At 31.0% G+C, this 230,686-nt stretch carries 213 protein-coding genes, 1 tRNA gene, 2 pseudogenes and 2 riboswitches (2 of these 218 cut by a window edge); of the genes and pseudogenes, 28 read left to right on the top strand and 188 right to left on the bottom strand.

The window, feature by feature from the left end; translation table 11 throughout:
• The 26 genes from murA to ACWW38_RS12465 form a co-directional block, all read right to left on the bottom strand.
• A protein-coding gene (gene murA / locus ACWW38_RS12590; protein ID WP_456257900.1) for a UDP-N-acetylglucosamine 1-carboxyvinyltransferase crosses the window boundary here: on the bottom strand, positions 1–374 show its start. Its footprint begins 892 nt before the window's first position; the window shows 374 of its 1,266 coding nt (coding positions 1–374); the start codon lies at positions 372–374; its stop codon lies off the left edge, out of view.
• Positions 375–404: 30 nt separating this feature from the next.
• Positions 405–1,088, bottom strand: a complete 684-nt coding sequence (locus ACWW38_RS12585; RefSeq protein ID WP_456257899.1) for a hypothetical protein — start codon at positions 1,086–1,088, stop codon at positions 405–407.
• 148 nt (positions 1,089–1,236) lie between these two features.
• Positions 1,237–1,647 (bottom strand): F0F1 ATP synthase subunit epsilon, encoded by a 411-nt coding sequence (locus tag ACWW38_RS12580; RefSeq protein ID WP_456257898.1) that lies wholly within the window; start codon positions 1,645–1,647, stop codon positions 1,237–1,239.
• 11 nt (positions 1,648–1,658) lie between these two features.
• A complete protein-coding gene (atpD, locus tag ACWW38_RS12575; protein WP_456257897.1) occupies positions 1,659–3,059 on the bottom strand; it encodes a F0F1 ATP synthase subunit beta in 1,401 nt (466 codons plus the stop codon).
• 12 nt (positions 3,060–3,071) lie between these two features.
• Positions 3,072–3,935: an ATP synthase F1 subunit gamma gene (gene atpG, locus ACWW38_RS12570; RefSeq protein WP_456257896.1), complete on the bottom strand. Its 864-nt coding sequence runs from the start codon at positions 3,933–3,935 to the stop codon at positions 3,072–3,074.
• 28 nt (positions 3,936–3,963) lie between these two features.
• Positions 3,964–5,472, bottom strand: a complete 1,509-nt coding sequence (gene atpA, locus ACWW38_RS12565; protein ID WP_456257895.1) for a F0F1 ATP synthase subunit alpha — start codon at positions 5,470–5,472, stop codon at positions 3,964–3,966.
• Positions 5,473–5,495: 23 nt separating this feature from the next.
• Positions 5,496–6,032: a F0F1 ATP synthase subunit delta gene (locus ACWW38_RS12560; RefSeq protein ID WP_456257894.1), complete on the bottom strand. Its 537-nt coding sequence runs from the start codon at positions 6,030–6,032 to the stop codon at positions 5,496–5,498.
• A gap of 2 nt (positions 6,033–6,034) precedes the next feature.
• Positions 6,035–6,514: a F0F1 ATP synthase subunit B gene (locus tag ACWW38_RS12555; protein ID WP_456257893.1), complete on the bottom strand. Its 480-nt coding sequence runs from the start codon at positions 6,512–6,514 to the stop codon at positions 6,035–6,037.
• Between the two features lie 41 nt (positions 6,515–6,555).
• On the bottom strand, positions 6,556–6,807 hold the full coding sequence (atpE, locus tag ACWW38_RS12550; RefSeq protein ID WP_456257892.1) for an ATP synthase F0 subunit C: 252 nt from the start codon (positions 6,805–6,807) through the stop codon (positions 6,556–6,558).
• 113 nt (positions 6,808–6,920) lie between these two features.
• Complete coding sequence (locus tag ACWW38_RS12545) at positions 6,921–7,574, bottom strand: F0F1 ATP synthase subunit A (protein WP_456257891.1); 654 nt, start codon at positions 7,572–7,574, stop codon at positions 6,921–6,923.
• Between the two features lie 19 nt (positions 7,575–7,593).
• On the bottom strand, positions 7,594–7,965 hold the full coding sequence (locus tag ACWW38_RS12540; RefSeq protein ID WP_456257890.1) for an ATP synthase subunit I: 372 nt from the start codon (positions 7,963–7,965) through the stop codon (positions 7,594–7,596).
• Positions 7,966–8,422: 457 nt separating this feature from the next.
• On the bottom strand, positions 8,423–9,598 hold the full coding sequence (locus ACWW38_RS12535) for an acetyl-CoA C-acetyltransferase (protein WP_456257889.1): 1,176 nt from the start codon (positions 9,596–9,598) through the stop codon (positions 8,423–8,425).
• A 470-nt stretch (positions 9,599–10,068) separates the two neighbouring features.
• Positions 10,069–11,244: an acetyl-CoA C-acetyltransferase gene (locus ACWW38_RS12530; RefSeq protein ID WP_456257888.1), complete on the bottom strand. Its 1,176-nt coding sequence runs from the start codon at positions 11,242–11,244 to the stop codon at positions 10,069–10,071.
• A gap of 87 nt (positions 11,245–11,331) precedes the next feature.
• Positions 11,332–12,453: a non-hydrolyzing UDP-N-acetylglucosamine 2-epimerase gene (gene wecB, locus ACWW38_RS12525; RefSeq protein WP_456257887.1), complete on the bottom strand. Its 1,122-nt coding sequence runs from the start codon at positions 12,451–12,453 to the stop codon at positions 11,332–11,334.
• Positions 12,454–12,472: 19 nt separating this feature from the next.
• Positions 12,473–13,501 (bottom strand): MraY family glycosyltransferase, encoded by a 1,029-nt coding sequence (locus ACWW38_RS12520; protein ID WP_456257886.1) that lies wholly within the window; start codon positions 13,499–13,501, stop codon positions 12,473–12,475.
• A 23-nt stretch (positions 13,502–13,524) separates the two neighbouring features.
• A complete protein-coding gene (locus ACWW38_RS12515; RefSeq protein ID WP_456257885.1) occupies positions 13,525–14,013 on the bottom strand; it encodes a deoxycytidylate deaminase in 489 nt (162 codons plus the stop codon).
• A 214-nt stretch (positions 14,014–14,227) separates the two neighbouring features.
• Positions 14,228–14,857 (bottom strand): uracil phosphoribosyltransferase, encoded by a 630-nt coding sequence (gene upp / locus ACWW38_RS12510; protein WP_456257884.1) that lies wholly within the window; start codon positions 14,855–14,857, stop codon positions 14,228–14,230.
• A gap of 21 nt (positions 14,858–14,878) precedes the next feature.
• Complete coding sequence (rpiB, locus tag ACWW38_RS12505) at positions 14,879–15,328, bottom strand: ribose 5-phosphate isomerase B (protein WP_456257883.1); 450 nt, start codon at positions 15,326–15,328, stop codon at positions 14,879–14,881.
• 56 nt (positions 15,329–15,384) lie between these two features.
• Positions 15,385–15,843: a low molecular weight protein arginine phosphatase gene (locus ACWW38_RS12500; RefSeq protein ID WP_456257882.1), complete on the bottom strand. Its 459-nt coding sequence runs from the start codon at positions 15,841–15,843 to the stop codon at positions 15,385–15,387.
• A gap of 56 nt (positions 15,844–15,899) precedes the next feature.
• Positions 15,900–16,955 carry an L-threonylcarbamoyladenylate synthase gene (locus ACWW38_RS12495; protein WP_456257881.1) on the bottom strand — a complete coding sequence of 352 codons (1,056 nt, stop codon included), beginning with the start codon at positions 16,953–16,955 and terminating at the stop codon, positions 15,900–15,902.
• A gap of 51 nt (positions 16,956–17,006) precedes the next feature.
• Positions 17,007–17,735: a ZIP family metal transporter gene (locus tag ACWW38_RS12490; RefSeq protein WP_456257880.1), complete on the bottom strand. Its 729-nt coding sequence runs from the start codon at positions 17,733–17,735 to the stop codon at positions 17,007–17,009.
• A gap of 53 nt (positions 17,736–17,788) precedes the next feature.
• On the bottom strand, positions 17,789–18,361 hold the full coding sequence (locus tag ACWW38_RS12485) for a hypothetical protein (RefSeq protein WP_456257879.1): 573 nt from the start codon (positions 18,359–18,361) through the stop codon (positions 17,789–17,791).
• Between the two features lie 30 nt (positions 18,362–18,391).
• Positions 18,392–19,468: a peptide chain release factor 1 gene (gene prfA, locus ACWW38_RS12480; protein WP_456257878.1), complete on the bottom strand. Its 1,077-nt coding sequence runs from the start codon at positions 19,466–19,468 to the stop codon at positions 18,392–18,394.
• Positions 19,469–19,549: 81 nt separating this feature from the next.
• Positions 19,550–20,401 (bottom strand): peptide chain release factor N(5)-glutamine methyltransferase, encoded by an 852-nt coding sequence (prmC, locus tag ACWW38_RS12475; protein ID WP_456257877.1) that lies wholly within the window; start codon positions 20,399–20,401, stop codon positions 19,550–19,552.
• A gap of 69 nt (positions 20,402–20,470) precedes the next feature.
• Complete coding sequence (locus ACWW38_RS12470; RefSeq protein WP_456257876.1) at positions 20,471–21,508, bottom strand: DUF1385 domain-containing protein; 1,038 nt, start codon at positions 21,506–21,508, stop codon at positions 20,471–20,473.
• A 47-nt stretch (positions 21,509–21,555) separates the two neighbouring features.
• A complete protein-coding gene (locus ACWW38_RS12465) occupies positions 21,556–22,194 on the bottom strand; it encodes a thymidine kinase (protein WP_456257875.1) in 639 nt (212 codons plus the stop codon).
• Positions 22,195–22,492: 298 nt separating this feature from the next.
• Between ACWW38_RS12465 and ACWW38_RS12460 the strand changes: the two genes are divergently transcribed.
• From ACWW38_RS12460 to rpmE, 4 genes are all read left to right on the top strand, one after another.
• The gene (locus ACWW38_RS12460; RefSeq protein WP_456257874.1) at positions 22,493–22,981 is read left to right on the top strand and encodes a DUF2975 domain-containing protein; all 489 of its coding nucleotides are present in this window, start codon (positions 22,493–22,495) and stop codon (positions 22,979–22,981) included.
• Positions 22,982–22,995: 14 nt separating this feature from the next.
• Positions 22,996–23,220 carry a helix-turn-helix domain-containing protein gene (locus ACWW38_RS12455; RefSeq protein ID WP_456257873.1) on the top strand — a complete coding sequence of 75 codons (225 nt, stop codon included), beginning with the start codon at positions 22,996–22,998 and terminating at the stop codon, positions 23,218–23,220.
• Between the two features lie 66 nt (positions 23,221–23,286).
• On the top strand, positions 23,287–23,505 hold the full coding sequence (locus tag ACWW38_RS12450; protein ID WP_456257872.1) for a DUF3955 domain-containing protein: 219 nt from the start codon (positions 23,287–23,289) through the stop codon (positions 23,503–23,505).
• 782 nt (positions 23,506–24,287) lie between these two features.
• Positions 24,288–24,500 (top strand): 50S ribosomal protein L31, encoded by a 213-nt coding sequence (rpmE, locus tag ACWW38_RS12445; RefSeq protein ID WP_456257871.1) that lies wholly within the window; start codon positions 24,288–24,290, stop codon positions 24,498–24,500.
• 21 nt (positions 24,501–24,521) lie between these two features.
• On the opposite strand, the gene rho is transcribed toward rpmE, so the two are convergent.
• From rho to ypeB, 8 genes are all read right to left on the bottom strand, one after another.
• Positions 24,522–25,946, bottom strand: coding sequence for a transcription termination factor Rho (gene rho, locus ACWW38_RS12440; RefSeq protein WP_456260462.1), 1,425 nt, complete (start codon positions 25,944–25,946; stop codon positions 24,522–24,524).
• Positions 25,947–26,162: 216 nt separating this feature from the next.
• Entirely contained in the window at positions 26,163–26,507 is a 345-nt protein-coding gene (locus ACWW38_RS12435) for a hypothetical protein (protein ID WP_456257870.1), read from the bottom strand.
• A 241-nt stretch (positions 26,508–26,748) separates the two neighbouring features.
• Positions 26,749–28,350, bottom strand: coding sequence for a CTP synthase (locus ACWW38_RS12430; RefSeq protein ID WP_456257869.1), 1,602 nt, complete (start codon positions 28,348–28,350; stop codon positions 26,749–26,751).
• Positions 28,351–28,526: 176 nt separating this feature from the next.
• Positions 28,527–28,814, bottom strand: a complete 288-nt coding sequence (locus ACWW38_RS12425; RefSeq protein WP_456257868.1) for a ribose-5-phosphate isomerase — start codon at positions 28,812–28,814, stop codon at positions 28,527–28,529.
• Positions 28,815–28,949: 135 nt separating this feature from the next.
• The gene (locus tag ACWW38_RS12420; protein WP_456257867.1) at positions 28,950–29,366 is read right to left on the bottom strand and encodes a DUF1934 domain-containing protein; all 417 of its coding nucleotides are present in this window, start codon (positions 29,364–29,366) and stop codon (positions 28,950–28,952) included.
• A gap of 14 nt (positions 29,367–29,380) precedes the next feature.
• On the bottom strand, positions 29,381–30,364 hold the full coding sequence (locus ACWW38_RS12415; RefSeq protein WP_456257866.1) for a tRNA 4-thiouridine(8) synthase ThiI: 984 nt from the start codon (positions 30,362–30,364) through the stop codon (positions 29,381–29,383).
• A 27-nt stretch (positions 30,365–30,391) separates the two neighbouring features.
• Positions 30,392–31,423, bottom strand: coding sequence for a D-alanine--D-alanine ligase family protein (locus ACWW38_RS12410; protein WP_456257865.1), 1,032 nt, complete (start codon positions 31,421–31,423; stop codon positions 30,392–30,394).
• Positions 31,424–31,923: 500 nt separating this feature from the next.
• A complete protein-coding gene (ypeB, locus tag ACWW38_RS12405; RefSeq protein WP_456257864.1) occupies positions 31,924–33,291 on the bottom strand; it encodes a germination protein YpeB in 1,368 nt (455 codons plus the stop codon).
• A 170-nt stretch (positions 33,292–33,461) separates the two neighbouring features.
• Here ypeB and ACWW38_RS12400 point away from each other — a divergent pair, with 170 nt between their 5' ends.
• On the top strand, positions 33,462–34,640 hold the full coding sequence (locus ACWW38_RS12400; protein WP_456257863.1) for an MGDG synthase family glycosyltransferase: 1,179 nt from the start codon (positions 33,462–33,464) through the stop codon (positions 34,638–34,640).
• A gap of 41 nt (positions 34,641–34,681) precedes the next feature.
• On the opposite strand, the gene spoIIR is transcribed toward ACWW38_RS12400, so the two are convergent.
• From spoIIR to ACWW38_RS12335, 13 genes are all read right to left on the bottom strand, one after another.
• Positions 34,682–35,329 (bottom strand): stage II sporulation protein R, encoded by a 648-nt coding sequence (spoIIR, locus tag ACWW38_RS12395; protein ID WP_456257862.1) that lies wholly within the window; start codon positions 35,327–35,329, stop codon positions 34,682–34,684.
• Positions 35,330–35,617: 288 nt separating this feature from the next.
• Entirely contained in the window at positions 35,618–36,802 is a 1,185-nt protein-coding gene (locus ACWW38_RS12390; protein WP_456257861.1) for a Ger(x)C family spore germination protein, read from the bottom strand.
• Positions 36,792–37,901, bottom strand: a complete 1,110-nt coding sequence (locus ACWW38_RS12385; RefSeq protein ID WP_456257860.1) for a GerAB/ArcD/ProY family transporter — start codon at positions 37,899–37,901, stop codon at positions 36,792–36,794. Before ACWW38_RS12385 ends, ACWW38_RS12390 begins: the two co-directional genes overlap by 11 nt.
• Before the next feature lie 25 nt (positions 37,902–37,926).
• Positions 37,927–39,387 (bottom strand): spore germination protein, encoded by a 1,461-nt coding sequence (locus tag ACWW38_RS12380; RefSeq protein ID WP_456257859.1) that lies wholly within the window; start codon positions 39,385–39,387, stop codon positions 37,927–37,929.
• Between the two features lie 66 nt (positions 39,388–39,453).
• A complete protein-coding gene (locus ACWW38_RS12375) occupies positions 39,454–39,648 on the bottom strand; it encodes a CLC_0170 family protein (protein WP_456257858.1) in 195 nt (64 codons plus the stop codon).
• A 132-nt stretch (positions 39,649–39,780) separates the two neighbouring features.
• Positions 39,781–40,623: a 4-(cytidine 5'-diphospho)-2-C-methyl-D-erythritol kinase gene (gene ispE / locus ACWW38_RS12370; RefSeq protein ID WP_456257857.1), complete on the bottom strand. Its 843-nt coding sequence runs from the start codon at positions 40,621–40,623 to the stop codon at positions 39,781–39,783.
• A 379-nt stretch (positions 40,624–41,002) separates the two neighbouring features.
• Positions 41,003–41,872: an IS3 family transposase gene (locus ACWW38_RS12365; RefSeq protein WP_154674973.1), complete on the bottom strand. Its 870-nt coding sequence runs from the start codon at positions 41,870–41,872 to the stop codon at positions 41,003–41,005.
• Positions 41,842–42,135, bottom strand: coding sequence for a transposase (locus tag ACWW38_RS12360; RefSeq protein WP_055668282.1), 294 nt, complete (start codon positions 42,133–42,135; stop codon positions 41,842–41,844). Before ACWW38_RS12360 ends, ACWW38_RS12365 begins: the two co-directional genes overlap by 31 nt.
• Positions 42,136–43,149: 1,014 nt before the next feature.
• On the bottom strand, positions 43,150–44,709 hold the full coding sequence (locus ACWW38_RS12355; RefSeq protein ID WP_456257856.1) for a DUF3794 and LysM peptidoglycan-binding domain-containing protein: 1,560 nt from the start codon (positions 44,707–44,709) through the stop codon (positions 43,150–43,152).
• A gap of 121 nt (positions 44,710–44,830) precedes the next feature.
• On the bottom strand, positions 44,831–45,067 hold the full coding sequence (locus ACWW38_RS12350; protein WP_456260461.1) for a Veg family protein: 237 nt from the start codon (positions 45,065–45,067) through the stop codon (positions 44,831–44,833).
• A gap of 278 nt (positions 45,068–45,345) precedes the next feature.
• Positions 45,346–46,239 (bottom strand): sporulation peptidase YabG, encoded by an 894-nt coding sequence (yabG, locus tag ACWW38_RS12345; protein WP_456257855.1) that lies wholly within the window; start codon positions 46,237–46,239, stop codon positions 45,346–45,348.
• 185 nt (positions 46,240–46,424) lie between these two features.
• A complete protein-coding gene (locus tag ACWW38_RS12340) occupies positions 46,425–47,315 on the bottom strand; it encodes a DUF975 family protein (protein WP_456257854.1) in 891 nt (296 codons plus the stop codon).
• A gap of 196 nt (positions 47,316–47,511) precedes the next feature.
• Positions 47,512–48,522 (bottom strand): CotS family spore coat protein, encoded by a 1,011-nt coding sequence (locus tag ACWW38_RS12335; protein WP_456257853.1) that lies wholly within the window; start codon positions 48,520–48,522, stop codon positions 47,512–47,514.
• Positions 48,523–48,692: 170 nt separating this feature from the next.
• Here ACWW38_RS12335 and ACWW38_RS12330 point away from each other — a divergent pair, with 170 nt between their 5' ends.
• Positions 48,693–49,817 (top strand): glycosyltransferase family 4 protein, encoded by a 1,125-nt coding sequence (locus ACWW38_RS12330; protein ID WP_456257852.1) that lies wholly within the window; start codon positions 48,693–48,695, stop codon positions 49,815–49,817.
• A 28-nt stretch (positions 49,818–49,845) separates the two neighbouring features.
• Here the strand turns inward: ACWW38_RS12330 and nifS are convergent, their stop codons facing one another.
• The 7 genes from nifS to ACWW38_RS12295 form a co-directional block, all read right to left on the bottom strand.
• Entirely contained in the window at positions 49,846–51,000 is a 1,155-nt protein-coding gene (nifS, locus tag ACWW38_RS12325) for a cysteine desulfurase NifS (RefSeq protein ID WP_456257851.1), read from the bottom strand.
• A gap of 124 nt (positions 51,001–51,124) precedes the next feature.
• The gene (gene cysK, locus ACWW38_RS12320; protein WP_456257850.1) at positions 51,125–52,057 is read right to left on the bottom strand and encodes a cysteine synthase A; all 933 of its coding nucleotides are present in this window, start codon (positions 52,055–52,057) and stop codon (positions 51,125–51,127) included.
• Between the two features lie 53 nt (positions 52,058–52,110).
• A complete protein-coding gene (locus ACWW38_RS12315; protein ID WP_456257849.1) occupies positions 52,111–52,548 on the bottom strand; it encodes an RrF2 family transcriptional regulator in 438 nt (145 codons plus the stop codon).
• 194 nt (positions 52,549–52,742) lie between these two features.
• Entirely contained in the window at positions 52,743–53,774 is a 1,032-nt protein-coding gene (locus tag ACWW38_RS12310) for a CotS family spore coat protein (protein ID WP_456257848.1), read from the bottom strand.
• Positions 53,775–53,787: 13 nt separating this feature from the next.
• The gene (locus tag ACWW38_RS12305; protein ID WP_456257847.1) at positions 53,788–54,546 is read right to left on the bottom strand and encodes a spore coat protein; all 759 of its coding nucleotides are present in this window, start codon (positions 54,544–54,546) and stop codon (positions 53,788–53,790) included.
• 5 nt (positions 54,547–54,551) lie between these two features.
• Complete coding sequence (locus ACWW38_RS12300) at positions 54,552–54,755, bottom strand: hypothetical protein (protein WP_456257846.1); 204 nt, start codon at positions 54,753–54,755, stop codon at positions 54,552–54,554.
• Between the two features lie 39 nt (positions 54,756–54,794).
• Positions 54,795–55,799, bottom strand: coding sequence for a CotS family spore coat protein (locus tag ACWW38_RS12295; RefSeq protein WP_456257845.1), 1,005 nt, complete (start codon positions 55,797–55,799; stop codon positions 54,795–54,797).
• 148 nt (positions 55,800–55,947) lie between these two features.
• On the opposite strand from ACWW38_RS12295, the gene ACWW38_RS12290 reads away from it, so the two are divergent.
• Entirely contained in the window at positions 55,948–57,066 is a 1,119-nt protein-coding gene (locus tag ACWW38_RS12290; RefSeq protein ID WP_456257844.1) for a glycosyltransferase family 4 protein, read from the top strand.
• A 46-nt stretch (positions 57,067–57,112) separates the two neighbouring features.
• Here ACWW38_RS12290 and ACWW38_RS12285 read toward each other — a convergent pair whose 3' ends face one another.
• The 3 genes from ACWW38_RS12285 to ACWW38_RS12275 all read right to left on the bottom strand — a co-directional run bounded on the left by ACWW38_RS12285 (position 57,113) and on the right by ACWW38_RS12275 (position 60,457).
• Complete coding sequence (locus tag ACWW38_RS12285) at positions 57,113–58,495, bottom strand: radical SAM protein (protein ID WP_456257843.1); 1,383 nt, start codon at positions 58,493–58,495, stop codon at positions 57,113–57,115.
• Positions 58,496–58,674: 179 nt separating this feature from the next.
• Entirely contained in the window at positions 58,675–59,547 is an 873-nt protein-coding gene (locus ACWW38_RS12280) for a DMT family transporter (protein ID WP_456257842.1), read from the bottom strand.
• 136 nt (positions 59,548–59,683) lie between these two features.
• A complete protein-coding gene (locus tag ACWW38_RS12275) occupies positions 59,684–60,457 on the bottom strand; it encodes an ATP-binding protein (RefSeq protein ID WP_456257841.1) in 774 nt (257 codons plus the stop codon).
• A 120-nt stretch (positions 60,458–60,577) separates the two neighbouring features.
• On the opposite strand from ACWW38_RS12275, the gene ACWW38_RS12270 reads away from it, so the two are divergent.
• On the top strand, positions 60,578–61,255 hold the full coding sequence (locus tag ACWW38_RS12270; RefSeq protein ID WP_456257840.1) for a Crp/Fnr family transcriptional regulator: 678 nt from the start codon (positions 60,578–60,580) through the stop codon (positions 61,253–61,255).
• Positions 61,256–61,308: 53 nt separating this feature from the next.
• Here the strand turns inward: ACWW38_RS12270 and ACWW38_RS12265 are convergent, their stop codons facing one another.
• Both ACWW38_RS12265 and hcp read right to left on the bottom strand, forming a co-directional pair.
• The gene (locus tag ACWW38_RS12265; RefSeq protein ID WP_456257839.1) at positions 61,309–63,327 is read right to left on the bottom strand and encodes a methyl-accepting chemotaxis protein; all 2,019 of its coding nucleotides are present in this window, start codon (positions 63,325–63,327) and stop codon (positions 61,309–61,311) included.
• Between the two features lie 163 nt (positions 63,328–63,490).
• The gene (gene hcp, locus ACWW38_RS12260; protein ID WP_456257838.1) at positions 63,491–65,137 is read right to left on the bottom strand and encodes a hydroxylamine reductase; all 1,647 of its coding nucleotides are present in this window, start codon (positions 65,135–65,137) and stop codon (positions 63,491–63,493) included.
• 513 nt (positions 65,138–65,650) lie between these two features.
• Between hcp and ACWW38_RS12255 the strand changes: the two genes are divergently transcribed.
• Positions 65,651–68,419 carry a calcium-translocating P-type ATPase, PMCA-type gene (locus ACWW38_RS12255; RefSeq protein ID WP_456257837.1) on the top strand — a complete coding sequence of 923 codons (2,769 nt, stop codon included), beginning with the start codon at positions 65,651–65,653 and terminating at the stop codon, positions 68,417–68,419.
• Positions 68,420–68,465: 46 nt separating this feature from the next.
• Here ACWW38_RS12255 and ACWW38_RS12250 read toward each other — a convergent pair whose 3' ends face one another.
• Positions 68,466–69,431, bottom strand: a complete 966-nt coding sequence (locus ACWW38_RS12250; RefSeq protein WP_456257836.1) for a polyprenyl synthetase family protein — start codon at positions 69,429–69,431, stop codon at positions 68,466–68,468.
• Between the two features lie 32 nt (positions 69,432–69,463).
• Positions 69,464–71,323: an FAD-dependent oxidoreductase gene (locus tag ACWW38_RS12245; RefSeq protein WP_456257835.1), complete on the bottom strand. Its 1,860-nt coding sequence runs from the start codon at positions 71,321–71,323 to the stop codon at positions 69,464–69,466.
• 259 nt (positions 71,324–71,582) lie between these two features.
• On the opposite strand from ACWW38_RS12245, the gene ACWW38_RS12240 reads away from it, so the two are divergent.
• The gene (locus tag ACWW38_RS12240) at positions 71,583–72,389 is read left to right on the top strand and encodes an FMN-binding protein (RefSeq protein ID WP_456257834.1); all 807 of its coding nucleotides are present in this window, start codon (positions 71,583–71,585) and stop codon (positions 72,387–72,389) included.
• Positions 72,390–72,480: 91 nt separating this feature from the next.
• On the opposite strand, the gene ACWW38_RS12235 is transcribed toward ACWW38_RS12240, so the two are convergent.
• The 6 genes from ACWW38_RS12235 to ACWW38_RS12210 all read right to left on the bottom strand — a co-directional run bounded on the left by ACWW38_RS12235 (position 72,481) and on the right by ACWW38_RS12210 (position 78,050).
• Positions 72,481–73,578: an HD-GYP domain-containing protein gene (locus tag ACWW38_RS12235; protein ID WP_456257833.1), complete on the bottom strand. Its 1,098-nt coding sequence runs from the start codon at positions 73,576–73,578 to the stop codon at positions 72,481–72,483.
• 256 nt (positions 73,579–73,834) lie between these two features.
• The gene (locus ACWW38_RS12230; RefSeq protein WP_456260460.1) at positions 73,835–74,329 is read right to left on the bottom strand and encodes a Ger(x)C family spore germination C-terminal domain-containing protein; all 495 of its coding nucleotides are present in this window, start codon (positions 74,327–74,329) and stop codon (positions 73,835–73,837) included.
• Positions 74,330–74,396: 67 nt separating this feature from the next.
• On the bottom strand, positions 74,397–74,957 hold the full coding sequence (locus ACWW38_RS12225) for a Ger(x)C family spore germination protein (RefSeq protein WP_456257832.1): 561 nt from the start codon (positions 74,955–74,957) through the stop codon (positions 74,397–74,399).
• Between the two features lie 24 nt (positions 74,958–74,981).
• Positions 74,982–76,076 (bottom strand): GerAB/ArcD/ProY family transporter, encoded by a 1,095-nt coding sequence (locus ACWW38_RS12220; protein WP_456257831.1) that lies wholly within the window; start codon positions 76,074–76,076, stop codon positions 74,982–74,984.
• Positions 76,069–77,556: a spore germination protein gene (locus ACWW38_RS12215; protein WP_456257830.1), complete on the bottom strand. Its 1,488-nt coding sequence runs from the start codon at positions 77,554–77,556 to the stop codon at positions 76,069–76,071. The genes ACWW38_RS12220 and ACWW38_RS12215 overlap by 8 nt, the downstream gene beginning before the upstream one ends.
• Before the next feature lie 134 nt (positions 77,557–77,690).
• Positions 77,691–78,050 (bottom strand): hypothetical protein, encoded by a 360-nt coding sequence (locus ACWW38_RS12210; RefSeq protein ID WP_456257829.1) that lies wholly within the window; start codon positions 78,048–78,050, stop codon positions 77,691–77,693.
• Between the two features lie 203 nt (positions 78,051–78,253).
• Here ACWW38_RS12210 and ACWW38_RS12205 point away from each other — a divergent pair, with 203 nt between their 5' ends.
• Together ACWW38_RS12205 and ACWW38_RS12200 are read left to right on the top strand one after the other, a co-directional pair.
• Positions 78,254–78,538: a hypothetical protein gene (locus ACWW38_RS12205; protein WP_456257828.1), complete on the top strand. Its 285-nt coding sequence runs from the start codon at positions 78,254–78,256 to the stop codon at positions 78,536–78,538.
• A gap of 153 nt (positions 78,539–78,691) precedes the next feature.
• Complete coding sequence (locus ACWW38_RS12200; protein WP_456257827.1) at positions 78,692–79,081, top strand: hypothetical protein; 390 nt, start codon at positions 78,692–78,694, stop codon at positions 79,079–79,081.
• 88 nt (positions 79,082–79,169) lie between these two features.
• Here ACWW38_RS12200 and ACWW38_RS12195 read toward each other — a convergent pair.
• The 14 genes and pseudogenes from ACWW38_RS12195 to ACWW38_RS12130 form a co-directional block, all read right to left on the bottom strand.
• A pseudogene (locus ACWW38_RS12195) lies at positions 79,170–79,304 on the bottom strand (permease); the annotation flags it as partial.
• Between the two features lie 45 nt (positions 79,305–79,349).
• A complete protein-coding gene (locus tag ACWW38_RS12190) occupies positions 79,350–80,342 on the bottom strand; it encodes a D-cysteine desulfhydrase family protein (protein ID WP_456257826.1) in 993 nt (330 codons plus the stop codon).
• A 92-nt stretch (positions 80,343–80,434) separates the two neighbouring features.
• The gene (locus tag ACWW38_RS12185; protein WP_456257825.1) at positions 80,435–81,100 is read right to left on the bottom strand and encodes a M15 family metallopeptidase; all 666 of its coding nucleotides are present in this window, start codon (positions 81,098–81,100) and stop codon (positions 80,435–80,437) included.
• Between the two features lie 221 nt (positions 81,101–81,321).
• A complete protein-coding gene (locus tag ACWW38_RS12180; RefSeq protein WP_456257824.1) occupies positions 81,322–83,076 on the bottom strand; it encodes a sensor domain-containing protein in 1,755 nt (584 codons plus the stop codon).
• A gap of 38 nt (positions 83,077–83,114) precedes the next feature.
• Positions 83,115–85,157, bottom strand: a complete 2,043-nt coding sequence (locus ACWW38_RS12175) for a methyl-accepting chemotaxis protein (protein WP_456257823.1) — start codon at positions 85,155–85,157, stop codon at positions 83,115–83,117.
• A 116-nt stretch (positions 85,158–85,273) separates the two neighbouring features.
• Positions 85,274–85,360, bottom strand: a riboswitch (cyclic di-GMP riboswitch).
• A gap of 340 nt (positions 85,361–85,700) precedes the next feature.
• Positions 85,701–86,501: a M55 family metallopeptidase gene (locus tag ACWW38_RS12170; RefSeq protein ID WP_456257822.1), complete on the bottom strand. Its 801-nt coding sequence runs from the start codon at positions 86,499–86,501 to the stop codon at positions 85,701–85,703.
• The gene (locus tag ACWW38_RS12165; protein ID WP_456257821.1) at positions 86,498–87,901 is read right to left on the bottom strand and encodes an N-acyl-D-amino-acid deacylase family protein; all 1,404 of its coding nucleotides are present in this window, start codon (positions 87,899–87,901) and stop codon (positions 86,498–86,500) included. Before ACWW38_RS12165 ends, ACWW38_RS12170 begins: the two co-directional genes overlap by 4 nt.
• A 21-nt stretch (positions 87,902–87,922) precedes the next feature.
• A complete protein-coding gene (locus ACWW38_RS12160) occupies positions 87,923–89,005 on the bottom strand; it encodes a polyamine ABC transporter substrate-binding protein (protein WP_456257820.1) in 1,083 nt (360 codons plus the stop codon).
• An 18-nt stretch (positions 89,006–89,023) separates the two neighbouring features.
• On the bottom strand, positions 89,024–89,806 hold the full coding sequence (locus ACWW38_RS12155; protein WP_456257819.1) for an ABC transporter permease: 783 nt from the start codon (positions 89,804–89,806) through the stop codon (positions 89,024–89,026).
• A complete protein-coding gene (locus tag ACWW38_RS12150) occupies positions 89,806–90,666 on the bottom strand; it encodes an ABC transporter permease (protein ID WP_456257818.1) in 861 nt (286 codons plus the stop codon). The genes ACWW38_RS12155 and ACWW38_RS12150 overlap by 1 nt, the downstream gene beginning before the upstream one ends.
• A gap of 2 nt (positions 90,667–90,668) precedes the next feature.
• Complete coding sequence (locus ACWW38_RS12145; RefSeq protein ID WP_456257817.1) at positions 90,669–91,748, bottom strand: ABC transporter ATP-binding protein; 1,080 nt, start codon at positions 91,746–91,748, stop codon at positions 90,669–90,671.
• A gap of 315 nt (positions 91,749–92,063) precedes the next feature.
• Positions 92,064–94,292: a HelD family protein gene (locus tag ACWW38_RS12140; protein ID WP_456257816.1), complete on the bottom strand. Its 2,229-nt coding sequence runs from the start codon at positions 94,290–94,292 to the stop codon at positions 92,064–92,066.
• Positions 94,293–94,485: 193 nt separating this feature from the next.
• Positions 94,486–95,838 (bottom strand): aspartate aminotransferase family protein, encoded by a 1,353-nt coding sequence (locus ACWW38_RS12135; protein ID WP_456257815.1) that lies wholly within the window; start codon positions 95,836–95,838, stop codon positions 94,486–94,488.
• A gap of 281 nt (positions 95,839–96,119) precedes the next feature.
• Positions 96,120–97,478 carry a sigma-54 interaction domain-containing protein gene (locus ACWW38_RS12130; RefSeq protein ID WP_456257814.1) on the bottom strand — a complete coding sequence of 453 codons (1,359 nt, stop codon included), beginning with the start codon at positions 97,476–97,478 and terminating at the stop codon, positions 96,120–96,122.
• A 241-nt stretch (positions 97,479–97,719) separates the two neighbouring features.
• On the opposite strand from ACWW38_RS12130, the gene ACWW38_RS12125 reads away from it, so the two are divergent.
• From ACWW38_RS12125 to ACWW38_RS12115, 3 genes are all read left to right on the top strand, one after another.
• The gene (locus tag ACWW38_RS12125; RefSeq protein ID WP_456257813.1) at positions 97,720–98,490 is read left to right on the top strand and encodes a hypothetical protein; all 771 of its coding nucleotides are present in this window, start codon (positions 97,720–97,722) and stop codon (positions 98,488–98,490) included.
• 119 nt (positions 98,491–98,609) lie between these two features.
• Positions 98,610–99,290, top strand: coding sequence for a response regulator transcription factor (locus tag ACWW38_RS12120; RefSeq protein WP_456257812.1), 681 nt, complete (start codon positions 98,610–98,612; stop codon positions 99,288–99,290).
• A complete protein-coding gene (locus ACWW38_RS12115; protein ID WP_456257811.1) occupies positions 99,284–100,840 on the top strand; it encodes a HAMP domain-containing sensor histidine kinase in 1,557 nt (518 codons plus the stop codon). Before ACWW38_RS12120 ends, ACWW38_RS12115 begins: the two co-directional genes overlap by 7 nt.
• Positions 100,841–100,918: 78 nt before the next feature.
• Here ACWW38_RS12115 and ACWW38_RS12110 read toward each other — a convergent pair whose 3' ends face one another.
• From ACWW38_RS12110 to ACWW38_RS12025, 18 genes are all read right to left on the bottom strand, one after another.
• On the bottom strand, positions 100,919–101,218 hold the full coding sequence (locus tag ACWW38_RS12110; protein WP_456257810.1) for a HesB/IscA family protein: 300 nt from the start codon (positions 101,216–101,218) through the stop codon (positions 100,919–100,921).
• A 44-nt stretch (positions 101,219–101,262) separates the two neighbouring features.
• Positions 101,263–103,182: a selenocysteine-specific translation elongation factor gene (selB, locus tag ACWW38_RS12105; RefSeq protein ID WP_456257809.1), complete on the bottom strand. Its 1,920-nt coding sequence runs from the start codon at positions 103,180–103,182 to the stop codon at positions 101,263–101,265.
• Entirely contained in the window at positions 103,179–104,585 is a 1,407-nt protein-coding gene (gene selA / locus ACWW38_RS12100) for an L-seryl-tRNA(Sec) selenium transferase (RefSeq protein ID WP_456257808.1), read from the bottom strand. The genes selB and selA overlap by 4 nt, the downstream gene beginning before the upstream one ends.
• 69 nt (positions 104,586–104,654) lie before the next feature.
• Positions 104,655–105,713, bottom strand: coding sequence for a selenide, water dikinase SelD (selD, locus tag ACWW38_RS12095; RefSeq protein WP_456257807.1), 1,059 nt, complete (start codon positions 105,711–105,713; stop codon positions 104,655–104,657).
• A 32-nt stretch (positions 105,714–105,745) separates the two neighbouring features.
• Positions 105,746–105,842 (bottom strand) — tRNA-Sec (locus ACWW38_RS12090).
• A 214-nt stretch (positions 105,843–106,056) separates the two neighbouring features.
• Positions 106,057–106,767: an L-ribulose-5-phosphate 4-epimerase gene (araD, locus tag ACWW38_RS12085; protein WP_456257806.1), complete on the bottom strand. Its 711-nt coding sequence runs from the start codon at positions 106,765–106,767 to the stop codon at positions 106,057–106,059.
• Between the two features lie 75 nt (positions 106,768–106,842).
• Positions 106,843–107,679, bottom strand: coding sequence for an L-ribulose-5-phosphate 3-epimerase (locus ACWW38_RS12080; protein WP_456257805.1), 837 nt, complete (start codon positions 107,677–107,679; stop codon positions 106,843–106,845).
• Between the two features lie 38 nt (positions 107,680–107,717).
• Positions 107,718–109,229 carry an FGGY-family carbohydrate kinase gene (locus ACWW38_RS12075; RefSeq protein WP_456257804.1) on the bottom strand — a complete coding sequence of 504 codons (1,512 nt, stop codon included), beginning with the start codon at positions 109,227–109,229 and terminating at the stop codon, positions 107,718–107,720.
• A 133-nt stretch (positions 109,230–109,362) separates the two neighbouring features.
• The gene (locus tag ACWW38_RS12070; RefSeq protein WP_456257803.1) at positions 109,363–110,898 is read right to left on the bottom strand and encodes an FGGY-family carbohydrate kinase; all 1,536 of its coding nucleotides are present in this window, start codon (positions 110,896–110,898) and stop codon (positions 109,363–109,365) included.
• A 46-nt stretch (positions 110,899–110,944) separates the two neighbouring features.
• Positions 110,945–112,021: an MDR/zinc-dependent alcohol dehydrogenase-like family protein gene (locus ACWW38_RS12065; RefSeq protein WP_456257802.1), complete on the bottom strand. Its 1,077-nt coding sequence runs from the start codon at positions 112,019–112,021 to the stop codon at positions 110,945–110,947.
• A gap of 30 nt (positions 112,022–112,051) precedes the next feature.
• Positions 112,052–113,044: an ABC transporter permease gene (locus ACWW38_RS12060; protein ID WP_456257801.1), complete on the bottom strand. Its 993-nt coding sequence runs from the start codon at positions 113,042–113,044 to the stop codon at positions 112,052–112,054.
• Positions 113,037–114,539 (bottom strand): sugar ABC transporter ATP-binding protein, encoded by a 1,503-nt coding sequence (locus ACWW38_RS12055; RefSeq protein ID WP_456257800.1) that lies wholly within the window; start codon positions 114,537–114,539, stop codon positions 113,037–113,039. Before ACWW38_RS12055 ends, ACWW38_RS12060 begins: the two co-directional genes overlap by 8 nt.
• A gap of 85 nt (positions 114,540–114,624) precedes the next feature.
• Complete coding sequence (locus ACWW38_RS12050) at positions 114,625–115,566, bottom strand: ABC transporter substrate-binding protein (protein WP_456257799.1); 942 nt, start codon at positions 115,564–115,566, stop codon at positions 114,625–114,627.
• 498 nt (positions 115,567–116,064) lie between these two features.
• Positions 116,065–116,649, bottom strand: coding sequence for an ANTAR domain-containing response regulator (locus ACWW38_RS12045; RefSeq protein ID WP_456257798.1), 585 nt, complete (start codon positions 116,647–116,649; stop codon positions 116,065–116,067).
• Between the two features lie 50 nt (positions 116,650–116,699).
• Complete coding sequence (locus tag ACWW38_RS12040; RefSeq protein ID WP_456257797.1) at positions 116,700–118,592, bottom strand: histidine kinase dimerization/phosphoacceptor domain -containing protein; 1,893 nt, start codon at positions 118,590–118,592, stop codon at positions 116,700–116,702.
• A gap of 347 nt (positions 118,593–118,939) precedes the next feature.
• Positions 118,940–119,614, bottom strand: coding sequence for a phosphatase PAP2 family protein (locus ACWW38_RS12035; RefSeq protein ID WP_456257796.1), 675 nt, complete (start codon positions 119,612–119,614; stop codon positions 118,940–118,942).
• A gap of 244 nt (positions 119,615–119,858) precedes the next feature.
• On the bottom strand, positions 119,859–119,981 hold the full coding sequence (locus ACWW38_RS12030) for a hypothetical protein (RefSeq protein ID WP_456257795.1): 123 nt from the start codon (positions 119,979–119,981) through the stop codon (positions 119,859–119,861).
• A 6-nt stretch (positions 119,982–119,987) separates the two neighbouring features.
• The gene (locus ACWW38_RS12025) at positions 119,988–120,569 is read right to left on the bottom strand and encodes a hypothetical protein (RefSeq protein WP_456257794.1); all 582 of its coding nucleotides are present in this window, start codon (positions 120,567–120,569) and stop codon (positions 119,988–119,990) included.
• A 293-nt stretch (positions 120,570–120,862) separates the two neighbouring features.
• Here ACWW38_RS12025 and ACWW38_RS12020 point away from each other — a divergent pair, with 293 nt between their 5' ends.
• Positions 120,863–121,723 carry a phage tail tip lysozyme gene (locus ACWW38_RS12020; RefSeq protein WP_456257793.1) on the top strand — a complete coding sequence of 287 codons (861 nt, stop codon included), beginning with the start codon at positions 120,863–120,865 and terminating at the stop codon, positions 121,721–121,723.
• Positions 121,724–122,101: 378 nt separating this feature from the next.
• Here the strand turns inward: ACWW38_RS12020 and ACWW38_RS12015 are convergent, their stop codons facing one another.
• From ACWW38_RS12015 to ACWW38_RS11990, 6 genes are all read right to left on the bottom strand, one after another.
• Positions 122,102–123,169: a mannose-1-phosphate guanylyltransferase gene (locus ACWW38_RS12015; RefSeq protein ID WP_456257792.1), complete on the bottom strand. Its 1,068-nt coding sequence runs from the start codon at positions 123,167–123,169 to the stop codon at positions 122,102–122,104.
• Between the two features lie 71 nt (positions 123,170–123,240).
• Complete coding sequence (gene cobO / locus ACWW38_RS12010; protein WP_456257791.1) at positions 123,241–123,771, bottom strand: cob(I)yrinic acid a,c-diamide adenosyltransferase; 531 nt, start codon at positions 123,769–123,771, stop codon at positions 123,241–123,243.
• Positions 123,772–125,097 (bottom strand): cobyrinate a,c-diamide synthase, encoded by a 1,326-nt coding sequence (locus tag ACWW38_RS12005; protein WP_456257790.1) that lies wholly within the window; start codon positions 125,095–125,097, stop codon positions 123,772–123,774.
• A gap of 280 nt (positions 125,098–125,377) precedes the next feature.
• The gene (gene mgtA, locus ACWW38_RS12000; RefSeq protein WP_456257789.1) at positions 125,378–128,017 is read right to left on the bottom strand and encodes a magnesium-translocating P-type ATPase; all 2,640 of its coding nucleotides are present in this window, start codon (positions 128,015–128,017) and stop codon (positions 125,378–125,380) included.
• A 388-nt stretch (positions 128,018–128,405) separates the two neighbouring features.
• Positions 128,406–128,567, bottom strand: a riboswitch (M-box (ykoK) riboswitch).
• Positions 128,568–128,695: 128 nt separating this feature from the next.
• On the bottom strand, positions 128,696–129,709 hold the full coding sequence (locus tag ACWW38_RS11995) for a recombinase family protein (RefSeq protein ID WP_456257788.1): 1,014 nt from the start codon (positions 129,707–129,709) through the stop codon (positions 128,696–128,698).
• Positions 129,684–129,896 (bottom strand): hypothetical protein, encoded by a 213-nt coding sequence (locus tag ACWW38_RS11990; RefSeq protein ID WP_456257787.1) that lies wholly within the window; start codon positions 129,894–129,896, stop codon positions 129,684–129,686. Before ACWW38_RS11990 ends, ACWW38_RS11995 begins: the two co-directional genes overlap by 26 nt.
• 207 nt (positions 129,897–130,103) lie before the next feature.
• Here ACWW38_RS11990 and ACWW38_RS11985 point away from each other — a divergent pair, with 207 nt between their 5' ends.
• A complete protein-coding gene (locus ACWW38_RS11985; protein ID WP_456257786.1) occupies positions 130,104–130,667 on the top strand; it encodes a hypothetical protein in 564 nt (187 codons plus the stop codon).
• 10 nt (positions 130,668–130,677) lie between these two features.
• Here ACWW38_RS11985 and ACWW38_RS11980 read toward each other — a convergent pair whose 3' ends face one another.
• From ACWW38_RS11980 to ACWW38_RS11800, 37 genes are all read right to left on the bottom strand, one after another.
• Positions 130,678–131,790, bottom strand: a complete 1,113-nt coding sequence (locus ACWW38_RS11980) for an SLC13 family permease (protein ID WP_456257785.1) — start codon at positions 131,788–131,790, stop codon at positions 130,678–130,680.
• An 88-nt stretch (positions 131,791–131,878) separates the two neighbouring features.
• Positions 131,879–132,808, bottom strand: coding sequence for an alpha/beta hydrolase (locus ACWW38_RS11975; RefSeq protein WP_456257784.1), 930 nt, complete (start codon positions 132,806–132,808; stop codon positions 131,879–131,881).
• A gap of 197 nt (positions 132,809–133,005) precedes the next feature.
• Positions 133,006–134,502 carry a glycerol kinase GlpK gene (glpK, locus tag ACWW38_RS11970; protein ID WP_456257783.1) on the bottom strand — a complete coding sequence of 499 codons (1,497 nt, stop codon included), beginning with the start codon at positions 134,500–134,502 and terminating at the stop codon, positions 133,006–133,008.
• A 247-nt stretch (positions 134,503–134,749) separates the two neighbouring features.
• The gene (locus ACWW38_RS11965; RefSeq protein WP_456257782.1) at positions 134,750–135,454 is read right to left on the bottom strand and encodes an MIP/aquaporin family protein; all 705 of its coding nucleotides are present in this window, start codon (positions 135,452–135,454) and stop codon (positions 134,750–134,752) included.
• Between the two features lie 299 nt (positions 135,455–135,753).
• A complete protein-coding gene (locus tag ACWW38_RS11960) occupies positions 135,754–136,125 on the bottom strand; it encodes a DUF1667 domain-containing protein (protein ID WP_456257781.1) in 372 nt (123 codons plus the stop codon).
• Positions 136,126–136,129: 4 nt separating this feature from the next.
• On the bottom strand, positions 136,130–137,389 hold the full coding sequence (locus ACWW38_RS11955; RefSeq protein ID WP_456257780.1) for an NAD(P)/FAD-dependent oxidoreductase: 1,260 nt from the start codon (positions 137,387–137,389) through the stop codon (positions 136,130–136,132).
• Positions 137,390–137,427: 38 nt separating this feature from the next.
• Complete coding sequence (locus tag ACWW38_RS11950) at positions 137,428–138,861, bottom strand: FAD-dependent oxidoreductase (protein ID WP_456257779.1); 1,434 nt, start codon at positions 138,859–138,861, stop codon at positions 137,428–137,430.
• A 415-nt stretch (positions 138,862–139,276) separates the two neighbouring features.
• Positions 139,277–139,579 carry a hypothetical protein gene (locus ACWW38_RS11945; RefSeq protein WP_456257778.1) on the bottom strand — a complete coding sequence of 101 codons (303 nt, stop codon included), beginning with the start codon at positions 139,577–139,579 and terminating at the stop codon, positions 139,277–139,279.
• A 254-nt stretch (positions 139,580–139,833) separates the two neighbouring features.
• Positions 139,834–140,061: a hypothetical protein gene (locus ACWW38_RS11940; protein WP_456257777.1), complete on the bottom strand. Its 228-nt coding sequence runs from the start codon at positions 140,059–140,061 to the stop codon at positions 139,834–139,836.
• Positions 140,062–140,089: 28 nt separating this feature from the next.
• Positions 140,090–140,251 carry a hypothetical protein gene (locus ACWW38_RS11935; protein WP_456257776.1) on the bottom strand — a complete coding sequence of 54 codons (162 nt, stop codon included), beginning with the start codon at positions 140,249–140,251 and terminating at the stop codon, positions 140,090–140,092.
• A gap of 12 nt (positions 140,252–140,263) precedes the next feature.
• Positions 140,264–140,833, bottom strand: a complete 570-nt coding sequence (locus ACWW38_RS11930) for an RHS repeat-associated core domain-containing protein (RefSeq protein WP_456257775.1) — start codon at positions 140,831–140,833, stop codon at positions 140,264–140,266.
• Entirely contained in the window at positions 140,799–141,275 is a 477-nt protein-coding gene (locus tag ACWW38_RS11925) for a hypothetical protein (RefSeq protein WP_456257774.1), read from the bottom strand. The genes ACWW38_RS11930 and ACWW38_RS11925 overlap by 35 nt, the downstream gene beginning before the upstream one ends.
• Before the next feature lie 982 nt (positions 141,276–142,257).
• Entirely contained in the window at positions 142,258–142,539 is a 282-nt protein-coding gene (locus ACWW38_RS11920) for a hypothetical protein (RefSeq protein WP_456257773.1), read from the bottom strand.
• A gap of 308 nt (positions 142,540–142,847) precedes the next feature.
• Positions 142,848–143,186 carry a hypothetical protein gene (locus ACWW38_RS11915; RefSeq protein WP_456257772.1) on the bottom strand — a complete coding sequence of 113 codons (339 nt, stop codon included), beginning with the start codon at positions 143,184–143,186 and terminating at the stop codon, positions 142,848–142,850.
• A gap of 20 nt (positions 143,187–143,206) precedes the next feature.
• Positions 143,207–144,466: a polymorphic toxin-type HINT domain-containing protein gene (locus tag ACWW38_RS11910; protein ID WP_456257771.1), complete on the bottom strand. Its 1,260-nt coding sequence runs from the start codon at positions 144,464–144,466 to the stop codon at positions 143,207–143,209.
• A 1,320-nt stretch (positions 144,467–145,786) separates the two neighbouring features.
• Entirely contained in the window at positions 145,787–146,215 is a 429-nt protein-coding gene (locus ACWW38_RS11905) for a hypothetical protein (RefSeq protein ID WP_456257770.1), read from the bottom strand.
• A 17-nt stretch (positions 146,216–146,232) separates the two neighbouring features.
• Positions 146,233–147,384, bottom strand: a complete 1,152-nt coding sequence (locus ACWW38_RS11900) for an RHS repeat-associated core domain-containing protein (RefSeq protein WP_456257769.1) — start codon at positions 147,382–147,384, stop codon at positions 146,233–146,235.
• A 441-nt stretch (positions 147,385–147,825) separates the two neighbouring features.
• Entirely contained in the window at positions 147,826–148,566 is a 741-nt protein-coding gene (locus ACWW38_RS11895; protein ID WP_456257768.1) for a hypothetical protein, read from the bottom strand.
• A gap of 19 nt (positions 148,567–148,585) precedes the next feature.
• Positions 148,586–149,989 carry an RHS repeat-associated core domain-containing protein gene (locus tag ACWW38_RS11890; RefSeq protein ID WP_456257767.1) on the bottom strand — a complete coding sequence of 468 codons (1,404 nt, stop codon included), beginning with the start codon at positions 149,987–149,989 and terminating at the stop codon, positions 148,586–148,588.
• 505 nt (positions 149,990–150,494) lie between these two features.
• The gene (locus ACWW38_RS11885) at positions 150,495–150,869 is read right to left on the bottom strand and encodes a hypothetical protein (RefSeq protein WP_456257766.1); all 375 of its coding nucleotides are present in this window, start codon (positions 150,867–150,869) and stop codon (positions 150,495–150,497) included.
• Positions 150,870–151,390: 521 nt separating this feature from the next.
• A complete protein-coding gene (locus ACWW38_RS11880; RefSeq protein ID WP_456257765.1) occupies positions 151,391–152,092 on the bottom strand; it encodes an RHS repeat-associated core domain-containing protein in 702 nt (233 codons plus the stop codon).
• Between the two features lie 655 nt (positions 152,093–152,747).
• Positions 152,748–153,206, bottom strand: coding sequence for a DUF2691 family protein (locus ACWW38_RS11875; protein WP_456257764.1), 459 nt, complete (start codon positions 153,204–153,206; stop codon positions 152,748–152,750).
• A gap of 129 nt (positions 153,207–153,335) precedes the next feature.
• A complete protein-coding gene (locus ACWW38_RS11870) occupies positions 153,336–154,652 on the bottom strand; it encodes an RHS repeat domain-containing protein (protein ID WP_456257763.1) in 1,317 nt (438 codons plus the stop codon).
• Positions 154,653–155,094: 442 nt separating this feature from the next.
• Entirely contained in the window at positions 155,095–155,538 is a 444-nt protein-coding gene (locus ACWW38_RS11865) for a hypothetical protein (protein ID WP_456257762.1), read from the bottom strand.
• A gap of 136 nt (positions 155,539–155,674) precedes the next feature.
• Positions 155,675–158,491: an RHS repeat domain-containing protein gene (locus tag ACWW38_RS11860; protein ID WP_456257761.1), complete on the bottom strand. Its 2,817-nt coding sequence runs from the start codon at positions 158,489–158,491 to the stop codon at positions 155,675–155,677.
• A gap of 214 nt (positions 158,492–158,705) precedes the next feature.
• Positions 158,706–159,923, bottom strand: coding sequence for an IS701 family transposase (locus tag ACWW38_RS11855; protein ID WP_456257760.1), 1,218 nt, complete (start codon positions 159,921–159,923; stop codon positions 158,706–158,708).
• A gap of 467 nt (positions 159,924–160,390) precedes the next feature.
• Entirely contained in the window at positions 160,391–160,849 is a 459-nt protein-coding gene (locus ACWW38_RS11850) for a DUF2691 family protein (protein WP_456257759.1), read from the bottom strand.
• A 58-nt stretch (positions 160,850–160,907) separates the two neighbouring features.
• The gene (locus ACWW38_RS11845) at positions 160,908–161,327 is read right to left on the bottom strand and encodes a hypothetical protein (RefSeq protein WP_456257758.1); all 420 of its coding nucleotides are present in this window, start codon (positions 161,325–161,327) and stop codon (positions 160,908–160,910) included.
• Positions 161,328–161,584: 257 nt separating this feature from the next.
• Complete coding sequence (locus ACWW38_RS11840) at positions 161,585–161,926, bottom strand: hypothetical protein (protein ID WP_456257757.1); 342 nt, start codon at positions 161,924–161,926, stop codon at positions 161,585–161,587.
• The gene (locus ACWW38_RS11835; protein WP_456257756.1) at positions 161,923–163,314 is read right to left on the bottom strand and encodes an RHS repeat-associated core domain-containing protein; all 1,392 of its coding nucleotides are present in this window, start codon (positions 163,312–163,314) and stop codon (positions 161,923–161,925) included. The genes ACWW38_RS11840 and ACWW38_RS11835 overlap by 4 nt, the downstream gene beginning before the upstream one ends.
• Positions 163,315–163,749: 435 nt before the next feature.
• A complete protein-coding gene (locus ACWW38_RS11830; protein WP_456257755.1) occupies positions 163,750–164,397 on the bottom strand; it encodes a hypothetical protein in 648 nt (215 codons plus the stop codon).
• 17 nt (positions 164,398–164,414) lie between these two features.
• The gene (locus ACWW38_RS11825; RefSeq protein ID WP_456257754.1) at positions 164,415–165,611 is read right to left on the bottom strand and encodes an RHS repeat-associated core domain-containing protein; all 1,197 of its coding nucleotides are present in this window, start codon (positions 165,609–165,611) and stop codon (positions 164,415–164,417) included.
• 542 nt (positions 165,612–166,153) lie between these two features.
• Positions 166,154–166,672 carry a hypothetical protein gene (locus ACWW38_RS11820; RefSeq protein WP_456257753.1) on the bottom strand — a complete coding sequence of 173 codons (519 nt, stop codon included), beginning with the start codon at positions 166,670–166,672 and terminating at the stop codon, positions 166,154–166,156.
• Between the two features lie 16 nt (positions 166,673–166,688).
• Complete coding sequence (locus ACWW38_RS11815; RefSeq protein ID WP_456257752.1) at positions 166,689–167,438, bottom strand: RHS repeat-associated core domain-containing protein; 750 nt, start codon at positions 167,436–167,438, stop codon at positions 166,689–166,691.
• Positions 167,439–169,386: 1,948 nt separating this feature from the next.
• On the bottom strand, positions 169,387–169,761 hold the full coding sequence (locus ACWW38_RS11810) for a DUF2750 domain-containing protein (protein WP_456257751.1): 375 nt from the start codon (positions 169,759–169,761) through the stop codon (positions 169,387–169,389).
• Positions 169,762–169,764: 3 nt separating this feature from the next.
• Positions 169,765–177,111 (bottom strand): polymorphic toxin type 8 domain-containing protein, encoded by a 7,347-nt coding sequence (locus ACWW38_RS11805; protein ID WP_456257750.1) that lies wholly within the window; start codon positions 177,109–177,111, stop codon positions 169,765–169,767.
• Positions 177,112–177,878: 767 nt separating this feature from the next.
• Entirely contained in the window at positions 177,879–178,445 is a 567-nt protein-coding gene (locus tag ACWW38_RS11800; RefSeq protein WP_456257749.1) for a glycerol-3-phosphate responsive antiterminator, read from the bottom strand.
• A gap of 197 nt (positions 178,446–178,642) precedes the next feature.
• Here ACWW38_RS11800 and phaZ point away from each other — a divergent pair, with 197 nt between their 5' ends.
• The gene (gene phaZ, locus ACWW38_RS11795) at positions 178,643–179,530 is read left to right on the top strand and encodes an intracellular short-chain-length polyhydroxyalkanoate depolymerase (protein WP_456257748.1); all 888 of its coding nucleotides are present in this window, start codon (positions 178,643–178,645) and stop codon (positions 179,528–179,530) included.
• 355 nt (positions 179,531–179,885) lie between these two features.
• Here the strand turns inward: phaZ and ACWW38_RS11790 are convergent, their stop codons facing one another.
• A complete protein-coding gene (locus tag ACWW38_RS11790) occupies positions 179,886–180,866 on the bottom strand; it encodes an HD-GYP domain-containing protein (protein ID WP_456257747.1) in 981 nt (326 codons plus the stop codon).
• Positions 180,867–181,069: 203 nt separating this feature from the next.
• On the opposite strand from ACWW38_RS11790, the gene ACWW38_RS11785 reads away from it, so the two are divergent.
• Positions 181,070–181,756 (top strand): peroxiredoxin, encoded by a 687-nt coding sequence (locus tag ACWW38_RS11785; protein ID WP_456257746.1) that lies wholly within the window; start codon positions 181,070–181,072, stop codon positions 181,754–181,756.
• Between the two features lie 70 nt (positions 181,757–181,826).
• Here ACWW38_RS11785 and ACWW38_RS11780 read toward each other — a convergent pair whose 3' ends face one another.
• The 5 genes from ACWW38_RS11780 to ACWW38_RS11760 form a co-directional block, all read right to left on the bottom strand.
• A complete protein-coding gene (locus ACWW38_RS11780; protein WP_456257745.1) occupies positions 181,827–182,126 on the bottom strand; it encodes a TIGR04104 family putative zinc finger protein in 300 nt (99 codons plus the stop codon).
• Between the two features lie 81 nt (positions 182,127–182,207).
• On the bottom strand, positions 182,208–184,019 hold the full coding sequence (locus tag ACWW38_RS11775; protein WP_456257744.1) for a MutS-related protein: 1,812 nt from the start codon (positions 184,017–184,019) through the stop codon (positions 182,208–182,210).
• Positions 184,020–184,057: 38 nt separating this feature from the next.
• Positions 184,058–184,612 (bottom strand): cob(I)yrinic acid a,c-diamide adenosyltransferase, encoded by a 555-nt coding sequence (locus ACWW38_RS11770; RefSeq protein ID WP_456257743.1) that lies wholly within the window; start codon positions 184,610–184,612, stop codon positions 184,058–184,060.
• A gap of 15 nt (positions 184,613–184,627) precedes the next feature.
• Positions 184,628–185,095 (bottom strand): metallophosphoesterase family protein, encoded by a 468-nt coding sequence (locus tag ACWW38_RS11765; RefSeq protein ID WP_456257742.1) that lies wholly within the window; start codon positions 185,093–185,095, stop codon positions 184,628–184,630.
• 20 nt (positions 185,096–185,115) lie between these two features.
• Positions 185,116–185,316, bottom strand: coding sequence for a DUF4250 domain-containing protein (locus ACWW38_RS11760; protein ID WP_456257741.1), 201 nt, complete (start codon positions 185,314–185,316; stop codon positions 185,116–185,118).
• Positions 185,317–185,480: 164 nt separating this feature from the next.
• Between ACWW38_RS11760 and ACWW38_RS11755 the strand changes: the two genes are divergently transcribed.
• Positions 185,481–186,038 carry a hypothetical protein gene (locus tag ACWW38_RS11755; RefSeq protein ID WP_456257740.1) on the top strand — a complete coding sequence of 186 codons (558 nt, stop codon included), beginning with the start codon at positions 185,481–185,483 and terminating at the stop codon, positions 186,036–186,038.
• Between the two features lie 2 nt (positions 186,039–186,040).
• On the opposite strand, the gene ACWW38_RS11750 is transcribed toward ACWW38_RS11755, so the two are convergent.
• Complete coding sequence (locus ACWW38_RS11750) at positions 186,041–186,871, bottom strand: flavodoxin family protein (RefSeq protein WP_456260459.1); 831 nt, start codon at positions 186,869–186,871, stop codon at positions 186,041–186,043.
• Positions 186,872–187,207: 336 nt separating this feature from the next.
• On the opposite strand from ACWW38_RS11750, the gene ACWW38_RS11745 reads away from it, so the two are divergent.
• A complete protein-coding gene (locus ACWW38_RS11745; protein WP_456257739.1) occupies positions 187,208–187,750 on the top strand; it encodes a 50S ribosomal protein L25 in 543 nt (180 codons plus the stop codon).
• A gap of 76 nt (positions 187,751–187,826) precedes the next feature.
• On the opposite strand, the gene ACWW38_RS11740 is transcribed toward ACWW38_RS11745, so the two are convergent.
• The 5 genes from ACWW38_RS11740 to ACWW38_RS11720 are packed head-to-tail and all read right to left on the bottom strand — an operon-like array spanning position 187,827 to position 194,667.
• Positions 187,827–189,074, bottom strand: a complete 1,248-nt coding sequence (locus ACWW38_RS11740) for a radical SAM protein (RefSeq protein ID WP_456257738.1) — start codon at positions 189,072–189,074, stop codon at positions 187,827–187,829.
• 10 nt (positions 189,075–189,084) lie between these two features.
• The gene (locus tag ACWW38_RS11735; protein ID WP_456257737.1) at positions 189,085–189,987 is read right to left on the bottom strand and encodes a radical SAM protein; all 903 of its coding nucleotides are present in this window, start codon (positions 189,985–189,987) and stop codon (positions 189,085–189,087) included.
• A 24-nt stretch (positions 189,988–190,011) separates the two neighbouring features.
• Entirely contained in the window at positions 190,012–190,653 is a 642-nt protein-coding gene (locus tag ACWW38_RS11730) for a lactate utilization protein (protein ID WP_456260458.1), read from the bottom strand.
• A 55-nt stretch (positions 190,654–190,708) separates the two neighbouring features.
• Positions 190,709–193,960: an FtsX-like permease family protein gene (locus ACWW38_RS11725; RefSeq protein WP_456257736.1), complete on the bottom strand. Its 3,252-nt coding sequence runs from the start codon at positions 193,958–193,960 to the stop codon at positions 190,709–190,711.
• Between the two features lie 2 nt (positions 193,961–193,962).
• Positions 193,963–194,667 carry an ABC transporter ATP-binding protein gene (locus ACWW38_RS11720; protein WP_456257735.1) on the bottom strand — a complete coding sequence of 235 codons (705 nt, stop codon included), beginning with the start codon at positions 194,665–194,667 and terminating at the stop codon, positions 193,963–193,965.
• 316 nt (positions 194,668–194,983) lie between these two features.
• Between ACWW38_RS11720 and ACWW38_RS11715 the strand changes: the two genes are divergently transcribed.
• Complete coding sequence (locus ACWW38_RS11715) at positions 194,984–195,910, top strand: hypothetical protein (protein WP_456257734.1); 927 nt, start codon at positions 194,984–194,986, stop codon at positions 195,908–195,910.
• A 115-nt stretch (positions 195,911–196,025) separates the two neighbouring features.
• On the opposite strand, the gene ACWW38_RS11710 is transcribed toward ACWW38_RS11715, so the two are convergent.
• From ACWW38_RS11710 to ACWW38_RS11670, 9 genes are all read right to left on the bottom strand, one after another.
• Complete coding sequence (locus tag ACWW38_RS11710) at positions 196,026–196,538, bottom strand: hypothetical protein (RefSeq protein WP_456257733.1); 513 nt, start codon at positions 196,536–196,538, stop codon at positions 196,026–196,028.
• Between the two features lie 35 nt (positions 196,539–196,573).
• A complete protein-coding gene (locus ACWW38_RS11705) occupies positions 196,574–198,046 on the bottom strand; it encodes a methyl-accepting chemotaxis protein (protein WP_456257732.1) in 1,473 nt (490 codons plus the stop codon).
• A gap of 284 nt (positions 198,047–198,330) precedes the next feature.
• A complete protein-coding gene (locus ACWW38_RS11700; protein ID WP_456257731.1) occupies positions 198,331–199,602 on the bottom strand; it encodes a M14 family zinc carboxypeptidase in 1,272 nt (423 codons plus the stop codon).
• Positions 199,603–199,707: 105 nt separating this feature from the next.
• Entirely contained in the window at positions 199,708–200,679 is a 972-nt protein-coding gene (locus ACWW38_RS11695; protein ID WP_456257730.1) for an alpha/beta hydrolase, read from the bottom strand.
• 614 nt (positions 200,680–201,293) lie between these two features.
• Entirely contained in the window at positions 201,294–202,097 is an 804-nt protein-coding gene (gene rluF, locus ACWW38_RS11690; protein ID WP_456257729.1) for a 23S rRNA pseudouridine(2604) synthase RluF, read from the bottom strand.
• Positions 202,098–202,133: 36 nt separating this feature from the next.
• Positions 202,134–203,012, bottom strand: a complete 879-nt coding sequence (locus ACWW38_RS11685) for a radical SAM/SPASM domain-containing protein (protein ID WP_456257728.1) — start codon at positions 203,010–203,012, stop codon at positions 202,134–202,136.
• A 127-nt stretch (positions 203,013–203,139) separates the two neighbouring features.
• On the bottom strand, positions 203,140–203,466 hold the full coding sequence (locus ACWW38_RS11680) for a DUF1904 family protein (protein ID WP_456257727.1): 327 nt from the start codon (positions 203,464–203,466) through the stop codon (positions 203,140–203,142).
• Between the two features lie 148 nt (positions 203,467–203,614).
• Positions 203,615–204,418 carry a lipid II flippase Amj family protein gene (locus ACWW38_RS11675; protein WP_456257726.1) on the bottom strand — a complete coding sequence of 268 codons (804 nt, stop codon included), beginning with the start codon at positions 204,416–204,418 and terminating at the stop codon, positions 203,615–203,617.
• Between the two features lie 62 nt (positions 204,419–204,480).
• Positions 204,481–204,768: a DUF4491 family protein gene (locus ACWW38_RS11670; RefSeq protein ID WP_456257725.1), complete on the bottom strand. Its 288-nt coding sequence runs from the start codon at positions 204,766–204,768 to the stop codon at positions 204,481–204,483.
• 193 nt (positions 204,769–204,961) lie between these two features.
• Here ACWW38_RS11670 and ACWW38_RS11665 point away from each other — a divergent pair, with 193 nt between their 5' ends.
• A complete protein-coding gene (locus ACWW38_RS11665) occupies positions 204,962–205,918 on the top strand; it encodes an NAD(P)-dependent oxidoreductase (RefSeq protein ID WP_456257724.1) in 957 nt (318 codons plus the stop codon).
• Positions 205,919–206,060: 142 nt separating this feature from the next.
• On the opposite strand, the gene ACWW38_RS11660 is transcribed toward ACWW38_RS11665, so the two are convergent.
• The 4 genes from ACWW38_RS11660 to ACWW38_RS11645 all read right to left on the bottom strand — a co-directional run bounded on the left by ACWW38_RS11660 (position 206,061) and on the right by ACWW38_RS11645 (position 209,340).
• A complete protein-coding gene (locus ACWW38_RS11660) occupies positions 206,061–207,305 on the bottom strand; it encodes an aminopeptidase P family protein (protein ID WP_456257723.1) in 1,245 nt (414 codons plus the stop codon).
• 169 nt (positions 207,306–207,474) lie between these two features.
• The gene (locus tag ACWW38_RS11655) at positions 207,475–208,191 is read right to left on the bottom strand and encodes an alanyl-tRNA editing protein (protein WP_456257722.1); all 717 of its coding nucleotides are present in this window, start codon (positions 208,189–208,191) and stop codon (positions 207,475–207,477) included.
• Between the two features lie 80 nt (positions 208,192–208,271).
• Positions 208,272–208,823, bottom strand: coding sequence for a helix-turn-helix domain-containing protein (locus ACWW38_RS11650; RefSeq protein ID WP_456257721.1), 552 nt, complete (start codon positions 208,821–208,823; stop codon positions 208,272–208,274).
• Positions 208,824–209,139: 316 nt separating this feature from the next.
• The gene (locus tag ACWW38_RS11645; RefSeq protein ID WP_456257720.1) at positions 209,140–209,340 is read right to left on the bottom strand and encodes a cold-shock protein; all 201 of its coding nucleotides are present in this window, start codon (positions 209,338–209,340) and stop codon (positions 209,140–209,142) included.
• Between the two features lie 430 nt (positions 209,341–209,770).
• Between ACWW38_RS11645 and ACWW38_RS11640 the strand changes: the two genes are divergently transcribed.
• Both ACWW38_RS11640 and ACWW38_RS11635 read left to right on the top strand, forming a co-directional pair.
• A complete protein-coding gene (locus tag ACWW38_RS11640; RefSeq protein WP_456257719.1) occupies positions 209,771–210,145 on the top strand; it encodes a YkuS family protein in 375 nt (124 codons plus the stop codon).
• A 171-nt stretch (positions 210,146–210,316) separates the two neighbouring features.
• Positions 210,317–210,934, top strand: coding sequence for a DUF488 domain-containing protein (locus ACWW38_RS11635; RefSeq protein ID WP_456257718.1), 618 nt, complete (start codon positions 210,317–210,319; stop codon positions 210,932–210,934).
• 22 nt (positions 210,935–210,956) lie between these two features.
• Here the strand turns inward: ACWW38_RS11635 and ACWW38_RS11630 are convergent, their stop codons facing one another.
• From ACWW38_RS11630 to abc-f, 12 genes and pseudogenes are all read right to left on the bottom strand, one after another.
• On the bottom strand, positions 210,957–212,129 hold the full coding sequence (locus ACWW38_RS11630) for a hypothetical protein (RefSeq protein ID WP_456257717.1): 1,173 nt from the start codon (positions 212,127–212,129) through the stop codon (positions 210,957–210,959).
• Positions 212,122–212,676, bottom strand: coding sequence for an RNA polymerase sigma factor (locus ACWW38_RS11625; protein ID WP_456260457.1), 555 nt, complete (start codon positions 212,674–212,676; stop codon positions 212,122–212,124). The genes ACWW38_RS11630 and ACWW38_RS11625 overlap by 8 nt, the downstream gene beginning before the upstream one ends.
• Before the next feature lie 109 nt (positions 212,677–212,785).
• Positions 212,786–213,196, bottom strand: a complete 411-nt coding sequence (locus ACWW38_RS11620; RefSeq protein WP_456257716.1) for a putative ABC transporter permease — start codon at positions 213,194–213,196, stop codon at positions 212,786–212,788.
• 24 nt (positions 213,197–213,220) lie between these two features.
• Entirely contained in the window at positions 213,221–214,525 is a 1,305-nt protein-coding gene (locus ACWW38_RS11615) for a purine/pyrimidine permease (protein WP_456257715.1), read from the bottom strand.
• Positions 214,525–214,689 (bottom strand): hypothetical protein, encoded by a 165-nt coding sequence (locus ACWW38_RS11610; RefSeq protein WP_456257714.1) that lies wholly within the window; start codon positions 214,687–214,689, stop codon positions 214,525–214,527. The genes ACWW38_RS11615 and ACWW38_RS11610 overlap by 1 nt, the downstream gene beginning before the upstream one ends.
• A 204-nt stretch (positions 214,690–214,893) precedes the next feature.
• Entirely contained in the window at positions 214,894–215,055 is a 162-nt protein-coding gene (locus tag ACWW38_RS11605) for a lmo0937 family membrane protein (protein WP_456257713.1), read from the bottom strand.
• 130 nt (positions 215,056–215,185) lie between these two features.
• A complete protein-coding gene (locus ACWW38_RS11600; protein ID WP_456257712.1) occupies positions 215,186–215,767 on the bottom strand; it encodes a rhomboid family intramembrane serine protease in 582 nt (193 codons plus the stop codon).
• Positions 215,768–215,835: 68 nt separating this feature from the next.
• On the bottom strand, positions 215,836–216,681 hold the full coding sequence (locus ACWW38_RS11595; protein ID WP_456257711.1) for an undecaprenyl-diphosphate phosphatase: 846 nt from the start codon (positions 216,679–216,681) through the stop codon (positions 215,836–215,838).
• Between the two features lie 214 nt (positions 216,682–216,895).
• The gene (locus ACWW38_RS11590; RefSeq protein ID WP_456257710.1) at positions 216,896–217,069 is read right to left on the bottom strand and encodes a hypothetical protein; all 174 of its coding nucleotides are present in this window, start codon (positions 217,067–217,069) and stop codon (positions 216,896–216,898) included.
• A 66-nt stretch (positions 217,070–217,135) separates the two neighbouring features.
• Positions 217,136–217,285 (bottom strand): annotated as a pseudogene (locus tag ACWW38_RS11585) (MBL fold metallo-hydrolase); the annotation flags it as partial.
• A 39-nt stretch (positions 217,286–217,324) separates the two neighbouring features.
• Positions 217,325–218,551: an MFS transporter gene (locus tag ACWW38_RS11580; protein ID WP_456257709.1), complete on the bottom strand. Its 1,227-nt coding sequence runs from the start codon at positions 218,549–218,551 to the stop codon at positions 217,325–217,327.
• 60 nt (positions 218,552–218,611) lie between these two features.
• Positions 218,612–220,261: a ribosomal protection-like ABC-F family protein gene (abc-f, locus tag ACWW38_RS11575; protein ID WP_456257708.1), complete on the bottom strand. Its 1,650-nt coding sequence runs from the start codon at positions 220,259–220,261 to the stop codon at positions 218,612–218,614.
• A 644-nt stretch (positions 220,262–220,905) separates the two neighbouring features.
• Between abc-f and ACWW38_RS11570 the strand changes: the two genes are divergently transcribed.
• The 3 genes from ACWW38_RS11570 to ACWW38_RS11560 all read left to right on the top strand — a co-directional run bounded on the left by ACWW38_RS11570 (position 220,906) and on the right by ACWW38_RS11560 (position 222,717).
• Positions 220,906–221,319 carry a hypothetical protein gene (locus tag ACWW38_RS11570; RefSeq protein ID WP_456257707.1) on the top strand — a complete coding sequence of 138 codons (414 nt, stop codon included), beginning with the start codon at positions 220,906–220,908 and terminating at the stop codon, positions 221,317–221,319.
• Positions 221,320–221,403: 84 nt separating this feature from the next.
• On the top strand, positions 221,404–221,577 hold the full coding sequence (locus ACWW38_RS11565) for a DUF1540 domain-containing protein (RefSeq protein WP_456257706.1): 174 nt from the start codon (positions 221,404–221,406) through the stop codon (positions 221,575–221,577).
• Positions 221,578–221,781: 204 nt separating this feature from the next.
• A complete protein-coding gene (locus tag ACWW38_RS11560) occupies positions 221,782–222,717 on the top strand; it encodes a CPBP family glutamic-type intramembrane protease (RefSeq protein WP_456257705.1) in 936 nt (311 codons plus the stop codon).
• Positions 222,718–222,966: 249 nt separating this feature from the next.
• Here the strand turns inward: ACWW38_RS11560 and aroQ are convergent, their stop codons facing one another.
• The 9 genes from aroQ to aroF all read right to left on the bottom strand — a co-directional run.
• Complete coding sequence (gene aroQ, locus ACWW38_RS11555) at positions 222,967–223,413, bottom strand: type II 3-dehydroquinate dehydratase (protein WP_456257704.1); 447 nt, start codon at positions 223,411–223,413, stop codon at positions 222,967–222,969.
• Between the two features lie 124 nt (positions 223,414–223,537).
• Complete coding sequence (locus tag ACWW38_RS11550; RefSeq protein WP_456257703.1) at positions 223,538–224,035, bottom strand: shikimate kinase; 498 nt, start codon at positions 224,033–224,035, stop codon at positions 223,538–223,540.
• 14 nt (positions 224,036–224,049) lie between these two features.
• Complete coding sequence (aroE, locus tag ACWW38_RS11545; protein ID WP_456257702.1) at positions 224,050–224,862, bottom strand: shikimate dehydrogenase; 813 nt, start codon at positions 224,860–224,862, stop codon at positions 224,050–224,052.
• 22 nt (positions 224,863–224,884) lie between these two features.
• Positions 224,885–226,066: a chorismate mutase gene (locus ACWW38_RS11540; protein ID WP_456257701.1), complete on the bottom strand. Its 1,182-nt coding sequence runs from the start codon at positions 226,064–226,066 to the stop codon at positions 224,885–224,887.
• A 40-nt stretch (positions 226,067–226,106) separates the two neighbouring features.
• The gene (gene aroC / locus ACWW38_RS11535) at positions 226,107–227,180 is read right to left on the bottom strand and encodes a chorismate synthase (protein WP_456257700.1); all 1,074 of its coding nucleotides are present in this window, start codon (positions 227,178–227,180) and stop codon (positions 226,107–226,109) included.
• Positions 227,158–228,465 (bottom strand): 3-phosphoshikimate 1-carboxyvinyltransferase, encoded by a 1,308-nt coding sequence (gene aroA / locus ACWW38_RS11530; RefSeq protein WP_456257699.1) that lies wholly within the window; start codon positions 228,463–228,465, stop codon positions 227,158–227,160. The genes aroC and aroA overlap by 23 nt, the downstream gene beginning before the upstream one ends.
• Positions 228,466–228,485: 20 nt before the next feature.
• Positions 228,486–229,547: a 3-dehydroquinate synthase gene (gene aroB, locus ACWW38_RS11525; protein ID WP_456257698.1), complete on the bottom strand. Its 1,062-nt coding sequence runs from the start codon at positions 229,545–229,547 to the stop codon at positions 228,486–228,488.
• The gene (locus ACWW38_RS11520) at positions 229,548–230,399 is read right to left on the bottom strand and encodes a prephenate dehydrogenase (RefSeq protein ID WP_456257697.1); all 852 of its coding nucleotides are present in this window, start codon (positions 230,397–230,399) and stop codon (positions 229,548–229,550) included.
• Positions 230,400–230,417: 18 nt separating this feature from the next.
• A protein-coding gene (aroF, locus tag ACWW38_RS11515) for a 3-deoxy-7-phosphoheptulonate synthase (protein ID WP_456257696.1) crosses the window boundary here: on the bottom strand, positions 230,418–230,686 show its end. 745 nt of this gene lie beyond the right edge of the window; 269 of the gene's 1,014 nt are visible here — the last part of the coding sequence; the start codon falls outside the window, past its right edge; the stop codon is at positions 230,418–230,420.

Genomic DNA, 230,686 nt, shown 5'->3' with positions numbered 1-230,686 from the left:
ATAGGCCTAGTTCCTATATTACATCCACCTGGGAATGATATTTTAAATTTATTAAATCTAGCAAGCATTGGTCCCATTATTAAAAATGACGCTCTCATCTTTCTTACAAGGTCACTCTCCGGTTCAGCACATGTTAAATTTGAGGTATCTATTGATAATAAACTCCTTTTTTCATCTATGCTTATATCTGCATTTATCGTTCTCAAAACGTCACTTATTACAAAAACATCTTTAAGCATTGGTGCATTATCTATTATGCATTTATCTGAACTTAGTATACTAGCAGCTATTATAGGAAGGACAGCATTTTTTGCCGAACTAATGTTAACTTCACCGCTTAATTTTTTTCCACCCTTTACCAATAATTTTTTCATTGATATCCTCTCCATTCTATTGTTCCTTAGCTAATAAGTTATAAATATTTCAGGAGTTCCTATAATGATATAATTTCCTGAAGAATAATTACATAACGCAAAGTTTAAATCCATTAATTCACCATTGTTATTCTTAGGTTTATAGATTTTTGTATATAAGGAATTACTATATCCATTGCTTATCTCTACAGAATGTATGTTATCTGCTCCTTTGCTTTTTAATAATTCTAATATTTCCTTATTTAAATTTAATAAATCACTATTAGGCAATTGTGCTTTTAAATATTTATAATATGTGTTTTTATTTTCTGATATAGGGCTAATAATTCTTTCTATATTTTCTCTTAAACTTTCTAGATTATTTGTTTCATCTTTTTTAATAACCTGAACAATTACTTCATCATCTATAACCTCTATGAATCCTTCGCTATTTATATCTTTAAAGTTAATAATATAACTATTTTTTCCTCTGTAAGATTTTACTTTAGTGCTTATATTAGCATTGATTTCATTAACAAAATAATTTACTAATTCTTGTCCATTTATCTTAGATTTAAAACGGGTTTTTAATCCATATTCTACTACTTGACCTTTTGTTTCACTGAGTACCTCTTGAAATAAATCTATATTTTTATACGCATAAGATATTTTATAATTTAACAAAACAGCTATTGTCATTAATAAAAATATTATAACTTTACTATTATTTTTCATATGATCCCGCCTTTCTCTTTAGATTATGGACAAAGAATCCATGCTATATACTTTAAATATATTATTAATATATAAATTTCCTTAAAGAAGTGTTCCAAAATAAAAACGGCGTGAATAATAATTTATTATTCACGCCATTTTTATTTTTTTATCTATTATTTATATTTAACGATTCTATTCGCTTAACAGCTCTTGATAGTGCAAGCTTTGCTCTTTTTTCATCTATGCCTTCTTTTTTATTTAATCTATCTTCAGCTCTTTCTTTAGCTTCTTCTGCTCTAGCCTTATCTATATCTTCAGGCCAATCTGCAGCGTCACAAAGCATTGTTACTTCCCCTTTGTTTACCTTTAAAATTCCTGAAGAGGAAAAGAATTTTTTTTCTTCTCCATTACCTTCTACAATAGTTGTTATGGCAGGTCTTAACATAGCTATTAAAGGGGAATGTAATGGTAAAATAGCTCTCTCACCTTCTACAGTTTCCGTAATAAGCTCTTTTATATCTCCTTCATAAAAGCTCTTATTTGGAGTAATAACTTTAAACTTAATTAAATTTGGCATTTTTTATTCTCCTAGGCATTAGCCATAGCTTTCGCTTTTTCTACAGCTTCTTCAATTGATCCTACAAATAGAAAAGCTGACTCTGGAATATTATCATATTTACCTTCGATTATTTCTCTAAAGCTTCTTACTGTCTCCTTAACTGGAACAAATTTACCTTGCATACCTGTAAATTGTTCTGCTACTGTAAATGGTTGAGATAAGAATCTTTGAACTTTTCTAGCTCTTAATACTACTAATTTATCCTCTTCTGAAAGTTCATCAATACCAAGTATAGCTATTATATCTTGTAATTCCTTATATCTTTCAAGTATATGCTTAACTTTTATGGCTGTTTCGTAATGTTCTTCTCCAACAATTCTAGGATCTAATATTCTTGAAGTAGACTCAAGTGGGTCTACTGCAGGATATATACCAAGTTCAGATATTCCCCTTGATAAAACTGTTGTAGCATCAAGGTGAGAAAATGTTGTAGCTGGAGCAGGGTCTGTTAAGTCATCCGCTGGCACATATACTGCTTGAACTGATGTAATAGATCCATGCTTTGTAGAAGTTATTCTCTCTTGAAGTGCTCCCATTTCAGTTGCAAGTGTTGGTTGGTAACCAACTGCACTAGGTATTCTTCCAAGTAAAGCTGAAACTTCTGAGCCAGCTTGAGTAAATCTGAATATATTATCTATAAATAAAAGCACATCTTGACCTTGGTCTCTAAAATATTCAGCCATAGTAAGCCCTGTTAATGCTACTCTCATTCTAGCTCCTGGCGGTTCATTCATTTGTCCAAATACCAAAGAGGTCTTATTTATAACTCCTGATTCTTTCATTTCATAGTAAAGGTCATTACCCTCTCTTGTTCTTTCCCCAACACCTGTAAATACAGATAGTCCTCCATGTTCTTTAGCTATATTATTTATGAGTTCTTGTATAAGTACAGTCTTTCCAACTCCGGCTCCTCCAAATAATCCTATTTTTCCACCTTTTTGATATGGAGCTATTAAGTCTATAACCTTAATTCCTGTTTCAAACATTTCCGGTTCAACAGATTGATCCTCAAAACTTGGAGCTGATCTGTGTATTGGATAAAACTGTTTAGCTTCAAATCCATCTTCGTTATCTATAGTTTTCCCTAAGACATTAAATAATCTTCCTAAAGTTTCATTTCCTACAGGTACTGATATTGGTTTTCCTGTATTAGTTGCTTTCATTCCTCTTTTTAGCCCTTCGGTAGACTCCATAGCTATAGTTCTCACTATATCGTCTCCTATATGTTGTTCAACTTCAGTTACAAGTATTTTATTGTCTCCCATGTCTATTTCTATAGCATTATAAATATTAGGCAAATAATCTGAATCAAATTTTATATCTATTACAGGCCCTATTACCTGTACTACGCTTCCTATACTTCCTGGCATAATGCACCTCCTCTATCTTTGCGCTTCTGCTCCTCCTACTATTTCGGAAATTTCTTGAGTTATTGCACTTTGTCTTATTCTATTATATTTCAAATTTAATTTATCCAATAAATCATCCGCATTTTTTGTAGCGCCATCCATAGAGGTCATTCTCGCTTGCTGTTCACTAGTTTTTGCATTTAACATTAAATTTAGTAAAGTTTGATTTAAATATGAACGAGCAATACTAATTAACATTTTCTCTCTACTTGGCTCAAATTCAGAAAGGGCAACAATAGTATTCTCTTCTTTCAAATCCTCAGTATCAAAAGGAAGAATTCTTTTTACTTTGACCTCTTGTTTTACCGCAGAAACAAACTTTGTATATACTACATTTACTTCTCCAACTTCTTCTTTTAAAAACAATTCTAAAGCTTTATCAAGTATAATATTTACTTCTTTTATGGTAGGTATATCTGGAATTTCTACATACTCAGCAATTGCTTCAATATTAAATCTTTTAAAATATGCTCTTCCTTTCTGACCTACTATAATAAGCTTAGAATTTTCTTTATCCTGTGATATGCTGTCTAATGTCTTACTTACTACATTTCCATTAAAGCCTCCGCAAAGTCCAGAATCTGAAGTAAGCGATATATACAACTTTTTATTACTTTGATTCCCTTCAATATACATATTATTATCGAATTCATTTTCTTGTAATATTTGCTTCATTACTTTTTTTAGTTCATCGTAATATGCATTATTTAAAACTAATACTTCCCTTGATTTTCTAAGTTTAGAGGTGGCAACAAGCCCTATAGCTTTTGTTATTTTTTTCGTATTTTTTATGGACCTAATTCTACGCTTTATAGCAATCAATCCTGCTCCAGCCATATTTCACCTCCTAAGGTCTAAACTAACCTTATGCTAAAAAGACTTTTTTAAATTCTTCAATAGCAGTATTAAGCTCATCTTTTATAGAATCTGTTAGTTCTTGTTTTTCTAATATTTCATCATTTAAGCTTCTATGATGTGTATCAATATACTCCAACAATCCTTTTTCAAAACTTCTAATACTAGAAACTTTTATATCTGATAAATAATTATTAACAGCAGCATATAAAATCATAATTTGTTTTTCTACTGGCATTGGATTATATTGTTCTTGATTTAAGACTTCAACTAATCTTTTACCTTTTTCTAATCTTGCTTTAGCTTCTTTATCTAAATCTGATCCAAATTGAGAAAAAGCAGCTAACTCTCTATATTGAGCAAGTTCTAATCTTAATGTTCCAGAAACTTGCTTCATAGCCTTAATTTGAGCATTACCACCAACACGAGACACTGAAATACCTGCATTAACCGCTGGTTTCTGTCCAGAATAGAAAAGTTCTGTTTCCAAAAATATTTGTCCATCGGTAATAGATATTACGTTAGTTGGTATATATGCTGTAACATCTCCTGCAAGGGTTTCAATTATTGGCAGTGCAGTAAGTGAACCTCCACCTAAACTATCAGAAAGTCTTGCAGCTCTCTCAAGCAATCTTGAGTGAATATAGAATACATCTCCAGGATAAGCTTCTCTTCCTGGTGGTCTCCTAAGTAATAGTGACATAGTTCTATAGGCTACAGCGTGTTTTGACAAATCATCATATACTATTAAAACATCTTCACCCTTATGCATGAAGTATTCTCCCATACTACATCCAGCATAAGGTGCTAAAAATTGAAGTGGAGCTGAGTCTGAGGCAGTAGATGATACTACTATTGTATAATCCATTGCTCCCATCTGAGTTAATGTATTTACTATGTGTGCCACAGTAGATTGTTTTTGTCCTACAGCTACATAAATACATTTAACATTCTTATCCTTTTGATTTAATATTGTGTCAATTACAATAGCAGTTTTTCCTATTTGTCTATCTCCAATTATAAGCTCTCTTTGTCCCTTTCCTATTGGTATCATTGAATCTATTGCTTTTATACCTGTTTGTAGTGGTTCTTTAACTGATTGTCTTTCAATAACTCCTGGAGCTTCAACCTCTATAGCACGTGTTTCTTCGGTTCTAATTGGACCTTTACCGTCTAGTGGTTGACCTAATGAGTTAACAACCCTTCCTATTAAAGCTTCTCCTACTGGAACTTCAACGACTTTGCCTGTTCTCTTTACTATGTCTCCTTCTTTAATTCCTTCTTCATGACCTAGTAAAACACATCCAACATTATCTTGCTCTAGGTTTAAAGCCATACCATATACATCATTTGGGAATTCTAAAAGCTCACCCTCCATACAATCGTCCAAACCATATACTCTGGCTATTCCATCTCCAATTTGTATAATTGTACCTGAGTCCACAGTTTGAATTTTATGCTCGTATTTTTCGATTTCCTTCCTTATTATTGAAGTAATCTCTTCAGGTTTTACGTTCATGGGGTCACCTCTTTTCCAATAGTCTAATTCTTTATTACTCTCTTCTTAATTTCATCAAATTTAGCTTTTATTGTTCCATCTATTACATCATCGCCTACTCTTATATATATCCCACCAATTAGATTTTTGTCTATTTCTTCCTTAAGTAATATGTTTTTCTTATATTTATTCTCTAATTTTTTTATTAGTGCACTTCTTTCCTCTTCATTAAGCGGGATTACAGTTTTAACAGTAGCTTCTTTAATATTTTGCTTTTCCAGATGGATTTTTTTCATTTCCTTAAGCTTTTCTTCTAAATACAAAATTCTATCTTTTTGAATAAGTAAAAGTAGAAAGGATAATAAGTCATCATCAATCTTTCCTTTAAATACCTCTTCAAATATCTTTTTCTTTTTAGAGGTAGTTATTTGAGGATGTTTTACTACTCTTGAGAGTTCTTCATTAGTTTTGATTAAATCAACTATCTCGCTTAACTCCTGCATATACTCTTCTACTTTTCCCTTTTTCTCTGCAACTTGATATATAGCTAGAGCATATCTTCTATCTAGATATTCATACATAATTAACTACCTACCTTAGCAATAAAATCCTCAATTATTTCTCTATGCTTAGCTTCATCTATAGATTCTTCTAAAGCTTTCTTAGAAAGTTCTATAGCTAAATTTATAGCTTCGGTCTTAATTTCATATGCTGCCTTTTCTCTTTCTCTTTCAATTTCTCTTTTAGCTCTTTCTAAAATTTTATCTGCCTCTAAGTGTGCTTCATTTACTATTTCAGTAGATATCTTTTCTGCTCTAAGTTTATAGGTTTCTACTATATCCTTACCTTGTCTCTTAGATTGTTTCACTAAGCTTTGAGATTCAGATTTTAATTCTTCTGCTTCTTTTCTATCTGTTTCAGCCTTTTTTATAGAGCTTTCTATTTCATTTCTTCTAAGGTCAATTACATTATTAACGGGTTTAAATAGAAAGAACTTGAGTACAGCTAAAAGTATTAAAAAGTTGATTATTGTAGCTATAAATACTGATAAACTAATTGACATTATCTTCAAAAGCCCCCCTTCAGGCTCGCTTTATATGATTATTATAGCGCTATTTTAAATACCATCAGTATTCCTATAAGAAATGCATAAATAGCTGTTGCTTCTGAAAGTGCACTACCTATTATCAATGTACTTATTATCTTACCACTAGCATCTGGTTGTCTTGAAACACCTTCAACAGCTTTAGCAGTAGCATTACCAGTACCAATACCTCCACCTATACATCCTATGGCAGCAAGTCCTGCACCAATTGCACACATTCCAGCTACAAATGCTTCTGAACTAATATTCATAATCTTTTCCTCCTAAAACTCTAATTTATTATTTCAAATTTTTATATGCACTTATTATTTACTAAGATTTTAATTGTCTTCTACAAAATATAATGTGCTTGTGAAAAAACTCCCTAGTGTTCTGATACAGTCTTAATATTTATCATAGTTAACATTACAAATATAATCATCTGGATCGCTCCATCAAACACATCAAAATAAAAGTGTAATGGTACTGGAATTACTAACTGTGGGAAACCTAATAATGACTTACTAAGTCCTTTATATATAAGTCCCATAATAATAGTCGCTGCCATCATGTTTCCAAATAATCTTAAGCTCAAAGATACAGGTAACATAATCCTTTCCATTACATTTATGGGCAATAATACCCCTACTGGTTCTGTATATCCCTTAAAATATTTTAGTAATCCATTTTTTCTGATAGCATATACCTGAATTACTAAAAATGTTATTACAGCTAAAGCCAATGCTACACTATAATCTTTTGTTGGTGGCTCTATACCAACCAAACCCGTTAAATTCATAAATAATAAAAATATTCCTAACGTACCTATATAAGGAACAAATCTTCTCGTATTTGGCCCCATAGTATCTTCTACTATATTGTTTATAAAATCTACTATAACTTCTACTGTACTTTGCTTTTTATCTGGAATCTTTTTCAAATTCTTAGTTAATAAAATTGCTAAAATTGCTAATAATATTATTATCCCCCATTGCACTATAATTACTTCAGTAAGTTCAGGTTTTATACTAAATTCCATTTCTCTCCTCCTTTCATTATTATTTCTTTTTTATCATTAACCCATATGACACTAAAGAAATAAATCTAAAAGTATAACCCATAATATAAGCTATTACATTAAACTTATTATACGTAAATAGAACCAGTCCTATAGCGCTTATAATTATTATTCTTGCTATAAAACTTAAAATTATTAAACCTTCATTTTTAGTTTTTTCTTTACCAACTACATAATTTACTGTAAACCCATTAATATAGAAACTAATAACCGAAATTCCGAATCCTATCAAACATGGAACTAAGTATTCATTTTTCATCAAATAAACTGCTATTCCTAAAGCAAGTCCAAAGATAATATCAAAATACCTAGTTGTCCTTAACATTTCATAGAATTCATAATTATTTTTCATCTGCCCTCCCAAATTTATAACATAATATTATAATGTAATAAACCTTATTATATCTTTACTAGATTCTTATTCAAATCTTAATTTTTCTTATAACATCTAATATACATCTAAATATAGCTATTTTGACTCATTATTCACGATTTTTTCTATTTTTTGTTCAATTTCAAATTTCTTGCATAAATATAGCGAATTACGTCATTTTAATATCTTCTCGACAATATTCATAATATACCGAATATTCTATCAATTTGTACTAGCCTTGTATATACTAATAAACTAGCGGTGTTTCCTTTATACTAACATAATTTTTTTTAAATTATTTTTAAATACACTTAATATAGTTTGAAGTAACTCTTGCTTTATTATTCAATATTTTAAATATATTTCATTAAAAAATATTAATAAAATAAAAGAAAGAGGAAAATAAATTTTCCTCTTTCTTTATTATAAGTACTTATTATCTTTCAACTATAAGAGTTGTTCCCATTCCTCCACCTATGCAAAGTGTTGCTAAACCTCTCTTAACATCTCTCTTTTGCATTTCGTGTAATAATGAAACAATTATTCTCGCACCTGATGCTCCAATTGGATGTCCTAACGCAATAGCTCCACCGTTTACGTTTACTTTATCCATATTGAATTTTAAATCTCTACCTACTGCTAAACTTTGAGCTGCAAACGCTTCATTAGCTTCAATTAAATCTATATCATCTATAGTTAAGCCAGCAGCTTCAAGAGTTTTTCTTGTTGCTCCTATTGGTCCAACTCCCATTATACTTGGATCTACACCTTTAGAGCCATAAGAAACTATTTTAGCTAATGGTTTTATTCCTAATTCTTCAGCTTTTTCAGCACTCATTATAACAAATGCTGCTGCTCCATCATTTATACCTGAAGCATTTCCTGCTGTAACTGTTCCATCTTTCTTAAATGCTGGTTTTAATTTAGCTAAGCTTTCTGCAGTTGTTCCAAACTTTGGATATTCATCTGTATCAACTACAACTTCGCCTTTTCTAGTTTTTATTACTACTGGAACTATTTCATCTTTGAATTTTCCTTCTTTAATTGCTTTTTCAGCTAAAGTTTGAGATCTTAATGCAAAAGCATCTTGTTCTTCTCTTGTTATGTTCCATTGTTCAGCTACGTTTTCAGCTGTTATTCCCATATGATATTGATTAAATGCATCCCAAAGACCATCTTTAATCATTGTGTCAACTAATTTGCCATCTCCCATTCTTTGTCCCCATCTAGCATTTGGTACTACGTAAGGAGTTGCTGACATATTTTCCATACCTCCAGCAACTATGATATCTGCATCTCCTGCTTTTATCATTTGTGCTGCTAAAGATACAACTCTTAACCCTGAACCACAAACCTTATTAAGTGTAAAACAAGGAGTTTCATTTGGAAGACCAGCTTTTATTAAAGCTTGTCTAGCTGGATTTTGTCCTTGACCAGCTTGTAATACATGTCCCATTATTACTTCTTCTACTTGTTCTGGCTTAACTCCAGCTCTTACTAATGCTTCTTTAATTACTAATGCTCCTAAATCAGCTGCTGGAACATCCTTTAAAGCTCCGCCATAACTTCCTATAGGTGTTCTTACTGCACTTGCGATAACTACATCTTTCATTGCATTAACCTCCCATATACCCAAAATTTGATATTGCTTAATTGGCATTTTATTGCCGATATTTTGATTATACTATTCATATTATTTTAATTCAATATCTAAATCTCGATTTTTTGTTAATTTTTTAACACTATTACAAGGTTTATATACATTATTTTACCTTTTATATTAGCTTTAATCTTATGCTTAATATAAATCAATTCTAGATTTATAGGCATTTAAATTAATTATAAGTACCATAAATTCTTTAAATAAGAGCTGTAAGAGAATTTTGAAAATCAGTCACAATATTTAAACATAGGGTGTATTTTATATATAAAATTCCCCTTAACTAAGTATCATTTTTAACAATCGAATTCTAATTTTTCTTAATTTTTTTAATATTTAATATAAAAAAAAAGCGCCTTTAAAGCACCCTTTTTTATTAAAATTTAAATTTGTATTATACTAAATGATTATAAAAATTTATACTATCTTTCGACAATGATAGATGTACCCATTCCTCCACCTATACAAAGAGTTGCCAATCCTATTTTTGAGTTCCTCTTCTGCATCTCATATAGCAATGTAACGAGTATTCTTGCACCTGAACACCCAATAGGATGCCCTAGTGCTATTGCGCCGCCATTTACATTAACTTTATTCATATCAAAACTCAAATCTCTTGCTACTGCTATACTTTGAGCTGCAAAAGCTTCATTAGCCTCTATTAAATCTATATCATCTATGCTCATTCCTATCCGTTTAAATGCAACCTCAGTTGCCCCCACTGGTCCATATCCCATTACAGATGGGTCCACGCCTTTTGAACCATAGGATATTATCTTAGCTAATGGAGTTACTCCTAGTTCTTTTGCCTTTTCACCACTCATTATTACTAGTGCTGCTGCACCATCATTTAATCCCGAGGCATTTCCTGCTGTTACGGTTCCATCCTTTTTAAATGCTGGCTTTAATTTTGTTAATGATTCTTTAGTTGTTCCAAACTTAGGATATTCATCAGTATCAAATACTATTTCTCCCTTTTTAGTTTTAATTATTACTGGGACAATCTCATCTTTAAATTTTTTTTCTTTAATCGCCTTTTCAGCTAAATTTTGTGATCTTAGTGCGAACTCATCTTGCTCTTCTCTTGATATGTTCCATTGCTCAGCTATATTTTCTGCAGTAACTCCCATATGGTAGTAGTTAAATGCATCCATTAAACCATCATGTATCATTGCATCAACAAATTTAGTATCTCCCATCCTTACACCCCATCTAGCATTTTGTACTAAATATGGAGTAGATGACATATTCTCCATTCCACCAGCAACTATAATATCTGCGTCTCCCAATTGTATAAATTGTGCAGCCATGCTTACTGTTCTAAGTCCAGACCCACAAAGTTTATTAATTGCCATGGATGGAATTTCTACTGGAATGCCTGCTCCTATAGCAGCTTGCCTAGCTGTGTTTTGTCCATGCCCTCCTTGAAGCACATGACCCATAAGGATTTCATCAACTTGATCCGATGATACTTTAGCTCTATTTAATGCTTCTTTTATAGCTATTGAACCAAGTTCTGATGCTGCGATATCCTTTAATGCTCCACCATATTTTCCAATTGGGGTTCTAACTGCACTTGCTATTACCACTTCTTTCATTAAGGTTTCCTCCTAAACTATAGCTTAGTAGAGCAAGCACAAATTAGCTTCCATGTTGAAATATACTAAAAACAAAGGTTATAGCCTTTATTCCGATTTAAAAAACTTTATAATATTTTCAACAATTCTAATAGAAGCCTTACCGTCTCCATAAGGATTGATTGCCTTACTCATACTATAATAGTCTTTCTCAGAATTCAATAAAATATTAGCATCTCTTATTATGTTTTGTTTATTTGTTCCCACCATTTTTACTGTGCCTGCCTCAACAGCTTCAACTCTTTCAGTAACATCCCTAAGTACCAAAACAGGCTTTCCAAGGTGAGGAGCTTCCTCTTGTATTCCCCCAGAATCAGTCATAATAAAATAACATTTTTTCATCAAATTATGTGTTTCCTTAGTATCTAGCGGAGGTAGTAGATGTATTCCTTCTACTCCATCTAGGTATCTAAGAACAGTATCCTTCACAATAGGATTTAAGTGAACAAGATAAATTATTTCAACATCTTCGTTCTCTTTTTTTATCTCAAGTATTGATTTGCATATATTCTCTATGCCTTCTCCCCAATTTTCTCTTCTATGAGCAGTAACCATTATTATTTTCTTATTATAGTCAATGCTATTTAATTTATCGTTATTAAAAACATAATTTTCTTCTACAGTATAATTCATAGCATCTATTACTGTGTTGCCAGTTATAAATATTTTATCTTCACTTATTCCTTCTTTAAGCAAATTGTCCTTACTTCTAACAGTAGGTGCAAAATGTAAATCTGCTAAAGTTCCAGTGAGTCTTCTATTCATCTCTTCTGGAAATGGAAAATATTTATCATAACTTCTTAACCCTGCTTCTACATGCCCAACTTTAATTTTATTATAAAAGGCTGCAAGGGATGCAGCAAATGTAGTAGTAGTATCTCCATGAACTAAAACTACATCTGGAACTTCTTTTGCAAATATTTCTTCTAAGCTAGTTAAAACACTTGTAGTTATGCTGCTTAAACTTTGTTTTGATTTCATTATATTTAGATCATAATCTGGTTTTATATTGAATAATTCTAAAACTTGATCTAGCATTTCTCTATGCTGAGCTGTAACACATACTTTAGAGTCTATTTGATTGTTTCTTTCTAACTCCTTTATAAGAGGAGCCATTTTTATAGCTTCTGGCCTAGTACCAAAAACATTCATAACTTTTATCTTTTCCACATCTTCACTCCCAAATCCTCTATTCTTTGTGCTTAAAAAACCCGCACTTCCAAGCTGCCAATCCAATTATTAGTATAACAATTGTTAGTAAAAAATATGACCTTGGTGTGCTAACTTGCATAGCTATTATAGAAATTCCTCCTAAAACAGCACTAATAAGATACATGATTAACACAACCTGCCTTTGATTTAATCCCATATCTAGTAATCTATGATGCAAATGCCCCCTGTCTGCTTGCATTATTGGCTTTCCATTTACTTTTCTCCTTATCATAGCAAATAGGGTATCATATATAGGTAACCCAAAAGCCAATACCGGTACTGCTATAGCAAATGCTGTAGCTGATTTTATAGTTCCTTCTAATGATATGGCAGCTAATAAAAATCCCAATAGTTGAGCTCCTGTATCTCCCATAAATATAGAAGCAGGATTAAAATTATATGGCAAAAAACCAAATATAGATCCACTTAAAATTGCAGTTAACATAGCCGCTTCTCTTCTACCATTCAAAACTGCTATAATAAAAATAGTTACTGAACATATAAATGATACTCCTGCAGCAAGTCCATCTACTCCGTCTATCAAATTTAAAGCATTAGTAATTCCTACTACCCAAAATATTGTTAATGGTATCATTAAATATCCTAAATCTAAATATAATCTGCCTATAGGTAATGGATTCGTAATCCGAATTATCTGTACACCAAATAGCACAAGAGTTCCAGCAGCACTTACTTGAAAAGCAAGCTTTTGCCAGGGCTTTAAATCTTTCAAATCATCAATTAGTCCGCCAATTACAATTATAGTAGCTCCAATTAATATTCCAATTTGTGATTTTGTTAATGGGCCATCTTTTAAAATCATTGTAATTAAAAATGATAAATAGATAGCTACTCCTCCAAGTAATGGAATAGGCTCTTTATGTATTTTTCTTGTATCTTTAGGTATATCTAAGGCCTTAATTCGAAAGGCAAATTTCTTTACTAAAGGTGTTAATGCAAATGATATAATTACAGAAATTAATGTTAAAACCTTTATACTATCCATAGTTTAATTATAACCTTCCTTTATTAATATGATCCATCCCCTTCTAGAGAATCATCATTATCTATCCATTGTTGTACATCTATAGTCCTAAAATCTTTCTTTGTGTCCCTAATTACTACCTTATTTATTCCTGAATTTATTATAAATCTTTTACATAGGGAACAAGGTGCTGCATTATGAACTAATTCTCCATTATCAACTTCCTTTCCAACTAGATAAAGAGTTGACCCTATCATATCCTGCCTTCTTGAAGATATAATTGCATTTTGTTCTGCATGAACTGATCTGCAAAGTTCATATCTTGTGCCTCTTTCTACCTTTAGTTCTTCTCTTCTACAGTAACCTATATCAGAACAATTCTTTCTTCCTCTAGGAGCACCTGTATAGCCTGAAGACATAATTTCATCATTTTTAACAATTATAGCTCCAAAGTTTCTTCTTAAACAGGTACCTCTTTCTAATATAGTCTCGCAAATATCTAAATAATAGTTATGTTTATCTATTCTATCCATTCCAATACCTCTCTCATTATGAAAAAATACAGATAATTCTACACTATAATATTCTATACTATAAATCAAAGAATTAAAAGTATTAACAAATAAGTTTAAGTTTTATGGAACATAATGTCAGTTGATAGTTATAAAAATATAGGGCTAAATTACAAAACAGATGTAATTTAACCCTCATAAACTTACAAATAATTAATTTTTCTTATAGATAGAATTATTTAGTTCCAAAAAGTCTATCTCCTGCATCTCCAAGCCCTGGAACTATGTATCCTTGTTCATTTAATCTTTCATCTATATCAGCAACATATATATCTACATCCGGATGTTCATCCATAACAGCTTTAACACCTTCTGGAGATGATATAAGGCACATTAGTCTTATACTTTGAGCACCTCTCTTTTTAAGAGCGTGTATTGCATCTATAGCAGATCCACCTGTAGCAAGCATTGGATCTGTGACTATAATATCTCTTTCACTTATATCTTGAGGTAGTTTGCAGAAATATTCTACTGGCTTTAATGTTTCCTCATTTCTATATAATCCAATATGTCCAACTTTAGCTGCAGGTATAAGTTTCAACATTCCATCTACCATTCCAAGACCTGCTCTTAATATAGGTACTATAGCTACTTTTTTACCAGCAAGCATTTTACATTTTGTTTTACATATAGGTGTTTCTATTTCTACTTCTTGAAGCGGTAAATCACGAGTAACTTCGTAAGCCATCAACATAGCTACTTCTTCTACAAGCTCTCTAAAGTCTTTAGACCCAGTTTCCTTGTTTCTTATAATAGATAATTTATGTAGTATTAACGGATGTGCAATTTGTGTTACTTTACTCATTAAAAATTCCTCCCTATTTGTTTATTTACAATATTTTTTTTCTATTTCTGTAATTTTATCAACTCTTGTTGCGTGTCTTCCCCCTTGAAACTCTGCTCCTAAGAAAGTATCCACTATATCAAGAGCAAGACCTACTCCTATAATTCTTTCTCCCATAGCTAATATATTTGAATTATTATGTTCACGGGTAGCATGTGCACTAAAAGTGTCGTGACATAGTGCAGCTCTTGCTCCAGGAACTTTATTTGCAGATATGCTTATTCCAATTCCTGTTCCACAGATAACTATACCAAAATCAAAATTCTTTGCTACAACCTCTTCTGCAACTTTAACCCCGAAGTCTGGATAGTCACAAGAGCTGTCAGTGTCAGTTCCGAAATCTTTAACTTCTATACCTTTTTGTTCTAGATGTTTAATTATTTCATTCTTTAATCTGAAGCCACCATGATCAGATCCTATTGCTATCTTCATAAAAATTCCTCCTAATCTTGTATGTTTATTATAATTTATTGCAAAAAAAGAAGATACTAGTACAATTTACCACTATCTTCCTTTATTTTATCAAGTAACAATTCTATGCCTCTATTTAGCATATAAAAAGTTTCCTCATATATATTAATGTTTCCTCCATATGGATCAACTATATCATCGCTAAGGCCTATGAATTCATTTAGAGTATATATTTTATTTTTTTCTTGAAAAAATTTTTGAGATAATACATCTCTCATATAAGCTGTCATAGTTAATACTAAATCACTTTCCCTAATCATTTCTTCTGTTAATTGGACAGCATTTCTTTCACTAATATTCAAATTAAAATTAGACTTTATAAGAGTTGCAGTATTTTTAGATGTTTTACTTCCTGGAACTACAGAAATTCCAGCTGAGTAAGCTTTAATGTTTTCCATATCAGATAATTGATTGAAAATAGCTTCCGCCATGCAACTTCTGCATGTATTTCCTGTGCAAACAAACAAAACCTTCATACTGCTCCTCCTTTTTATTAATATTTTAATTACATATATCTTCAACTCTAATTAAATTATTTATCAACATCTATAATATCAAATCCTGCAGCTTTTTTTAGTCTATTCATTACTGCAATACCAACACCTTTTTCTTCAAAGGCTTCTGATAATATTACATCAACATCACAATTATCAAATTCTCTTAAAGTTTTAAATAAGTTTTTAGCAACAGTACTTAAATTATTTCTACTTCCTAGAGATTTCACTATGGCATTAGAATATCTCTCTATAGTTTCATCGCTTGCCATAATTCCAACTTTCTTGCCATCGTCTATATAATTTTGCACTATTTCGTTGATTTTTGCAATAGTTTTTTCTAAATCACCAGATATAATTTTTACAGGTGCCTTTGGTGCATAATGTCTATATTTCATTCCTGGGGCCTTTGGTTTAAAATCCTTTTCTACCTTTTTCATAATAGAAGGATCTATATATATATCAGGTTCTATTTCTTTTAACATTTCAACTGTAACTCCACCTGGTCTTAGTATACATGGAGGTTCCACAGTACAATCTACAATGGTAGATTCAAGTCCCACATCACATCTTTCTCCACCTATTATGTATTCAACCTTTCCCATTAGATCCTCAATACACATTTCTATATTAGTAGGACTAGGTTTTCCTGATATATTAGCAGATGGAGCCGCAATAGGTACTCCTGCTTCTTTTATTAACTTGTTTGCTAGAAAGTTAGAAGGCATCCTAATTCCAACACTATCTAGTCCAGCACTAGTAACCTCTGGTATTTTATCTGACTTTTTCATAATTAAAGTTAATGGACCAGGCCAAAACTTATTCATAAATTTTTTAGCAATAGGTGGTATATATTGAACTAAATCTTCAATATTAAAATCCGATACATGTACAATAAGAGGATTGTCTTGAGGTCTTCCTTTGGCAATGAAAATTTTTTTTACTGCTTCTGGATTTAATGCATTTGCTCCAAGTCCGTATACAGTTTCCGTAGGAAACGCCACGAGTCCCCCTTCTCTTATAACATCGCCTGCCGCCTTTATAGCCTCTACATCTTGTTTTTCTTCATTTAAAACCACAACTTTAGTATTCATACTTTTTCACTTCTTTACTTATATAATTATTAATCATTCTTTAGTATTTTATTATAATACATTAGTAATTACAAGTCCTAATATCATACCTATTAATATACTAAATGTTATAATTTTTCCATTCCAAAGCTTTATTGATTCAGGAATCATCTGGCCAAAAATTACATAAAGCATTATTCCCGATGCAACAGCTAAACACTCTCCCAATACAATTTCCGATATACTTCCTATGTAAACTCCAATCCAAGCACCTACTACTGTTGGCAAGGCAGTAATAAAAGCATATCCTAGTATTTTAGATACCTTTACTCTAGATGCCATAAGTGGTGCTGATACAGCCATTCCTTCCGGTATGTCATGTATAGCAATTAAAAGACTCATTTTAATGCCAAGACTTGCATCAGCTAAAAATCCTGCTCCCATTATTATACCTTCTGGGAAATTATGAATCATAAGTCCTACTGCTGCCAAAAAGGCTGCCTTTACATTACCATCAGTAAACAATCTCCTTTTGCTACTCAACATATCAATTAGCATAATAATAAGTATTCCAATTACAGAGAATATTATTGTGTTTAAAAAATTAATTTTTAACATAGATTCAGGTATCAAATCCAGCATTACTATTGATAACATGAGCCCAGCTGCTAATCCATTAACACATCCTATTATTCTGTCAGAAGGCTTTCTAATTATTACTCCTATAGACGAACCCAACATTGTTCCAGCTAGCGAAAATATACTTGCTGCTGTTACTATTAAAATTACTCTAATATCCAAAATAATTCCCCCATTTCTACTTTATATTATTTTTCAAAATGGAGGTTTATTCTTCAATTTCTATATTCTTTTATTCTTTTTATGGCATTCTCCGTAAAGTATGCCTTAACACTATATCTATATATCAAATCCAGCAGTTCATATTTAGAATATCCGCCTTTATTTATTATTAAGTAATAGCATTCTTTATAATTATTTTGTTTTTTCAAATTATCATAGTATTTATTAAACCAGCTGTATTTTTTTAGAAATCTGGAATCTATGGGCTTTATTTTTTTATTTCTAAGCCTAGATTTTAATATCATTATTATTTCTAAATCTTTTCCTTCATTTAAAGTATGAACTAGCATAGCTCTGTCGCATAGTATTACATATCTATCTCTAAAAATACCATTCTGTATTTTCAATTTATTATTATATTCAAACTTTAAAGTTTCTTTATCTACTCTTATCATTATTACAAAAACTATTAAAATTTCAATTATGACCAGATAAGCTAAAAAGAACGCAGAAAAAATTTTGGTAAAATACACAACTAATGGCAGAATTAAAAAAATAAAGCCCATAGATAGCATAAACCACTTTAAAGTTTTTTTCTGCTTCCTAATGGCTTTATTTATATTCATATAGTCCCACCTCTATAATTCTATAAAAAATTATTGGTCATTTCCCATAGCTTTCATTTTTTCAGCTTGCTCTACTGTAATTAATGCATCTATAACTTCTTCCATATCTCCATCTAAGAAAGCATCTAGTTTGTATAAAGTAAGTCCTATTCTATGATCTGAAACTCTTCCTTGAGGATAATTGTAAGTTCTTATTCTCTCACTTCTATCACCTGAACCAACTTGGCTTTTTCTATCTGCTGAAATAGCTGCTGTTCTTTCTGATTCGGCCTTTTCATAAAGTCTTGCCTTTAATACTTTAAATGCCTTTTCTTTATTTTTAAGCTGCGACTTTTCATCTTGACAGGAAACAACTATTCCAGTAGGTATATGAGTAAGTCTTACGGCAGAGTCTGTAGTATTAACACACTGTCCACCATTTCCAGAAGCTCTAAATACATCTACTCTTACATCATTTGGATCTACATATATTTCTACATCATCAACTTCTGGTAAAACAGCTACAGTTGCTGTTGATGTATGGATTCTTCCGCTTGATTCTGTGTCTGGAACTCTTTGAACTCTATGAACTCCACTTTCAAACTTCATCTTGCTATAAGCTGCATCTCCTCTAAGCATAAATACAACTTCTTTAAATCCACCTATATCCGTTTCATTAGAACTCATAAGTTCAGTTTTCCAACCATGGCGCTCAGCATATCTTGTGTACATTCTAAAAAGATTAGCTGCAAATAATGCTGCCTCTTCTCCACCTGCACCTGCTCTTATTTCAATAAATACATTTTTATCATCGTTAGGATCTTTAGGAAGTAGCAATACTCTTAATTCTTGTTCACTTATAACTTTAGATTCTTCAAGCTCTTTTATCTCTTCTTGAATCATCTCTTTCATTTCTCTGTCACTTTCTTCTGAAAGCATTTCCTTATTAGCTTCTAAATCTTCTAAAGTTCCTTTATACTCTCTATATTTATTAACCACAGTTTCAAGTTCAGCATGTTCTTTACATAGTTTTCTCCACTCATTTTGATTAGCCATTACTGATGGGTCACTAATCTTTATTGATAATTCTTCATATTTGTTTTCAATAAACTCTAGTTTATCTAACATTGCTTTATCACTCCGTATTCATATTTTCACATTTTAATATTATATCACAAAATTTTATTCCATCGCAAGCAAGAAGAATAGTTATTCTTTACTTCCAATTATTACTCTATCCAATCCTGCTAAATCTTTGATGCATCTTATATTTTTAAATCCATTGTAATCCAATATTTTTTTTACATCTTCCCCTTGATCATGACCTATTTCAAAGGCTAATGTTCCTCTTTTATCTAAAATTTTCAAGCTTTGCTCTGCTATCTTTCTATAAAAATCTAGTCCATCTTCTCCCCCACACAAAGCTATATAAGGCTCATAATTTTTAACATCCTCCATTAAAGTAGGGATAACCTCTCTTCTTATATAAGGAGGATTGGAAACTACTAAATTAAATTTTCTATTTTTATTTATAGCTTCTTCTAAAAGATCACTTTTAACTACCTTAACTCTATCATCTAGTTTAAACTTATTTATATTACAATTTGTAACCTGAATGGCAACATCTGAAATATCATAGCAATAAACCTTAGCTTCCTTTACAAATTCAGCTATAGTAACCCCAATAGCACCACTTCCACAGCATACATCACAAACTTCAGTATAATTATTACACCTAATTTCTTTTATCACTTCTTCTACTAGTGTCTCAGTATCTGCCCTTGGAATAAGCACTCCTTCCTTTACACTAAAATTCATCCCCATAAATTCACATTCACCTAGAATATATTTTACAGGCATTTTATTTTTTCTTAGTTCTAGAATTTTTAAGAATTCTTCTTCTTCTTCTCTACTAATTTCAAAATTTCTATTTAAAATTATGAATAACTTATCTCTATCTAATACTTTTTGAAGTAGTAATTGTGAATCTATTATATAGGTATCTATTCCTACTGATTTTAGAGTATCGTATGCTATACTTAAAATTTCTCCTATTTTCAAAATAACACCCTTTCTAAATTACTTAAAGAACTTGTCATCCGATAAAAATCACTTGCAAATTGCAAGTGATTATTCTGTAACTATTGATTTCTCTTTGATACTTTCTTTATCCAAACTTGATCTATCATCATTAGTATGCTCATGGTCAATTTTTAATTCTTTAGCTTCAGCTTTTCTCTTTATGCTCTCTACAGTTTCTATCCCCTCTGCCACTTTAAGTGATTGTATTGCAACTTCCAGCTGGCTTAAATCAGGCTCCTGGGTAGTTATCTTTTGTAGCATAAGTCCTGGATAGGATAATATCTGAGAAAGTTTGTTTTTGCTGCTTCCCATCCATTTAATAAGTTCATAAGTAACTCCAGAAACAACTGGCAATAAGATTATTCTATACAATATTCTTTCATAAATAGAATTCCACCCGGTAAAAGAAAACAATATAATACTTACCATCATAACTAAAAACAAGAAATTAGTGCCACACCTTGGATGTAATCTGCCTTGTTCTTTTGCATTTTCAGGAGTCAATTCTTTTTCTTTTTCATAGCAAAATATTGTTTTATGTTCTGCTCCATGATATTGGAATACTCTTTTTATATCTTCCATTTTGCTTATAAGATATAAATATAGTAAGAATATACTTACTCTTATTATACCTTCAAATATATTTAGAACAAATGTATTATTAACATTGGCTTTTTTGAATATGTTAGCAGCAAAAGTTGGAAGTATAAAAAATAACCCTACTGAAATTATTAAAGAAATAATAAAGGAAAAGCCCATTACAACATCGTCAGTTTTATCTTTAAATATTCCTTCAATCCATTTATCTACTTTAGACGGCTCAACATCTTCATCCTCTTCCATAAAAAAAGATGCTGAATAGTTTAAAGTTTTTATCCCTAGAATTAACGAATCAATTAATGTTACAAAGCCTCTAATTATGGGAATAGAGAATATTTTATACCTTTTGGTTAGGGGTATACTTTCATTAAAATCTATCTCTATTTCACCATTGCTCTTTCTAACTGCAGTAGCAACTCCTTTACTTCCTCTCATCATTACGCCTTCTATTACTGCTTGCCCTCCAACCGTGCTTTTTCTTCCCATGTTCACACCCCTTTTATCCATACTATCTTTATTTAAGTTTAAGCTTATTATATTATTATATCCATATCTATATCTTTTGCACAAATATTCTTTTTCTGTTCATATTTCTCTTTATATATAAAATAACATCTAGGACAAAGAGATTGATATTCAACATTGTCTTCTTTATCTATAGCTATTTGTTTTCCTTCAAACACAAATTCTCCATTAACTTTTCTTCCATTTAATAAAGCTTTTTTACCACAAGTACAAATTGTCTTCAATTCTTCTAGACTATGAGCTATTAAAAGCAATCTTGTGCTCCCTTCAAACCCTTTCATCTGAAAGTCAGTACGTAAACCATAGCATATAGTTGGAATATCCATTTTTACAGCTATTTCAAAAAGCTGATCTATTTGGTTACTCCTAAAAAACTGAACTTCATCTGCTAAAATACAATCTACTTTTCCATGTTCTAAATTCCACTCTTCTACTTTTTCATATATATTTTCGTATTCTGACAAAAGCATGTCCACTTCTCTTACTACACCAAGCCTAGATACTACTGTATTTCCTCCTTTTGTATCTGTTTTAGGTTTTATAATAATAACTTTCATTCCCCGTTCTTCATAATTATGTGCCACCTGTAGTAAGTTTGTTGATTTACCACAATTCATGGCTCCATATCTAAAATATAACTTGCTCATTCCCCTGGCGCCTCCAAAATTTTTTTAAGATACACATCACTAATTCATTTTACATGTTTTTGGATTTAGATTTCAAGTGCTATATTTTTACTTTTGTAATAATAAATTCACAATATAAGAAGATTGCTTTTCTTAATTCTTTGGATTTTGTAAATATAGCTGTAAAAAGTTATATTTCACAATACTCCGAAATTGTCAAAAGATAAATATATATCGAATTAGGTAATTTTTTTATTTACAAACGATAAATAATTATATATTATCAATATTGAACAACAAAAGAATCGAGGTTGATAATGTGAAAAATAACTTTATCCCCAAAATTTTAAATATGATTGTAATTTTAGGAATCTCTATTACGTGTATTTTTTATTTAGCAAATCCACTTATTATTACAGCATTTTTAAAAGGTCATTATTCTATACTAGATCGTGCATTAGTTATAACAATTTCTACTTGCTTCTATTTACTTGGAGCCCCATATGTAATAGCTCTATTTAAACTAAAAAAACTCTGCAGTTTGGTTGTTAAAAATAATCCTTTTTCTATGGAAAGTGTTAAATCATTAAAAATTATTTCTATGTGCTCTTTTATTGAATTGTTTATTATTATAGGATGCGAAAAATACTTAGATTATTCAATTGCAGGATTCAAAAATATTCCTTTAGGATTGCCTCTTGCTGCATTGGCTATTATTTGTTTAACAATGGGATTTCTATGCATAGTATTATCCCAATTATTTGAAATCGCCATAAAAATTAAGGAGGAAAACGATGAAACAATTTAGGAAGGAATGTTATTATGCCAATCATAGTGAATCTTGATGTAATGATGGCTAAGAGAAAAATTAATTCTACGGAGCTTTCAGAAAAAATGGGAATAACTATGGCTAACCTCTCTATTTTAAAAAACAGTAAAGCAAAAGCAATTCGTTTTTCTACACTGGAATCCTTATGCAAAATATTAGATTGCCAGCCTGGGGAGATTTTAGAGTATGCAGATGAAAATGATGGTAGATTAAAGTAGTATCTCTATGTTGCAAATAAAACAAAATTAAAATAAATTAACTAAATTTAATGGGAGGAAGTTTTTATGAAAAAATATCTTATTTCTTTAATATCACTTATTATATCACTTGGTTGTATAGCTGCTTATGGAATTATTGGGTCTGAAGTTGCTCCAGATGGTACTCTAGTAGAGCCATTTTTCTTAATACCAATGGCTTGGTTATTTGCGTTTATTGCTGTAATTTCAGCGCTAATATATAAAATAACCCCATTCTTTAATAACTATAAAAAAAAGAATAACTAGCGTTACTACCCAATATCCATCAATTCACAAAATGAGTATAGTACGACAAAATGGCGGCATGTAAGATTACTAGGCTAACGCATATATGTATCATTGAGAAACCTTCAGTTCATAAAGTAGTAATAAAGGCTGATTTATTTAAAAATTCTACCCCCGCTCCATCCCACGTCCTGTAGGGGAGCGGGCTGTGCTCGTCCTTGAGTACAATTTAAAGAATTACTATAAATAAATGTGATAGCATACTGACATTTTGTAAAACAATCTATAAACAAAGTATCCTATGATTAACAATTTCTTTTAACATACTTTCTTTAAACTAATATCTTCATTGATTCTAATTATTTTTATAATAGTTATTCACACTTGGTTGTAATTTTACATGCTTTAATTGATTGCAAGCAACAAATGCTGTAGTAAATACTAGTATAACCTCAACAGGCTACGCCTAAAACCCTATCACCGTAATTCCCACCTAGGATGGGTGGGAGCCAGGACTGCATCAGGAGGATGCATAGGACTGGGTAGGTAATTTTTAAGGCACAAACCTAGAACTTCTCAACGTAGCGAAGATTCTCTGTTGAATTATATACCCTCGATTTTTATAGCCTTACTCTGTAGTTACCAAGGCCGCCATTTTGTCGTAATATACTCATTTTATGAACTTAATAAAAATTATTAATGCAGTTGATATTTTAATTACCCTATGATATAATTCTAAGAGTTGACAATTCGGTTTGAATTATTCTATTAAAGAATAATATCCTTAAGCGAGGTGAAACAAGATGAAAGAAGGTTTACATCCAGAATATCACAATGACGCAGTAGTTAAATGCGCTTGTGGAAATACTTTTACAACAGGTTCTATAAAAACAGAACTTAAAGTCGATGTATGTTCTCAATGTCACCCATTCTATACTGGAAAACAAAAGGTATTAGATACAGGTGGAAGAATTGAAAAATTCATGAAGAAATACAACTTAAAAGAAGAGAAATAGTATTTAAAAATGGGAAAGATTTTATCTTTCCCATTTTTCTTTATTAAACATTCCCAAAAACTCACCATTATTTTTTGTCTTAGACAATAAATTTATCAACTTTTCAGTTATATCTCCTACGTTATTTTCTTTATACATAACTCTTCTTATTTTGAAGGATGCTTCAAGTTCCTCTGGAGAAAGTAATAAGTCTTCTCTTCTTGTTCCTGATTTAAATATGTCTATAGCCGGGAATATTCTTCTCTCTTCAAGTTTTCTATCTAAATGAACTTCCATATTTCCAGTTCCTTTAAATTCTTCAAATATCATATCATCCATTCTGCTTCCTGTATCTACAAGAGCTGTTGCAAGTATTGTAAGGCTTCCACCTTCTTCAATATTTCTTGCTGCACCAAAGAACTTCTTAGGCATTATTAAGGCCCCTGGATCAAGTCCTCCTGAAAGAGTTCTTCCTGTTGGATTAATAGTTAAGTTATATGCTCTTGAAAGCCTTGTCAAACTATCTAAAAGCACTACAACATCTTGTCCCTGTTCAACCATTCTCTTCGCTCTCTCAAGTACCATATATGCAACTTTAGTATGATGATCTGGTTCCTCATCAAAAGTAGAGTATATAATTTCTCCATTTATTGATCTTTGCATATCTGTAACTTCTTCTGGTCTCTCATCTATTAAAAGTACAATTAATTTTACTTCTGGATGATTTGTAGAAATACTATGTGCAATCTTTTTAAGAAGAGTAGTCTTTCCAGCCTTAGGTGGAGCAACTATTATACCTCTTTGACCTTTACCTATAGGTGAGATTATATCCATCAATCTTGATGATAAATCTAGCTGACTTGTTTCTAATTTTATTCTTTCATTTGGATAAATAGGCGTTAGCTTTTCAAACTTTTGTCTTCCAACTGCCTTTTCTGGATTTTCACCATTTATCTTTTCAACATACAGCAATGCTTGGAATTTTTCCCCTTCTTTTGCTGTTCTAATTCTTCCTTGTACTTCATCACCAGTCTTTAAATTAAATCTTCTAATTTGTGATGGTGATACATATATATCTTTAGGACCCGTTAGATAATTTTCACCTCTTAAAAATCCATAATTATTATTTTCGATTATCTCTAAAACACCTTTTGCAACATCAGAATCATTTATCATTTCTTTTAGGTTTTTTCCCTTTTCTATATTAACTTCTTCCTCTTCTATATTTTTAACTTCTTTTTCATATACTTTAGACTTTTGAATCTCTTCCTTATGTGGTAATTCATTATTTTCTGAACCATTATGTACAATTTTAGGACTTATTTTTTCTCTTAACACAACACCATCTTTACTTATAGATACTGGTGAATTTTTATCAATTTCATCTATTAACTCTGATTTTTTCAATTTAGATGTTCCCTTAATTCCTAACTTTTTAGCTAATTCTCTTAATTCAACAACAGTCATGTCCTGTAACTCTTTATTAGACAAAATAGCACCTCCATATTTAACTTATTTATTTATATTTATCCACGGGGAATAGTTGGCACAGAAATGTTAGAGATGTAATACTCTTTAGATTATAACCTATTTTTTATTTTTTATCTACTTTTTAATTTTTAAAAAAGTAAAAGTAGTCTGTGTCTATAATAGTACCCCCAGCCTACTTAAAATATACATATATCATATCATTGCGTATATTTTTCTATTTACTTCTTTATACTTATTTATCTTATCTTCAACTTTCTCAGTATTACCTATAAAGAATAAGGGCAATCCTATTTTTTCACATCCACCAATTATCATACTTCTTTTAATAAAATCACTTATATTATAAACATAGTGATGATACTCTCCACATATAGGACATATAATTTTAATTTTAATCTCTTTATTTTTTAATTTTTCACATTCTATATTATTAAAAAATTTATTTATATTAGCTATTTCAAATACCGATAGTCTTTTTATATCATATTGCCCAAGAGAATTCTTAAAAGCAGCGGTAATTAAAGTATCTATCAACACCTTTGTTTTTCCTCCTTTTCATTTGGAGCGTTATCGTATCTCTAATTTATTAAATTCTATATTTATATTTTATTTCCTTCTAATTAGAATAATAAATTTTTATTAACTACAAATATTCTAATTATATATATTCCTTATACATTGCGGATTACAAAATAAAAAGCTATGTTTTAAAGATTGTTGATTTCATTATAATGATAAATTATACAAATCAACAATTTCATAAAACATAGCCCTGATTTTATTTATTTTCCAATGCAGCTTTTATAAAATCTCTAAATAGAGGATGAGGTCTGTTAGGCCTTGATTTAAGTTCTGGATGGAATTGAGTTGCAACAAACCAAGGATGATCTTTAACTTCTACTATTTCAACTAATCTATCGTCAGGACTTAATCCAGTAATACTTAAGCCTGCTTCTGTAATTCTCTTTCTATATTCATTATTAAACTCATATCTGTGTCTATGTCTTTCATAAATTACTGGCTGCCCATAAGCTTTAAATGCATTTGAATTTTCATCCAATTTGCAAGGATACAATCCTAGTCTCATTGTTCCGCCCTTTTCATCTATATCCTTCTGATCAGGCATTAAGTCAATTACAGGATGGCTGCTATTTTCATTTATTTCTGAACTATTTGCATCGCTATAATTTAAAATGTTTCTAGCAAATTCTATAACAGAACACTGCATTCCAAGGCATACTCCAAGAAAAGGAACTTTATTGACTCTTGCATATTTTATAGCTTCAATTTTTCCTTCTACTCCTCTATCTCCAAAACCTCCTGGAACTAATATTCCATTCACATCTTTTAAGTAACTTTCTACATTTTCCTTAGTAACATGTTCCGCATTAATCCATTTGATATTAACGCTAGCGTTATTAGGTATTCCTCCATGATTTAAAGCCTCCACCACGGAAATATAAGCATCATGAAGTTCTACATATTTACCAACAAGACCGATATTTACATTTTCTTTTAGGTTTTTAATCTTATTAACCATATCTATCCACTCTGCATTATCTATCTTACTGCAGTTTAAATTTAATTTATCACATACAAGAGTATCTAAACCTTCATTGTGTAGCATCATTGGAACTTCATAAAGATCTTCTGCATCAAGGTTTTGGATAACTGCGTTAGCATCTACATTGCAGAATAGCCCTATTTTACCTTTTACATCATCATTAAGAGGTTTTTCAGTTCTGCAAACTATTATATCTGGTTGAATACCTATACTCCTTAATTCCTTAACAGAATGCTGAGTAGGTTTTGTTTTTAGCTCACCGGCTTTTCCCAAGTATGGTATTAATGTCACATGAATGAAGCAAACATTTTCTCTGCCAACTTCATATTTTATTTGTCTTATGGACTCTAGGAAAGGTAGTGATTCAATATCTCCAACTGTTCCTCCTATTTCTGTTATAACCACATCTATTTCTTTTTCTTTAGCCACTCTGTATACTCTTTCTTTAAGTTCATTTGTTATGTGTGGAATTACCTGAACTGTTCCTCCAAGATAATCCCCACGTCTCTCTTTCGACAATACAGACCAATATACTCTTCCTGTTGTAACATTGTTATTTTGGCTTAAATTTTCATCTATAAATCTCTCATAATGACCTAAATCTAAATCTGTTTCTGCTCCATCATCAGTTACAAATACTTCTCCGTGTTGATAAGGGCTCATAGTGCCTGGATCAACATTTAGATAAGGATCAAATTTCTGTATAGAAACCTTAAGTCCTCTATTTTTTAATAATCTTCCAAGTGAAGCTGCTGTTATTCCTTTTCCTAATGAAGAGACAACTCCTCCAGTTACAAATACATATTTAGTGCTCAAAAAAATTCCTCCTTCGATATATGTAAAAACTATTGACAAATAATTTATTATTGACTATAATAGAAATTACCCTATAAAATGCTATATTTGTACCTAAAAACATAATATCTATGATATCATACTTTTTTGTCTTATGCTAGACTTTTTTTGACATGTTTTTTAATTTCTTTTTTGTCCTATTCTCCAATTTCTTTTTCGACTTGGAAATATACCTGTCTAAATTCATTATTTATAAGGAATTTTTCTTGCGCTTTTCTTATATTATAATTAACAACCCTCTTATTATTTATGTAAAAATCTCTATTTATTTTCTCCATATCATCACAGTTGTACTTTTTTAATAATAAAAATAGTAGATACTTACATTCTCTATCCTTTAATATTTTATATAAATCTTCCTTCTTTATCCCTTTCATTGAACATATTATATCTATTATTTTTTCATATTTGTCTGATCTAAACATAAAATCACCTCATTTGTAATTATTATCCACTTACATTTTAATTAAACTCCTTTTTTATATATAAAATAAAAAAAGAAGAATGAAAATCTTCTTTTCACTCTTCCTTAAAACTTAATTATTACTTATAAATTTATTCTATATAGCTTTTATACCAATGTTTAGAGTAGTCTTCAATGGCGACTGGCCACTTAGACTCATGTCATAATCTACTGACACTTTTCCTCCATTTTCATTTATATCTATATCCAGCTTTTTTGTCTGTACTGATAATTCTAGAGTTCCATATGGAGTGTTATACATAGATATATTTTTATAACTGTCCTTAAATTCAACTCTAGCGTTAGTTGTTCCCATTCTTATTAAACTGAATTCATTTGGTTTAATCTTTATAGTTGTAGTAGTGCCAGCCATTCCAGATAACTCTGTTTCTTCGTAAATAGCATAATAGCAATCATTCTTTTTGTAAAATTTTCCTTGAGTAACAATCTCTATAGCCTCATCTTCATTTCCCAATTGCTTACTTGCTACAGATATAATTGCTTTTTTACTCATACATTTTCCTCTCCCTAGCTTATCATAAATTCTTTTAATTCATCTTCACTTGCGGGTTTTACTTCAATAGATTTATCATAAGCTTCACCATAATTTCCGTAAATAACCTTAAGCTTATCCTTATCTTTTCCTTTAGAATATCTTCCAGCAACTTTAGCTGCAAATTCTATATCTTTTTCTGAAGCCTCCCCTATTATAACTACTAAAGAACCATTAAAATCTTTAACTAAGAAACCTATATCTTTAGACTTCAGATATTTCTTTATTTCCTCTGTTTCTTCTCCAGTTCTTGTAGATATAATCTTTGCACCACTAGAAACTCTAAAATGTCTGCCTATCCTTAAAAGATCTATATCTCTTTGTTCAGGTTCTTCTTTATGTTGTATCAATTCTCTAAGTCTCATGGCAAAACCAGGCTCCGTTAACTTACATCCTCCCGCTGGTGATGGATAATCTTTTATTCCCCATTCTTCAGCCAGCTTCATTTGAACTTTTCTACTTCTACCTGTTATATCTAGCAATTTTTCTCTATCAACTAATCCATTAAGTTCCATTTCTGTAGGAGGTAGTGCTTTGGCACAGAGAGGTCTTAATATTTTATCAGCATAACCCGATTCTTTCTTTACTATATTTAACGAAGCTTTATTTTGAGACATAGGCCTTTGATTTAAAACTTCTCCCGTTATAATAAAGTCCGCATTATACTTTTGAAGAAGATCTCCAGCATATCTCATCATCATAGCATGACAATCTATACAAGGATTCATATTCTTCCCATGTCCATGTTTAGGCGCTTTTGTCATCTCGAAATGTTCTTCTGAAAAATCTATAATTTCTAGAGGTAGGTCTATTTGATTAGCCATCCTTATAGCATTTGAAGGTCCAAAAAAGTGTGATTTAAAGCATATACCAATAACTTCAATTCCTTGGTCCTTTATAAGCTTTGATGCCAGTATACTATCCAGTCCTCCAGATATAAGTGCCAATGCCCTTGTCATAATATTCTCCTTTCTATTCTTTTGTTACTATCTATTATTTCTTTCTACAGCAAGTTCTATAAGTTCACTTATTAAATCCCTGTACACTTTTCCATCTGCTTGCCACATTTTTGGATACATACTTATCTTTGTGAATCCTGGTATAGTGTTTATTTCATTTAAATAAACTTCTTCAGTATCTTTATCCACTAAAAAATCCACTCTTGACATTCCAGCACAATCTAAGATTTTATATATTTTTATAGCTTCTTGTCTTACAAATTTTAATTTATCCTCACTTAAATTTGCAGGAATTAACAGTTTAGATTCAGCATTTGAATATTTTGCCTCATAATCATAAAATTCATTAGCAGGGATTATTTCTCCTGGTGTTGCTGCTATTGGCTCATCATTCCCAAGTACAGCTACTTCAACCTCTCTTGCATTAATCGCTTTTTCAACCAATATTTTTCTGTCATATACTAATGCTTTTTCAAGCCCTAATTCTAATTCATTTCTATTATGAGCTTTACTTATACCAACTGATGAACCACTATTAGAAGGCTTTATGAAAACATCATAACCAAGTTTATCCTCTATAGTCTGTAATAATCTTTCTTTTTCTTTATCATATTCATGAGCATTTACAACTACATAATCTGCTTGTTTAATTCCAAAATCCTCTAGCAAGTATTTTGTGTAAACTTTGTCCATACAAACAGCAGAAGCCATAACTCCAGGTCCTACACATGGTAGTCCTACAAGTTTACATAAGCCTTGTATCGTCCCATCTTCTCCATATAAACCATGCATTACTGGAAAAACTACATCTACTCCTTTATTAAAAAGGATTTCTTGTCCATTTGGTGCTTTATAGAATTCATCTTTTTCCCAGTCACCATTCTCTATTTTATCTATAGAACCTGTATATTCAAACCATTTCCCATCTTTTGTAATTCCTATTGGGTATGGATCATATTTGCTTAAGTCAATATTTCTTAAAACTGAAGATGCTGAAACACGAGAAACTTCGTGTTCTGTTGATTGACCTCCAAAAAGAATAGCTACTTTTTTCTTCATAATTATCTCTCCTTACAACAATTTATCTGATGACTACCAACCGTAATACTCCCTCTTCTAAAGTGGGAGATAACGATTGCTACGTCCCTAGATAAGGGCTTCTAAGCTTCAGTTGGAGAAAAAACTCCATCTGAAACAAAGAATCCTCTTTATCTTCAATATAAAGCTACTAATTATTATATTTTATTTAATCAATATGTGAACATTTTACTAAAGTTAAATTAACTCACTACCGCACTAATTATATAATAATATGCTAGATATGTGAACTATAAATATTCTTAATACATATTTATAATAGCACATGTTACTATCTTTAACTATAAAAAAAGCTTCTTCATCGCTTTCACCATTAGAATTTTATAATGGAGTAATTTCATATATATTACATAAAATAAAAAGCATGAACATCTTAATATATAAAAGTCCATGCTTTTTAATATTCTAGAATAAATTACAAGAACAATAATCTAATCCTTTATTATTTGTAATAATGAGTTCTAAATAGTTAATTGTCCATTTGGAGTATTAATAATTTGAAGTATTTTCTGCTCATAACCTGTCTCTGCATTTATATATACAATGAAATTGTCATCTCTGTATTTTCCACTAAATTCATAGCAAAGCGCTTCTTTATTAGTTTCGGTAGGAACTATAGCAAGTTTTGGAGAGCTAACTTGTAGATTTTTCCCCACTTTTTCTTTAGCCTGAGTTTCAGAAATTTTAGGTTTAGGAATATCTCTTTTATCTACATGGGAAGTAAGATACTTTTCTGATTCTATACCAATTACACTGCCATCATCTAATGCTATCTTTAATTTTATCTGATCAGTATAAATAGCTACATTATCTTGATGATACACATAACTAATTGTAACTACATTGTCATATTTTATGTTATATGTAGGCTTCATATCTTTATATCCAAGTTTACTTAAATATTCAGCTCCCATGTTAATTGCCTTATTAACATCATATTTTGCAGTGGTAGATACATTTTTATTGTCTAAAAGATAGATAACTTTCCCTCCATTTTTGCTTACTTCACATGCTACATTTTCCCCTTTTCCCCTTCCCTTTAATTCAACATTAAAGCTATATGAAGGTATTCTTGTACTTTCTCCCTCTTTTTTAGTAATGTTTTGTATCTTATCTGCCCCTAATAAATTTTTTACTAAATTGCTAGCCTCTTGTTCTGTAATTTGCTTTTCTGATAGTACTCTTGGTTTTATATCTACAGTATTATCCGAAAACGGTCCATCATATATAAGAGCTGGATACTGAACTACTTGTTTTTGTAAATCGCTAAATTTACTTGAAACTAATTTATCTGCAGTCTTATCAAGAGCTTTACTTGCTTTTTTTCTTATTTCTCCCCATTTAACTTTTCCTTGATTTATGTCCTGTTGTATTTCATTTAACTGTATTAAGAGATAATCTGCTTGGCTTTTTAATTCTTCAATATTATTGTAGTCCTTATCTGTTAAGTCTTTCCCTTGGGTTGAGTTTTTAACAAGTGTATAGGAGTAATCCCCAACCTTTGCTAAGAAGTTACTTGTTCCCTCCATATACTGCTGTGATATAGGCAATGAATGTATTTTATCATTTGCTATACTAGAATATCTAAATACATTTTCAAAAGCTACTATACTCTGCTCCTTAGAACCTAAAACTGCTGATTTTGCAAGTTCACTCTTAATATTTTTGACTGAATCGATTAATTGGTACATGCTTTTAGAATATTCACCCTGCAAATAATTTCTATAATCTGTTCTCTCTAACGTCATAAGGATTGCAAAAGTGCTAGAAAAAACTACTATAATCGCCACTGCTGCAGTGTATATAAATCTCTTTCTGGCTATTTTCATAAAATTTCCTCCCCTTTATATAACCTTATATTATTTACAAATAGTATTTGTTCTAATAATTTTTGTTATACATTCTGGTTATACTATCTTTGTAAATATCTATAACTTTTATTTATTAAAATTGAAAACATAAATTTAATAAAGATTATACGAAGAGAGTGATTTTTAACATGAAAACTTTAATTTTCTCCATATCTGCAGGAGATGGTCATAAACAAACATCATTAGCGATAAAAGATTATATTTTACTTAATGATAAAAATTCTGAAGTCATAATAGTTGATACATTAAGTTACATAAGTCCTACACTAAACAAGCTAGTTATAGGAAGTTACATAAAATCTCTAAAAATTAATCCTAGTATATACGGAAGGCTTTATTATAAAATAGATTCCAGCAAAAAGTTATCTGTACTGAAGGGGTCTTCAAAACTGGGTAGATTATTTTCCTTAAAATTAAAAAAATTAATTTATGAATTTAATCCAGATATAATAATCTCCACTCATCCCATACCTACTGAAATGCTTTCTATGCTTAAAACTCGAGGAAATATGAAAATTCCCGTTATTACTATAATAACAGACTATGCAGCTCATAATTTTTGGCTGCATAAAGGCATTGATGTATATATAACACCTAATAATGACATGATTAATGAAATGATAACTAAAGGAATAGATAAAGATAAAATTTACAATTTAGGAATACCTGTTAATCCAAATTTCTTCAAAAAATACGATAAAAGCGTAACTTTAAAATCTTTAAATCTTTCTCCCATGAAATTTACTATCTTGGTAATGGGAGGAAGCTTAGGTATGGGTAGAATTATAGATTTATATAAAGAATTGGATAAAATAAAAGCTGATATACAGATAATTGTAGCTACAGGAAAAAATAACAGATTGTATTGCCAGCTTATGAAGCTAAAGTCCAATTGTTTAAAAGAAACTCGTGTTCTAAAATACACTAGAGAAATAAATAAATATATGCAAGCATGTGATGTTTTAATAACAAAACCTGGTGGAATTACAATAACTGAGGCTATGTTATCATCTATACCTCTTATACTTTTTTCTCCAATACCAGGCCAAGAAGAGAAGAACATAGACTTTTTAGTTAAAAATCATTTAGCTATTAATCTAAATGATATAGAAGAGTGTAAAAATACCATCAATACCTTAATAACTAATCCTGCATATTTACAAAAAATAAAGCGAAATTATGTAAATTACATAAAGCCTCATTCCGGAAATGATATATATAACTTAATAAACTCTTTATCCGCAAAAGATAATCTTTATGAATTTTCTCTTGATAAGAATAAGTTCTGTACATCATCAGAATCTTGACTATATGTAACACATATGCAAAAAAGTTCAAGAAAGGTATTCTATCTTTCTTGAACTTTTTTGCATATGTTTTTTATTGTTTCAGCAATTTTAAATTTAAAAACTATTTCATTTTCTTTAGACTCATTATTATCTACAATTTCATATTCTTCATTAGTTAAAACCTTTTTCATTTCTTGTTCAGTCTCTTTATAAGCAATTTCTCCTCTTGTTATATCTGTAAAACACAACGGTGGAAACATTACACACCACCAATTACGTCCTTCCCCATTGCCTATAATAACCCTATAAGCTTCATAGTTACCTTGTGGTAAAGTTATATTACCATAGCTCTTAACTGGAAAATTCTCATGAGATAATTTAGCGTCAACAGAATAGTTATAACCATTTTTCTTTATTACTTTTTTTGCTATTTCTTTTATAACTTCATTATTTTCCCCAATTATTTTTCTAGATTCTTCTATGGACTTAGATTCCTTTAGTTTCGGTGCCATATAGGCTAAAATCTCATCTCTAACCTTTAACTTTAAAGCTTGATCTTCTGTAGTATCGCTATTTGCTATAACATGAAATCTTATAAGCTTATTGGCAATAGTCTTTTGACTAGCATCAGCCTTAATATAAGAAACTCCCAATATAATTCCCAATACAATAGTTATAAAAAACATAACTGCAATAATTTTTTTCATAATACTTGTCCCCCAACCTTGTTTAGTAGTTTATATTGAAATTATCTCCATTTTTTTACCATTTATACCTATATAACTATTTATTTTATAAACTTTTTTTAAATGAAGCTATGTTTTAGAACTATGTTTTAGAAATTTCTGATGACTTACAATATGAAAAATAATTCTAGATTTAATATAATAACTGTAATCACAACTAGGCAGATAACCAAAAATTAAAGCTGTGCTGATAATAACCTCTTCTATTATTATTAAGCACAGCCTTAGAGACATAAATTCAATTAGTATCTACTTAGTTACTCCTATTCTTCTTGCTTTAGTATTTACATTTACATCTACTTCTGCATTTTTATATACCTGATTCCAATTATCTTTTACTTTCTTATATATATCAGGCTTAAACTTTTCAAGGTAATCCTTTAAACCTATGATATCAGTAGAATACTCTTTTTGTGACATTCTAGCAAGTTTTTCACATTTTTTTTCTATTACATCATTAAGATTATCTTGGATCTCTTTTAATTCTTTTTCTGTAAAAATATCTTTTTCCATATAATAACTATTTATTTGCCCTTCTATATCGATATCTATTTTAAATTTCAATTTGTTTAAATTTTTATCATCAGTTAATTTTAATTTTCTTTTTAATTCTCTTATCTCAAATTCTAAAGGATGACCGTCCCTAAATATAGTTTCTTTTCCACCTTTGATTGTCCCTTTTAGTATATATAAGGATCCCATTTCCGAAGGACTTAATGGTCTTACCATTTTGTAATCTTTTATTATGCTTAATCCTGAAAATACTATTTCATCAGGTTTTTCTTTGCTAAATTCAATGGTAGGAATTGTACAAGTTCCTCCTCCATACAGTTTCATTAAAACTTCATTTAATTTAATTGGTAAGATACTAGAATTTTTAGAACTATCATTCATAACACCAGTTATATATGCTTCTATATTCTTTTCTAGTACAGGTTTCCCTTTAGTATAGTTTTCAGCCTTACCTTTAGCTACAACTACATCCATAGTTCTATTAACTTTAGGTTGTCTATCAAAATAATCAAGAAATTCTTTTACAGTTTCAGGATACTCTAAAACTTCATCACTTAGCATAAGCAATTGTACATGTCCTGTATGAACACTTCTACTTGTTTTGGCTGCTAATTCAGTCAATGCATCCTGCATAGAAAAAGCTTTAACTTTTATAAACTGCTCTTTAGCAGTTCCTGATTTTTGAGGCCCTAATTCACTTATATCAGGAAATCCAAAACTTATATTTAATTTCTTAAATTCTTCTGATTTAATTGGCTCATTAGGCTTTACTTCTTTAAATTTTTCTTCATCTCTAATATTTTCACCAATATCTACAGCAATAGTTGAAACAAATGCCCTTCTATCTATTTCAATTTTATCCCAACATCCAGTTAAAATACAGCAACTTAAAATTAGTGGTATTATCTTCTTACACTTCATTTCTTTTTCTCCTTGAATTATTACCTCTAGTAAGGCCAGTGGCTAGGAGCACTATGGGCAGAATCCCTACAACCACAGTATCAATAAAAGGAACAAATCTTTTTCTCATATCATATACTTCAGCTATATTTTGTGGATATAAAGATAATAAATAGATAAAAGGCAATATTAATACTACTGAAATCTTTACATCTTCTAATTGAAACACATCTTTCACTATTTCTGAGACAAAATAAAGTATATTTACATAAGTTGTAAAATAAAATACTATCCAAAACACCATAACCAAACCTTCCCATCTTTCAATGAAAGTTCCTGGTATATCTACAGTCGATAAAGCTGTTATGGTTGGCCATAGTAGTTTTGAATTATAGTTGCTAGGAAATACAAATAATGTGGATAAAAAAATTACTAAATAGAATACTACGATAAAAGCTACACTTTTAAAAGCAACTTTAAATATGTCATCCTTTTCATTAACTAGAGGAAGTATCATATATATTATTCCAAATCCTATTAAGCTGTATAAACTAGATTGTGAAGCCTTTATATATTCTATAGGAGAATGAGTAAATACAGGAAATATATTTGTAAAATCAGCCTTGTGCAGCAAAAATAGTATAGATAATATAACAGGAACAAACATTAGCCAAAATGCTATCTCATTAAATTTTATTACACTTTCTATTTCCCCTCTCACAAGGAAACTGCCAACTATTATCATAAGAAATAATATAAATTCTGTTGGCGTTCTATCTAAAAGATACATTTTTATTACCTCAACAAAAGTTCTCATCTCTATAGAAATAATAAACACCCCTGCTAAAGCTATGTATATAGCCACTATCCTGCCTATAATACTTCCTAAACTATCTTCCAGCATTTCAGTCAGTCTCTTAAATTTATTTGCTTTTGCAGCTTTACATAAAATATATAAAAAAGGAAGTAAAATAATCCCACTTAATATTATTACAAACCATCCATCAGTTCCAATTTTTTCAGTAAGTACTCTAGGGTATGAGAATAGAGAAGTTCCTACTACAGTCACAACAATAGTTACAAATAAATCATATCTACTCATAACATTTTTTTTGCTCATATATTTATCTCACCACTCTTTCAAACTATTTCTGTCTCACTTTGTCTTTAGTATTCATATAACTAGGTCTTTTCTTAAAATATTTAAAAGGTAATCTTATAAATAGATCTTTAAAGTCATTTACGTTAGGATTAACTGCTGGGGCTAAATAAGGTATACCAAAACTCTTAAGCCTTATTAAATGAGTTAACACCACAAGCAGACCTAACATTATTCCATAAAGTCCAGCAATAGCTGATGCTATTAAAAGTAAAAATCTTATTAGTCGCAATCCAACAGTAACACCATAATTAGGTGAGATAAATTCAGTAATAGCAGTTGCTCCAATTATTATTATCATTATAGGACTTACAATTCCCGCACTAACTGCTGATTGACCTATAATTAGACCTCCTACAATGCCTATTGTTGCTCCTATTGGCCTAGGAAGTCTTACTATAGCTTCAAGTAAAAGTGCTAAGCTTATTTCCATAATTAGTGCTTCAATAAATGCCGGAAAAGGAACTCCTTCTCTTGATGCTGCTATAGAATAAGCAAGTCTTGTAGGTATAATAGCCGTGTGAAATGAAGTTATAGCCACATAAAGAGCTGGTAACATGACAGAAAGTATTAACGCAAAAGTTCTGATAACTCTTGTTATAGATGCATTTAGCCACCTCTGATAATAATCATCTGGAGATTGAAACAGATTAGGCAATGTTGCTGGAACTATAATAGCAAATGGAGAGTTATCAACTAGTATGGCAATTCTCCCTTCATAAAGAGCAGCTGCAACCACATCTGGTCTTTCTGTACTCTGTACCTGAGGAAATGGTGATAATTTATTATCTTCTATCATTTGTTCTATATATCCACTATCTAATATAGCGTCTATATCAATTTTGTCTAACCTATCGTATAATTCATCAAGTACATCTGTATTTACAATATCTTCTATATAAGTTACGATAACATCAGTTTTAGAACGTACTCCTATAGATTTTCCCGCCATCTTTAATCTAGAATCTCTTATTCTTCTTCTTATTAACGCAGTATTAAACCTTACAGTTTCAGTGAACCCTTCCCTTGCTCCCCTTACTACGGTTTCACTAGAAGGCTCACCTACCCCTCTTGCAGGCCATAAACGCGTTCCTATAACATATGCAGCTTCTAGACTATCAATCAGCATTAAGGTATCTCCTGAGAGCATTGCTTTTATGCCTTCAGATAATTTTTCTACTTCTTTTATATCTGAAACTGTTAATATTTTATCCTTTACATCATAAACACTTTTAATCGGGTCTCCTTCTTGCATTAAACTTTCAAGAACATAATCATCCAATAAAATTTTATCAGCCATGCCGTCTACATAAATTAATGCTGCATTTAATTTTTGAAAGTGGAACTCTCTAATAACTATATCTGATGCATCTTTAAAAATCTCTTTTATATATTTAACATCTTCTTTAATATCACTTGAAATTTTCTCTTTAACTCTTTCATCCAATCTTTTCACTTCCTTTCCAGACTAACTAATAGAATATAAAAAAGCTTCCTAAATAAGCAATAATCTTTACTTCATCATCCATCTTACTATATATAATAGAATTCCAATTAAAATTACCGCTCTTCCCACTATCTTTGCCTTCTTCTCTAATTTCTTTTTACCTGCATCTTTAAATTCTTTACTATCAAATGTTCCAACTACTATACCTTCCAAAACCATAAGTCCTAGAAAATAGCCAGTAAAAAGATTTATAACTCTCATATATATCACCCCTACTTTGCTTTTTATTTTCTGTATTAAGTCCTTAAAATATACATTTAAACTCAATTTAAAAAGCAAATAGCGCTATGTCTCATAAAGACATAGCGCTTAACAACATAATTGATTTAAGTTCTAAATTGTTCTTGTAATATACACTTCGTTATACTTTTCCTTAAAATGATCATAACATCTCTGAGCTTTCAACATATCATCAAAAAGTCCAAAAATGGAAGGTCCACTTCCGCTCATCATAGAGCCCAAAGCTCCGCACCTACACATTCTCTCTTTTATATCTTTTAAAACTGTATGCTTTTTCATTGTAACATTCTCTAAAACATTCTTCATATTTTCACTTACATATTTGAGATCATTTCTTTCCATAGCCTTAATTAATTCCTCAGTATTAGGATGTTTGTATATTCTACTAATATCCAAATTCCTATAAACTTCCTTAGTGGATACTCCAAAATTAGGTTTAACTAAAACTAAACTATGACCAGCAAATGGTTTAAGCGGTGTTAATATTTCACCAATACCTTCACATAATACTGTACCACCTTTAATACAATATGGTACATCAGCTCCTATTTTTAGTCCTAGATTGCTCAGCTCTTCGTAACTTATATTCATATCGTATATTTTTTTCATAGCTATTAGTACAGCTGCAGCATCTGCACTTCCCCCTGCTAATCCTGCTGCTACTGGTATATTCTTATTTATTTTTATGTTAATTCCATCTTTAATACCATAGGTATCCATAAAAAGTTTTGCCGCTTTATAAGCTAAGTTTCTCTCATCATTAGGTATATAAGGTTTATTGCATTCTATATTAATCCCATTATCAGTCACTTCTATTTCTAAAAGATCATACAGTTCTATATTTTGCATTATCATTTTTAGTAAATGATATTCATCCTCTCGTTTCCCTACTACATCTAAAGATATGTTTATTTTAGCATGTGCTTTAATCAACATGGTTTTTCCCCCATAATAAATAGTTTCGCTTTATTTTAACTAATTTATTATATCACAAGCTTATATTTTAAATAAATAATTACTTTTATACAATAAAAAAAAAGTTACTACAGGAAATAAGTAAGTTGCGTCGCAACTTTTTAGTGAATAACTAATAGTTAAAGGTGAATAGTGATGGATATTTTTCTCCGCCTTGCTACGAAAAATTTTAATTTTATTTAATTTGTTAAATTTAGTTGCCTTATCGATAATTCCTTTAACAAAGCTAAACATTTGTTTTTCTATAATTAAAAACTTTTCTTAATACTAATTGAGAAAAGTTATCCTTAACTATTCACGAAAACTGTCAAGAATATTACACAAATAAAACAGTTAATTTTTAAGAACATTTTTCTTTCCAAAATTGATTTGGTGTTTTATAATCAAGCGATGAGTGCATTCTATCACTATTGTAGTACAACTCAATATATTTGATAATTGCACGCTTCGCTTCCTTGAACTTTAATTTTGAAATATCCTCAATTTCTTGCTTAAGGGTTTTCCAAAATGTTTCTATAGGTTGATTGTCACTTGGATTTCCAGGTCTAGACATGCTTGAACGCATTTTGTAACCTATAAGAATATCCTTTGTAGCGTTTGAGGTATACTGACAACCACGATCTGAATGAAATATAACACCCTCTGTAGGCTTAAATCTATGATACGCCATGTTTATAGCTTCATGTACTATTTCTTGTCTCATGTGAGTGTTTATATTCCAACCTACTATTCTACGCGAAGCTACATCAATTATTGCACTTAGATAAAGCTTAGATTTATAGATTTTTATTTCAGTAATATCAGCACACCAAAGAGCATTTGGATTAGTGATAGAAAATTTATCTACAACCAAATTCTCACTAAGATATTCTGCAGATGTCTTTTTAGCGTAGCTTTTACGTTTTTTACCACATTTAGGTTGTAGTCCATTATGCTTTAATATTGAAGTAATTTTGGGTTCCGAGACATGGATATCCCTATTTAAAAGTTCTTTTCTAATACGAATTCTACCATAGTTTCCATGATGTCTTTTAAAACAATTAATTACTTCCTGCTCAACCTCTATTTCTTTAACTGTCTTACATTTGAATTTGTGTTTATACAAGCCACTTCTTGACACTTTTAAGATACGGCATACTAAGCTTGTGTCATATTGATTGAGTTCTTTTTTGGCAAACTCTAATCGTGCTTTTGTTGTTTCGCAAAGTATGCCGCTGCTTTTTTTAGTATTTCAACCTCTTGCCTGAGAATTTCATTTTCCTTCTCAAGTTTCTTTAATTTAGCGTCCTCTGGACGAAGCTTTCCACTACCTACAAAAGCTTGATGTCCGTAAGTTTTAAACTCATCAATCCATCTATATAGCATTATATGGCTAATGCCAAATTTTTCAGCGACAACCTTCGGTTTTAAACCTTCGTTTACCACTAATTCGCATGCTTGAATTTTAAAATCACTTGTATATTTTCTTGCCATAAGTACACAACCTCCATTTGTTAAAATTATACTATATTTTTAACTGTTTTAGGTGTGTACTTTTACTATACAACTTTCCACTGTTATCTATTCACTATTCACTTTATAATAACTTCTAGAACTTGCTAAAAATTCTATTAATGAATTATACACCTTCTTACTTTTAGTACCTTAAAATTGGTAAATCAAGGCCGCTATTGCTTATACAAAACATATATTAACAACTTTAATAGTAATAACCATTTATACTATAGTTAATTTAATGATCAGTGTACGAATCATACCAATTGGCTTACTAAAAAAGCGCAAAGCGCTTAACCCGATAGGGTGTCGGGGTTTTAGGCGTAGCCTGTTAAAGTTATACTAGTACCTTCTGATTACAATTAATTAAGGTATATAAAATTATTAGCTAGTATGTATAACTATTAAGTAAACAGTTAGTATTAATCAAGATATTAGTTTAAAGATAGTAAGTTAAAAGAACTTGCTAGTCATTGAATAAAATGTAGGTTATTTTATAGGGTGCTTTGTTTATAAATTGTTTCGAAAAATATCAACATGCTATCGCATTTATTTATAGCAATTCTTTAAGTTGTACTCAATAATACTTACCTAAGTAACTTTATAGTGTGGCTATCGCTATGCAAAATTATTATTTTGCTTTTTAAAGTCCTATAGTATTTACTGTAGTAATTATTAGTTGCAACTAATTAAGGCATGTAAGATTACTGGCTAGCATATATGTATCAATTGAAGAAACTTTGAAGAAATAACTAGTAGTACTTAAGGCTGCTGTTTTAAAAATCCGTAATTGTGCTCAAGGACGAGCACAGCCCGATCCCCCACAGGACGTGGGATGGAGAGGGGCAGGATTTTTAAATAAAGCAGCCTTTAGTACTACTTTATGAACTGAAGGTTTCTCAATGATACATATATGCGTTAGCCTAGTAATCTTACATGCCGCCATTTTGTCGTACTATACTCATATTACTAATTAAATTTGAGACATTACTTTTATATAATAGCTCTTCCAGGAATTATTAATTTTTGTCCTACTATGATATTTTCACTTTCTAGTTCATTAATATTAACTAAATCTTCCACAGTTGCACAATATCTTTTAGCGATTTTCCACAATGTATCCCCATCTTGAACTATATAAATAGTAATACTAGCTTTTTTCTTTATTACTTCATCTTCTAAAGGAATAATATCTACTAAAAATTCCTTATGTGCTTTATAAGTAACTTTCGAATAAACTTTTGCAACGCATTTTACCGCTATAGTACTTGCTTCTACACAAATATCTAGGCTTTCCAAATATGCTCTAACCATACATTCCATATCAATTTTAGCTCCAGGAACTTCAACAGTGCAGCTGAACGGTATTTCTTCATTAAGCATTGCGATATATTTATCTTCATCTAATGTCTTATATATAACATTTATATCAAGTAATCCTTCAACAACTACTTTATCTTCTACTATCTTCTTATCTGTTACTAATAATTTTCCTGATGAATTTATAACTTCAACAGGCTTCTCCATATCGCTAGGCACTTCTATATTTTCTTTTATTATTGTCTCACCAGTATTTTGTCCTAAAATTATATCAAGCTCATAATTCTTTTTGTCCATCTTTAGCATCTTAGAAGGTGAATATGCATCCTCTATCATATCAAATTCTTCTTTATGCATAACCTTAGTTTCACTTCTTACCAAAGCTTCAATATCAACAATACGTCTTTCTCCTAAATCATCCTCTTTTACATCAATTTCAATGTCATCAACCCTGAATTCTGTGTTACTATCCATATAATGATCTACATCACTATACTCTATTTCATTGTTTATAAATACATCATCTTCTATACTATAAAGTTCTCTGCTTCCAGCTGCCTTATACAAAACTTGAAATTTCGTAAATGCCTCAATTTGAACTTTTCCATCTAAAAGCTTAACATCTCCTTTATGAACTAGAACATCACATTTTAATATTTTGCCTACTTCTGGCTTATCCATAGGAACTTGAAGATGTGCTTTGCTTATTAATTCACCATTTACTTTGCCAATTACTTTATCAATAGAAGAAGGATTTCTAAGAAGTTGAATATCCTCTAATGCATCCACATCTTTAATTATATCAAGCTCATTATTTTTATATACTTCTGCCTCTAATTGAACTATGCCTTCTATAGCTATCTTTCTCTCATTAATTATTTTACATTCAATATGTTCAATACTACACTCTGCTTCACAATCCATGTCGGCTCTTGCTCCATTTATCTCAATATAATTTGAGAAATCTTTTGCGTAAACTACGCTATGCACCTCACTACCCTCATCTCCATTTGCTAAGTAAAGAACGTTATAATTTATTTGTCCTTCTAAATAAACCTTATTTTGCATTACATCTTTTCCTGTTATTTTAGGTTTAGCATCTAGCATAACAATCTTTTTAACATCTGGTTGCACGTCTGGTATAACATATTCTTCTTTTATTACATTTTCTAATCTTTGTTCTCCTAAAAGCTGCTCATATTCTATATTTTCTTTAATCAATTTCATAGCCATCCATCCTACCTCCCATAAAATACCTACTAACTAATGTATATATATGGGCCTTTAAAAATATGATATTTTTCATAAATAATTTTGAAAATAAAAAAATGACACTGAAAATTCAGTATCACTTTTAACCAGCGAAGTCTATTTGAACTGTTTTTGTCAAAACATCTGAGTAACTATATGTGACTGTCCTTTGGGTGTCGTCTTCTAATCTAACAACGAATATACTTGGATATGTTTTTTCGAGGATTCCATTACTTACTATAATTTTTCTTCTTCCGTTGTTAGCTCTTAGCGTCACTTTCTCTCCTATATGGTCATCAATTTCACTTTTTATGGACGCTAATACATTTATTCTTTCCATAACTAGCACCCTCTTTCTACAATAGATATTATACTATCTTTATATCTCATTGTCAAATAACTAATAATTTTATCACTAAGTTATTATATTTGTCAATGTGAATTTTGTGTAAACAAATCAAGCTTCAAGCAACATCCTTGGCTTGAAGCCGCCTAACTTCATTTTAGGTAATTATATTAATATTATCTGCAGTTTTGCCATTAATATACACGATTTTTAGTTATTTAATAAAATAATTGTTAAAAAACTATGAATATACAGATTAAATCTTAATTAGATTAGGAATACTTTGATTTCGGGAATCCCTCCCTATATTTTCCTCTGGTTTGAAGTCCTCCTATACCTTCTACTCCTGTTATAGTACTTTGTATTATGTCTTGAATTGATACTATTTTTTCTACATTTGTATAGGCTACTTTTTCAGAAATGAAAACAGGATCAAGGCAGTGTATTAAAACTCTATTAGGTGAACTTGCAAAATTTGCACCTGCATCTAATATTGCCTCATAACATGACTGGCATGCCCCTGCAAATATAACTAGATCATCATAATTCGGTTCATAATTTCTAAGTTCTGTTACTGAACGTACAAAATATTTAGAATTTTTGTAGTTATTAATATCCATATAATCTTTAGCACCTTTTATAATTGCATCATGGCCAGTTAAAACCACTATATCAGGTTTTAATTGTTTTACTAATCCAAGAATCTGATTGGGCTGCTCTGATTCTAATATTACCTTCCCTACAGCATCAACAGATAACTGTTTATATGTTTTCAAGCATACATCTAAATATTCAGCATCTCCATCTATATGAAGTACTCTCCCAGGTCTTCCAAACAGCATAGTTGCTGGTGTATTATCCTTATTTTGCTTTATGCTTTTGCTTTTCCCTCTTTCATCCTCGAATCTATACTTTTTTTCATCAGCTCTACTCATCAATATCTTCTTTATTGATGTATTAACCTTTTTATTAAATGTGGCTTCTTTTTTACTCATAACGTCACTAGATGCATGTTCCAGGTCTTCTTCTGGAGAATCAGCAATTATTCTTAAATTGATACCTTTAAGCATATAAAGCCTTTTCCCTTCTATATCTTTTATATCCATTATTTTAAAAGTAATATCCTTACCATAAGACTTTCTTACAACTAGATCACCTATTTCCAAGCTACCAACTCCAATTTAATAAGTTCTAATTTTATAATATGTTATGAACCTATTAATGTTTACAATTAGCTTTTACTGTGTATCTAGCAAAAATCTAAATTTAAAATAAAAAGCACTAGTTTCCTCTATAATGCTTATTGATAATAATAAAGCATACTAAAAGAATAAGTGCTGCTTTTATTTTATTATATGTTATCTTTTTCCAATGAAATTGTTGGCTCTTGTTTTGGTGAAGGATAATATACTTCCTTTAAATTATTATAAAAACTTGCAGTTGAAGTCTCTATATAAGGTTTTAGCCAAAGGTATCCTATAAATAACGTTATTATAGATAATATATGCCATCCTATAAAACTCAGTTGTAAAAGAAATAATTTTACCTTGTTTCCTTTCATCATTTCCTTGCTTCCATTAATACATTCCATAACTGAAAGTTCTTCATTATCATTATAAATATAAAAAGCTAGTGCATAACGTGAAATTATTATATATGTTATTACTAAACATATTATAATTAAAATTATCATAACTACTATATTTGCATTACTTATATTGCCATTATAATATGGTCCTGCACCAGGAATTTCAGGAACCGATAAACTAGCTACTGTTATTATGATTAGTAAAAGCATAGCCGGTAGCCATATTAGAATGCACCATAAAAATGAGAATATACCTACAATTAATTGGATTAAAAAGTTTTTCCCAAAATATTTAAAGCCTGCAAAGAGATTTTCTACTTGTGGATTTCCCTCTCTAATAATATTCATAAAAAAATTACAAAGACCAAAAGATACGCTTCCTCCAATTAAAAGATTTATAAGAAAGCCTATCCTTACCAATATGGTAGATGTTACTGTTTCTTCAGCTATTTGTTTAAAATTAGGATCTAGTAAACTTACTCCATTTGATAATGCATTTGAAACTCCAGTAATTTTTCCACTAATAGAAAACATACTAGTGATTAAAACTGCAAGAAAAGATACAAGTATCGCTATTCCCCATCTTCCTTTAAGCTTTTTTCTTGCTTCTTTTTTCAGTTCCACTATACTTTTAATTTTAATACTTTCCTCCATAACAATTCAGTTCATCATAATAGAAAATTAAATTCGTCTTAATGAACTTCCTCCTCTTCTTTAAATTATAAACAAAAATAATAACATAACTATATACTAATATAGTTTTCAGTCGTCATCAAGTGTATATTACAATAGAGTCATATAAGACTGGAGCCTTCTTACATGACTCTATAAGAAAAGAAGTTTATTTGTTTCATAAATTTTCCTGTTGATTATAGACTTTCTTAAACTCCTCGATGAATTTACTGTATTGCTCTTGCTCAGAGATTAATCCTTGTATTTTCTTATTAAAAGTATTTGTACCCCAATTTACTTCATTATAATAATACCTATTTCCTAACCTCCAAAAACGTTGTGGGAATAATAGAAAAGCAAATAATACTCTGTATTCATCCTCTGACAGTGGACTAACTTCATTATAAGAGTCAATAATTAATTTAGCACAATCCAAATTCCATTCACGTCTTTTAAGAACCTTTGTTATAAAATTAGATATATCATAAACTCTTACTTCTCGTTTACAATAATCAAAATCAATTATGTTCACATAATCATTATTGTCAATGATTATGTTGTGATAAGTATAATCATGATGACAAAAGCTCTTATCTTCTTCAGTAACCCTGCATATTTCAAAATAATTAGAGCTGTTTAATACCTTTATGGCTCTTTTCCCTAACTCTTTGTAAAATTCAAGATTTTTTACGTAATTTAAATCAAAATCTCCTTTTCTGCTTTTCTTTCTTGCCATATCTCTCATCTTATCTAAAGCTTTAACTCTCTTCTCCATAAGATGAGGCCACCTGCCTAAATCAGTCTTTAACTTGCTATTTTCCGGAGGATCATATCCTTTTGAAGACAGATGCATATAAGCTAAAGCTTTAGACGCTTTTACTATGTCATTATCATCATGAAAATCACATTCTCTCCCTTCAATCCATTCTGATAATGTATAGATATCTTCATTTACAAGTGCATATGGTTCACCTTCAATATTTAAACTATATTTATCCACATGACTAAATCCATTGTTAATCAAGTGTTCCTTAGCTCCATATACAAAACAAAGCTTTTGGACGCCATAACTTATTCTCTTAAGACATCTCATACCTTTGTTGGTTTTCAAAAAATACACACCTTTATTAGGCTTTATACTTTCGATTCTAATATCAAATTGCCTTTCAATTTCAAACTCCCTCATCATTATTATCGCCTCCCCTATAAATTTATATGTACTACCTTACATAATAAATTTATATGTACTACCTTACATATTTAGAAGATTTTTTTAATTGCAATCATCTATTAACATTTTCTTAGTAATAACAATATACTAAACTATAATAACTATTACTTATTTTGAAGGGATGCCTTATGAAAATAGGAATTGATTCACGTGCTGCAAAATGGTATAGGGGAACGGGTATAGGTACCTACTCCTATCAACTTATTAATTCGTTGAATAAAATAGACCTTATTAATGATTATCTTCTATTCATGCCTCAAACTAGCAACTGTGGTATAAACTTTAATAAGAATTATAAAATTAGAAATATTTCTCAAGATATTCAAGGTAACTTTTGGGATGAAGTTAATATTCCAAATATATTGAAAACTGAAGATATAGATCTTTATCATGTTCCTCAAAATGGCATAGGATTGCCAAAAGATAAGACATGTCCATTTATAATTACTTTACATGATATTATTCCTTATAAAATGCCTGAAACTGTAGGAGAAACTTATCTTGAAATATTTCTTAGAGAAATGCCAAAGATAATTCCATTATGTGACGGAATTATAACTGTATCTAACTATTCAAAGCAAGACATAATTTCTGCTTTTAATTATCCTGAAGAAAAAGTTTTCGTTACACATTTAGCTCACGAAGATATATACTTTCCTCTTAATAAGGATAAATGTAAAGACTTTATAGCGAAAAACTACTCTATAAAAGATGATTTTATTTTATATGTAGGAGGTTTTAGTCCAAGAAAGAATATTGTGGGACTAATACAATCATTCAGTAAGTTATATGAAAAATTAAAAAATAATAATTTAAAATTGATTATAGTTGGGAAACAAGGTAAATCCTACAGCCTCTACAAGAAAACAGCGGAAGATTTTAATATAGCTGATAAAGTTATATTTCCTGGTTTTATTTCTTTAGAACATATGCCTATTTTTTATAACGCTTGTAAGTTTTTTGTTTATCCTTCTCTTTATGAAGGATTCGGATTACCACCTATAGAAGCTATGGCCTGTGGAGCCCCTGTAATAGCATCTAATACTACTTCAATTCCTGAAGTTGTAGATGATGCTGCTGTTCTTATAAATCCATATGATATTGATGAATTAACAGAAGCTATGGAGAAAGTATTATTAGACGATAATTTGCGAAATAATCTTATAAAAAAAGCTTTAATAAGAAGTTCAGAATTTAGTTGGATGAAAACTGCGGAAAATACCTTAAATTCCTTTAAAAAAATTATAAGCTAATCCATTTTACTGGATTAGCTTATTTAAATTATTTAGAACTTAAATTTCTTATTTTTTGTACAATCTCGGGTATGACTTTAATTAAATAATCAATATCTTCCTCATTGTTTCTTAATCCCATAGAAAATCTTATGGATCCCTTCACCATATCTTTAGGTATACCTAGACTTAATAATACATGCGAAGGTTCTATAGAGCCTGCAGTACAAGCGCTCCCGCTGGAAGCACAAATACCCATATTATCCAACGCTATTAACATAGCTTCACCATTAACATCCTTAAAGCTTATATTTACATTTCCAGGTAATCTCTCTTCCCCAGTAGGTCCATTTAATTTTGAATTTGGTATACTCAAAAGTCCATCTATCAGCTTATCTCTTAAGCTTACTAATCTTTTACTTTCCATATCTAATTCCTGTATAGCTAGCTCTATTGCTTTTCCTAATCCTACAATACCAGCTACATTTTCTGTACCACTTCTTTTAGCCCTCTCCTGTGATCCACCATGGATTAGGTTATGAATTTTTACACCTTTCTTTATATAAAGGGCACCTATTCCCTTAGGTCCATAAAATTTATGTCCAGACAATGATAAAAGGTCTATATTCATATCTTTCACATTGATTGGAACATGTCCTACGGCCTGTACTGCATCAGTATGAAATATTATACCTCTCTTTTTACATATGTCTCCTATTTGCTTGATAGGTTGAATACTTCCTATCTCATTATTAGCAAACATAATAGATACTAAAATAGTCTCACTATTAATGGCCTTTTCTAATTCATCAATTCTCACCATTCCATCTTTATCTACAGGGAGGTAAGTAACCTTAAAACCTTGTTCTTCCAGGTACTTACATGTATTTAAAACAGCATGATGCTCTATCTTAGATGTTATTATATGATTACCCTTATCTTTATTTCTGAAAGCTACCCCTTTAATTGCCCAATTATCAGACTCAGAGCCTCCTGATGTAAAAAATACTTCATCTCTATTTGCTCCTAGTGCCTTTGCAGTTCGAATTTTAGCTTCATAAATAGCCTTCTTAACTTCTCTAGACATGGAATGAGCAGAAGAAGGATTTCCAAAATGCTCAGTAAGATAAGGCATCATTTCATTTAAAACTTCTTGTCTTATATAAGATGTAGCTGCATAGTCTATATATATTTTTCTATTCATATTATCTATAAAAACCACCTATAAGGCAGCCTCTAATTCTCTCCTTTACCTTAAATTTCCCGTAAAACTTTATAAAACTTTCCCCAATACGGAGAAAGTTTTATATCTAGTTTAAAATTAAAGCTTACTCTTCAAATAATGCAGGAGTTGATAAATATCTTTGTCCTGTATCTGGAAGTATAACTACTATATTTTTACCTCTATTTTCATCTCTCTGTGCTAATTGTTTAGCTGCATAAATTGCTGCTCCGCTGGATATTCCAACTAAAAGACCTTCTGTTTTTGCAAGTTCTCTAGTAACTTCATAGGAATCTTCATTAGAAACTACTATAATTTCATCTATTACATCTAAATTTAACACTCCCGGAACAAAACCTGCCCCTATACCTTGTATTTTATGTGGACCTGGTTTTCCTCCTGATAATACAGGTGAATCCGCTGGTTCTACAGCTACAATTTTTATATTAGGATTTTTTGCTTTTAATGCTTCTCCTACCCCTGTTATTGTTCCACCAGTTCCAACAGCTGATACAAATATATCTACATTTCCATCTGTATCTCTCCATATTTCTTCTGCTGTTGTTTTCTTATGAGCTTCAGCATTTGCAGGATTATTAAATTGTTGAGGAATAAAAGAATTAGGTATCTCTTTAGATAATTTTTCTGCTTTTTCAATAGCTCCCTTCATTCCTTCTGCTGCCGGAGTTAATACAAGTTCTGCTCCATAAGCTTTTACCATTTTTCTTCTTTCTAAACTCATAGATTCTGGCATTGTTATAATTAATTTATATCCTTTTGCAGCAGCTGCTAATGCAAGACCAACCCCAGTATTACCGCTTGTAGGTTCAATTATTACAGTATCTTTATTTATAATTCCCTTTTCTTCTGCGTCTTGCAGCATAGCATATCCAACTCTGTCCTTTATGCTACCTGCTGGATTAAAATATTCTATTTTTCCTATTAGTTTCGCCTCTAACCCATTAACTTTTTCATAATTTGAAAGCTCCATTAATGGTGTATTACCTATTAATTCTATTAAATTACTTGCTATTTTCACATTAAAACCTCCCTTTTTTATAAACGTTTATAAGATTATTTTTGTTGTAAGGGCTATATATAAAACATATAACTTTCATTATTAATCTTTCCATATTCCCAAGCTAAGTCTTCTAAAGTTATAGAATCTACTATTTTATCTATAGATTCATTTAGCTTTTGCCATACATTGTTTTGTATACATTTATCCATAGAACTAGTTACTTCTTCTTCATCTGATACTATATGAATGTCCCCCTCAAGAGCTCTCAATATATTTCCTACTGTTATATCTCTCAATTCTCCTCCAAGCATATATCCACCTTGAGGTCCCTTTATACTCTTTACAAGATCATTTTTTCTAAGAGCAGAAAATATTTGCTCTAAATATCTTTCTGAAATATTTTGTCTCTCAGATATACTTTTTAAAGTTACACTATTTTCACTGCTTGAAAACAGAGCAAGATCGATCATTGCTTTTAATCCATATCTTCCTTTTGTAGAGATTTTCATTGCTACACTCCTTAATCCCCATTATTCCTACTGATTTACTAAGATTATATTATATATTACCATATTTGTCAACGGAAAATTGCTATGACAGCTCCATTGAAGAGTATTTCTACAGTTTTATATATAACAAAAAAAGTTTTAGTCTAATACATAAAATATTAACCTAAAACTTCTTTATTATTCAATGGATTGTATTATCCAATTATCTTATTCTTAAATAGTTCTAAAAATTCCTCTCTATCTTCTTTGAAGTCATTTTTCTTGATTAATTTATCTAAGAATATACTATAATCCCATTCCTTTATCCTTGTGTAGTATTCTTTTAGAATATTATAAATATCCTGAGGGAATATTAACATTCCATACAAAACCTCTAGTTCATTTTTGCTTAGCTCATTGTTTAGACAATAGTTATCTATTATAAGCTTACTTTTTTCTATATCATATGCTACCCTTTTTTCCACCTTATTCATAAAATTGCATAAATCATGTACCTTTAGGTCTATTACCGAATAGTCAAAGTCTACAAAATAAGCCTCTTCGTCTTTAATTAATATATTATGATGGGCCAAATCATGATGACATAATACTATCTTATCTTCTTGGCTGCATAATTTATAAAAACTTGATTTTTCTAATACCTTTATACTATCTTCTATCTGATTCACATAGTAGTTATAATTTTCTAAAAATATTTCATCAAATTCACTTTTAACTTCAGTTAGCATGGCAATATTTTTGAACAACTCCATTTCTTGCAATTTTCTTTTAAAATTTTCTATGGTTTTTCCACAAGTAAATCTCGTCTTATTTTCATGTCTAAATCCTTCGCAGGCTTTATGCAACTCCCCAATACCTTTTGAAGCAGTAATTATATCTAGAGGATTTGAATATTCGCTTTCCCTTCCTTCAATCAAATTCATTACAAAATATATATTCTCATTCCAAATTAAGTAAGGCTTACCTTCATTGGTCAATATAAAATCAAATACCCTATTAAAAGAGTTATTTTTTATATATTCAAGCCCTGAATATATAAATTCTAATTCTTTTGCATCATAGTCCACTTTTTTTAATATCTTATTTCCCTGATCTGTAATCAATATAAAAACTTTTCTAACAGGAATAATATCTTCTAAATTAAAATTATAATTTTTGAAAATATCTATGCTCAAATCATACTGAACTAAAGCTTTTTTATCCTTATATCTAGCATTCTCTAACATATTCCCACCCCCTTTATAATAAATTTTGTGAACCATGGATTAACAATTTTTCTAACTTACTTTTATATTTATCTTTATAAATTCCTCCTGAATATTTCATGTATTTACTAAAGCATTTCATAAATTCATAAGGATAATATAAAAGTGCATATATAAACCTTACACTTTCTTCACCTAATTGTTCAAATTCACAAAAATTCTCAATTAATTTTTCATAGTCTAGCTTAATACCTTTTTTCATAAGTTTGTTTAAAAAATATAACCCATCTATCTCAACTAAGTTATATGCACAACCTTTTAAATTAACTACTTCAATATTCTCTCCTTTGCTAATATTATTAAAATAAGTATCTCCTAGACATATTTCACATCTATCCATGCTCCTTTTTATAAGCTTTAAGTACCCATTATTATTTACTTCATCAATTGCCTTCTCTCCTCGTTTTATATAGTGCTCTCCTTTTTGAACTATGAGATTTTCAAAATCACTTCTTGGATTCTTTTTTTTTATATACTCATACTGCCTTTTTATTCTTCTTGAATATATTTTATATTCTTCAACAGTTCTACCACGCTTATCTTCTAGCCTATGGCATAAATAATTGTCATACCCCATAGTCCTTCTGTGAAACTCGCTTATCAAATAAAGCTGTTCTACTGCATCCTTATCAGTAATTAACTTTTTTAATTTATATTCCTTACCTTGCTCCACTTGAACTATTCCTTTGCTTCTTATATAATCTGAAAAGGCGTTTTTAGATAAGCTATTCATTAATTTCACCCCTGTTTATCCTTTTTTTTCATTTTCCTCATTATATGTGTCTTTTCCTTTTCAAGTTCTTCAAGTTTCTTTTGTCTTTTTTTAATTTTTTTCAACCTTTTTATATATTCTTTTAAATCATTAAGTTCTTTGTCATAATCGTCTAAATCCATATCTTCTGCTATATTATTTACTAATTTAAAGTCATCATTTTTACTCATTTATATACCTCCTCTTGAATTTTTGTTTATATAGAAAATTTATTTATAACAATTTCTTAGATCTTCTATGAATTCGTGTTTTTGATCTCTATCTTCAATATACTTTTCTATTTTCTTTATAAAGAAATCTTCACCCCAAGGCTTTTCTTCCCAATAACACTGAATCCCCCTCTGCCAATAATCCTGTGGGAATTCCATAAAGGCAGCTATTATTGGTATATCATCTTTTTCTACTTTATTTATAGAACCATAAATATCAAGTATCTCAGTTGCCTTCTTTATATCCCATTTTCCATATTTCATGGCTCTAATTAGTAAACTAGCTAAATCATGAATATGGCTATCGAGTATGCAATAATCAAAATCTATTATGTTTATAAGATTATCCTGATCTATTAAAACATTATGATAAGCATAATCATGATGACAAAAGCCTCTGGAAAGTATTTCCTTCTTCATTTTTTCTATATAATTACTAGAAATTAAATTATGGATGGATCTTTCTGCTCTCCTTAATTCATCATCCATAATTGATAAATACAGTTGGTCAAACTTAGATTTATTTTCTTTTTTGCATATTCTATCTTTAAAATCTAAAATTTCATCTTTTCGAGTCTTATATGTTTGTATCCATCTTAGCCATCCTATTCGTGGTTTCATATTCTCAGTAACCTTAAAATTAGTACTCTTTATGTGAAGTTCTGCTAACTTTAAAGTGGCCATAGTCAAATCTATTGGGTTATCATAATTACATAGTCGAGCATTAATCCAAGGTGTTAAATAAGCATAATTGGCTCCTAATTTTATATATTCATCTCCATATTTGTTTTTTATTAACTTTGGTATCTTTTGAAAATTATTCCATTGAAGATGCTTGATAGCATTTAGAATAAAAAAGAAATGTTTAAATTCATATTTAATAACTTTTAAACAAAATTCTTCATTTGAGATATTGATTTTATATATATTTTTTATGCTTTCTATATTATTTATATTAATATCATATTCTCTCTCAACTACTGACTTCACATCATTTATGTTCAAGAGACATGCCTCCAAATTCTTTATCTCATTTTAGTATATGAATGTAATTTTAGTATGTGAATAGTAGAAAGAAACATTAATTTGTATCACATTTTTATATATTATTTAATATTAATAAGTATATAGACTATTTTAAGGAGAGGATTTAATGAGAATAGCAATTGATGCTAGAGGTATCAATTGGTATAGGGGTACTGGAATTGGTACTTATACAGAAAATGTGGTTAAAAACTTAATTAATATATACAACAATAATTATTATAGACTTTATTGGTCAGAAAGAAACTATGAAGATTACCTTAAAAATAATGTGGATATTATAATGACTTCAAAAAAGCATCCTAAATTCTTTGAGCAAAACTATTTTAATTATGACTTGGATAAATCCAATATAGATATATACCATGTACCTCAAAATGGTATAAGCTTAGATATAAATATAAAATGCAAAAAAGTCATAACAGTTCACGACTTGATTCCTTATATTATGCCTGAAACTGTAGGCAAAGGATACTTACTAAAATTTTTAAAAGATGTTCCTGAAATTATCCAAAATATTGATGGAATAATTACAGTATCCGAATATTCTAAAAAAGACATACTCAAATTCTTCCCTATAGATCCTAATAAAATTTTTGTTACACCACTGGCAGCAGATTCTATATATAGACAGCTAGATAAAAATTATTGCAAAGATTTTCTAAGTAAAAATTATAATATTGATAAACCTTTTATTCTTTATATAGGCGGCTTTAGTCCAAGAAAAAATGTAAAAGCTCTTATAAACTCATTCATTAGAGTGCTTTCTAATTTGGATAAGGATCATAATTTAGTTATTGTAGGAGCAAAAAAAGACCTAGGAGAATACTTAAGCAGTAAATATTCTTATTTAGAATCTAAAATAAAATTTACCGGATTTATACCTCAAGATGAACTTCCTATATTCTATAGTTGTTGTGAAGCTTTTGTTTATCCTTCATTATATGAAGGTTTTGGATTACCACCACTTGAAGCAATGAGCTGTGGTGCTCCAGTAATTACTTCAAATATTACTTCTATACCCGAAGTTGTTGAAGATAGCGGCCTTCTTATTAATCCATATGATGAAAATGAGCTTTTTGAAACCCTTGGGAATTTATTATGTAATGAAAATTTAAAACAAGTTCTAAGTAAAAAAGGGATAAAACAAGCGTCTAAGTTTTCATGGAAAAAGACTGCAGAAAAAACCTTTGAAGCATATAAAGCTACTATTACAGCTTCAATATAAAAAAAGTTTACAGCCCATTCACTGTAAACTTTTTTTCCTTATCATATTATCCTCTTGAAAAAGCATCATTTCCTTTTTCATTAAATATTTCTTTCCAAGCCTTATCTGCATAAGGTGAAAACTCTTCAGAAACCTTCTCTACTTTTTTTCTAAATTCTTCATCCTTAAGCATAATTTCAGCTCCTAAATCTGTTGGTTTTGCTCCAACCTTTTCACATATTTCTCTTACTACGTGAGGATTATCTATCATCATACAAGGTTTTAGCATGTTTTTATTATATGGCTGTCTGTGCCTTAATTCTTTAAAGAATGGATCCCTGAATACATCGATTAAATGTTTTCCTTTCAAATTTTGGGTAGCAAAGTGCGCAAAAATACATGGCTCACAGTCCTCATGAACATTTACGTGGAAATAGAATTTACCAGCTATACATCCTCCTACAAAAGGAGCATCATTAAAGAAGTCCAAAGTAAAGTATGGCTTAGTTTTCCTTATTTCATGAGTTCTCTTACCAAGATATATTCTTTGTTCTGGAGTTAACATTAAATCAAAGTTTGGATTTTCACATCCAACTGGCATAAATAAGAAATACCAGTTCATCTTTGCTCCTTTTTCTATTAATTTATCTATAAATCTATCTGATAAAACTGAATCTATATTTAATCTTGTAACAGCTGTTGAAACTCCAAATAATATTCCTCTTTCATTTAATAAGTCCATAGCATGCATAACTTTATTATAAGTACCTTTTCCTCTTCTTGCATCTGTCTCTTCTTCTTCACCTTCAACTGAAAGCATTGGAACTACATTACCTAGTTGTTTTAATCTATCTGCTGTTTCTTCGTTTATAAGAGTTCCATTAGTAAATGGTGTGAACATTATATCATCATATTTTTCATATATATCAAGCAGCTCTTTATAGAAGAAAGGTTCTCCTCCCAATACTATTATATAGTATATTCCAAGATCTCTAGCCTCTCCAACTATTCTATCTACTTCCTCTATTGGTATTCTTGGTTGATCTAATAAATCTGTTGCGTAACAACCTACACATCTTAAATTACATTGCATAGTTGGACTTATTAACATAACAAAAGGAATTTTTGTATCCTCTTCTTCTAAGTACTTAGCTCTTTTTGAACCTGCATACCAGTTGGCATTTGCAAAGAAATTAGTAAAGAATTTTTTCAAACACTTCTTATCTGTATTTTTTAGTATATTTTGAATTAGTTCATAAGTAGCTGGCTGAGTCTTATAGTAGTTGTGTACAAATTCAATTTGCTCTAGTTGGTGCTCATCCTTAGTAATTTTTTTGATAGCCTCAAAAATCTTATCAACATTTTTTTCCGGGTCTTTGTCTATAATGCCCAATACAGTGTTTACTATTTTTTGTTTAACACTTTTTTCTAAGCTGTCTTTTACGCCCATCACGATTCCCCCTAAAATATAAATTATGAAACTTATTCTTACAAATATAGTAATATAATTTAATACGCAACCTTAGTTCCATTATATTCCTAACTGACCGAAAGTCAACATTTTGAAAAAGTTGTTTACAAAGTATTAATAAATAGTAAACATTTTAGCATTATATTTAAAATATATTTCTATTCTTCAACTTCTATTAATTTTCCAGTGAATTTTGTATTTATTATCACCATACCTAGTAAAATAAGTAAACACCCTGCTAATGTTTTACCTGTAAGTCTATCTCCAATAAAAACAGAGAAAATAGCGCTAAATACAGGCTCTGCTAAAAATATTATTGCGGCGTGAGTTGGCTTTGTATATGGCTGCATTTTATTCTGCATACCAAAGGCATAAATAGAACAAAAAATTGCAGTAAACAAAATTGAACCTATAGTAACTTTAGTTACTGGGAATTTTAGACCTTCTATTGCTACTGCTGGAATAAATGACAATATTCCTATAACAAACATTTGTATACAGCTCATTACAACTATATCTACATCTCTTGCATACTTATCAACCAATAATATTTGAACAGCAAAGGCTACTGCAGAAATTATAGTTAAAGTGTCACCGAAATTCATGCTCATGCCTCCGTCTAAAGACATTATTGCAAGGCCAACAACTGAAAGTAATACTCCTATAACACTCTTAAAATCCGGTACTTTTTTGTAAATTATAGCTATAAGCATTGGAACAAATATTACATTAAGCCCTGTAAGAAACCCTGATTTACTGGCAGTTGTATATACAAGTCCTACAGTTTGCAGAATACATCCTAAAAACAGTGCTAATCCAATGAGTAACCCTGCTTTTATTGTTTTCTTGTTTATATTTTTAAACTTTCTAAAAATAAATACTGCCAATATTATTCCTGCAGTCAAATATCTTAAAGCTAAAAATGTATAAGGGCCTATATGTTTTAATACTGTACTCATAATAGGGAAACTAATTCCCCAAACTAAAGTTACTGATAATAGAACTAAGTCTGCTTTTAATTCTTGTCTCATTTTATTCCCCTTCCTCAAAAAAAATTCCATTTTAAAGTTATTTTATCAAAATAGACTTTATTGGTAAACATAACTCAATAAAGCAAAACATGCTGAAAGCCACTTAATATAGCTTTCAGCATGTTTTTATAAACTATTAAATATTTTGTATTATCTGTCCATTTACATCAATTATTACTTCGCTGTAAGGAATAATTGTCTTAGATTCTAACATTGCTCCTTTTACAGCATTAACAATTCCACCACAGCAAGGTACCGACATCCTAATTACCTTAATACTTCTAATATTATTGTTTCTCAATATTTCTGTTAGCTTTTCTTTATAAAAATTATTATCATCAAGTTTAGGACAACCTATTGCAGTAATATGTCCCTTTATAAAATCTCTATGAAAATCAGCATAAGCATAAGCTGTGCAATCTGCTGCAATTAGTAGATCTGCTCCTTCTAAAAATTGAGCTTTAGTATTTATAAGATTCAATTGAACAGGCCATTGCATTAATTCTGATACACTCTCTTCTTTAACGCTGCAGCATTCTGCTTTCTTATCTTCAATTTTAGCTTCATTGTGTATTTGTTCTCTTTTAATCATCTTTGCCATAGATCCTGGACATCCACAAGGCTTTGGCTTTGCTTCATTTTCTATATTTTGTTTCATATTTTTATTGTCCAATTTAATTTTTCTCTTCTCTACAGCTTCTTCATTATAATCATCCGCTTCTCTTTCAATAATCTCTATAGCTCCTGTAGGACAACCAGGAAGGCAGTCTCCAAGTCCATCGCAATATTCATCGCTTACTAATTTTGCTTTTCCATCTATTAGCTCTATTGCCCCTTCATGACATGCATTAATGCATATTCCGCAACCATTACACTTTTTTTCATCTATAGATATTATTTTTCTCTTCATATATAATTACCCCCTAATATAACTTTCACTTGATTTACTAATATTATTATAATAATATTAATTAAACAAATATGTAACTTAAGTTACCAAATATTTATAAAATATTTTGAGGTGAATTTTATGGAAATAGTTAGTAAATACCTAATAACTTGCACATTATTCAAAGGCTTTACCGAAGATGAAATTAACAATATACTTTCAAATACAAACTATAAATTAACTAATTTTAAAAAAGGAGAAACTATAGCCCTTGAAGATGATCCTATATCGAGCATAGGAATTGTTCTTGAAGGTTCTATAGAAGTTCAAAAAAATTATCCTTCTGGAAAAATTGTGACTATAAATCGTATGGGCAAAGGCAATATTTTTGGGGAAGCTATTATATTCTCAAATAAAAAAACTTATCCATCTACAATACTTTCTTCCAGTGAATCAAAGATATTATTTATCCATGAAGCTGATATTATAAAACTTTGCAGCTTAAATATTAGTTTCTTAAATAACTTCATGAGAGTATTGTCTAATAGAATACTTACATTAAGTAAGATACTTAGAAATTTATCCTACCAAACTATAAGACAAAAAATTGCAAGTTTTCTACTAGATGAATATAAAAAACAAAAAAACTTAGTAATACAAATAAGTGCATCAAGACAAGAAATGGCAGATCAATTTGGTACTACTCGCCCCTCTCTTTCAAGAGAACTAATAAAAATGAAAGATGACGGATTAATTAGTTCCGATAAAAAAACTATAACTATCTTAGATTTAGAAGCCCTAGAAGAAACTCTTTTTTAATCAGAAAGGCACCTGCCATTTTTCAATGAAAGGTGCCTTAAAATAAATATTTATTAAATTTTAAATCTATTTATAGAATCTTGTAATTCAGATGCTAATTCCTCTAACTGTTTAGCTCTACTTTCCATTTCTTCTATTGAAGCCAATTGCTCCTCAGAAGATGCTAGTACTTCTTCTGTAGATGCAGATGATTGTTGTGAGGACTCTTCTATATTTCCTATGACATCCACAATTTCATCTGTTTTAATTAGCATTTCTTCATTATACTTCTTAACACTATGGACTTGCTGAGTTAGTTCATTAACATCTCGAGAAATTTCTAAAAATACCACTTCTGTTTCATCTACCGACTCAAGCTGTTCTTCAAGAATAACTTTAGAGTTATTCATGGAACTTACAGATAAATTAGACTTACTTTGAATTTCAATAATTATATCCTTTATCTCTTTAGTGGAACTTGAAGTTTCCTCAGCTAATTTTCTAATTTCCTCTGCTACTACAGCAAAACCTCTTCCAGCTTCCCCTGCTCTCGCCGCCTCTATAGAAGCATTTAGGGCTAGTAAGTTTGTCTGCTCTGATATTTCATTGATAGCTTGTATAATAGTATTAATCTTATGTGAGCTCTTATCTACAGAAACTATCATATCATTTACTTCAAAACTAGCTTGTTTTGCTTTATCTGATTTTTCTCTTAAAATTTTTATTATCTCTATTCCTTTGTTACTTAACTCTTTTGATGTATTTGACATATTTGCTGCATTATTTATATAATCAGCTACAGATTTTATACTTTCTGATAATTGATTTATTTTTTCTGTACCTACTGATGTATTTTTTGCATTTTTTTCTGTTATTGCAGCTATTTGCTCTACACTTTGAACTGCCTCATTAGTAGCTATACTGCTTTTGCTGGTTTCCTCTATAAGTACCATAGAGGAATCTAAAAGATTTTCCGAAGCTTTTTTTGATTCGTTTACTAATTCACTTATATTTTCTATCATAGCATTAAACTTTTCTGCCAATAATCCAAATTCATCTTTTGCACTTATTTTTGCTCTAGATTTTAAATCTCCATTGCTAACATTAAAAAATGCTTCTTCTAATTCTAGTATAGGCGCTTTTATTGACTTAATAAAAATAGCTCCTCCTAATATAATAGCTAATAATACTATAGAAATTATAATTATATTAGTGCGTAATATATTACTTTTTTCTTTAAATAGCTCCTTATAATCTCCAATAACAGTTAATGTCCATCCTGTTTGATCAATATTATAGTTAGCTACTAATTTACTTCTTCCATTATAATTCAGCTTTAAAAAATTATCATTTTTGTTTGACTTTAATGTAGATATAGTCTTACTCAATTCATCATCTACTTCAGATATTTTTTTATTCATTATATATTCTTTGTTTGGATGTACTATAAATGTACCATCCTTAGAGGTCAATACTACAAAACTCTCTTTACTTAGATTTATATTTGCTAATGTACTTTCAATAAATTCAAGAGAAATATTATTTCCAACAGTTCCTATATATTTTCCATTATATCCTTTAATAGGAGCTGCCACCACTATAGCTGGTTTCCCAGTTGAACGAGAGGTTAGTGGATTGCTAACTACTATATTCCCATTAATTAAATCATTCCAGTAATCCCTATTTGCAATAGTTCCTCCACTAACCTTATCTACATCCCCTTTATCATTTGGAGATGCAAATATAAAATCTCCTTTTTCATCAGAAGACCATTGTGCATCATATACACCTTGATGATTTTTTTGCATTCTATATAGATTATATGCCGTATAAGCTGATCTTTCTTGCTCACTTGCTCCTTTTCTTAGTATTGGTACATTTGCCATAGCATCTACTTCATCCTTTTTTCCCATAACCCATTGATTAATTTGTTCTACTCTAGAATTAGCTTTTTCACTTATAAGCTCGTGTATTCTTCTATCTAATAAGTTATTTACAGTGTTATAGTTGATAATGAAAACACAAGTTAGCGGAACTATTGACAATACAAAAATAAAAATTAACAGTTTGTAAGATAACTTTAAATTTTTCAATATACCATCCCCCTATGCTTCTTTGCTAGAAGCCATTTATTTAACAATATTTTACACCTTTTTTATGTAAATGTATACATTTATAACATATTTCTACATCAGGGCTTATATTTAGAAATAAAATAAAACCCGTGTGAAAAATCACACGGGTTTTTAAACTGCACTATTCTCCTAAAAATAATTTTATATCATCTTCCACTGTTCCAATTCCGGCTATACCAAAGTTATCAACTAATACTTTAGCTACATTTGGGGATAAGAAAGCTGGTAGTGTTGGTCCTAAGTGGATGTTCTTAACTCCTAAGTGTAACAATGCAAGCAATACTATTACAGCTTTTTGTTCATACCATGCTATATTGAATGAAATAGGAAGTTCGTTAATATCTTCAAGTTCAAATACCTCTTTTAATTTAAGAGCTATTACTGCTAATGAATATGAATCATTACATTGTCCAGCATCTAATACTCTTGGAATTCCACCAATATCTCCTAAATTAAGTTTGTTGTATTTATATTTAGCACATCCTGCCGTAAGAATTACTGTATCCTTTGGTAGTGCTTGGGCAAAATCTGTATAGTAGTTTCTGCTCTTCGCTCTTCCATCACATCCCGCCATAACAAAGAATCTTCTTATTGCTCCTGATTTTACTGCTTCCACTACTTTATCTGCTAAAGCTAGAACTTGATTATGAGCAAATCCTCCTACTATTTCTCCTCTTTCTATTTCTGTTGGAGGAGCACACTTTTTAGCATGTTCAATAATTTCTGAAAAGTCTTTTGGACTACCATCTTTTCTATCTTCAATGTGTTTTAGCCCTGGGAATCCAGTTGCCCCTGTAGTATATACTCTATCTTTATATGAATCTTTAGGTGGAACTAAACAGTTTGTAGTCATTAAAATTGGTCCATTAAAGCTTTCAAATTCCTCATTTTGTTTCCACCATGCATTTCCGTAGTTTCCTACAAAATGTTCGTACTTCTTAAATGCTGGATAATAGTTTGCAGGTAACATTTCACTATGAGTATATACATCTACTCCAGTACCTTCTGTTTGCTTTAATAACTCTTCCATATCCTTTAAATCGTGTCCACTTATTAAAATAGCTGGGTTATTTCTAACACCTATATTAACTTTTGTTATTTCTGGATTTCCATAAGTTGATGTATTAGCCTTATCTAATAGTGCCATTACGTCTACTCCAAATTTTCCACACTCTAAAACTATAGCTATCATTTCATCCACAGTTAATTCTTTTGTTGTTGATGCTAATGCCTTTTTCATAAATGAATATACAGATTCATCTTCATATCCTAAGTTATAAGCATGCTCTGCATAAGCTGCCATACCTTTTACTCCATATATTAATAATTCTCTTAAAGATCTTACATCTTCATTTTCAGTAGATAATACGCCTACTGTCTTAGCCTTTTCTTCGAATTCAGCTAATGTACTTCCAATCCATAAAGCTGAATCATGTTTTATATCATCTATGTTAATTCCAGCGTTTATTAATAAAGTCTTTACTTCATCTCTTAATGTTAACGCCTTTCTTACTCTTACATCGAAACCTTCTTTATCAAAGTTAGCGTTTGTTATAGTTGAAAATAATGAATCTACAATAAATTTATTAACCTTTTCATTTCTAATTCCTGCTTCTTCAGCTTTTAAAGCATATAGTGAAATTCCCTTTAATGTGTATATTAATAAATCTTGTAAGTTAGCTACATCTGCCGGCTTTCCACATACTCCCCTCATTGTACAGCCTTTACAGCCTGCTGTTTCTTGACATTGATAACAAAACATACTCATTATAAATACCTCCATATATTATATTTTATTTTTATTTTTTGCTATGTTTTAAATGAATGTTGATTTTTACATTTATTTAAAACTTTCCATTAGTACGTTAAGGCTGTTTTAAAGATTGTTAAGTTCATTATAATGAGAAATTATAATTCTTATTTAGTATATCAATTATAGCGTTAAGAACTTTCATTTGTCTGAGCTATGCGAGTTAATGAAAGTTTAGCTATAATAGTTATACTAAATTTAGAATTATTCTCGATATTATACGAAATCAACAAGCTCTTAAAACATAGCCATTATCTTTTGCGTTTGCTTACCTTTGACTTTATTATAAACACTAATGTGCTTCCTTTCTGTAACTTTTGTTACAATTATAAAAAAATAATGAGATAATTTATGTTTATTTACAAAACTTTAACACATATTTCTCCCTTTTTTATTACAAAATCACATATTATTTACACAATAATCATGATATAATCTAACTTGTACTACTTTTAAAGAAAGGTGATAATTATGAAATACTTTAATGAAAAAGCTTCTAAGGTATTAGAAGAACTGCAAGTAGATTCAAACAAAGGTTTATCTGCACCTGAGGCAAAATCTAGACTTGAAAAGTATGGTGCAAATGAATTTTCAAAGCAAGAAAAAGGCTCTATATGGGATGATATTAAAGATGCTTTAACAGAACCTATGATGATAATCTTATTAGTTGCAGCACTTATTAGTGGTTTAATAGGTGAATTTCAAGATGCTATAGGAATAGTTTGTGCTGTTGCAATTGGTATCGCTATAGGAATTATTACAGAAGGAAAGTCACAAAAAGCTGCAGAAGCATTATCAAAGATGACAGAGAACATAGAAGTAAAAGTTTTAAGAGACGGGAATATAATGCAAATCAGTAAAAATGATTTAGTTCCTGGAGATATAGTATTTATTGAAATGGGTGACATGGTTCCAGCTGACGGAAGACTTATTGAAAGCATTGATCTAAAAGTTAGAGAAGATATGCTAACAGGTGAATCTGAAGACGTTAGTAAAATCGCTGAAACCGTTGTTGAAATGGAAGTTATTGAAGCTAAGGGAAAATCCATAACTCAAGACCCTATACCTGCAAAACAAATAAACATGGTTTTTGGAGGTACTCTTATAGCCTATGGTAGAGGTAAACTTGTAGTTACATCTACTGGTGACTCTTCTGAAATGGGTAGAATAGCTAAAAACCTAGAAGATGGCGATGTTGAAACCCCATTACAAATTAAACTTGGAGATTTAGGATCTAAAATTTCAAAGGTATCTAGTGCTATTGCAGCTATATTATTTATAATAATGCTAACAAAAATGATATTAGCGCATACACTTAATGTTGATACTTCTGGATTTATGCCATTTTTAAATTCTATTGAGCCTGTAAAAACTGCCTTTGTAGTTTGTGTGGCTTTAATAGTAGCAGCAGTTCCAGAGGGACTTCCAACAATGATAAATATGACTCTTGCTATTACAATGCAAAAAATGGCTAAGATAAATGCTCTTGTTACTAAAAAAGAAGCTTGCGAAACTATAGGTTCTGTTAGTGTAATCTGCTCTGACAAAACAGGTACTTTAACACAAAATAGAATGACTGTAGAACGTGTTTATCTAAATGGTAAATTTGTAGAAAGAGATGAATTAAGTAAGAGTAGTAATTATTTTATAGATAATTGCTTAATAAACTCCACTGCTGATATTGAAAAAATTGACGGAGAAGTTAAGTATTTAGGTAGTGCTACAGAATGTGCTCTTCTTTTATATAACGACTCCTATGATTATATAAAGGAGAGGGAATCTAGAACAATACTTCATCAGATTCCATTTACTTCTAAGAGAAAAAGAATGAGTACTATAATAAACGAAGAAGAAACCTGCACAGTTCTAACAAAAGGTGCACCTGAAGTTATTCTTGATTTATGCCACTACGAACATATTGATGGTAGAGATATAAGATTAACTGATACAAGAAGACAAGAAATTTTAGAAGCCATAGAAAGTCTTCAGAAAAAATCTATGCGTGTTCTTGGTTTCTCTTATAGAAATATAAATGAAGAAGTAGCAATGTCTTCAGAAGCTGGCGTTATAGAGGATGAATTAATATTTACAGGCTTTGTAGGTATAAAAGACCCTCTAAGACCAGAAGTAGAAGAAGCCGTTTCTCTAGCTAGGAATGCTGGAGTTGCAACTAAAATGCTTACAGGTGATAATATAAATACAGCAATAGCTATCGGTGAAGAGCTAGGACTTTTAAAAGATGGATTAAGAGCTGTAGAGGCTTCTTATATAGACACTCTTTCTGATGAAGAATTAAAAGAAGAAATTAAAACTATAGCTATAGTTGCTCGTTCAAAGCCTGATACTAAAATGAGAATTGTACAAGCACTTCAATCTAACAATGAAGTTGTTGCAGTTACTGGAGATGGAATAAACGACGCTCCTGCATTAACTAAAGCAGACGTTGGTATTGCAATGGGTATTGCTGGTACAGAAGTTTCTAAGAATGCAGCAGATATTATACTTACTGATGATAGCTTCGGAACAATAGTTAAAGGTATTAAATGGGGTCGTGGAATATATGAAAACTTCCAAAGATTTATTCAATTCCAGATTACAGTTAATATAATTGCTTTCTTAACTGCTATACTATCTGTAATATTCGACTTTGAAATGCCATTTACTACTATACAACTGTTATGGGTAAACATCATAATGGATGGTCCTCCAGCTCTTTCCCTTGGACTTGAACCTGTACGTGATGCCGTATTAAAAAGAAAACCTATTAATAGAAATGCAAGCATAATAACTAAAAACATGCTAATAACAATGATTTCAAATGCAGTTTATATAACAGCAATAATTATGATACAAATGATATTTAACCCTCTTGGCGCTGAAGTACCTGCTAAAGGATTTAAAGGCCCTAGTGAAATGGAAACTGTACTATTTGCTCTATTTGCATTTAATTCTCTATTTAACGCATTTAACTGCAGAGAGTTTGGTACAGACAGCATAATACCTAACTTTAAAAACAATACTATAGCTTTAAAAATAATAGGTATTACAGCTGTAGCTCAAATTGTAATAACTGAATTATTCTCAGGATTCTTTAATGCAGTTTCATTAAGCCCTATTATGTGGGTTAAAGTAATATTAACTTCTGTTTTAGTAATAGTTGTAAACGAAGCGGTAAAATTTGTATTGAGATTGTTTAAAAAAAATGAAAATTTAAATGCTGGTAATAACATGTCAGCATAAATAATTATATATTAAAAAAGTCTGTAGAATTATTCTACAGACTTTTTTAATATTCTCTTTCTAAAAGCTTTTTCGTTACATCTAATAATATATCTTTGCTTTTACACTTTGGAAGCTTTAATATTCTATTTAAGGCTCTATCAGTATATCGTTTTGCTAACTTTTTAGCTTCATCAATGCCTCCAAGATTTTTAGTAATATTAATAATATTTTTTATTTCATCTTCTGCTATTTGATCTTTATTTAGATAGTACTCCAGTTGAGACTTATCTCTTTGTAATGCATATATAATGGGCAGTGTGTACACTCCTTCTTTCAAGTCGCTTCCTAAAGGTTTACCAACTACATTTTCACTACCGGTATAATCTAATATATCATCTATAATTTGAAAAGCCATACCTATTTCATAACCAATTCTCCCTAATTGTTTATATAATTTTTCACTACAGCCGCTTTCCTCTGCACCTACATAGAAACTTAAAGAAAATAATGCTGCTGTTTTAGCTCCAATCCTCTTCAAATATTTTTTAACGCTCACATCCTTAGAATGTCTAGAAGAAAATTGATTAATTTCCCCCATACATATCTTCGAAATAGCTTTAGATAGTAATTTCATATTCTCCATGGAACTCTCGTTTGAAAGTATCATAAAACATCTACAGAATAAGAAATCTCCCATAAATACCGCATATTCTTTACCATATTTAAATTGTATAGTGGCCCTATTTCTCCTGAGCTCTGAATCATCTATAATATCATCATGAATCAATGTGGCCATGTGAAGCATTTCTATTACAGCGGCTAGAGATAATATCTTTTTCTTATCTCCATTTCCAAATCCAGATGAAAGCAGAAGGAAAGCTGGCCTTAGCTGCTTTCCTCTAGAATTTACTAACCCTAAAAGAGCCTCTTCCATTGTTTTTTCACTGCTCTTAATATTCTTTTTTATTATTTCAGTTACCTCATCTAAATCACTTTGAATACTCGAATATTGATTCCAAAATTTATTCATCTAATCACCTTTTTTAGATATAATTAATTTAGTTAAGCTGTGTGTGATACATTGTGGTCCATAAATAGATAAGTTTTTCTTGCCAGTTTAGTTTTATTCCACCATCCCTTTAGCCACGGCATCACATAGTAATCTAATCCAAAGGCTCTTCCTGCTCCACCTAATAGAGCTATTGCTCCGAATATATACCATAATATTTCCACCCCTGCCATAGCAGATATTATGAAGTTAAGACTCAAGAAAATTGAAGCAAGTGATGCCAAGAAAGTAAATAACCCGGCTATTAATGCAAGTCCAATCCCTATCTCCACAATTACTACCATAGATTGAAATAAAAATGCATGTGGTGCAACGAACTTATCCATAAACCAAGTATAAAATTCTGGCGGATTACTTAGTATAGGAGTAGGTAAATTTGATGCTGCCTGTTGTGCTGCTCCAGCTGCTGCTTGAGTTGCACTAGCAACTGCTTCAGCAGCCCCCTCTGCTGCCTGGGATGCACCGGATACACCAGAGGTAGGAACAATAAATATATTCTCAGGCTTTAACCATCCGCCTTTAACCTTATTTACTCCCTCTATAAGCCATAATACTCCTATATAAACTCTTAAAATTGCAATCCAAAAACTATGTGACTTAGCTGACAAATGGCCGCCTAACATAGAACGTTTTTCTTTTACATCAAAGAATTCATGTACAATATAAGACCAAATTGTATTAAAGCCACCAACACTAAACAAATAGTGAATATTTACTAAATGCTTCATAGCCATTGCAATAAATCCAGATAGTGATTTATTCATAAGGCTAGCCACAGCATATCTACTTCCGATGGATACCATAACTCCATGATAATTTGATTTAAAAGCTTCTTTCTCTTTACCTTCAATATCAGCAATTATATTTTTTGCTGCTGTTTCAGCTGTTTGAAGAGCTGTTTCTACTATTTGTGGAATCGCTCTTCCATCCTCTTCAAAATATTCATTATCACCAACTAAATATACATTTTTATAATCAACAGATTGCATAAATTCGTTTACAAGTACTCTTCCTTTTTTACCTATAGAAAGTCCTAGATTTGATGTAAAGCTATTTCCTTGAACACCACAAGTCCAGACTAAAGTATGAGTGCCTATTTCAGTTCCATCTTTCAGCATGATAGAATCTTTATTAACTTTAATAATTGGTGCATTAGTATAGACTTTAATTCCAATTTTCTTTAGATATCTAATAGCTTGGTTTATTAACTTGTCATTAAGTATTGGGAGAATCTTGTCCATAGCTTCAACAACTATTAACTCAACTTCTCTTTCATTAATATCGTATTCTCTGCAGAGCTTCTTTTTGAATTCAGCAAATTCCCCTATAGTTTCTATTCCTGTAAATCCTGCACCAGCAACTACAAAAGTAAGCATTTTTTTTCTTTTATCTATATTTCTCACACCGCTTGCTTTTTTAAACATGTTCACCATATGTTCTCTTAGCCTTATAGCATCTTCTAGGGACCATAGTGTAAATCCATTTTCCTGAACACCATCTATACCAAAAAATGCTGGCTCGCTTCCCGATCCAATTACTAAGTAATCGTAATCATAGCTACTCTCTTCTGAATACAATGTTCTATTTTCAAAGTCAATTTTTGTAATTTTATCTGTTAAATTTTCTACTTTTGTCGCTGAAAAAATCTTTTTCAAACTAATTTGAACACTTTCCGGTTCAACTCTTCCTCCAGCTACTTCATGTAGTTCAGTCATAAGTGTATGATATGGATTTTTATCGATCAAAGTTATCTGAACATTATCATCCTTTTTAAACCTTTTGTTCAGCATTTTTGCTGCTTTTATCCCTCCATACCCTCCTCCAAGTATTACAACTCTACTTTTTTTCGTCATCTTCTTCCCCCCATATTATAGTTATAATAGACACTTTCCCTAATACCATTTTATAAAAAAAATCATCCAATGTCTACCTTTAAAATGTCAATAATTTTTAATTATATTATAAATCTATCAAATATTATGCACTTTTTTTACTAAAATTATATATATTTCATTAACTACAAACGATTTCATTGTCAATTTATTGACAATATTTTTTTTGAATGTTAATATTGAAATATATGTATATTATCCATAGGGGGGATATTTAATAATGAAAAAAGTTATTTGTCTTGTTGCTACTGCAGTTTTAGCTACTTCAATTTTAGCTGGTTGTGGTAACTCATCAAAGCCAACAGATACTAAACCAAAAACTGAAGAAAATTCTAATAAGGCAGCAAAATCTTATACTGATGGTACTTATAAAGCTTCATATGACCACATTGATGGACATGGTTGGAAACCACAAATTGAAATTCAAATAAAAGATAAGAAAATTTCAAAAGTTGTTTTTGACTATGTTAATCCTGAAGGAAAACTTAAGACTCAAGATGAAAACTACAATAAAGCTATGAAAGATAAGAGCAAAACTTCTCCAGCTGAATATTCACCACAACTTGGAGACAACCTAGTAAAAACCCAAGATATTGATAAAGTAGATGTAGTTACTGGAGCAACTCATTCATCTGAGAACTTTAAAGCTCTAGCTAAAGCTGCTTTAGCTAATGCTGAAAAAGGTGTTTCAACTCCAGCTATTTTAGCAATGAACGATACCTATACAGCTAGTGAAAAAGATTTTGACTCTCATGGCTGGAAAGGTCAAGTTTCTATAACTTATAAAGATGGAAAAATTGAAAAAGTTGAATTTGATGAATTAAACAAAGAAGGTAAGAAAAAGAGTGAAGATGAGAAGTACAATAGTGACATGAAGGCAAAATCAAAGATTTCCGCTAAAGAAGCTATGGATAAGCTTGAGGAAGCAGCTATGACAAGTGGAAAGGCAGATACTGTTACTGGAGCAACTGGTACTAGCGCTAAATTCAAGGCATTATATGAAGAAGCTCTTAAAATGAGAAAATAATAATTTGTTTAATTAAATTATATAAAGAAGGCTATAGAAAATTTTTCTATAGCCTTTTTTTATAGCTTATACTTTATTACCTGTTCAAAATTTATTTTATATTGTCTAGGTCTATCACATCACTTATAAATATAGTTAGATTTTTCATAAGATCAATCTCATAATATTCAGCATTGCCTTTACCTTCAATTATTCTTAATATTGGTCTAGTAGGACATGATCTATGGATATCTACTACTATACCTTTTCTTCCATCTTCTAATATTACTCCTGTCCCTATAGGATATATAGCAATATTTTCTATAAATCTGTTATAAACATTATCATCTAATTTGTCAAAGGTTTTTGCTGACATTATCTCTAGTGCTTTATATATTGACATCTTTCTTCTACCAAACTTATCAGAGGTCATTGAATCAAACATATCACATATTGTAACAATCATTGAATAAATAGATATTTCATCGCCTTTTAGTTTTCTTGGATATCCACTCCCATCTAGAAATTCATGGTGTGAATAAATTATTTGCTTTGTTATGTAGGATAAAGATAAGTCATTTTTCACAATGTCATACCCATATTCCGGATGTTTGCCTATTAGCTCTATTTCTTCTTCTGTAAGTTCACTTGTTTTATTTAGTATATCAGGCTCAATTCTAGTCTTTCCTAAATCATGCAGCAGGGCACCCATAGCCACATCTCTTATCTCCTTTTCTTCTATTCCTAGTGATCTTGCAGTGAGTATAGCTAATATTGACACATTTACACTATGTTTATAGGTATACATATCAGTTCCCATAAGTTCAGTCATACTGTATAATACATTTTCATTTTCTTTTAAGTTGTATAGTATATTTTCTATAACATTTTGAACCTCTAAATGAGCTTGAAGTGGTATCCATTCCATCTTCTCCTTACCTTTACTGCGATACATAGCCATATCAAAAATCTTTTTCATTGTACCAATGGTTTCAATTATAATTTTTTCATCAACAATGCTATGAATTTCTATACCTTCTGATATACGATCTTCTATGTAAACATACATAATTTGATGTTTTCGCAATGTACTTACTAACTTTTTATCTAGCTCCATTCCCTTACTTAATAACAGCCTTCCTTCTGAAGAATAAATCGATTTCCCTAAAATATTTCCTTCTTTTATATTGCTAATGCTTACAGCCCTCATGTTAACCCGCCTTTTTTACCATAATACAATTATTTATATTGAATATCTAAATTACTATTCTATATATCGTATAAAATCTCCTTTACTTTCCACATGTTATTTTATTCCTTATATTAAAATATTTATTTGTTTCACTCTATTTTAAATAAATGTTGATCTTAAAATACAGACGTTTATCTAAGTTATATATTTATTACTCTAATAAAAATAACAAGGATTATTTGTAATTATAAAAAAGATAGAATAGGACAAGTACCTAATATCTACCTCTTCCTATTCTATCTATTGTAAGTTTAACATTTACCTTTATATCAGCTTCACATATAGCCTTGTTCCAATCGATTCCTGTTTTTCTTCCATATTTGGCAACTGCTTCTCTCCCAAGTTCAAGACAATCAATCTTTATTTCTTCTTGCATCTTTTTTATAAAGTTGTTGCACATTTTTTCTACTTCTTCCTTAGCATCTTCCTCTAATTCTTCTATTGCTCTAGGATCTTCTAAAGCTTTGCTATAAATTTCATTCTGTATAATGTCTGATTTTATCATTAAATCTATAGTAAAACTATATTTATCTCCTACTTTCTTACACTTTACCTTTCTTTTAGAGTGTGCATATAACTCAGTTGAATTACCAGATTTATCTTGTAGCTCAATTACACCATTAACTTTATTATTTCTTAATATACTCATCCACTTAGAATCATTCATATTTAAAGTAGTTACTATCTTATCCTTATCAAATACAGACAGACCTATAATTTTTAACTGATTTTTATCTATGTCTATATTAGGAAGTACTAATTCTCTTCCTTCAGCATCAATTCTTATATATATCTATTAATTGAAAGTCATTTGAAAAAAAGTTAAAGTTTATGGAGTTTTGAAGCATTCCCTGTATATAATCTGCTGAACTAGGATAACCTTTAACATTAAGATTTAATGCTTCTGTAGCTTTTCCCTTGAAAATTGCAACAAGGGATTTGTCATTTACTAGAGAATTAGTAAATAATATATTAACTATGTCATGTATTCCCTTTTCCCCAAATTCCTGACTTATTATAGCAATCTTCTCTGTTCCAATTATAAATTTTCTAGCTGACTTTCTCTGCCTGTCTTCTCTAGTCCTTCCTATTGTTTCGCCCTCTCCATTTAAAATTACTACACTAACAGGCTGCTTTTCTCCCTGCCCTAAATTATAAATAGCTAAAGGCACATTATATACTTGCCCTTTAGGACTCCATTCTTTAAGCTCATATCCTATTCCAACAGGTATATCTAACTCCTCTATTGGCACATATTTTTCAACATTAGCTAGATATGAATATAAAAATATAATAATTATAACTAAGAAATAAATTCTTTTTATATTTATTTTCATAAATCTTGATTCCTTCTATCACAATTAATTTTCTACATTATTTGTAGCGACTTTTGATTTGGACATATAAATAAATACAGCTAATACAGTTATGTATAATATATTAAATCCTACTCCATATTGCATAAATAGTTGGACTAACTTTCTCCTCGCTATTTCATTTTTGTATATTGTGGTTAAATATATCATTATAGGAGATATAAAAATGCAAATATTTTTAAAATCTTTGTTTGTTATATAACTTAGTCCTAATGAAACTATATAATAGCTATCAGCTGTTGTTATAAATACCGCTATAGACCATAAAAATATGAATATAAATCTAGCATTACTTATAACAGGAAAATCGATGCTCTCTGCAACTAAACTAAAGGGCCATGGACTTTTCAAAATTATATCTGTTCCTAGATAATAAATAGTTATAAATACTACCCAGGTATAAAAACAAGTGCAAATTACTAGGCTTTTTATAGCATCTTTATATATAGCTTTTTTATTTTTAACAAATGGATATATTAAAAGTAAAACTTCCACACCTGAATAGGGATATATAGTGATTTTAATGGCTTTTAAACATGGAACTATTCCATTCTCTAGTACTGGCATTACATTTAGAATGCTAGCATCTTTTATAGCTCCCAGTGAAACTGATGTTATTACTAATAAAATATAAAACGTTAACTTTTGCATTCTAGCTAGATTTTTTATACCTCCATAGACTGCATATATACTAATAGATATAATAATTATAGCAATATTAATATAAGGTACAAATCCTACAGCATAAATTCTTAGTATCCTAGTGAAACCAGCTACTATGGATGAAACAATGGTCACAAATTCAAATAGATAAAGCAAACTAAAAATAGATCCTAGAAACTTTCCAAAATGTCTTTTGCTCAAACCTACTAGATTATCATTGGGGCATTTCTTTATAATATAACTTGAAATAGCAATTATATATAATGGATATACTGTTCCTAGTATTGTAGCTATCCACCCATCTTGACCTACTTTTTTTACAATTTCATAAGGCAATTGAAACAATCCAATTCCCAATATAGTACCAATTATAAAAAATGTAAGCTCACCCCTAGTTAGAAGATTTTTATCATCCATTGTCATTACCTCTAAATTTATTTTTAAAGAAACCTTGTCTTATAATATTTTTATAAGCAATATCTTTTGGCCTTCTTTTCATCTTCCACAAAGGTGCCCTTATAAAGGTATCTTTCATATCTTCTTTATTAAGTGCAAAATATGGCACTCCAAAGCTATCCATATTATATAGATGAGTAATTATTAAAAACCATCCCACACTTATTCCAAATATGCCCAAAAAGTTAGCTAATATAAGCATAGGAAATCTAAGAAATCTTATTGCTAAAGACATATCATAATTCGGTATTAAAAACGTAGATACAACTGTAATACCAACGATAAGCAGTGTTGGTGGGCTCACTATTTTAGCTTGAATTGCAGTATCTCCTATGATAATACCTCCAACTATACTAATGGTTTGAGCAATTTTAGAAGGTAATCTTAATCCACCTTCTCTAAGCAATTCTACTATTATCTCCATAGACAATATTTCGAAAAAAGGTGGCAATGCAATATTAACTCTAGATTGTGTTATTGGAACTATAAATTTTAATGGTATTAATTCCACATTAAATTTTATAAGAGTTAGATATATAGAAGGAAAAGTTATAATAAGTATTAGTGCTATATATCTCAATATTCTGGTTAAATTAGCTACTAATGTTTTTTGATAATAGTCTTCAGGACCCTGAAAAAATTCTATAAATACAGCTGGAGCAGTGAGACAATTAGGCGTCCCATCTTGTAAAATTGCTATTTTGCCTTCCATAAGGTTGGCTTCCACAACATCTGGTCTTTCTGTAGTAAAAAGTTCTGGAAATACACTATAAGTATTTTTTTCTATGTACTGTTCCAATATTCCGTTGGAGGTGGTAAAATCCACATCTACTGCTTGGATTCTCTGTCTAATACTATTTAAAGCATCTTCATTAACTATATCCTTAATATATATCAGTGCAACATTAGTTCCAGATCTTCTTCCAACAACCATTTTTTCTACTGTGAAGCTAGTGTCCTTTATTCTTCTGCCCATTATACTTACATTAGTATCAAGATTTTCAACAAAACTTTCTCTAGTTCCCTTTACAGAATATTCGTTTAAGGGATCTGAAATACTTCTGTAATTGCCACCAATAGTATTAATCAATATACAGGTATTTATATCATCAACTATGATAGCAGTATATCCAGACTTTACACTGCCAACAACTTCATCAATATTTTCTGATACTTTACTATTACTGCTGGTTATATATTTTTTGCAAAGATACTCTGGCAAATCTTCTGTTAAAACTAATTCTGAATTTATCTGTAACATTAATGGTTTTAAAATTGATTCATCTATCATTGATTCCTTAGCTTGACCTTTAACATAGATTATCCAAGCTTCTACATTCTCCCCTTTGCCTAGGATAATATTTTTTACTATAACTTCACTTTCTCTTCCTACTTTTTTAATAATTTCTTCTACTTTCGGATTTTTATATGTATTTTTCATAATTATATCACCTACTGCTAGTTTTCCTTATTAAATAGCAATTATTCCTTATTAAATGCAAATTATTTAAAAGAGCTTGAAAACTTAATGTTTTCAAGCTCTTTTATTATTAAAATTATTATCTATATGATTAATTATTGAAACTGCCCTTTATTCATCTCAGATTTCTTATTTTGTTGTTTTGTCTTTTCTAATACATTGTTGTCAAAGCTTGCAGATGTTGCGCTGTTTGTCATATTTGTCATGCCTGCTGTTGTGTTTGTCATATTAAAATTCATATTACTAGTTCCAGCTTTTGATGCTGATTGGGCATTCTGTTGCTTTACTTTTTGTAATGTAGCACTGTCAGAGCTTATAGGTGTTGCATTATTAGTCATATTCCCCATTCCTGCTGTTGTGTTTGTCATATTAAAATTCATATTGGCAGTTCCAGCTTTCGATACTGATTTTGCATTTAATTGTTTTGCTTGTTCTAAATCATATTTATTGTTCATGATTTTATCCCCTTTCATAGCCTAATTTTTATATGAACTATGCTTTTTTATTTGTTTACGCTCACAATAATAGCTTTTCCATTTCTCTTATGACTATTCCTATAAAATGTTGTTAAGCATTACTTTATGATACATATAAGGTTAAATTAAAAGAGTATCATTTCTATTTTTAATGTCAATACTTTAAAAAGGAGGGATTTAAAATGGATAATCTTGATTTAAATATATTTTCCGCCGAAGAAATTAGTATTGATATATTTAAACTAAATTTAATGGAATCAATTAGATGTAATGCAGAAAAGCCCTTGGAAGAACTAATTGAAAACAAAGTTATAACAATTGATACATTGTATTTAGAATCAGCTACAAACCAACTTAAAATTATTTTAAAAAGCAATTATATAAGTGATATGAATTTACTTCAAGAATTTGCAGATAAAATAAACAATATATTATATAAGTCTTTTTCTCAATATTCATATAAATAATGTAACTATCAATTATTTCATATAAGTTATGAATATGTATCCATTAATTTCTCAATTAAATATAAAAATTTGTTCAACAAAATCATTCTATTACATATATTGTAAATGTAATAAAAATTATTAATAGAGGTGTAATTAATGGAGAAATATTCAATGGATTGTAAAGATTCAATGCATGACATGCATGATATGGAAAATATGTATCCTATGGGTGGCATGCAATATATGCCTCACATGAGCGGACAAGGAATGATGCCTATGTATGGAAATATGTATCAGATGCCTTCCATGATGGGAATGCACCCTATGGGTACTTATAGTAATATGTGCCCTATGACTGGATATATGTGTCCTATGGCACACATGCATAGCTGTCATATGTATCACATGTACCATATGTATCAGACTCCTAGTATGTACCAGCAGACTCCTGGTATGTACCAAATGCCTTTTATGGGTGGACATGAAATGTCTCCTATGATGGGAATGGGTGGTATGAGACCTTTCGAAGAAGATTTTGACGATGATAATCTTGAATACTAATTGAGAACTGTATAATAGAATTTAATAATAGTTTATTTAGAACATGTACCTATTTTGAAAGGGTATCCTAAAATGATTGGATACCCTTCATAATTATAGATGGAAGAGACAATGCAGCAACAGCCATCATGAAAGATAAAACTGTTCCAATTCCTACCCCTTTACCAAACAATGTTTCTGTTATTGGTAAAGTACTAAATATATCAGCATACATAAGAATACCTCCATGAACTTAAAATCATAGAGGTATCTCAAAAATTTAATATTTTTAATCAAGATCAAACATTTGAGATTTCGGAAAGATTCCAAAAATTCCTCCTGTATGAATAAATAAAATTTTTTCTCCTCTTTTAAAAGTACCCTTTTTTATCTGATCTACAAGTCCAAACATAGCTTTTCCTGTATAAACTGGATCAAATACAACTCCCTCTAATCTAGCAATATCCCTAATGAATTTTAACTCTTCTGGCGTACTCTTTGCATATCCAAGCCCCACATATCCATCTATAATATGGATATCCTTTTCATCTATATTAATTTCTTTATCTGTATAGGCTGAGCTCTCTTTAGATATCTTTAATACTTGCTTTATAAAATAATCTTTATCATCGGATATATTGAATCCTACAATTTTTGTCTTTGGTAAAAATAATTCTTGTCCTATTTTTAATCCTGTGTATGTTCCTCCTGATCCCACTGCTGTCACTATATAATCAAAATTTATATTACTTTCTCTGCACTGCTTACTTATTTCCTCACAGCTTTTTATATACCCAAAGTTACCTATTCCAAAAGAGGCACCTGTAGGAATTACATATGCTTTTCTACCTTCCTTATCTAACTCTTCTTTTAACTCTTTTAATATATAGTCTAATTCTTTTTCATACTCTTCACTAGGAATATAATGAATTTGAGCTCCTGCTAATTTATCCAAAAATAAATTGGCTTCTATTTTTGGATCTTCTGTTTTCTTTAATACAAGGTGGCATTGAAGTCCATACTTTGAAGCTATAAAAGCAGTAGCTCTACAATGATTTGATTGGAGCCCTCCACATGTAATTAATGTATCATATCCATTATCTAATGCATGTGCAAGTGCAAATTCAAGTTTTCTAATTTTGTTTCCCCCAACAACCCCTCCAGTTAAATCATCTCTTTTTAAATAAATTTCTGGCCCATTAAGAGCTTCACTTAATCTATCTAATTTTTGTATAGGTGTTGGTAAAAATCCTAATTCTTCTCTTCTTGGATATTTAAACATTTCATCTCCTCCAGTTTAATGATTTATAGTATCATATTGGCAACATTATACTAACTTCATTTTATTCTATAACAATAATATATACAACGTTATTAATTTTCTAAGTATTCTTCAAGGACTAAATTTCTATTTTTAATCTCATTAGCAGCTTCTTTACCAACATATCTAATATGCCAAGGTTCATAATTGTATCCTGTTATACGCTCTTTTTCTTTAGGGTATCTTATTATAAATCCGAATTTATCTGCATTGCTCTTAAGCCACTTCCCCTCTTTACTCTTTCCAAAATTTCCTCCACCAGTTTTATTTGTTATATCCATGGCAAGCCCTGTTTGATGCTCACTATGGCCTGGTGATGCTACATATTTATCTGCCTCTTCTCTTCCCACTCTCTCAATTCTCTGATTATATGTCTCAACTTGAGATCTGTAAGAACGATACCCTGAAAGCCCATATATAAAAATTTCATCTTTTTTTGCTTCTTTAAACATATCTTCCAAGGCTTTTGCTGCATCTTTTCTCATTTTCTTTTCTTCATTAGTCATATGGCTAGAAAATTTAATATTAGGTACTATCAAATCATTAGGTATATAATCTTTAGGCAGATAATATCTTCTGTTCACTAACACTAATATATCATTATAACTCTTAACGCACTCTTTTAAGTCACTATCTTTATTTGGATTAAATAATATAAAAGATGTTATTATTACAATAGCTATAAAAATAAATAATAGCTTTTTAACTAACCTTCTCAAAACACTTCCTCCTCATATCCATATAAATATGTTAATTACATATCTTGAAATTTTAGTATTAAATTTATTATATAACCTCAATCTTACTAATCATTAAATAAATTCTTACATATTTATTAAGAACCAGAGTTGGGTATTTTTATCTAAATTTTAAATATTAACTCTTTAAAAATTATCACTTATTAAGATGGATTTAATAAAAAAGTTAGGAATATAACTTCCTAACTCTTTAAAAACAATTTTTCGAATTCGTCACTTGGTATTGGCCTGCTAAAATAATATCCTTGCACATAGTCACATTTATGTCTTTTCAGAAAATTAATATCCTCTTCTGTTTCAACGCCCTCTGCAGTTACCTTTAATTCAAGAGCGTGTGCCATCTTTATTATGAATGCAGCTATTTCCTTGTTATGTTCACTAAGTGCAAGATTCCTTATAAATGATTGATCAATTTTCAGTATATCAATTGAAATTTGGTTGAGATAACTTAATGCTGAATATCCTGTGCCAAAGTCATCCATAGCTATATTTACTCCTAGCTCTTTTAGATTATTTAGCATATCATTGGTTTTATCAATATTCTTTATTGCTATGCTTTCAGTTATTTCTAACTCTAAATATTTTGCTTCTAGGTTAGTCTCTTTCAATATTTCAACTAATTTCTCATACAAATCCTTTTGTTGTAATTGTCTTGCTGATATGTTTACCGCCATCTTAATTGGCTTATATCCAGCATCCTGCCAAGCCTTGTTTTGTGCACAAGCCCTGCGGAGTACCCATTCCCCTATAGGCACAATAAGTCCTGTTTCTTCAGCTATTGATATAAATTTTGCTGGTGGTATTAACCCTAGCTCTGGATGATCCCACCTTATTAAAGCTTCAACTCCTGTAACTTTACCTTCTTGTATATCTATCTTAGGCTGGTAATATACAACTAATTCCTCTCTTTCAATAGCATTTCTTAGGTTGTTTGCGAAATAAAAATTATCATATATTACATTCTTCATACTCTGAGTAAATACTCTATAGTTATCTCTACCAGAATCTTTAGCTTTATACATAGCTATTTCAGCATTTTTCATTAACGTCCTTACATCTGTTCCATCAAAAGGATATACACTTATTCCTAAACTTACAGTAGTATATAGCTCGTATCCATCAATAATTATGGGCTGTCTAAACTCGCTTACTATCTTCTCAGCAATAGCTTTTATCTTTCCTTTATCGGTAACCTTAGGTAATATAACTAAAAATTCATCTCCACCTGCTCGAGCAATAAAATCACTTTTATCTAAAATAAACTTTAATCTTTCTGTAATATTCTCTAGAAGCTTATCCCCTATGAAATGTCCTAAAGTATCATTAATACACTTAAATCTATCAAAATCTAAAAACAAAATTCCTACCATATCATTATTTAAAGATGCATTAATTAACGAGTTATTCAAATAGTCATTACATAAAGTACGATTTGGCAATCCTGTAAGCATATCATGATATGCCATACGAATAATTTTTTCATCAGCAAGTTTTTTTTCTGTAATGTCCTGTACCATTGAATAAATTAAATCTTCTCCCTTATACTTTATACTTCCCCAATATACTTCAACATCTCTTATTTCTCCGCTGGCTAATTTGTGTTTGAAATTAAAAACTTTATTTTTTTTAGAATTATCAGTACTAATCTCATTAAACATTTCTGGTGTAATAGAGAGATTAATATCATTTATATTCATGGATAATAGACTCTCTTTAGAATAACCATAGTAATTACATGCTGCAGAATTTGCGTCTACTATATTTCCGGTTTGGGGACAAATTAAAAATATAGAAAAATAATTTTTTTGGAATAGGCTACGGTATATATCTTCTTTCTCTATAAAAATTTTATGTCTAAATAAATATGCATGTACTAAAACTAAGGCTACCGCAATAAGGCCTATTATCCAATCAGGTGAAAATCCTAAAGCCCACATATTTTATCCTTTCTATTTACACTTAATAATTCTCCTCATTATTCTAGACGAAATTGATTTACTATATCTTGAAGTTCACTAGCAAGCTTACTTAAATCATTAGTATGAGAAGATACCTCTTCCATGGCAGCTAATTGCTCCTCTGTAGATGCTGAAACTTCTTGAGTTGCTGCTGAAGTTTCTTCTGTTGCAGCAGTTATATTCCCTATAACATTTACAATCTCATCCTTTTTCACTGCCATTTCATCACTATATTTTTTTAGTTCTTGTGTCATATCTATTAATGATTTTATAGAATTCGATATATAACTAAATATACTCTCAGTTTCCTCCACTGCTTTATCCTGTTCTATTATGATAGCTTTAGCACTATCCATAGATTCTACAGCTGATTTTGATTGAATTTGCACTCCTGATATTAATTCTTTTATTTGAGTAGCTGCCTTTGAAGATTCCTCTGATAGCTTTCTTACTTCCTCGGCAACCACCGCAAAACCTCTTCCATGTTCACCTGCTCTTGCCGCCTCTATGGATGCATTTAATGATAAAAGATTTGTCTGTTGTGCTATTTGTTCTATTGTAGAAGTTATTATACCTATCTCTTCTGAGCTTTTATCTACTTTTTCTATGATCTCACCAACTCTATATGCAGCAATACCGCTTTCTTTTGATTTTTCAGTTAGTACTTTTACTGCCTTTAATCCATTATCACTGAGTTTATTTGTTTCATCAGATATATCTTTCATGTTATTTGTAGATTTTGATACAATCTCAATTTTATCGGCTAATTCATTTACTACTTCAGAACCATATTGAGTGTCTCTAGCCTCTTCATCCATGCCTTTAGCTACCTCTTCCATTGTTCTAGATATTTCAGAAGAAACCATAGCTGTTTTTTCAGTAATATCTGATAAGGATTTTGAGGATTCAAAAACAGTACTAGTAGAATTTTTGACCTTTTTAATTAAAGCTGCTATATTGTCAACCATACCATTGTAACTATTACCTATTTCCCCAAATTCATCTTTTGAATTTATCTTAACCTTAGCAGTTAAGTCTCCCTCTGAAGCCTTCCCAAATGCTTCTTTTAATTTATTTAATGGCCCTGATATACTTCTTTCAAGTAAAATGGCTATAAATATTCCCACTAGAGCGCATATAGCTATAATTAATAGGGTAAACTTCATTATTACATTTGTATCACTTACCAGTTCGGTATCCTCCATGATAGCCATAAGCTTCCATCCGGTTCTATTGTTTGTATGAAAAGTTAGAAACTTCTGTTTACCTCCATATGTATACTTTTCAAATCCACTTTCTTTAGATTTTACACTTGTCCAAAACTGCTCCTTAGTAATAGTATCTTTGCCTAAAAGGTTAGTATCCCTATGAGCAATCATAGTTCCATTTTTATCTGTTAAAACTACATAACCTGCTTTTCCAATAACGCTATTAATTATGTTATCTGTCATTTCTTTAAGTTCAATATCAATAGCCATAACCCCTACAACTTTTCCATCTACAACTACAGCTTTTGATTCAGTTACTATAGTCTTTTTAGTGTTTTCATCTATATATGTATTACTCCATACAACCTTTCCCTTTTGGCTTACAGCATCTTTATACCAAGCTTTTTCTGTTGGATTATAGTCTTTAGGTAAGTTTGGTACTGGATAAGCATACATTTTACCACTTGATGAAGCAAAGTAAGCAACTAATAGATTTTCATTTGAATTCTTTATATTTTTTAAAAGTTCTATACTCATATCAAGTTCATTTTTACCTACTGATACGTTTCCTTGTGCAGCTTCAATTTTCCCAAAACTAGCTGATGAAGCTAAAAATTCTAGTTGATTTTCTAATCCTCCTAAAAATTTAGTTATAGATCTATCAACTTCTTGAAGTGTTTGTCCAGAAGTTACTATAAGTTTATTCTGTAAAATAGTATAAGATTTTTTATAACAAACATATCCAAGAATAATTAACGGCAGCACAATAGATATTATAGAAACCGCTATTAATCTGTTTCTAACACTCCCGGTGAATGACTTAAAATTCTTTTTTCCCTTATTATTCTTCATCTGTTTCACTCCCTATAATTTTTTAATAAATAAAAAAATGCCAAAGACACTTCTAATTTACCAGTGCCTTTGACATAGTTATCCACAAAACTTTCTATAATTATTTTTGTAAATACTTCGGCAACCTGGCAGTCATAGAATTTTTATTCCTTAGACCCATAGCTTTGCGTCTCTACCTTTCGATAGATTTGCTATTATCGATATTTTTAATACATCTTTGCTTATATAAAACTTAATTTTTACTTTTTATTCTTCAAAATATGTATATTACTATAGTTTCAATACCTAGTAACAAATATATCCCCCTACATGCCATAAGTAGGTAATTATCATAATTACTAACATATAATAGCATTTTTCTACATAAATGTAAACCATCTTTTAAATTAAATTACATTTTTACACAAAATTTAAAAGTATTATGCTATCAAATAAAAAATCAAGACTTCTCCTATGAAGAGAAGCCTTAAAGCCTTAATTTATTTTTTTAATAGATTTTAAATTCAATACTTATCCATAGTAAGATGAAATTTAATTATAAGATTATGTTAGAAATAAAACAGCTCTTAAAACTTCAAAATAATCCTTTGTATTAAATGATATTACCTTAGGAGAAGCTAATTTTGCTCCTGGATAAAAAGAAAATCTATAGGCTTTTGTATGTGATACATATCCAATCTCTAATTCAAATTCTTCTGGAAGTTGTAATTTGCAAAGATTCAAATCTCCACTTAATGCATTCTCTACTTCTTTTTCTATCATTTCAACAGCTAAGTCTGGGTGAATGCTTATAGTAGATGCTCCTACCCCTTCATTTACAGCCACAGTCTTAATATTCTTATTTAACAACTTTATATTTTCACAAAGTCCTTTATCTCCGCTAACGAAAGCACATGGAACTCCAACATATGCTGCTGCATATGCGTGAAGAGTAAATTCACTTGCATATTCTCCATTGATTTTAATGTAATCTACATCATAAGGATTCATAGTATGAGCCAATGGATTTTCATTAGAACCTCCCCATGAATGATAACCTGTAAATAATACTGCATCAAAAGTATTGTCTAACTGTTGCACCATAGAGAAAGGGTGTCCAGCCCATCCTCTAATTATCTTAACATTTTTCGGAAGCAAGGAAGGATTTAGGTTTCTTCCACTGTCATGTGCATCCTTAATTAATATCTCTTTTGCTCCAGCTTTTATTGCTCCATTACATGCTGCTCTTACTTCTCTATTCATTTGATCAGCAAACTTGTTATAATCAGCCTTAGACTTTTCAGTTTCATCCCAGCTGGTAATGCCTGTTGTACCTTCAATATCTGCACTAATAAATACTTTCATTTATATATTTCCTCCTTTTCATATGTGAATCTATTATTTCTAATAACTTTTCCTGGCAGACAACCTTTGACTAAATTACCTTCTCTTACTACAATCTTACCATTTACAATTACATAATGAATTCCTTTTGGCTTTTCATCTGGTTCTCCTCTGTCTGGAAATTCTGCTTTGTCTTCTATTTTATTAATATCAAAAATAACAATATCTGCGTCAGCTCCTGCAGTCATCCTTCCTTTTTCCGTAAGTCCTATTGTGTTAGCTGGAAGCAGAGTACATTTTTCTATTGCTTTAAGAAGTGATATACTTTTTTGTTCTCTAACCATTTTTCTGAAAAATCGTGGAAAGGTACCTGCGTTCTGCGGATGCCCTTCTTTAGCGTTACCTGTAGGACTTGGACCTGTATCAGAAGATACCATTATATAATCCTTTAATAAAGCTTCATATATTTCATTTTCAACTCCAGTAAAACAAATTACGCTGTCATTTTTATAGAAGTTTCTTAATTCCTTATATATTTCAGGTGTTAATCTCTTGCCCTTATATTTCCCAGTAGACGCAAGTAAATCTTCTAACTTCCATCCAAATCTCTCCATATAATCCTGATCATAAATAGTACTCCCTATAAAAGTTGCAAAGGCGGTATACATTCCGCTATCTGCAGATACTTTAATGCCTCTTTCTCTAGCCTTATCTACTATCTCAAGAGCTTCCGTCATAAGTCCCATTCCATACTGATATACAAAGTGAGAAATCAGTACATGAGCTCCTGTAACTTCTGCTATCCTTACAGCTTCTATTAATGATGTTAAATCTCCTGGCATATTTAGATTTGTGTGTATTGGTATGATCATTTTATATTTTGCTACAATATTACTTAAGGTCATTATCTCATCTATTGATGATCCTGGAGCATATTCTAATCCAAAGGATAATCCTATTGCTCCATCTTCAATAGATTTCTCCAGCAACTTACACATATGAGTAATCTGATCTTTTGTTGCAGGAACATAAGGACTTTCTATTCCTACGGCTTTTCTTAAGGTAAAAGAATGCCCTACTAATTGTGCTTGATTTATAGGAAACCCATCTAAACTTTGCTCTTGAAAAAATTTTTTTAAATCCAAAGGGCTTAAGCCACAATTCCCCCCTACAGTTGTTGTAACTCCCTGAAGTGCAGAAAGCTCTGCACATTCAATATGACCATCTATATGCCCATGAATATCAATAAATCCAGGACATACTATCATACCTTCTGCGTCTATTTCAATCTTTCCACTTATTTCTTCATTAGTAATTATAGATATCTTCGTTCCGTTAATACCCACTTGACCTATTTTTATATACTTTTTCTCTGGGTCAACAATGGTACCATTTTTTATAACTAAATCATAGATATCCACATAATCACTTCCTAAATCAAATTATTGTTGCTTAAATTCAGACCAGATTAAATCATATTTTTTTGCTGAATCTCCAACATCACTTAAATGTTTCGCTTTAGAAAACTCATTAGTTGGCACAAATACAGCCTTATTCTCTAAATATTCCTTTGACATAAATTGTTTAGCTGCAGTATTTGTATTTATATATTCATTAATTGTTGTGGCTTCATTACTTATTTCTCCTTCTAACATGAAGTTAATAAAAGCTTCAGCATTCTTTTGATGAGGAGCCTTGGCTGGTATAATAAAGCTATCTTCTCCAAATTGCATTCCCTCTTCCGGATAAACAATTTTAAGCTTTGGATTTCCTTTTACTGCAGCAGATGCTTGGGATCCCCACATAAGACCTATAGTGCAATCTTCACTTATAAGGCTATTATGAGGAGTATCTGCATCAAACACCTTCACATTTGGTTTAAGTTTTTTCAATTCTTCTTTTGCTTTATCTAGTTTTGCTTGATCAGTTTCATTTATTGTGTAGCCTAATTTTGTTAATGCAATACCAATTACAGATCTAGGATCGTCTAAAAGTACCACAGAATCTTTAAATGAAGGATCCCATAAATCCTTTAAACTTTTTATATCTTTTTTTATTTTATCTCCATTATAAACAATCATTTGAGCCCCAAGAGTATAAGGGATAGAATACTTATTATCTTTATCAAAATATTGTCCTAAGTAGGTAGGCTCAACATTTTTATAATTAGGTATATTACCTTTATTTATAGGCTGCATTAATACTTCACTTTGCTTTGCCATAACCTGTATTATATAGTCACTGCATACTATTACATCATATTGTCCACCTTTAACAGCCTGAAGCTTTGCCATCATTTCTTCATTAGTAGAAAAGTTGCTATAGTTAACCTTAATGCCAGTCTTGCTTTCAAATTTCTTAATAACCTCATCTGGCACATAATTAGCCCAAGTAAATAAGTTTACTACTTTTTCTTCTCCTCCAGTATTTGCAGTTTTAGATTTACCTGAGCATCCTACAAAAGAAACTAGTGAAAAAATTAAAATAGATAGTATACTTAAATTTCTTATTAATTTTTTTGACACTTAAAACACCCCTTTACATTATTTTGCTTTATTCAGCTTAATACTCTGTGAAAAAACAAGAACTATAAACGTAGTAAGTAACATTACACTACATAGTGCATTTATTTCCGGCGAAAGTCCAAAACGCAGCATTGAAAATATTTTTATTGGTAAAGTAGTACTTTCTGGTCCTGATACAAAGAAATTGATTATTACATCATCTAGCGAAAGAGCAAATGCCAACATTGCACCAGAAAGAACACCGGGTAATATAATTGGAAGAGTTATAGTTCTAAATACTGTAAGCTTATTTGCTCCTAAATCCATTGCAGCATCTTCAATTGAATGATCAAATCCTGCAAGTCTTGCCTTTACTGTAACAAACACGAAAGGTATACAGAATGTGGTATGAGAAAGCACTAGCGTAAATATACCAAATTCCATATGCATTGATGAAAAATATACTAAAAGTGAAATTCCCATTATTATTTCGGGAATTACTATAGGTATATAAAGTAACATATCAATTAAGCCCTTACCCTTAAAAGTGTATTTATATAGTCCTACAGCTCCAATAGTTCCAATTATAGTAGAAATTCCAGTACTTAATACTGCTACTGTTAAACTATTTTTTAAAGCTAACAGAACATTGTCATTCTGAAAAAGTTTTGAATACCATTGAAGAGTAAAGCCATTCCAAACTGCATTACTCTTTGATACATTGAAGGAGTATATTATTATTACTACTATAGGAATATATATAAATAGAAACACAAATACAATATAAAAGTTAGATAACCATTTTAATAATTTACTTTCCATTAGAAGACCTCCATATCCGACTTTTTGCCTACTATTTTTATATATATTCCTATTAATAAAAGAGACACTATCATCATAACAATAGACAATGCTGCTCCAAATGGCCAATCTCTGGATACGAGGAATTGATTTTTAATCAAATTACCAACAAGCATAACTCTGCTTCCACCCATTAGGTCAGGTATAAAAAACAAACCTATAGATGGTATAAAAACAAGAATGCATCCCGCTACTATTCCGGGCATAGTTAGAGGAATAGTTACAGTTAAAAATGTTTTCCATCTGCCTGCTCCAAGATCTTTTGCAGCTTCTAAATAGCTTCTATCTAACTTTTCTATAGAGTTATATAGGGGTAGTACCATAAATGGGAACAAGGTATATACCATACCAACAAGCACTGCTCCATAACTATAAAGCATCTTAAAAGGTTCTTTAATTAAACCAATACCTATAAGAATATGATTTATAATTCCTTCCGTTCTTAAAAGTATAATCCACCCATAAGTTCTTATAAGGGAGTTAGTCCAAAATGGAATTATAATAAGTACTAAAACCAATACTCTATACTTTTTCGGTATTTTCGATGCAAAGTATGCGAAAGGGTACCCAAAAATAAGAGTAAGTAGTGTTGTAATAAAAGCAATTGATATGGAATCCTTAAACACTTTAAAATAAAGTGGGTTCTTCATTCTTGCATAGTTTTCAATGGTTGGTGTAAATATTATGCCTCCATCTGTTCCCCTTTGCATAAAACTTATAAATATAATGTAGCAGAGAGGAATTGCTATAAAAATTATCATCCAAAGAGATATAGGTCCTATAAATGAAAATTTAGAAATATTTTCTTTACTTTTTTTCATCTTTATAGTCCCTCCTCTCCATCCACCATTGCCATGTCTTCTGGATTCCAGGATAACCATACATTAGTGCCTTCTTTAGACAATTCTGATTTTTTATTATAATTATTAATTAATACTTCTTGTCCATTTGATAATACTACTGTGGTTTTTATAATTGAACCAACATAGCTGTGTTCTTTAACAATTGCCTTTAAATTGAACTTTTCATTTCTTTCAATAGAACATTTTATATTTTCAGGTCGAACAGAAATATAAATTTTACTACCAATAATTAAATTACTATTTTCAACATCAATTATTTCATCTTCTATCCTTATTTTAGCAAATTTATCATCTTCACTTTCTACAACTGCATTAAATAAATTCGATTCACCAATAAAACTAGCAACAAACTTTGTTTTTGGCTTTTCATAGATTTCTTCCGGAGTTCCTATCTGTTCTATAATTCCGCCCCTCATAACTGCAATTCTGTCTGACATATTAAGAGCTTCTTCTTGATCATGTGTTACATATATAAATGTTATAGCCAGCTTTTTTTGAAGCCTTTTCAGCTCTATCTGCATTTGCTTTCTAAGTTTTAAGTCAAGAGCTCCTAGCGGCTCATCTAAAAGCAAAATTTTAGGGTTATTTATAAGCGCCCTTGCAATAGCAACTCTTTGCTTTTGTCCTCCACTTAATTGATCAGGCATTCTCTTTTCAAAACCTTCAAGCTGAACCAAATTCAGCATCTCATTTACCCGTTTTGCAATTTCAGATTTATTTACTTTTTTGATTTTAAGTCCATAGGCAATATTATTATAAACATTCATATGAGGGAAAAGAGCATAGTTTTGAAACACTGTATTTACATTTCTTTCATAAGGCTCTTTATTTTCCACCGATTCATCTTCTAAGAGAATTTTACCGCTTGTTGGATTTTCAAAACCAGCTACCATCCTTAAAGTAGTCGTCTTCCCACAACCGCTTGGACCTAATAGCGTTAAAAACTCGCCTTTTCTAATCTTCATAGAAACATTTTTAACAGCTTCCTGATCATCAAATTTTTTTACTACATCTATAAGTTCTAGTATAATATCTGACAAACTTATCACCTCCACAATACAATACACAGTATTCAAGTAGGATTTATAGGAATTATAGATTGATTATAATACTATATGCAAATCACGTCAATTATTTCATACATATTTATCATTTTACTTATTATCAATAAAATTGTACATATGCTTTTATTTTTCCATATATGTTTCCCATTACCTACGGTTATAATTATACTACTCTATTTCACTTAATATAATATTAAACTTTTATTACATATTTACATTTTGAAATAACAAATAACACTAGAAAGAACTATTTTTTATTCTTTCTAGTGCTTATATTGAAAATACTTAATATTAAAGTAATCTACTTTTTTCTCCAGTAAAGTAGATCTTTAGCCTATGAAGGGCTCTTGTGCAAGCTATATATAAAAGCCTTCTATCAAATTGAGTTTCATAATTAACATTTGAAACATCATATACCAGCACTACATCAAACTCAAGACCCTTTGCTAAATAAGAAGGTACAATCAAAGTCCCCTTTTCAATTTTAGTATAATCTTCATTTAATACTTTAACATCAATTAAGTCTTTTAATCTTTCTTCAATTTCTCTTGCCTGCTGCTTTGTCTTGCAAATAATTGCAACTGAATCGTATCCTTGTTTATAATAATACTCTATATCTTTTACAATATCCCTATCTAAAACTTCTTGATTATTTTTAAATATAACTATTGGTTCCGCTTCATGTCTTTTAAAGGAAGTAATTTCTTGGTTACTATTCAAGAATCTTTTATTAAAATTATTTATTTCAAAAGAAGCTCTATAACTTTTACTCATAGACATCTTTACCGATTTTCTTTTGTTTAATATTCTTTCAATATTATCATATATAAACTTATCTCCGTTTCTTTCAAGTGTTTGATTAAAATCACCTAGTACAGTATACCTTGCCCCTTTAAATAAAAGTCTAAAAACATTATATTGTATAGAATAATAATCTTGTGCTTCATCAATTACTACCTGCCTAATATTCGAAAAATTATCGTTTCCCTCTATCTTTAATTTAATGTATATAAGAGGAGCGCAATCTTCATAAGAAATATATCCTTTTTCTAAACGCATGCTAGTTTCCCATATTATTTGTTCAATATTTTTAGGAAGCTCTAGTCCTTTAGATAGCTTGAAAATAAATCCATTTTTATTAAAAAGTATTTTATATAAATCCATATAATGAACTTTAGTAAAACTATGAATGTGTTTCATAAATACTTTTGTCTCTTTAATAGAAATTAACCTGCTAAATGACTTTACTTCAAATATATGCTCAGGATTATTCTGTACAACTTTTTCAATTTTTCTAAGTCTTTCTTTTCTCAATGGATAAATTTTATTTAATATTATACTTTCAATTCTTCTAAGCCTTTTTACCATAGGGATATCTATTTTATTATTAAGAAACATATTTTTTAACTGCTGCTTTGTCTCAATGATTTTTCCTTCATAATATACATCTTCAAAATTGTGTAGATTTCTTTCATAATATTGTATCAGCCTATCAAGAATTTCTACAAATATCTCTGATCCCTTAAACTCTATACCTTGAACTTTTAAATCTAATTTTTCATTCTTTTGATCAATAATTAAGTTTTCAAGCTGATTGCCTCTAGCTTCAATCATACATCTATTGTCTAAAAATTTTGAAGCAATATCATCAAAAGTTATTTCCTCCACATGCTCTTCCCCAAGTTCAGGAAGAACATTGGAAATATATTTACTAAATATAGAATTTGGTGAAACTATAATAACATCATTAGAATTTATCTTAGAATTTAGTCCTTCATAAAGTAAAAATGCAATTCTATGCAGAGCAACAGAGGTTTTCCCACTACCTGCTACTCCTTGAATTATTAAAAGTTCATTTTCAGTATCTCTTATTATAGCATCCTGTTCTTTTTGAATAGTCTCTACTATATTCTTCATCTTTGCTGAAGAATTGCGGCTTAAAACTTCTTGTAAAATTTCATCGGTAATTCTTATATTACTGTCAAAAAAGAATTTAAGATTGGAATCCTGAATTTTATACTGTCTTTTTAAATACACCTTTCCCGAAACGATTCCAACTGGAGAATTATAATAAGCTTCACCTGCTTCATGCCTATAAAATATGCTAGAAATAGGAGCCCGCCAGTCATATATAAAAATTGAATCTGTTTTAGCCTCCATTAAATTATAGAGTCCAATATAAATTTTTTCCTTGCTATCAAAACCATTCTCTAAAAAATCAAATCTTCCGAAATAAGGAGAATTCAGCATCTGTTTATATTTTTTTATTCGCTTTAGTTTCTTTGCATAATCTCTATTTTGATTATTTACTTCTAAAAGATATTGATTCATCTCTGGAATTTTGTCAAAATCATTGGAAAAATGAACACTCTCCTCCCACATTTCTCTTCCTGAATTTATAAGGTTCTTAAAGCTAGTACTTAAGGTATTCTCTTCTTCAGCTAATTGTGTTTCGATAACCTTCAAAGTTTTGTTAAGGTACATTAATTCTTCCTCTTTGCTTTGCTGGTAACTGCTCATTTTATCACTCTCCTATATTTTTTTAAAAACCCCTTGACTTTGATATTTACTTTATGATAAAATTATTATGTAATATGTTATATAATTGTTATAGTTATGTCTAATTCTTTATTATACTCTAAAAATATATGTATGTAAATATATAATAAAATCCCGCTTTACTTTAAAGCGGGATTATTTTTTATATTTATTTTTACCAACCCTTTGATACTTCTAAAACTTCATCTGGAATACCACCTTTTAAATACTCTTTTATAGCTTCTTCAATAACATCTAGTGCTTTATCAATCTGTTCCTTACTTATTACTAGTGGTGGCTGTATCCTTAACACATTACTTGAAACGAAAGTAACCAGCACTCCATTTTCCCATGCTCGATAACAAATTTTTGCAGCTGCATCCTTATCCTTTTCTTTAGTAGTTCTGTCCTTAACAAGATCAACTCCTATAGTCATTCCAGCACCACGTACATCTCCGATAATTTCGTATTTTTCTTGCATATCTTCGAAGCGTGTTTTCATATATTCCCCTAAAGTTTTTGAACGCTGGATAAGATTCTCTTCTTTTATAACTTGAAGAGTTGCCATGGCAGCCCTACAAGAAATAGGATTTGCTGCGGCAGTAAAGGTATGTGCAGGAGCATCTAAGGATTCCATAATCTCTTTTCTTCCAACAATGGCACTCATAGGCATACCTGACGCAATTGATTTTCCTAGTACAACCATATCAGGTTCTATATTAAAATTGTCTATTCCAAACCATTCCCCAGTTCTTCCAAAGCCCTGCTGAACTTCATCAACTACAAATAATATTCCATTTTCTTTGCAAAGATTATAAAGCCTTTCCATGTACTTTTGTGGAGGTACTATAAATCCTGCATCTCCAGCTATAGGCTCTATTAATATAGCTGCTACTTCTTCTGGAGCTATATAGTATTTAAATGCATTTTCAAGCTCATTAAGACATTCTAGATTACAATTACATTCTTCCTTACCAAATCTGCAGCGGTAGCAATCTGGGTAATGTATATGATGTATTTCAGGAACTAGAGGGCCTATTTTTCTTCGCATGTTAAGGTTCAATGCCGAAAGAGAAATAGCGCCATATGTTGAACCATGATAAGAGCCTATAAAGGATATTATTTTACTTCTTCCTGTATATGCCCTTGCAAATTTTATCATTCCATCATTGGCATCAGAACCTGTAAGCCCAAATATAACTCTTTTCTCAAAATTTCCAGGAGTAATATCTATAATTTCTTCTGCAAGTTCCACAAGTGGTTCATGATATACATAAGGATAAATATAGTGAACAAAATCTTTTGCTTGCTCTGTAATCGCTTCTACAATTTTTGGATGGCAGTGCCCAGTATTAAGCATAGCAGCACTAGCTAACAAATCTATATATTCATTGCCATCAGCATCTTCAATTATTGCCCCTTGACCCCTTTTTACTGCCAATGGGAAATATGGAATTTTACCTGCTTGTGCGTACATCTTTTTATCTTTCTCAACAATTGCTTTACATTTATCAATATTTTTATTCAATTCAGCTTCCCCCTTAAAGTTAGTTCAGTTATCATGTAAGCTTTAACTTTGTAAATGTTTACTTGAAATATACCATTCGCAAGAATCGCTCCAAAATGTAAATCGGCTCTTAAACCTTGTATTTTCAATGTTGCTGATTATATCCATGAATAAAAAAAGAATCTAAGTGTAAAGTGATTTACACTTAGATTCTTTTTTTATTTTAAAATACTGCTATTTTAGCGGGTTTCACCAAGATATAAAGTGTAAAGTGTTTACATGTAAACACTTTACACTTTTTTTTATAGACCATACTTTTTTAAAAACTTATATAGTGTTGGTCTAGAAATTCCAAGAATCTGAGCAGTTTTCTTTTTATTTCCCCTATTTGCATTTAATATATCTACTAAAATATCCTTGCTTATTTTTAATGGTTCCTTCTTTATTATATTTTCATATATGGGTTCTTTAAATCCAGCCATAAAAAGCGTCTTTTCTGTAATCCAATCCCCTTCACATATAAACATAGATCTAGAAATTACATTTTCAAGTTCTCTAATATTCCCCTGCCAACTATGCTTCATAAGCATTTCCTTTGCTCTATTATCTATTCCTTTAACATACTTATTCCCCTTACTTACAAGCTTTTTTACAAAGTAGTCTGCAAGTAAAAGTATGTCTTCTCCCCTCTCTCTTAAAGGAGGGATTTCAAGACATAAAACTTTCAATCTATAATAAAGATCTCTTCTAAACTTTCCTTCCTGAACCATTTCCTCTAAATTTTTATTTGTAGCAGCTATTATTCTTACATCTACATTTATAGGTTTGTTTCCACCAATTCTATTTATACACATGGTTTCAAGCACGCGTAATAATTTAGCCTGAATATCTATCTGCATCTCTCCTAGCTCGTCTAAAAACAACGTTCCCCCATTTGCCAATTCAAACTTTCCAGGCTTTCCACCTTTTCTAGCTCCAGTAAAAGCTCCTTCCTCATATCCAAAAAGTTCACTATCTATAAGTTCATTTGGCAAGTTTGCACAGTTTAATGCAACAAATGGTTTACGTCTTCTATTACTATAATTGTGTATAGATTGAGCAAATAATTCTTTTCCTGTTCCTGTTTCTCCAAATATTAATATACTCTCATTACTTTTTGAAAATGTCTTAGCTAGATTTATAATCTCTTTCAAGTTTACACTTTCCCCAACAATATCATCAAACATAAAAAAGGCTTGGTGTCCTGCAATTGTATTAGCAAGTTCTCTAGAACGCTCAATACTTCTAAATATATCTATTGCCCCAATAATATTGCCATTCTCATCAAATATAGGATATCCTGAATTTATAAGATGTGTTCTTTTACCTTTAAAATTCCAAAAGTATTCTATATCTATAATACTTTTTTTCTTTTCAATAACCTCTATTAGCATTGGCTTGTCCGGGGATAGGCTATCTACTTTCTTGTTAAGCAGCTCTTCTTTATCCGCTCCTACTATTTCACAACAGGCATTGTTTACATATAGAAGGTATCCATCCTTATCACAAAAGGATATACCATCACTTACCGAGTCTAATGCCCTTAAAAGTATCTCATTGAACTCTTTACCATTTTCAACAATTGACGGATATAATTGTTCTACTATTGTGTCTTTATCCATTGTATCTCCCTCTAATATTCATTAGCATAAAATATATTATTCCTATAAAACTAATTGTATTTTTCTAATTTTCCAGCTTTTAAAACTTTTCTATAGATTTATTTCATTTACATTATAACAAATAAATATCTGTTTTAAACTCAATCTTCTTAAAACGTTAAAAATCCTGTGACAATTCTGTAACATAATATGGATAAAATAACAATGTAACATAAAATACTAAATTGAAAGGAGTTTTATAATGAAAAATCCTAGAATTATGACTAAAGTTATTACAGGTGTATTGGCAGGAGGTATGATTTTATCAGCTGGCAGTATTGCTTTTGCTAAAAGTGATAACGCCTCTGACACTAATAAGTCTACTTCTAATATAACTCAGAAGAAAGATTATAAGAAATTCAATAAACAAAAGCATGGTTCTCCAGAAGAGGCTATGATAGGAAAGCTTGACTCATTAGTTAAAGCTGGTACTATAACTCAAAAACAAGCTGACACTATTAAAGATTACTTAACTAAAAAACAAAATGAAATGAAGGCTGAATTTGATAAAATTAAAAACATGACAGAAACTGAACGTGAAGCTTACTTTAAAGCTAATAAACCAAAAGAAAAAATGAATTTTCTAAAAGACCTAGTTGACCAAAAAGTAATAACTCAAGAACAAGCTGATGCTATAGAAAAAACTATGCCTAAAATGCAAAGACCTGATAAGGATCATTTCAAATCACAACTTGATAGTCAAGTAAAAGCTGGAGTAATTACTCAAGCTGAAGAAGACAAAATCATAGCTTTCATGGAGCAAAATAGACCAAAATTTAAAGAAGACATGGCTAAAGTTAAAGATATGACAAAAGAACAAAGAGATGCTTATTTCAAAGATAAAAAAGCTGAACCAAAGCAAGATATTTTCGCAGAAATGGTTAAGCAAGGCATAATATCTCAATCAAAAGCAGATACTTTAAAAAAGGCTATTCCACAAGTACATAAAGATAAGCCTTTTATAAAAAGATAACTTTAAAACTAAAACTGTAGGTATTCCCTGCAGTTTTTTTGCCTTGTAACACAATTGTGACAATGGTCTTATAAAATATAATAAATAGGATTTAATCCATTGTGTGAAAGGATAAAAACATGGAAAATAAAAAAATTTTAATAGTAGATGATGAAGAACTTATAAGAAAACTATTGAAAGATTTTTTAAAGAAAGAAGGCTATCTTACTCTAGAAACTGATAATGGTAAAAAAGCTATTGAAATTATAAAAAGTAACAGTGACATCGATCTTATTATTTTAGATGTTATGCTTCCTGGTTATGATGGTTGGACAGTGTGTAAATATATAAGAAATTTTTCAAAAGTTCCAATAATAATGCTGACAGCAAGAAGTGAAGAATTTGATGAGTTATTTGGATTTGAGATTGGTGCAGATGAATATATAACTAAACCTTTTAGTCCTAATATACTGGTAGCTAGAGTAAATGCTGTTCTCAGAAGACTTGAAAAAGAGTCCCTTTCTATAAAATCTTTTGATGGCCTTGTAATAGATGATACAGCCCGCTCCGTAGAAATTTTAGGTAATAATATAGATCTTAGTCCAAAGGAATATGAGCTTCTTTTGTATCTTGTTAATAATGTTGGAAGAGCATTAAGCAGAGAACAAATACTTAATAAAGTATGGGGCTATGACTATTTTGGCGGTCTTAGAACTGTAGATACTCATATTAATCGTTTAAGAATAAAATTAGATACTAAAGAGGACTATATCCAAACTGTAAGAGGCTTTGGATACAAATTCGAGGTTAAGCAATGTTAAAATCCATAAGATATAAGCTATTTATTGGTATAAGCAGTCTAATTATATTTTTTGTATTGTTTTCTCTTCTTCTAAACACACAATACCTTGAAAAGTATTATTTAAACGAAAAGAAAGACATGCTGATAAAAAATAGTAATTTAATTAATCAATCATATAAAGGAAACCCTGCAGATATAGCTTTAGAACTAGAAAAGCTAGAGACATCTTCAACGCTAAACATGATAATTGTAGACAGCAGCGGCAAGATAAAATACAGCACCTTTTCAAGAGTACTAAATGAAAAACCTTTTTTTAGGAAACCCATTACTCCTCCTGACTCAGATTCAGAAAGCAGCTTAAGGCGGAATGATAGTAGAATATTTGACAGAAAAATAAACCCTGTGCCTAATACTAAAATGGATTTAGAAAGTCTTTCCGAAATTATAGGCTTATATATGCCTGATAGTGAAAAATATGTATTTTTAACTCAAAAAGATAAGGATTTAAAAATTGATTTTCTTGTTCTTAAAACTATATTAAGCAACGGTGATTCTCTCATAATTAGAACTCCTCTTCCTGCCATAACCGAAAATGCAAATACAGCTAATAAGTTCATGATGTTTACAGGTATTTTGGTACTCTTTATTGGAGGAATATGGGCTTATCTATTTTCTAAAAATTTTACTAAGCCTATATTAGAACTTAATAGTGTATCTCAGAATATGGCAAATTTGGATTTCTCTAAAAAATGTAATATTAATGATGAAAATGAAATTGGAGAACTGGCTAAAAGTATTAATTATCTTTCCGAAAACTTAGATAATGCTATTTCAGAATTAAATGAAAAAAATCGTAAACTAATGGAAGATATAGAAAAAGAACGAAAGATAGATGAAATGCGTAAAGAATTTGTTTCAAATGTATCTCATGAATTAAAAACTCCCATTTCATTAATCCAAGGCTATTCAGAAGGTTTAAGAAGCAATGTTATACAAAACGCTGAGGACAAAGACTTTTACTGTAATGTCATTATCAATGAAACAACACGTATGGATAAACTAGTTAAAGACCTCCTGAATTTATCACAAATTGAATCTGGTTATTTCAGACTAGAAAAAACCGTATTTAACATATCTTCACTTATAGATTCAATTCTTATCAAATACAGAGCAATCTTTGAAGAAAAGCAAATAAAAATTAACGTAACTAAAGAACCTACTGTTACAGTCTGCGGTGATATTGTTAGAATAGAACAAGTCATTATAAACTATATAAATAATGCAATTAATCACGTAAATAGCCATAAAATAATTAATATAACTGTAGTGGATCTTGAAGAAAAAGTAAAATTCGAAATCTTTAATTCAGGAAATCCTATTCAGGAGGAAGCCCTAGATAAAATATGGATTAGCTTTTACAAAGTAGACAAGGCAAGAACACGAAAATATGGTGGCAGCGGTCTTGGGTTATCTATTGTAAAGGCAGTTCAAAATCTCCACGGAAATAAGTGTGGGGTAAAAAATTTAGATAATGGAGTTATGTTTTGGTTTGACATTGACAAGGCTTAAGCTACTGATGGAAAGGACCCTATGAAATCATAGAGTCCTTAATAATTTAAATTCTAGTTTAAATCTTTGGTTTAGTTGCTAACATGAGGATGTTCTAGATCCTCTTATAACAAATCCACGATTTAACCAACCATTTGAGTAATCAATAATTGAATTATCTAAATATACTCCAAGGTCAGCATCATGTACTATTGTTACACCTTCTGATTCTATAACTACATCATTTTCATTCTTTAACTCATCCAGAGTTAATTGTAATCTTGGGCCTCCTCAGCCATAGCCACCAAATGAAACTCTAAGCATAGTAACTTCAGGATTTTTAGCTTTTAGTGCCATTTCTTTGAACTTTTCAGCTGCTAATTTAGAAATTGTAATCATATTATTTTCACCTACCTTTTTATCTATAGTTTAAACCAGTATATTTATCTAAAATAGTCCATATAATGGACTCCCGGCTTTCTAATGTCCTCATATCTTATAGTCACCTCAAGGCTATCTAAATATTCTAGCAGTGCTACGGCAAACTTTCTACTTGTTTCCAAGTAGTCTCTTGCTTGGACTACAGAAATAGTACCTTCTTTATCAAAAATCTCTCTTAATTTTTTTACATTATGCTTCAATATATCCACATGAATCAATATCCCACTACCTAAATCAATTATCTTTCCAGACTGTATCAAAAATTTCTCAACATCTTCAAACTTATATGGTTTAACATCTGTATTTTCCTTTAGCTGCTGAATACTTTTAACATTCAGTCCATTTTCCATAAAAGTCTTTTCAACTAATTTTGTTTGACTTCTTTCAGATATTCTATCAATCATATCTCTATTGGCCTCTACTATAAAATTGCCATCTAATTTAAGTAGATTATTCTTAATATAGCTATTCAATAGTTCAGCAAATTCTTTTACATCTAAAGTGCTAAACACTTTACTTTTTATTTCTTCTTTATCTATTTGAAATCTAAAAGGATATTTTTCATATAATGTTTCAAATTCCATATTAATTTTTTTCATGTATTCTCTATATAAATGTCTACTTATATATTTATCTGTTTCTGGTAAATAGACTACCTTTTCTAAGTTCATTAACTCTTGGAGTATATTTCTAATTTCATTTTTATTAATAAAAGTTTCCTTCCATAGGTCTTCAACGGTTAATAGCCTCTCTGAATCCTTAAGAATGAAATCTACTAGTTTATCTACATTTCCTGCTTCTCCTATCTTCAAAGTTTCAATGGTTTTCTCTGAAAATCTCTGTCTATTTTTTGAAGAATGAAAAATTATTTTTCCTCCTCCTAAAGTAACCACTGGTGAATAGGAACGTATAATAAACCTATCTCCTCTTATGACTGCAATAGGCTCTTCAAACCTAAGTTGAACATACCCTTTGCTCTCTCCTAATATTTCATCTTCTCCTAAAACTCTTATTCTAGCAAGCACTTCTTTAGTTCCTACATGCACATGTACCCGTTGATTATGAACTATGCCTTTTATATCTTTTACTGTGTGCAGCACAGCATCCACAATTCTAGTAGGTTTTATAATTCCTGGATTTGCTGCTAGGTTTCCTCTTTCTATTTCTGCTTTTTCAACTCCAGCAATATTTAAGGCACATCTATCTCCTGCACTGGCTGTTTCCACATTATGATTGTGTACTTGAATTCCTCTAATCCTTGCACTTAATCCTTTAGGTAATATCTCAATCATATCACCTTTTTTTATCTCTCCCCCAGCCACAGTTCCTGTAATTATTGTTCCATGTCCTGTAATTGTAAAAACTCTATCTATAGATAATCTAAATAATTCTTCAGCATTTGAATTTGCAGCTTTCTCTGTTAATTTTTCAAGGTATTTAACAAGTTCTTGAATACCCTCTCCAGTTACTGAGGATACTGGAATCATAGGATAGTCTTCTAAAGTAGTTCCTTTAAGGCTATTTTTTACATCATCCTTTACCATCTGAAGCCATTCATCATCTACTAAATCTGTTTTTGTTAAAACAATTACTCCAGACTTTACGTTTAAAAGTGAAAGTATATCAATATGCTCCTTAGTCTGAGGCATTACCCCTTCATCTGCAGCAATTACTAACATAACAAAGTCTATTCCGGTAACTCCTGCTACCATTGTCTTAACAAACTTTTCATGTCCAGGCACATCTATTACAGAAATCACATTGCCTGATGGCAGAGTCAAAGAAGCAAAACCAAGCTCAATTGTCATTCCTCTGCGTTTTTCCTCTTCTAACCTGTCTGTATCAACCCCTGTAAGCCTCTTTACAAGAGCTGTTTTTCCATGATCTATATGTCCTGCAGTTCCCATTACAACATTCTTCATACTTTTTCACCTAATATCCCTGTAAGAGCTTCAACAATAACTTGAAAATCACTTTTTTCAATAGTTCTCACATTCAAAATAATTCGATCCTTATTTATCCTGCATACAATTGGAATATCTGCCCTTCTAAGTTGTTCTTGAATTTTATTTACTTCTATATTATCAGCACTTAGTGCTACTGCCTTTCCCTTAAGGATTACACCTGGAAGAGAACCTCCTCCAACTTCATCTAGTTCATCTATTACTTCTGTTTTGCACTTATCTCCTAAAACCATATCTATATTCTTTTCTAGCTCAGCTGCTCTAGAAAGCAATTCATCTTCCTTTAAAGCCATCATTTTAAGGGCAGGTATATGGCTAGGTGCATTTTCTAAATCACTATATAAATTTAATACAGCAGTAAGTGCAGCAATAGTCATCTTGTCGCATCTAAGCATACGAGTAAGTGGATTTTTCTTAATTCTATCAATTAAATCTTTTCTTCCTACAATTATTCCTACTTGTGGTCCTCCTAGAAGCTTATCACCACTGAAAGTTACAATATCTGCTCCTGATTTTATGCTATCTTGTACAGTTGGCTCATAGGGCAGTCCTATAGATGATAAATCATACAGGCTTCCACTACCTAAATCCTCCATAACAATAAGTTGTTTTTCATATCCTAACTCCACTAACTCTTGAAGTAAAACTTCTTCTGTAAATCCAGTTATTTTGTAATTGCTAGTATGTACCTTTAATAGTACTGAAGCTTCCTCAGAAATAGCATTATCATAATCCCCTATTCTAGTCTTATTGGTAGTTCCAACTTCCACCATTCTTGCAGAACTTCTTGATATTATATCAGGAATTCTAAAGCTCCCCCCAATTTCCACCTGCTGTCCTCTAGATATTATAACTTCTTTGTTATTTGCTAATGTATTTAGGCATAAGAACACTGCAGCCGCATTGTTATTAACTACCATTGCACTTTCAGCACCGGTAATTTTTTTTATAATAGGTTCTATGTGAGAATATCTAGAACCCCTAATACCTGCTTCAATGTCAAATTCTAGATTGCTGTACCCTTCACTTACCTCTTTTACTAAGTTAATTGCATCCTTTGGCAATGGTGCTCTTCCAAGGTTTGTGTGAAGAACAATACCTGTTGCATTTATAACTCTCTTTAACCCAGCCCTTTGCTGACATGCAATATTTTCCCTAAGTTTTTTTATAATATGTTGGGTAATCTCTTCTCTATCATTAAACCAGGTGTTTTTTCTAATATCATCTATAACTTCTCTAATTTTGTCCAATGTAAATTCTCTTCCGTAAGCCTCCATTAAGCTATTAATTTCAGGCAACTGGATTAGTCTACTTATAGATGGAATTTTTCTTAAAACATCCTGCCTATTGAAGTTTTCCAAAAATTATTCCTCCTTTAAGGAAATGGACATAACCACTAACTGGATTAATCCATTTAAGGCTATGTCCTTTTAAACAATTGTAATTACATTTTCTTGTGTTCCCACTTCAAGTACTTCACCAATTATTTCTGACTTTATTTCAGCATTAGAATTTAATTCACCTAATAATTTCTCTGCTTTTTCTCTAGGTACAGAAATCAACAATCCACCTGAAGTCTGGGGATCAAATAGTGCAATCCTAATTGCTTTTTCAATTGAATTGTTAAAGTGAACCCACTTTTCAAAAAAGCGCATATTTGAATGTGCTCCACCAGGAACAGAGTCCATTTGGATTAATTTAATTACATTTTTCATAAATGGTATCTTTGAGCTGTAAATTTTAATTTCAACTCTACTACCTTCAGCCATTTCATAGCTATGTCCTAAAAGTCCAAAGCCAGTTACATCTGTACATGCATTTACTCCAACTTTTTGCATAGCTTCTGAAGCAGCCTTGTTTAATGTTGACATAACAGTTGCAGCCTCATTAAGTTCATCTTCAGATATTAAATCAAATTTAAATGCAGTTGTTATAATTCCCACTCCAATAGGCTTTGTAAGAATGAGAACATCTTCTGGCCTTGCACCTGAGTTTGTTATTACCTTTGATGGATTTACTGTTCCTGTAACTGATACACCATATTTAATCTCATTATCCGTTACAGTATGGCCTCCTACAAGTGTAGCCCCTGCTTCTTTAATTTTAGCTGCTCCACCATTTAAGATTTCAGCTAAAACACTAGGGTCAAGGGAACATGGAAAACAAGCAATATTCATTGCTGTAAGTGGTTTTCCCCCCATGGCATATACATCACTTAGTGCATTTGTAGCTGCAATCTGTCCATATAAATATGGATCGTCTACTACCGGAGTAAAGAAATCCACAGTCTGAACTAATGCAAGTTCATCTGAAATCTTGTATACTCCTGCGTCATCTGATTTATCAAAACCAACAATTAAGTTTGGATCTTTTTTTGTATCATCGTCTAAATGGCACAAAACTTGTGCCAGGTCCTCTGGACCTAACTTGCTAGCTCATCCGGCCTTTGAAGACATATGTGTAAGTCTTTTTAATTCCTTATCTGTCATACAGCCACCTCCTAAGAGCAAGTATTTTAAAATGGCGGGAACGTGTAGGAATTGAACCCACCTCGGCCGGTCTTACCACCCGACTATGGATTTGAAGTCCACGGGATCCACCAGGACCCATCCGCCCCCATATATAATGCTTTATTGATATATATTATATACCCATAGTGGGTATATGTAAATAGTTTTTTATCGAAATATTTATCAGATAGTTGGTTAGCATATTTTAAAATACAGCCTTTATTTATTATGTATTAATTAGGTTTGTATATTCATTAACTCATAATATTAAAAAATAAATGATCTACAGAACTTTCTCCTGTAGACCATTTATTTTGAACTTTTATAAATAATCATTGTACTTTTCATTCTGTCCATAATATGCATTAGCACCATGCTTTCTTAAAAAGTGTCTATCTAACAAATAACTCTTAACTGAAGATTGGGAAGCATTTATAGTCAATGTTCTATATGCCATCTTAGCTATTTGTTCCATAACCACAGCATTATGCACAGCTTCTTCTGGGCTCTTACCCCAAGCAAAGGGACCATGGTTACAAACTATTACCCCTGGAATATAGTTTGAATTTAATTCTTTAAACCTTTCTACGATTACATTACCAGTTTGTAATTCGTACTCCCCTTCTACTTCTTCTTTTGTCATATTTCTTGTACAAGGTATACTTCCATAAAAATAATCGCAGTGAGTTGTTCCAAAGCAAGGTATATCTTTTCCTGCTTGAGCCCAACTAGTAGCCCATGGTGAGTGGGTATGAACTACCCCGCCTATTTCAAGAAAAGCTTTATATAAAACTAAGTGAGTAGGAGTATCTGATGACGGTTTCAAGTTTCCCTCAACTACATTCCCCTCTAAATCTATAACCACCATATCATTTAATTCCATTTCTTCATATGGTAATCCGCTTGGTTTAATAACTATTAATCCTTTGTTCCTATCAATTCCACTTGCATTTCCCCAGGTGTATGTAACCAATCCTTTTTTAGTTAATTCTAAATTCGCTTTTAACACACTTTCTTTTAAATCCTCTAACATAATTCTTCTCCTTTCATAGGCTAATATCTTTTAACTAAAAAACAATCAATCTATGAATTGATAGCCCATCAAACTTTATCTGTTATTGAATTGAGATCTTAAAAATTTATTGGAAAATCTCAAGGATTCTTTCCAATCTAAATTTTCATTAAACCAAAACTCACCTACAAACATATAAACACCATTTTTTCTAAGCAATTCTATAGTGCTTTTAAAATCTACATGACCTGTTCCATAAGGAACCTCCCTAAACTTACCTGGAAGGGTTTCTTTTAAATGAGCAGCTAGGATTTTTCCCTTTCCATTAGCTATATCTTTTAGTACATCTATTCCATACTGTTTACACGCATTTGTCACGTTACCGATATCAGGATACACATTTAGATATGGTGAATCAATTAACTCAACATATTTCATTGCTTTTTCCGTAGTATTCATAAAATCTGTCTCCATGGTTTCGAATCCCAAAAGGACTCCTTTTTCAGCCGCATACTGAACAGACTTTTTTAAATTTTCTCTAAACCGTTGTATAGTCTCTAATGTAGATTCTTCATAATAAACGTCATATCCAGCAATTTGAATAATTCTAATTCCTATATCACATGCAAAATCAATAGCTTTTCTCATTATGCTCATACCCTTTTTAGCTATTGTTTTATCATTACTTCCTATTGGAAATTTTCTATGTCCGCTCAAACACATTGTTTTTATTGGCATTCCAGTTCTATACATGGAATTTACCAATTCTTTCTTTTCTTTAGTACTCCAATCAAGTCGTTGTAGTTTTACATCAGTTTCATCAATACTAATCTCTAAAAAGTCAAAACCTGCCTGCTTTCCTTCTATTAATTTTTCTTCTAAAGTTATATAATTAGGCATTGACTTTTCATATAAACCTAATAAATATTCCATAAACTCCTCCACTCATATAAGTGCGTAACTATATTAGTTTAAAACTTTTTCCATAGACTATCTAAAGCCTCTGTAGTGTCCTTATAAAGCTGAAATTTAGCTTTGTAGATTTCAACATTTTCTTTAATTGGTTCAACTCTTTGTTTAATCTTAACTAACTTTTTTGCTGCCTCTTTTAAGTCTTTGAATATACCTACAGCTACACCTGCAGCCATAGCACTTCCTAATGCTCCTAATTCCTTTGTATCAATTATCTCAATAGGTAAATTTAACACATCAGCAAATATCTGAACCCATACTTTAGAATTTGCAGCACCCCCAGCTAATCTAACAACTTTAGGCTTCTCACGGTTTAACAATAATTTTTCAATATGAACCATATGACAAAAGACAATTCCCTCAAATACTGCTCGTACAATTTGCTCTTTTGTGTGAGAGCTATCCATTCCAATTAAACAAGCTTTTGCTTGTGGATTATAATTAGAACCAAATATATACGGCAAAAATATAATATTTTGTTCATTTGGCTTTACCGATTCAACCATCTTATTGACCATATCATAAACATTAATACCTAATTCCTTAGCTAATTCTTTTTCTTTATCCATAAACTTATTTAAAAACCATTCATTATTAGCTGCTGAAGTTGGGCTGCATTCCTCTATAAGATAATATCCTGGAATGCAATATAGAGAATTCATCATAACTGTTTTATTAAGAACTGGTTTTCTTGAAATATATTCATTAATACTCCATGTCCCAGCAATAATGCAAAGCTTATCTTCATCTGTAATATCCATAGCAATGGCGCAGGCATCAATATCAAACATTCCTGCTGCCACCGGTGTTCCCTCTGCTAAACCTGTTTTTTTACTTGCTTTTGCTGTAATATACCCTGATATATCTGTTGAATATTTTAGTGGAGGAAGTTTATCATAAATATCTTCTAAATGAAAAATTTTTAATAGTTCTTTATCATACTTTTCCTCAATAATATTTACAAAATTTGAGCCTGAAATATCTGTAATTTCAGCATTAGCTTCTCCTGTAAGTCTATATCTAATATAATCTTTAACCCCAAATATCCATTTTGTATTTTCTATTACTTCTGGATTATTATCTTTTAACCAGCTAACAAGAGACACTGGCTGGCAAGCTAAAATTCTTTGACATGTTCTTCCAAAAACTTTGGCTGCTGTCCCATCATTGTTCCACTTTTCAGGATACATATAGGCTCTTGTATCTGTTGATACAATTCCCTTATAGGCTGGTTTGTTATCTTTCCCCCATAGATAAAGTCCTTTCCCATGGCCTGAAAGAGAAACCCCTAAAATTTCACTAGGTTGAATGCAGGACTGCTCTATCACATTTTTTAATACTCTACAATTAGCCTCCCATAAAGCCTCCATATCCCTTTCTGTACGACCTTCTCCAGAGTTAATTAATTCCACCTGCTCATATGCAGTAGCTACTGTAGTCCCATCTATATGAAAAATAACCGCTTTTATATACGTACCTCCATTATCCAAACCCAATAAATATTTTCCCATTATAGCCTCCTTTTTAATAGTAGCTATTAAAATACTAATTCCTATAAATTCATATTTATTTTGTAGTCTATATAAAAAACCTGCTGCTACATATAAAGGGGAACTGTAACAGCATATAACTTTCTCATTTGTATTAGATTTTTAAATCATTTATTTCACTCATATTAATTTTTAGGTTTAAGTAAAGGCTTTTATATATATCAAAAATTTTATTATATAACTTTGTATTCTCTAGATTTGGCTCAATGGTATCATCAAATTCCAGCCATTGAGACAATATATTAGGTTGTTGAAAAACTCCAGTTGCCAGCCCAGCTAATAGTGCATCTGCTAATGGAGCCTCTACATCATTTTTTATAATTTTTACAGGTCTTCCAGTAACGTCAGCAAAAATTTGTGGCCAAATCTTTGATTTAGAAACACCACCTACAAGAATTATTTCCTTGTTTAAATGTACACCTGTTCCAGCAACCATTTCCATATTATGCCGTAGAGAATAGGCAACTCCCTCCATAAAGGCTTTAAATAAGTGTCCTTTATTATGCATAAGACTCAACCCAATTATAGTACCACGAGCTTTACTATCCCAAATTGGGCTTCTTTCTCCCATAAAATAAGGTAACACGATTAAACCTTCAGAGCCTGCTGGTATATTCATAGCCTTCTCTTCTAACAAGGTATATGCGTTAACTCCTGTCTTTTCTTGTTTATCTAATTCTAAATCTCCTAATGTATCTCTAAACCATCTCACCACAGCTCCTGCAGTAGCAGCTCCTCCAAAAGTATAAATTTTGTTCTTTGAATCTATGGTATGAGGCATACTAACTAAACTCTTTGAAAGGTTAGGTTTTTCTGTTACAAATCCCCAGCACATAGATGTACCCATCATAGCTACATGATTGCCCTCATTAAAAGCTCCTGCCCCTAAGGTAGCAACTGGTGCATCAACACCACCGCAGATTACTGGTGTTCCAATTTTTAAGCCTGTCTTTATAGCAACTTCCTCTGTAACCCCACCTACAATGTCAGTACATTCTACAAGTCTTTCTGGGAAAAACTTTAATGGTATTCCTAACTTCTCTAGCATATGGGCAGACCAATTTCTTTTTTTCAAATCGTATACTCCCCCAATATTTCCTGCTGAGGAATGGTCTACAGCTACTTCTCCAGTTAATTTATAAACTATATAAGAAGCTGGCGGTAAAAGATATTGTATTTTATCCCATATAGTGAGATTATTCTTCATCCAAAGGATTTTAGTAAATCCAAAGTATGAGTTTACAGAGTTACCTGTTATTTCAAACAACTCATCAAGATCAATGTTTTTTTCTACCCATTTTGCTTCCTTTTCAGCTCTGCGATCCATCCAAATTAAGCAGGGAGCTAAAGGATTTATGTCTTTGTCTACTGGGATACCAGACCCACCATATAAGCTGCTTATTGCTATACCTTTTATATCTTCAGCACTAATATTTGCCTTACCAACAACCCCTTTAATGGTTTCAAAGGTAGCATCAACCCAAGGTTCAGGCCATTGTTCTGCCCAGGAAGGCTTTGGTGTCTCAACATCATATCCTTTATAGCTATGGGCTAGAACTTCACCTTTTGGGTTTATCAAAACTGCTTTTGTACCCTGGGTTCCTACATCAACTCCTACTAAATATTCCATATTCTCAACTCCTCTATAAACTATGTTATGGGATTATAAAATTTAATTAGAATGTAATTGCTACTTTAAAATCACCGTATTTACCTGTTGCATATTCAAAAGCTTCTTTCCATTGTTCAATTGGGAAAGTACGTGATACTACACCATTTGTTTTTAGATTTCCATTAGAAATGTTTTCAATAACGAAGGGATAACAATATGGGCTTAAATGAGCGCCTAAAACATCAAGCTCTTTACGGTCTCCGATAATTGACCAGTCAACAGTTGTTGGAGAACCAAAAACGCTAAACTCAACAAAACGTCCCAATTTTCTAATCATACTTAACCCTTGTGTTACACTAGAAGGGTGACCAGTTGCTTCAATATAGATATCACAGCCATAACCCTCTGTCATATTAAGTATTTCCTTAATCACATCAGTTTTAGATGGATTCATTACAATATCTGCTCCAAATTCTTTTGCTTTTTCAAGTCGTATATCAATCATATCTAGAACAATTAACTTTTTAGGATTTTTCATTCTTGCATAGGTAACCATACCTAATCCAAGTGTGCCTGCACCAGAGATTACTACAACATCTTCACAGCCTATTTGTGCTCTATCTACACAGTGCTTAGAGCAGCCATAAGGTTCAATTAACAATGCGTTTTCTAATTTCATTTCCTTTGGAACCTTGTGTATTACAGATGTTTTAGGATAGCGAACATATTCTGCCATACCACCATTATTTTCTTTTTGGAATCCAAAAATATTATGAGGTTGGCACATCCAGTAATGACCATCTTTACAAAATCTACATTCACCACATGGAACGATTTGATCTGCAGTTACTCTATCTCCAATTTGAAAATCCTTTATATTTTCTCCCATTTCAACAATTACCCCAACAAATTCATGTCCTGGTATAAACGGAGGTTTTACCCAAGAAGGTTGTACTTCATCCCCCCAGAACATTGCAGCACCATGCTGACATTTTAAATCCCCTGCGCACACACCGCAGCCTTCAGTTCTAATAATAATGTCATCTGGTCCACACTTTGGTGTAGGATAATTTGTTTCAAAACGATAATCTCCATTTCCATATGCTACTAAAGCTTTCATTGTTTCAGGTAACTTTGTCATAATAAACCCCTCCTCATATTTTGCCAGTATTTATTTTTTCTTTTTTGAACTAAAGTAAATAGCTAAAAGTATTATAAGTCCCTTTAAAACTCTTTGAACATAAGGTGAAACCCCCATCAGATTCAATCCATTACTTAATACTCCCATTATTAATACACCTAGAAAAGTACCTAAAATATTTCCACGTCCTCCTGCTATATCAGTTCCACCTAACACAACTGCTGCTATAGCATCTAACTCAAAACCCACCCCAGCCATTGGCTGCCCAGACATCAACCTAGAAGTTAACACTACTCCAGTAACTGCGGCAGTTAAACCACTTACTAGATAAGCTATAATTTTATACTTTTTTACCTTAACTCCAGATAAACGTACTGCTTCTTCATTTCCACCAATAGCATATATATATCTTCCCATTGGCAAGTGATTTAATATTATATAAGCAATTAAATAAATTATAATCATTATAACTACAGGCATTGGAATTACGTTTAATAAGTATCCTCTGCCTAAAAAAGAAAACTTAGTTGGCAAGCCAGATAATGGGTATCCTCCAGTATATAAAAGAGCTAAACCGCGGGGAATTTCCATCATTGCTAAGGTAACTATAATTGGCGGCATCTTTGCATAGGCTACCAATGTACCATTAATAAGACCACATATAGCGCCTACTAAAATCCCTAGTAATACGGCCACTGCAGAAGGTAATCCTAAGTTAATCATTGCACCTGCTATTACAGTACTGGAAATTGCCATAACAGATCCAACAGAAAGGTCTATTCCTGATGTTAAAATAACAAAGGTCATACCTACTGCTAGAATACCATTTATAGATACTTGTCTAACTATATTAATTAAATTGTCATACTCTAAAAATTTATCCGATGCTAATGTCATTAACAGACATAATCCAATAAATCCTATAAAAGTTACCATCTCTTTTTTTAGCTCTCTTCCCTTTAAGAAGCCTCTTATAAGATTTTCATTTTTCCTTTTTTCATATGCCTTTTCAGAATCACTCATTTACTCCACCTCCTGTTGCATAATACATAATTCTTTCTTGGTTAGCTTCTTTAGGATTTATCTCTCCTGTAATTTCGCCTTTACGCATAACCAATATTCTATCACTCATTCCTAAAATTTCAGGAAGTTCTGATGATATCATAATAATTGAAATTCCCTTATTAACTAATTGTCTCATCAATTTATATATTTCCGCTTTAGCTCCTACATCTATCCCTCTAGTAGGCTCATCAAAAATTAAGATTTCACATTCTGTGTTTAAACATTTAGCTATTACTACCTTTTGTTGATTTCCACCACTTAAATTTTTTACAAGTCTCTCTATACTTGATGTTTTTATATCTAAACTCTCTACATACTCATCCACTATATTTATTTCTTTCCCTCTATTAATGAATCTGTATTTATTAATAATCTTTTTAAGGCCAGATAAACTTATATTATTCTTAATAGATGCTTCTAACACTAAACCTTGGGTTTTCCTATCTTCTGGAATTAAGGCTATACCAAATTGCAATGCTTCATTTGGAGTCCTAATACTCACCTTTTTCCCTTTTATATAGACTTCTTTTTCTTCTACCTTATCTGCACCAATTAATGCTCTTACCACTTCAGTTCTACCAGAACCTACAAGTCCAGATATCCCTAATATTTCACCTCTATATAATTTAAATGATACCCCCTTAACTTTACTGTTCCTTAAGTTTTTAACTTCTAAAATTACTTCCTTATCACCTTCAGAACAAACTCGTTTTGGGAAAGTATCCTTTAACTCTCTTCCTACCATCATGTGGATAATACTATCCTCTGTAACTTTATCAATTGATTCAGTTCCAATCCATTTCCCATCTCTTAAAACACTTACCCTATCGGCTATTTGAAATATTTCATCTATATGATGAGAAATGAAAATCATAGTCACTTCATTTTTTTTAAGTGTCTTCATTAAATTAAAAAGATGCTTTACCTCTCCCTCTGTTAGCGTTGCTGTTGGTTCATCTAATATTAAAAGTTTTGAATTTACAGAAATAGCCTTAGCTATCTCAATAAATTGTTGTTCCGCAACACTAAGTTCCTCTACTGTTTTATCTAAATCAATATCTACATCAATTCTTTTTAATAACTCCTGGGCCTTTTCTTTCATAAGCTTTCTATCTAATAAACCATTACTCTTTCTTATTTCTCTTCCTAAAAATATATTGTCTACAGCATTGAGATATGGAATCAAGCTAAATTCTTGATGTATAATAGTTATACCTAACTCCTGAGCCTCTTTAGTGTTATTTAAAATTATCTCTTTTCCTTCAAAAAAAATCTTACCGCTTGTAGGTTTATAAATTCCAGATAAAATTTTCATTAAAGTTGATTTTCCTGCACCATTTTCTCCTACTAGGGCATGAATTTCACCAGGAATTAAATTAATACTTACACCATCTAATGCCTTAGCTCCAGGAAATTCTTTTTTTATATCCACTAGTTCCAAAATTTTATCCACTATACCACCTGCCTACTTCCTTATTTAAACTTTTTAAGGATTAGCACTCCAAAACTTGGAGTGCACATGTTTTTAATAATTTTTATTACCATTTAAAATCTTTCGCATTATCTTTTGTCAATGGTTTAACATCTACTGGTACTGCTGCTGGAACATGAGCACCTAAATACTTAGCTAAAGCTATTCCAAAACCAATTCTTACTTGATCACGAGGATATTGAGCTACAGTGCATTTAAATATTTTTCCTTCTGTTATAGCTTTAACTGCTTCTGGTGCACCGTCAACGCTATAAACTCCAATATTTTTGCCAGCACTTTCAATAGCAGCAACAGCTCCTAAAGCACCTGTATCGTTAACACTAAAAATTGCATTTAAATCTGAAGTTGTCTGCATCATATTTTCAGTTACAGCCATTGCCTTACTACGCTCTTGTTCACCATTTTGGTTATCTACAATTTTAATACCTGGATATTCCTTCATAGCAGCCTGAAAACCTTTTACTCTTTCTAGGATTGGAACTACTGGAATACCATTTAGGATAGCAACTTTTCCTTTTCCATTTAAATCTTTTGCTAATTGTTTTCCAGCTAAATATCCTGCATCATAGTTTTTGGAACCTACAAAAGAATCAATAGGACCATTTGCTTGTGCATCAACACAAACTACTACAACTCCAGCCTTTTTTGCTTCAACAACTGCTGTTTCTATACCTTTGCTATCAGTTGGGTTTAATAATAAAATCTTAACACCCTTTTGAATCATATCTTCTATATCACTAGTTTGTTTATTTACATCATGTTTAGCATCAGTTACAATAAGTTCAGCTCCAATTTGGTCAGCAGCTTCTTTAACAGCCTCATTCATTGTGATAAAATAAGGATTATCCATTTCCTGAAATGACATTCCTATAGTTAACTTTTTAGGCTTAGCTGTTTCATCAGCTGGTTTTGATGATGTATTTGCAGCTTGACCACATCCTGTGAATGTCAACATTGCTGCAATTAATAGACCTACTACTTTTTTCATTAATACCCCTCCTGGATTAAATATTTGTAAACCTTTACTTAAACTCTAGCCCTCTTATTATGCATTTCTATTAGCATCATTTTTAAGTTATCCTCCTCCCTTATAATCAATAAACTTTAATAATCTATAATGCGTAGTTTGATATAGCAATTATAGTTTTATAAAAATAGATGCCTCGTTTATACATAAGAATTGCATAATAATCCTTAAAACTCATGTATATACGAGGCACCTTAACCCCTAGAATTTTAAATCTACCATAAACTTAAAATTCCATATTAAATTTTTACTTTACTTTAACTAAAAGCTTAACTTTACTCATTTTATATCTGCCATAGATATAAAACATACTTCCTTATCCGTCTTAAATATCTGCTATTTGTAATTATTTACATTATATTCCATAAAAATCAATAAGTCAATATCTAAAACTATAAGTGTTTACCCTTATTTTAAAATAAATATAAAATAAAAAATATATGTTCTAGGAATTTTTTATTAACTTAGAATATTATTAGCATTTATTATTTCTTTAGCTATGTCCACCATTTTTTTATTATTATCTTTGCTCATTTTTTGCAATTTTTTCATTGATTCATCTTCATTTAATCTAAATCTGTCCATTATAATTCCCTTAGCTTTTTCTATATATTTCCGTCCTTCAAGAGCTCTTTCAGTACTTTGAAGCTTGTTCTTTATTTTTTCAAACTCTTTAAATTTAGACATGGAGACCTCTATAGCAACCTTTAAGTCATGAACATACACAGGTTTAATTAAATAACTAAATATTCCTTGTTTTGTTGCCCTTTCAATGGATTCTCTATCATAATAACCACTTACTATTATACTGGGTATAGATACTTGCTCATTAATTTTCCTAATAGCTTCAACACCATCTAAAATGGGCATATTAATATCTGTAATAATCAAGTCTGGTTTTTTATCTAAAGCCATTTTTATAACTTCTTCGCCATTAGCGGCTGTCCCAACAACTTCATGTCCAAGTTCCTTTAGATTATTAACTAAACCAATCAAACACAAATACTCATCTTCTGCTAGTAAGACTTTTAAGGATTTTTTCATAGATAAATTCACCTCTTATAAAATTTAATTATAAATTTAAAAAATCTTTCCTATTCATTAGAATTTAAATTTTTATTATAGACAACGAAAACCTTTTCATTTGGCAATTCAATCTTAACTTCTGTTCCTTTTTCCTTTACTATAAATTCTATATTTCCTTTAAATTCATATCTTATAATAGAAGAAACTATAGATACACCTAAGCTATCTACCTTATCTATATTAAAATTGTGGGAAATTCCTACACCATTGTCGTAAACCGATAGTAATATAATTTCTTTAAGCCTTTTACACTTTACGCTAATAAATCCGGTACCCCCATTAGGAAATGCATGTTTTACACAATTGCTGATTAATTCATTTATAATTAAAGCAATTGAAGTAGCCTTATTGTATGGAATAAATATATCATCTAATTCTAATTTAATCTTCAATTCTGAATTCATACTTCTAAAAAAATCCGCTATTATTTCTACTATATCCTTAATATTAATTATGCTTCTGCCCAATTTATCCTTAGCCAATAAATCATGTATTGCTGCTATACTTTTAACACGTGAAATGATACTATCCAAGATATCATTTAGTTTATCCTGAATATCATCATCTTTTACTTGTTTTTGCAAAGATATAATACTTATAATAGATTGCAAATTGTTTTTTATCCTATGATGACTTTCTTGAAGCAGCGCTGACCTCCCCATCAATCTTGTATCTTCAATTGCTAGTGCAGCATGTCTTGCAAAAGTTGATAAATATTTTGTTTCATCCTTAGAATGAGTATATAAACTTTCATAACAAATCTGGATAACTCCCGTTACCCGAGATCTTATCAAAATAGGGATGCAAATAATTGTTTTAACTCTATTATTTAGTTCAAAAATTGAAAAAAAGTCTTTCTCATGTTTATTGGAATAGTATATTTTTTTCTTTTCTGCAATGTTTAAAATAAACTCTTTTTTTAGTTTGCCTTCTAATTCTTCTTTAACTTTAAATTCTAAGGTATCTATAATGGTATTTGTCCCTTCATCAATTAAATAAGTAATACATTCATCAGCGTTCATAAACTTTGTAACTTGCTTAGATAGTAACAGTAATACATCATTTAACTCATATTCAGAAGTCAAAAATTCAGCAGCTTTAAAAACAGCATTTAAAACTTCTTCATTCTCATGGTACACATTTACTTCACTACTTCTATAATTATGCCTACCTAAAATATTTAGTAATTGTTGAGGGTTTTTTATAGCATCCTCAGTCATGATGGTTCTCTTTATCTTACCATCTAACATTATTGAAATCCTATCAGAAGCTTTCAAAGCTTCCTCCCATAATTTAGTAATATAGATTATACTTTTCCCATCCATTTTATATTTATCAATTATTTGATATAACTTTTGAACAGATTTAGAACTTAAACCCTCTGTAGGATTATACATAATTATTAATTTTGGATTACTTGAAAAAGCTATAGCTATATTTACTAGCTTTTTTTCTTCATTAGATAGTCTAGATACTTTAATTCTATAATTTATTGGAAAATTTAATTTTTCTAATAATTCTTTTGCTTCTTTATTAACCTTTTTCCAGTTAATAAAGGGCAAAAACCTTCTTTTTGGAAAACCTTTCAATGCTATATTTTCAGCAATGGATAAATTCTCAATTAGCATTGAATTTTGAGATAAAAATGATATGTTATCAATTTTTGAAATTTCTGAAACGTCAAAATCTCTACTTTTAAATATTACTTTTCCTTCTACATTTTTAACTTGTCCTAAAATAATCTCCATAAGTTTTTTTGTTATAGAATCATTATCACTTATTAAAGCATGAACTTCATTAGCTCTTACATCTAGATTTAAATCTAAATCTAGACTTTTTATGCTATCTCCTTTAAAATCAGAACTTTTTAAATCTCTAATTTGAAAAATAAAATTATCCAAATTAACCTCCTAAAATTATAGTTTATGAAACTCTATAATACTCTAAAATATGAAGATATTTTTAAGCCCTCAGAAATTATGATATATTAATTATTAAATTATATGAAATGTCCTGAATAAAATAGCCAAATAGAATATACTTTTTTTATCAATCTCCCTAATATTGTATATTTATTCTATATTTTTTTATTATTTCCTCCAAGTTTAAATTAAAAGAGCTGTATATTATTTAAATTCTACATTATAAAAGGTCACAGAGTTTTAAACTCTGTGACCCTTAAATTTTTATCCGATGACTACCCGATCTAATACTCCCTCTGAAGCCAAGAACTTTGTTTATATTATAATTAATTGGTATAGCTGTTTTTTCCTCTTATATCCAATACTATTTTAAGAAACATCAAGCAAAAGATTAGCCATACTCCACCAGCAGAAAATCCTGCTATTACATCACTAGGATAATGTACTCCTAGATATATCCTGCTAATACCTATTAGAAATATGAGAAGTGAAAAAGCAACTACAATTATCTTTTTAGCCACTCTATTTGTAAGAAAGAGTACTAAAAAGTAAGCTAACATTCCATAAAAGGCAAAGGACACCATAGAATGACCACTAGGGAAGCTGTATCCAGTTTCCGCTATAAGTGGATGAATAGTTGGTCGCGCACGGTGAAAAATCCACTTTAGGAATAAATTAAATATGGAAGAACCTGCTACAGCCATAGTAAAGAAAAGAGTTTCCCACCATTTTTTATTTAACATCATAAGGCAAATAACTAAAATTGCTAATCCAATTATAGCTGTTGTTGATCCCATAAAAGTAAATAGCTTCATAGTTCTAGTATTATCAGCTGAAATAAAGGATTGAATAAAATTAATTATAGTCATATCAAAGGTATGTAACTCTTTTTCGATAAGTTCCTCAGCAAACTTCCAAAAAATAAAGCAAAATACTATCAGAAGTCCAATGCCATATGAAATAAATCTTTTTGTAGGAATAGTTAGTTTATCTGTTCTCATTGTAAATCCTCTTTTCTCTTGTGGAATATGTAGGTATAAAATTTATCAATCATATGAAGGTTTTTGTAATTGTAATCCATATATTTTATTGAATATATCCAATCATTTATAAATATTAATTGTACTAAAAAATTGACAATTTTGTCAAACTGCTTAAAGATTTCAACATCATAATAATACCAAAACTAACCCATTAAAAAAACACTCCTCTTTTTGTGTTTTCTTAATGGGTTTCATTTTATTGTTATATAAAATATTCATTTCTAGTTTTTTGCTTAATACCACAGCCGCAGAAATACCCTCTATTTAGTATATTCTTAAATGGAACATTATCATTAACTTCATGAATCGTATATACATTTTTCATAAATAACTATCCATGAAAGTAACCGGTTCTTGATGAAACTACAACATAAGGTATTTGAGAACCATTTTTTTCAATATATGCTTGATATAAATCATCTTTCAAATGTTCTATTTTGACCACTTTTTCCCCATACTCCTCATATAAATCTTTTTTAAATAGCTCTTGCCAGTCACTAGGGATAGGTGCATTTAGAGTCATATAGTTGGCAAAGCTCTCTAAGTCGTCAGCGCGGCCTCCATTAGCTATATATTTCTTATATAAACTTTCAATATCAACTCGATCTAAGAATGTTCTACTCCATTTTATTTTTTGTGCTTCTGGTTTATTTTCTTGACCACTAATAATATAATTTTTAACTTTTTCTGAAATATTTTGATCTGAAGAAACTTTATCTTTCACGTCATTGTCATAAGAGACCTTTTTTTCTTGAGAATTACCTGCAGTTGTACAAGCATTAGATTCAGTATTTGCTTTTGCTCCATTTAAATTGATGTATGATCTACTAGTTATACTTGAACAGCCAGCAACAAGAAGTAATGATAAAGCTACGGCAGTTGCTGCTATTGATTTTTTATTAAATAAAGACATAATAACTATCCTCCTTTGCATTCAAGTCAGTTTATATTATTTCCTTCTCCTAAATTATATACACTTCAATACAGTTTATAGCTGCTTCAAATATTCTATCAATTGTTATTGGACTAGTGTTAATGTTTCCCCTCTCTTTTTAGACCAATTTTTCCTATAAAAGTAAAAACATTTTTATTATTGGTTTACAAAATACCTATTAAAACCTTCTTTATAGGTGTATACAAAATCAAGCTTGATTGAGTTTTACATCTTTAAAAATTAATCAATTAATAATTAGGAGGTAATATAAAATGGCAGAAAACATGACAGATAACGCAAGATATATATATTCATTTTTTAGAGCAAGAGGATGGACAAGCAATGCTATTTGCGGTATGTTGGGAAATATGCAAGGAGAATCTGGAATTATTGCAGATTTAGATGAATATGGCGGAGGTGGAGGATACGGCTTAGTACAATGGACTCCTAAATCTAATCTTACTAATTGGGCAAATGCAAATGGGCTAGATTATAGAACTGTTGATACACAATGTAGGAGGATACAATGGGAACTTGAAAATGGTCAACAGTTTTATGCAACAAGTGCCTATCCAATGAACTTTAGACAATTCACTCAGAGTACAAGTAGCCCTACTTATTTAGCAAAAGTTTTTATTAATAACTATGAAAGACCTGCTAATCCTGATCAACCTCAAAGAGGTGTTTGGGCTGAAGAATGGTATAGTTTTTTTGGTGGTGGTGGATCTACAGGCACTATAAATGTAACATATCAAACATATGATGATGTTACCAGAATATGGTTACCTAATGTAGTTAACACAACAGATTATGCTGGAATATATGGACATGATGTTGATTGTGTATATGCTAGTTTATCAAGCGGAAATATATACTACAAAGTACATGTTAAAGGCGGTAGCTGGTTAGCTGAAGTAGCAAACAGAAGTGATTACGCAGGTATAAAGGGACAACCTATCGACGCCTTAATGGTTAAAACTGATACTGGAAAAACTGTTCATTACAGAGTTCATTTAAGAACAACTGGTACATGGCTACCATATGTAACTGGATACAATTCAGCTGATGGCAATAACGGCTATGCAGGTATTTTCGGTCAGCCAATAGACGCAATACAAATATATTTAGACTAGTATTATAACTTTTCTAATTTAAAATGTAACTTATAAGAAACATAGAGTTAATAAATGCCACTTTCTTGGTGTGAATAAGATATAAATCTTCTCATCAGGAAGGTGGTTTTTATATGACTATTGCAAATGAACAGCTTGCCCTTCATTTTAAATAATACAAAAACTAACCCACCAAAAAAACACTCTTCCCTTTCTGTGTTTTCTTAATGGGTCTAATTTTATTCTTACATCCAATATACTTTTATCTGATGACTACCATCCGTAATACTCCAAATTCTAAAGTGGGAGATAACGGCTGATACGTCCCTAGATAAGGGCTTCTAAGCTTCAGTTGGAGAAAAAAACTCCACCTGAAGCTAAGAATCCTCTTTATCTAAACTATAAATAACCATCATACTTTTCCTGGTCTTTTATCATATTCACAAGATGCTTTATCTCTTGATCCTTGTTTTTATCCATGACAAGAAGTACATCCCCGGCATCTACTATAATAAGGTCTTTTATTCCAAAACCTATTATTAATTTATCTTTTCCAAAGACAAAACAATCTTCGCTTTGCTCTAGAAAAGTATTTCCCATTACACTGTTTCCTCTCAACTTACCCAAGAATCTGCACATAGAAGAAAAACTTCCTATATCATCCCATTCAAATTCGGATTTTATAACATAAGCTTTTCTGGTCTTTTGCATAATACCAAAGTCTACAGAAATACCCTCTATTAGGTTATACTGCTCATCTGTAGTTTTCTCTTCTTCCTCTGTTCCAACATCTTTATATATCTCCATGAGGCTTCTATACATCTTAGGAAGATACTTTTCCATCTCCCTTAAGAATACATCTGCTCTCCATGCGAACATTCCACTATTCCATAAGTAATTTCCATCAAGCAAAAAATCTTTTGCAACTTCAAGGTTAGGTTTTTCTGTGAACCTAGCTACCTTAAAGGTTGGGATATATCCTGCTATTCTATCTCCCATTTGAATATAACCATAACCGGTTTCAGGTCTTGTAGGATTTACTCCTATGGTTATAAGACCTCTTCTTCTTTCTGCAATCTCAACTGCTTGCTGAAGAGTATCTGTAAACAGCTTTTCTTGCTGTATAAAATGATCTGATGGAAGTACTAACATAACAGCATCTTTATCTTTCTTTAAAAGTTTAATTGCTGAAAGGCCTATACATGTTGCGGTCTCTTTATTAGCAGGCTCTATAAATATATTTTCTTCGTTAATATCCCATAACTCTTGTTTTATTTTATCTATATAATCTCTATTTGTAACAACATATATATTTTCTTTATTAACAATAGGAGTAATTCTATCTACAGTATTACGTAAAAAACTTTTTTCATTGATGACCTTTAAAAACTGCTTTGGGCTTTTTTCACGAGATAGTGGATAAAGCCTTGTCCCTTTTCCTCCGGCTAATATTAGTGCATATATCACTAAAACACACTCCATTTAAATTGTTCATACTCTATACTATGTAAAGGCATTAATTTCAGTGAATATTTTTATTATTTTTCTATTCCTGTTCTTGCTTCAACTCCATCTTTGTAATAGTGCTTAATTTCCTTCATCTCTGTTACAAGGTCAGCTAGTTCTATAATTTTCTCTGGTGCATATCTTCCTGTAATAACCACTTCAATATTTGATTTTCTGTTTTTTAATATTTCTATAACTCTATCAACACTAAAAAGTTTATAGTGCAGAGCAATATTAAGTTCGTCTAGAACTACTATGTCATAATCTCCACTAGTCAAAATTTCTTCTATTTTATTAAGTCCCTCTTCTGCTTTATGTATATCTTCCTCTTGCGGCTGGTTATATATAAAACAGTTTCTCCCAAACTGCTCCATTTTAAAGTTATGTAAAATATTTTGTGCATTAAGCTCACTATATTCCATGCCTTTTATAAATTGACCGAAGAATACCTTCTTTCCTGCGCATACTGCCCTTAATGAAAGTCCTAAAGCAGCTGTAGTCTTTCCTTTTCCATTTCCGGTATAAACATGAATGTATCCTTTTTCAAATAGATTATTCTCCATTTAATCACACCTTCTATTTGTTATAATTTGCTTTAAAAAATCCATATTACCAAAAAAATGAGTATGAGCATAAGCTGCTAATGTATTGTTTTTTACATAACCACACTTCCATTTCTTTGTTGTACCATCATACATATCCTTTTCTAAAGTATATATAGTTTTTTCCCTTAACTCTACATAAGATTTATGGAATTCATGACAGTTTATATGTAGATCTCTTTTAAGCATCGAGTTTTCATTATCTACTCTAATTTCAGCATAGCCAAAGTTTTTAAGTCCTTGGCTCATGTAAGCATCTCCTTTTAAAAAGCCTACTGAATTTTTTCCTTCTATATGCTGACAGAGGTACATGAGGCCTCCACATTCAGCATAAGCAGTTAGTCCATTTTCCAAAGCTGTATTTATGCTGTTTAGCATTTCCTTATTGCTGCTTAATTCATCTATAAAAACTTCTGGATATCCACCACCTAAATAAAGAAAATCTATATTTTTAGGCAATTCCACATCCTTCAAAGGACTAAAATATTCTACATGTCCTAGTTCTTCAAGGAGCTCTATGTTTTCCTTGTAGTAGAAACTAAAAGCTTTATCGTAGGCAATAGCAGTTCTTAATCCTATATTTTTAACATGATAATTATCTTTAAATTTTTCAGTTTCCTTAAAACACTTTAACATAAGATCTATATCTACATGTCTTTCTATTAATTCACTACAAAGCTGAATTTTTTTATCTAATTCTTCCACTTCACTGCTTTGTACAAGCCCTAAATGTCTGCTTTTAAGTTCAATATTTTCATTTTGAGGTAGGTATCCTAACACTTTTAATTTTTTACTGCAGTTTTTTTCTATAGCACTTTTTAAAAGTTTATAATAGCTTTCACTAATATTGTTTAGGATAATTCCTGCTATATTTGCATCTTCAAAGCCAACAAGCCCGTTTATTTCGGCACAAAGAGTTACACTTTGAGCTTTTGGAGTTATTACTAATATTATAGGTAAGTTAAGGAGCTTAGCAACTGATGCTGTTGAATATTCTGATGTTATACCTATACCATCGTATAAGCCCATTACTCCTTCAACAACACCATAGTCACCTTCTCCTCTGCTATATGCAGCCTTCACTCCATCTTCTCCCATAAGAAATAGGTCTAAATTTCTAGAGTCTTTAGATGTAATATTTTTATGGAATCCAGGATCAATATAGTCTGGTCCCACTTTATATCCCTGGACTCCATATCCTCTATTTATAAGAGCTTTCATAATTCCTAAAGTTACTGTGGTTTTTCCACCACCGCTACTATTTGATGAAATAACTATGCTTTTCATATACAATCCTTTTCTTATTTATATTTATTTGTTCTGTTTTAAATGAATGTTGATTTTTACATTCATTTAAAACTTTCCATTAGTAGGTTAAGGCTGTTTTAAAGATTGTTGAGTTCATTATAATGAGAAATTATAATTCTTATTTAGTATAACTTTTGTAGCGTTAAGAACTTTCATTTGTCTGAGCTTTGCGAGTTAATGAAAGTTTAGCTATAATTGTTATACTAAATTTAGAATTATTTTCGATATTATACGAAGTCATCAATCTCTTAAAACAACGCTATAGCCACCTGTTGAATTTCTTAATATATAATTTCTTTACAATTTGAGTTAATAGACAATAGCATAATAATATTCCAATAAGCCATGGAAAATAAGCTAATGGTAATGGCTCTAACCCTACTGATGCTCCAAACACTGTAAATGGAATACAAATACCTAGAGCTACAACTACTACTGTTATAAGCAATACTGGTTTTGATGCTCTGCTTTGTATAAATGGTATTTTCTTAGTTCTAATCATGTGAACTATTAGTGTTTGAGATAATAGCCCTTCTATAAACCATCCTGATTGGAATAGTCCCTGTGCTGCTGGTGTATTAGCCTTAAATACATACCACATTACTAGATAAGTTATTATATCAAAAATAGAACTTATAGGTCCAATGAACATCATAAACTTTCCTATATCATCTGCATTCCATTTTCTTGGCTTTCTAATATACTCCTCGTCCATTCTGTCCCAAGGAATTGAAATCTGAGACACATCATATATTAAATTTTGAATCAATAAATGAATTGGAAGCATAGGTAGAAATGGCAAGAATGCACTTGCTGCTAAAACACTAAATACGTTACCAAAGTTTGAGCTTGCTGTCATCTTTATATATTTAATTATATTTCCGAAAATCTTTCTTCCTTCAATTACAGCTTCTTCTAATACCATAAGGCTCTTTTCAAGTAAAATTATATCCGCTGATTCCTTAGCAATGTCAACTGCTGTATCAACAGAAATTCCAACATCTGATTCACGTAGTGCAGGAGCATCATTAATTCCATCTCCCATATATCCTACAATGTGTCCTTTGCTTTGTAGTACTTTTATTATTCTTGACTTTTGTACTGGTGACAATTTAGCAAATACTGTTGTGTCCTCTGCTACCTCTGCAAGCTTTTCATCTGTCATATCTTCAATGTGAGTTCCAAGAAGTATATTTTTTATTTCTATTCCTACTTCACTGCATATCTTCTTTGTAACTGCATCGTTATCTCCAGTTAATATCTTAACCTTTACTCCATGATCATTAAGAGCCTTTATAGCAGCAGCTGCAGAGTCCTTTGGTGGATCTAAAAATCCTATATATCCCATTAGGACCATGTCACTTTCATCCTTAACTCCAAAACTGTGCTCGTCTGGTATATCATTTTTCTGTGCTATAGCTATAACTCTCATTCCATCTTCATTTAAACTATCCACCATAGCTATAACTTCCTCTTTTATACTGTCTGTTAGCTCTACTACCTTTCCCCTATATTCTGCAAAAGCACATATGGAAAGCATCTCTTCCACTGCACCTTTAGTAATAAGCTGTCTTTTTCCTTCCTTATCCTGTAGCACTACAGACATCCTTCTTCTAGTGAAGTCAAATGGAATTTCATCTACTTTTAAATAGTGTTTCTCTAATTCATTATATCCCTTTTCTCCTCCAAACTCTAAAATTGCAACGTCCATTAGATTTCTTAGCCCAGTTTGATAATAACTGTTTAAATATCCATGCCTTAAAATTCTATCATCCTCATTGCCGTGAATATCTAAATGCCTTTCAACTACAATTTTATCTAAAGTTAATGTACCAGTTTTATCTGTACAAAGAATGTCCATAGCTCCAAAGTTTTGAATTGCATTTAGTCTTTTTACTACTGTTTTCCTTTTAGATAAGGCAATAGCTCCCTTTGCAAGATTTGTTGTTACTATCATTGGAAGCATTTCTGGAGTTAATCCTACTGCAATAGATATTGCAAATAATAGTGCTTCTAGCCAGTCTCCTTTTGTTATTCCATTGATAAAGAAAACTATTGGAACCATAACCATCATAAATCTAATTAAAAGCCAGCTTACGCTATTTACTCCTTTTTCAAAACTAGTTTGTGCTCTTTGTCCAACTAATGAAGCTGCCATGGATCCAAAATAAGTACTATCTCCAGTACCTACTACTACAGCAGTTGCTGTTCCACTGATTACATTTGTTCCTAAAAGACATATATTATCAAGGTCTGATACATTTATATTTTTATCTGTATTCTTTACAGCCTGGAACTTTTCTACTGGTTCTGATTCTCCTGTAAGAGCTGATTGGCTTATAAATAAATCTTTACAAGTTACTATTCTTACATCTGCTGGTATCATATCTCCAGCTGCTAAACTAACTATATCTCCAGGTACAATCTCTGACATATTTATTTCTTTTGTACCTATATCATTACGACATACAGCTGCAGTGGTTTTAACTAATGCTTTTAATTGTTCTGCAGCTTTACCTGATCTATATTCTTGTACAAATCTTAATACACCACTAACTCCCACCATTGTTCCTATAACAATAACTGTTCTCCAACTCCTATCCTGTGGACTAGCAATTATTACATCTGTAATTAAAGAAACCACTGCTAGTATAATCAGTACTATTATAAATGGATTAAAAAAAGCTTCAAATAATTGAACATACCATGGTGATGGCTTTTCATGAGATACTTGATTTAGTCCATATTTCCCTGCTCTCTCTTCAGCTTCATAAGTTGCAATTCCCTTAATATCTGTGCTAAACAATTTATAAATATCCTCTATATGCATTTTACTATAATTTAATAGTCTTTCTTTTATATTTTCAGTGCTTTGAATGTTCATGTTTCTTTTTTTCATGTTTCATACCTCCTTAAAGACAATAGAATACTAAGGGTCAAAAAAACTGTTTTTAACCCATAACTAAAACCATTATTAATTTTTAGAATAAATGGAATCTTAATAGAATTCGACTAAACACTTCATAGATAACAGTGAAAGGTATGAAAGAAACGCTTAACACTAAATTAAGAATGATACAAAGAAAACTTCTTTATTTCCTAATTAAGAAGAGTGGAAAAAGCATAGTTTCCAAACCTTCTTCTATTTTACAGCGTATATTCGTCCCCCCACTGTCCATACTACTATCGCCAATTTCCATTCTTCTCACCTCCAATGAAACTCAATATTTTTGAATTTAGATAAATAAAAAACCTCCGCCAAAATTTGAACATGACGAAGGTATATTCCCTTTGCTAACTCGTTCAAGTTTTGGCTCTGCAAGGCGGTGAAGTTGCATTAGGTTAAGCCTTCTTTGTTCGGCAAAACCTGCTGACCAGTTCAGAATGTTTCCACTCTTTTACGGCAGCAACCCATATCCTTGTAGTAACCTCCCCTACCGAGGCTTTATTTTCTTTTACAATAATAGTATATGCATTTAACATAATAATGTCAAACGATACCGCTTTCGATTACCTAATATAGCTTACAACTTCTCTCTTTATCTTAGGTCCCCTATAATAATTAGCATCATTCTCCTTATACTTTGCTAAATTTATAATATATTTGAATCTCCTTATTCTTTGTAAACTCATTTTCATGCACAACAATCTTTTCTATTAATGTTTCTACTATAAATCTATCTAATTCTTTAAAACTTAGTATTCTATCTACTTCATATCTGTACTTCTCATATAACTTTTCTATAAATTTGCTATTTCTTTTCATTTTGCAAACCTTTTCTCTTTTACTAGTTAAAAATGCCTGTTTACTCTGAATTCGCCGTGATATGTTTTCATAATTTCTATCACTGATTAGCTTATGTAGCTTATCCATATAAACTCTCTCAAATTGTTCATCTAATTTTCTAAGTTCTTTATCTATTATAGTTAGCTGCATTTCACAATTATCTTTACACTTAACTCTATCATTTGCCATCTTATAAAACTTGTCTTTATCAATTTTATCCTCTATATAGGTTTTTAAATCTTCAAAAATAGCATTTTTAATTAAGTCTTCCTTAACAGAATGTGCAGTACATCTTCCTCCACCTTTTTGACTGTTTGTACATTTATAACCTTTGTATCTCTCTCTATAGCACATATTGCCGCCGCATTCATTACATTTAAGTACCGTGGAAAAAAGATGCTCATTTCCATATTTATGTCTAAAACTCTTCTTTCTCCTTTTAATAAGTTCTTGAACATTTTCAAAAACCTCTTTGGATATAATTTTACAATACTTAGGATTCATAAGCATATATCTTATGGTATTACTAGTCCACAACTTATGTTCTTTGCTTGATTTATTGCTAATTGACGATGGAGAAGGTATCCCTCTATTATTTAGATTATTAGCTATTTTAGTCATACCCCATCCTTTAAGATAGAAATTAAAAATTTCCTTTACTACTTCCGTAGTTTCATCATCTCTAGGTATCAATTTTATATTTTTAATATCGCCTTCATAAACTTCTTTCAGCCTATACCCATAAGGAGGCTTACTTGCTACTGATATTATTTTATTTCTATCCATGCTTTTGAGATGTCTCATGGCACTCACCTCTTGACATTACTGATGCTTCTACTTTTTTATATTTACTTTTGCATAAGTTTTCTTCATTAGAATAGTTATCTTTTAATTCTAGTGAATTAAGAATATTTGCCACTACAAATTCCATCAATTTTTCAATATCCTTATTACCATACTTTCTAATTATATTTATTTTTCTTTTAGTCATTAAAAGCTCCTAAAATAAATTACTAATTATAAATATAATATGCAGTAAAAGCTTATTTCTTTACATAAAAAAGATTACCTGAAAATAGAAATATTATTAGGATACTGTTTATATAATGCATAAAAGTTATTATAATAATTAAATGCAAAAATAAGTTATTATCTAGGTATGATATTTTATAAATAGTTTTAAAAGGAGTAATACACTATGAAAAAGCCAAAGCTTATGTCAGTTATCATAATTATATTTGTTTTATTAGCAGGCATAATTTATTATAATAAAAATATTAGCAGCAAACCCAAAGAAGATTTGCCTTCTGGAAAATTAGCCTATAGTTTTGAAACTTTAGACGATATAGTTAGTTTCTCAGAACTTATAGTTGAAGCTAAGGCCACATCAGAACAAAATAGTCTTAGTTATGGAGGAGTAAAATTTGTAAAAACAAAAATATTGATAAAAGAAGTGCTTAAGGGTGATAAGAGTTTGTCAAATAGACAAATAACATTATTACAGACAAAACTTGAACAAGACCCTATAATCGGTAAAAACAATCATGTGATACTGTTTTTACATAGATATAAAGGGCCTGTTATAGATGATGCATATGTATGTGCAGGACTATATCAAGGACATTACAAAATAAAAGATAATAATTTAGTAATACAAAGTATAGATAATGCTCTTAGTGCTGTTGTAAAAGATATTACTAAGTATAATTTTAATGATTTAACCGATAAAATTAGAGAGAAAAGCAAAAATAAAGATAATTAAAATAATATCTTTATACGAAAACAATATAGTTTACTATTCCTATTAAAATTAAACTTATAATATTGTAAGCTGTAAACCTAATCAAATATTTCTTAGTAGCATCTGTAGTTGAATAATCACAATATAACTTATAAGATATAACACTTGCTAGTGATGCTATTAAAGTTCCCATGCCGCCTATATTTACTCCAAGCAGTAATTCTCTCCAATTGTCAGTAAAGCTTGATAACAATATTGCGCAGGGTACATTGCTAATAGCTTGACTTAATCCTAATGCAGCAACATAGGTTTTTGCTTTGTTATCTAAAAAACTTACTAAATAGGAACGTATTAAATCCATATTAGATAAATTTCCTATGAATATAAAAAAGCATATAAACGTAATTAGTAAAAAATAATCTACCTTTCTTAATAAATTTCTATCTAAAATTAAAACTATAGTTAAGGTAACAACAAATATAGCCTTATAATCTATAATACTAAATACCGAAAGTATTATTAATAAAAATAATACTCCATAAATTGCACTTTTCTTCTTATCTTGTATATCTATATTTTCCAAATCAAATTCTAAAATACCATTTTTAACTTTTAGATTTAAAATTATTAACCATATTCCGCCAATAATTACAAAAGGGGTAGTAGCCTTAAAAAAATCTAGAGGTTTCAAATTATAGAAGGAAAATAAGAATAAATTCTGAGGATTTCCCATAGGTGTAAGACTGCTTCCAATATTAGCAGCTAACGTTTGGAAAATTACAGTATTCATAACATTGAATTTTGCTCTATTTCCTATAATTAATGCCAGTGGTACAAAAGTTATTAATGCCACATCATTAGTTATAAGCATAGAACTAAAAAATGTTATTCCTATTAACACCAGAGAAACCTTTCTAGCATTTTCATATCTATTTAATATTTTAACAGCAAGCTTATCCATTATTTTTAATTCTTCAAAAGCTTTAACCATTACCATTAAATTAAATAAACTTAATAAAACTTTAAAATCTATATACTCTAATTTGGGCATAGATATAAAAGATGTTACTATAGCTAATATTACGGATATAGTAAACACTATTTCTCCTTTTAGCTTCTCTATTGCCTTTCCCAAGTTTATCACCGTCCCTGGATAATTATACGATTATACAGGATTTTAGGCAATAAAAAAGGGGATTTCTCCCCTATATTCTTCTTTCTATCATATATAACTAATTAATATGCTTATCTAACCACACTATTAGATCTTTCACAACTTCTTCCTTATTAATCTCATTAAACATTTCATGTCTTCCATCTTTATATAGCTTGTATTCTAAATCCTCTATTCCTACACTTTTATAGAGATTTACAAGTTTCAATACTCCCTTTCCGAAGTTCCCTACAGGATCTTTATCTCCAGAAAAAATATATATAGGTAAATCTTTTGGTATCTTGTTCACTTCTTCTTTTCTAGCTATTAATTTAAGTCCACCTAATAAGTCATAATAAAATCCAGTATTATAAATATATCCGCAATAAGGATTCTCAATATACTTGTCTACTTCTTTTTCATCTCTACTTAACCAATCAAATTCCGTTCTATTAGGCTTAAACGCTCTGTTAAATCCTCCAAAACTAAGTCGAGACATTAAAGTACTTTTTTTATCTCTACCAAGCTTTTTTATTTCTCTTCTTGCTACTATTCTGCCAATATCAGCTATAATTCCTTGACTTCCATTAGAACCTGAAAGTATAGTTCCTGATAGCTTATCACCATATAAGCAAATAAATCTTTGTGTTAAGAATGAACCCATGCTGTGTCCTAATAAAAATATAGGTAAATTAGGATTTTCATCTCTAATAATTTTACTAAGCTTATATATATCCTCTACCATTAAATTAAAACAGTCCTCATTGAGACATCCTAGACTATCAATTTCTTTAGCAGTTTGTCCATGACCTCTGTGATCATCTCCATATACAATATAACCAGCTTCAGTTAATTCTTTGGCAACACTTTCATATCTTTCTGCTGATTCTGACATACCATGAGCTATTTGAACTACACCTTTAATTTTATTTTCATCTTCTGGACTCCATTTATAAGTGAAAATATCCATGTCACCTATTCCTTTAAAGGTAAAAGTTTCACTTTTCATATAATGTCCTCCTTTTATCTACCTATAAGTAGGCAGATTTATACTCTATAATAATTAAATTTCTTTATCGTAAAATTGTCAAGAGCACTAATTTCTTAAAGCTTTTAATTATAAATATGATATTGATATAATTAAAAGCTCTATTTTTATTGAAAAATTTAGTGCCCTTTTATCTTTTGAGTTTTAATATATTATATTTACTTTTCCCATCCTTGTGATCGCTTGATAGCTTTATGCCATCCATCAACTAACTTAACTCTCTTTTCTTCTTCCATATTAGGAGTAAACGTATTGGAAAGTTTGCAATTTGAACAAATATCGTCTACATCTTTCCAGTATCCTACTGCAAGTCCTGCAAGATAAGCTGCTCCTAATGCAGTAGTTTCTATAACTTCTGGTCTTCTAACAGGAGTATTTAATATATCTGCTTGGAACTGCATTAAGAAATTATTAGCACAAGCTCCGCCATCTACATTTAATGCTTGTAATTTAATTCCTGAATCTTCTTCCATAGCCTTTAATACATCATGAGTTTGATATGCCATTGATTCCAATGCCGCTCTTATAAAGTGTTCTTTCTTAGCACCTCTTGTAAGTCCAACCATTGTTCCTCTTGCATAAGAATCCCAGTATGGTGCACCAAGTCCAACAAAAGCAGGTACTAGGTAAACTCCATTTGAATCTTCTACTGCTGTTGCATATCTTTCAGATTCTGCCGCACTTTTTATCATTCTAAGTTCATCACGTAGCCATTGAATAACAGCTCCGCCTATGAATACACTTCCTTCAAGAGCATACTCTATTCTTCCACCATAGCAAGCAGCCATAGTTGTAAGTAATCCGTTCTTAGATTCTACTGCTTTGTCTCCTGTATTCATAAGTAGGAAACATCCTGTTCCATAAGTATTCTTAGCCATTCCTTCTTCACAGCAAACTTGACCAAATAATGCTGCTTGTTGATCTCCAGCATCTCCAGCAATTTGGATTGGTGAACCAAATATTAATTCATCAGTTTCTCCATAAACACAGCTAGATGGCTTAACTTCTGGAAGCATTGATTTTGGAATATTGAATTCTTCTAATAATTTTTCATCCCATTTTAATTCATGGATATTATATAACATTGTTCTTGAAGCATTTGTATAATCTGTAACATGTACTCTTCCTTTAGTTAGATTCCAAATTAACCATGTATCTATATTTCCGAAAAGCAATTCTCCTCTTTCTGCTTTTTCTCTAGCTCCTTCTACATTATCAAGTATCCATTTAACTTTAGTAGCTGAAAAATAAGCGTCTAGCACTAGTCCAGTTTTTTCTCTTACTGTTTTATCAAAGCCCTTTTCTCTTAGTTCATCACAGTATTCAGATGTTCTTCTGCATTGCCAAACTATTGCATTATAAACAGGAAGTCCTGTTCTCTTGTTCCATACAACTGTAGTCTCTCTTTGGTTTGTTATACCTAATGCTGCAATATCTGTTGCATTAAGTCCAGCTCTTGCTAGAGCTTCACCTGCAACTCCTGCTTGTGTTCCCCAAATTTCCATAGCATCATGTTCAACCCAACCTGCTTTAGGATATATTTGTTTGAACTCCTTTTGAGAAACGCTTACTATTTCCCCACTTTTGTTAAATATTATACATCTTGAACTAGTTGTTCCTTGATCCAAGGACATTACATATTTTTGCTTTTCCATGCTTATTCCTCCTCATTCTTTCCACATTAATATCCTTAAAGGTTTACATGTAATATATAGGATATATAAACAGAATTCTTGGCTTCAGAGGGAGCTTTTACTACCTCTGAAGCTCAGAAATCGTTATCCAGGGACGTAGCCGCTCTTTACTCCCACTTTGAAGAAAAGCAGAGAGTCCAAATCTCTGATTTGGTGCGAACCGCTTTCACAGAGTGCGATGTGAGTATTAGAGCGGGTAGTCATCGGATTAAAATACTAATTTAAATACTAGAGCTCCTAGAACCCCTCCCATTATAGGTGCTAAAACTGGGATCCAAGAATATTCCCAATCTGAGTCCCCTTTTCCTGCTATGGGCAATATAGCATGTGCTATACGTGGGCCTAAATCTCTTGCTGGATTAATAGCATATCCTGTAGGTCCACCTAATGAAAGTCCAATGATAAAAATAAGTCCTCCAACTGCTATTGTATTTAACCCTGGTGCCATTTGAACTTGTCCTAATCCTAGAATACCAAATACCAACATGAATGTTCCAATAACTTCCGTAGTAATATTAGCTATAGTGTTTCTTATTGCTGGTGCTGTGCAAAATACTCCAAGTTTTGTAGCTTTATCCTCTGTTTCTCCCCAGTGTGCTAAATAAGTTAGCCATACTAGAGTAGCTCCTGCAATTGCTCCTAACATCTGAGCTGCTATGTATTGTGGCACTAAGCTCCATGAAAATTTCCCTAGTACTGCAAGTGCTATTGTAACTGCTGGATTAAAATGAGCTCCACTTATTGCTCCAAATATAAATGCCGGAATTACAACTGCCAATGCCCAAGCTGTAGTAACAACAATCCATCCACCATTTTCCCCTTTGCTCTTTTTAAGGGCTACACCTGCAACTACTCCATCACCTAGTAAAATTAAAATCATCGTTCCTAAAAATTCTCCCATTAGGTTAGACACTCTCTTCTCCTCCTTAGTTATTGTACTTTGTTTATTATTAATTCATGCTTTAGAAGCATAATTTTTATACCTTTATTCCACTACAGTTATAAACTTTTTAAAACATAAGATTTTTATTACACAACTGTTGTAAACGTTTTTAACCTACATACTTAATTAATTAGAGACAAAAAGAGCCATCATTAAGAAAGGGAACTCTATTCCCTTCTCAATAATGGCTCTCTACTCTCCGCCATAAATATTAAATTTTAATATTTATGAGAAATTTACTCTTCTAATATAAATATAGTGTACACTTTTTAATTTATTTTTGCAACAGTTTTTGTAGCAATGATATCTACCCCTGTACCTGCAACATCCTCAACTATTACATCACCAGTATTTATAGGTGCATTTATTACTATTCCTTTAAGTGCCTCTATACACTCCATAATTTTATCTTTTGGAATATCACTTTTCGTCTTTACAGAAACTGAATCTATCTCCCCTCCATTTACCTTAACAGAAGATGTAACTATTCTAGTTGGGTTTGTACATTCCTTTTCTGCATAGGTTTTACCTCTTAGACAAGTATTTCCCTTAACGTCTTCTACTTTACCCTCTTTTATAGTTACTTCTAGTTCGCATCCTATTGGACATCCTATGCAAATTAAATTTCTTACCTCGCTCATTTTACTATTCTCCTTCCACTTTCACAGTAATCTTCTTACAGTCAGGATACTTTTCAAACATTTGTGTTGTAAGTTTTACTGTTTCCATTTCACCTGGAGTAAGTATTCTCTTCTTTGTGTGAAGTTCTCTTACATCATCAAAATAAACAGAAATATAGCTATCTTTATATACATCTCCAACTCTAAATCTCACTTCTACAGCTTTATCAATATTTTTAGGATTTATATACTTAGGAACTGTATATCTTACTCCATCTGTTCCTGCTAATTCTATTCCTTTTTCATTGAAGCTTTCACCCTTCACATATCTTGCAGCATTCTTTCCTGCATTTATACTTTCAACTGTAACATAATCTACTAAGTCATGTACATGGAGTACATTTCCACAGGCAAATATACCGCTAACATTTGTTTGAAGGCTTTCATTTACTTCAGGTCCTCCAGTAATCTGTGATAGATTAACATTAGCTTTATTTGACAATTCATTTTCTGGTACAAGCCCTACTGATAGTAACAATGTGTCACATGTTATATATTCCTCTGTTCCCTTTATAGGCTTTCTATTTTCATCAACTTTAGCTATTGTAACTCCTTCAACTCTATCCTTCCCATTTATATTAGTTATAGTGTGTGAAAGCTTTAGAGGTATCCCAAAGTCATCTAGACATTGTACAATATTTCTTTTAAGTCCTCCAGAATAAGGCATAAGTTCAACTACAGCCTTAACCTTAGCTCCTTCAAGGGTCATTCTTCTTGCCATTATAAGACCTATATCTCCGGAACCGAGTATAACTACCTCTTTACCTGGCATGTATCCGTCTATATTAACAAACTTTTGTGCTGCTCCTGCTGAATATATTCCAGCACATCTGCTTCCTGGAATGTTTATAGCTCCTCTTGGTCTTTCACGACATCCCATAGCAAGAATTATGGCTTTAGCCTTTATTTCTAATATCCCATCCTCTTCATTAACTGCCACTATCTCTTTATTTTCATTTATATCTATTACCATAGTGTTTAACTTAAATGGTATTTGCATTTCCTCTGCTTTTTTTATAAATCTTTCCGCATATTCTGGTCCTGTAAGCTCTTCTTTAAAAGTATGAAGTCCGAATCCATTATGGATACATTGGTTAAGTATTCCACCAAGACAATTATCTCTTTCTAGTATAAGAATATTTTCTACTCCTTCTTCTCTAGCTCCTATAGCTGCTGCAAGTCCAGCTGGGCCGCCACCGATTATTACTATATCATATTCTCTCATTTCCCAATCCTCCAAATCTTAATAGATAATGCTATTCACTAAATTTCCTTATTTTTTCCTATTAATATATTAGACTTTCCGCCGAACTTAGTTATTTCTGTCTCAGGAACGTTTAACTCCCTTGATAAAATAGCAACTATCTTTGTAGAACAAAATCCAGCTTGGCATCTTCCCATACCAGCTCTTGTTCTTCTCTTCACTCCATCTAAGTCTCTAGCTCCAAGAGGTCTTCTTATAGAATTTATTATTTCACCTTCTGTAACAGTTTCACATCTGCATATTATTTTTCCATAAGATGCATCTTTAGCTATAAGCTGTTTTCTCTCTTCATTATCCATTTCTCTGAATTTAGGAATCCCATGTCTTATTGGGTTAAACTCCATATTTTTAGCTGGAGAAAGTTTCTCTACTACTATACCTTCAACCATTTCTGCAATAGCTGGAGCACTTGATAATCCCGGTGATTCGATTCCAGCTACATTTATAAATCCTTTTACATCCTCAGCTTCTCCTATTATAAAGTCATCTCCAGTGCTATGGGATCTCAATCCTGAGAATGAAGTTATGATTTGTCTCATTGGAACTTCTTTTAATGTCTTCTTTGACTTACTTAATATCTCATCTATTCCCTCTTGGGTAGTGCTTAAATCCGTTTTATCTTCTATATCTAAAGCATTTGGCCCTATAAGAAGGTTTCCATCTACAGTAGGTGTAACTAAAACTCCTTTTCCAAGGTTAGTTGGAAGCTGGAATAGAGTTCTTGTAGCCATTCCCCCTGCCACCTTATCAAATAGGCAATACTCTCCTTTTCTTGCTATTATATTAATCTTGTTTTTGCTAATCATATTATTTAAATCATCTGCAAATAGTCCTGCAGCATTGATTACTAATTGACTTTCATAATTTCTAGTGCTTGTTTCGATTATAAATCCATTTTCATCTTTTACTACGCTTTTAACTTCACTGTTAAAAACAAATTCTACTCCATTTGCATTTGCATTTTCAGCATATGCTATAGTCATTTCGTAAGGGCATACAATTCCACCAGTTGGTGCATACAGTGCTGCCACTGCTTCATCACTTATATTAGGTTCTAATTCTATTAACTTTTCTCTGTTTAATATTTCAAGTCCAGGAACTCCATTTTTTTGTCCTTTTTCTTTTAATTCTTCTAGTTTTTCTATATCACTTTCACTAAAACATAATACTAAAGAACCATTTCTTTTGAATGGAAAATCTAGCTCTTTTGACAATCTGTCAAACATAGCATTTCCCTTAGCATTTAATTTACCCTTTAATGTATTTGGCTTTGCATCATGGCCTGCATGAACTATTCCACTATTAGCCTTTGAAGTTCCAATAGCAACATCTGGCCCTTTTTCTAGTACACAAGTTTTTAATTCATATTTTGATAATTCCCTAGCTATACTACACCCTATAACTCCTGCGCCAATAATTACTACATCAAACATTTTATACCTCCCCTTCTCAAACAAAAAAAGCCATAATCTTAAAGGGTGCATCCCTTCAAAATCATGGCTCTCTATACTCCGCCTTGTATATTAATTTATAGCTTAATTATAGCACTAACTATATTTTTGTCAATGAATATTATGAGCATTTTGCAAAGCAAAATCAATCCCCAGTTACCAGTCCCCATGCTATAGAACTAAACGATTCACAAAAATCATAGATTTTGGTTTTCTGCTTATCTTTCCATTATTGTCTATTTCACTTACTTTTGTGGTAGTTTTGAACCTAGTACCTTAGCGGATAGGTAAAATGACTCCACTTACTCTTCTAGGATAGCTTAGGCTGAATTTATTATTTCAATTTATATATCTTGATTAAGCTACTTTGTAGTTAGTTGTTTTGCATTATTTTTTATTATTCTATATGATATTCACGTGCAACAACTATAAGCGAAGCTCCATCTTCCTCATCTGTATTTACAAATACAAACTTTCGATATGGTGCAATATCTTTTATTTCACATATTGCATATAGGATCATACCTACAGATCTTTTTTCAATAACTTCTTGCACGTTTGAAAGCCTTACACTAATAATTTCTCCTTCTTGGCTTTTAAGCAATACTGTAACCTCATTACCACTATTAATTATCTTTTCTACTTTACTATCATGCACTTTGTAACTTCCAATACATGCAACAAAATCATTATTTTGCATTATATCATCTCCTAATATTTAAATAATTTAACTTTCATAACTTAATAATCTAAATAATAAACTATCAACAACCAAATTATAGTGCTATGAACTCATTACATTCTAATGAAAGATGGTATTTTATAGTTAGTGATTTTTAACAACTTATTTATAATACCTATGTAGTTTTAAAAATAAGGTTCATAGTAATAGATAAAGAACTATATTACTATGAACCTTACATTTTACTTAATTATAAGTTTAAAAACTACAACTTATAACCTAACTTCTTTCCATATTTCACTCAATCTTTTTGACTCAATTATTGCATTTTCTAATAATTCTTCATAATCATGAAATGTTTGATACTTTTCTTCATCATATTGTGATAAATACCATCCTTTAGCATTGTGACTTATAGAATACCTTCTTTGATTATAAAAAAATTCTACTTCCATTCCCATTTCCAAATCCTCTATTAATTCTTCATAAGTATATCTCATAAAAACACTCCTTATCTTTACAAGTCAACTATTTAACCCAATCCCATGTATGGACATGTGGTACAATTGGGTGCTCTTTAGGATTACCATGATTAGTAAAATCAACATTTCTTAAAGCTCGTCCTAAATCATCAAAGAACCTTCTCATTATTGTTTCGCCACTTTCATTAACTTGATCTAGCGATGACAATGGTGGTTGCCCTTAAGTTGGTAACTTATGATCATTAGTTGATTTATGATTATTAGTTTCTTCAATTTCTTCTGTCCCATTTGGCTCTCTCCCTGGATTACTCCGCTTTGCTCTTTTTTCTTTCTTTTTCTTGCTCTTTGTCTTTGATTTAGATTGTACCTTCATTGAACTAATTGGATTACTTATATTACTACTAATACTTGAAACTAATGGTTTAACTACTTTGTAATAAGCATACACAGTTGTCAATACTGCTGCAACAAAAAGCACTACTTTTACTATAAGTGGTCCAGCTATTAACGCTGCAAATATAGCAAATTTACCATCTTTGTCAACCATACTTATTGGATTATTCAAACAATAAGTGAACATGTTATATGATATCAATCTTCCCTGTTCTCCCAATATTCCATCAGCATTAATAAACCTACCCCACTCAGGGTTATAATATCTACTTTGCAGATAGTACAATCTAGTCTCGGTGTCATACCTATACTCTCTATATCTATACGAATTCTTAACTCCTACAATATCTTTAAGACTTCCATCAATGGATATAATCTTGCCCCAAGCAAGAATCATAGGTATAACTTACAACCTGTGTACCATTCTTGTCATATAGTCCAATTATATCACCTTGAGCATTTCTAATGTAGTAGTATTCAGTTCCATTTAGATTCATACTTATGAGATTATTGTCATCATCATAGGTATAGTAAATCTTATCAGTACCATTCTCTTCAAAGGTTACTCTATCCCCTACGAGATGATACTTTGTCGTTACTCCATTTACTGTCTTTTCAGTTCTTACGCCATCAACATTGTATTTAAAGCTTATATCTTTACCATTTCCATTTATACCTGCTAGTTGTCTTCCTTGTTCCCAGGTAAAGGTGTAGCCATCATAAGTTAGAGGATTGCCTATGGCGTCATAGGTTATATCCTTTCCATTAAAGTTTGTAAGCTTATCTTTCCAGTTAGAGTCCCCATATCCGTAGGATATTGTTGAATTTGGTGTTCCCAAAGTTCCTGTGGTGTATGGATATTCTGCTTTATTTAGAATATTTCCTCCAGAATCATAGGAATAAGTTATAGTTTTATTTAATACCTGATTATCTTCTCTTGTAAGTTGATTTAATTCATCGTAGGTGTACTTTATTGTCTTTCCATTTTCAGTTATAGTTGCTATATTTCCATTAGAATCATAAGTATAGGTTATCTTTTTCCCGTTATTGTCTATTTCACTTACTTTTGTGGTAGTGGTGTTTGCAAGTTTGCCAGCTTCAAAAGTATCTTTTGTTATAAAGTCATTTAATCATGTATTTAGTGATCTATCAGTTAGTCTTCCTAAGTTATCATATTTATAGTTTACCCAGTTTCCTCTTCCATTTGTGTATAGACTATTTATTTCTTCAGAAGACAATACTGTATTATATCTGCTTAGTCCCTCTAGCTGTCCATTTAGTTGATTACTGCCTGATACAGTTCCTCCAACTGCTGTTTTTGCTCCTGTAAAGTCTTTGAAGCTTGTAGTGTTTCCTGAATAAACCTTACCTGATGACTACCATCCGTAATACTTCCACTTCTAAAGTGGAAGTTAACGGCTGCTACGTCCCTAGATAAGGGCTTCTAAGCTTCAGTTTAAAAGCCAACCTGAAGCCAAGAATCCTCTTTATCATTTAGATATAGTTTTGCATTTAAGGTAGTTCCTGATACACTCCGTAGTTCCATGTATTTGCTGTTACAGCTTCTGTAGATGTTATTAAGGTTAGCTAGCCCCCAGCGTTATCTCTTACAACTAGGTTAAGCTTGTTGTTACTGTCTAAGTAAAGACTTAGTAAGCTTCCATTTCCTTCTGATGCTGATAAAACAAGGTTCTATATCAAAATCAAAATTTTGTTTTGATATAGAACCTTTATATTTTACTTATAGGCATACTTCCATATTTTTTACATTCTTCAGGAGATACCTCGTATCCTATCGGAAGACTGAAAGGACTACTCTTGCTACAAACAAAAATTAGGGTTATTTTCTAAAAAAGCATGTGACCCGTTAAATTCCTGATTTTCATCAATTTCTTCTAAATCATACTCATATATTTCTTCGCAAGTCTCATCACCAAATACACCAACAAATCTTAAATCCTTACCTGGTGTACCTAGTATAATTCCTTTAGTTATTACTGCTTCTTTCAACTCGATCTCTTGAAAATGTTCAAAAATAATTTCTAAAATATCGTCTTGATTCAATTTTTTGATTATTATTTTGCTCTTTTTCTTTTCCTTCATATTCCCTTACCATCCTCTCTTTAATGCATTTAATGCCTTTTCTAATATTTTTCGGATTATTTCGTATTTCTTTAAGTAATTTTACTTAAGTATAAAATAATTTAAACTTAGCTCCTATGGATGGTGATATTCATCACCTTCTTGGGGATATTCGTATTAATCTATAAAAAGAAAGTTCAAAGCAACATATGGTATATATTACTTTGAACTTTATATTTTACTTATAGACACGTTCCCATATTTATACACTTTTCAAGTAGAATCTAGTACCTCTGCGGAGAATTAAAAGGACTCCGTTTGCTCCAACTTTAGAAATCCTCAAAAGAAGACCATTCAACATCATCTTCTTTTAATCCTCTTTGATATAATTTTTCATAGTCATCTATTAATTCCATGAAACATTTTAATGTATCTTCTAATGCTTCCTCTGGTGAATTTCCTAAACCAGTAATTCCATCTATTGAACCATCTTCATGGTTTTTAATTTGCATATTAGGTACCCCAATATACCCACGCTTTGAATTTTCCCAAATTTTTACTTTGACTTTTTCATATGGTACTTTATTTAATGCCCATATTTCAAATTCATCTACAAGTTTATTTATTTCTGTAACGCCCTCAATCTTAATTTCTTTCCAGTTATTCAAAAATACTCCTCCTTCCTTTTTTATTGTTTACCAAATGATATTATACTTCCATCTGGTGCTAAATCAATATATTTTCCTGCTTTTTTATATCTAATTACTCCTTGAGTTGCTCCATTCACTCGGCTTTTTGTAGCACCTCTCAAATTTAGTTTAAATGCCTCGGCTTTTCTTATATACTGTTCAACATTTTTTGCCCCAACTTCGGCACCATGTTTTTCAAAATGCTTCAATGCCGATTTTTTTGCTGTTTCAAAACTTCCTTTAGCCCATGAACCAATGTTGAATGAACAAGCATTATGAACAAGAATATTATTATTTGAAACAAAGTAAGTATGCCAATCCTCAACCTCAAAGTTATACACTTTTATAATATGATCTAATTGCTCAATACTTATCTTACTTATCTCAGCTATATTACCTGAGTATAATAATACTTTATCTCCTACTCTTAAATCTTCTGCTCCTACCCATCCTTCACCAACTACCCAGAAGGGGTGATCTGATGTTGTTTTTATTTCTTCACCATCTACATACAGATGTATTAACTTATCTGTTTCATTTACAAATACCTTATTAACCTTCTTTAATCCCTTTTCACCAGTTTCAGGATTTTCAGAATATACTTCATCTCCTATCTCTATTTCTTTGATTGGCTTATACCCATCCTTTGTTAGAATAGGAGTATCTTCTGTAAAACACGCGGCTTTGGCAATTGCCTTAGCTTTTCTAGAAGAAACTACTGCTCTTGCACCCTTTGCAACAAACTTTCCTGCTCCAGCAAAAGCTACTCCTGTAAGTGCACCTGTTGCGGCTGCTTTGCCTAATCCATTCCAACTAGACCCTCCGTTTCTATGCTGGAATAGGTATACAGCAGAATCAAATAGTGCTCCCCCTATAGCTGCTCCTACCCACCATGCTATATCTCCGTCTGGATCTTCCATATTTATTTGATCATTGTTACAATATGTAAACATATTGTGTGATAGCAGTTCTCCAGTTTCTCCAATTATGCTGTCCGCATTAATAAATCTACCCCACTCAGGATTATAGTACCTGCTTTGCAGATAGTAAATCTCGGTCTCGTCGTCATACCTATATCCTCTGTACCTGTATGGATTCTTATGCCCTACAGTGTCCTTCAGACTTCCATCAATAGCTATCAGCTTACCCCAGCTGTCATAAACATAGCTAACAACCTGAGTTCCTGTTTTATCAAATAAGCCTATAATATCATTTTGTGCATTCCTTATATAGTAGTATTCTACACCATTGAGATTCATTGAAACAAGGTTATCTTCATCATCATAGGTATAGTAAATCTTATCAGTACCATTCTCCTCAAATGTTACTCTATCCCCTACAAGATGATACTTTGTTGTTACTCCATTTACTGTTTTTTCAGTTCTTATTCCATCAACATTGTATTTAAAGCTTACATCTTTACCATTTCCCTTTATACCTGCTAGTTGTCTTCCTTGTTCCCAGGTAAAGGTGTAGCCGTCATAGGTTAAAGGATTGACTATTGTATCATAGGTTATATCCTTTCCATTAAAGCTTGTAAGCTTATCCTTCCAGTTGGAATCTGTATATCCATAACTTATTGTTGAGGTTGCTGTCCCTAATGTTCCTGTGGTATATGGATATTCAGTTTTATTTAGAATATTTCCTCCGGCATCATAGGAATAAGTTATGGTTTTATTTAATGCCTGATTGTCTTCTCTTGTAAGCTGATTTAGTTCATCATAGTAATAAGTTATTACCTTTCCACCTTCGGTGATTGTTTTAATATTACCATTAGCATACTTAAATTTTAAGGAGGTTCTATAGCCAAGCTATAGAACTAAGCGATTCACACAAAATCATAGATTTTGGTTCTCTGCTTATCTTTCCATTATTGTCTATTTCACTTACTTTTGTGGTAATAGTGTTTGCAAGTTCGCCAGTTTCAAAAGTATATTTTGTTACAAAGTCACTTAGCCCTGTATTTAGTGATCTATCAGTTAATCTTCCTAAATTGTCATATTTAAAGCTTATCCAGTTTTCTCTGCCTAACTTATTATTGTATTAATTTCCAAATTAATTAATGCTATATTATAGTAGTTAAATACCTCTAGATGTATATTTAGTTTATAGATTGTTAAAAATGTACTGCCGCCTCCGGCTACTGTTATTCTATAAAATTCTTTAAAGTTTACATACTTATTTTAAATATCTTTGCCTTTTCTTAAATAATCTTACTTAAGTAAAAAGTACTTTAAACCTAACCCCTACGGGTGGTGATATCCATCACCTTTTAGGGATATCAATAAATTTTATAAAAAAGAAAGTTCATAGCAGTACATAATGTACATATTGCTATGAACTTTACACTCTATTTATGGACATGCTCTCATGTTTTTATACTTTTCAAGTGGAACCTTGTACCTTATCGTAAATACTATAAGCTTGGCTTCACATACAAGCTTATAGTATTTTAATAAATATCTTAACTTCTGTACTCTTGATGGACCAATACTCTATTATAAGTACTTAATCACTCTAACTATGCTTTTAGTTGGTAATTTTCTAATAGTAAAAAACTGAAAGTACTCCCCTTACTTTTAGATAATTACGATTACTGTGCAAAATATAGCTAAAACTAAGCAATAAATAAATAATATAAAATTCTTTTTATACATATTAATATTTTCATTTCGTTTCGAAGAAACCATTCCAGTAAAAGCAAGTACTGGAAAAGACCACCCTGCAACTAATAATACTTCTTTTATAAATGAATTATCTAATTTAAATGCTGATTTATAATATGCTACAAATATTATAATCATACCAATAGATAGTACTAACGTTCTTACTATATTTTCCCAAAAACTCTTTATACGTATTAAATAGACTATATACCCTATATTGTAAATTCCTAAGAACAATGGTAACATTATTTGAATTTTTGCAGGTATATATTTATAACCTATAAACACTAATAATGTTGCCAAATAAAACATATTACTATTAGTTTTCTTATTTTTATTCATTTATATTCCTCCTGGTTCTAATTCCAAAATGAATCACCATAAATAATTTTTTTCGATCCTCTACTAGCCGCTTCAGCTATTACACCAATGCCAATAGCTGCAGCAAAGCCAACTCCTGGAATTAAGACAGTCGCACCTACAGCTCCTCCTACAAATAAAACATCTATAGCTGTTCTTCCAATTGCTCCTTTAAAATCATACTGTTTAAAATTAGCTGATGCAGATATAAATATTCCAATAATACTAGTAACACCAACCTTACATGTAGTTGTTTTTAAAAATGCTCCTAGTGGATTTTTTTCAACAAATTTTCCCAAAATAAGCGACCCAAACTCAACATACTTAGAACCCGTTTTAATATATTTTGCCGTTATAACTGTAGCCACTGTATCCATTCCAGTATTCACAATATTGCTACCTGCTGATTTACCTACATTGATAACATTACTACTTACTTGCTCTCTTACACTAGTTGTAATTTGACTCTGATTTCTCACCCATTGCTCATATTGTCTTTGGGTTTCATCATCTGCAAATACCATTCTAAATCCTGAAGGGTCTTTACCATTAATCGAATTATTTTTGCAGTATATAAATAAGTTATGTCCACGCAACTCACCTATTTTCCCTGCTATTGCATCTGCATTAATAAATCTCCCCCACTCAGGGTTATAGTACCTGCTTTGTAGATAGTACAGCCCAGTCTCTGTATCATACCTATACCCTCTATATCTATACGGATTCTTAACCCCAACACTATCTTTCATAGTACCATCTATAGATACTAATTTACCCCAAGAATCATAAGTATAGCTTACTACCTGAACTCCAGTTTTGTCATATAGTCCAATTATATCACCTTGAGCATTTCTAATGTAGTAGTATTCAGTTCCATTTAAATTCATACTTACAAGATTACTGTCATCATCATAGGTATAGTAAATCTTATCAGTACCATTCTCTTCAAAGGTTACTCTATCCCCTACGAGATGATACTTTGTCGTTACTCCATTTACTGTCTTTTCAGTTCTTATGCCATCAACATTATACTTAAAGCTTATATCTTTACCATTTCCGCTTATACCTGCTAATTGTCTTCCTTGTTGCCAAGTGAAGGTGTAGCCATCATAGGTTAATGGATTTCCTATGACATCATAGGTGTGATACATTCTCTTTCTTTATTACCTACTTTACTTGCTTTTGTGGTAGTAATTTTAGTTTATAGATTGTACTACCGCCTCCGGCTACTGCTATGCTATAAAATTCTTTAAAGTTTACATACTTATTTTAAATGCCTTTGCCTTTTCTTAAATAATCTTACTTAAGTATAAAATACTTTAAACCTAACTCCTACGGTTAGTGATGCCCATCACCTTTTTAGGAATATCTAGATTAATATGTAAAAAGTTCATAGCAACATGTGATGTACATATTACTATGAACCTTATAATCTATTTATGACATGTTCTCATATTTATACACTTTTCGAGTGGAACCTGGTACCTTAGCGGAGGACTCAAAGGACTCCGCTTTCTTGACTGCGCACCATAGCGAAAGACTGAAAGAATTTGGTTTGCTAATGTTGCATTTTAAAGTATTAAGAATAACAATTATAAAGATATACTAAATAGTGTAAAACCCGTCTTATCATTTAGATGTATTTCTGTATCTGAAATCCAAGCTAACTTACCTAAATACTGACTATACATCCATTCACTTGGTTTTTCTGTTATTATTAGTTTCTTTTCAACTACTTCATCTTGTTTATTACGAATTACAGCAAAAAAATCTATTGACTCTATTTTATGTTCAATATACAATTCTGCATTATACAATTTATTTGGACTCTTAACCTTTTTACCAAACACCCAAAAATTATTATAATCTAATTCCTTTACTTTATTTACAACATCCTCTAAAGGTGTCAAATCCCAAGCTTCTTCTTTTGCAATTGTATAAAGACTTTCTTTAATTATTTGTAATATAGTTTGCTTTTTCTCATAGCTACTCTTATTAAAAAAATTTATATAGTCTAATTCATATCTAACTAATCCTATTCCCACACAACTGCCTCTATAGCAGGGATAAACTATTTCGGGTTTTTTCTCAACACAATCAATAACTACTTTAGAACAATTCTTAGTTTTATATTTTCCAAGCAACCTAATAAACATAGTAGCAATACATCTAGTTTCTAATTCAAACCTTTTCCTAATGGGAGTCATCCAGTTATTGTCATAATCAATTCCTATAGCTTCCTCATAAGTACAATTATGCCGAATCATTATTTCATTTAAAATCCTTGGATTCTCTCTATATGGTAAATCTAACTGTATTTCTCTAAGATACATTTGTTTCCTCCTTTTATTCTTATTTTGTGTCCCACCAATTATCAAACCCTGGTCTTAGATGATACTTCATAGAATGCCCCTGAGCATATCTAAACTGCGAATTAAGCACTTCCCACTCAAGTGCACTTTGTCTATCAGCGAAATGCGCCATTATCCTTGAATCATATATATCTCCACACTCTCGCCTATTAAATGCTCTTACTTGTTTCTCTGCTCTATATGACTTTCTATCTAATCTTATTCTTCCACCACTAATTCCAACCTTCACTACATCACCTGTCTTTTTATTATAAATCTCATATCCGTGCTGAGGTCTTTTACTTTTTTTACTGTTTCCATGTGCTATCGGTACAGCTTTAGTACGACTGCTCGAAATTGTCTTATAAGTACCATATCCTACTGCTCCTAAAGTTGTAACTGTAGCAACTGCTAATCCAATTACATCACCAAAAGGTAAAGGGCCATCAGCTACTGCAACACCACCCGAAAATGTATAAGCAGGCTTAATAGCATTAATCGCATTTGAAACTTGTGCTACAAATTCCTCTATAAATTCCCAAGCATATCCATTTGCATCCTCTCTATTTATAGGATTGCTACCACAATACGCAAACATATTGTGTGCAAGCAATTCTCCTGTTTGTCCTACTATTCCATCAGCATTAATAAATCTGCCCCATTCTAGCGAATAGTACCTGCTTTGTAGATAGTACAGCCCAGTCTCTGTATCATACCTATACCCTCTATATCTATACGGATTCTTAACTCCTACACTATCCTTTAAACTTCCATCAATAGATATAAGCTTACCCCAAGAATCATAAGTATAACTTACTACCTGTGTACCATTCTTGTCATACAGTCCAATTATATCACCTTGAGCATTTCTTATATAGTAGTATTCTCCATTTATACTAGGAGTTGAACTACTAGTTAAATTCATAGAAATAAGTTGTCCAGCACTGTCATAAGTATAATATATTTTATCAGTACCATTCTCCTCAAATGTTACTCTATCCCCTACAAGATGATACTTTGTTGTTACTCCATTTACTGTCTTTTCAGTTCTTATACCATCAACATTATACTTAAAGCTTATATCTTTACTATTTCCATTTATACCCAATAATTGTCTTCCTTGTTCCCAGGTAAAGGTGTAGCCATCATAGGTTAGAGGATTTCCTATGGCATCATAGGTTATTTCCTTTCCATTGAAGTTTGTTAGCTTATCCTTCCAATTAGAATCTGTATATCCATAGCTTATGGTGGATGTCGCTGTTCCTAAATCTCCTGTTGTGTATGAATATTCTGCTTTGCTTAGAATATTTCCTCCAGCATCATAGGAATAAGTTATAGTTTTATTTGATACCTGATTATCTTCTCTTGTAAGCTGATTTAGTTCATCATAATAATAAGTTATCACCTTACCACCTTCGGTGATTGTTTTAATATTACCATTAGCATACCTAAATTTTAAGGAGGTTCTATAACCAAGCTATAGAACTAAGCGATTCACACAAAATCATAGATTTTGGTTCTCTGCTTATTTTTCCATTATTGTCTATTTCACTTACTTTTGTAGTAGTAGTAGTAGTAGTAGTAGTGTTTGCAAGTTTATATACTTCTTTTAAAAGCCTTTGTTTTTCTTAAGTATAAAAGATTTTAAATATAACTCCTACGGATAATAATACCCATAACCTTCTTTAGGATATCTGTATAATCTATAAAAAGAAAGTTCACAGTAACATATGGTGTACATATTGCTATGAACTTTACATTCTATTTATGAACATGTTCTCATATTTATACATTTTCCAGGTGGAACCTGGTACCTTAGCTGAAGACTTAGAGGACTCCACTTTCTTCTATTGCTTACTTCACTAAATTTAGCATTTACATTTTTTACATAAGAGACTGTATTATTGGTTTTATGATTTATCCCTCTTATTATATTTGTATATGGCATTAGCAAATATTACTACCAATAAACTTAAAAATAAAATTCCCATTAATACTATAAATATAGGCTTATACTGCTTTGAAACTTGTGGAAAATTATTTTCTATAGTAACTGCTATTATAAACACACTAAATAGTAGTATTGCTAATATAGTCATAACTAGTAAATAGATACGTTCTTTTTTACTTCCTTTATATTTTAAAGCAATTACTAATGCTGATATCATACATATTACTAGTATGAGTATGATTATTGGAAATGGTATGTTTTCTATACCTATAATTCTAATAATGGTAATTAACGCAAATACTAATATAATTCCTAGAATGTTACTCTTTCTCATAATTTTTTGTTTCACCTACATCCTTAACTATTATTTTAATTGTTGCTTATATGTTGTAATTTTATCTTGGATTAATCTTTTTTCCATATATAATTTTTTACCCCCTCTGAAACTATACCTAATCCAAATCCAATTGCAACTGTCCACCCAACTGGAGTAGATAAACCAATTCCAATTACAGCTGCCGAAACTCCAACATCTAAAGCACTTCTTCCGAAAGCTTCCGACTTGCTATAATCACTATGCCAATTATCCCAAACTGATAGCCCTGTTAAAGCTATACCAATCGCTCCAACTTTCTCAATATTTCCTATTACTCTTGCAGTTGACGCTCCTTTTATCGGTATTGTAAGATACTGTCCTGACCTTCTTCCTGCTCTATTTGCTATAAATGGTACTGCATCAGGAACCTTAGATAAAATTGAGCTAACTCCTCCTTCAACCCCAGTAACTAAAGCACTTCTCGCTACACTTTTACTTTGGTTACCATTAGGTATTATACTTGAATGTGTAGTCTTAGTTTATACCTGAGTTTGATGCTGTACCCATACCCAATCGTCATATGCTCTTTGTGTTTCATCACCTGCAAATACCATCCTAAATCCTGACGGGTCTTTTCCATTAACACAATTATTTTTACAATACATAAATAAATTATGCCCAAGTAACTCACCTGTTTGGCCAATAATACCATCAGCATTTATAAACCTACCCCACTCTGGGTTATAATACCTACTTTGTAGATAGTACAGCCCAGTCTCTGTATCATACCTATATCCTCTATATCTATACGGGTTCTTAACTCCAACACTATCTTTCATAGTACCATCTATAGATACTAACTTACCCCAAGAATCATAAGTATAGCTTACAACCTGAGCTCCAGTTTTGTCAAAAAGTCCAATAATATCACCTTGAGCGTTTCTTACATAGTAGTATTCAGTTCCATTTAGATTCATACTTACAAGATTACTGTCATCATCATATGTGTAGTAAATCTTATCAGTACCATTATCCTCAAAAGTTACTCTATCCCCTGCAAGGTGATACTTTGTTGTTACTCCATTTACTGTCTTTTCAGTTCTTATGCCATCAACATTGTACTTAAAGCTTATATCTTTACCATTTCCATTTATACCCAATAATTGTCTTCCTTGTTCCCAGGTAAAGGTGTAGCCATCATAGGTTAGAGGATTTCCTATGGCATCATAGGTGTGAAACATACCCTTTCCACTATTATCTATTTTACTTACTTTTACAGTAGTAATTTTAGTTTATAGATTATTAAGAATGTACTGCCGCCTCCGGCTACTATTACCCTATAAAGATTTTTAAAGTTTAAATACTTATTTTAAATGCCTTTGCCTTTTCTTAAATAATCTTACTTAAGTATAAAATACTTTAAACCTAACTCCTACGGTTAGTGATGCCCATCACCTTTTTAGGAATATTTACATTAATATATAAAAAAAGTTCATAGCAACATGTGATGTACATATTACTATGAACCTTATAATCTATTTATGACATGTTCTCATATTTATACATTTTTCGAGTGGAACCTGGTACCTTAGCGGAAGACTGAAAGGATTCCGCTTGCTAATAAATTAAGCCAACAGGTTTCCCCATTGGCTTTAGTACAAAACTTTTATTATATTAAATTTTCTCTCAAGCGAATGTTATTCGAGTCTTACTAATCATTCGCTTATTTTTAAGTCTAAATTGTGTTTATTTCTGATTCCTATCGCCCCTAAACTACTAACCTCTGCCGAACTCCAACCATACTGTGAATTTTGCCTACCAAATATACTAATCTTCTAACAACATATTTATCTGCTATCGATATTTGCATAAAAACATCCCATTGTATTTGACATCCTACCAAGCAATCAAACTTCTCTCTGATACATCATCAGCAGACTTGTATTCTACCTTTTCAAAATCACTGTTTATACAGTTATTATATACCTTATCCAAAGTTATCCTATCTTTGCAGTAAAATTCTATAAATGATGAATCTGTACATAATATGACCATTACGCAACTGCTTCTTAAAAAATCCTTGAATGTTTCTATTTCAGCACGCTCACTACCAAGAGGATATGCTTTTATATCAGCAAATATCATGTAATAACTATCTCTTGATATACATCTAATGAACCCTTCTGCACTTAAAGTATCTGCCCCGAAAAAACTTTCTTTTACCTCACTATTATCAGAGTATAGAAAATCATCGGCATTTATTTCCCAAACATAATTAAATAAATTAATGCCATCTAAGATTTTATTCAGATAATTACTATATCCATTTTTTACTTTAATATCTAGTCCAATCAAGTTTTTCACTCCTTTTCATTAAATTAATTACACTTAAAATAACTTAATCAATTATTAAATTATATTACTAATGAGAAGTTATGACATATATATTGGTATTTATATGTCATAACTTGCCTCTTATTTATATTATGGAATTGGTACAAGATTTCTTGGTGGAAACACTATACGTGATCCTTCCGATACAACCCAATATAATGTAATTCCTGCTGTTGCCCATCTGCTAATTTGAGTATTTGACACTGACCTTTGTGGTGGAGGTGCCCCATGAAAAGGCACTCCATCCTGTCTTTCACCGTCTTTCCATTCATGTGTATGAGGGAATACATGACCAACTCCACCATGATTCCAATCCGTATCTAGCAATGGTTTTCCATTTGGACCATAGACCCTTTCTTGCTTTACACTCCCATCTTTATTATACAATTTATCTTTTGAATTAGGTGCTCCTTTATTGCCTAACTTTGCTTGAACAACATTATTGGTTTTAATCGTCCCTCCAGACTGTTTTGCGGCACTTCTCATTGCAGCAAATGATGCCTCTCTCATCTCATCCGTTTCTTCATTGGCAGTAAATAAAGGTCTAAATCCACTCGGGTCACTCATATTTACTGGATTATTTATTGAATATATGAACATATTGTGTGATAATAATTCACCACATTGCCCAGCAAATGCATCTGCATTTATAAATCTGCCCCATTCTGGCGAGTAGTAACGACTTTGTAAATAATATAAACCTATTTCGTTGTCATAACGATAACCACGATACCTATACGGATTCTTAACTCCTACACTATCCTTTAAACTTCCATCAATAGATATAAGCTTACCCCAAGAATCATAAGTATAGCTTACAACCTGCGTACCATTCTTGTCATACAAACCAATTATATCACCTTGAGCATTTCTTATATAGTAGTATTCTCCATTTATACTAGGAGTTGAACTACTAGTTAAATTCATAGAAATAAGTTGTCCAGCACTGTCATAAGTATAATATATTTTATCAGTACCATTATCCTCAAAAGTTACTCTATCCCCTGCAAGGTGATACTTTGTTGTTACTCCATTTACTGTCTTTTCAGTTCTTATGCCATCAACATTGTACTTAAAGCTTATATCTTTACCATTTCCATTTATACCCAATAATTGTCTTCCTTGTTCCCAGGTAAAGGTGTAGCCATCATAGGTTAGAGGATTTCCTATGGCATCATAGGTTATTTCCTTTCCGTTAAAACTTGTAAGCTTATCTTTCCAGTTAGAGTCTTCATATCCGTAGCTTATGGTGGATGTCGCTGTTCCTAAATCTCCTGTTGTGTATGAATATTCTGCTTTGCTTAGAATATTTCCTCCAGCATCATAGGAATAAGTTATAGTTTTATTTAATATTTCATTATCTTCTCTTGTAAGTTGATTTAATTCATCATAGTAATAAGTTATCACCTTACCACCTTCGGTGATTGTTTTAATATTACCATTAGCATACCTAAATTTTAAGGAGGTTCTATAACCAAGCTATAGAACTAAGCGATTCACACAAAATCATAGATTTTGGTTCTCTGCTTATTTTTCCATTATCGTCTATTTCACTTACTTTTGTAGTAGTAGTGTTTGCAAGTTTGAATACTTCTTTTAAAAGCCTTTGTTTTTCTTAAGTATAAAATATTTTAAATCTAACTCCTACGGATAGTAATGTATAATCTTCTTTGGAATATTTGTATAATCTGTAAAAAGAAAGTTCATAGCAACATATGATATACATATTGCTATGAACTTTACATTTTACTTATGGACATGTTCTCATATTTTTACACTTTTCGAGTGGAACCTAATACATTAGCGGATGAGTTAAAGGACTCCACTTGCTCTTTTTATCACCAAAGAATTATACTATATTTTTTAGTATTACGCTTATAATTATTAATACTATACACAAGGCCATAATTGATAAAATTACTATCATTAAAATACCCTTCCTTCTACTAGATACTTTAATGTAATAAATTGAACTAATAATCAGTATAGCAGTAATTATAACAGTAATTAAAGCAACAAAATAACCTTGCAAATATAACAATTGATGATATTCACCTGTAACAAGTTCATTCATAAGCAGAGTTATAGATAGAATTAAGACTAATATGCTTATTATTAGTGAAACCTTATTATAGTTATTTTTTTTTGCTTCTACTATATAAACTATTGGTGCTACAAACATAAAAACAAAAAATAGGATTTTAAATTTAATCTGAAAATTGTTTAAACACAGATACCCAAAAGTACATCCTAAAATATATAACATCGTGTGCAGTGCTTTTCTATTTTTCATATATATACTCCCTTTTTCTCATATTAAGATATCTGTCATTTTTTATACAACATGTACGCAATCATATAGATAGCATTGGAAATATAACTTACAATGGATTTATTTATTACTTAGAAGCTGAATATAATCTCATTAATTAAAACCATTTATTTTTTACCCATCCAGTAGACTTACCTATACCATAGCCAATTCCAACAGCTGCCACGGTACCTACTGCAACACCTGCCAAAGTAGGTGCTAAAAATGACCCTAATGCCAAACCAACACCGATTGATGCAGCAGTTCCAAGTACATCTACACCTATTCTAGCTACCGTATCCCATCCATTGGAATTTAAAACATCTTCTCTAATATTAAATCCAAGTGAAATTGCACCAACGATCCCCACTGCACATACACCTGAACTTGCTATTGAAATCCTTGGAGTAGAAAAGAGATAATCGATTGGTTTTGTTACTTTAGACACTAATTTATCTATACCATATCCTATACCTGCATCGACAACACTACCTACCACACCTCCTGCATCAGATGTTACTACAGAAGAAACTTTTTCAATAATACTAGAATTAGTAGACTTGCTTTCTACAACTGGTTTCTGCACTCTTATCCATTGATCATATTGTCTTTGTGTTTCATCATCTGCAAATACCATCCTAAACCCTGACGGATCTTTTCCATTAACACAATTATTTTTACAATACATAAATAAATTATGCTCAAGTAACTCACCTGTTTGGCCAATAATGCCATCAGCATTAATAAACCTACCCCATTCAGGGTTATAGTAACGACTTTGTAAATAATATAAACCTGTCTCGTTATCATAACGGTAAGCACGATATCTATACGGATTCTTAACTCCTACACTATCCTTTAAACTTCCATCAATGGATATAATCTTGCCCCAAGAATCATAAGTATAGCTAACAACCTGAGTTCCTGTTTTATCAAATAAGCCTATAATATCATTTTGTGCATTCCTTATATAGTAGTATTCTACACCATTGAGATTCATTGAAACAAGGTTATCTTCATTATCATAGGTATAGTAAATCTTATCAGTACCATTATCCTCAAAGGTTACCTTATCTCCAACAAGATGATACTTTGTTGTTACTCCATTTACTGTTTTTTCAGTTCTTATGCCGTCAACATTGTATTTAAAGCTTATATCTTTACCATTTCCGCTTATACCTGATAGTTGCCTTCCTTGTTCCCAAGTAAGAGTGTAGCCGTCATATGTTAATGGATTTCCTATGGCATCATAGGTTATGTCCTTTCCATTAAAGTTTGTAAGCTTATCTTTCCAGTTAGAATCTGTATATCCATAGCTTATGGTAGATGTCGCTGTTCCTAAATCTCCTGTTGTGTATGAATATTCTGCTTTGCTTAGAATATTTCCTCCAGCATCATAGGAATAAGTTATAGTTTTATTTAATATTTCATTATCTTCTCTTGTAAGCTGATTTAGTTCATCATAGTAATAAGTTATTACCTTTCCACCTTCGGTGATTGTTTTAATATTACCATTCTGGTCGTAAGTATAAGCTATCTTTTTCCCATTATTATCTATTTCACTTACTTTTGTGGTAGTAGTGTTTGTAAGTTTGCCAGCTTCAAAGGTATACTTTGTTATAAAGTCACTTAATCCTGTGTTTAGTGATCTATCAGTTAATCTCCCTAGACTGTCATATTTATAGTTTACCCAGTTTCCTCTTCCATTTGTGTATAGACTATTTATTTCTTCAGAAGACAATACTGTATTATATCTGCTTAGTCCCTCTAGCTGTCCATTTAGTTGATTACTGCCTGATACAGTTCCTCCAACTGCTGTCTTTGCTCCTGTAAAGTCTTTGAAACTTGTAGTGCTTCCTGAATAAACCTTATCATTTAGATATAGTTTTGCATTTAAGGTTGTTCCTGACACGCTCCAAGTGAAGGCTCCGTAGTTCCATGCATTTGCTGTTACAGCTTCTGTAGATGTTATTAAAGTTAACCAGCCTCCGGCGCTGTCTCTTACGGCTAGGTTAAGCTTGTTGTTACTGTCTAAGTAAAGGCTTAGTACGCTTCCGTTTCCTTCTGATGCTAGTATATATCTATTTGTTGTACCACCTTTGGTGTTAAACCATACTCCTAGGGTTCCTTGGTCTTTTTTTATCCCTAAATCATATAGTATTTTAGTGTTTTCAGCTGTTGTTAAAACATTTTTTCCCTTTTGTTCTGCAGCTACTGCTAAATCTTTTGTAAAGCTAGAGCCCGTCTCACTATATGGCTTTGCTCCTTTGGAACCTGTGGTGCTGTTGTTTAGTGGGAAATACTCCATATTTTCGCTATTACTTAATGGATTATTATAGTAAATGTTTGTAGGTCTATTATCTTTGTCATAGTCATAGGAAATCATATATCCTATTCCATTTACTTTTTCTTGGAAAGTGCTTAGATTATTCCCTTTATCATAGCTATAGTTTATTATGTTTCCTTTAGAATCCTTTATCTTTGAAAGTCTCTCAGAAGCATCGTAGATGTATCTATAATTTACTCCGTTTATTAAGTCTTCAAGGATTCCTAAGTTGCCGCTGGCATCATAAGAATATTTAAATTTTTCTTCTCCGTTGATTAGCTTAGAACTTATTCTATCCTCACTATCGTATTTATAAGATACTTTGTGTCCATTACCGTAGGTAGAGCTTAAAAGTAGCTTTGTTCTATCTTGGAATACATTAGTGATTAAATTCTGGCTTCCTACATTAACCTCAGTATTGTTATCTGCTCCGTCATAGTTGAAAGTATAGCTAAATCCATTGTGACTTACTGTCTTTATTTTATCATTTTCATAGGTGTAACTATTTTTTATGGTATTTAACCCAAGATAGTTTCCTCTTCCAGCACTACGAATAACATCTATATCTGCTTTAGCTAAAGCTTCCTTAGAGTATATAAACTGATCCATTAACCCGTTTATTGGATAGAGTCCTGAGTTATGCATACCAAGTGAAGTTGTAGCTCCTGTAAAATCTTTTATAGTTGCTGCGTCTATATTAGTTACTGTACTTAACTTCTTTAATTTAAAAAGCTATTTTACCAATTGTAGATATAAAATCACCTTTGTGAATTAGTTTCCATTATACGTGAGTATAGTTATCCTATAGAATTTTATGCCTTTTTTAAGAAACCAATTTTAACTTGTTAAACACTATTTCTATAGGTATATCATTCTTAGCTTGCTCATAAACAAAGCACACAAGTTCCTTAGCCGATAGGCTTTGAATAAGCCTGATGGTATCACCTACGGTGTACATTGAAGTAAGATGACATATTCTATATATTTCTAAGAAATTCATCGCTAAAAATACAAGCAAGAAATATCTCTCGATAGAGAGTATACTTTGGACCTTATATTTATCAAAGGCTAAATGGCTTTTAAGGTATTTATAATTAGTTTCAATACTCCATCTATTTAGATAGTATTTTATTATAGTTTGAGCATCAAGCTCTATGTCTGTCGACATTAAATATACAGGGGCTTTAAAGCCTTCGCCATCAGCTTCATAGCAGATTAAAACTAGCGCATTTTCAATTTTTGAAACTTTGCCTTCGTATTTATATACTCGATATTTCTTACCCTTGACGGTAACTACATCTAAGGTAGAAGGATCAATATATTTGGCGAATTCTTTCAGTTGCATTGAAATTCCTAAAGGAGATATTTTCCTATTGGACTTCAACGCACCGATTAGGTAAAAACCTTGCATTAAACTGCTATCTACAAGCTTCTGGCTAGTGTACCAACTATCAACAAGACAATATACTTTATCGCAATTAGATGGCTTTTCAAATGAGCTTATGAAGTCAACTGCAATATCAGACTTTCCCATGAATGGTTTGTTATGTTTTAAGCAATTTTCTTCACTTAAATAGGTTTTATAGTTTAAGGGGATAGATATATCTCCTACAACAAAATTAGAAGTAACCACACAGTGAGACCAAAGATTTTTACCCTCTGTATGGGAGTGATTATAGCTTAAGCATTCCATCTTCTTTGCTTGTATTTTAGGATTTACCGTATCATCTATTACTAAGAATCCTACGGATTTTGGTTCTATAAGTTTTTCAAAGTGCAGCTTTAAATAGCTAATGCGATTTCTATCAATGAGACTATCGTCCCATTTGGAACGGCTTAAAAACCTATATATACAGCTGCTACTTTTAGCACTTAATATGTGTTCTGAAATATTTAATAAAGATTTATTGCCAGGTAAATTTATTAATCCATTTATAATTGTGGTTAGATGATGAAATTGTGGTTTATTCATTCCATAATTTACATCATTTAAGTAGTTGTAAAGTTCATTATTAATGGATACAATATTATTGCTTGGCATACTGATAACCCCCCGTGATTATGATTGTGTGGTAACTTTTATATATCACGGAAACCGTCAGTGTGCCATATTTATTTTTTGGCAACATTACCAAATTGAATTTTTATTTTGCAGAACTAAAGTTACTGTATATACTTTGTCATTTAAATATAAATTAAAGGTAAGTATATTATTAGCATCCTTGCTCCAGTTAAAGGCTGCATAGTTCCATGCACTGTTTGTATTTACATTAACCTCAGGGGTCTTAGCGAAAGATTTACCTTGAGTTTGCTACTCTATACACAAAAAACCTTAACTTTTTCCCCAATTGAGACAAAGTTGATTTTATGGTGATGGCAAGCTTCCTATTTGTATAGCCATATAGATGAAATTGGGTAATCCCAAACCCTTTTATTTTTAAAAACCGCTTTTGCAAATGCAAAAACGGTTTTTAGGATGGTTGACTGTTATTCTAAAAATTAATATTTCTATACACTAAATTGTATTCTATTATTATTTTCTTTTGTTAGTATTTGTAATTCATCAAATCCAAATTTTGTACAATTTTTAATGACCTTGTCAAGTACTATTTTACTTTTACAATATAATTCTACATCAACTGTATCAGTGCAAAATAAAGCAATCTGGCAGTCACTGTTTACAAAGTCATCATAAGTGTCAATATTTCTTACTTGCATTCTATTATTAAATGCTTTTATATCTGCATATACCAAATAATACTTTTCAATTTCAATATATTTCAAAAAATCTGTTCCATGCATTGTATCTTGATTAAAAATAGATTTCTTTAGATTATTATTTTTATCTTTATAGATAATTTCATTATCAGCTATATACCATATAAAATTATCAATGCCAACTTTATCAAATATTTTAAATAAGAAGTTGCTATATTCATTTTTCAGTTTAAAAGTAACACCTATCATCTATTTAAACCTCCTCTATAATAAATTCAAGATATAATTTTGCTAAATGTTTGGTACATTATGGACATACTGCATTAGCTGGTATAGTCCACCATAAAGGAGGTAAAATAGATGGAATCATCCTAACTCCTCGATAAATAATGTAACCTCCTACAACTACTGCAACACCTTTACCTATATTATTCAAAGGTATTGAATATGCCGGCCCTCTTTTAGGTGGATCAACTGACCAATCCCAATCATGCTCATGTGGAACTTTGGGATGCCTTTTAGAATTACCATGATTTGTAAGGTCCTTATCTTTCACTGCTCTCCCGTCTGGTCCATAATAACGCTCTTGTTCTAATTGCCCATTCTTTCCATACTTTTTACCTACAGAATTAGGCTTTCCTTCTAAATCAGGACTTGCATGTGTAACAACTTTTGAAGAATTGTTCTGGGCTGCTCTTTTCATTGCAGCAAATGATGCCTCTCTCATCTCACCTTTTTCTTCATCGACAGTAAATAAAGATCTATGACATTAACCCCAGGTGTCTTAGCGAAAGGTTTACCTTGAGCTTGCTATCAATAATATAAAATAGAAAAGTTCACAGTAATACGTAGCGTATTATATTACCATGAACCTTCTATTTTCATCATAGAGATTCTTCAATATTTTTATGTTTTTCTATTGTAATCAGCTACCTTCCTTAGAGGCTAATTTAAAACTCTATCATTCATTATATTTTTATAGCATTATTTATTTCTATGTTCTTTTATATTATTAATCGTACAAAAAACAAATACAAATACAAGCATTAATATTACTAACATCATAGCGATATCATCTCTTTTTAGATAATATATTGATACAATTAATAAAATTCCTAAAAAGGCCAATGTATCTCCTAATATGAAAAACTTTATTGGTGTATCTTTTTTAATTATACCTACAATTGTAGCAATTACCTCAGCACAAACACAACTTATCACTAGTATTAAACTACCTATAAATGTATCTGCGAAAAACAAACTTGCTAATGCAAGTATCAATAGCACTAACGCAGTTTTTTCTAAAAAGTTTATCATATTCATCATCTCTTTCTTTCCGATAAATAGTCATTTTTAATTTTATTATCAAGCCATGACACTCCATATGCAATCATAATTCCACCACCTATTACTGAAGCAGTTCCTATCGAGGTAATAGGATTAAGAGCCGCTAGCATTAACCCAGCTTTAACGCCAACACCAAATAAAACTAAGTCAGTAGCCGTTCTGTCCCATGCATGCTCATAATTTATAAAATTATTGGCTATTCCTATACCTAAAGCTGCAACAGCAAGAATGCCTGTAGCTCTAACTGTTCCTCCTACCAACTTAGAAATCGGTCCTGGATTTTTTATATGTGCAGTTAACCCTAATGTTCCATCAAGTTTTACTTTTTTACTAGCAGTTATACCTGTTGCTATTGAGCCCCCTACCCTTCCATCAAGCTTAGAAATTGTAGCTGCACCTTTAGGGCTATTTACTTTATTGTCCATATCATCCAATCTTGAATTATTTATTGGACCTGTAGTAAGATAAGATGTTCTTAACCACTGCTCATATGCTCTTTGTGTTTCATCATCTGCAAATACCATCCTAAATCCTGACGGGTCTTTTCCATTAACACAATTATTTTTACAATACATAAATAAATTATGCCCAAGTAACTCACCTGTTTGGCCAATAATGCCATCAGCATTTATGAACCTACCCCACTCAGGATTATAGTACCTGCTTTGTAGATAATACAACCCAGTCTCGGTATCATACCTATACCCTCTATATCTATACGGATTCTTAACCCCAACACTATCTTTCATAGTACCATCTATAGATACTAATTTACCCCAAGAATCATAAGTATAACTTACAACCTGCGTACCATTCTTGTCATACAAGCCAATTATATCACCTTGAGCATTTCTAATGTAGTAGTATTCAGTTCCATTTAAGTTCATGCTTACAAGATTACTGTCATCATCATAGGTATAGTAAATCTTATCAGTACCATTCTCTTCAAAGGTTACTCTATCCCCTACGAGATGATACTTTGTCGTTACTCCATTTACTGTTTTTTCAGTTCTTATGCCATCAACATTGTATTTAAAGCTTATATCTTTACCATTTCCATTTATACCTGCTAGTTGTCTTCCTTGTTCCCAGGTAAAGGTGTAGCCATCATAAGTTAGAGGATTGCCTATGGCGTCATAGGTTATATCCTTTCCATTAAAGTTTGTAAGCTTATCTTTCCAGTTAGAGTCCCCATATCCGTAGGATATTGTTGAAGTCGGTGTTCCCAAAGTTCCTGTGGTGTATAGATATTCTGTTTTATTTAGAATATTTCCTCCGGCATCATAGGAATAAGTTATAGTTTTATTTAATATTTCATTATCTTCTCTTGTAAGCTGATTTAGTTCATCATAGTAATAAGTTATCACCTTACCACCTTCGGTGATTGTTTTAATATTACCATTGGCATACCTAAATTTTAAGGAGGTTCTATAACCAAGCTATAGAACTAAGCGATTCACACAAAATCATAGATTTTGGTTCTCTGCTTATTTTTCCATTATTGTCTATTTCACTTACTTTTGTAGTAGTAGTGTTTGCAAGTTTGAATACTTCTTTTAAAAGCCTTTGTTTTTCTTAAGTATAAAAGATTTTAAATCTAAATCCTACGGATAGTAATGTATAATCTTCTTTGGAATATTTGTATAATCTATAAAAAGAAAGTTCATAGCAACATATGATATACATATTGCTATGAACTTTACATTTTACTTACAGATATGTTCTCATGTTTTTACACCCTTTAGGAAAACCTGGTACCTTAGCGGAAGACCAATATCCTCCGCTTGCTAGTGTAACTTTCCTTACCTTTTTATTTTTAGTCTAATTACATACATATACTTTCCATAACCATGAACACATATAACAACGGCTAACGCAGAAATAACCATTCCTATTAATGCTGCTAGAATATTTAATGGATCCTTAGATACATTTCCGGTAAATTTATATTCAGCAATCATCGCTAATATATTTCCCATTCCTACCATTAGTGCGGCCATACGCCAATCTGCATAAAGATACTTTTCATGTTTGTCCTTTTGTAATTTATTAATATACATTTTATTTGTTTTAAATACTCTTCTTATCAATAAAATTAATTCTATTAATATAAAGTTACACATAAGAAATATTTTTACCAAGTTACTTTTTAAATCTAAAAAACCAGCACTTCCCAAGTAAATTATAAACACTGAAATATTAATAAACAGCATGCGATAAAAATTATATGCAACTACAATAAACTTATTAGTTAAAGCGAAAATTAAACATAATACTCCAAGGACTATCCAAATTACGAATAGTATTTGTTTTGTAACTGCAATATTAAAAGACTTTTGTACTTCAATATAAAATAATGCATTAAATAAACTTAATCCTACTATTTGTTCAATTAAAAACATCTTCATCTCTTTATTTTCCAGATCTTCATCTTTTTTTATTATAAACAATCTACTTCCTCCTAAAATTAATTTAAAAATTTATCTTTTATTCCAGACCGTTCAATGGCTACACCTGCAATATATGATTCTACTAAGATTAATCCCCCAACTACGCTAGCTGATGCCGTAATTGGTAAAGAAGTAATAGCGCCTATGGTAATAGTAGTAGCAATAAATCCTACTGCAACAGAAGTAGCTACATCAAACCCAGTCCCTGCCCAAAATCTAGTATTAATCTGACCACCAGTATCTAGGTAATTTGTAGCCGCCGAAGTTAGCGCTGTAACTACTAGTGTTTCCTTACTAATACACTTTACTGCATTAGTAACATGCCCCGTTACGCTATGATTTACCCACTTATTAGTTTGACCTTTGGTCTTTATTCTGACCTGACCCTTGTTTTTACCAAATATTTTAGGTCTATCATAACTTCCTTTAGTTGATATGGATGATACAACATCACTAGCTAAACTTGCATTTGAAATAGTATTACTAACTGTCTTTGAATGGTTGACAACATAATTTTTTACCTTACTTAAAACCCTACTAGCTGTATTAAATGCTGATTTGATTTTATTCCAAATACTATGAATTCCAAGATATCCACTTGAATCTTCCATATTAACAGGATTATTCATAGTATATGCAAACATATTATGAGATAACAGCATCCCTGTTCGGCCACCAAATGCATCCGCATTTATAAATCTTCCCCATTCAGGGTTATAGTACCTGCTTTGTAGATAGTACAGCCCAGTCTCTGTATCATACCTATACCCTCTATATCTATACGGATTCTTAAATCCTACACTATCTTTCATAGTACCATCTATAGATACTAATTTACCCCAGGAATCATAAGTATAACTTACAACCTGCGTACCATTCTTGTCATACAAGCCAATTATATCACCTTGAGCATTTCTAATGTAGTAGTATTCAGTTCCATTTAAGTTCATGCTTACAAGATTACTGTCATCATCATAGGTATAGTAAATCTTATCAGTACCATTCTCTTCAAAGGTTACTCTATCCCCTACGAGATGATACTTTGTCGTTACTCCATTTACTGTCTTTTCAGTTCTTATGCCGTCGGCATTATACTTAAAGCTTATATCTTTGCTATTCCCCTTTATACCTGATAGTTGTCTTCCTTGTTCCCAGGTAAAGGTGTAGCCGTCATAGGTTAAAGGATTGCCTATTGTATCATAGGTGTGATACATTCTCTTTCTTTATTATCTACTTTACTTGCTTTTGTGGTAGTAATTTTAGTTTATAGATCGTTAAGAATGCACTGACGCCTCCGGCTTCCTTCAGATTCTACCTCACGATAGACACCACTGCCAAGCCCACAGCGGACTTTCACCGCCAAGTTGTTGCCCATGCTGGGCACACAAATAAAAGGGCTAACGTTCTGAACGTTAGCCCTAATTGTTACTACTATTAGAATATATATTTGATTTTTCCTTTGATTCGCTTGAAAAAACACGTCAATAGGTATTAGAACCTGTTGACGTTTTGTTGTTAGCTTCAATCAGCCATTGTATGAAGTTTTCACTGTTTGGCTTATGATTTTCTAAGATAGTGCCTTAGTAGCTCCTTTTTAGTACTCAATCAGAGTTTTCAGGGCACTTTTTCGCCTGCCAATTAGCTCTCACTACAAAATTCTAATTATGCATAGTGTTCAAAATATATAATACAAGCTAATTCAATTACTCATTAAATTACTGGAGAACAAATGATTATTGCATTCAGTTATTTTATCTTATGCATTAAGATTTTTTCGTTCTTCCACTCTTTTGATTGAAATCTTCTTGAAATGAACTAAGATAGTTGCTTCTGAAGCAAACAATACTTCATGGGATAGGATATTGTCATCTACCTCTAGAAATTCATTATATCCATAATCGTCAAATCCATATTGGAATCTTCTCTTCTTGTTTTCCTCAGCCTTTTCATCTTCATAATTAATTTGTACTTTTGTAACTCCCGTATACGTAATTTTCCATACATTCTTCTCACTTCCTACTTCTATGGATACCGAAATTGGATTTCTATATCCCTCATCTGCATGAATTACTTGAACGTTCTTAAGATGGAAATCATGGAAACCATGCTCTTTCATGTATATCTTAAGAAAACCCTTGGGAAGCCTCTCTTTAACTTTTTCGAATACTAGAGCATATTCTTTGCAATTCTTTTCCCATTGTATTCTAGCCTCCTCAAATTCTTCACTATTATCGCTACTAAACCCTCTCCATAGTTCTGTCTTAAAATATTTCATGTTAACTCCTCTCCTTTTATGGAATTGCTAAGTTTCCCGGTATTGTCCACCACAAAGGCGGAGCCAATGATGGAATGAATCTTATTGCTCTATAAACCAAATATCCTCCACCAACTACAACAACTCCAGTAACGGCTTTTTTTGTTTGTTCCTTTTTCTTTTTGCCCTTATATTCTTTTGCCTTTTTATCCCAATCCCAGCCAGTCTTTTTTTTCAGGGCTTTCTTTACTGAATTAGGAGGGTCTCCTGGGCTATTTTTCCCTTGGTCGTGTGGAGAACCGTCTTCATTCTGAGCCCATTCGCCTTTCCCTTTATACACATGAGCATGTCTTTGAAGCTTCATATCTAGAATTCCAGGGTCAATTCTAGCCTTCCATCCTCCCCCTAGGTCAATTACTTGTCCGCCGAACCCATCTGGGTCTTCCATAATAATTGGATTATTCACACAATACGCATATAAATTATGTGTTAACAGTTCTCCTGGGTTACCAATAGTTGCATCAGCATTGATAAAACGTCCCCACTCAGGATTGTAGTAACGACTCTGTAGATAATACAACCCAGCCTCGGTATCATACCTATACCCTCTATATCTATACGAATTCTTAACTCCTACACTATCTTTAAGACTTCCATCAATGGATATAATCTTGCCCCAAGAATCATAAGTATAGCTTACAACCTGCGCACCATTCTTGTCATACAAGCCAATTATATCACCTTGAGCATTTCTAATGTAGTAGTATTCAGTTCCATTTAAATTCATACTTACAAGATTACTGTCATCATCATAGGTATAGTAAATCTTATCAGTACCATTATCCTCAAAGGTTACCTTATCTCCAACAAGGTGATACTTTGTTGTTACTCCATTTATTGTTTTTTCAGTTCTTATGCCATCAACATTATACTTAAAGCTTATATCTTTACCATTTCCGCTTATACCTGATAGTTGCCTTCCTTGCTGCCAGGTAAAGGTGTAGCCGTCATAGGTTAAAGGATTTCCTATGGCATCATAGGTTATATCCTTTCCATTAAAGCTTGTAAGCTTATCTTTCCAGTTGGAATCCCCATATCCGTAGGATATTGTTGAAGTCGGTGTTCCTAAAGCTCCTGTTGTGTATGGATATTCTGTTTTATTTAGAATATTTCCTCCGGCATCATAGGAATAAGTTATAGTTTTATTTAGTACCTGATTTTCTTCTCTTGTAAGTTGATTTAGTTCATCATAGTAATAAGTTATTACCCTACCACTTTCGGTGATTGTTTTAATATTACCGTTGACATACCTAAATTTTAAGGAGATTCTATAGCCAAGCTATAGAACTAAGCGATTCACACAAAATCATAGATTTTGGTTCTCTGCTTATTTTTCCACTATTATCTATTTCACTTACTTTTGTGGTAGTAATGTTTGTAAGTTTGAATACTTCTTTTAAAAGACTTTGTTTTTCTTAAATATAAAAGATTTTAAATCTAACTCCTACGGATAATAATATCTATAACCTTCTTTAGGATATCTGTATAATCTATAAAAAGAAAGTTCACAGCAACATATGGTGTACATATTGCTATGAACTTTACATTATAATTATGGACATGTTCTCATATTTTTACACTTTTCGAGTGGAACCTGGTACCTTAGCGGAGGACTCAAAGGACTCCGCTTTCTTGTAAGTTTGAATACTTCTTTTAAAGGCCTTTGTTTTTCTTAAGTATAAAAGATTTTAAATCTAACCCCTACGGATAGTAATATCCACGACCTTCTTTAGGATATCTGTATAATCTATAAAAAGAAAGTTCATAGCACCATATAATGTACATATTGCTATGAACTTTACATTATACTTATGGACATGTTCTCATATTTATACACTTTTCGAGTGGAACCTGGTACCTTAGCGGAGGACTCAAAGGACTCCGCTTTCTTCTTAAGTATAAAAGATTTTAAATCTAACTCCTACGGATAATAATATCTATAGCCTTCTTTAGGATATCTGTATAATCTATAAAAAGAAAGTTCACAGCAACATATGGTGTACATATTGCTATGAACTTTACATTATAATTATGGACATGTTCTCATATTTTTACACTTTTCGAGTGGAACCTGGTACCTTAGCGGAGGACTCAAAGGACTCCGCTTTCTTCTTAAGTATAAAAGATTTTAAATCTAACTCCTACGGATAGTAATCTCCATAACCTTCTTTGGAATATCTGCATAATCTATAAAAAAGTTCATAGCAACATATGATGTATATATTGCTATGAACTTTACATTCTATTTATGGACATGTTCTCATATTTATACATTTTTCGAGTGGAACCTGGTACCTTTGCGAAGGACTCAAAGGACTCCGCTTGCTTTTTTTTCCTCTATAATATGGTCAGTAGAAGTCATAAAAAGTGACAACTTTTATAAAATTCTTAAATAATCTCCTTAAAAACTTTAGACTTAGCTTAAGACAAATCATAAAATATTTATCTTGCCAAGTTTTAAAGCATTTGGCGAGAACGTAGATTTTATTCTACGGCAAGCTTCCTATTTGTATAGCCAAACAGATGAAATTGGGTAATCCCAAACCCTCTTACTATATTAAAACCGCCCTTGCTTATGCAAAGGCGGTAATAGGTTGGTTAACTACCGTTATTCTTGTTAATGTTACATATTTATTTTTTATCTATAATAAATAATATAAGTTTTACCTTTACGTTTAATAATTTTCTAGCTCACATTCTAAATCACTTATAAGATTTTCAACCTCTAATACTGCTGAGTCTTGATTATTCCAAAATATTGACGGCTTTAATTTATCAGCTTTCATATCTGGAAGCCAATTATCAATAAACTCATATAAATCAATACTTTCTGCAACATATCCTCTCCATTCATCAATTGCACAAAACTCAGCAAATTCTTTTTTAGGCCAAAATGGTATCATCTTATTTCCTGAATCATCTTCTGTTATAGCCCAACCATCATCATATAATCCCCATAACTCTTCAAAATCAACTGTTTTTTTAATAAAGTACTCATATCTTTTTGAAGCTGGTAATTTTATTACAGCCTCAAATTCTTTATTATTCATCTATCATCTTCTCCTTCCATATTTATCATACTTATGTTGAGTTCTATGATTTTTAATTATTTGCAGATCACTATGCTTATAACCATATCCTTTTCTAGCCTCAAAACCTCTTTTATGAGCTAATTCATATCCATTCGGTACTCTTATTGTCTTTCTTTTCCCCTTTTTGATAAGATTAATATCTCTTTTTATTTCTCCCCTAAGTGCCGAGGAAACTTTATAATCAGTTGCTATTTGCCTTAGCCGTGCTTGTTTTCCAGTACGTCCAACTGCCTTAGCTCCTTTAGCTGCATACGAACCAGGAACAAAAGGAAGAGCAGCTGCTGCAACATCCCAAGCAAGATATCCTGCATTGCCCCAAGATGGTTTTTTTATTAAGTCATGTGCACTCCAGCCAATGCTACCTATATCAAGTATGGTTTCCCAAAAGTAACCATATTCATCAGACCTATTAACAGGGTTATTATCGCAATAAGCAAATAAATTTTTATCTGTAAGGTCATCTAATGTATTTTCTAAAACATCTGTATCATCCGCATTTAACATGCGACAAAACTCAGGATTATAGTACCTACTTTGCAGATAGTAAATCTCGGTCTCGTCGTCATACCTGTATCCTCTGTACCTGTATGGATTCTTCTGTCCTACAGTGTCCTTCAGACTTCCATCAATAGCTATCAGCTTACCCCAGCTGTCATAAACATAGCTAACAACCTGAGTTCCTGTTTTATCAAATAAGCCTATAATATCATTTTGTGCATTCCTTATATAGTAGTATTCTACACCATTGAGATTCATTGAAACAAGGTTATCTTCATTATCATAGGTATAGTAAATCTTATCAGTACCATTATCCTCAAAGGTTACCTTATCTCCTACAAGATGGTATTTTGTTGTTACTCCATTTACTGTCTTTTCAGTTCTTATGCCATCAACATTGTACTTAAATATTATATCTTTACTATTTCCGCTTATACCTGCTAGTTGTCTTCCTTGTTCCCAGATAAAGGTGTAGCCATCATAGGTTAATGGATTTCCTATGGCATCATAGGTTATTTCCTTTCCATTAAAGTTTGTAAGCTTATCTTTCCAGTTAGAGTCCCCATATCCGTAGGATATTGTTGAATTTGGTGTTCCCAAAGTTCCTGTGGTGTATGGATATTCTGCTTTATTTAGAATATTTCCTCCAGAATCATAGGAATAAGTTATAGTTTTATTTAATATCTGATTATCTTCTCTTGTAAGCTGATTTAGTTCATCATAGTAATAAGTTATTGCCTTACCACCTTCGGTGATTGTTTTAATATTACCATTAGCATCATAGCTGTAAGATATCTTTTTCCCATTATTGTCTATTTCACTTACTTTTGTGGTAGTAGTGTTTGTAAGTTTGCCAGCCTCAAAGGTATACTTTGTTATAAAGTCACTTAATCCTGTATTTAGTGATTTATCAGTTAGTCTTCCTAAGTTATCATATTTATAGTTTACCCAGTTTCCTCTTCCATTTGTGTATAGACTATTTATTTCTTCGGAAGACAATGCTGTATTGTAACTGCTTAGTCCCTCTAGCTGTCCATTTAGCTGGTAAGTTCCTAAGAGGGTTCCTCCAACTGCTGTTTTTGCTCCTGTGAAGTCTTTAAAGCTTGTAGTGCTTCCTGAATAAACTTTATCATTTATATATAGTTTGGCATTTAAGGTGGTTCCAGATACGTTCCAAGTGAAGGCTCCGTAGTTCCATGTATTTGCTGTTACAGCTTCTGTAGATGTTATTAAAATTAACCAGCCTCCGGCGCTGTCTCTTACAGCTAGGTTAAGCTTGTTGTTACTGTCTAAGTAAAGGCTTAGTACGCTTCCATTTCCTTCTGATGCTAGTATATATCTATTTGTTGTACCACCTTTGGTGTTAAACCATACTCCTAAGGTTCCTTGGTCTTTTTTTATCCCTAAATCATATAGTATTTTAGTGTTTTCAGCTGTTGTTAAAACATTTTTTCCCTTTTGTTCTGCAGCTACTGCTAGATCTTTTGTAAAGCTGGAACCTGTTTCACTATAGGGTTTTGTTCCTTTTGAACCTATGGTGCTGTTGTTTAGTGGGAAATACTCCATATTTCCATTATTATTCAATGGATTATTGTAGTAAATATTTGTAGGTCTATTATCTTTGTCATAGTCATAGGAAGTCATATATCCTATTCCATTTACTTTTTCTTGGAAAGTGCTTAAATTATTTCCCTTGTCATAGCTATAGTTTATTATGTTTCCTTTAGAATCTTTTACCTTTGAAAGTCTCTCAGAGGCATCGTAGATGTACCTATAGTTTACTCCGTTTATTAAGTCTTCAAGGATTCCTAAGTTGCCGCTGGCATCATAAGAATATTTAAATTTTTCTTCTCCATTAATTAGTTTAGAACTTATTCTATCCTCAGTGTCGTATTTATAAGACACTTTGTGTCCATTACCGTAGGTAGAGCTTAAAAGTAGCTTTGTCCTATCTTGAAATACATTAGTGATTAAATTTTGGCTTCCTACATTAACTCCAGTATTATTATCTGCTCCGTCATAGTTGAAAGTATAGCTAAATCCATTGTGACTTACTGTCTTTATTTTATCATTTTCATAGGTGTAACTATTTTTTATGGTATTTAACCCAAGATAGTTTCCTCTTCCAGCACTACGAATAACATCTATATCTGCTTTAGCTAAAGCTTCCTTAGAGTATATAAACTGATCCATTAACCCGTTTATTGAGTAGAGTCCTGAGTTGTGCATACCAAGTGAAGTTGTAGCTCCTGTAAAATCTTTTATAGTTGCTGCGTCTATATTAGTTACTGTGTATACTTTGTCATTTAAATATAAATTAAAGGTAAGTATATTATTAGCATCTTTGCTCCAGTTAAAGGCTGCATAGTTCCATGCAATATTTGTAACAGTATCTGTAGAGGTTATAATTGTCCTCCAGGTTCCATCAGTATTTCTTACTGCCAAGTTTAATTTATTACTTGTATCTAGATAAATGCTTAACATAGAAGCATTACTGCTTAGCTGAGAATCAAGTACATATCTTGTAGTTGCACTAGTGTCTGGTTTTATCCAAGTTGCCATAGTTCCTGAATTTAACCCTAACCCTAGAGAGTATACAAGCTTATTATTATCCACTGCTTTAAGTACCTGATTTCCATTCTCATCCTCTTCAAATATTGCATTATTTATAGATGGACTTGTACCCTTTGTTCCTGTTGCGCTTCCTTCAAGAGGAAATACTTCAAGTTTTCCCTCTGAGGATATAGCTTGTACTTGTTTTAGTCTATCCATGGAGTCATAGGAATAAAATATAGAATTTTCCTTTGCATCTGTAACTCCATCTAAGTTTCCTTTAGTTGTATCATAATTATAAGTTACCTTGTTTCCGGAGGAATCTTCTACTGACTTTAGGTAATTTCCATCTGCTGTGTATTCTGCAGTAGATGGTATAGTTAGTCCATTTGTATCTCCTATTTTGGAAGTCTTAGGGTTTCCGTATTGATCATAGCTAAAAGTGTATTTTACATTTTCAGCTGAAGTTGCTTCTGTTAAATTATGTTTTGTATCATGCTTGTAAGTAAAGTAGCCCCCATTTATATTTACCATTTTGTTAATATCATTGTTGTCAGAGTACTCAAACTGGGATTTTTTATTTGCTAAATCCTGAGTTGATATTAAATTTCCCTTATCATCATATTGATAGCTCTCTCCAAATTCTTCTTTATAAAGCTGAAGACCATCAAAGTATGCCGTATTTTCATTTTCGTAATATAAGGCATAGAAAGTTATACTCTTGTATGCTGCTCCTGTAATTATTTTTGCTGATGTATACTGCCACTCCGTTGAGTCTTCATTGAAAGGAACTACTTTCCACTCATAGGTTCCATCTAATTTCTCTATACCTACATCCAAGGCAAACTGTCTGTTTCCACCTAACTGTGTAGAATCTCCCTTTGCCCAGCCTGATACAACGTATACATCTCCCTCACTGCCTGATTGATTTATCTTTTGGTATATATTTTTAGTTTTTGATGCACTTCCATTGATTTTAAATACTTTTTTGCTTTTATCTAAGCTTGAAGGATACATAGAATCCGTTGAAGTAACTATTGTATCAGTAGAATCTATATGTGCATTTTTACTCCAAAACTCTGGTATTGGTTCACCATATATAAAATTAGGGTTTTCTAGCATATTATAGCGGTTAGCTAAAGGTCCGTCTTCTAACTGAATAGCATCAAAGTATGCTGTACCACTTTCCTCTACAATACCTACATTTGCTTCAATAGTATCTGATGCTGCGTTAGCTGGAAGGGTAAAAGTCACTTCCTGCCTTTCCCAATCATTAGTTCCTGAAACGTAATCAGAATATACTGTTTGGGTATTTCCACTTTCATCTTGATAAGTTATAAAAGCTGCTGCACCCTTTTTGTTATCATTAGATACATTATCTGTTTTTATATAGGCTGATAGAGTATAGGTATTTCCTTTAGTTAAGGTTACCTGCTGTTTATGGAAACGTCTTTTTATATTATCATTTTTTACTGTTTTTAAGGACTGACTTCCTAGGTATTTAATGGCAGTATCATAGGTTGATGAACCATTAGTGTTTCCATCATTAACTGCTGTCCAATTAGCTGCTATTTCTGTATTATGATTTTTTAAGTAATTCATTATAGATTTTTGAAGTTTAGATTCAAAGGATAGTTTATTATCTAGATCTTTTCCAGTATTACTCTTTGTATTATAATCATAATAAAGAGCATTTCCCTCATCATCTCTTATAGATACACTTCTTCCAGAGTTATCAAATTGATATATTTCCTTCTTTCCTCTAAAGTCATTATATGTGGTATTGTTATATCCGTATTTAACATTGATTCCTTGTCCTGGAGTACCATCTTTATTAGTTTCTACTATTTGTCTTACACGATAGGGAGCTACGCTATAGTAAACATATTGTATTTTATAATTATCATAGTTTGTAGCACAGGTTAAGTTATTGTTAGAATCGTATGTATATGTGCTATATTTTCCATCTGGATAAGTTATTCTTGTAAGGTTTATTCCATCATAGTAAAAGCTTGTTCTTCTATTGCTTGGATCAATTATTCCTAGAAGATATCCACTTGCATTAATATCTAGTGTGGTAACTCTACCAGCTCCATCTGTTATATATTTTAAAACTGTTCCATCATAATTAAGGGTTTCAGTATTACCGTTATTATCTTGGATTTTATAAAGATAACCACCAGATGTAAATAAAAGTAGGTTGTCCTTCTTGTCCTGTATTTTATATCTTTCATATACACTAGATGAATTTATGGTCATAGTAATATCTATACCACTCTCATCTTTGTATTTACTTTCAGCTGAATTATATACTAAGTAATGCTCTGTTCCATCTTCATCTACATAGAGATATTTTTCAGTTCCTGAGACTGGCGTTAGCTTTTGACTTAGATTTAACCTCCATCCATTACCATATCCTATGCTTATGTTTCTATTATTGCTGTTAAATACATGGTTTAAAGATGTAGGCATTCTATTTCCATTCATAGATAGGTCATTATGGATAAATACTAAATTACCATTGTAATCGTTAACATAGCCTGTGCCGGCTCTTCCTATATTTTGAGAATGGTATGTCCAATAGTTTTCAAGTCCTGTACTATCAGTGTAATATATAGTGGCTGTTGGTCTTCCACTGGCAAGCCCACTCTCCGAGTCTGAAGATATAAACTGATTGTATCCACTAGCTTCATCATGATTTTTTACCATAAGTCCATTGTTTGTTCCTGTGGATGTCCATTCTTTTGCAATAGATGTGATATCCCATTGAAATACATTTTCGGCTGCTCCGCTTACTATTTTATAATCCTCTACCTTAGTGTTAAACCCCGGTTGATTATTCCAAGTTATAGTACTGGAATTCCATGGGGCTAGTACCTTATGAACATCTATTTGTGTTGGAGTTGAATTTGATTGATTTAGCCATAAACTTAAGTAAGCATGGGTTATCACACTTGTTGGTTTAATTGCAGGTAAATCAAAAGAAATAAATGATCTATTTCTGCTTGTAATTGACCCATTACCAACCTGTAGAAATTCTACTCCTCCATAATTTGAATTTGGAACTCCCTCTGCTACATAGCTATCATGTATACTATTAATGTTTTGAGAAGTTTCTACTGTTGGATCAATAACTATAGGATAAGCTCTATCTCCACTATCCAGCCATTCTTTATTTGGCAGTATGTTTAATACGTAGTTATTTCCCTTTTCTTCTAAAGTTACTTCTATGTCTTTACTTATTTCTCCTTTACCGTCATACATACAAGGAGCTTCCATAGTATATATAAGTTTTGAATTTTCCACATTGTCATAAAAGCTTATACTTTTATCTTTATTTAATTTTGCAATTAAGTTTTTAGCTTTTAAGGTAAATTGGAAGTTTGGATTGTCTACTTTCTCATTTAAAACTATAGATTCTTTGACTTTTTTTGATGTGATATTGTACTCTAGATTTACTTTATTCTCTATGTTTTCGTACTTAATCTTTGAATTTATATTCTTTAAAATCTTTTTATCTTCATCATTGTTTTGACTTTTAGCTAAACTTAGTAGTGATTTATTCTCTTCTGTATTTGAAGATACTACCTTACCTTCAACTTCTGCAATAGGACACTCTTCATCTGTACTATTACCTTCTGCTGCTTTTGCTTCTTCCTTTTCATTACTGGAAGTTGCAATGCTATTCTCATTACTCGAAGCTTCAATAGTAGATTCTTCTGTATTAGTAGTTTCTGTCCCTTCAGCTTTTCCTTCCTCAACTGTCTTCTCAGTAGTTCCAGAAGTATTTGTTGGTTCATAACTTTTCTTGACTTTGCTTACTTTCCAAGATACCTCATATTTATCTTTGTTTATGCTTATTAGCTTTTCTGAGTTTGACTTTTTAGCTATTTTAACTTTAAAGTCATTTTTCTTATTTTCTAATATACTGTTGCCCTGATCATCTTTAGCTTCCACTAAAGTATTGTCTATATCCTGCCACTTGCCGTTTTCCTTGTAGTGAACTGGATCTTTGTATATTACTGCTTCATATGTATTGTCTTCAAGTAAAAAGTGTTTTATGTTTTCTTCTCTTTTGTCTTCCTCCTCTTTAACTATATTAGGGGGATTTTTAGTTTTAACCTCTGTTTCCTTGAATTCAGGCTCTACATAGGCTTGTTTACCATTTAGTGTCTCTGCAAATGCTTGTGTTGGAATCACTGTAACAATAAAAAAAGCCACTAAAACCCTGGATATTAATCTTTTGTAACTGTTCACCATATTTCCTCCTCTGTTATAATTGTTAATATCTTGTTAATATAAGTGTATAACACCTAAATGGCAGGCTTCAAGGAATAATGTATGGTATGTCATGAACATATTTCCTAAAGTGTAGTATTATAATCATTTTGCATGGCGTAGCCGCACTGTATTGCAATCAGAAAATACTAGTATAACTTCAACAGGCTTCGCCTAAAACCCTAACACCCTCATCGGGTTAAGCGCTCTGCGCTTCTCTAATAAGTCAATTAATCTGATGACTACCATCCGTAACACTCTCACTTCTAAAGTGAGAGATAACGGCTGCTACGTCCCTAGGTAAGGGCTTCTAAGCTTCAACTGGAAGAAAAACTCCATCTGAAGCCAAGAATCCTCTTTATATAATACTTACAAGACCAATAAATTAGCTATATTCTAAATAGTAACTACTACATTTCTTAACATACGTTTTATTTGAGTAATAGCGGCCTTGATTTGCCAACTTTAAGGTACTAAAAGTCAGAAGGTGTATAATTCATTAAGAGAATTTTGAACAAGTCTTAGAAGTTCTTAGTTTGTGAATTTAAAAATTACCGTAATTCCCGCCTAGGACGGGCGGGAGCCAGGTCTGCAGCAGGACGCTGCATAGGACTGGGTAGGGAATTTTTAAAGGCACAAACTTAGAACTTCTTGACGAAGCGAAGATTCTCTGTTGAATTATACACCTTCGATTTTTAGCACCTTACTTTGTACTTTCAAGGCCGCCATTTTGCTGCACTATAAGTTTACATATCCCATATTTCCTCTTTGCTAGTAGATATGCCCATAGCTCCTGCCTTAAGGCTTTCAATTACATCTTCTTTATCGATGATTAATCCTCCAGCAATTACAGGAACTCTAACCTCGCTGCTTATCTTTTTTGTTATCTTAGGCATAATTCCAGGCATTATTTCTACTGCATCTGGTCTTATACTATGTATAGAATTTATTCCGCTATTTAAAGACAAATTATCTATCATGAATAATCTTTGTATAGTAAATATACCCATTTCCTTAGCTATTTTTATCATACTAGACTTAGTTGTAATTATTCCATCTGGCTTTACTTTTTCACTTATATGCTTTATTGCAAAAGCATCTCTTGCTAACCCTTCCATTAAGTCTATATGAATATATATACTTTTCCCTGAGCTCTTAACTTTTTGAACTATTTCTTCAATATTGCATATATTTCCCTTTAACAGAAAAATAATTTCACATGGAGATTCAATAGCCTTTTCTAGTTTATCTGTATCCTTAACAGCTGCAATTATTGGGTTAATACTTAACTTAGAATAAAATTCATTATTCATATTTTCACTCTCCAATGTTTATTTAATTAGTGTTTACTCTTAATTAATTTATTATAAATTAAATTTAGCTTTAATGTCTAGTCGCCAAATATAAGCAGCACATATTTGTATCTTATTGAATAAAATGATAGCCCCATGGATAAAACTCAAATATAATCTAGAATTGTTTTACCACTACATGAAAGGAGGTTTTACAAATGGAAAGAGAAATTCTTATAAAAAAAGTAGCTCTTCCAAATAGAGAAACCTTAGGATACAGAGAATGCGGTAGTGGCAACAATATTCTTTTACTTGTTCATGGCAATATGACATCTTCTAAACACTGGGATTTATTCTTAGAAAATGTACCTGATAATTGTAAAGTATACGCCATAGATTTAAGAGGGTTTGGGATATCCACTTATAATAAACCAATACACTCTATTAAAGACTTTTCTGAGGATATAAATCTATTTTCTGAGGCATTAAATTTAAATAAATTTTCTATTATGGGTTGGTCTATGGGTTCAGCAGTTGCAATGCAGTTTACGATAGATCATAATAATAAAATTAAAAACCTCATATCTCTATCAGGAGCTAGTATAAAAGGGTTTCCAATATACAAATCAAGCTTTATAAAAAACCCTATATACGATATGTTTATAGATTCAAAACTTGAAATAGAGAGATACCTTTCATACTTTTTAGATCCATTTAAAAATACAAATAAACTATACCTTAAAGCTTTATGGGATGCAGTTGTCTATACTCAGAATAAACCGTCAGTTAAAAGATATGAGGAATATTTAGATGATATGCTAACTCAGAGAAATATTATAGACGTAAGAAAAGCTCTTTCTAATTTTAATATCTCCCATGAATTTAATGGTGTTGTTAATGGCAATGGAAATGTTGATAGGATAACGGTTCCTACGTTAATAATTCATGGAGATAAAGATAAAGTAATCCCTCTAAATACTGCCTTTAAGAATAAAGAAGCTATTGGAAACAATGCTAAAATAGAAATCCTTAAAAATTGCGGTCACTCTCCTCTAATAGATAAGCTAGATGAGCTTATAAAATTATGTACTGAATTTATCCGATGACTACCCGCTCTAATACTCCCATCGCACTCTGTGAAATCGATTCGCACCAAATCAAAGATTTATACTCTCTGCTTTTCTTCAAAGTGGGAGTAAAGAGCGGCTACGTCCCTGGATAACGATTTCTAAGCTTCAGTGGGAGTAAAAACTCCCTCTGAAGCCAAGAACTCTGTTTATATCTGTGTAACCTCTAGTAAAAAACCTAGGTATATAACTCATAAGGAAAGTCTTTATCACTCTTTAAAAGTTCTTAGCATTTCTTAATGATAAAAGATTTTCTGTTGAATTATATACCTTGAATTTTTAATACTCTATTACTCATGAGATTTATTATATTAATTGTTGCTATATGTATAAATTATAAAATTACTTCTTCAATAAACAATGTTAAATTGTTAAGTAAGTTGTAAAAGGTATATTTTTCATTTTGTTTAACTTGTACAATCGGTCTTGTAGCTGCATCTTTGTTTTGAGCAATTACAACTGCATCTAAACCATTGTTCAATTTTACAGAAAGTCCATTTGGATAGCAATATACAGAGTTTATAAAATCTCTATATACTTCCTCATCATAGGTTGAAACTACTTCAGCCGTAATCTTTTCTATAGCTTCATGAGGTAAAATTCCCTTTTCACCTGTTAAATATTTAATATAAGCATTGCATATATTAACAATTCTTGAGAGTTCAAATATTTTTTCTCCTTTTAATTTTAAAGGCCCAGTCCCATCCTTCTTTTCATATAATTCAGATATACACATATATTCCATTGGTCCAAACATAGTATTACTTTTTACAAGCTTATATCCTACTTTTATATGTTCTTTTCCTGGAACAAATAATTTGCCTATGTCATGAAGCAAAGCACCTATTCCTAAATTTATTAACTTTCGTTCGTTATATTTTCTTTTACATCCAACTATAATTGAAAGAATAGATACATCCAAGGAATGTACAGAAAGTCTTGCTATATCATCCTTTGGAACTAAGTTGTTTAACATAACAGCATTCTCAGACAGATTAACATTTTCAATTATTTCAGAAACAATTTTTGATACATTAGAATAGCTAATTGTTTCGTTCTTCTTAGCTTCTTCAAATATTTCTCTTAAAGATTTTAACATTCCAAGCTTAATACTTGTTGGAATAACTTCTTGAAGAGTAATTTCATTATTTCCATCATCTATGTATATAGTAAGAATACCCATTTTTCTTAATCTTTTAATAGTTGAGTCTGTAAGTGTACTTCCTTTTTTTATAAACATAACTCCATCTTCTGTATAAATACTACTACCCAACTTTTCTCCTGCTAGTTTATCATTTAGTATAACTAACTTCATATATATTCATCCTTTCCAACATGTCACTTGCTATAAAATGATTGTCGCATAATCTGTCATAATGTGTATTATTTTAAGATAAATAATACACATATAGTATATCATAGTAAATTTAAAATAAAAATCTTATCCATGTAAAATTTGTGACAAAATTAATAATTATGCATATACTGTAGAGAATTAATTTTGTTAGGAGCAGTTACATGGATCTATACAATCAAATATCAAAAAATTGTTTGCCTCATATAGGTGCAAAAGCCCCAGATTTTAATGCTAAATCAACTTTTGGCAATATAAAACTATCAGACTATAGAGGTAAGTGGATATTATTATTTTCTCATCCATCTGATTTTACTCCAGTATGTACCACTGAATTTATAGCTTTTGCAAAATACGCATATCTCTTTAATCAAAGAAATGTACAACTACTAGGTCTAAGTGTGGATAGTAATTCCTCTCATCTTGCTTGGGTATACAATATATATCAAAATACAGGAATAGAAATTCCCTTCCCTGTTATTGAAGATATAAGTATGAAAATATCAAATCTTTACGGAATGATATCTCCTGCAGTTAGCGACACACAAACTGTAAGATGCGTGTTTATCATTGATGACAATCAAGTTATAAGGTCTATGCTTTATTATCCTCAAACAATAGGTAGAAACATCCCTGAACTTATAAGAATAATTGACGCTCTTCAAGTAGTGGATAAAAAAAATGTTGTAACCCCAGCAAACTGGGTACCTGGTGAAGCAGTAATTGTACCTCCACCTAAAACTTATCAGCAATTAAAAGAACGGCTTAAAAATAAAGAAGGATACTATTGCATAGATTGGTACTTAAATTTTAAAAATCTAAATGAATATGAAAAGTCTCCACAACCTTAGAAAGTGGAGACTTTTACTTCATTATAAAATTATTACTATGTAGACGTGTCTCATATAATTCTATATACATCTACTTAATGCACCTACTGAATAAATATTTAACATATAGAGGAGATAAAGCTCCCATAATTACTGTAAGCACAATATATAACATTAATGCTAATTTATTAACTTGAAAAAGTTTTATACTAGCAATAGTAATTAGAAAAGGTATTACTATTATAAATAGATAGGCAGTCATCTGAGACTTTAAAGTCAAAGTATATTCGCATTTGCAATTAGAACATACAGTAGTAAAATTAAAGCTAAAAACTGATCCTATTATTTGTCTATATGAAAATTTAGTTGAGCAATTAGGACAAGTAAACATTTTAACTATCCCTCCTAAACTAAAATGAATTTAAACCCTATTCATTATATTAGATGGTTTAAGAGGTCAAAAAGTTTCAATTTATTTAAAATTATTTTCTACATCTATACCTATCATATTAATTAAATATAATGCATTTCTAGTGGTTGAGATTCCTGATCTTAGTTTGTAGTCAAAATAAATCTTATTATCTTTATAATATTCTTCAAAGTGATAATTCTTTATTCTTCCACTGCTTTCTTTTTCCAGATCCCCAAGTTCCAGATCATGGGTTGATACAAGCCCCACTGCACCTTCTTTTCTTAGTTTATTTATAAGTATTTTAGCTCCCGTATGTCTATCCATTGAGTTTGTTCCTTTAAATATTTCGTCTAATAAGAAAAATATTTTCTTATTTTCCTTTGAAGCTTCTACTATTTTCTTTATTCTTAAAAGTTCAGCATAAAATGAAGATATATTCCTCTCTAAGTCATCACTAACTCTCATGCATGTATATAAATTCATTATAGAACATGTAAATTCATCAGCACATACTGGTGCACCTATGTAAGCTAAAATCAAATTTATTCCTACTGTTCTAAGTAGAGTACTTTTCCCTGACATATTTGAACCAGTTATAAGTAGTATACTTGTCGGCTTTTCTATTTTAAAATCGTTACATACCCTGGCATTAGTTAATAGTGGATGCCCCATATTTTTTGCAGATATAATATCTTTTTCCTCTACTATTTTGGGCATAGCCCACTCCGGATTATCATATTTTATAATAGACATACTAGAGATAACTTCCATCTCTCCAATAGCATTAAGCCATGCCTCAAGGCTTTTTCCTGAATCTCTTTTCCACTTTTCTAGAGCAAACATGCACTGATAATCCCATAGTGTTAATATATTCATGAAAAAGTAATAGGAGCTTCTTCTACATGATGTCATATCAGAGATAGCAACTAACTTATTTATCTGCCATGAAGCAGTGTGACCTTCCTCATCAATAAAATTACCTTTTATATTTTTTAAATATCTTGAATTAAATTTTTCTTTTTCAATACATCTAATCATTTTATAATATACTTTAATACTGTCCTTATATTTATCAACTGTACTTAAAGCTCTAGACCTATAATTATTTCCTTTCATAAGAATTAGTATATTTACTATTATAGCTAATGGAGATAGGTACAATGGCATTGTTCTCCACAATAATGGAAGTATAATAATAGCCGTTGTAATAATAGGCACCACTTTTAATATTCCACTTAATAATGGATTACAATATTCCCTCTTTCTATCCTTTGCCCAATTAATCAAATCTTCAGTATCCTGTATATTGTCTGAAGCTATTATCCCATCAGCCATAAATTCTTGGCGCCAATCTAGTTTTTCAGCAAGTTCCTTAATAGCTTCCTGTCTTGTATATATTTCATTTATACTCTCATAAGGTTCTTTAAGAATGTTACTTAGTTTTCTTCTTCCTAAAAATGTAGCTGTAGTATTTATCCATTGAAAAAGAGAGCCTCTGCCAAAAATATCAATGTCTTTCGAATAATTATGATCTTCCTCTAGAAACTCTTCTCCAGTATCACTAAATGATTTCCAATTACCATCAATTCTCTTTATTGAATCATCATTAATTTTATGTAGGCTCAATGAATACTTTCTACTTTCTATAACTTTATTATGTTCTCTAACCAAGTATATAAAAATCAACAAAAATGCTAGAAATAATCCGACACACAGAAAATAATTTTTAGTTACATAAAAAAATATCGTAACTAAAGCACCTACTAAAAAAGTTACAAGCCTCAAATTGCTAATTGATTTTATAGACTTATCTTGTTTTTTTATTAGGCCCTCATAGTACTTTTTCCGTTTTTCATATTCTTCTTTAGGCATCTATCCAAGCCCCCTTATACTATATTAAGATCGGTATGTTACATCATAATATCTTCTGATACATTGGATAAAAAATTAATATATCTAGCTAAGGTATAAAAATAATCTGATAATCTGTTAATATATTGATAACTTAAAGGATATAAATTTTCTTCGCTATTCTCGAGAAGTCTTGCAAATACTCTTTCTGCTCTTCTAACAATAGCACGAATAACTTGAGCAGTTGTTGCTTCCTCTGTTCCGCTATAATATAAAAAGTTTTTAAGCTGAGGCATTTTCTTCACCATACTATCAATGTTTACCTCTAGCAGCTTAATATCATCTTCATATATAATTATTTCTCTAAAATCCTTTGCAATTTCTGAACCTACCTCATATAAGTTATACTGTATTTTTTTTAATACTTCATCTATATAGTCTATTTCATCTTTTTTGTCCGATATTTTATTGATTTTGCTTCTTAAAAGTCCTACGTTAGCATTTACTTCATCAATACTTCCTTGAAGTTCCATTAAAACTTCACCTTTAGAGACCTTCCCACCTAAATAATTAGATGTAAATCCATGATCTCCTGCTTTAGTGTATATTTTCATCCTTGTCCTCCTCATTTAGTTCACTAGCTCTATTATTTTAGGATCAACTTTCTCTCCATCAATATCTAATATTCCTACTGTTACAGGCAATTTAAATCTTTTAGGACCTGCACTTCCAGGGTTTAAATAAACTGTATTATTTTTTATAGTTATTGAAGGTTTATGAGAATGCCCAGTTATGACTACTTTTATTCCTGCAGCCTCTGGTTCTAAATCTAAATCTTCAATATTATGAAGCAGATATATCAATATTTGTCCTACTTCTACCACTTCTTTTTTAGGGAGTATGTCTCTTAGCTCTCCCTTATCACAATTGCCTTGAACAAAGTAGACAGGAGCTATCTTTTTCAGTTCTTCTATAACTTCAAATTTTCCAACATCTCCTGCATGTATAATTAAATCTACTCCTTTTAAAGCATTTAATGCTTCTTTTCTAATTAATCCATGAGTATCTGAAATTACGCCAACCTTGAATCTATTCATTTCTCTCTCCTAAAAAATCACTAAGCTTCTATACTTACATATTGATTGTTTTTTTCATTATAAATGTATCTTATAGATCTAAGCTTATTGTTTAAATCTTCTTCTGAAATATTAAACTCACTACAAAAATCTTTAATGTTAGGAAACTCATCTCTTAGCTTCATATTAATTAAACTAAGAAGTATGTAAGAATCCATATTTAAAATTTGCTCTCTATCCATTACACTCACCTACTTATAAGATTTTTATTTTTAGTTTTAGCTATATTTGAATATACTATTATATTATTCTAATAAGCACGCTTTTCAATAATAAATTAATATTTCTTAGATTAAACCTTTTAAAATTAGGTTATATTAACTGTAACTGCAAAGGAGGAATTATAATGGATAGAAAAAAGAAATATAAAATAGCAATAATAATTTGCTTTTACTTAGTTGAATTTACACTATTCATTCTTTCAATATTAAATAATAAGTATGATTATATAAATGAACTTATATCTGCAGTTGTAGTATTTTCCATATATGTCTTTTTTGAATTTAAGTATCATTTAAACATATCTAACTATTTAGTAGCATTTATAAGTTTGACTATAATAAGTCATAATTTTTTCGGAAACTACATGAGTTTATACACTACATCTACTGTCTTTGATAAGGTTCTCCATGTATTTGGAACTTATGCTTTTTCGCTTTTTTTCTATGAAATTATATTAAAAATATTAAAACAACCTGCAAATCTAAAATTTTACAATGTAGCTATAGTAATACTATTGGGTATAAGTATAGGTACATTTTTTGAAATAGCTGAATTTTTTGGCGATATAATGTTCCATCCAGAAAAGCCATATCAGCCCGGTTTAGTTGATACTGATATAGATTTAATTGCAAATACATTAGGCGCTTTTGCTGCTGGTTTACATTTGTACTTCAATAGGTAGCCTTATCTATGCGGTTCAATCCATATATCATTCCCTTTATAACGCTTTCGAACTTCTTCTAATTCATTACGACGTAAATTAAACTCTTGAACCTTTTCACCTAACCAAGATTGAAAATGATTTTTTAAATGTTCTTTTTCAAACCTATTTCCTGTCTCATTATAGTTCCATTGAATTCCACCTTCCCCCATAACTAGATTAGCTTTTTCACCGCATATAGGGCAAATAGCAGTATCCGGCTTAGGGAATTTCCATATATCAGACCAACAAGTAGGACATTCTCCTTCTTTTGCTTTCCTTGCTTCTCCAAAGAGTGCCTGCCCCATTTTTTTAGCTCTATCTAATGCTCCTTCTCCTAAAATTCCATCACCAGGTAAAGCTCCTATAAACATGTGGCTATCCTTAAGGTGAAATCCCATAAATCTTGCCATAGAGTTTAAGGCGGCTAAAGTGTACCCTTCCCAACCATGTATTCCTGCAGTAGCTATAATTACACATGGCTTTCCCCATAAATCTTCTATAGATTGAGATAATGCAATGATACGATCAGTTAAAATTTTAGTTACTGCAGCAGGTCCTAAAATATAACATGGAACTGAGATTATAATTCCATCTGCTTCTTTAATTTTTTCTATTAGATAGTAAAGGTCATCGTCTAATGAGCATTGTCTCCCTGGTACTAAACAAGCATAACAAGCACGACATAAATCTAACTCTAGATCAGCCAATCTTAATAATTCTAACTTATGCTCCTCTCCTATAGATGATGCCACTTCTTTTATTAGAATTTCTCCATTGGCTAACTTACGTTTCGATGCTACGAGAGCTAATATTTTTTCATCTTATAACACACCTTTCAAATGCAGAATATCAGAATATTAATATATATTATACAATAAACTATTAAATTAAATAATAGGCTATGTTTTAAGAGTAAGTTATAAACAAATGGTTAATATTTGCATAAACTTGTTTACATAACTTAAAAGTAAGGTAAAATGATGGTAAAGACTTTTTAAAAGGAGGATGATGCATATGTGGAGATTAACCTCTATTTCCTGTAGTAGGTCTATAAGGTCTATAACTCCTAATATGTAAAATTGGAGTTATCCTAGGTTGCTATAGGGAATTATAAATATAAATAAAATTAATGAAAAGAGGGATTTATAATGTCACAAGTAGCAATTGAGGTAAAAGAAAGAGAAGCAAAAGAAAATGGAAGAAAATTAAGAAGAAACGGACAAGTACCAGGAATAATTTACGGAGAGTTTTTGGACAATCCTATACCAATTAAAGTTGAAAACTTAACCTTATCAAAATTATTAAAATACAATTCTAAAGGTTCAATATTAAAATTAAAGCTTAATGATGACACTAGACATTGTGTAGTAAAGGATGTACAAAAAAACACCATAGCTGGAGAAATAATTCACGTAGACTTTCAATATGTAAAGGAAAGTGAAGTTATAAAAATGAACATACCTATAAATTATGTAGGACGAGAAAATTTAGAACTAAAAAAATTAGTTCTAGAAACCTTCCTACCAGAACTAGAACTCCAGGGTGCTGTAGAAAAAATACCTGAATATATAGAATTAAATATTTCACAAATGAACTATGAAGACAAAATATTTGCAAAAGATGTACAGCTTCCAGAAGAAGTTAAGCTTATAACTGATCCTGATGCTCTTCTAGCTGTAGTTAATGGATAATGAAGATGAGAGGCACCAGAGAAAAAAGGGTTATCCCTTTTTCTCTGGTGCCTTGTGATTTATATTTTCTATTAATTTAATATAAATTAATTTCTTTAGGCCAGGGATTTTCTCTTGCTATTTTCCAAGTTTTATCTATATATTGATTAGTATATCTCTGCTCTACTAGGTGATATAAATAGGTTCCTTTTTGAGTTAGCTCGTATCCCCCTTCTACTTTCTTCAATACACCTAATAACCTGCCTGCCTTGATTTCCAGATTGAACATTTCCTCTATATTAACACTAAATAGTTTTTTAAATTCTCTATTATCTAATTTCAAGGTGTAGGAATTCCAAAATAACCAATAAAGTGCTCTAGTTCTTTCAGTAAACCTCATTGTCATGGCTGTAGGTATTTTCCCATTAGCTATAGATTTTATGTACTCTTCAACTGAAAAAGTATTTATCTTAAACAATTCCTTTGTAAGAGAAGTGGCACTGGCTCCAAATCCGATAAATATATCTCTCGTTATAGAGGAATATTTATGTGTATTTTTCTTTCCAAAAGTCCATACAGCTGTTCTTTCACAGTCAACTTCACTGCTGGCTCTCTCAAGGCCATCTAAAAGTTTCTTCTTCTCTCTTTTTCCTAGGGGTTTGCTATTATTATTTGCATATGAAAAATCAATGAAGGGATATGTGGACACTTGGGTAGCCCCTAAATTAAAGGCAGTTAAAAAATCTTTTCTTAAGCTTTCCTCACTTTGATTTAATATTCCAAAGATAAGGTCTACATCTATGGTTTTAAATCCTGCTTTCTTTGCCAAACTTACTTTTTCAGCTCCATTTACGTACTCTCTTCCTAAAGTCTCTAAACATTTTTTCTGAAAAGATTGTATTCCTATACTCACCATATCAAATCCAATGTTTCTTAACTTTTCTAAAGTATCACCATCTATGTCCCTTGGATGGAGCTCTATCCCAATATTATTATTTATATCAAAATTATTTTTTAATGCAGAGATAATCTCCGGAAGCTCATCTATCATTAAGGCTGGAGTTCCACCACCAAAATAGACGCTAGTTACCTTCTTCTTAATTTTATATTGGCTTCCTATCATTTCTATTTCTTTTATTAAGGCTTTTTTATAAGGTTCTATCAGGCCTTTATCATACTTAATTCTATTATAAGGACAAAACGGACAAAGATTAGTACAAAATGGTATGTGGACATATACCCCTAATTCATCAGTATCTAATTTCATCTTATATTCACTTTCATCTGTAAATTTTAGAGGTTTAAATGATCTAGTGAACAGCACTCTTAAAATATTTGTAATCATGAATATTCTCCTATACGTATTTTAGGTAGGTTTTTATCATGTCTTTTATAACCTTAACATTTCCACTACATAATAATGAAAATTCTACAGCAAATAAGTATCCACATTCCTCACATAGTCCCTCTATTTCTACACATCTTCCACAAACATATCTTTTTTTATCTTCTGACACAATACATTGATAACAAGGCCTGTCCCATTTATTTTCCAAATAGTAGTCTAAAGCAGAATAAAGATTAAATACGGGATACCCTTTCTTAATCATTCTTTTAATGGTATTTACAGCCATAACTTCTTCTTCTTTATTTAGTTTTAAATACTCCGTTCCATCATAAGGTGTGTGTAAATTAAATGAAATGGAATTTAAGTTTGGATTTTTCTTCACTATTTCACACACTTCTTCAATATCTCCCATATTTACATTATTCACAGCCATATACACACAGATATTAGAATTACTGGCTTTAGATACATTATCCATAATCTTATCGAATGTGTTTCCGCGAATAAAATCATGTCTTTCTTTATTTCCATCTAGGCTTAAAAATATAATATCTGCCTCAGGAATATTCAAATCTATGGTTCCGTTAGTTACTATATTTACAATGAAAAATCCTATTTTTCTAGCCTCTTTTATTAAGTCTCTTATAGTTTTATCTCCATCTTCCCATGTCAAAGTTTCTCCACCACAGAAAAATAATATCCTTATGCCTTCCTTATAAAAATTATTCATTTCTTCTACTATATCCTTATAAGGATACATTACCTTATTTATGTTGTTTACAGCACAGTGCTTACAACTTAAATTACAGTAGTCTGTTAGGATTATAGTGCCTAAAATTGGCTTTTTCATTTTAAATAATATTGTTTTTAATCCAAAAGCCGATAGTCTTAAAAAATCTTTAGTCTTCAAATTAGTTGCCACCTCCAATTAGCTCTAGTATCCTAACTCCTTTCCTACTATAATTACTTTGATTCTCCCCTTTGTAAATTGCCCTCTAATTACTACAAAGTCATTGCAGATTCTCTCAGCACTTTTGCAATCTACACAATACCCAAGCTTAGCACAGGGAGTTTTTTTATTTAGTCTTTTTGCATCTATAGGCGCTGCATAATTTCTTACCCTTTTTTCCGCTTCTTCAATATCCTTTACAATTTTGTTTATACCAGTTACTAAAATAACCTGTTTAGGTCCATATATCATAGGTGCAACTCTACTTCCATTTCCATCAATATTATAAAGTTCTCCATTTTCCGTAATGGCATTTGTACTGCAAAGGAAAGTATCTGCTGAAAAATTTTTTATATAGATTTCTTTTTTTTCTTCACTTGTTATGTTTTCTCTATATTTATCTAAAAAGTTATAGTTCCCTTCTCTAAAGAAATCAATGGCTCCGGTTTCAAATAGTGTCATGGAATCTCCTACTCCTACTGTAGAATTCTCAGGTATAAGTTCTCTTAATTTTTCTAATAATTCTTCTTCATTTTCTACATAGTAGCCATCTATGTTATGTTCTTTTAGACTATTAATAGTCCTTTCAATTCTCTTTTCCAAATACCATTGAACATTTTTATCTATGTCTTTCATCCCCTTTATTTGTGATAGCTTAATTTTTTCTTTAACATTTAAAAGTCTAATCAACTGATTTTAATGATTCCACCATCCCTATCTTTTTAAGCTTAAAATACATTACAAAATTTACTATTCCTGAAAATACAATTGTAAGTATCGCTGAGTATAGATAGCTCAATGGCTTTATATTACGTCCAAACATTACGTAGTCTATTTCGGAAGTAACAATAATGAATCTATGAAGAAAAATTCCCATAAGAAGTCCCAAGGTCATACCTATAATTGTAAGCAGAAAATTTTCTCTATAGACATAGGTTGATACTTCATTGTCATAAAATCCAAGTACTTTTATTGTAGCTATCTCACGAAGTCTCTCGGTAACATTAACATTTGTTAGATTATAAAGTACCACAAAGGCTAAAGCACCTGCAGAAACAATTAGCACTAAAATAACATAGTCTAAACTTCCTAACATCTTCTTAAAATCATTACTGATACCTGTAGTAAACACTACAGAAGAAATATCCTTATTTCTTAATAAATCTTTTGAAAGCTTATCTTGAGAATCTTCCTTGGTATCAGTGGTTTTTGCTACAAGCTGCTGAAATTTTATCTTTTTTCCATAAATAGATTCATAAAGCTTAGGTGGCATATAAACATAATGAGAAAGATAATTTTCTGTAATACCTAATACCTTAACATTAATTTTTTCAGTATCTTTATCTTTAATATATATTTGATCTCCAACTTTAACCTGAAGTATTTTGGCTAACTTTTCGGTTAAAATAACACCTTCATTATCTAATGATAATTTTTCTTTAGTTGTACGATTTCTAAAAATAATGAAATTTTCTATTTTTTTAGTATCTTCAGGTACATATAACGAAACACTTTTTTCATTTTTACCTACCCCTACATCAATACTCTTCTCATTAACAAAAATGTAATCGGAAATTTGCTTTTCTTTAGATAAATTATTAGTAATTCCAGTAGAACTTTCTAAAGTTACCCCTTCATTAAGGTTTATAACCATATGATACTTATATAATTCATCAAATTGTTTAGATACAATAGATACAATTGAATCCTTCAATCCAAAGCCTGCTAAAAGTAATGCGGTGCATCCTCCTATTCCAAGAATAGTCATAAGAAATCTCTTTTTATATCTTAATAAGTTTCTAGCTGTAACCTTTTGGGTAAAGTTTAATCTATTCCATAAAAATTTGATCTTTTCAAGAAAAATTCGTTTCCCTGCTTTAGGAGATTTAGGTCTCATTAAAATTGAAGGTGTTTCAACAAGTTCCTTATAACAGGCTACCCATGCTGCTAAAGTAGTAGATAAAACTGCAAAAGATGTTGCAAGTGTTGCATAAAATACATTAAACTCAGTTATAATAGGCGGCAATGTATACATTATTCCATAGGCATTAAAAATTACTGTTGGGAATATTTTAAATCCTAGTATAACTCCAAAGATGCTTCCACTGGCACTGGCTAACACTGCATATACTAGATATTTTGAAGCTATAGCTATTTTACTGTATCCCAAAGCTTTTAATGTACCTATATATGTTCTTTGTTCATCAACCATTCTTGTCATAGTTGTGAGACAAACTAATGCTGCTATAAGAAAGAAAAATACTGGGAACACTTGAGCTATTGAAGCTATTCTATCTGAAGCCTTCTCATAGTCAACAAAATCTATATGCATATTTCTATCAAGAACATACCATATAGGCTCTTTAATTTTAATTAGTTCTCTTTCTGCATCAGCTATTTCTGCATATCCCTTAGATATTTTCTCATCTGATTCTCTCTTTCCCTTCTCATAATCCTTTAAACCCTTTTCTAGTCCCGCTTTTGAAGAATCAAGTTTTCTGTGAGCCTCTGCAAACTCCCCTTCAGCTTTTCTTTTATATTCATCAAGCTTTTTCTTCTCACTATCAAGCTGCTTTTTAGAGGAAGCTAACATATTTCTTGTACTAGTTATTTTTACCTCCGCGTTATAAAACTCTTTTTTCTTAGTTTCCAATTCAACTTTTGCAGCTGTAATATTAGCTTTTGCAGCTGCTAGCTGCTGTTCTCCAAGATTAACCTTGGCTTCCATTTCAGCTCTCTCTGCGGCTGATAAATTTTGATTTAGAGCTAAGATATCTTTAATAGCTTTAAGCTGGGCTTCTTGATTATCTATCTGTTTTTGGGCATCCTGAATCTTATCTTCTGCATTTGATAATTCTTTTTCTGCCTCTATTTTCCCATCGTTGAACTTTTTAAGCTGCAGACTGTATTCCTTTTCTCCATCCCCTAATTTCTTATATCCCTTTGCTAACTTGGTTTCTGCTTCCTTAAATGTCTTATTATATTGATTTTCCTTATCTTGAAGCTGTCTCTCTGCTGCTTCAATTTGTGCTTTGGAGTTATTTAGTTTTTCAGCTGCACTCTTAAGCTCAGTTTTTTGTTTTTCTTCTGCCTCTTTAATTTTCTCTTTATTTTCATTAAGTTTTTTGTTAGCTTCTGTAACTACTTCATGGTATCGAATTTGGACCCTATCCTTACCAATATCCTCAAGTTTCTTTTTAACAGGCTTAACAACTTCCTCATACTGATCACCGTATGTAAATAAATCTCGTGCACCTTTTACTGTAAGAAAAACATCTGTATATACCGGAATTTTAAAATTTTCCTGAGGTATCATTATAAAACTGTTTACCTTACCATTACCAATAGAACTTGTTCCTCTCTCAAAAGAAATATAATATGGAGTTTCTATAACTCCTACAATTGTGTATTCACTTACTTTAAGACTTTCTCCAATATCTTTACTATTACCTGAAGATAATTTAATCTTTGAGCCAATGGACATGCCCGAATTCAGCATTTTAACCCTTTCTGTTACACACTCACCAGGCTTTTCAGGATACCTTCCCTCTACTAATTTAACTCTATTAATATATGATTCATCAGGATTATTAACCTTATCTATAGGAAGTGAAAGTACCTTAAGGACTAAATCCTTATTTTCAACATTAACCAAAGCATCCATAGAATAAGCTGGTAAAACTCCTTCTACTTCTGATACTTTTTTTATAACATCTATATCTTCTTTACTAAACCCCATAGTTGAAGCTAGCTTTATGTCCATCAACCTATAGTCATCAAAATACTTGTCTGCAGTAATTTTCATATCTGGGCAGGTGGCTTTTACTCCAGCAAAAAATGATACACCTAAAGCAACTATTGCAAAAATTGAAAGGAATCGGCTCAAGTTACGCCTTATTTCCCTGAACGTATCCTTAAGTAAAGCATTCTTCATTGTTACCATTCAATCCTTTCTACAGGGATTGGATTATCATTGATATTTATACTCTCAACCTTACCATTTTTTACTTTAATAATCTTGTCCGCCATAGGCGCAATGGCTAAATTGTGAGTAATAACAACTACTGTCATCCCTATATTTCTACAGGTATCCTGCAATAATTTCAATATTGACTTGCCAGTATTATAATCTAAAGCCCCTGTAGGTTCGTCACATAGCAATAATTTAGGATTTTTAGCAAGTGCTCTTGCTATGGCTACTCTTTGCTGTTCTCCTCCTGATAACTGTGCTGGAAAGTTATCTCTTCTATCCTTAAGACCTACTTGTTCCAATACCAGCTCTGGATTAAGAGGATTTTTGCATATCTGCGTAGCTAACTCTACATTTTCAACGGCTGTCAGATTTTGAACTAAATTATAGAACTGAAAAACAAACCCTATATCGTATCTTCTATAAGTTGTCAATTGCTTTGAGTTATATTTACTTATCTCATTTCCGTCTACTAGTATCTCTCCATCACTTGTAGTATCCATCCCGCCTAATATATTTAAAACAGTACTTTTTCCGGCTCCGCTAGGTCCTGCTACCACTACAAATTCTCCCCTATCCACTGAAAAGGATATTCCGTCTAGAGCTTTTATTTTAACTTCCCCCATTTCATAGTACTTTTTAACATTGATTAATTCTATGTATTTACTCAACAAATTTCCTCCCTTATAACATTTGATCTTATGAAATAAAATTTGAAATATTATAGATATTATACAATAATTCTCTAATGTATTGTTTAAGTTTATTTGATAATTGTTGAAATATTTTAAATAGCCTGTAACTACTTATATTTTAAGTTATTTTTCTAATTTATATGATCATATTAAGGATTATTTTCCTGCAAAAAACCATTGAAATTTCACATTAAAGTATTAAAATAATATTGTGATTTTTTGCTAGAGAAACATTCTGTACAAACTTCTTATAATAATACTATAAAAAATAAATATTAAAGAGATGATAATAATGAAAAAATATGAGATACCTTTTAATTTTGATATAGAACTTCTAAATTTTTTAGATAACAATATTAATAAAAATTGGATAGAATTTTTGTTTTTGTCTGCTTTTAAAGAAGATAGTACAAATGCTAGAAGTCATGCAGAAAATGTGAAGAAACAGACTTGGACTTATAAAGTACCTGAAACAAGAAATGAGTATACAAAATGCATAGATGAAATACACAAAAGAGGATATAATGCTGCTGTATTACTTCAAGAACCTGATCCAATTTCAAAAGAAAAGCTAGACTACTATTTTAAATTGGGTGTAAAAAACTTTGTAGTTAACAATGACAATCTTGCCCTAGAAATAAAAAATAGAAATCCAAGTTATAATGTAGTGGCTTCTATAACTAAAACACTTAGTGCAAATGAAATGGCTGAAAAGGACTATTCAATGTACGATAAAATTGTACTTCATTTTCCTTTTAATAGAGCCTTGTCCAGGTTAGAAGAACTTCCAAAAAAATATAATTATGTAATTCTTGCAAATTCCTATTGTACCTACAACTGTACAGAAGCTAAAAATCACTGGTATAGTAGTTCAGAAGAAGCACTAAATGTTAATTGTACTAAACATCTTAATAAAGATAAGCTAGTATATATTCCGCCAGAGTATACACATCTCTTCGAACCTTATGCATCAAATTTCAAACTTCAAGGAAGAGAATATCCTACTTCTATACTAGCTAATGAAATATACTGTTACTATAAAAAACTTCATAACCCTATGGCAGGGGCTATATATAACAGGCTGAGTCCTTTTAACCAGCAGGAATATTTTAATGCTGCTAAGGATCTAAGTTTTGTAATAAATAATCATTTTTCACCTGAGAATCCAACATTTCCAGGCTCTCCTAAAGGTTTTGGAGGCCTTGGAAATCCTGCATAAATCATATGTAAGTACTTTATTTTAGAGCAAAATAGGAAAGGAGTTTACCCTTTCCTATTTTTATTATAAATAAAGTTTACATTATAGCTTATAATTAACTTACTTTCCTTCAGCTTTATAAAGAGAGTCCGCACTCATCAGCAATATTCTTATACTTCTCCACATCAGTTTTATCATTAAAGAATATAGGAAATTTCATATTATAATTTCCCCATATAGTACATGGAAACTTTGTAAAATAAAATGTACAAAAGAACACTTCTCTAGTATTTAGCCTAGTTATAAAAGGAATAGCTTCTCTGCTTAATCTAAAATATATTGTATCTTCTTCTATTTCACTTATATGCCTTTTTAGCATTGCTTTATCATCTTCATTTAATAGTGCAAATAAATTGTCCACGGCTTCTCTGTCTAATCTGCTTAAATAAAAATCAATATAGGAATTTTCTTCTCCATTTAGCTGAAAGGCTTTATCTATAAAAGTTATTAACTTTTCTTCAGAATTATCCTTAGTATCTTGCAGCATAAAATTTTCAAATCTACTAAACCCTTCATTTATGCTTTTAAATCTTATAACCACCTTTTTCTCAAATGTTTCCTGACTAATAGGCCTAAGTAAATAGAACATAGCTTACCTCCATTTTTCAACGATACTCTTCAATTTTAACGCTGAAATAATTTAACGCCCTTTTTCATCTGATGGTTTGATTCTATAATAATTTTATCTATAAGTTCAAATATTTGCTTTGATAATTTTTCAGCAGCACCATAATATTCTTCTGCTTGAGATTTACTACCATTTTTTAAAGCTTCTAGCACTTTTTCTCCTAAACTATGAAACTCTTCATGAACTCTATCAATAGTATTCCATTCTTCTACAATGGATGGATGAGTTACTTGTATAGAATGATAAAAGTGCCCAAAAGCACATTTAGTACTATTGGTTTGTAAAGGATAAATTGTCATTTCATCAACGATATGTCTTAAGTTATCTAACCAATTTTTATGGGCTTTTTTTGCTTTCTCCATATACTCTAAAAACTCCTCATTGCTAATGGCATTTGAAGTTCCTTTAAGCCCTTCCATCATATTCTTTAAAATACCTGAAAGTAAATCATCTATTCCTGAAATTTTCTTAGCATATTCTGCACTCTTTAATGCATCTTCATGGATAGTATTTGTCATAATACTAAGTCTTTCTGCATCCTTACTAGAAGTATCCATAGCTTTATTAATCTCAGTTGCTGCAAGACTTATATCTCCCATAGATTCATTAATTTTATACACATCGCTTACTGTTTTCTCAAGCATGTTTACATTGTTTTCTGTGGTATATGTTATAGAATCAATTTTTTTACTCATATTTTCTGTGGAACTAATAGTATTATTCATACTTTGCTTGCCAGCTTTAGCAGTATTCTGAATATTATTTACAAAATTTTTCATATCCTGAAGACTTTCCTTAGTGTTATCTGCAAGTTTGCGAATTTCTTGAGCTACTACTGCAAATCCTCTACCATTTTCTCCTGCTCTAGCAGCTTCAATGGATGCATTTAAAGCTAGTAAATTAGTCTGATCTGCTATAGCTCCAACTCCTAATACAATATCATTTACTTTATTCGCCATCTCAACCAATTGCTCGATTTGCTTACTCATAATATTAGCATTGTCCATTACTTCTTGCTTTAATTCATTAATCTCTTTAATTTCAGCAAGACTTCTATGATTATGTTCTATCAATTCCTTAGAAGATACAGACAGATGCTGTAATGTTTCAGAATTATCCTTTATTGTACCATTTACCTGATTCATACTAGCTGTGATTTCCTCTACCACCGCTACGTTAGATTCACTTAGTGCAGCCATTTCTTTTGCAAAATCAATCAATTGATAAGAAATGCTAGACATTTCTACATCAAAATTGCTTAAAGATGCATTTACATCTAATAACAATTTTGCTGAAGAAGACATGACTTTTTCGTTAGAAAATAGCTTTTTATAATTATTTAACAAATCAATATGTACAGGATATTCAACTTTAGGCTCTATAGCTTCCCCACCATTTAGTCTATCCTCTACGTATTTAATAATGCAAATTGCTTCATCACAGGGTTTTTTTTCAAAAACTTTAATCATATTCAACCACCTTTAATTATATTTTCATATTCTGCAACCAACTCTAGGAAATTAGTTTAATTATATCCTAATATGGACATACATAAAATACAATAGTTTCCTCATTGTTAAATATTTATTAAATTAATGATTTTCTCTTTACAAGGATTACAAAATATGAATATAAAAATAAGGCTGTTTTAAGAGATTGCTGATAATCTATAATATTGAACTCAACAATCTTTAAAACAGCCTCAACTTGACTAATAGAAAATTTAAAATAAATATTAACCTTCTTCTGTCTTCTATACAATTGCTGCTAAGATAAGGATTTCTATATTATCATTATATATTTTATTAAATTGCTCTATAGGAAGTGGATTTTTTCCTCTTCCAACCTCTATTGTAAACCCAGGTCTTCTATATTTATCAATAAACCAATCTTTATAACCAGCATATGAAGTTATTCCAGAGGTTTGTGATAATTCATATCCACTAACCCTGGAAAATAATTCTCCAATTGTCCTTGAATCTGGAGGTATTATATTTAAATAAGTCCAATATATTACTTCCCCTTGGCTATGATATGCTAACACTAGTCTAAAATTATGACTTCTCGTAAAATCCGCTACTGCTTTAGTCTCAGGCTCCGATTCAGGATATGGTCCTGAATACCTAGTTGGTCCTGGACCAGAGATGCCATAAGCTGCTTCAGCTGCTTTTGATAGATTCCATGAAGCATCATAGTTATGATTTAAATCAACTCCCCTTATATTTGCCTCCCACACTTGTGAAAAATCAGTGCTTCCATTATTCCATTGAATAAGTTGTGCATAATAAGGATTGTCTCTTTGAAGTCCATCAATAACTAGATCTACTCCATCTGGATTTACCATTGGCATTATATAAATAGTACTCCTATTCCATATGTCCCTTATATCGTATCCTCTTATGCTTGTTCCATCTACATAAGCTTCTGAAAAGTCTTCAATAAATTTCATAAGAAGAGGAGAAGTAATCCATTCTAAGGCATGATGCGCTCCATTATAAAAAACTTCATTTGGACCACTTCCTAGTTTTACGTAATAGAGATTTTTACCTAAAACACTCTTTCCTGCAACACCTACTTCTATAAATGGGTATCTTGCTTTTAATCCTTGAATATCATTTTCTAAAACTTCATAGGTATAATTTACATTTGTATCAACCACATCAATTCCATAGGGAATTTTAATTGTTTGACCAACCATTAGATTTTCCGGCCTTATATTTGGATTAGCAGCAAGTATTCTTCCTATAGTTGTGTAGTATCTTCTAGCTATATTATATAGTGTGTCTCCATAATTTATTGTGTAATTGTTATAACCTAAAAAAAACTTTCTTAAAGAATTATAAGTGTTTGTACCTATGATTCCATCAGGTGTTAAACCATTGTTTATTTGATATTGAATAACTGCCTGCCGCATTTGACTTCCAAATACTCCATCTATAGGACCAGGATTATAACCTATCTTTTTTAAAACTGCTTGTGTTTTCATTACATCTGATCCTCTAGAACCCACTCTTAATACTCTCATAAAAACCACCTCATAATAACTATCATATTATGATATGATTTAATACTGATTTATGTTAGTTAGTCTCCCCCTATTTTTTCCCTAAAAATTAAAGAATAGCTTTCGCTATTCTTGTTTCTTTACTGCTGTGCACATTTCAGCTATCTCTTTAGTAATTATTTCTGGTTTATATTGATGAATATAATGTCTAGCATCTCCCACTATAAACTGCTTACTATACCTCGACCAATCCTTTAGTTTTACTTGACTATCTATCCAACCTTTGCTTTCCTCACCAAAGCTACCAGAGGTTATAATAGTAAGCGGAATATTATTAAGTTTCCCCCCTGCTACAACTTTTTTTGCATTTTCTTGGCTTCTTTTCATTTCATCTATGATATTCCTATTGTTTCCTCTAAGAAGTGTTGATATTTTATCTAATTCTTTTATATCTTCTGGTAAAATACTTAAATTATTTCTTTCAGAGTTTAATGAACTAGCAAAACTCTCTGTTTTATATAAAGCCCTAGCTATCCCAAACTTCATTAACTGCCTTTGGATATTTGCAATTAAAGTGGAAGGTTTTTGTTTTGCATAAACTTCAGGATTGCCTCCATCAATAAGTACTATCCCCTTAACTTCATCTTTATATTTTTGTGCATATCTTATAGTTTCAAGTGAAGCTAAGGAATGACCTACTAGAACATAAGGAGGATTTTGTCCAGATTTATTTAGAAGTTGATGCATTTCCTCTACTATAGTATCTATATCTCTTTTCTCCTCTGTAAATTCACTATATCCGTATCCAAATCTATCATAAACTGCAAATTTGGCAAACTTTGATGTTTCATCATAAAGTGAATAAAAATCTGCATATGGATTTACAGTACCCCATCCTGATGCAAAAACAACCGTTACCTCTCCAGATCCTCCGGTATATATATGCATCTTTTTATTCTTAACCTCGTATATTTTTCCTACTGGCTTATATGATTGTATGTCATTTTTTGATTCTATATTTTGATATATGCAACCTATTCCCAATAGTATTGATAGCGGTAAAAACAATAAAATTACTATCTTTTTTATTCTTCTCATTGGCTTCCCCCTAACACCATTTAGTTACAAGTTTTTAACATATCTTCAATTAATTATCCTATAATTACATTGTAAGTAATTTTTTTACAAAAGTCCACATAAACATAGTTCTTCTTGTTAAAAATAGTTTTATATTCTTTATAAGAACATTACCTTCTTAATATTAAATAAAAATAATAGTAGCCAGTTCATATATAAAAACTATAAACTGGCTACTAAGCAAACCCTAATTCATTTTTCAACTGACTTTCTGTTTCCTTAATCACAAATATTTCCTTCCTGGTACTCTTTGCTCTAACTTACAAAATCTTTACTGATCATTTAAAAATCTAAACTTCTGATTGTTAAGGCATTTTACCTTTACTTCTTACTTCTTACTTCTTACTTCTTACTTCTTACTTCTTACTTCTTACTTCTTAATTCTTAATTCTTAAATCTTAATTCTTAATTCTTAATTCTTAAATCCTTCAATTCAAAACTTCTTTAATTAAAAACTGAGCTTTAATTTTGACTTAATGAATTAGGATTTGCAAGAAGAATTTTTTTATTCTTCTTACTTATATTATAGCATACCCTAATAAAACTTCAATACTATTTTTCGAATTTTCTAAAAACTATTTTAGTCCCTTTTTTAGATGAGAAGCTTCTTCAGTTTTAATCGAATTGGAAACTAACTTATTGATATCTTCCATTTCCTTACTTGTTAAATAACGCCACTTTCCAATTGGCAGATTACCTAAGGTTACATTCATAATCCGTATACGTTTAAGTTTTGTAACATTATATCCTAAAAATTCACACATTCTTCTTATCTGTCTATTTAATCCTTGAGTTAAAATTATTCTAAATACATATTTACTTTGTTGTTTTACAAAACATTTTTGTGTTATTGTGCCTAAAATAGGTACTCCATTTCCCATCTTTTTAATAAAATCAGGTGTTATAGGTTTATCTACTGTAACAATATATTCTTTTTCATGGCAATTTCCTGCACGCAAAATTTTATTTACAATGTCTCCATCATTGGTTAAAAATATAAGTCCTTCTGAAGGTTTATCCAGTCTACCAATATGAAAAATTCTCTTTGGATAATTGATAAAATCTACAATATTATCTTTATCTTTACGATCAGTGGTACAAGTAACCCCTACCGGTTTGTTAAAAGCTATATAGACTGGCTCCTCTTTAGACTTTAAAGGTTTTCCGTTTACTTCAACTTTATCCTTTAAACTAACCTTGCTTCCCATCTCCGCTATTATACCGTTTATTTTAACCTTTCCCTGTTCAATTAGTTTATCCGCTTCTCTCCTAGAACAAATCCCAGTTTCACTTATGAATTTGTTTAATCTTATCTGTTCAGTATTATTATTACTTTGCTCTAACTTATGATTTTTCTGTAAGTTATTTTTATCTCTCATTTGGCACCTTCCTTTGGTACTGTATGCTTATTTCAATTAAGCATTAAACTTTTTTCTATATCCGCACTTTCTACATAATTCCTCAACTACTTCTCTTCTTGAAAAACCCTCATAAATATTTTTAGCTCTATCACTCTTTAATATATCAGAGAAATTGGTTTTATTTATATTTCCTAGATTAATTACTCCCTCTCCATCAAGACAACAGGGTACTACAGTTCCATCTACCAATATAGCTATTTGATTTCTAAGTCCGTAGCAAAATCCACTTCCTCTATCTTCTACCTCTCCTAAATCTGGCCACTGAAATTCATGGTCTTGATTTAAATATACCCTGTCTGAAATCTTAATTCCTCTGCCTGGGATGATTTTTTCTTCAATTTTATAAGATAAATTGAACTCATTTTCAATTACTTCAATTATTTCATGATTTCTTTTCTTTTGGAGGTTGGTTATATTATCTTTATCTAGGTTCCATAATCGTAAAGAAATCAAAATATCCGTATTGTCTATAGCCTCTTTTGTAAATGAAAGAATACTGTTAATATACTCTAACCTATTTTTTGATCCTTCATTTCCATCGAAGCTGTGCAGTGAGAAGTTAACCTGTCTTAGTGCTGGTTTTGTGATTATTTTGTCCTTAACTTCACTTATAAGAGTTCCATTTGTAGTTATATTTACCTTAAAACCTTTTTCATAACTTAAGTCTAAAAATTGCCCTATCTCTGGATGAAGAAGAGGTTCCCCCTTTACATGAAAATATATATAATCTGTATAAGGTTTTATTTGATTTAATATTTCACTAAAGGTTTCTATACTCATAAACTCAGGTTTTCGTCTTGTCTTTGGACAAAAACTACAGGCAAGATTACATACATTTGTAATCTCAATATAAAATTTTTTAAATTTTTTCATCAGCTTATACTCCTATTCTATCTATACTCCTATAAGTTTTCCCTTAAAGCTATATCTAAACAGGAAAATATTCCACTGCAACAGATACAATGGAATATTTTTTTATAACCTTATTCTATTAATTAATCTAAAAATGTTCTCCATTTTCATAGTATTCATTTTCTTTTAATGCTATAAATATTACATCTACATCATGGTAGCCCATAGAATGAACATACTTTGTAACTGCCTTTGCTACCTTATCTTGAATCTCCTGTCCTCTATTAAACCATGAAATTTCAACTACAGGGTATCCTTTAACAAATTCCCCGTCTTTAATAAATGTTGACTGAACAACTTCTAATATAAAATAGTCTCTAGGACATTTTACTATCTCTTGTAATTCATCTACCAAATCCCTACTTATATCACAAACTTTTTCAGATTCAATAGCTTTAAACTTTAATGCTGGCATAATGTGTCTCCTCCAAATATAAGTGTATATTTTAGTGATATTTTATCACAATAAACTCCTTATGTCTAAGTTCATATATGTATTTGTTTTAAATAAATGTTGATTTTTACATTCATTTAAATATTTCTATTAGTGTGTTAAGGTTGTTTTAAATTATTTTTGCTATAAAGCTAATTATTTTTGCTGCAGGTACTAATAAAAATTGAGACAATATAGTTCCCACAATTAACCCGCCAACTATAAAAATTATACACCTATCAAATTCCGCCTCTGTGCACTCTCCTCTAATAACGTCATCTGTCATCATTGATATAAACGGATCTATAAATATAAACATAAGTATAGTTGCAAATCCATTTATAACGGCGGATAAAGTACTACATGTAGTTCGCAATGTAGGATTTAAACACCCTGCATATAATGATGCCAACACTCCAACTGTAGATATTGAAAACGCTATTGTATTTAATAATACAATCTTCTTAGGTACTTTTTTTAGGCTTTTAAGTTGTACAAAATTATCTCTTTTAGGTATGGTAATACTCTTTTTAAATTGTTCTATACCTGATTTTGAAAAACCATGTAATAATAATCTTGGCATAGAACGATGAATACTAAATGATTCTACAGCCCTTCCAAATACCCTTATAAATGTAGGCATAAGTAATGCTCCTATAATCGTTGCTAATGTTGTAGAAATTAATACCCATCTAAAAATATATAGTAAGCTTTCAGATGTACCTGCCTTTATGTTATTCTCAATTGTTTTAGCCATAAGAGGAGCTTGAGCAGTATTTGCAGTTCTAGAAACTAATGCAAATATATTAAACACCGCAAATGATATAGCTATTCTACCTGTTCTTACAGCTACAATTCTTACTGAATATGCTAAAGTTGATATAACATAAATAACAAATGTAAGAATAAGTACAATAATTATTTGTATTGACATTAGTTTCCCTCCATTTAATCTAATATATAATATTCTAAGCAAAACAAATAATATAATAATTATTAATATTTCTTTTTTGGATTTTTAGGAAACCAACCTTTTTTTACTCTTTCTTCTTGTTCAAATATTTCATGGATACTCCAAAGCCATGAAAATCCTATAATTGCCATTATAGGCGATAACATTTGTCCTTTTATATAGATAGACAGGGTTATAAATATAATCCCTAGAACTAAAAATATAGGCCATATCCTCTTGCTAAAATAATATTCACTTTTAATCACAATAGGATGAAATATACCTATTATCATAAAAGATGCTAAGCCTATTATAATACCTTGAAAATTCATATTTAAGTTCACCTTCTTATAAAGATTATTATAATGTAGCTGACATTTCCATTTTACATTATTCATAAATTATACCAAATAGTTATAAATTTATATACCTTTAAAAACTTAAAATTGCTCATTTAGATTTTTGACAGTGATATCCATGTGACGTATACTAAATTTGTAAGTATTCTAACATTAGGAGGTAACTATGAAAAACACAGTATTTCTCAATTCAGCAAAACTTGACTTTGACAACAAACTGGATTTTTCACAATTAGCTAAACTTACTACCATTACAAAATATGATACAAGTAATGATACAGATATTCTAGAAAAAGTTAAAAATCAGGATATTATCATTACTAAAGAACTACCTTTAGGAAGAGATTTAATTTCTCAATTTCCTCCTTCAGTGAAACTCATATGCGAGGCCGGCACTGGCTATAATAACATAGACATTGCTGCAGCAAAGGAAAAAAATATTACTGTATGCAATGTTCCTGGTTATAGCTCAGAGGCAGTGGCGCAATTAGTAATTACTTTTATGCTAAATTTAAGTTCCTCATTAACTCTTCAACAGGTTATGATTAATAAAGGGAATTTTGATAATTTTACTAAGTTCCTTCAGGTTCCTCATTTTGAACTACATAATAAGGTTCTTGGAGTAATTGGAGCTGGTGCCATTGGTCAAAGTGTAATGAAAATAGCACTAGCTTTAGGAATGAATATTCTAGTCTATAGCAGAACTCCTAAATCCTTTAACAATCCAAATATAAAATTTGTTTCTCTTGAGGAATTGCTAAAAGAGAGTGATTTTGTTACCATACACTGTCCTCTTACTGATAATACTAAACATCTTATTGATAAAGATAAATTAAATCTTATGAAATCCTCAGCATTTATCATAAATACTTCAAGGGGAGCAATTATAAAAGAATTAGACTTAATTGAGGCTTTAAAAAATAAAAAAATTGCTGGTGCTGCACTTGATGTTCAAGATCCTGAACCACCAGAATTAGATAATCCACTATTTACTATGGACAACGTTATTTTAACTCCTCATATAGGTTGGAAATGCATTGAATCAAGACAAAGACTTATTGGTCTTCTAGCTGATAATGTTGAAGCTTTTATTCAAGGAAAACCAATTAATGTTGTAAATTAGTATATATATCTCTATAATTTATTTACTTTTGGATTATATCTAGTTATAGCAAAAGACGCGATTCTCGCGTCTTTTTCATATAACTGTTTAATTGAGTACTCTTCATTTAAATTAGATATTTTGTAAATTAATTAATATGAACTTATTTTCTACTCATAAATTCTTCTATTTCTTCTACAGTTTTGATTATATCTTTAGATAGATTCTCATAACCATCTTCTGTTACTAGAATGTCGTCTTCTATTCTTATTCCTATGCCTTCTTCAGGAATATAAAGTCCCGGCTCATTTGTAAATAACATACCTGGCTTAAGTACTTGTTCACGATCTCCTACATCATGAGTATCAAAACCTAAGTAATGACTTACTCCATGGAAATAGTATCTTGAAAGTTCCTTATCTTCCTTTATAAGCCCAAGCTCCTTACATCCTTCTGCTAAAACTCTTTTTGCAATTTCATTAAGTTCAGAGAATGGAAGCCCTGGTTTAACTGCTTTTGTTACTTCTTCATTAGCTCTTAAAACCACATTGTATACTTGTTTTTGTCTTTCAGTAAACTTGCCGCTTACAGGAAATGTTCTTGATATATCTGCATTTAGGTATTTATATTGAGCTCCTAAATCAAATAGTATTAAATCATTATCCCCACATCTACTGTTGTTTTCTGAATAGTGAAGTATAGTTCCATTTTTCCCTGCTGCTGCTATTGTTTTAAATGCTTTATCTTTTACTCCTTCTGATGTTAATACATAATCGAAATAAGCTTCTATTTGGTACTCCATCATTCCAGGTTTTGCATTCTTCATCATTAACTCTATTCCACGTCTTGTTATATCTATAGCCTTTTTTGTAATTTCTATTTCTTCTTTATCCTTTATAGTTCTAATATCACTTATTTTATAATAAATATTTTTCACATTGAAATATGGATATTTTTCTAAAACAGATTTTGCAAAAACTTGGGCTTCAGTAGTAGGTATTCCCCATTCCTGTCTTTCAAGATCTAGATATAAATTTGTGTATTCAAATCTTGAAAGCATTCCTGCAAAAGAGTTATAGAAATTTTTTGTATAGTCTATATCAGTAATGCCTGAAGCTGCCTCTGCCTCTTTTTCAGTCATTTTTTCTCCAATCCATCTGGCCATAACTGGATCTGACTCTTCAATAAATAGGGTTTCACTGACTATATTTTTTCTTTTTGTTATAACAAGTATTATATTCTCCCTATCTATACCTGTTAGATAATAAAAATTTCTATTAGGCGTAAATGGGTAAGTCTCATCTGCTGACTTATAAGGTGCCCTTCCTGCAAACATAACTAGTATAGAATTATCTTCTAACTGCTCAGATAATTTTTTTCTATTTTTAATGAAAAATTCTTGTTTCATAGTTTATCTCTAGTGAGAGGGTATACAACAAGCATAGAACCTCCACTAAAGCTCACCTCTTTTCTTTTTATACTGTTACCTAGTACCTTATTTCAATATAATATATGCCCTTAATAAAATCAACACAAGGTACTAATCTTAATTATTTACTACAGTACTTAAATTAAACCTATTCTTCTAATTGAATGTATATTCTTTTGTTGATTTTTCCCTTACTTTTATAATCTGCTATTTTTATTTTTCCAACTTCCTCAGTATTTTTCACATGAGTTCCTCCATCTGCCTGAAAATCTAGCCCTTCAATTTCAACAGTTCTTATTTCTGTAATACCTTCTGGTAGAAGATTTATTTTTGTTCTTATTAAGTCAGGAATTTTGAAGGCTTCTTCTCTTTCAAGAATATTTACACTGATATTCCTTGTAGATTTTACTTCTTCATTGATTTTTATTTCTATTTCATCAACTAATTCCTTGTCAAAGCTTTCAAACTCGAAATCCAGTCTACCTTTGAGACAATCCATATCTCCACCAGTTACCTGAGCTTTGTAGTCTCTCCATACAACACCGCATAAAATATGCATAGCAGTATGAGTTCTCATTAGCTTATATCTATGTTCCCAATCTAATTTTCCAATACAAATTTCATCAATTTTGGGAAGATCCCCATCAATATAATGATATATATCAGAGCCTTTTTTCTTAACTTTTTTTACAATATACTTAGCTGTATCTGTCTCCAGCACCCCCTTATCGCAGGGTTGACCTCCACCATCTGGATAAAATGCTGTTCTATCCAAAACAACAGCATTTTCCTCCATGTCTATTTTAGTAACTTTACAATCAAAGTTTTTTACATAGCTGTCTTTTTGAAATATTAATTCACTCATTTTTGTTCCTCCTTTAAAATTTATGATAGTAAAATAATATAGCTTAATATCTTATCCACATCATAATGTATCTTTTTCTATTAAATCGGATAAAAGTTTACAACCACAGCTTTAAGAGTAGTTTCTCCGCAGCTTTTATAGGTATGGGGAGCTGCTGATGAAAAACAAATAGAATCTTCTTTTTTTAATAAATAGTCCTCCTTGTTTGTTGACAATAAAAGTCCTCCTTCAAGAACAATAATATACTCCTGTGATTTTTCTGAGTGCCCAACAGAGGTATATACTGCACTAGAATCTATCTCAAGTAAAAATAATTCGAAATTTCGATGGGGTGTATTGCCATAATAGCAATAAATACGATAAGTTCCATCTTCACTGCTTTGTTCTTTAGCTTCTGACTTTCTAACAACTGAAATATGGTTTTCCTGTTTATCAATTAGTACTGTATATGGAACATTTAAACCTTTGGCAATTTTCCAAATGGTATTAATTGTGGGATTTGTATCCCCCTTTTCAATTTGAGAAAGCATTACTTTGCTTACTTCAGATAATTCTGATAATTGTCCCAAGCTTAAATTTCTTTCCAGCCTCAATCGCTTAAGATTTTCCGCAATCACCGGACTCAGATTCATATATAAAACCTCCAATTAGTATCTAGTGTATATCCCTATGTATCACTTAAAATGCACTTTAGTAAGTTATATCTTACAAATGTTAAATATATTATACAGAAGAGCAATGATAATTACAAGTGTTGTCATAATAAAAAGGCTATGTTTTAATAGATTGCTGATAAGTAGAGAACCTTAATCTACTGATAGAAAGTCTTAAATGAATGTAAAAATCAGCTTTCATTTAAAACAGAGCAAATAAAAAAAGTGATATTCTATCGAATATCACTTTTTCTAAAGCTAACCGTACTTCAAATACTCTATATTTGAATGCTAATTATAGTTTTACTACATTAGCAGCTTGAGGTCCTCTAGCTCCTTGAGTTACTTCGAACTCAACTTTTTGGCCTTCTTCTAAAGATTTAAATCCATCTCCTTGGATAGCTGAGAAATGTACGAATACATCATCTTCGTTTTCTACAGATATAAATCCAAATCCTTTTTCAGCGTTAAACCATTTAACTGTTCCTGTCTTCATTTAAAAATCCTCCTAAAAAATCTCTTAATATATGAACATGGACTTCTTATATTTAGGGGTTGTAATGCTAATACATCTTACCAATAAAACACAAGAAACCAATGAACAAACAAATTTAATATTATGCCCAATTGTCTACATTTCATTATCACACGTAATAAATTAATGTTATCACATATAATATATCCTTGTCAATAAATAAGTATTTTTCAAACTTTTTAAATATGTCTCTATTTCCTCTCTTTCTTCTTATTATTACCCAGTTTATTTATACTATTCATAAAATTATAAACAATTTAATAAATTTTTTATATTTATTTTAGATTTTCTCATAAATCAGCTTTGATTTATGATTCTATTTTAAAACTTTCTTATTTGACCTCAGAATATATTTGATATTTATGCAAATACTAGCTAAGAGGTGATTAATATGGTTAATATTGCTGTAGAAAATAATTTACATAGGTATGCAAATTATCTTAGACATGAAGGTTATAATGTTGAAGAATTTTATAATAGCATGAAAAGTAATTCTTCATATTTTGATCAATTTGATGCTGTTGTTGTAAGTGAATTTGGTGACAATGTCCTAGATATAAGAGATGAAGTTACTGGCTCTTCTGCTATTAATTCTGGCATACTAAATATTCAAGATAGTTCCTCAGCACAATCTGCTATTAATTCTGGGTTATTAAACGAAAATGATATCGGCATAAAAAAACACTTTACTTCTAAACCGACTATATATGCTAATGGAAAAAGTCCCGAAGCTGTAAAAAATGATATTGAAAGATTGCTGCATTAATATAAAAAAATTTTTAATAGCAGTTTCTAATTTTATTAGAAGCTGTTTTTTTATTTTAGCTAAGCTTTAACAGTAATTGAAAATTTAAATGAGGATAAAAACATTTTAAAATCTAATGCTAATTATGTAAGATAAATTTTATTTAAAATTTAAAGAGAGGACTTAGCTAATATGAAGAAGATTTATACCATTGGCCACTCTTCTCATACTAGCGAATACTTTTTATATCTACTCAGAAAATTTGGTATCAACTCAATAGTTGATATAAGAAGCATACCCTTTTCTAGATACGTTCCTCATTTTAATAAGGATAATATAAAAAACTTTTTAAATTCAAATCATATCTACTATGTCTACATGGCTAGAGAATTTGGACTGCTTCAAGAGGGAGAAAACTTGCTTCATCCTGAAGGGTATTTGGATTTTAATAAAGTTAGACAGACACCCTCTTTTAATAACGGTGTAGAACGACTAAAGAATGGACTTCATAAAGATTATAGAATAGCAATAATGTGTGCTGAAAAAGATCCTATAGATTGTCATAGAAGTATTTTAGTAGCACCAGCTTTAATTAGGGAAGGTTATTCTGTTGTCCACATACTTCCGGATGGAAAACGAGAAAGCCATGAAGAATTTGAAGAAAGATTACTTCAATTGTATTTTCCTAAAACTCCTCAACAAAATTTTTTTGATATTATAGAGGAAGATAATAGCAGAAAAACCCTCATTAATATGGCCTATGCTCTTCGTAATAGAGACTTAATATACAAAACCAAAATAACAAAGTGAAGGAATAATACCCTTCACTTTGTTATTTTACTTCTTTTATAACTGGGTTAGTAGTCCAATCTTCAAATCCTATAGTTATTACTAACTTTTTACCTGATTTAATCTGAGAAAATTTATTTTTAAGCTTTTCTGTAATTCCAAATACAAAATAATTATCTCCTACTTTAAATTCTGCACTATTTGAATCTACAAGCCCTGAAAATTCTACTTGGAGAACTTGACCATTTTTGAATCCTTCTTTAATGTTTTTTAACTCTTCATCTTTTGCCTTTTGTTCCTCTGTAATTCTTTCGTCAATAGCCTTACCTTTATCCATTGCGCTGATTTCAGGGAATACTATTTTAACATCATTATCAAACTGTATAAATTCCGATATATGCTTATATCCTTTTCCATCTTCAAAAACCTCTTTTAATGCTATACCTAACTCTTTATCTATCCATACTTTATGCTTTATTTCACTTTCATTGTAGTGTAATTCATATATTTCAGCTATTCTATTACCTATCTTGTCCTCTCCTGCAAATTTCGCATTCTTTAACGCTTCCATTTTTTCTTTTATTTTTTTATCCGCTCTATAGGTAGAAAGTTCAAATTCTAAACTATCTTTAGTTATAGTTCTCATAGTTAATTTTTCATTAGTATCATATTCGTATATAGTATCTCCACCTACATATAACTTTTTTGTATCTCCAGCATCCGAATGACTGACAACATAAAACTTATTTGGTTCTTCATATTCAATATCAATTTTTTGAGTATCTACAGAATCCTTAAGCATTGAAGTCTCCTGAAGAACACCTCTAAAATTGTGAATATTACTGTACTTATTTATCACAGCATATGCAATGTTTTTAGCATTTTTAATATCTCTTGAACTTTCATATGTCATTGCCACACCTAATAAAATTACTGCCATTGCTGCTGTAGCAATAATTCTTTTAAACAATGAACTATTTTTTACTTTGATTTTATCAGTTTTTATATTTGGAATTTCTATAGTATCTAATTCATCATCTATATTTTCTCTTAATTTTTTAACAGCCACAACAGTTTGGAACACTTCAATAAGTTCATCATCACTCTCTAAACCATATAACTCTTCATAGTTAGGTTTTTTTTCATCATTTAATGTATCAATGTACTTAGACAGTATATCTTCTCTTTTTTCGTTAGATAATTTCTCATTAGACATATTCATATTCTCCTTTCTTTAAATTATCTTTTAGCTTCTTCAATGCTCTAAACTGTAGACTTTTTACTGTACCTTCTGGCTTCCCCATAATATTTGCTACTTCTTTAACCGTATAACCTTTAATAATTCTCAGCTCTATAACTGCCCTTGATTCTACATCTAATTCATCCATTGCTTGTCTTACTAACATATTCTCTGTTATTCTATTTTCCTGATACTTGTCTATATCAAAAACACTCATATCTTCAATTGTAATTACCTTTGCTTTTCTTCCATTTTGTCTCCATCTATCAACAACAGCATTTTTTGCAGCTCTAAATATATAAGGTTCTATTTTTTCTTTTTCTAGTCTATTACTTTTATATTTTATAAATATTTTTTGGAATACATCTTGAGCTATCTCTTCTGCTTCTTCTTTATTCTGTACTAGATAGTAAATGTATTTATATACTTTTAACCACATTTGTGAATATATCTCTTTAAATTCACTGTCAGTCTTTAACTCTACACCCATATCATAACCTTTCCTTTCCTCATTTTTTATCATCTTCACTTATAAATACGCTGCCCACTACATATACGTTGCAATAGTATTTATAAATTTCATTGCTTTCCTTTTTATTCACTGTTTTAAATAAATATAAGGGACTAAAATTTTAGTCCCTTATAAATCTGATTTCCATTAATCTATCATGTAGTTTTTCAAATAAAATTCCCGCAACAAACCAAGCCGGTGCATAATCTAATCTTATTAATCCATAAACTGAAAAAGGCGTTCCACTATAATCCCAAGGAGAAACTCCCAGCAAATTTCTAAATATCCATCCGCTTATAAATTCAATAGAAAATATTAATAAAGTATATACACCTCCTCTTAGTATAGTTGGCAGATGTCTAATTTCATTATGAATGTACTCAAGGAATACAGCTAAACCGTATATAGGGAACATCCATATTGATGTATGTCCCACCATGCTTATATCTCCTCTAACTAAAGACCAGAACGCTACCCAAAACACTTCCATACATAATCCTGTAAGTCCATATATAATAAATCTTTTTCCCATGATAATATGCTTTGCATTTATAGTCTAAATATTCTTATGCTTTTTTCTTAAAACCTGTTCTATAATAATACAAGTTAAAACTCCCATTATAAGTCCATTATTTAAAATTGATACTAAATAACTTGGTAATTCTTCTAAAGCTTCTTTGGGAATAAACATGCTTCCTATACCTATAAACAAAGAGAGACTTATAATAAATAAATTATCCGAACTTAAACCAACTGATGTATATTCTTTTAACGCTAGTCCAATCATACCTGCAAAAGCTATAAATATAGTGGCATATCCTACTGGTACGGGAATAGAGGCAAAAAACATAGCTATCACAGGAAAAAAACCCATTACTAAAATAAATATGCTTCCTATTATAAATGGTTTTTTCTCTCTTATTCCTGTAGTTTCTATAAATGCTGGTGAAGATGAAACCGGTACAAAGCCTATAGTTGAAAATATACCTGCAATAATATGGTTTATGCCCATTAAGAATCCTAAACGATTATAATTAGTTTCTTCCTTATCATTCATTACTTTTTTAACTACTTCTACACTGGCAATAAGATTAGAAATTAATAGTAGAGAAACAATTATGGATACAATTGTGATACTAACATTAAACTTAGGATTTCCCCAGACTAGCGGCTTAGGTAACGCAAATAGAGGGATAGATTTATAAGATATATGTTTTGTTAGTCCGAACATTGCAAATAGAATCCACCCAAAGATCATTCCATAAAGAATAGAAAAACTCTTTAAGTTAGAATTTTTACTCTGTGATAAAAGCCCCGTGAAAATAATCGTAATAATGGAAAGGAAAGCTACCTTAATATCTAGATGTGGTTTAAGATAACCAATTCCTAAAATCCCTTTTACAAATGCTCCACTTAATTGAGCAATAAGCAATACTAAATATGTTCCTGTAACTATGGGGGTAAATAATTTTCTTATTTTATTTATAATTCCAAAAGTACCCATAACTGCAAACATTATGCCACCTATAATAAGACCAAATTCCAAACTTCTCAATGTATCGTACGCATCTAATTTTAGAGTAGAACTTAATCCTGCAAAAATTAAGAAAACTCCCCACCAAAGTCCTGCTGCTCCTTCTGGAATCTGAAGCTTATGACCTAAGAATACTTGTATTAAAGTTCCAAGTCCCATAACAAAAAATGATCTTTGCATTAAGCTTGATGTTTCTATCTGAGGTAGATGAAAGGCTGCTCCTACAGCTAGAGGGGCAACTACACTTCCTGCTAAAATAAAAATAGTCCATTGTAGTGATAAAAAAATAAGTCTGAATTTCGATACTGTTTTATATTGCTTGTCCATTAATCCTGTTGGCTTACAATTTTTATCATATTTTCTATAACTTCTATTCTTGCAGCTACCTCAGAATATTCTTTATAATTTTCCCCATATTGGTATTTCATGCATTCTATAAATTCATTAAGTTCTTCCTTAAGAAGTAGTATTTTTATTTCCTTATCAACCATATATTTCTCCTTTGTAATTATAAATTTTTTCTACTAATTTTATAATATTATATATAAATAATTATTTCCACCTATGAATTTTTCCTATGTACACTAAATATGCTAGTCTTTATCACTTTTTTACTATAATTCTAATAAACTTCTCTAAAATACATAGTAAATCTATTGTGAAAAAGGCTGTTGGCAAAATGCCAACAGCCTAGTTCAAGTTCTATCTTCACTTTTTCTGCCAGTTATAAGGTCATAGATAAATACTATGGCAGCTATCACTAACAACCAGTGTATCATTCTTCCACCAATTCTAAATATTAGACCTAAAAGCCAGAAGAATAAAACAATTCCACCTATCCAACGCAATAGTTTCATTTTTACGCCTCCTAAAATAAGAGTATTTTTATAGGTTGTATATTTATTATCTCCTAAAAAAAATTTATTTATTAAACTATTACATTGAAAATAATACTTTTTTACACTATGTTTGCTTATCCTACTATAATTATTCTATTTTACCGTTAAGTTTATTTTTCAAATATCCAAAAATTCCTCCACATAATCCACCAATTATGTGAGTTACTTGGGATATATTGTCTTTTACAAATATTCCATTTACAACTTCTTTTCCGATAAATATTATAACCACAATAACTAATGTGAGAGGTATCTTACCAGTTTCAGCATTTGCAAAAGAACTTAGTAAAATCATCATAAAAACAATTCCACTAGCTCCTAATAATGCAGTATCAAAAAATAGAATGTTTAAAATTCCTGTTATAAAAGCTGTTACTAATATTATCTGCAGTACAGTTTTAGATCCATATTTTTCTTCCAACATAGGGCCTAAAAGTAGAATCATCAAAAAATTTCCACCATAATGATCCCAATTAGCATGCCCAATGACATGTGTAAACAGGCGAATATACTGCATTGGGTCCAGCATAGATGTTCTATAATTAGAAAAGAAATATTTAGTAGTAGCATGATTTGTCATAATTCCCAAAACTAATGCTACCAGTGAAACAAGAGCATATGTTAAAGTTACTGGTGCATTATACTGGAATCTTTTTAATTGTTTTCCCATATTTAATACCTGCCTAAATACATTATTTAAATTTAATATTATTATATCAAATTTTAATCTTTTATAATTTAAAATACACCTGAAGCTCCTGCTAATAATACTATAACTGAAAATATGATTCTATATATTGCGAATACCTTCATAGGTTTTTTCTTTAAATATGCAATGAATCTATCAATTACTATTAAAGCTACTATAAAAGCAACTAAAAATCCAACCACAAGAGAAATCATTTCTATGGAAGTTAGGCTAGATATTCCACCAATTTTTATAATCTTCAAAGAGCTCATTCCTACCATAACTGGAATTGCTAAAAAGAAAGAGAATTCAGCAGCTGCAACCGTAGAAAGTCCTGATACCCATCCACCTATAATTGTTGAAGCTGAACGTGACATTCCAGGAATTATAGCTAAACATTGAAATACACCTACTATCCAAGCTTGTTTCATTGTAACATTTAATTCTTTTCCTTTTGAACTTTTGCTTCTAAACTTCCCTTCAGCATATATCATCCATATACCACCTAGAAATAAGGTTATAGCTACAGATACTGGGGTAAATAAATATTTTTCTGCTACATCATCCAATAATACTCCTAAAATACCACCAGGAATACAAGCAATGAATATCATAAACCAAAATTTGAACCCTGATTTTTCATATCCAACTTTTTTAGGAAAAAAATTTATAAGAGTTTCTTTTATCTTCCCCCAGTAGAGTACAATCACCGCAAGTATTGCTCCAAGTTGTATAACATATGTATACATTTCAACATAGTTTGGATTAGAACCCTTGAAGCCCATTAAATTTTCAAAGATAACCATATGTCCCGTTGAAGATACTGGTAAGAATTCTGTTAGCCCTTCTACAATTCCTAATATTGCAGATTTTATTATTAGTAATATTGTATCCATTTAATCACCTTTTCCTTAAATATATTATTTAACCCAGCCAACACTCGCTTTATCCTATTCGATGTTTTAGTCAAATTTTCCTTCTACAGATACCATTGTTATTCTATTACTGTCACCTTAAATAACCACTAAACATCTTTAATCCTCAATGGATAATCTTATCCATCTATTATATGTATTAAACAAAAAAGTGACTGATGTTATCAACAATCTTCTAAGACATCTTCCCTATGTTTTGCAATGCAGCAGGTATATTCCCCTGATATTCACCTCCATGATAACAGATTATTTTCTCTATATCATAATTAAGAAGTTTCAGAACAGACTTCTTTGCTTCAGTCATATCTACCTCTGTATTTTCAACTGATTTTAAAATATCCTGAAACACTTTTCCTGCCTCCTGCTGTTCTTGCGGCATAGTCAACTGGATTTGTTCGGCCTGTTCAAGTCGTAATGACTTTTTCCTTCCCGTTACATATGGTGCATCCTTTTCACTTGCAATAATCTTAATGTGAGGATACTTTCTCTTGATTGCAGCAAGACTTCCCATGTGATCATAGTCATGGTGTGTTATAATCACTTTTGTCAATTTAGATAAATCAATGCCTTTTCATATGCTGCCTTCTCCGACAACTCTTTAAAGCTATAGTTCTGCTTTTGAGATTGGTTTTCCAGCCTCAACTAGTACTTTATTACCTAACATGAAAAAGCTTTGAGTCACAGTCAATAGACCAGTTCCAATAAGTAACCATTCTATTTTTATAACATCAGATAATGGTCCAAATACAAGCATCCCCATTGGCATCATGATGCTTGATATCATTCCCAAAACCCCAAATACTCTGCCCATAAATTCCTCCTCCACCTTTTCCTGTAATAAAACCGTAGAAGGTGTATTGAATATTGGCATGGCAAGCCCAACTAACCCCATAGAAGTCAAGTAAACTCCAAAAATAGGGACTGCCCCAAGTATAAAAGTACAGACTCCGATAATAATACTTGCTAGTACCATGGTGTGAATCTTGTTTTTGAAACCGCCCCAGTAAGCCATGATAATTCCCCCCACTATCATACCTACAGAAAAAGCAATTTCAATTGCCGTTAGACGCCAAACATCCTCTCCAAAACTACGAGTAACCTGTAATGGTGTTAAAAACGAAGCTGGTGCTGCAAGGAAAAATAAGAATGCACAAAACAAAAAGAACTTTTTAACATAGCCATGATTTTTAATATATGTATAACCTTCACGCATATCGTCAAAATAGCTATTTGTTTGCTTCTCCAAGGCTCTTCCGTGAACTGGAACATTCAAAAACAAAAGTAATGTAGAAACTGCTATAGCTGCTGTGATAACATCTATAAAGAATATAGTTTCAATATTAGCTATAGTTAGCAGTGCACCGCTAAGCATAGGAGATACTAACATAACCAGTGATTGTATAGTACTGTTTGTTGCGTTCACCTTGGTAAGCTTATCCTCTGGTACAAGCTGTGGAAGGAAAGCTCCTATAGCTGGCGTCTGAACTCCTGATCCAAGAGCACGTATGGCAGATGTCACGAAGAGTAACCATAACGAACGGTACCCTGATAAAAATAATATAGCTAATATAAGTGTTGATATTGCAATCATAGAATCTGATAAAATGATGAGCATTTTTCGATTATAACGGTCAGCCCACACACCAGCAAAAGGTGAAAGAAAAAATGTAGGCAGAAAACCGCAAATAATTGCTATGGTCATCATTATGCCGGATTGTGTTTTTAATGTAATATACCACCCAATTGCATATTGAACTAGCATAGATCCAAAAAGAGATATGGTCTGACTAGTTAAAAAGAGTATTATATTCTTTTTCCAATTTTTATTCATATCTTAAATATACACCCCAATCCTTTTTGCAATAGACTATGTTTTAAATAAATATAAAAACTAACTTCTACTCTCCTTCAGAATTTTCAATTTAGCTAATACTTCATAATATTCCTTATCTAATGACACTATATCATCCTTTTTTGATGGCATAGATAGTCTTCCTATAATTTCTGAAAGGCGATTTTGTAATATAAAAATCTGTTTTTTAATTTCCTCTTTATCATTATCTATACATTTATTTTTGCCAGCTAAATATTCCTTGTAGCTTCCTTTAAACATCTTTATTTTATAATTCTCTATGGTCATTATATGATCTCCAACAGAATCAACAAATCTTCTGTCATGGGAAACAAATAATAAAGTGCTCTCATAGTCTTTAAGTACCTTCTCTACCACTTCAAGAGAATTTATATCCATGTAATTAGTCGGCTCATCCAGTATAAGTAAGTTTATGTCTTGTAACAGCATTTTTGCAAAGGATACCTTAACCCGCTCTCCTCCACTTAATACACTAATTTTTTTATAAATATCTTCTTTTTTAATCAATAGCCTTGCCAGTAGTATCCTAGCAAAGGTTTCATTGTATATACTACTTTCCATTACATTTTCTATTATAGTCAGGTCTTCTCTCAAAATGCTCATATCTTGACTAAAGTAACCTATTTTTGCCCCTTTAGTAATTTTTATAGAATCATCATTATCCATTATCATTTTAATCAATGTGCTTTTCCCACATCCATTAGGACCAATCAATGCTACTTTTGAATTATTATATATATCAAATTTAGCATTATCAAATATAATCTTTTTGCCGAATACCTTAGTTATATTCTGGCCTTGTATAATTATTTTACTGTGGAGCTTATTTGAATTTGTAATATCTAACTTAATGCCCTCTTGTTTCTTAGGTTTTTCCTTAACTTCAAGATGGTCTATCCTTTTTTCAACGTTTCCCACTGCTCTTTCAAGGTTTGCCTTTGCCTTTTGACCTCCCATCTTATGAAGTCTAGCTTCAGAATTACCCATTCGCTTAGGAGTCTTTTTAATACTCTTTACATTTTGTTTAGTATCCGTAATCACTTCTTGTAGTCGCTTCTTTTCTTTTATATACTCTTCATATTCAAATTCAGCTCTCTCTACTTCTTTAGCTTTCTGATTAGCATAATCACTATAATTACCGTTATATATCTTTATCTTACCATCCTCTATCTCTAATATTTTGTTACACAGCTTATCTAAAAAGTTTCTGTCATGGGATATAAGGATTAATGCACCTTTATAGTCTCCAAACTTTTTTTCCATAAGCTCAATACCATCTATATCCACATTACTAGTAGGCTCATCTGCAAATATCAACAGACTATTATGACTTAACCCATCTGCAAGTTTAAATCTAGCTTTTTCTCCTCCACTCATATTTTCATTCCATGTGTTTTCAACACCAAATTTTGAAGCCAACTCATTACCAATGCTCATATTTTCAGGACCTTCTAGCTGGGATATATATGAGTATTTTCCGTATAACTTAACCCATCCATCATCTGGCTCTATTTTCTTGCTTAAAATATTTATGAGAGTGGTTTTACCTACTCCATTGGATCCTATAATACCTATCCTGTCTTCAGAATAAATCTTTAAATTTTCCACATTTAATATCAATCTATCACCAAAGTATTTTTTAATATTCCTGCACTCAATTAATAACATAAAAAATCCCCTCCTTGTAATCTGGAGAGGATAGCATTATAACCATATCATAACCTTAACACATTCTAAATAAAACTTTAAACTATGTACAAATAAGCAAATATCCTCAATCTATGATTCCATGCTAGTATCTTAAGTAGACATCTCAAATGTTTAATTTGATAATGTTGACTTAATCTTCCAATGCTGTTATGGTAATGAGAAAAGGAGTTCTATATTATTAATACATATTAAAATTTAAATAGTTAATTAAGGTAAAATACACATTATATTGACAAACTATCAACAGTTACAAAAACACTATCCACTCGCAAAATTAAAATAAAGTGCACAACAATAAAGCCTTCCTAAGACCTTATTTAAACTTCTATTTTAAATAAACATAAGTGAATTATATATTCTCATTTCTGCCAATACCTTGCCCTTTCATAAAGTTAAATTTACTGTTATTCAGTATAATTATATAGGCACTTCATATAATTGTCAACTTATATGCCATTTTCCATTTAAATGAAATCCTATTGATTAATATATCTTAGTTTTTGAAAATTAAAATATATAAACTTATATACATATAAAGAATATTATTTACCTTTTAGTGAAAAAATATTGTTTGAATCCTATAGAAATAAAGGAGGATCAAAATGCAAATTGAATGTTTTTTTAGTGGAATAAAAAATGCAAATTTGGCTGTTGATAATTTGAAAAATTCTGGTTTTCATAACTCTATTGTGGATTTAAATGAACATTATAACCTAGATTCAAATAGTGAGCAAAGATTACCTGGTTCAGAAACAGCCCCAAATTTATCAGGTCTTGTATTAAATTCTGGTTATGTTGATAATTACAGGGAACCGTCTCCACTGGCAGCAGCAAGTCCTATGGCAAGTGGAATGGGCAATTTTGAAGAACTTACCGATATTAATTATAAAGTAGTTGTGGAAACTGATTCTGATGAAGATAAAAAACAAATTGAAGAAATTCTTAAGAATTGCGGCGGCAATTTGAAAGATCCTAACTTGAATCCATATGAACATGTTAGAGATATTCCCATATAATCCTCCTGTTCATTTCGTATAATTAATTTTAAAAAGTTTAAACTATATAAGGAAGTTGATTTTATTATTAGGAGGTATGTTATTATGGAAGGAAGAATAGAAAAGAAAAATCAAACATTAGCTGGCGTAAAATGCGTTGTAAATAGCTGTCACTATCATTCACAAGGAGACTATTGTAGTGCTGCAAAAATAGAAATTCAACCTCGTAATGCAGATAATACTCAAGAAACTGATTGTGCAACTTTTGTTCATAAATAAAAAATTACTAAGAATTATTAAATAACTAATAGCTAGTCTCTATAAAATCCTTTTGGGTTAGTGACTAGCTTTTTTATATTTATATAAAATTTTGCATATCTTCCTATGAAATTTACCCCAAATTTGTTATTATATAAATAATAATTTTATTTAAGAAATTATATAAAATTATTATTTATATTAAGGAGATAAGTATTTCAAGTTATGACAACCTCTAAGAATAATTTACCAAGTGTATTTACAGCTAATATTTTCTTATTAGTTATTTTAATTATAACAGTAATAGGAGCTTATTTATTTAAATTTATCCATCTTAACAGTTTTTATTATAGAACTTTAATATCTGAATATTGCTTAACTTTATTACCTATATTATTATATTTGGTATTCAAGGGCTATGATTTAAAATATGTTTTAAAATTGAACAAGCTATCCTGTAAACAAATTATAATTATTCCATTGATATCAATATGCATTGCTTTTATTGGTGTATTTTTAAATAATATTATGCTTTTTATATTAAGCTTATTCGGAGATTTTACAAGGGTTTCTCAGAGTATTCCCATATCTTCTTCCAATAGCTATTTTATTATTACCCTTTTAGTTACCGCATTAACTCCTGCTATATGTGAGGAAGCTTTATTTAGAGGATTAATGTTGAGTTGTTATGAACAACTAGGAATTAAAAAAGCCATTATAGCCTCAGGTATTTTCTTTGGAATCTTTCATTTTAGTGTTAACATTCAAGGCCTGTTAGGGCTTTCTTTTATGGGAATAATATTTGCTTATCTAGTATTCAAAACTAACTCCTTATTTGCTTCTATATTAGCCCACTTAATTTATAATTCTTTTGGAGATATTATGAAGTACATTACTAATTTTTCAGTTGACACCACTATCCAAATTATATCTCCTGAAATTATAATGCCAAATCTGATAGCATCGGCTATATTTGCTTTGCCTGCTGTAATATTGTGTTTTATATTATTAAAATTGCTTCCTGCAAGTAAATTTACTGATACTCATGTACATATTATCTATAAAAATAGAGATCATATAAAAAGCAACATTATCAAATATGCACCACTAATCCCAATATTTTTACTATATATTCATTTGTGTCTAAAAACCTTAAAATAAACAGTAACTTTACCATTTTTATTAATCCATACTATACTTAAAACAATTAAAACTTTCCATTAGTAGGTTAAGGCTGTTTTAAAGATTGCTGAGTTCATTATAATGAGAAATTATAATTCTTATTTAGTATAACTATTGTAGCGTTAAGAACCTTCATTTGTCTGAGCTATGCGAGTTAATGAAGGTTTAGCTACAATAATTATACTAAATTTAGAATTATTTTCGATATTATACGAAATCAACAATCTCTTAAAACACAGCCTTTTTACTAAGTTCCTCAACCAATGCATTTATTCCCATTACATATCCGTATACTCCAAATCCACATATCTGACCAATGCAAGCTGCTGCTGTAACTGATTTATGTCTAAACTCTTCTCTTTTATGAATATTGCTTATGTGAACCTCTGCTGTAGGAATCTGCACAGCCATAAGTGCATCATATATAGCGATACTATAGTGAGTGTAAGCTCCTGGATTTATTACAATACCATCATATTTTCCATAGGCATTTTGTATAAAATTTATTATTTCTCCCTCAATATTACTTTGAACTATTTCTATGTCCACAGATAATTCAGAGGCTTTTTCTCTTATGTAGTTGCACATATCCTCGTAATTCATACTTCCATATATGTGCTTTTCCCTTATACCCAGCATATTTATATTAGGTCCATTTATTATTAATATTTTCACGAAATTCAGCTCCCTTCATTTTATTAGTCGCTAGTCTCTAGTTTCTAATTCCCAGTCCCCAATCTCCAGTCACTAGTCTCTAGGTAAATAAGAAAAATACTTGGCGTTTTTCTCACTTATACACTTATATGAGTATAGAAATAATTTTCTTTATACATTCTTCTAAGTTTTTATTTTCAACCTGATAATCACAATACTTTTTATACAAGCTATATCTCTCTTTATAAAGCTCATATAGTTTATCCTTACCGTCCCTTAACAGTGGCCTGCTTTTAACATCCACATCCTCTGCTATATCTTCTAGTGATCTGTTTATAAATATGATAATTCCATCTTTTTTTAAAAGTTCTATGTTTATAGCTTTTTTTACTACTCCACCACCTGTGGATATAACTTTAGGATGTGTTTCACATACTTTTTCTACTGCTTTAGTTTCAATCTCTCTGAAATATTCCTCTCCATTTTCGAAAATTTCTGGTATACTTTTTCCTTCAGTATCAACTATGTATTCATCTAAATCACAGAAGGGAATATTAAGCTTTTTGGCAAGTTCTCTCCCTATAGTTGTTTTACCGCATCCCGGCATTCCTATTAAGACTACATTTTTATTTAGTTCCTTCATAAGTATTTCCACCTTTAAATTGAACTAGCGATTTCCTCGTAGATTTTATCCACAACTTCATCATTTATTTTTAAACAATTCCACAATTCTTCTGCTTTAACTGCTTGCCCTATAAGCATATATAGTCCATTTATAGCTTTTATGTTCTGCTCCCTTGCATACTTTAAAAGTAAAGTTTCTTTTGGATTATATATAAGGTCTACTACTGTATTAAATCTAGATACCTCTTCTATTGACAGTGGAGATTTTTCAGTATTAGGATACATTCCGCAAGGTGTACAATTAATCACTATATCTTGATCCTTTAGATTCTTTACTTTTTCATAGGCTATTATTTTAAAATCTTTAAACTTTTTCATTCCCTCATCCACATTTCTGGTTACAAAAACAACGTCCCTTACGGCTCTATCTAAAAGATACTGAAGTACAGCCTTAGCTGCACCACCAGTTCCTAGAATAACTGTATTTTTATCTTTTACCTCTATATTGAATTTATCTAGCATCATTCCAAAGCCATAATAATCTGTATTGTATCCTATAGCTCTTCCATCTTTAAAGCATATTGTATTAATTGCCCCTATGTGTTTACCCTCATCTGAAACATCATCTAAATATTTCATTACATCTACCTTATAAGGTATAGTAACATTTACTCCCTTCACCTTAAGAGCCTTAAAGCCTAGTATAGCATTAGAAAGATTTTCTTTCTCTACTTCAAATAGTTGATAATGCCCGGCTATATTTAATTTATTAAATATAAGTGAATGAATTTGCGGTGAAAAGCTATGAGTTAATTTTTTCCCTAAAAGTCCATATAAACTTTCCAATTTATCAACCTCACTTCACAACCTAATTATTAATATTATTAGCCTTATAGTTTCCAAGTAATTTAAAATCATAGCTATTATCCCTAATTGACTTAATAGCATCTTTTACAACTTTATCTTCTAAATTACCTTCAAAATCAATGTAGAAAAAGTACTCAAAAGATTTATCTATTATAGGTCTGGATTCAATTTTTACCATACTTAAATTATTTTCAGCAAATATGCTTAATATATTATAAAGCGATCCAGATTTGTGTGGAAGGGATAATATTATACTAATTTTATTATAGTCTTTTTCTAGCTCTAGGTTTTTTCCTACTATTATAAATTTAGTATAATTATTTTTATTAAAGTTTACATTGGACTCTATTATATCTAGTCCATAAATTTCTGCTGCTCTCCTGCTGCCAATGGCAGCTTTTTCACTGGTATTTTCTTTTTTTACAAGCTCTGCACTAGCTGCTGTATTTCTATAAGGTATGCACTTCCACTGAGGATATCTTTTTAAAAATTCACTGCTCTGTTGTAATCCCTGTTGATGAGAATATACTTCTTTTATATCCTCTATCTTAGCTCCTTTAATACCTAAAAGATTATGATTAACTTTAATTATTTTTTCTCCCACTATGAAGAATCCATATTTTCTTATAAGATCATATACTTCTGCAATTCCTCCAGTTGAAGAATTTTCTATTGGAAGCACTCCATAATCAATTTCATTGTTTTTTAAGGCTATGAATACATCTTCAAATTCCTTTACACTCTTTCTAGTTACTCTATTTCCAAAGTACTCTATAAGTGCCTCCTCACTAAAAGAGCCTGAAACCCCTTGAAATCCAACTGAAACTTTTTCTTTTTTAGGAAGACAAGTTGCCTCATTACATACTATATATCCTAGCTGATTTTCACCATCTTCCTCTGAATGAGTATTATACTCAAAAATTTCTCTTGCTTGAGCCTTTCTACTTATACTCATGATGCTTTTCAAAAATTCTGCTTCTGACTTTTCAAAGTTTTTATTTTTAATATATTGAATATTTTTTTTAATAACTTCTTCTTCCCTACCCTTGTTCAATATAGGAATACTATTATCTTTTTTGTATTTAGCCACCTTTAATACGGCTTCCATTCTCTTTTCAAATAACTCTGTAAGCTGCTTATCTATTGAGTCAATTTCATCTCTTAGACTTTGTAAAGTATCCATTGAAAGCTCCCCTCTTTTTAATATATCTCTATTTAAGAATTTACCTGCAAAATTCTAATATCCCCATAGCAGCAGCTGCTTCAACAACTGGTACGGCTCTTTGAACAATACATGGATCGTGTCTTCCATGAACTTTTATTACAGTATTACTCTTTTCTAAAATGTTAATAGTTTTCTGTTCCTTTGCTATAGATGGAGTAGGCTTAAATGCTACTCTAAATATTACTGGCATTCCGTTTGTAATTCCACCTAATATGCCCCCATTGTTATTTGTATAAGTTTTTATATTTTCATCCTGAATATAGAATTCATCATTAGCTTCTGACCCCTTCATCTTAGCTATGCTGAATCCTGCCCCAAATTCAACTCCCTTTACTGCAGGAATTGAAAATAGAAGTCCACTTAAAACACTTTCAACAGATCCGAAAAATGGAGAACCAATCCCTGTTGGAACATTTAAAATAGCACACTCAATTACTCCCCCTATAGAATCCATATCTTCTCTAGCCCTTAATATCTCTTCCTTCATCTTTAGAGCTTTTTCACTATCTATTACAGGAAACTCTTCCTTAGCTAATTTATCTAATAACTCTTTATTTATATCTATACTATTAAAATAATCTTCTTCAACTTGACCTATGCTCTTTATATGACTTCCAATAATAATTCCATTTCTTTTTAAAATCTGCTTTGCTATAGCACCAGCAAGAACTATAGGTGCTGTAAGTCTTCCTGAGAAATGTCCTCCCCCTCTATAATCATTGTACCCGCAATACTTTACGAATCCTGTATAATCTGCATGACCTGGACGCATAAGATTTTTAGTCTTTTCATAATCCCCTGAATGTTGATCACTATTTCTTATTATTGCGCATAACGGAGTTCCTGTAGTTTTATCATTAAAATATCCACTGAGAATTTCAAATTCATCTTTTTCTTGTCGTGCTGTAGAAAGTTTGTTTTTACCTGGAGCACGTCTTCTCATCTCTCTATTTATTTCTTCTAAGTCTAATTTTATTCCCGGCTCTAGACCATCTATGGTAATTCCTATGGCACTGCCATGAGATTCACCAAATATAGAATATTTAATTTTACTGCCCCATACTCCACTCATCTACTACACCACCTAACATTTTAAAATCTTCCCAAAATTGTGGATAAGATTTTTTTACTGCACCACTATTTGTTATAATTAAAGGCTCGTCACATTTAATGGATGCTACAGCCATGGCCATAGCTATTCTGTGATCATTCCAACTATCAACTATTCCACCTTTTAAACTACTTTTTCCTTTTATTATTAATCCATCTTTTAGCTCTTCTACTTCTCCGCCTATTTTATTAAGTTCCGTTGCCATGGCTTTTAACCTATCGCATTCCTTTATTCTTACTCTTTCAGCATTTATTATTTTAGTAGTTCCTTCACTTAATGCCGCAAGTGTTGCTAATACTGGAACAAGATCTGGACATTCTGATGCATCAATGACTATACCACTTGTATTTGATTCTTTAACTTCAATCTGTCCTTCACTTATTTTAATATCTGCTCCCATTTGTTCTACTATATTGAGTATAGCTTTATCCCCTTGGAGAGAATCTATATTTAGATCATTGCACTTTATACTAGCCCCTAATATTCCTGCAACTATCCAAAACGCAGCCTGAGAAAAATCCCCTTCTACTCTATAATCTCTACTTATATATTTTTGGTTTCCCTTAACATAAAATTCCTTATAATTCCTATTTTCTATTTTAATCCCAAATTTCTCAAGGCAATCAATTGTTAAATCTACATATCCTTTAGATTCAAGTTCTGTTGTCATTACTATCTTTGAGTCCTCACTTAAAAGTGGAAGTGAAAACATAAGTCCTGTTATAAACTGAGAACTTACATTACCTTTTACATAAAAAGTATCAGGTTTTAAATTTCCTTTTATCTTTAAAGGAAGCTCCCCATTATTATTTTCATACACTATACCTTGTTCTTGAAATATATCATAATATATATTTAATGGTCTTGACACTAGCTTTCCTCTTCCTTTAAAAGTAACCTCTTCTCCTGTTAGTAATGCTATAGGGATTAAGAATCTAAGTGTAGAACCAGATTCTATACAGTCTATAGTATCTTTGGTTAATTTTAATTTAGATTTTCCTTCAATGACTAACTTTTTTCTTTTTAGTGAATTATCTTCTCTACTGCTATTATCTTTAACTTTTACATCCAGGCTTTCCATGCCCCTAATGGTAGCTTTAATGTCATCAGAAAATATTATATTTTCTATATTACTTACTCCCTCCGAAAGTCCTCCGCATATAACAGCTCTATGAGCTAAGCTTTTAGATGGGGGAATGCTTATTTCTCCCTTTAAGGGCGATGGGGTGATTTTTATGTTTTCCACACTCTCATCTCCTTTTATCTTTATATAAAATCTTCTACTTCTTCTCTTCTAATTTTGTGTATAAAGCTCTCTCCAACTTCTTTTATTAGAATTATATTTATAAATTGTCCTTTGCTTTTTTTATCTAGTGCTATTGTATTTAATATGTTTTCTTTATTCTTTAACTCAATTTCACACTCTAAATTATACTTACTAAGAATTTCTCTTAGAGCATCTAAAGTTCCTTCTTTTGTTATACCCCTTTCTTCACTTTTTTTAGTTATAGCATACATACCTAGTGCAACAGCTTCCCCATGGGTATATTTCTCATAGTTAAAATATTTTTCAATAGCATGCCCTATTGTATGTCCGAAATTTAAGAGCATCCTGTCTCCTGTATCTTTTTCATCTTTTTCAACTATTTCTTTTTTTATACTACAGCATGTATAGATTACTCTATCCATATTATCCATAAGCTCTTCTTCATCACTATAACTTAATAGATCATAAAATAAATTTTTGTCTCTTATACAACCATACTTTATAACTTCTGCCATTCCGTCATGTAAAAACCTTTTTTCTAGAGTCTTCAACATATCAGGATCTATAAAAACTGCCTCTGGATGGTAGAAGCTTCCTACTAAGTTCTTTCCCTTAGGCAAGTCGATGGCAACTTTACCGCCAATACTGCTATCTATTTGAGCCAATAGAGATGTTGGAATTTGTACAAACGGAATTCCTCTTAGCAAAGTTGCTGCTGCAAAACCTGTTAAGTCCCCTATTACTCCTCCCCCAAGAGCTATAATTAAGTCTCCTCTTGTAATTCCAAAATCCAATAGGCTATCATATATATCTAATAAAGTATTTATAGATTTACTCTTCTCTCCTGGTTCTAAAACAATCTTTTTTATAATAAATCCATTTTCCTCTAGATTTTCTTTTATATTATTACCATAAAATTTATTTACATTTTCATCAGTTATAATAGCAATTTTTTTATTTGAATATATTTTCTTTATTTCTGCTCCTATAGAGGAAATTAACCCTCTTTCTATATATAGTGGATAACTTTTTTCTGTAAGATTAATCCTAAGTTCTTTCAATTAGGACATCTCCTCTCTTTTCTTACTTGCTCTATCTAGTACTTTGCCTAGAGCTTCCAGATCTTTATTTAAGATAGCATTTTTTACTTCTCTAATATTTTTTTCAAACTCCTCTATCTCACTTATTAGGTTTTCCCTATTACCTATAAAAAGTTCAGACCATAATTTTGTATTTATACGGGCAATTCTTGTAAGATCTCTATAACTGTCCCCTGTAAACTTTCCTATATCTAATCCAGAATTATCACTATTAACTAAGGATACAGCAATCACATGAGGAAGCTGGCTTGTAAATCCTATAAGTTTATCATGTGTCTCAGGACTTACTCTTTGAACATTTTTAAAACCTATTTTTTTAGCAATATTTTCTACAAGCTTAATGTTTTCTTCCTTATTTCTTTCTGTTGGAGTTATTATATAATTAGCCCCTTTAAATATTTCCTTTGAAGCATATTCTATTCCACTATACTCTCTTCCAGCCATAGGATGTCCAAAGACAAAATCAACATCTTCTCTTAAAAGTTCATTAATTTCTTCTGTAAACTCACTTTTTATCCCTGTAACATCGGTTATTATTGCTCCCTTTTTAAAATTATTTATATTCTCTTTTATAAATTTTTTAACTAATTGAGGATAAACACATAATATTACCAAGTCAGATTCCACTAAAGGTATCTTAGCATCAGTAAATCCCTCATCTATTAATCCAATGTTTTTTCCAGTTGTTAGTGCACATTCATTTATGTCTACAGCATAAATTTTTTTAGGATTTAATTCTCTTAGAGCTAAGGCATAAGATCCTCCCATAAGCCCCAGCCCTACAATAGTTATATTAAAATCTAGCCCCTCCATGATTTCCTCCCTTAATTTCTATATTTCTCTGCCTACAGCCTCAGCGATTACTGATAGTGTTTTCATAAGAGAATTGAATTTTTCTGGTTTCAATGATTGCGCTCCATCACTTTTAGCTTTTGCTGGATTATTATGAACCTCTATCATAAGTCCATCTGCACCTACGGCTACTGCTGCTTTAGCTAGTGGTTCAACAAGCCACCAAAGTCCTCCAGCATGGCTTGGATCTATAACTACTGGTAGATGACTTAGTTTCTTTAATACAGGAACTGCACTTAAATCCAAAG

It is taken from the genome of Clostridium sp. JNZ J1-5 (assembly GCF_053901425.1).
The sequence above is the reverse complement of the archived record's forward strand: the minus strand, read 5'-3'. Positions and strand labels throughout refer to the sequence as shown.

Bases quoted from the DNA above. Each gene is read 5' to 3' on its own strand.
- ACWW38_RS12585 (WP_456257899.1), bottom strand. From the start codon at position 1,088: ATGAAAAATAATAGTAAAGTTATAATATTTTTATTAATGACAATAGCT.
- ACWW38_RS12580 (WP_456257898.1), bottom strand. From the start codon at position 1,647: ATGCCAAATTTAATTAAGTTTAAAGTTATTACTCCAAATAAGAGCTTT.
- atpD (WP_456257897.1), bottom strand. From the start codon at position 3,059: ATGCCAGGAAGTATAGGAAGCGTAGTACAGGTAATAGGGCCTGTAATA.
- atpG (WP_456257896.1), bottom strand. From the start codon at position 3,935: ATGGCTGGAGCAGGATTGATTGCTATAAAGCGTAGAATTAGGTCCATA.
- atpA (WP_456257895.1), bottom strand. From the start codon at position 5,472: ATGAACGTAAAACCTGAAGAGATTACTTCAATAATAAGGAAGGAAATC.
- ACWW38_RS12560 (WP_456257894.1), bottom strand. From the start codon at position 6,032: ATGTATGAATATCTAGATAGAAGATATGCTCTAGCTATATATCAAGTT.
- ACWW38_RS12555 (WP_456257893.1), bottom strand. From the start codon at position 6,514: ATGTCAATTAGTTTATCAGTATTTATAGCTACAATAATCAACTTTTTA.
- atpE (WP_456257892.1), bottom strand. From the start codon at position 6,807: ATGAATATTAGTTCAGAAGCATTTGTAGCTGGAATGTGTGCAATTGGT.
- ACWW38_RS12545 (WP_456257891.1), bottom strand. From the start codon at position 7,574: ATGGAATTTAGTATAAAACCTGAACTTACTGAAGTAATTATAGTGCAA.
- ACWW38_RS12540 (WP_456257890.1), bottom strand. From the start codon at position 7,965: ATGAAAAATAATTATGAATTCTATGAAATGTTAAGGACAACTAGGTAT.
- ACWW38_RS12535 (WP_456257889.1), bottom strand. From the start codon at position 9,598: ATGAAAGATGTAGTTATCGCAAGTGCAGTAAGAACACCTATAGGAAGT.
- ACWW38_RS12530 (WP_456257888.1), bottom strand. From the start codon at position 11,244: ATGAAAGAAGTGGTAATAGCAAGTGCAGTTAGAACCCCAATTGGAAAA.
- ACWW38_RS12520 (WP_456257886.1), bottom strand. From the start codon at position 13,501: ATGGATAGTATAAAGGTTTTAACATTAATTTCTGTAATTATATCATTT.
- ACWW38_RS12515 (WP_456257885.1), bottom strand. From the start codon at position 14,013: ATGGATAGAATAGATAAACATAACTATTATTTAGATATTTGCGAGACT.
- upp (WP_456257884.1), bottom strand. From the start codon at position 14,857: ATGAGTAAAGTAACACAAATTGCACATCCGTTAATACTACATAAATTA.
- rpiB (WP_456257883.1), bottom strand. From the start codon at position 15,328: ATGAAGATAGCAATAGGATCTGATCATGGTGGCTTCAGATTAAAGAAT.
- ACWW38_RS12500 (WP_456257882.1), bottom strand. From the start codon at position 15,843: ATGAAGGTTTTGTTTGTTTGCACAGGAAATACATGCAGAAGTTGCATG.
- ACWW38_RS12495 (WP_456257881.1), bottom strand. From the start codon at position 16,955: ATGAATACTAAAGTTGTGGTTTTAAATGAAGAAAAACAAGATGTAGAG.
- ACWW38_RS12485 (WP_456257879.1), bottom strand. From the start codon at position 18,361: ATGAATATAAATAAAGCCATTAGGAAGCAGAAAAAAACTTTAAAGTGG.
- prfA (WP_456257878.1), bottom strand. From the start codon at position 19,468: ATGTTAGATAAACTAGAGTTTATTGAAAACAAATATGAAGAATTATCA.
- ACWW38_RS12470 (WP_456257876.1), bottom strand. From the start codon at position 21,508: ATGGGAAGAAAAAGCACGGTTGGAGGGCAAGCAGTAATAGAAGGCGTA.
- ACWW38_RS12465 (WP_456257875.1), bottom strand. From the start codon at position 22,194: ATGAGCAAGTTATATTTTAGATATGGAGCCATGAATTGTGGTAAATCA.
- ACWW38_RS12455 (WP_456257873.1), top strand. From the start codon at position 22,996: ATGCCAATCATAGTGAATCTTGATGTAATGATGGCTAAGAGAAAAATT.
- ACWW38_RS12450 (WP_456257872.1), top strand. From the start codon at position 23,287: ATGAAAAAATATCTTATTTCTTTAATATCACTTATTATATCACTTGGT.
- rpmE (WP_456257871.1), top strand. From the start codon at position 24,288: ATGAAAGAAGGTTTACATCCAGAATATCACAATGACGCAGTAGTTAAA.
- rho (WP_456260462.1), bottom strand. From the start codon at position 25,946: ATGACTGTTGTTGAATTAAGAGAATTAGCTAAAAAGTTAGGAATTAAG.
- ACWW38_RS12425 (WP_456257868.1), bottom strand. From the start codon at position 28,814: ATGTTTAGATCAGACAAATATGAAAAAATAATAGATATAATATGTTCA.
- ACWW38_RS12420 (WP_456257867.1), bottom strand. From the start codon at position 29,366: ATGAGTAAAAAAGCAATTATATCTGTAGCAAGTAAGCAATTGGGAAAT.
- ACWW38_RS12415 (WP_456257866.1), bottom strand. From the start codon at position 30,364: ATGACAAGGGCATTGGCACTTATATCTGGAGGACTGGATAGTATACTG.
- ACWW38_RS12410 (WP_456257865.1), bottom strand. From the start codon at position 31,423: ATGAAGAAAAAAGTAGCTATTCTTTTTGGAGGTCAATCAACAGAACAC.
- ypeB (WP_456257864.1), bottom strand. From the start codon at position 33,291: ATGAAAATAGCCAGAAAGAGATTTATATACACTGCAGCAGTGGCGATT.
- ACWW38_RS12400 (WP_456257863.1), top strand. From the start codon at position 33,462: ATGAAAACTTTAATTTTCTCCATATCTGCAGGAGATGGTCATAAACAA.
- spoIIR (WP_456257862.1), bottom strand. From the start codon at position 35,329: ATGAAAAAAATTATTGCAGTTATGTTTTTTATAACTATTGTATTGGGA.
- ACWW38_RS12390 (WP_456257861.1), bottom strand. From the start codon at position 36,802: ATGAAGTGTAAGAAGATAATACCACTAATTTTAAGTTGCTGTATTTTA.
- ACWW38_RS12385 (WP_456257860.1), bottom strand. From the start codon at position 37,901: ATGAGCAAAAAAAATGTTATGAGTAGATATGATTTATTTGTAACTATT.
- ACWW38_RS12375 (WP_456257858.1), bottom strand. From the start codon at position 39,648: ATGAGAGTTATAAATCTTTTTACTGGCTATTTTCTAGGACTTATGGTT.
- ispE (WP_456257857.1), bottom strand. From the start codon at position 40,623: ATGTTGATTAAAGCACATGCTAAAATAAACATATCTTTAGATGTAGTA.
- ACWW38_RS12360 (WP_055668282.1), bottom strand. From the start codon at position 42,135: ATGGCAAGAAAATATACAAGTGATTTTAAAATTCAAGCATGCGAATTA.
- ACWW38_RS12355 (WP_456257856.1), bottom strand. From the start codon at position 44,709: ATGGCTATGAAATTGATTAAAGAAAATATAGAATATGAGCAGCTTTTA.
- ACWW38_RS12350 (WP_456260461.1), bottom strand. From the start codon at position 45,067: ATGGAAAGAATAAATGTATTAGCGTCCATAAAAAGTGAAATTGATGAC.
- ACWW38_RS12340 (WP_456257854.1), bottom strand. From the start codon at position 47,315: ATGGAGGAAAGTATTAAAATTAAAAGTATAGTGGAACTGAAAAAAGAA.
- ACWW38_RS12335 (WP_456257853.1), bottom strand. From the start codon at position 48,522: ATGATGAGGGAGTTTGAAATTGAAAGGCAATTTGATATTAGAATCGAA.
- ACWW38_RS12330 (WP_456257852.1), top strand. From the start codon at position 48,693: ATGAAAATAGGAATTGATTCACGTGCTGCAAAATGGTATAGGGGAACG.
- nifS (WP_456257851.1), bottom strand. From the start codon at position 51,000: ATGAATAGAAAAATATATATAGACTATGCAGCTACATCTTATATAAGA.
- ACWW38_RS12315 (WP_456257849.1), bottom strand. From the start codon at position 52,548: ATGAAAATCTCTACAAAAGGAAGATATGGATTAAAAGCAATGATCGAT.
- ACWW38_RS12310 (WP_456257848.1), bottom strand. From the start codon at position 53,774: ATGTTAGAGAATGCTAGATATAAGGATAAAAAAGCTTTAGTTCAGTAT.
- ACWW38_RS12305 (WP_456257847.1), bottom strand. From the start codon at position 54,546: ATGAATAGCTTATCTAAAAACGCCTTTTCAGATTATATAAGAAGCAAA.
- ACWW38_RS12300 (WP_456257846.1), bottom strand. From the start codon at position 54,755: ATGAGTAAAAATGATGACTTTAAATTAGTAAATAATATAGCAGAAGAT.
- ACWW38_RS12290 (WP_456257844.1), top strand. From the start codon at position 55,948: ATGAGAATAGCAATTGATGCTAGAGGTATCAATTGGTATAGGGGTACT.
- ACWW38_RS12285 (WP_456257843.1), bottom strand. From the start codon at position 58,495: ATGGGCGTAAAAGACAGCTTAGAAAAAAGTGTTAAACAAAAAATAGTA.
- ACWW38_RS12280 (WP_456257842.1), bottom strand. From the start codon at position 59,547: ATGAGACAAGAATTAAAAGCAGACTTAGTTCTATTATCAGTAACTTTA.
- ACWW38_RS12275 (WP_456257841.1), bottom strand. From the start codon at position 60,457: ATGAAGAGAAAAATAATATCTATAGATGAAAAAAAGTGTAATGGTTGC.
- ACWW38_RS12270 (WP_456257840.1), top strand. From the start codon at position 60,578: ATGGAAATAGTTAGTAAATACCTAATAACTTGCACATTATTCAAAGGC.
- hcp (WP_456257838.1), bottom strand. From the start codon at position 65,137: ATGAGTATGTTTTGTTATCAATGTCAAGAAACAGCAGGCTGTAAAGGC.
- ACWW38_RS12255 (WP_456257837.1), top strand. From the start codon at position 65,651: ATGAAATACTTTAATGAAAAAGCTTCTAAGGTATTAGAAGAACTGCAA.
- ACWW38_RS12250 (WP_456257836.1), bottom strand. From the start codon at position 69,431: ATGAATAAATTTTGGAATCAATATTCGAGTATTCAAAGTGATTTAGAT.
- ACWW38_RS12245 (WP_456257835.1), bottom strand. From the start codon at position 71,323: ATGACGAAAAAAAGTAGAGTTGTAATACTTGGAGGAGGGTATGGAGGG.
- ACWW38_RS12240 (WP_456257834.1), top strand. From the start codon at position 71,583: ATGAAAAAAGTTATTTGTCTTGTTGCTACTGCAGTTTTAGCTACTTCA.
- ACWW38_RS12235 (WP_456257833.1), bottom strand. From the start codon at position 73,578: ATGAGGGCTGTAAGCATTAGCAATATAAAAGAAGGAAATATTTTAGGG.
- ACWW38_RS12225 (WP_456257832.1), bottom strand. From the start codon at position 74,957: ATGAAAATAAATATAAAAAGAATTTATTTCTTAGTTATAATTATTATA.
- ACWW38_RS12220 (WP_456257831.1), bottom strand. From the start codon at position 76,076: ATGGATGATAAAAATCTTCTAACTAGGGGTGAGCTTACATTTTTTATA.
- ACWW38_RS12215 (WP_456257830.1), bottom strand. From the start codon at position 77,556: ATGAAAAATACATATAAAAATCCGAAAGTAGAAGAAATTATTAAAAAA.
- ACWW38_RS12210 (WP_456257829.1), bottom strand. From the start codon at position 78,050: ATGAACAATAAATATGATTTAGAACAAGCAAAACAATTAAATGCAAAA.
- ACWW38_RS12205 (WP_456257828.1), top strand. From the start codon at position 78,254: ATGGATAATCTTGATTTAAATATATTTTCCGCCGAAGAAATTAGTATT.
- ACWW38_RS12200 (WP_456257827.1), top strand. From the start codon at position 78,692: ATGGATTGTAAAGATTCAATGCATGACATGCATGATATGGAAAATATG.
- ACWW38_RS12190 (WP_456257826.1), bottom strand. From the start codon at position 80,342: ATGTTTAAATATCCAAGAAGAGAAGAATTAGGATTTTTACCAACACCT.
- ACWW38_RS12180 (WP_456257824.1), bottom strand. From the start codon at position 83,076: ATGTGGGCTTTAGGATTTTCACCTGATTGGATAATAGGCCTTATTGCG.
- ACWW38_RS12175 (WP_456257823.1), bottom strand. From the start codon at position 85,157: ATGAAGAATAATAAGGGAAAAAAGAATTTTAAGTCATTCACCGGGAGT.
- ACWW38_RS12170 (WP_456257822.1), bottom strand. From the start codon at position 86,501: ATGAAAGTATTTATTAGTGCAGATATTGAAGGTACAACAGGCATTACC.
- ACWW38_RS12155 (WP_456257819.1), bottom strand. From the start codon at position 89,806: ATGGAAAGTAAATTATTAAAATGGTTATCTAACTTTTATATTGTATTT.
- ACWW38_RS12150 (WP_456257818.1), bottom strand. From the start codon at position 90,666: ATGAAAAAAAGTAAAGAAAATATTTCTAAATTTTCATTTATAGGACCT.
- ACWW38_RS12140 (WP_456257816.1), bottom strand. From the start codon at position 94,292: ATGAGCAGTTACCAGCAAAGCAAAGAGGAAGAATTAATGTACCTTAAC.
- ACWW38_RS12130 (WP_456257814.1), bottom strand. From the start codon at position 97,478: ATGGATAAAGACACAATAGTAGAACAATTATATCCGTCAATTGTTGAA.
- ACWW38_RS12125 (WP_456257813.1), top strand. From the start codon at position 97,720: ATGAAAAATCCTAGAATTATGACTAAAGTTATTACAGGTGTATTGGCA.
- ACWW38_RS12120 (WP_456257812.1), top strand. From the start codon at position 98,610: ATGGAAAATAAAAAAATTTTAATAGTAGATGATGAAGAACTTATAAGA.
- ACWW38_RS12115 (WP_456257811.1), top strand. From the start codon at position 99,284: ATGTTAAAATCCATAAGATATAAGCTATTTATTGGTATAAGCAGTCTA.
- selB (WP_456257809.1), bottom strand. From the start codon at position 103,182: ATGAAGAATGTTGTAATGGGAACTGCAGGACATATAGATCATGGAAAA.
- araD (WP_456257806.1), bottom strand. From the start codon at position 106,767: ATGTTAGAGGATTTAAAAGAAAGTGTGTTAAAAGCGAATTTAGAATTA.
- ACWW38_RS12080 (WP_456257805.1), bottom strand. From the start codon at position 107,679: ATGGAATATTTATTAGGTTTATATGAAAAGTCAATGCCTAATTATATA.
- ACWW38_RS12075 (WP_456257804.1), bottom strand. From the start codon at position 109,229: ATGGGAAAATATTTATTGGGTTTGGATAATGGAGGTACGTATATAAAA.
- ACWW38_RS12070 (WP_456257803.1), bottom strand. From the start codon at position 110,898: ATGGAATATTTAGTAGGAGTTGATGTAGGAACCCAGGGTACAAAAGCA.
- ACWW38_RS12065 (WP_456257802.1), bottom strand. From the start codon at position 112,021: ATGACAAAGTTACCTGAAACAATGAAAGCTTTAGTAGCATATGGAAAT.
- ACWW38_RS12060 (WP_456257801.1), bottom strand. From the start codon at position 113,044: ATGAGTGATTCTGAAAAGGCATATGAAAAAAGGAAAAATGAAAATCTT.
- ACWW38_RS12050 (WP_456257799.1), bottom strand. From the start codon at position 115,566: ATGAAAAAAGTAGTAGGTCTATTAATTGCAGCAATGTTGACATTCACA.
- ACWW38_RS12045 (WP_456257798.1), bottom strand. From the start codon at position 116,649: ATGAAAAAATCCTTAAAAGTCTTACTAGCAGAAGATGAGTATTTGTGT.
- ACWW38_RS12035 (WP_456257796.1), bottom strand. From the start codon at position 119,614: ATGAGAACAGATAAACTAACTATTCCTACAAAAAGATTTATTTCATAT.
- ACWW38_RS12030 (WP_456257795.1), bottom strand. From the start codon at position 119,981: ATGAAAAATGTATATACGATTCATGAAGTTAATGATAATGTTCCATTT.
- ACWW38_RS12025 (WP_456257794.1), bottom strand. From the start codon at position 120,569: ATGTCTTTATTTAATAAAAAATCAATAGCAGCAACTGCCGTAGCTTTA.
- ACWW38_RS12020 (WP_456257793.1), top strand. From the start codon at position 120,863: ATGGCAGAAAACATGACAGATAACGCAAGATATATATATTCATTTTTT.
- cobO (WP_456257791.1), bottom strand. From the start codon at position 123,771: ATGGAGAATAATCTATTTGAAAAAGGATACATTCATGTTTATACCGGA.
- ACWW38_RS12005 (WP_456257790.1), bottom strand. From the start codon at position 125,097: ATGAAAAGCATAGTTATTTCATCAAATAGTAGCGGTGGTGGAAAAACC.
- mgtA (WP_456257789.1), bottom strand. From the start codon at position 128,017: ATGAAAAAAAGAAACATGAACATTCAAAGCACTGAAAATATAAAAGAA.
- ACWW38_RS11995 (WP_456257788.1), bottom strand. From the start codon at position 129,709: ATGAGACATCTCAAAAGCATGGATAGAAATAAAATAATATCAGTAGCA.
- ACWW38_RS11990 (WP_456257787.1), bottom strand. From the start codon at position 129,896: ATGACTAAAAGAAAAATAAATATAATTAGAAAGTATGGTAATAAGGAT.
- ACWW38_RS11985 (WP_456257786.1), top strand. From the start codon at position 130,104: ATGAAAAAGCCAAAGCTTATGTCAGTTATCATAATTATATTTGTTTTA.
- ACWW38_RS11975 (WP_456257784.1), bottom strand. From the start codon at position 132,808: ATGAAAAGTGAAACTTTTACCTTTAAAGGAATAGGTGACATGGATATT.
- glpK (WP_456257783.1), bottom strand. From the start codon at position 134,502: ATGGAAAAGCAAAAATATGTAATGTCCTTGGATCAAGGAACAACTAGT.
- ACWW38_RS11960 (WP_456257781.1), bottom strand. From the start codon at position 136,125: ATGAGCGAGGTAAGAAATTTAATTTGCATAGGATGTCCAATAGGATGC.
- ACWW38_RS11955 (WP_456257780.1), bottom strand. From the start codon at position 137,389: ATGAGAGAATATGATATAGTAATAATCGGTGGCGGCCCAGCTGGACTT.
- ACWW38_RS11950 (WP_456257779.1), bottom strand. From the start codon at position 138,861: ATGTTTGATGTAGTAATTATTGGCGCAGGAGTTATAGGGTGTAGTATA.
- ACWW38_RS11945 (WP_456257778.1), bottom strand. From the start codon at position 139,579: ATGCAAAATAATGATTTTGTTGCATGTATTGGAAGTTACAAAGTGCAT.
- ACWW38_RS11940 (WP_456257777.1), bottom strand. From the start codon at position 140,061: ATGAGATATACTTATGAAGAATTAATAGAGGATTTGGAAATGGGAATG.
- ACWW38_RS11930 (WP_456257775.1), bottom strand. From the start codon at position 140,833: ATGATTCTTGCTTGGGGCAAGATTATATCCATTGATGGAAGTCTTAAA.
- ACWW38_RS11920 (WP_456257773.1), bottom strand. From the start codon at position 142,539: ATGAAGGAAAAGAAAAAGAGCAAAATAATAATCAAAAAATTGAATCAA.
- ACWW38_RS11910 (WP_456257771.1), bottom strand. From the start codon at position 144,466: ATGAATCTCAATGGTGTAGAATACTACTATATAAGGAATGCACAAAAT.
- ACWW38_RS11905 (WP_456257770.1), bottom strand. From the start codon at position 146,215: ATGAATAAAAATAAGAAAACTAATAGTAATATGTTTTATTTGGCAACA.
- ACWW38_RS11900 (WP_456257769.1), bottom strand. From the start codon at position 147,384: ATGTATCACACCTATGATGTCATAGGAAATCCATTAACCTATGATGGC.
- ACWW38_RS11895 (WP_456257768.1), bottom strand. From the start codon at position 148,566: ATGTATCTTAGAGAAATACAGTTAGATTTACCATATAGAGAGAATCCA.
- ACWW38_RS11885 (WP_456257766.1), bottom strand. From the start codon at position 150,869: ATGAGAAAGAGTAACATTCTAGGAATTATATTAGTATTTGCGTTAATT.
- ACWW38_RS11880 (WP_456257765.1), bottom strand. From the start codon at position 152,092: ATGTTTCACACCTATGATGCCATAGGAAATCCTCTAACCTATGATGGC.
- ACWW38_RS11865 (WP_456257762.1), bottom strand. From the start codon at position 155,538: ATGAAAAATAGAAAAGCACTGCACACGATGTTATATATTTTAGGATGT.
- ACWW38_RS11860 (WP_456257761.1), bottom strand. From the start codon at position 158,491: ATGGATCAGTTTATATACTCTAAGGAAGCTTTAGCTAAAGCAGATATA.
- ACWW38_RS11855 (WP_456257760.1), bottom strand. From the start codon at position 159,923: ATGCCAAGCAATAATATTGTATCCATTAATAATGAACTTTACAACTAC.
- ACWW38_RS11850 (WP_456257759.1), bottom strand. From the start codon at position 160,849: ATGATAGGTGTTACTTTTAAACTGAAAAATGAATATAGCAACTTCTTA.
- ACWW38_RS11845 (WP_456257758.1), bottom strand. From the start codon at position 161,327: ATGAGAGAGGCATCATTTGCTGCAATGAAAAGAGCAGCCCAGAACAAT.
- ACWW38_RS11840 (WP_456257757.1), bottom strand. From the start codon at position 161,926: ATGATGAATATGATAAACTTTTTAGAAAAAACTGCGTTAGTGCTATTG.
- ACWW38_RS11825 (WP_456257754.1), bottom strand. From the start codon at position 165,611: ATGTATCACACCTATGATACAATAGGCAATCCTTTAACCTATGACGGC.
- ACWW38_RS11820 (WP_456257753.1), bottom strand. From the start codon at position 166,672: ATGAAATATTTTAAGACAGAACTATGGAGAGGGTTTAGTAGCGATAAT.
- ACWW38_RS11815 (WP_456257752.1), bottom strand. From the start codon at position 167,438: ATGAATTTAAATGGAACTGAATACTACTACATTAGAAATGCTCAAGGT.
- ACWW38_RS11810 (WP_456257751.1), bottom strand. From the start codon at position 169,761: ATGAATAATAAAGAATTTGAGGCTGTAATAAAATTACCAGCTTCAAAA.
- ACWW38_RS11800 (WP_456257749.1), bottom strand. From the start codon at position 178,445: ATGAATAATGAATTTTATTCTAAGTTAAGTATTAACCCAATAATTGCA.
- phaZ (WP_456257748.1), top strand. From the start codon at position 178,643: ATGGAAAGAGAAATTCTTATAAAAAAAGTAGCTCTTCCAAATAGAGAA.
- ACWW38_RS11790 (WP_456257747.1), bottom strand. From the start codon at position 180,866: ATGAAGTTAGTTATACTAAATGATAAACTAGCAGGAGAAAAGTTGGGT.
- ACWW38_RS11785 (WP_456257746.1), top strand. From the start codon at position 181,070: ATGGATCTATACAATCAAATATCAAAAAATTGTTTGCCTCATATAGGT.
- ACWW38_RS11780 (WP_456257745.1), bottom strand. From the start codon at position 182,126: ATGTTTACTTGTCCTAATTGCTCAACTAAATTTTCATATAGACAAATA.
- ACWW38_RS11775 (WP_456257744.1), bottom strand. From the start codon at position 184,019: ATGCCTAAAGAAGAATATGAAAAACGGAAAAAGTACTATGAGGGCCTA.
- ACWW38_RS11770 (WP_456257743.1), bottom strand. From the start codon at position 184,612: ATGAAAATATACACTAAAGCAGGAGATCATGGATTTACATCTAATTAT.
- ACWW38_RS11765 (WP_456257742.1), bottom strand. From the start codon at position 185,095: ATGAATAGATTCAAGGTTGGCGTAATTTCAGATACTCATGGATTAATT.
- ACWW38_RS11760 (WP_456257741.1), bottom strand. From the start codon at position 185,316: ATGGATAGAGAGCAAATTTTAAATATGGATTCTTACATACTTCTTAGT.
- ACWW38_RS11755 (WP_456257740.1), top strand. From the start codon at position 185,481: ATGGATAGAAAAAAGAAATATAAAATAGCAATAATAATTTGCTTTTAC.
- ACWW38_RS11745 (WP_456257739.1), top strand. From the start codon at position 187,208: ATGTCACAAGTAGCAATTGAGGTAAAAGAAAGAGAAGCAAAAGAAAAT.
- ACWW38_RS11740 (WP_456257738.1), bottom strand. From the start codon at position 189,074: ATGATTACAAATATTTTAAGAGTGCTGTTCACTAGATCATTTAAACCT.
- ACWW38_RS11725 (WP_456257736.1), bottom strand. From the start codon at position 193,960: ATGAAGAATGCTTTACTTAAGGATACGTTCAGGGAAATAAGGCGTAAC.
- ACWW38_RS11715 (WP_456257734.1), top strand. From the start codon at position 194,984: ATGAAAAAATATGAGATACCTTTTAATTTTGATATAGAACTTCTAAAT.
- ACWW38_RS11710 (WP_456257733.1), bottom strand. From the start codon at position 196,538: ATGTTCTATTTACTTAGGCCTATTAGTCAGGAAACATTTGAGAAAAAG.
- ACWW38_RS11705 (WP_456257732.1), bottom strand. From the start codon at position 198,046: ATGATTAAAGTTTTTGAAAAAAAACCCTGTGATGAAGCAATTTGCATT.
- ACWW38_RS11700 (WP_456257731.1), bottom strand. From the start codon at position 199,602: ATGAGAGTATTAAGAGTGGGTTCTAGAGGATCAGATGTAATGAAAACA.
- ACWW38_RS11695 (WP_456257730.1), bottom strand. From the start codon at position 200,679: ATGAGAAGAATAAAAAAGATAGTAATTTTATTGTTTTTACCGCTATCA.
- rluF (WP_456257729.1), bottom strand. From the start codon at position 202,097: ATGAGAGATAAAAATAACTTACAGAAAAATCATAAGTTAGAGCAAAGT.
- ACWW38_RS11685 (WP_456257728.1), bottom strand. From the start codon at position 203,012: ATGAAAAAATTTAAAAAATTTTATATTGAGATTACAAATGTATGTAAT.
- ACWW38_RS11680 (WP_456257727.1), bottom strand. From the start codon at position 203,466: ATGCCAGCATTAAAGTTTAAAGCTATTGAATCTGAAAAAGTTTGTGAT.
- ACWW38_RS11675 (WP_456257726.1), bottom strand. From the start codon at position 204,418: ATGTCAATACAAATAATTATTGTACTTATTCTTACATTTGTTATTTAT.
- ACWW38_RS11670 (WP_456257725.1), bottom strand. From the start codon at position 204,768: ATGAATTTTCAAGGTATTATAATAGGCTTAGCATCTTTTATGATAATA.
- ACWW38_RS11665 (WP_456257724.1), top strand. From the start codon at position 204,962: ATGAAAAACACAGTATTTCTCAATTCAGCAAAACTTGACTTTGACAAC.
- ACWW38_RS11660 (WP_456257723.1), bottom strand. From the start codon at position 207,305: ATGAAACAAGAATTTTTCATTAAAAATAGAAAAAAATTATCTGAGCAG.
- ACWW38_RS11655 (WP_456257722.1), bottom strand. From the start codon at position 208,191: ATGAGTGAATTAATATTTCAAAAAGACAGCTATGTAAAAAACTTTGAT.
- ACWW38_RS11650 (WP_456257721.1), bottom strand. From the start codon at position 208,823: ATGAATCTGAGTCCGGTGATTGCGGAAAATCTTAAGCGATTGAGGCTG.
- ACWW38_RS11645 (WP_456257720.1), bottom strand. From the start codon at position 209,340: ATGAAGACAGGAACAGTTAAATGGTTTAACGCTGAAAAAGGATTTGGA.
- ACWW38_RS11640 (WP_456257719.1), top strand. From the start codon at position 209,771: ATGGTTAATATTGCTGTAGAAAATAATTTACATAGGTATGCAAATTAT.
- ACWW38_RS11635 (WP_456257718.1), top strand. From the start codon at position 210,317: ATGAAGAAGATTTATACCATTGGCCACTCTTCTCATACTAGCGAATAC.
- ACWW38_RS11630 (WP_456257717.1), bottom strand. From the start codon at position 212,129: ATGTCTAATGAGAAATTATCTAACGAAAAAAGAGAAGATATACTGTCT.
- ACWW38_RS11625 (WP_456260457.1), bottom strand. From the start codon at position 212,676: ATGATAAAAAATGAGGAAAGGAAAGGTTATGATATGGGTGTAGAGTTA.
- ACWW38_RS11620 (WP_456257716.1), bottom strand. From the start codon at position 213,196: ATGGGAAAAAGATTTATTATATATGGACTTACAGGATTATGTATGGAA.
- ACWW38_RS11615 (WP_456257715.1), bottom strand. From the start codon at position 214,525: ATGGACAAGCAATATAAAACAGTATCGAAATTCAGACTTATTTTTTTA.
- ACWW38_RS11610 (WP_456257714.1), bottom strand. From the start codon at position 214,689: ATGGTTGATAAGGAAATAAAAATACTACTTCTTAAGGAAGAACTTAAT.
- ACWW38_RS11605 (WP_456257713.1), bottom strand. From the start codon at position 215,055: ATGAAACTATTGCGTTGGATAGGTGGAATTGTTTTATTCTTCTGGCTT.
- ACWW38_RS11600 (WP_456257712.1), bottom strand. From the start codon at position 215,767: ATGGGAAAACAATTAAAAAGATTCCAGTATAATGCACCAGTAACTTTA.
- ACWW38_RS11595 (WP_456257711.1), bottom strand. From the start codon at position 216,681: ATGGATACAATATTACTAATAATAAAATCTGCAATATTAGGAATTGTA.
- ACWW38_RS11580 (WP_456257709.1), bottom strand. From the start codon at position 218,551: ATGAATAAAAATTGGAAAAAGAATATAATACTCTTTTTAACTAGTCAG.
- abc-f (WP_456257708.1), bottom strand. From the start codon at position 220,261: ATGTTATTAATTGAGTGCAGGAATATTAAAAAATACTTTGGTGATAGA.
- ACWW38_RS11570 (WP_456257707.1), top strand. From the start codon at position 220,906: ATGCAAATTGAATGTTTTTTTAGTGGAATAAAAAATGCAAATTTGGCT.
- ACWW38_RS11565 (WP_456257706.1), top strand. From the start codon at position 221,404: ATGGAAGGAAGAATAGAAAAGAAAAATCAAACATTAGCTGGCGTAAAA.
- ACWW38_RS11560 (WP_456257705.1), top strand. From the start codon at position 221,782: ATGACAACCTCTAAGAATAATTTACCAAGTGTATTTACAGCTAATATT.
- ACWW38_RS11550 (WP_456257703.1), bottom strand. From the start codon at position 224,035: ATGAAGGAACTAAATAAAAATGTAGTCTTAATAGGAATGCCGGGATGC.
- ACWW38_RS11540 (WP_456257701.1), bottom strand. From the start codon at position 226,066: ATGGATACTTTACAAAGTCTAAGAGATGAAATTGACTCAATAGATAAG.
- aroC (WP_456257700.1), bottom strand. From the start codon at position 227,180: ATGAGTGGAGTATGGGGCAGTAAAATTAAATATTCTATATTTGGTGAA.
- ACWW38_RS11520 (WP_456257697.1), bottom strand. From the start codon at position 230,399: ATGGAGGGGCTAGATTTTAATATAACTATTGTAGGGCTGGGGCTTATG.